We start from the raw sequence: 187,537 nt of genomic DNA on the forward strand, positions 1-187,537 counted from the left end.
ATTTAAATGAGTCTTTATAATCTGATTTGACATATAAAGTCCTATTCCTGTTCCACTATATTGGTGTTTTGTAGTGAAATATGGTTCAAATACTTTATCTAAAATATCATCTTCTACTCCACCTGCATTATCTTTTATCTCTATTAAAATCCTATTTGGAAAGTTTTTTATTGATATAAAAATAACTCTATCTTTAATTTTTTTCTCAATAAAAGCATCTTTTGAGTTACTTATAATATTTATAAAAACTTGCATAAGCTCTGTTTCATATGCAGTAATATCAATATCTTCATATTCAAACTCAACTTTAATAGAGTTTTCTTTTAAAACTGTCTCTAAAAAGCTCAAGCTTTTTTCAATATTTTTTACCAAGCTAAACTTTGTTTTATCTTTTTGCGGTTTAAAAAAATATCTAAAATCATCTATTGTATCAGATAGATATTTCGCTGTATCTACTATTTGATCTATACTTTTTATAAGCTCTTCATCTTCTAAAATATTTAACTGTTTTTTTAATTTTAACCCACTAGCACTTGTACTAATAACAGAAAGTGGTTGTCTCCACTGATGAGCTATATTTTCTATCATTTGTCCCATTGCTACCATTTTTTGTTGTTGAGCCAAAATTCTATCTTTTTCTTGATGCTTATCTAACTCTTTTTTTATCCTTGATGCAAGCTTTTTATTCATTATTTTTAATCTATTTGTTTTTATATTTACAAGATTTTTTAATCTTTTGTTTAGCTTTATTATAAAATATTGTCTATAGACAAAAATAGCTGTAATAATAAAAATAATTAATATAAGTTTCCATAAAAATGCTAAATTAAAATGCTCTTCAAACTTAGAATATAACCATTTTTCTAGTCTACTTTTTTTATCATATCCTATAAAATTGTCTATTTTAAATTCACTATTTATATATCCCATAACATTGTACAAATCATATATTCTTTGAACTTTTTCTTGTTTCATATCTCCTAACTTATTATCATTTAAATATGATAACTTTTTTAACTCATTTGCTTCAAAAATAAGCTCATCTTTTGAAATATTTTGAGTATTATATTTTTCAAAAATAATATCAACACTTTTTTCTATATTACTATAGGCATATTCCCACCCTTTTAAAGATGATTTTTTAAATTTCTCAACAATATTATAATCATTGTTGTATTTATCAATATTTGTAATCAAAAAATCACTATACATATCAAAGCCATAATCTTTTGGATAAAAAATATTATATTTTATTTGCTCTTTTTGTAATATATATGGTGCTTTTGATGTATATGCAGAGATAATATCAACTCTTTTTTCTATCAAGTCATAAATATTGTGTGAATGTTCTACTTGAGTTATACTTTTTAAATCTATTTTACTAGCTGACAACATAGCTTTTAATGAAACTTCACTTCCATCATCTTTTGTTCTCATAAGTTTTTTATTTTCAAACTTTTTAAATGTATCTATTCCTGAATCTTTTGTTGTTAAAAGAACTAAAGGTGTTGCTTGAAAAATTGCTGCAAGAGCTATAATTTTTGGATATTTTGCTTTTTCAAGAATTAGATTTTCTCTTCCTATTGCGAAATCTACATCTCCATCATTTACCATTTTTGGAATATTCATACCTAAAGAAAATGGCAAAATATGAACATCAAGTCCAGCATCTTTGTAAAAACCTTGCTCTTTTGCCATATAATAACCAGCAAATTGAAACTGATCAAACCAAGATAGTTGAATTGTAACTTTTGTTAAATCTTTTGAATATAAATCTATATTTAAAAAGATTACTAAAAAAAGAAGTTTAAGATTTAAAAAAAGTCTCAATTTTTGCCTTTAAAATCTATACCAAAATATTTTGGTATAGATAATTTTAATATAAATAGTTAATGTAAAAAGTGTCTAATTCCTGAGAAATATAAAGCCATACCATACTCATTTGCAGCTTCTATAATCTCATCATCTCTAATACTTCCACCTGGTTCAATCACACACTTAACACCAGCTTTTTGTGCCTCATCAATACTATCTCTAAATGGGAAAAATGCTTCAGATGCTAGTACTGCTCCATTTACATCTAATCCCATATCACTAGCTTTTCTAAGTGCTGATTTGCTTGCATCAACTCTAGATGTCATTCCCATTCCAACAGCAACCATTGCAGAGTTTTTAACATACACAACACAGTTTGATTTTGTCAAACTTGCTATTTTGTAAGCTATTTCCATATCTTTTATCTCTTGAAGAGTTGCAGCTCTTGAAGACATAAGTTTAGAGTTTTTAACCTCATCATCTGCAACTTTATCAGCCTCTTGATATACAAAACCACCATCAACTCTTTTGAAATCAAAACTATCATTTGCTAGTTCTAAATATTTTGTTCCTTGTGAGAATAGTTTGATTCTTTTTTTAGTTTCAAAAACTTCAACAGCATCTGCAGTGAAATCTGCTGCAAAAACAACTTCAAGGAAAATTTCATTCATTTTTTCTGCTAACTCTTTATCAACTACTCCGTTTACAGCAACAACTCCACCAAATGCACTAACTGGGTCACATTTTAAAGCTTCAACATAAGAGTTTAATAGTGTATCTTTAATAGCAAATCCACATGGATTTCCATGCTTAACTATACAAACAGCATTATCTGTTCCAAAAGATGCAGCAATTCTAGCAGCTCCACTAATATCACCCATATTATTAAAACTTGGCTCTCCTTTGATTACTTTAAATTTATTTGAAAATTGAGATTCAAACTCATATAAAGCACCTTTTTGATGAGGATTCTCTCCATATCTTGTATCAAATACTTTAGATCCAACAATAAACTGTTTTGCACCAAAACCATTGTTAAATCTCTTATTCATATAGTTTGCAATCATAGAGTCATAAGAAGCTGTGTGTTCATAAGCTTTAATCATTAAATCTCTTCTAAACTCTACCGTATTTGTATTATTTTTAAGATTATTTAGTACTAAATCATAATCAGCAACATCTGTTACAATAATTACACTATCAAAGTTTTTAGCAGCACTTCTTACCATTGCTGGTCCACCAATATCAATATTTTCAATAATCTCTTCAAAATTAGTAGTTTTTTCAATTGTTGCTTTAAATGGATATAAATTTACACAAACTAAATCAATCCCTTCAACCCCTAACTCACGTGCCTGATCAAGATGAGATTGTTTATCTCGTCTATGTAAAATTCCACCATGAATATATGGATTTAGAGTTTTTACTCTACCTTCAAAACACTCTGGAAATTTTGTAACCTCATTTGCTTCAATTACAGCTATTCCCTCTTCTTTTAACTTACTATATGTTCCACCTGTTGAAATAATCTCATATCCAAGTTTCACAAGCTCTTTTGCAAAATTTACAACACCACTTTTATCACTTACACTAATTAATGCTCTCATCTTTTACCTTATTTTCTTATTGATCTTGTTCTATTACTTCTTTAAATCTGTTAAAGTAAACTTTGCTCAGATTATCTAACTCTTTAAAAATATCATTTACAATAAATTTATCTCCACCTGTTCTTCCAATAGCTACATAAGAAACTCTGTTTTTAGAAGCTAATTTCTCAAACTCTTCACAATTTTTTGGATTTACTTCAACTATTGCTCTACTTAATGATTCACTAAAAATATCTTTAGAATCATTTAAAGATATATTAGCTTCAACTCCAATATTTCCTACAACTGCCATTTTTGCTAAAGATATAGCAACTCCACCAAGATTTACATCTTTGGCACTTTTTAAAAGTTTTGCTCTGTTTGCTTCAATTACTGTATTCCATAAAGCTAACTCTTTTTCAAAATCAACTTTTGGATGAACTCCAGCAACTTTTCCATAAAGTTTTTTTAGATATAAACTTCCACCAAACTCACTATAAGTATCACCTAAAAGATATAGTACATTTCCACTTTCTTGAAGTTTTGAAGGAAGTACATTTTGCGCATCTTCATTTACTCCAACCATTGCAATTGATGGTGTTGGGAAAACACTAACTCCGTTTGTTTCATTGTATAAAGATACATTTCCACCAATTACAGGAGTATTTAATGCTCTACAAGCATTTTTAATACCTTCACAACTCTCTTTAAATTGCCACATAACTTCTGGATTTTGAGGATTTCCAAAATTTAGACAATCTGTAATAGCTTTTGGAACAGCCCCAGTCATAGCAACATTTCTACCACTCTCCATAACAGCAGCTGCTGCTCCTAATTGAGGGTTAATATAACAAAATCTTGTGTTACAATCAGCACTCATAGATAAAGCTTTACCAGTCTCTTTGATTCTAATTGTAGAACCATCCAAACTTCCTGGACCTTTTATAGTATTTGTTTGAACCATTGAGTCAAATTGAGAGTAAATCCAAGATTTATCTACAACTTCCATATCACTAAATAACTCATCAAAAGCAATTTGATTTGAAATTTGTTTATCCATATTCACATTTGCAACAGTTTTTAAATACTCAGGCTCACTTACAGGTCTATCTAAAACTGGTGCCTCTTCTGATACTGGTTGAACTGGAATATCAGCTACTTTTTCACCATGCCAAAATAGTTCCATGTTACCAGTATTTGTAACTTCTCCAATAACAGCAACATCTAGCTCCCATTTTTGGAAAATATCAATTATTTGTTGCTCACAACCTTTTTTAGCACAAATAAGCATTCTTTCTTGAGACTCTGAAAGCATAAAATCATAAGGAGTCATACCCTCTTCTCGTGCTGGAACTTTATCTAAGTGCATAATCATTCCACTACCACTTCTTCCAGCCATCTCAAATGAAGATGATGTAAGCCCAGCAGCTCCCATATCTTGAATACCAACAATTAAATCAGCTTTAAATAGTTCTAAACAAGCCTCTAAAAGTAGCTTTTCAGTAAATGGATCTCCAACTTGAACAGTTGGTCTTTTGCTTTCACTATCTTCAGTAAAAGAAGCACTTGACATAACAGCACCACCAAGACCATCTCTTCCTGTTTTACTTCCAACATAAATAACTGGATTTCCAATTCCCTCAGCTCGTCCATAAAAAATCTCATCAGTTTTTGCAAGACCTAAAGTAAATGCATTTACAAGATTATTTCCAGCATAACACTCTTCAAAACTTGTCTCTCCACCAATAGTTGGAACTCCCATACAGTTTCCATATCCACCAATTCCAGCAACAACACCTTTTAAAAGGTATCTATGTTTTTTTGCAGTTTCGCTATTACCTTCAATTGAAGCAAATCTAATTGAGTTCATACTTGCAACTGGTCTTGCACCCATTGTAAATACATCTCTTAAAATACCACCAACTCCAGTTGCAGCTCCTTGATAAGGCTCAATAAAGCTTGGATGATTGTGAGATTCCATTTTAAATACAGCAGCGTATCCATCACCAATATCTATTACTCCAGCATTTTCACCAGGTCCTTGAATAACCCATGGTGCTTTTGTTGGAAATCCACTTAAATATTTTTTACTTGATTTATAAGAGCAGTGCTCGCTCCACATTGCAGAGAAGATACCAATCTCAACATAGTTTGGTTCTCTTCCTAAGATTTTTTTTATATTCTCAAACTCATCTTTTGTTAAAGAGTGCGCTAAAGCTATCTCTTCAATATTCATATCTTTTTTTTGCATTTTTCGCCTTAAATATTTGTCAATTTTTAAGGCGATTGTATCTAAAAAGAGTTAAAAATGTTTTTAATCTTCAGTTAAAATTTGTACTTTATTGTTTGCAACTTCAAGAAAAAGCTCTTTTTTGCCAACAAACTTAACAGATGGGCTGTAATACTCTTCATCCATTACCGCTCTATATATTTTTTTACCCAAAGAGTTTGGATAAGGACTTATATCCATATTGTAAAGATTAATTATTTTATTCTCATTTTTAGCAAAGATTTGTTTTTTTTGATTTGCAAAAGTATTAAAATCACTTCTATCTGCTCTTTTAAACTCTTTTGAATAAAAAGATAAATACTCATTTATATTAGATGTTTTCCATGCATCTTTCCACTTATAAATTGAACTTAAAATAAGTGCTATATCTTCTTTTTTTGCTTTTTTAAACTCATCCCCACTAGTTATCAATACTGTTTTTTTATAATCAATATTTTTTTCTAACTCTTTTAGTTTTTCATTATTTAAAGCTAAACAACCTTGTGTATAATTTTCTCTATCTCCATTTAAAGGCATTCCATGTATCCAAATTCCATGACCTTTTTTATTTAAACTTTGGTCAAAATTATTTGGATATGAAGTAACAAGTGCTAAAGGTCCATAAAATTGGTCAAGTCCTGTTCTTTTTTGAACTAAATCATAAGAACCTTCTGGAGTTTTTTTATCACCCTCTAAATATTTATCACCAGCTTTTTCACCAATAATCATATTATCTTTTGAGATTTTTTTAAAATCATCTCCATTTTTTGCAAATACACTCATCTCTTTATTGTTTTTTTGTGCAACAATAACATACTCTTTTGTCTCATAAAAACCATAATCAACATTTTTATTTTCAAGATATTTTTTCCATGAATTTACATCTCTTAAACTCTTTTCAAGCTCTTTTTCTACTGCATTTATACCTTGAGTTCTATACAACTCTAAAAAATCTTTAGAAAAAAGATTTACTGATAAAAATACTACAATAACCAACTTTAACAATTTATGCTCCATTTTCTTTTTAAGTTTTGGGATTGTATAATACTTGTCCTAATTTTTTAATAAAAAGGGATTATAGATTTTGAAAAAAATTATTTTACTTATTTGCATTTTATTTAACACACTATTTTCGGCTCAAATAGAAGAACTTTCTTGGCAAAAAGGAGAGAGTTTCTTAACATTTTTAGAAAAAAATAAAATCCCTTTAAAATTATATTATGACCTAGATAAAGAGGATCAGGAACTTTGTAGTGAAATTCAATCTGGAAATAAATTTTTCTCATATACAGAAGAGGATGGAAGTTTAATACAAGCTTTAATTCCAGTCTCACTAGATATGCAAATACATATTTATAAAGATAGTTCAAATGAATATAAATTCCAAACTCTACCTATTAACTACACTGAAAAATCCGAATTAATAGCTATTCCCATAACAGAATCTATATCAAATGATATTCTAAAAGCAACAGGAGACGTTACAATAGCTGCTATTTTAAACACTCTATTTAGCAACTCAAATGCTGATTTTAAAAAGATGAAAAAAGGTGACTTTATAGCTATTGAATATAACCAAAAAACTTATATGGGAAAACTTCATGGTATGCCTGAAATAAATGCTGCTATGATTCAAATAAATGGAAAACCATTTTATAGATTTAGAAATAGCAAAGATGACAAATATTATGATGAAAACGGTGTTGGTTTTACAAAAACTTATCTATTTCAAATACCTTTGACATTTACAAGAATTTCGAGCCCATTTACAAACAAAAGATACCACCCTGTTTTAAAAAGATATAGAGCCCATTTGGGTACTGATTTTGCAGCACCTACAGGAAGAAATATATATGCAGCAAGTGATGGAAAAGTTGAGTTTGTTGGGACTCAAAGTGGATATGGAAAAACTGTTATTATAAATCATCAAAATGGATATAAGACTTTATATGCTCATCAAAATGGATTTGCAAAAGGGTTAAGACAAGGACAGATGATAAAAAAAGGTACACATATTGGATATGTTGGATCAACTGGACTTAGCTCAGGACCACATTTACATTTAGGAATGTATAAAAACAATGTTGCAATTGACCCAATGACTGTTTTACAAAGACCAAAATTTGAAGGACTTGATCCAAAAGAGAAACCAATATTTTTGGCAAATACTAAAGCTATTATCTCTAAGTTTAATAAGCAAATAGAAAATGATAACAGAACAACTCCAACAAGATTAGATAGAATTTCAGATAGAAGTATTATTAACTTATTTTAAAAATATTGCTTAAAAGTTAAGCTTTCAGTAGAAAACTCGACTTTAAAGCATAATTTTTATTCACTATCTTCTACAGAACCAACTGGTTGTAAAACTGCTAAATAGTCTTTAAATCTTTCTTGTCCCAAATTATCAGTTTTATAATCATTTATAAGTTTTTCTATATAATCAACAACACCAGTTGAAGGAACTTTTACACCAATTTTTCTAGCAATTCTACTTTTACTTGTACCTTCTAAATTTCCACCTAAAAGTACATCATACCCCTCAACTCTTTCACCTTCATGTCTAATCATAGCTCCAACAAATCCAATATCAGCAATTTGTGGTTGAGAACATGTATTTCCACAACCAGAAATAGCAATAGTTAAATCTTCTTTAAAACCTGGAAATCTATTTTCAAGCTCAACAACAACTTTTTTTGCAAACTCTTTTGTTTCAGTTATACCAAATTTACAGAACTCTTTTCCTGTACATGATTGTAATCTTGCTCTAAATGGATTTGGTGTATATGGATAACCTAAAGCTTCAAACTCATCTGCCAAAGATTGAACTACCTCATCTTTTACATCATAAACTACAAAATTCTGAGTTCCAGTTAATGCAACTCCACCAGCACCATATTTTTTACAAATTTCATAAAACTTTACAAAATCTTCTCCAGCAACTCTTCCTGAGTTTGTTGCAAATCCAACATAAGAGAGTCCATTCTGTTTTTGTCTATTGATTCCAAAGTGATTTCTATTTTCAAAAGATGCAACAACTGGAGCTTCTAAACCATCTTTAAGTTCGTATCCAATAGCTTTTTCAATCTCTTCTACAAACTTTTCTATTCCCCAGTCATTTAAAAGATGTCTAACTCTTGCTTTATTTCTATTGTCTCTATTTCCATTATCTCTAAAAATTTCTGCACAAGCAACTGCTACATCTAAAACTTGTTCTGGCTTTACATACTTATTTGCTCTTGTTGCTATTTGTTTTGATTTTGATAATCCACCACCAATAGTTAAATCAAATAAAACTTCATTATCTTCTGTTTTAAAAGCTGTAAAAGCAACATCTTGAATCTCATGTGCTGCACAGTGACATTTACAACCACTAATTCCTATTTTATATTTTCTTGGAAAATTACAAAATCTATCATCATTTTTATCAAAATATGAATCAACCTCTTTTAAAAGCTTTTGAACATCATAAATTTCACCTTCATCAATACCACTAACAGGACAAGTCATAATAGGTCTAGGACCATCACCAGATGCCATTCTTGAAGTTAAATTTACACTATTTAGTAAATCAAAAATAGCTGGAATATCTTTTATTTCAATATAGTGAAACTGAACATTTTGTCTTGTTGTAAAATCAACCAATCCTTGAGCATATTTTTGTCCAATCTCTCCCATAACTCTTAGTTGTTCTAAATTCATTCTAGCATCAACTAATTTGATTCTTTTCATAAAATATTTTTTATCTTCTAAACCATCTTTATTTATGTGAGGATACATTCCGTACCATTTTAAAAGCCCAATATACTCATCTTTCAAAGGAATTCCTTCTAATGCTTCTTTGTATAAATCGTCTATTACTCTAAGCGGATTTCTTGAAGCTTTTAAAAGTTCAAGTTCTGATAATTGTGCCATACTATTCCTTATTATAATTGTAATTTTTGTGTAATTATATCTCGAAAAGTTTAAATACAAATTAAAATAATCTTGATTAAATAACTATGGTAAGTTATAGATAAATTTAAGCTATTTTTTAGATTAATATTTAAAATATAGTTTATAATTCCACCACAGAATAAACTTTTATTCTATAAAACTTTAGGAGAATAGTTTGAGTGCTTCATTTTCAAATGAGCCAAAAGATTTTACTCTATTTTTAGATTTGCTAAAACAACTTATTCGAGTTCCTTCTGTTACAGGAGCTGAACACTCTTTTTTACTTTACTTAAAAAGAGAACTTGAAGAGATTGGGATAAAAACAGAGCATTATGATGGACTTTTAGTTGCTAGTGGAAAAGATCCATCAAATGGTATCTTAAGTGCACACATAGATAGACATGGTGTTATTTGTACCGGTCCAAATGAGTTTCAGTTTGCAGCTTTTTTAGCAAAAAATCGCTCTGATTTAAGAGGAAATTCACTTTCAGAACAAACTTTTCAACAAATTTCACAAAGATATATAAATCAAAATGTTCATGCTTACGAGCCATTTAGTGGAGGCTATTTAGGTATTGGTAAAATTACAGATGCTTTTTTAAAAGAAGAGATAAATAATCTAATATTTAAAATAGATGGGTTAAATCACCTACTTCCTGGCACTCCAATTGCCTTTGTAGATAAGCTTAAACAAAATGGAAATTTAATCTCTGCACAGCTTGATAATGTTTTAAGTGCAGCAATTATTTTATATCTTTATCAGCATGGATTTGCTGGAACTGCATTTTTTACAGCTCAAGAAGAAGCTGGTAAAAGTTGGAGGTTTGTTCATGAATGGTTTAAAAAAAATAAAATATCAACAGATAAACTAGTTGTTCTTGATACTAGTCCTTATGAAAGCAGAGAAGAAGCAGATAAGCAACTTATAGTTTTAAGAAATAAGGATGTAAATGCAAGATTTAAATCACCTCTTTTAAAGGAGCTTAAACAATTTTGTAAAAAAAATAAAATATCATTCTCTTGTAAAGACAAATTTATAATTGAAAAAAATAAACTAAGAGAAAAAGATGGGTTAAAGCCTCTTAGTATTGGAAGTACAGAGTTAGGAAGAATTGTTATGGAGTCGAATGGACAAATTCAAGGTGCAACTTTACAAATTCCAACTACTGGTTATCATACAGTTGATGAGACAGCTTGTGTTGAATCTATTAAAGCAATTATTTTTATTTTGAGTAGTTTTTATATAAAAACTGTTAATATTTAATTTTAAAAAAGAAGGGAAAAATGAATTTAGCTATTATTTATGAATTAAGAGCCGCTGATGTAAAAGAAGAACATATTGAGCAAATTATGGATAAAGTAAAAAATAGATTAAGTGAAGAGAATATCGATAAAGAGCTTGTAAAGTTGGGGTATCCTAAAATTTTTACTGTTGATTATAGTGAATATGATAGTTTTGATTATAACGATAGCTTTACACCAACTAGTAAAGCCTCTTTAAAAGAAGATTGAAAAACTAAAAAACCTTAAATTTTAAATTCATAAGCTTCTTGCTTATGAATTTAGCTACAATTTCCAAAAAAATAAGAAAAGAAAATTTATGAATTTAATACAACTACTACAAGATAAAACAAATCTACCTACAAATATTATTGAAAATATAATAAAACTTCTTGATGATGGATGCACTATTCCTTTTATTGCAAGATATAGAAAAGAGTTTACAAATGGTGCAAGCGATAGTGAACTTAGAGTATTTGAAGAAGTTTTTGAATATTCAAAAAAATTAATTCAAAGAAAAGATGAGATAAAAAATCTATTAAAAGAGAAAAACTTTTTAGATGAAAAACTAATAAAATTTTTAGATGAGGCTACCTCTTTACAAGCTTTGGAAGATATTTATTCACCTTTTAAAGATAAAAAATCTTCAAGAACTACAACTGCATTAGAAAATGGTCTTGAACCATTGGCAAATATTATTCAAAGTATGAGATATACAAAAGAGGAGTGCGAACAAAAAGCAAATCAATTTTTAAATGAAAATATAAAAACTATCAACGAAGCAATAAATGGAGCAAAAGATATAATAGCTCAAAGATATGCGGATGATTTTAAATCAAAAGAAGTTTTAAGAAATTTAATACAAAATTGGGGAGTTTTAGAAGTAACTCCTACAAAAGAGTTTGATAAAAATGGTCTTTATTCAAATTTTGCAAATATAAATGAAAAAATAAAATATATAAAATCTCATAGAGTTTTAGCAATTTTAAGAGCTGTAAATGAAAAGCAACTATCAATTAAAGTTGAAATTGATGAAAATCATATTTTAGATAATATTAAAAAATACAAAATTCCAACAAATGCTTCTAGCTCAAAAGAGTTAGTATTTGATGCTTACAAAGATGGTTTAAAAAGACTTCTTCTTCCAACTTTAAAAAGAGAAGCTATTTCAAACTTAAAAGAAAAAGCTGGAAGTGAAGCTATAGAACTTTTTGGAAAAAATCTAAAAGAGTTACTCCTTACAGCTCCACTTGTAAATCAAGTAATTTTAGGAATTGACCCTGGATTTAAAACTGGTTGTAAGTTAGCAGTTATTGATGAAAATGGGATTTTTTTAGATAGTGCAGTTATATATCCTACAAAACCCAAAGAGGATTTGATAAATTCATCAAAAATTGTAATAGAACTTATTAAAAAATATAAGATTACTGCTATTGCTATTGGAAATGGTACAGCTTCAAGAGAAACTGCAAATTTTATTGATGAGCTATTAAAAAATGAAGAGTTAAAAAAAGAGAATTTTGAAATAAAATATGCAATAGTTAGTGAAATTGGAGCTAGTGTATATTCGGCTTCAAAAATAGCTTCGCAAGAGTATCCAAATCTTGATGTAACAATAAGAGGAGCTATTTCTATAGCACAAAGACTAAGAGACCCAATGGCAGCTTTGGTTAAAATTGATCCAAAATCATTAGGAATTGGTCAATACCAACACGATGTAAATCAAAAAGAGTTAGAGAAAAAACTAGAAAACATAACTATAGATTTAGTAAACAAAGTTGGGGTTGATTTAAACTCTGCTTCATATAAGCTTCTATCTTTTATATCTGGAATTAGTGAGAAATTAGCTCAAAATATTGTAGAACATAGAGAAAAAATTAAAAAGTTTAGTTCAAAAAATCAACTTTTAGAAGTAAAGGGTTTGGGAGAAAAATCATTTATTCAAAGTGTTGGATTTTTAAGAATAAAAGATGGCTTATCTATTTTAGACAATACTGCAATTCATCCAGAGGATTATGATCTTGCAAAAAAATTACAAAAGAACTACAAAATTGAAGAGATAAAAGATTTTGAGAAAACTGCTCTTGAACTAAATACAACTACTCTAAAATTAAAAGATATTATAAACGAACTTTTAAAACCAGGATATGATGTGCGAACAGAGTTTAATCAAGTAAAATTTTCAAATGATATTTTGGATATAAATGACTTAAAAGAGGGATTTATTTTAAATGGAATTGTTCGTAATATAACTGATTTTGGAGCATTTGTAGATATTGGGCTAAAAAATGATGCCCTACTTCATATTTCACAAATTAGTCAAAAAAGAGTATCTCATCCAAGCGAAATTTTAAGTATAAATCAAAATCTTGAAAATCTAAAAGTAATAAGTGTAGATTTGGAAAAACAAAGGGTTGGTATTAGTTTAAAATAGATATTTAATTAATTTTGATAAAAAAAGCTATTTTACTAGCTCTTTTTATCTTTTTCTGTTCTTAATACAATTGATGTTTTTTTATAAACTCATCATCAATATCAATAATATTTCTCTCTCTTAAACTATCAATAACACTTTTTGTACAATTTACATCTCCTGGCCAACGTCTAGTAAATCCATCTAAAGAGTTTTTGTTTGTTCCATCAAGACAGATAGTATTTCCCTCTATATATAAATCTCTACTTGAATCCATATTATTTGTAACTCTCCATATTAGCATATATGGATTTTCTAAATCATTTGCTTTTTCATCAACAATTACTAAAATTTTTATATGAGAAAATAGAGCTTTTAACTCTTCAAAAAGATATTTTTGGCTTCTTGTTTTTTCTACACTTATAACACAAATTGGATTTTTTGTATCTTTGTAGTACTGTTTTAAACCTTTTATATCACTTGAAATATTTTTCATTTTACTTAAAAGCTCACTATCTTCTAAAAGAGTAATTCCTAACTCATCTATCTCATCACCTGTACAATCAAGTCCAAGTTTTCCACCAACTGCAAATTTAGGAGATGCATGATCAAGATGATCTGTAGCACCTCTTGAAACTAAAATATCATCAACATTAATTCTATTTAAAATATATCTTATTATCTCATCATGTGAAGTTAATTTTGGCGCATCAGAGTTTACAAAAATTGCATGTTTTACAAAACTCATCTGTCCTACACCCCAAAATGCATGCATCATTTGACTTGCATGTCCTGGATAAAATGTATTTATTTTTGCTAGTATTAAATTATGATAAACACCATTTTCAGGCATATAATAATCAACTAAATCAGGTGCAGTTGTTCTTAAAAGTGGTAAAAATATTCTCTCTGTTGCATAGCCCATATATTTATCTTCTAAAGGTGGTTTTCCTACAACTGTTGCTAAAAATACTGGATCTTTTTTGCTTGTAATTGCACTAACTTCCATAAAAGGAAACTCTTCATCTAAAGTATAATATCCTGTATGATCTCCAAAAGGACCCTCTATTTTTAACTTACTTGTATCAACAAATCCTTCTATGATGTAGTCATTGTCTTCAGGAACCCAAATATCATTTGTAATAGATTTTACAAGCCTTGCTGGAGAGTTTTTTACAAAACCATAAAGCATAAGCTCAAAAACGCCAATAGGAAGTGGTGCTTGTCCACACCATATATACATAGGATCTCCACCAATTCCAATACTTACAGGCATTTTTTTACCAGCTTTTTTATATTCATGGAAGAAGTGATTACTATCTTTATGTATTTGCCAATGCATTCCAAGAGTGTTGTCTGGAAAAACTTGAAGCCTATACATTCCTAAATTTTTAAGTTCACCATTTAAACTTTGAGTATAAACTTGTCCCATAGTAATAAATGGTCCAGCATCATCTTCCCAAGTTTTAATAACTGGCAAATCACTAAGTTTTGCATCAGCTCCTAGCTTTATAACCTCTTGACAAATACCTTTACCTTTAATTTTTTTTGGAATTGTATTTTTTAGTGAGAATAATTTACCCAAAGTTGATAATTTTTCACTAAAAGTAACAGGTGGTTTTAATTTTAATAAACTCTCTATTTCACTCCCTATTTTATCTCCATCGCCAATAAAAAGTTTAACTGCATCTTCATTACAAAAAACATTCATTAATACAGGTTCTTTAAACTTCTTACCATTTTTTCTATCTACTACATTTGTAAACAAAATTGCTTTTGAATCGGCTTTTTTAACCTCTACATAAGCAATATGTGGAATTTCTAAATTTATATCAAGTTCATCAGAAATTATTTTTAAAAGATTGTGTTTTTCTAAAAGTGCTATCGCTCTTTTCATTATTTTTCCTTTGGGTTTAAATAAGAATTTACTCTATCATCATCTTCTTTAATATCTCTTTATGTTCCTTTTTGTAGCAAATTAAAATTAAGTTTTAATTAAGAAAAACCTTATATTTTAGATATTTTATATATAGTGAATTTGTCAAGATTAGAAAGTATTACATTTTTTCACACTTAAGTTTTTAATTGATTATAAAACAGCTTTAAAATTGTTTAGTTTAAAAAATTTGTGTACAATCAAAGTCTGATTACAATTTATAAAAATAGGAAAAAAGATGTCTGCTGAATTAATGTTAGCATCTGCTATATTTATTGCCATTGGGGTGATTCTTGCAGTTGTTTTTATGCTTACCAAATTTATTGGTCCTCAAAATAAAGACTCTGTTCTTAAAAACAATGTCTATGAAAGTGGAGTTACAAATCCTGTTGGAACAACAAACAATAGATTCTCTGTAAAATTCTATTTGGTTGCTATCTCATTTTTACTTTTTGATGTAGAGGTGATTTTTATGTTTCCTTGGGCTGTAAATGTTGTTGATCTTGGAGTTGCTGGACTATTTAAGATGTTTATCTTTATGGGACTGTTATTTATTGGATTAATTTATATCTATAAGAAAAAGGCTTTATCATGGGATTAGGAGTTGAATCGAGTTTAGGAGATAGCATACTTACTACAAAGTTAGATGCAGCTATTAACTGGGGAAGGTCATATTCTCTTTGGCCTATGGCATTTGGAACAGCTTGTTGTGGTATTGAGTTTATGGCAGTTGCTGCTGCTAGATATGATGTTTCAAGATTTGGAGCTGAAGTTGTAAGATTCTCTCCAAGACAAGCAGATTTATTAATAGTTGCTGGAACTATTTCATATAAACAAGCTCCTATTTTGAAAAAAATTTATGAGCAAATGTGTGAACCAAAATGGGTAATATCTATGGGTGCATGTGCTTGTAGTGGTGGTTTTTATGACAATTATGCAACAGTTCAAGGTATTGATGAAATTATTCCAGTTGATGAGTATGTTGCTGGTTGTCCACCAAGACCAGAAGCTGTTCTTGATGCAATCATGAGAATTCAAGAAAAAGCTAAAAATGAGTCAATTATTAAAGATAGAGTTAAAGAGTATAAAGGATTTTTAGATGCTTAAATGTGATTTATTAGTTGATTCAAAAGATTTAAGAGCAACTCTTTTAAAATTAAAAAAAGATGATGATTTTACAATTCTTTTAGATATGACAGCAGTTGATTATTCAAAATTTCCAGACTCTACTCCATCAAGATTTGCAGTTGTTTATGTCTTAAGAAGTAGTGATTTTAAAAAAGAGACTACGGTAAAAGCATTTGTAAGTGATGAAACTTTAAGTGTTGATACAGTTAGTGATATTTTTCCTTCTGCAAATTGGGCTGAAAGAGAAGCTTATGATCAATATGGTGTAATATTTTTAAATCATCCAAATCTTAAAAGAGTTTTAAATCATAAACAATTTGTTGGTCATCCTTTAAGAAAAGATTACAAAATAACTCAAGGACAAATTTGTACAGAAACTGATGATTTAATGGATGAGATGTTACCTCTTCTTAAATCAAAAGGATATACAGATGAAGAGATTGCAGATTTAATGCTTTTAAATGTTGGACCTTCTCATCCAGCAAGTCACGGAACTATAAGAAACTTTGTTGCACTTGAAGGTGAAACTATAGCTGCTTGTGTAACTGAAATTGGTTATTTACATAGAGGTTTTGAAAAAGCTTGCGAGCACCACACTTACTCTCAAGTAATTCCATATACAGATAGATTAAATTACTGTAGTGCTATTTTAAATAATATCGGATGGGCAAAAGCTATCGAAGATATGATGAAAATTGAGATAACTCCAAGAGCAAAGATGATAAGAGTTGTTATTGGTGAATTAAGCCGTATAATTGACCACTTTGTTTGTAATGCTGCAAATATGGTTGATTTAGGTGGTCTTACAAGCTTATGGTACTTATTTGGAGCAAGAGATCAAGCTTATGATTTATTATCAAAACTTACAGGTGCAAGACTTACAAACACTTATACAAGAATTGGTGGTTTAGAGTTTGATTTATATGATGGTTTTGATAAAGATTTAGAAGAAGTTTTAAAAACATCTGAAAAAGCGATAGAAGATGTTCTATCTTTAATAGCTCACAATAAACTTTTCCATGATAGAACTCAAGACGTTGGAGTTATAAAACCTGATTTTGCATTAGCAAATGGTATTTCTGGACCAAACTTAAGAGCAGCTGGAGTTGCTCATGACTTAAGAAAAGATAAACCATATTATGGATACGAAAACTTTGATTTTGATGTAGTTATTGGAAGTCATGGTGATGTTTATGACAGAATGATGTGTAGATTTGAAGAGTCTATTCAATCTATAAAAATCATTAGACAAGCTATGAAAAATATGCCAGATGGTGCTATAAATGTTTATGCTCCAAATCTTGTATTACCAAATAAAAAAGATGTTTATGGAAACATTGAAGGTTTAATGAATCAATTTAAGCTTACATTTGAAGGAACTTTAGTTCCAAAAGGTGAGTATTATAGTTCAACAGAAGCTACAAATGGAGAGTTAGGTTTCTTTATTATAAGTGATGGAAGCGGAAGACCATATAAAGTTAAATGTAGACCACCATGTTTTTATTCTTTGGCTGCTTATTCAAAAATAGTTGAAGGTACTATGTTAGCTGATGCTGTTGTTACAATGGCTAGCTTGAATTTTATTGCTGGGGAGTTTGATAGATAATGAGTAGTTTTAAATATACACCAGAAAATGAAGCAAAATTTCAAGAGTATGCTTCTAGATATCCAAAAATTGACTCTTGTATGCTACCAGCTCTTTGGTTGGTACAAGAGCAAGAAGGTTGGGTAAGCCCTGAAGCTATGGTTTATGTAGCAGAAAAAGTTCAAAAAAGTCCAATGCAAGTATATGAAGTGGCAACTTTTTATACAATGTTTAACTTAAAACCTATTGGAAAATATCATATTGAGCTATGCAAAACTGTATCTTGTATGTTAATGGGTGCAAGAGAACTTAAAGCTTTTATAAAAGATACTTTAGGATTAGAACCTGGTCAAACAAGTGCTGATGGACTTTTTACTTTTAGTGAAGTTGAGTGTCAAGGTGCCTGTGGAGATGCTCCAATGATTGCATTAAACAATGTTTATCACGGAAAATTAACAAAAGAGAAATTAGAAAAAATAATTTGGGAGTGCAAAAATGATAACTAAAATAGTAAGTAAAAATTTTGATATCCCAAATTCACACAAACTTGAAGTTGCTCTTGCAAATGGAAGATACTCTTCAATAGATAAACTTTTCACTATGAAACCTGAAGAAGTTACTGCTGAAGTTACTGCATCAGGGCTACGAGGAAAAGGTGGAGGAGGAGCTGCATGTGGTCCTAAATGGGAACTTATGCCTCCAGTTGATGAAAGACCAAGATACTTAATTGTAAATGGTGATGAGAGTGAACCTGGGACTTTTAAAGATAGACAAATTTTCCAATACGATCCACATCTTTTAATAGAAGGAATTATCTGTACTTGTTGGGCAATTCAAGCAAATCATGCTTACATTTATATAAGAGGTGAGTATAAATTTTTCATTGATAGATTAAATGAAGCCATTCAAGAGGCTTATAAAGCAAAAATTATCGGTGATAAAATCATGGATAAATATGATTTTAAAGTTGATATTACAGTTCATAGAGGTGGAGGAGCATATATTTGTGGAGAAAAATCTGCACTTATTGAATCAATTGAAGGAAAAAGAGGACACCCAAGATTAAAACCACATGGAAAAGAGTGTGAGTGGTTTTATGGTGATCCTGCAACTGTAAATAACGTTGAAACTATATCGTCTGTTCCTAATATTGTTGAAAATGGTGCTGAAGGATACACAAAATATGGTACAGAAAAATCTCCAGGAACTATGCTTTTTGCAATCTCAGGACCTGTTAAAAACCCAGGTGTTTATGAGCTTCAATATGGAAATAAGATGATTGATTTCTTAAATGAAGTTGGTGGTGGGATGCTTGATGGTAAAAAGTTAAAAGCTGTTATTCCAGGTGGAACATCATGTCCTATATTAACAGCTGATGAAGTAGAAAAAGCTGTATTAGATTATGAATCAATGTGGGATATAGGTTCAACTTTAGGTACAGGAGGTATGATTGTAATTGATGATAGTGCATGTATGGTTGAAGTTGCAAAAAATATTATTGAATTTTATCATCATGAGTCGTGCGGACAATGTACTCCTTGTAGAGAGGGTTGTGGTTGGATTGATAAAATTATAAGAGATATTATAGAGGGTTGTGGCTCTTCAAATGATTTACAAACTATACTTGATGTTTGCGAAACTATGAATGGAAAAACAGTTTGTGTTTTTGCACCTGCTGTTAAAGATATTATAGCAAGTATTGTAAAAAAATTTAGAAGTGAATTTGACGCTTATATAAAAAATAATCAAAAATAAGGAGAAAAAATGGCAAAAAATACAATGACTTTCACAGATAACAGAACTGGTAAATCTTATGAGTACAATATTATTGATGGTACAAGAGGACCAAGTGTTGTAGATATTTCTACTTTTTATAAAGATTCAGGAATGTTTACATTTGACCCTGGATATACTTCAACAGCAGCTTGTGAGTCAAAAATTACTTTTATAGATGGTGAAAACTCTGAGCTAAAATATAGAGGAATTGATATAGCTGATTTAGCTGGTAAACACTCATTTTTAGATGTATCATATTTACTGATGAATGGAAGACTACCAACAAAAGATGAGTCAAAAAATCTTGATTTAGAAATAAGACATAGATCTTTTGTTGATGAGGGAATTATAAGACTATTTGATGCCTTACCTGATAGAGCTCACCCAATGGCAACAATGGCAGCTTCAACAATGGCACTATCTGCATTTTATAAAGACCACTTACATTTAGAAGATGAAGAAGAGTTTAGAACTATGCAAAATAGAATTATGGCAAAAATGCCAACAATTGCAGCTATGGCTTATAGAAACTCAATTGGAACACCTATGATTTATCCAGATATTGACAGATATTTCACAGAAAACTTCTTGTATATGCTAAGAGCATATCCAGGTGGAAAAATGAAACATTTAGCTGATGGTTCAAATCAAGAAATTAGTCAAATTGAAGTTGATGCTCTTGATGCTATTTTAACTCTTCATGCAGACCACGAACAAAATGCTTCTACAACAACAGTTAGAAATGTTGGTTCAACTGAAGCTCACCCATATGTTGCAATAGCTTCTGGTATTTCAGCACTTTGGGGTGCAGCTCATGGTGGAGCAAATGAAAAAGTTATGGATCAGTTAAGAATGATTGGTGATGTAAAAAATGTTCCTAGCTTTATAGCAAAAGCTAAAGACAAAAATGATCCATTTAGATTAATGGGATTCGGACATAGAGTTTATAAAAACAGAGACCCTAGAGCTGAAACATTAAAAGGTTTACAAGATCAATTAAGAGAGAAATTGAACTTAGATTCTAAACTTCTTGATATTGCAAAAGCAGTTGAAGAAGCAGCTTTAAGTGATGATTATTTTAAAGAAAGAGGTCTATATCCAAATATTGATTTCTATTCAGGAGTAATTTTAACAGCACTTAAAATTCCAGTAGAGATGTTTACACCGATTTTCGTTATAGGAAGAACTCCAGGATGGATTGCTCAATGGGCAGAGTTTAAAAGAGATCCAAAACATAAAATTGCTAGACCTAGACAATTATATACAGGTAAATAAAAAATAAGGGGATATGAATTTATGGCTGATCAAGTTAGTATAACAATTAATGGAGTTCAATTTCAAGCTACCAAAGGTAGCTTGTTAATTGATAAACTATTGGATGAAAAAATCCATATCCCTCACTTTTGTTATCATCAAGCGTTGGGAAAAGATGGAAATTGTAGAATGTGTATGGTTGAAATAGAGGGGCAAAAAAGACCTCAAATTGCATGTGATACACCTATAAAAGATGGAATGATTGTAAGAACAAAAGGTGAAAAAATAGAGAGTGTTAGAAAAGATATTTTAGAACTTGAACTTATAAATCACCCAATAGACTGTCCTACATGTGATCAAGCTGGTGAGTGTAAACTACAAGATTACTATATGGAATCTGGTTTCTATGCTTCAAGAGTAAATCTTGATGATAAAAATCATGCAAGAAAAAGAGTTGATTTAGGTTCAAATGTAATGCTGGATCAAGAGAGATGTGTTTTATGTCTTAGATGTGTAAGATTTTGTAAAGATATTACAAAAACGGCAGAACTAGGAGTTATAGATAGAACAGATCACTCTGTGATTGGGACATTTCCTGGACGTCCTTTAGATAACCCATACGCAATGAATGTTGTTGATTTATGTCCTGTTGGAGCATTAACAAGCAAAGATTTTAGATTTAAACAAAGAGTTTGGTTTTTACAAAGTTTTGAAGCTATTTGTAATGGTTGTTCAAAAGGGTGTAATATAAATGTAGATCATAGAAAAGAGAAATATAAAGATGATATGATTTATAGATTTAGACCAAGAACAAATAGAGCAGTAAACGGTTGGTTTATGTGTGATTATGGAAGATTATCTTATGAAAATGATGCAACAAATAGATTTACAACTGCATTAATTAATAAAAATGAGACAAATATTTCAAATGCTATTATTAATATCTTCAAAGAGTTATCAAGTCATGATAATAAATTAATACTTTTAAGTCCTAATTTATCTTATGAAGAGATGATAAATGTAAAAGCGCTCGCAGATAAATTAAATATAAAACTAAGTGGTTATTCTCCAAATACTTTTGATGAATCTTTTGCAGATGATTGGTTAAAAAAAGCTGATAAAACTGCAAATAGAGCATCTTTTAAAGAACTTCAAATAGATGAAACTAAAGAGTTTTTTGAAAAAGCTTTAAATGAAGCAAAAACTATTTTTGTTTTAGAAAATAGTTATTTTGAAGATAAATTAAATTTACTTGAAAATAAAAAACTTATATCTTTATTCTCTAACCACTGTTTAACAGTAGGAAATTCAGATATTGCAGTTCCTGTTGCATCTTTTTATGAAAAAAGTGGTTCATACATAAACTGTGATGGAATAAGACAAAAAGTTGTTTCTAAATTAGATAAAAATAGTCCTATGCCTACAATTACAACGATTATAGAGAATATTAAATCTATGATTGAAAAAGGAACTATATGAGTACTACAATTATAATTATTGTAAATATTGCCTTATCAGTCGTTCTTGCTGTTGGGCTAACACCACTTTGGGTTTGGTGGGAAAGAAGAATTGCTGGATTTATTCAAGATAGAAGTGGTCCAAATAGATGTAGCATTGGAGTTATAAGACTAGGTGGTCTTGTTCAAGCAGTTGCTGATATGTTGAAACTTATATTTAAAGAAGATTTCACACCTTCTCATATAAAGCATAAGTTTTTCTTTACAATTGCTCCTGCTATTGTATTTATAGCTTCATTTTTAACTTTTGCAGTTATCCCTTATGCTGATGTTTTAACAATAGATGGAAAAGCTCACACAATGCAAGCTATACCAAATGAGCTTGGAATTATGTGGTTTTTAGCATTTGCTGGGCTTAGTGTTTATGGGATTATTTTAGGTGGTTATTCATCTCAAAGTAAATATGGACTTTTAGGTTCAATTAGAGCTTCTGCTCAAGTTATCTCTTATGAAGCTGCTATGGGATTATCAATTATATCTATGATTATATCTTACGGTACAATCCATTTAACAGATATTGTAAATGCACAAACAGGAACTTATTTGGGAGTTATTCCTATGTGGGGAATATTTATTCAACCATTAGCTGCTATTATATTTATTGTTTGTTCATTTGCAGAGACAAATAGAGCGCCTTTTGACTTAGCAGAAGGAGAGAGTGAAATAGTTGCTGGATATCATACAGAGTATAGTGCAATGAAATTTGGACTTTTCCAAGTTGGTGAATATGCAGCTATGAGTGCTTCAAGTGCGCTAATAGTAACACTATTTTTTGGTGGTTATCAAATTCCTTGGATGGATACAGCAACTATTCAAGCAAATATAAATTATGTTATTTTGGCAATAGTTATTTTACTTCCAATTAAAATTTTTATATTTACAAGATGGATGAAGAAAAATAACAAAAGAGTTGGAAATGATACAAGCAGAGAAAAAGAGACAAAAATATTAACTATTATTTTCTGGTCATTGTGTTTGGTAATCATGGGAATTTTAATATCATTTTTAATAAATGGACTTGGAACAAATGGAGTAAATATTGCAACAGCTGTTATTCAAGTTGGAACTTTTATGGTTAAATTTTTTATGATGGCTTTTGTTTATATGTGGGTTAGATGGACTGTTTTAAGAATTAGATATGACCAACTACAAATGCTAGGATGGAAAGTTCTAATTCCTCTAGCTTTATTAAATATTGTAATAACAGCGATTGTTGTTGTGTTAGGAAATTAAGATGGCAATAAAAATAGTACCAAGATATGGAAGTTCATTTAGAGATAAGCTATACATTCCTGCTATTGCTGGTGGAATGAAAACAACTTTTAAACACTTCTTTAAAAATCTAAGAGATGTAGAAGGGGTAAGTACTTTACAATATCCAGAGGTTCAACCAAGTGATATAACGGAAAGATATAGAGGTGTTCATAGACTTACAAAACATGATGATGGAACTGAAAAATGTGTTGCTTGTTTTATGTGTGCTACAGCATGTCCTGCTGAATGTATATTTATAGAAGCTGAAGAGAGATTTGATGGTGTTGATGAAAAAAGACCAAAAGAGTTTAAAATAGATCTTCTTGAGTGTGTATTTTGCGGATATTGTGTAGAAGCTTGTCCATGTGATGCAATAAGAATGGATACTGGAATTTTCTCTTTTACAGCTTCAACTAGAGAAGAGTTTGTATTAGATAAAAAAGCTCTTATGAAAAATGAGAGATCAAAGGATTTTGAATAATGGCTGATATACTATTTATTGCTTTAGCATTTTTTGCAATTACTGGTGCTATAGCTATGCTAGTTTACAAAAGTCCAATGTTTAGTGCATTGGGGCTTTTAATTACTATGCTAAGTGTTGCTGGAATGTTTGCACTTTTAAATGCAACTTTGTTGTTTATGGTACAAATTATCGTTTATGCTGGTGCTATTATGGCTTTAATTCTATTTATTTTAATGTTTTTAAATATTAAAGAAGAGGATTTACCAAAAGAACCTAAAAAGTTTATGCTTATTGGTTTTGGTGCTATTTTAATGATTCCTCTAAATATTTTAGTTTTAAAAGCTGTATCAAATTTACCTAGTAAAGATTTGTATCCTATAGAAGGTGATTTTGGAACTATAAAACCAGTTGGGCTTATTCTTTATAATGAGTGGATTATAGCATTTGAATTAATATCTATTTTACTTCTAATTGCACTTGTAGGTTCTGTTGTTCTTGCAAAAAGAAGAAAAACTAAAATAACTTCAAAGGAGGATTAAAAAATGATATCATTAACTTCTTATGCTTTTGTATCTATGATTTTATTCTCAATTGGTGCAATTGGAGTAATTGCTAGAAGAAATATTTTTGTGATTTATATGTCACTTGAACTTATGTTAAATGCTATAAATCTATTTTTAGTAACATTTGCTAGATACCATTTTAATGTTGATCCTCAAATTGTTTCAATTATGGTTATATCAATTGCTGCAGCTGAAGCTGCAATATTTCTATCAATAGTAATATTGCTGTTTAGATCTAAAAAATCTTTGGATACAGATCTATTTACATCTCTATCTCAAGGAGAAAAAAGATGAGTACAAATCTTTTAGTTTGGATAATATTAGCTCCTTTACTTGGGGCTATTTTAAATGGTGGTTTATATTTTTATAATATCAAAAAACAAAAAATATCAGAAAATTATTTTGCAATAATTGGAACATTAACTCCTTTAATCTCTTTTTTAATAACTCTTAGTCTATTTTTAAGAATGATTGAAGAAAAAATTATATTTAAGCAACATATATTTACATGGTTAAATGTTGAAAACTTAAATATTGATATGGCATTTTTGGGTGATAATTTATCTATTTTTATGTCAATGTTTGTAACTTTTGTTGGTTGGTTAATTCACATCTATGCTGTTGGATATATGAAAGATGATGAAGGTTTTGGTAAATTTTTTGCTTACTTTAATCTATTCCTAGCATCAATGTTGATTCTTGTACTTGCAGACAATCCAATAATTTTATTTATAGGTTGGGAAGGTGTTGGAGTTTGTTCATACCTTTTAATTAAATTCTATTATGGTGAAAAAAATAATGTTATTGCTGCAAATAAAGCATTTATTGTAAACAGAGTTGGAGATTTTGGGTTCCTTTTAGGAGTTGCAACACTATTTTTTGCATTAGGTCAAGTTGATCTATCTTTCTCTTCAATTGAAGCAAATTTATCAAATGCATCAAATGGTTGGCTTTTATTAGCTGGTATATTATTATTTGTAGGAGCTATGGGAAAATCAGCTCAGATTCCACTATATACTTGGCTTCCAGATGCAATGGCAGGTCCAACACCAATTTCTGCACTAATTCACGCAGCAACAATGGTTACAGCTGGGGTTTATATGGTTGCGAGATTTAATTTCTTATATACAGGAATAGAAGAAATTGGAATATTCATAGCATATATTGGAGCATTTTCAGCTCTTCTTGCTGCTATTATTGCAACAAAACAGACAGATATTAAAAAAATACTTGCATACTCAACTATGAGTCAATTAGGTTATATGTTTATAGCTGTTGGACTTGGATTTTACTCAAGTGGATTATTTCATGTTTTCACACATGCATTCTTTAAGGCAATGCTATTTATGGGAGCTGGTGGAGTTATAATTGCACTTCATCATGAACAAAATATTTTTAATATTGCTAAACATAGAGCAATATTGCCAATAATTTCTGCAACATTCTTAATAGGAGTTATTGCAATTTCAGGAATTCCACCATTTTCTGGGTTCTTCTCTAAAGATGCAATTTTAGCAGCAGCATTTCAAGAAGGTCACTACTTAATTTATGGTATAGCACTATTTACTGCATTTTTAACTGCATTTTATATGTTTAGACTATATTTTGTTGTTTTTGTTACACCAAATCATCATAAAAAAGAGTATGTATATACAAGTAAAACTATCACTTTCCCACTTGTAGTATTAGCAGTAGGTGCTGTTACAGCAGGATTTTTAAATCTACCTTCTATATTTGGTGGAACACATATGGTAGATACTTGGCTTGGAAGCTTAAATTCAAAAACAATTACTCTATCTCATAGTACAGAGTATATTTTAATGGCTCTTTCAGTTCTAGTTGCCTCTTTTGGTATATTTATTGCATATAAAAAATATGCAAGATTTGATTTAGAAAAACCTGAACTTGAAGTTGGTTTTGTTGGAAGAAAACTTTATGTTGATGAGCTTTATGATATTTTATTTGTTAAAACTTCAAAAGCAATATCTTGTTTTATTGATAAAGTTTTAGATGCAAAAATTATTGATGCATTTATTATGAAATCTTCAATCTATTTTGTAGCTATTGGAAGAAAAGTAGCATTAATACAAAATGCAAATGTACGGTTCTATGCACTGTTTATGCTTGCTGGAATGACTTGTATATTTGTATATCTATATTTAAAATTAGGGTTATAATATGAGTGCAGATATTCTTTCATTTATTATATTTTTACCTGCTATTGTAGCAATAGGTTTAATGATAACAACTAGAGATGTAAATACTATTAGAAATATTGCATTTCTTACAACTACAGTTATTTTAGCACTTGTGCTTAAACTTTATTTAGAATTTGAACCAAGTTCTGGAATGCAATTTGTAACAAATGTTGCTTGGATTGAAACATATGGTATAAACTACTATATTGGTTTAGATGGAATCTCATTAACAATTTTAATGATGATTGCAATTTTAATTCCAACTTCATACCTTCTCTTATGGGAAGGCAAAACTAAAGGTTATTGGATAAATATGCTTTTAGTTCAAACTGGTGTAACAGGAACTTTACTTTCATTAGACGTTGTTCTTTTCTACTTCTTTTGGGAAATTATGCTTTTACCAGTTTTTCTTATGATTGGTCAATTTGGATTTGGTGATAAAGTTTTCACAACAATCAAAGTAACTGTTTATACAATGGCTGGTTCACTTTTAATGCTTGTAGCAATTTTATATCTAGGAGTTGCTTATCATAGTGAGTTTGGTGTGTGGTCTTTTGCTTATGATAAATTAATGCAAATATCAATACTTGATTACAATACAAAAGTTTGGTTATTTTTAGGATTTTTAGTAGCATTTGCAATAAAAATTCCACTATTTCCTCTTCATACTTGGATTATGGAAACATATAAAAATGCTCCAACTGGTGCTGTATTTTTACTATCATCGATTATGGCAAAACTAGGAGTTTATGCTGTTTTAAGATTTATGATACCACTATTTCCAGAGGTTTATATTGAGTTTTCAACTTGGTTTGTAATTATTGGTCTATTTGGTCTTGTGTACTTTGGAATAGCTGCACTTATGCAAGATGATATTAAAAGAATGTTTGCATACTCTTCAGCTTCACACTTAAGTTTTATAGCTGCTGGTATTTTTTCATTAAACTCTTATGGTATAAATGGAGCTTTATATTTAATTATTGCTCACGCAATTGCTACAGGAGCCCTATTTTTACTTGTAGGATTAATGCAAGAACAAACAGGATTTAAAACTATAAAAGATTTAGGTGGAATTTCAAAAAAAGCTCCTATATTTACATTCGTTTTTGCTGTTATGCTTTTTGCAAATGTTGGACTTCCAGGTACAAATGGATTTGTTTCTGAATTACTTATAATTTTTGGTGTATTTAACTTTAATATTTATCTAGGTGTTATTGCTGCTTTATCAGTTATTATTGGAGCTTCTTATATGCTTTGGATGTTTCAAAGAGCAATTTTGCAAGATAGACCAGAAGGTTCAGCTGAACTTAATATGAGAGATTTAAAAATCAAAGAGATTGTTGGACTTGTTCCATGGGTTGTTTTAGTGTTTATTATGGGATTTTATCCAGAAGTTTTTATAGATAAATTTGAACCAACAGTTACACACTACTTACAAGATATTTTACAAATTGGAGCAACAAGATGAGTAATTTTATTTATTTAATTCCAACTTTACTGGTTTTATTTGGGGCTATTGCTCTTCTGTTTATGAGTATGTATGAAAAAATTAGTGTAAAAAGTCATATTTTTGTATCTTCACTATTTTTAGTTATAGCTTTAGCATTTGCACTTTTAAATGCAAATACTCTATATTCTATTCAGCCTTATGATAGTTTTTTAAATAATGTTTTAACTTTTGATACTTTTTCAAATTTCTTTAATATTTTATTAATTTTAGGTACTTTATTGACAATTTTAATTGGTGAACACTATTTACAACATAGAAGTTATTTCAAAGGTGAATTTTTTAGTATTTTACTTTTTGCTCTTTTTGGAATGATGGTTTTAGCGCAAGCAAATGAGCTAATAACTGCATTTATTGCATTAGAAATTGCATCATTTAGTGTATATATTATGGTTGGTTACAATAGTGATGATTCAAAAAGAGTTGAAGCTATTTTTAAATATTTAGTACTTGGTGCATTTATTGGTGCATTTTTCCTATTAGGACTTGTTTTAGTTTTTGGTACTGTCGCAAGTACAAATTTGGCAGATATTTATTCGTATATTCAAGCAAGTAATGGTTCAAATCTTGAGCTTTTATATGTTGGTTTAACACTAATTTTATTTACTTTCCTTTTCAAAATTGCAGCATTTCCTTTCCAGTCTTGGGTATTAGATATCTATAGAGGTGCTCCTATGATTATTACAGCATATATGGCATCTACATTTAAAATTGCTATATTCTCATTTTTTATGAGATTAATATTAGATTATATAGCTCCAATTATAGATTTTTGGGACACTATTTTACAAGTTGTAATTATTTTAACTCTTCTATTTGGAACTTGGCTTGCTATTACTCAAGATATTGTAAAAAGAATGTTAGCAGCTTCTTCTATAGTACACACAGGTTATTTACTTCTTGCTTTTATCTCTTTAAGTTATGCAAATAATTCAATACTAAATATTGAAGCAGCTTACTCTATAATGTTCTATTTAATTGCTTATTTAGTATCTGCACTAGGAGCATTTGGATTAGCTTCTCATATTATTTCAGAGACAAACATTAAAGTTACTTTTGATGATTTTAAAGGTTTAGCAAAGCAAAGACCATTTTTAGCTGCAATGATGACAATATTTATGTTATCACTTGCAGGAATTCCTGGAACTATAGGTTTTATAGGAAAAGTTTATGTATTTACAGAAGCATTAAAAGCTGGATATGTTGCATTAGCAATTTTTGCAATTTTTGCAACAATAGTTTCAATGTATTACTATTTAAGATTAATTGCTGTTATGTATTTTTATCCTCCAAAAGAGGAGTGCATAAGTGAAGATTTCAACGACAGTAGAGTATCTACATATGCAATACTTTTTGTTGCTGTTTTAACTGTTGTTGGTGGTATTGGTTCTGCTGTTGTATTCTTTATTCCAGCATTAAATATTGATACTTTAATAAATTTTGCACAATTAGCTGTAAAATCTCTATTTTTATAGTGAGTATTTTAGTAACACTATAAAACTTTATTTTAACATTTAGTCCACTGAAAATGGGCTAAATGTCACTTTTCTACAATCTTTTATTTTTTTTTAACAAAAAGCTTTTTTATTGATTAATTTTAAACCTATAATTTGATATTATGTTATGAAATCTAAATCTAAAGAAAAGGATAGAAAATGAGTGACCTAGTAGAGGGTTATTTAGGGAAAACCGAAGAAGGAAGAAAAAGTAGATTACCTGCAAAACTTGACTTTATTCAAAGTTTTACAGGTGGTTTTTTAGCTTTATTTATGTGGGCACATATGATGCTTGTTGCATCAATATTGGTGTCAAATGATTTTATGTACCAAGTTACAAAATTATTAGAAGGTAGCTTTATATTTGAAGATGGAAATCCACTTTTAGTATCTATTGCTGCACTTGTTATTTTTGTTATTTTTATTGTTCATGCTGCTTTAGGAATGAGAAAATTACCAGGTAACTTTAAACAGTACCAAGTAATTAAAGCTCATTCAAAAAGTATGGGACATGATGATACAAAATTATGGTTTACACAGGCATTTACAGGATTTGCAATGTTCTTCCTAGGATCAGTGCATTTATATGTAATTATGACTCACCCTGACCAAATAGGTCCTTACGAAAGTAGTGCTAGAGTTTGGGATGAATATATGTGGCCACTATATATTCTTTTATTATTAGCTGTTGAATTCCATGGAACAATTGGTCTTTATAGACTTTGTGTAAAATGGGGATGGTTTGATGGTGAAAATCCAAAAGCAACAAGAAAAGCACTTAAAAAACTTAAATGGGCGTTAACAGTATTTTTCTTAGTTTTAGGATTTGCATCACTTGCGGCTTATATGAAAATTGGTTACGAAAACTCTAAAAATAATATTCCTAGAGATTCATTTAAACCATCTGCACATATAATGAATTATGACTTAAAAACTAAAAGTGTTGGAGGAATCGCATAATGAAAATTAATTACTGTGATGCATTAGTAATTGGTGGAGGACTTGCAGGTCTTAGAGCTGCTGTTGCTGCACAAAAAAAGGGATTAAGTACAATTGTTTTATCTTTAGTTCCAGTTAAAAGATCTCATAGTGCTGCTGCTCAAGGTGGTATGCAAGCATCTTTAGGAAACTCTAAAATGTCTGATGGAGATAATGAAGATTTACACTTTGCAGATACTGTAAAAGGTAGTGACTGGGGATGTGATCAAGATGTTGCTAGAATGTTCGTACACACTGCACCAAAAGCTATTAGAGAGTTAGCAAGCTGGGGGGTTCCTTGGTCAAGAGTTGAAAAAGGTACTAGAGAAGCTGTTATTAATGCTAAAAAAACAACTATAACAGAAGATGAAGATAGACACGGACTTATCACTTCAAGAGATTTTGGTGGTACTAAAAAATGGAGAACATGTTACACAGCTGATGCAACTGGACACACAATGCTATTTGGTGTTGCAAATGAAGCTTTAAAACATAATGTTGATATTAGAGATAGAAAAGAAGCAATTAGTTTAATTCATGAAGATGGAAGATGTTATGGAGCTGTTGTTAGAGATTTAATTACAGGTGAATTAGAAGCTTATGTTGCAAAAGGAACTTGTATTGCAACAGGTGGATATGGAAGAGTATTTAAACAAACTACAAATGCTGTAATTTGTGAAGGAACAGGTGCTGCTATTGCTTTAGAGACTGGAATTGCAACTTTAGGAAATATGGAAGCTGTACAATTCCATCCAACTCCAATTGTTCCATCAGGAATTTTATTAACAGAGGGTTGTAGAGGAGATGGTGGAATTTTAAGAGATGTTGATGGTCACAGATTTATGCCAGATTATGAGCCTGAGAAAAAAGAATTAGCATCAAGAGACGTTGTTTCAAGAAGAATGATTGAGCATATTAGAAATGGAAAAGGTGTTCCTTCTCCTTATGGATACCATGTTTGGCTAGATATCTCTATTTTAGGAAGAGAGCATATTGAGAAAAACTTAAGAGATGTTCAAGAGATATGTCAAATTTTCAACGGTATTGATCCTGCTGATGAGGGTCCAAAAGGTTGGGCACCAGTTCTTCCAATGCAACACTACTCAATGGGTGGAATTAGAACAAAACCAACTGGTGAGTCACAAAACCTAAAAGGTCTATTTGCTTGTGGAGAAGCTGCTTGTTGGGATATGCACGGATTTAACAGACTTGGAGGAAACTCAGTTTCTGAAACAGTTGTTGCTGGTATGATTATTGGAAACTATTTTGCAGATTTCTGTTTAGAAAATGATGTAACAATTCCAACTTCTGTTGTTCAAAAATTTGTTGATGAGCAAGAAGCATATATTGATGAAATTCTATCTTACAATGGAAATGAAGATATTTTCAAAATTAAAAATAGAATGAAAGAGTTAATGGATGAGAAAGTTGGTATCTTTAGAAGTGGTGAACCACTAAAAGAGGCTGTTGAAGAGTTAAAAGATCTATTAGCTAAAACTAAAAAAATTACAGTTAAATCAAAAGAAAAAGCTGGAAATCCAGAATTAGAAGAAGCTTATAGAGTTCCAAAAATGTTAAAAATAGCACTTTGTGTTGCTAAAGGTGCAAGAGATAGAACAGAATCTAGAGGTGCTCACTATAGAGAAGATTTCTTAATGAGAGATGATAAAAATTGGTTAAATAGAACTCTTACATCTTGGCCAAATAAAAATGATATGGAACCAACTGTTACTTATGAACCACTTGATATTATGAAAATGGAGATGCCACCTGCATTTAGAGGATATGGTGCGAAGGGTATGATTATTGAACATGAATTATCAGCAGTTAGACAAGAACAAGTTGATAGTATAACTGAGAAAATGCAAAATGAAGGTAAAGATAGACATGAAATTCAAGATGCATTAATGCCATTTAGTTTACCTATGAACTACAAAGAGAAAAATGAAAGAGCAGGAGATAAATAATGAGCGCACAAAAAGGTAGAGAAATTACAATTTCAGTTCTTAAATATAATCCTAGAAGTAAGGTTTCAAAACCTCACTTTGTAGAGTTTAAGCTAGAAGAGACTCCAGGTATGACTCTTTTTATTGCATTAAACTTAATTAGAGAAAACTATGATGCTGATTTATCTTTTGACTTCGTATGTAGAGCTGGAATTTGTGGAAGCTGTGGAATGATGGTAAATGGAAAACCTGCACTTGCTTGTAGAACACTAATTGCAAACTATCCAACTGGAAAATTACAATTAATGCCTATGCCTGCATTTGAACTAATAAAAGATTTATCAGTAAACACAGGTAAATGGATGGATGCTATGAGCAAAAGAGTTGAATCATGGATTCATACAAATGAAGAGGTTGATATCTCAAAAATGGAGCAAAGAGTTGATCCAAAAGTAGCAAATGATACATTTGAATTAGATAGATGTATTGAGTGTGGTATTTGTGTTGCTTCTTGTGGAACAATGCTAATGAGACCAAACTTTGTTGGACCAGTTGGATTAAATAGAATTGCAAGATTTGATATAGATCCACATGATAATAGAACTGCTGAAGATTTCTATGAGTTAGTTGGAGATGATGATGGAGTATTTGGTTGTATGTCATTAATGGCTTGTGAAGACCATTGTCCAAAACATTTACCACTACAAAATAAAATTGCTTACTTAAGAAGAAAATTAGTAGCACTTAGATAGTTATTTATGAAGGTTCTGCCTTCATAAATCTAAATAATAGAAAAAGTTAAATATCATTATGGATATTTAACTTTTTTTATTTAGGAGAGAATTAATGAGTTTATCAAATGACTACTTTTTGTTGTACCACGGTATTAGCTTTCAAAAAAATTTAGAGCTTGAGCCTCTTGATGTAATTTTAGATGATAACACTTTTACAATATTCGCATTAATTATTAGTGCCAATAGAAAAAACTATGATAAATATTTAAATTTAAACTCCTTCAAAAAACTTTGTGAGCAAATAAATATTAAAACTCCATCAAATATAAATGAGTTTCACAATATACAAAACAGTATTGTTGAATTAATTCATGAAAAAAGTTCTAAAAATTTAATTACTACTTTAATTGAGTCATTTGAGTATTTAAATAATCAAAATATACTAAATACAGAAGGTTTTAAAAAACTAATATCACTATTTGAAAATAAAAATATAGAAGATAGTGATTTAGAACATATAAAAAAGATGGAAAGTGAGAGTAAAACTCCATTTAAAGATCTAAAAATTATTATTGAAAATACTTTAATTGATTTAAAAAAAGAGCTAAAAAGCAAAGAAATTTTAATAGAACTTGAGGATATAAACTCTTATATGAATAATCAAAAGTTCTCTATTGGAATAACAGGTGTTATGAATGCAGGAAAATCTACAATGCTAAATGCACTTATGGGAAAAGAGATTTTAGGGAGTGCCGTTGTTCCTGAGACTGCAAATTTAACTATTGTAAAACATAATCCAACTGATAATGCAAAAGTTTTCTATTGGAATAAGAAAGAGTGGCAAAAAATAGAAGATAGTGCAAATAGTTTAGAAAGTATGAGAGATTTTGTAGATGAAACAAATAGAGTTTTTGGTGAAAATCTAAAAAATTATGTACAAGAAACTTCAAGATTTGATGAAGTTGATATAAATGATTTAAAATCTTACACTTCAGCAGAACATAGTGCAAAAAAATGTAATCTTGTAAAATATGTTGAGCTAGGTAGTAATCTTAAATTCTTAAGTGATGGTATAGAAATAGTTGATACTCCAGGTCTTGATGACCCTGTTATTCAAAGAGAGGAGATTACAAAAGAGTATATTAGTAAATGTGATATGATGATACATCTAATGAATGTAAGTCAGAGTGCAACTTTGAAAGATGTTGAGTTTATTATAGATGCTGTTTTATATCAAAATATTTCAAAACTTTTAGTTGTAATTACAAGAGCTGATACAGTAAGTAAAAAAAATCTAGATGAAGTTATACAATATACTAAAACTTCAATACAAAGACAACTAAAAGCTCAAAATAAAGACTCTCAATTAGATCATATTTTAAATACTATAAAATTTATTCCCATATCAGGTTATATGGCACTTCTACATAGAACAGGAAGAGAAAAAGAGGCACTAGAAGCTGGTTTTACATTGGAAGATACAGGAATTTTAGAGATAGAAAATTATCTAATGGAGAGTCTATTTGGAACTTCTTCTGCTAAAGGAGATTTAGTAATTCAATCAGCAAAAACTCAAATTAATAGAGTTTTAGAGAAACAAATAGGATTTAATAACTATGAGCTAACTTTATTAAATAAATCAAAAGATGAGCTTGAAATAGAGTTAAAAGAGTTTAACAAGAAAAAAGATGCAAATAAAAGAGTACTTTATTCTATGAGTGAAGATATAAATTATTATAAAAATGATGCCAAATCATATATAGACTCTTTAGAAACATTTTTACAAAGTGAATTATTAGAACTTCAAAATATAATAAAACAAAGAGTTGTAAATGATACTAGATACTCTTTAGAAAAAACAAAAAAAAGACCAGAAAATGCTAGAGTAAAAGTTATTGTTGAAACTGCAATTAAAGATGGAATTATTGATGTTATAAGAGATTATCGATATAAATTTATAAAAAAATCTCAAACTATAGGCGAACAATGTGAACAAAAATATCATGACTTAGGTTTTCTAATTGGACACAAAAATGAAAACTTTGATGCTAGAGGATTCTTTCAGGAAGATTTTAAAAGTGGTTTTTTAACATCAAACAATGAAATTATGGTTAATCAAATAATAGTAGCTGTAGCAAATGCAAAAGAAGGAAAATTAAACGAGCTTGATAGAAATATTGAAGAAATAGTAAAAAATCAATTTAAAACTATTGAAGATGATATTAAAACAAAAGCAAAAAAAGTTAGTTCACTATTAATTGAAAACTTTTTTGATACTTTAAATGCTCCTCTAAAAGAGTTTGAGCAAAGATTAATAAATGAAGAGGCAACTCTTCAGGAGAAAATTTCAACATTTGAAGATAATGAGAAAAACAAAGCTGAATTATCTATAAATTTACACAAAAATATAAAAAAACTTGAAAATATTGTGTTAAATATAAAAGGATTAAAATAATGAGTGCAAATTTTAACATTTTAAAAAATTTTGCTAGTGAATATCATGAAAACAACTCAATAAAAGAGATAGTATATGAAGATGGTCTAGTTGGTGAAATTCAAAAAACAATAGATAAACTTTTAGATGAAAAATTCTATCCATCAATTCAGTTTCAAACAATTTTAAATAAACAATTAAAAAGAGCTAGATATCCCATGGAAGTTGCAATTACTGGACAATTTAGTGCTGGAAAATCTACATTTTTAAATGCCCTACTCTCAAGAAATATTTTACCAACTGGAATTACTCCAGTTACCTCTAAAGTAAATTTTATAAATTATGGTGAAGATTTTAAACTTAAAATTACATACTACTCTGGAGCAACAGAGTTTGCACCAATAGAAAGTATTGCTGATTTTACAGATCAAAGAAAAGATGAGATGCAAAACATCAAATATCTTACTCTTTATGCTCCAATGCCTATTTTAAAAGATATATCTTTTGTTGATACTCCTGGTCTTAACTCTCAATCACAAAGTGATACAGATGTTACAAAAAGAGTATTAAAAGATGTTGGAGGAATTATTTGGTTAACACTTATTGATAATGCTGGAAAACTATCAGAAGCACAAGTTTTAGAAGAGTATATGCAACACTTTAAAAATAAATCTTTGTGTGTTTTAAATCAAAAAGATAAACTAACTCCTGAACAAGTAGAAACAACTACAAACTATGTAAAAGATAAATTTGGTAAATATTTTGCAAAAGTTGTGCCAATTTCTGCAATAAAAGCATTAGAAGGAAGAGCAAAAGAGAAAGATATTTTAATAGAAGATGAAAATATAAATCTTTTATCTGAGTTAAAAAAAGAGCTTTTATCTAGTGATATTGAAAATAATAACAACATAGATAAACTTTTATCTGAACATAAAAATAGAATAAAAACTATAAAATTAGCTGATACAACACTTAATACAAAACTTTTAGAAGACTCAAATATTCAAGAGGTTTTAGATTTTATTGAAACTACTATTAGGCCTCAAGCTTCTGAAGCAAAAGAGTTTGCTATAAAAAAAGATTTAAGAAATTTTTGTGATATTTTAGTAAAAGAGTATGAAACAATAATAAAAGTTTATGATGCTTTAGTTGAAATTTTAGAGTCTTGTGAACCTAGAGTTCTTGAAGCTTTTGATAATATCTATAAAAAATATTCAAAAGAACTATTTACAATCTATAACTCTCTAGAGAGTGTAATGGAGAAAATTGCACATGAAACATTTAAAAATATAAAAAGAAAAAAATCTACAAGATTTGAAGCTTCAAAATCACTATTTGGTGAAAAAATAGAAAAATTCGATTTTGAAACATTTTGGGTAGATAGTGATGCTATTTACAAAGCTTTATTTTATGATGATCAAACTGTTGATAAAATGTTTAAAAGATCAATAAAGCTACTTAAAAATGTTGAATTAGATACTGATGAATCTTTTAGAGAAGTTTTTAGAATTGTAAAAAATGATATTGTAAAATGGCAAGAAAACTATGAGCTTATAAGAAAAAATAGAGAAATTGCATCTGATATTGAGTTTTCAAATACAAGACACTTTGCTGCAAAAGTTTATGAAAATGTTATAAGGTTTTTCTATAAAGCAATTTTAGAAAACATTTCAGCTTTAAGAAAAAAGTTTGCATATTTTAATGGGGCATTATCTTATTCATATATTCAAACAACTCAAGCAACTATTGCTCATTTTGAACAACAAATAGTAGAAAGTGAAGAGTTATACAAAAAAGAACCTAGTAGATTCTCTATAAATTGTCCAAGAGAAGATGAAATAGTAGCAAAATTAAAAGCAAATTTTGGTTTTGAAAAAATAGAAGATTTTTTAACTTCAAAAAGAAACTATCTATTTAAAATTATAAAATACTCAAAAGAGCAATATTTAGAGATAAATAAAGATAGAATACTTTTTGTAAAAGATAAAAAAGAGCAATTTATAACAAAAATAGAAGAGCTTGAAAAAATTAAAAATGAGATATAAAAGGATATAATTTGCCACAAAATATTACAGAAAATTTAGAGTTTCAGGAATTAATACAAAATCATTGTAAAGAACAACTTAACTTTTTTATATCAAAAGGTATTGATTTTAGTATTGTTGCGAATATTTCAAATATAACTTTTAATCCTGAGCTACCAAATAGCATAAAAGAGAATTTGAGTAAATTCTCTTTATTTACTTTAACTGGCTATACGTTTCAATCAGCACACATTAAAGAAGAGTGTTTATATTTTGAAGCTGGATTTGGGAAAGATAACTTTGGAAGTTTAGTTCAAATACCATTTAGTTCGATTTTTCAAATTATTAAAAATGATAATATTGTTTTTATAAATATAAGTGCAACTTTGGAAAATATCAATCAAAATCCAAAAAACAAATCAATGAATATATTTAAAAATAACCCAAATAATAGTAAATTTAACTAAAAAATAGTTTAAATAACTATTTTTTAGGTGAAAACTTAAATAGTGCGCATCCCCAAGTTAGTCCACCACCAAATGCGTCAAATAGTACAGTATCTCCAGATTTAATTCTACCTTGCTCAAAAGCATAATTCATAGCCATTGGAATTGACGCAGCTGATGTATTTCCATACTTATCAACTGTTACAACAGTTTGTTCATCACTTATATTTAAAGCTTCACCAACAGCTTTTATAATTCTATAATTTGCTTGATGAGGAATAAAATGAGTAATATCTTTATTTGAAAGATTATGTTTTTCTAAAATTTTTACAACATCCGAAGTCAATGTCTTAACAGCAAGCTTAAAAGTCTCATTCCCTTTCATAGTGATACAAGCCATTTTTGCATCTACAACCTCTTGACTACATGGATGTTTACTTCCACCACCAGTAGTTTTAATTAAATCTTCGTAAGTTCCGTCACTAGAACAACTAATATCAATTATTGCTTCACTTTTATCATCTGTAGCACTAATTATTGCGGCACCTGAGCCATCTCCAAATATAAAACAAGTTGTTCTATCTTCATAATTTAAAATTGAACTATATTTTTCGGCTCCAACTATTAAAACATTTTTCTTTAAACCTGATTCAATAAAAGCTTTTGCAATATTTAAAATATATACAAAACCTGTACATGCAGCACTTACATCAAAAGCCATAACATCTTTTATATCTAATTTTGAAGCAATCAAACAAGCAGTTGAAGGCATACATAAAAAATCTGGTGTAACTGTTGCACAAATTATTAAATCTATCTCATCTTTAGAAATATTTGCTCTTTTTATTGCAACTTCTGCAGCTTTTGCACCTAAATCAGAAGATGCTTCATTATCTTCAGCTATTCTTCTCTCTTTTATACCTGTTCTTTTTGTAATCCACTCATCATTTGTATCAATTATTTTTTCAAAATCTGCATTAGTCATTATTTTTGATGGAATATAAGCACCAATTGACCTAAAAGCCGCATATTTCATATCATTTCCTTAAAGAGTAGGTTCTTTACTACTACTTTCATTTATTAAATATTTCTCTAATCTTTGCTCAATTACAGAATCTAAATTTGAGCTAGCACTATTAATTGCTTGAAAAATTGCATTTTTTATAGCTTTTGGATTTGATTTACCATGAGATATTATCACTGGTGCTTTTACTCCAAGAAGTGGAGCACCACCATACTCAGCATAATCAACTTTTAATTTAAGATTTTTAAAAACCTTTCTCATTAAAACTGCACCAGCTATTGATATAAGAGATCTTTTTAAATCTTTCTTCATAATTTTACTAATAGTATCAGCAACGCCCTCAGCTGTTTTTAGTAGGATATTACCTACAAAGCCATCACAAACAACAACATCTACTGTTCCTTTGAAGATATCATTTCCTTCAACATTTCCAGCGAAGTTAGGAACTTTAGAAATTAACTTATAAGCCTCTTTAGTTACTTCATTTCCTTTACTCTCTTCTTCTCCATTGCTTAATAGTCCAATTATTGGTTCATCAAGTCTTAAAACAACTTGCGCATAAGCTTGACCCATAATTGCAAATTGGAATAAGTTTTTCGCATCACTATCTACATTTGCACCAACATCTAATACTAAAGTATTTTGATTTTCGCTCGTGGGCATAAGTGTTGCAATAGCAGGTCTTGAAACACCTTTTAATCTTCCGATTTTTAATGTAGCTAAAGACATAGAAGCTCCAGAGTGACCAGCTGATACAACAGCATCTGCTTTACCATCTTTTACTAACTCTATTGCTTTATAAATAGTTGACTCTTTTCTTTTTAGAGCATCAGTTGCACTGTCATGCATACTAATAACATCTTTTGTATCCAAAATCTCTATTCTATCATTAAATGTAGGTGGGATAAGTTTTGAAAGTTGTTCTTTATCTCCTACAGCTATAGCTGTAAAATTGTTATTGTTTCTAATGGCTAGAATAAGCCCTTCTATTATTGGTTCGGGACCAAAGTCCCCTCCCATTGCATCTATTGCTATTTTTATCATTAGTTTTTGTATTCACCAGTGTTTGGGTTAACCATATGAGGCATTTTCCAAGAACCATCACTATCTTTTACTGGTCTTTTTAATGCAACCTTATAATGAGTTCTTCTCATTGCTGATCTTGAATGAGATACTCTTCTTTTTGGTACTGCCATAATTATTCTCCTATTTTAAAATTCTTGTTCAAATATGCTACTATCTGCTATACAATCTTTACAGAGCAAGTAGTCACTTTTTATACTATTTACTTCACTTTGAATTATTTCATCAAAATCAATTAAACTATTTTCAATTTCTATTACTAAAAATTCATCTTCATCTCCTTTAAATACTCCATCACTTAAAAGAAGTTTTAACTCTTCATTTACAACCAAAGTATCTAAAGCTCCACATCTTGAGCAATCTATTTCAATATTTCCTATTAAACTTGCTTCAATTTTTACTAACGATGATGAAATTCTACAAAAAGTACCTTCAATTTTAACTGAATTTAAAGAAGTATTGAACTCTTTTTTTTCTTGAGGTATTTTCTTAAACTCTATTTTCATCTTATATTAACAAATTTCTCTTTGTGCAAAAAAGAAATCAATTTCAATAGCTGCATTTTCTAAAGAGTCACTTCCATGTACTGCATTTGCATCAATTGAATCTGCAAAATCTGCTCTAATTGTTCCAGCTGCAGCTTCTTTAGGGTTTGTTGCACCCATTAAATCTCTATTTTTTGCCATTGCATCTTTTCCTTCTAAAACAGAAACTACAACAGGTCCACTAATCATAAATTCAACTAAATCTTTAAAGAAAGGTCTAGCTGCATGAACTGCATAAAAAGCCTCAGCATCAGCTTTGCTTAATTGTAGTTTTTTTGTAGCTGCAATTCTTAATCCAGCACTTTCAAATCTATCTAAAATTTTACCAACTACATTTTTTGCAACTGCATCTGGTTTTATTATCGATAATGTTCTTTCCATAATCTAATCCTCTTTGTTTTTTTAGTCGCGGATTTTATCTAAAAAAAGATAAAAAAGCAAGTTTTATAACTTTATTAATCTACTACAGGTTCTCCAACCTCACCTCTATCATCTTTTTCTATCTTGCTAGAACCAACTTCATCCCAAACTATACAACCCTCAGTAGGACATGCATCTGCACACGCTGGAGCATCATTGTGTCCAACACACTCAACACATTTATCTTTATATACATAATATACATCTTCACCCGTTGGGTTATCATCATTATCAACTATTGCTCCAACTGGACACTCATCTAAACATGCATCACAGCTAATACAAATATCAGTAATTTTTACTGCCATATTTAATTCTCCATAAAAAATTTTATAAAACTCTATCAAAGTAAAAATAAATATATTATTAAAGATAAAGATTATCTTTTAAAAAATATTTTTCTTTTTAAGCTTTCTCTAAAAAAAGAGTGATATAATTTCACCATTAAATTTTAAAAAAATAAAAAGGATTAAATATGTTAGTAACAAAAAAAGCTCCAGATTTTACAGCAACAGCTGTTTTAGCAGATGGACAAATTGCAGAAGATTTTAACTTATATAAAAATATTGGTACAAAAGGTGCAGTATTATTTTTCTGGCCATTAGACTTTACATTTGTATGTCCATCAGAAATTATTGCATTCTCAAATAGAGTTAAAGAGTTTGAAGATAGAGGAATCCAAGTAATTGGTTGTTCAGTTGATTCTCAATTCTCACACTTTGCATGGAGAGAAACAGCAGTTGAAAATGGTGGAATTGGAAGAGTTAAATTCCCTATGGTAGCAGATATTACAAAACAAATTGCAAAAGATTATGATGTATTATTTGGAGATTCAGTTGCATTAAGAGGTTCATTCTTATTAGATAAAGATGGAACAGTAAGACATGCAGTTATCAACGACTTACCACTTGGAAGAAATGTTGATGAGATGATTAGAATGGTAGATGCTATGTTATTTACAAATGAATATGGTGAAGTTTGTCCAGCTGGTTGGTCAAAAGGTGACGAAGGTATGAAAGCTGATAAAAATGGTGTTGCTGAATATTTAGCAAAACACTCTTCAGATTTATAATTTTATAAATTGAAAAGAGAGTAAACTTTTACTCTCTTTTTTACTTTTCTTGACAAATTTATAAATATTAACTAAAATCACACTTCACTTTTTTTAAAAGCTACAAAAACTACAAAAAACTACATATATTTATGTAAATTCAAAGGTAAAAAACTCATGGAAGAGTCAAAACAAGAAGATTTAAAACCAAAAAATAGTAAAAAAACAAGAACTCATATACCAGTAGATGGTTATAAAATTGAGCAGCTAAGAGAACTTCCAATTGAAACTCTAATAGACATAGCTAATGATTTAGATGTTGAAAACCCACAAGAATTAAAAAGACAAGATTTAATGTTTATGATACTTGCCTCTCAAATAGACGCAGGTGGATTTATTCTTTTTACTGGTATTTTAGAGATAAAAGATGGTGGATTTGGTTTTTTAAGAGCAATTGATGGAAACTTTTCTGATACTTCAAATGACTCTTACGTAAGTGCTACTCAAATTAAAAAATTTGCACTAAGAACTGGAGATATTGTAACAGGACAAGTTAGACCACCAAACAAAGATAGTGAAAAATATAATGCGCTACTTAAAATTGAAGCAATAAACTATCTTCCTGTAAAAGATTCAAAAAATAGACCTCTATTTGATAACTTAACTCCTTTATATTCAACTACAAAATTTAAATTTGAATACGATTCACAAAAATTAACTGGAAGAGTTTTAGATCTTTTTGCTCCTATGGGTAAAGGTCAAAGAAGTTTAATTGTAGCACCTCCAAAAACTGGTAAGACGGAACTTTTAAAAGAGTTAGCTCATGCAATAAGTAAAAATCACCCAGAAGTTACATTAATGGTTTTATTAATTGACGAGAGACCTGAAGAGGTAACAGATATGCAAAGAAGTGTTAAAGGTGAAGTTTATAGTTCGACTTTTGACTTACCAGCTCAAAACCATGTTAGAGTTGCTGAAATAGTTATTGAAAAAGCAAAAAGACTTGTAGAGATGAAAAAAGATGTTGTAATTTTACTTGATTCTATTACAAGATTAGCAAGAGCTTATAATACTGTAACACCATCATCTGGAAAAGTTCTTTCAGGTGGAGTTGATGCAAATGCTCTACACAAACCAAAAAGATTTTTTGGAGCAGCAAGAAATATTGAAGAGGGTGGAAGTCTTACAATTATTTCAACAGCACTTATTGATACTGGTTCAAAAATGGACGAAGTTATTTTTGAAGAGTTCAAAGGAACTGGAAACTCTGAAGTAGTTCTTAGTAGAAATGCATCAAATAAAAGAGTTTATCCTGCTATTGATATTGTAAAATCAGGAACTAGAAAAGAAGAGCTTCTTTTAACTCCTGACATTTTACAAAAAACTTGGATTTTAAGAAATGCTATGAGTGAAATGGATGAAGTAGATGTATTAAAATTCTTATATCCAAAAATGCAAAAAACAAAAAATAATGATGACTTTTTTGCATCAATGAATGAATAAATTACTTAAAACCTTCTTAAAAATGAGAAAAAAGGTAAAATTTTTATAAATTTGTAAAGATTTTACCTAAATTTAAACAAAATCAAATAATTATTCTGATAAACTCCTTTCCCGAAATTTGAATAAAAGGAAGGAAAAATGGCAAATATAAACGAACTTTTAGAATATCTAAAAAGAACAAGTCCTGGACAAGATGAGTTTCATCAAGCTGCTGAAGAGGTTTTACATTCACTAGAACCACTATTCGAAAAATATCCAAAATATAAAGAGAATAAAGTTTTAGAAAGATTAGTTGAACCTGAAAGACAAATAATGTTTAGAGTTACTTGGGTTGATGATAAAGGAGAAATCCAAATCAACAAAGGTTATAGAATACAATTTAGTTCGACTTTAGGGCCATACAAAGGTGGATTAAGATTTCACCCAAGTGTAAACACTGGAATTATTAAATTTTTAGGGTTTGAACAAATATTCAAAAATGCTTTAACAGGTCTTCAAATTGGTGGAGGAAAAGGTGGAAGTGACTTTGATCCAAAAGGTAAATCAGATAATGAAATAATGGCGTTTTGTCAAGCTTTTATGACTGAACTTTATAGACATATTGGAGCAACTACAGATGTTCCAGCTGGAGATATTGGAGTTGGAGCAAGAGAAATTGGATATATGTTTGGTATGTATAAAAAACTTGCAAACACATATGATGGAACTTTAACAGGTAAATCTCTAAAATGGGGTGGATCACTTGCAAGAACTGAAGCAACTGGTTATGGTTGTGTATATTTTGCAAAAAATATGCTTGAATCTAGAGGAGAGAGTTTAAAAGGTAAAAGATGTACAGTTTCTGGTTCTGGAAATGTATCTATTTATACTATTGAAAAACTATATCACTTAGGTGCATTACCAATTACTTGTAGCGATTCATCTGGAATGATTTTAGATGAAGAAGGTATTGATTTAGACCTTTTAAAAGAGTTAAAAGAGAACCAAAGAGCTAGATTAACTGAGTATGTAAAATATAGAAAAAATGCAAAATATATTCCAGTTTCAGATTATCCAAAAGATAGAAATGCAGTTTGGTCAGTTCCATGTTTCGCAGCATTCCCAAGTGCAACACAAAATGAGTTAAACATAGAAGATGCTAAAGAATTAATTAAAAATGGTTGTATTTGTGTAAGCGAAGGTGCAAATATGCCTTCAACAAATGAAGCTGTTGATTTCTTCGTTGAACAAAAAATTGCATATGGACCAGGAAAAGCAGCAAACGCTGGTGGAGTTGCTACAAGTCAACTAGAGATGGCTCAAAATGCTTCTATGGTTTCTTGGACTTTTGAAGAGGTTGATGCAAAACTAGAAAAAATTATGAAACATATTTTTGATACAGCAAGCGCAACTGCAAAAGAGTTTGGAGAGCCAACTAATCTTGTTTTAGGAGCAAATATTGCTGGATTTAGAAGAGTAGCTGATGCTATGATTGAGCAAGGAATTGTTTGATAAAAAATAGAACTTAAGGATTTTTCCTTAGGTTTACCAAAAACTTACTTTTATATATAAACCCTTTAACCACATAATAATCATTTAGAAAACTTAAAATTTATTTTCCTTTTATTCAATTAAAATTTTAAGTTTTCAAATTATAAACAAAAACATTCCTAAAGAGTTCTTGCTTAACATTTTAGTTATATGTTTTTGGTTATAATTTCGCAAATTTTCAGTAAGGAAAAAGTTGAAAGTAGGAGTTTTTGATTCGGGTCTTGGTGGATTAACTGTACTAAATGCAATTATTAAACAACTAAAAGGTGCCGAAATATTTTACATAGCTGATACTTTATATGCACCTTATGGTGATAAAAATAAAGATGAAATATTTTCAAGATCTGAAAAAATTACAAATTTTTTATTAAAAAATTATGAAATAGATGCACTTGTAATTGCTTGCAATACAGCTACATCAGTTGCAATAAAGCATTTAAGAGAAGTTTTTCCCTCTTTAATAATTATTGGTACTGAACCTGGAATAAAACCAGCAATAAATAATACAAAAACAAAAAATATTGGTATTCTAGCAACAGCTTCAACTCTAAAAGGTGAAAAATATCAACTTCTAGCAAATGAATTAACAACAAAAAGTGAAGTAACTTTGCATGAACAAGCATGTATTGGTTTAGTTGAACAGATTGAAAATGGTGAGATAAATAGTTTAAAAACTTACTCTATGCTTGAAAATTGGCTAAAGCCAATGCTTCACAACAAAGTTGATACAATTGTTTTAGGTTGCACACATTATCCTTTAGTAAAAAAAACAATTCTTGATATTGTAGGAGAAGATGTTCTTTTAATTGATACAGGTGATGCAATTGCAAAAAGAGTTGTAGCTCTAAGTCAAGATTTACAAAACCATAATAAAAATGATTTAAATATAGAGATTTTATACACTGGAAAGATAAATTCAGATATGGTAAAAATAATTTTAGGAAAAAACAAATTTGAAATGAGGAAATGTGAATTATGAGTCCAAATATAAAAGATGATAGAGTTTTAGCTCTTAAATACAGACCTGAAAAATTTGAAGACCTAATAGGACAAAATACAATTTCTCAAACTTTAAGTCTTGCTTTGGATAGTAAAAGATTATCTCATGCATATTTGTTTTCTGGACTTAGAGGAAGTGGAAAAACTTCAACAGCTAGAATTATGGCTAAAGCACTTTTATGCGAAAATGGACCAACTAGCCACCCTTGTGAAGTTTGTGAAAACTGCCTTAGTGCAAAAAGTGGAAAACACCTTGATATTATTGAAATGGATGCTGCAAGCAATAGAGGAATTGATGATATAAAAGAGTTAATAGAGCATACAAAATACAAACCTAATATTGCAAGATATAAAGTTTTTATTATAGATGAAGTTCATATGCTTACAACTCAAGCTTTTAATGCTCTGCTTAAAACTTTAGAAGAGCCTCCAGCTTTTGTAAAATTTATACTTGCAACAACTGATGCTTTAAAACTTCCAGCAACAATTCTTAGTCGAACTCAACACTTTAGATTTAATAAAATATCTCAAAGTGATGTAGTTCATCATCTTTCTCATATTTTAAATATAGAAAATATTGAATTTGAAAAAGATGCTTTAGAAATACTTGCAAGAAGTGGACAAGGAAGCTTAAGAGATACTTTGACTCTTCTTGACCAAGCTATTATTTTCTCAAAAGGAAGAGTTGCAACTTCTAGTGTTGTTGATATGCTAGGATTAATAAATCCAGCTTTAATGGAAAAAATATTTAAAGTAATCTTAAATAAAGAAGATATAAATCCCTTGCTTTCAGAGCTTCAATCATATGAAGTTGGTCAAATTTGTGATGAGATTGCAATCTTTTTAAAAGATAAAATGATTTCAAAAGATGTTAGATTTGATATTACTTTATTTGATAGATTTTTTAGAATTTTAAGTGAAGCAAAATATCTTTTAGCTTTAAATAGTGATGATGGGTTTGTATTAATTCTAACTTTGCTTAAACTAATTGAAGCAACGAACTTAAAAAGTATAGATGAAATTATAGAACAAATAGAAAAAATTCCTACAAAACCTGAAATTAAGAGTGATATAAATACAGAACTAAAATCTGAAATTAAAAAAGAGTCAAATCATAAAGAAGAAGTTATTTTAGAAGATTCTAAAATTGAAAATAGCAACTTTGAAGAGATTTCATATATACCTTTTGAGGAAGAGACAAACAAAAATAGTGATAAGTATCAACTATTAATAGAAAAAGTTTATGATAGAGACCCTATTTTAGGAGAATGTTTTGAAAGAAATTTTATTTTTGATGGTTTTTCAAATAATATTTTAAATATCATATCTTATGCAAAAGATGAAGATAGACAACTCCTTTTTAAATATTTTGGACTTATTAAATCATTTGCTCAAGATATTTTTGGATTGAATATTGAGTTAAATTTTAAAAAGGAGGAGGCCACCTTACTAAATGAGCCTAAAAAAGAGAATGATAGTTTTTTAAACGAAACTGGTTCAATGATTGAAGATATAGAGTTAGGAAGTGGATGTGTTGCAGATATAACAAAAAGTAATAATGAAGCGATATCTTCTAAAGAGTTACAAATTGATGATATTTTAAATTCAAAAATGCTAAATAAAGCAAAAGAGTTATTTGATATTAAAAAAATTACAGTAAAATCGAGAAGTTGAAAATTAACTTTCAATTAATCAAAAAAAGATAGACTATAAAATTATTTAAAAGGAAAAAAGAATATGAACAAACTTACAAAATTATTAGTTTTAAGCTCAATAGCTAGTGCAACTCTATTTGCAAATGATAACTTAGTAATTGATTTTGAGAAAAAGAGATTATCACAGAACCCAAATGTTAAAGCAAGCAATATAAAGATTTTTTATAAAAAAGAGCTTGAAGCGAAAGGATGGTATGGTTATATTTTAGATTTTGATGCGGTAATTCAAGATAAAAATATGAAAGTAAAAGATACTTTATTTAGTGATGGAAAAGTTGTAGCAACAGATTTATTTGACATAACAACATCAAAATCACTTAAATCTACTATTGTTCCAAATATAACTGATAAATACTATCAAAAATCAAAGCTAGTAGCTGGAAGTGAAAAAGCAAAAGATAAAGTTGTTGTTTTTTCGGATCCTCTTTGCCCATTTTGTGCACAATATGTTCCAGAAGTTATAGAATTTGTAAATAAAAATAGTGATAATATTGCACTTTATTACTACGCTTTCCCTCTAACTCACATACATCCAGCATCTACAACATTATCTAAATTAATTGATATAGCAAAAACGAAATTAGGTCAAGAGGCTGTTTTAAAGGCATATAAAGTTGATTGGTCAAAACATTTTGCTCCATCAACTACTGATGAAAAAACTATTTTAGATGCATTTAACAAAGAGTTAGAGACAAATATTAAAGTTCAAGATTTAAGTAAAAAAGAGATAGTTGCTAACCTTGAAAAAGAGATAGCTTCAGGTGATGATCTTTTAGTTAGTGGAACTCCAACTATTTATGTTAATGGTGAGATTGACCCAACAAAAGAGTTATATAAATCTTTAATTAAAAAATAAATGAGGAAATAATGGAAAAACTTGTAATTGCAACTAGAAGAAGCCAATTAGCACTTTGGCAAAGTGAGTATATAAAAGCTGAACTTTTAAAACACTATCCAAATATGGAAGTTGAACTTCAAGAGTTTACTACAAAAGGAGATAAGATTTTAGATGTTCCTTTGGCAAAAATTGGTGGAAAAGGGCTTTTTACAAAAGAGCTTGAAGTTGCAATGCTTGAAGGAAGTGCTCATTTAGCTGTTCACTCACTAAAAGATGTACCAACACAGTTTGAAGATGGGCTTGTTCTTGCTGCTGTTTCAAAAAGATTTAATCCACAAGATGCACTTTTAAGTAACAAATACAAAACAATTGAAGAGTTACCAAAAGGTGCTATTGTTGGAACTACAAGCTTAAGAAGAAGAATGGCTATAAAGATGTTAAGACCTGATATTGAACTTAAAGATTTAAGAGGAAATATCAATACAAGAATAGCAAAACTAAATGCAGGTGAGTATGATGCAATTATTCTTGCAGCAACTGGAATAGAGAAGTTACATTTGCAAAATGAGGTGAAATATTTCACTCCTATTTCAACAGATGTTATGATTCCATCTATGGGACAAGCAACTTTAGGAATTGAGACAACAAATGATCCAAAAATAATTGAGATAGTAAAAGTTTTAAATGATAAAAATGCACAAATTGAATCAACAATAGAGAGAGGTTTTGTAGATACTTTACAAGGTGGCTGTCAAGTTCCAATTGGTGTAAAAGCAACAATTCAAGATGAAAAAAGTGTAAAAATATCTGCAATTGTAGGACTTCCTGATGGAAGTGAATATATAAAAGATGAAAAAATTATAGATATAAACTCTTTTGAGAGTGCTGGAAGAGATTTTGCAAATGAGTTTATAAAAAAAGGTGCAGTTGAGCTTCTAAAAAGAGCTGAAGCTTTGGCTTTTAAATAATCGTTTCTATGATTTAAAAGCTAGTTTCTAGCTACACAATTACGATATATTTCTTTTCAAGACTTTATAAATAAACGGTTCCTTTAAAATGGGAACCATTTAAAAGGAGAAAATATGAGAATAAAAATCGAAGATACGCTTTTTTGTTTAGTTGATGTTCAAGAAAAGCTTTTCCCACATATTGGAAACAAAGATGAGCTTTTAAGAACTCTTCCAATACTTGTAAAGGGTATGAAAACTTTAGATGTTCCAATAATTGTAAATGAGCAATATAAAAAGGGAATTGGGGAAACAATAGAGCCTTTAAAAGAGCTTGTAAATGAGTATGAAGCCTATGAAAAAACTACTTTTTCAGGATGTCAAAATAGTGATATTTTAAATGCTTTTAAAAAATCTGGTAAAAAAAATATAGTTGTTGCTGGAATAGAGACTCATGTTTGTGTTCTTCAAACTTGTATAGATTTACTTGAAAATGGATTTAATGTTATTTTAGTAACAAACTGTTGTGGAAGTAGAACAAAGCTTGACCACAAAATGGCAATAAAAAGATTAATTCAAGCAGGTGCTATTCCAACTACTTATGAATCAATTTTATTTGAGCTAACTTTAGATTCTAAGAATCCAAATTTTAAAGAAATATCGAGTTTAATAAAATAGTTTTGTCCCATTTAGTGACAAAACTATTTTATATAGTACCCTTCATCTAAGCTATTTAAGATAGTATCTTTTGGAAGCTTATCTCTAAGCCTTTTTACCAAAGTTCGAATAGCTGTAGAAGTTCTAGCAACTCCACTATATACAAACTCCTCTATTTGGTGGTGAGTGATTTTTTCTGCTCTATTACTAAGTAGTAAAAATAGAAGATTTTTTTCAGATTTTGTAAGATATATCTCATCGCTATTTTCATATAAAATTTTTGTTCTTAAGTTAAAAGAGAAATTTGAAGTTAGATTTTCAATCTCAAATTGTTTTGTCAATCTTCCAATTTTTAGTCTAAATTCCTCTAAATCAAAAGGTTTTTTAATATAGTCATCACAATCTTTTTCATAAGCTAAAGTTATTTGATTTATATCTATATTTGCACTTATGATTATCACTTTTGAGTTTTGGCTTATACTTTTAATTTTCTCTAATATCGTAATTCCATCTATATTTGGGACATTTATATCAAGAATATACAAAGCATAATCTCCTAAAATATTCTCAAATGCCTTTTCACCACTATAAAAACTATCTACAACAAAACCGCTTTTGTTTAACATCTCTTTGATTGTCTCATTTAAAGAGAAATCATCTTCTAATAAAAATATTTTTTTCATAAAATGATTTTACCCTTTACTTGTGATATTTGTGTGACAATTCAGTCTATATGAGAAAATATTGTGATTTTCTTCCGAAGTCACATCTATTTTGATTTTATACTTATCGCAAATATCTTTTACAATACTAAGTCCAATTCCATGCCCACCCAAACTAATATTTTCTCTTACATATCTTTTAAAAATAATATTTGTATCTTTTATCTTTTCTCCATTTGAGATAAATTTTAAAACACAATCCTCTAAAATAATTTTTATAGTTGAAGCGACAGATGAATATTTTATAGCATTCGAGATGTTGTTATCTACTAATCTTTCTAGCTCAATTTTGCTAATATTTACAAAAACATTATTAGCAACTTCTAGTTTTAGCTCTCTATTTTGTGTTTTTGCTATAAGTTCAAAATATTTTACTCTATCTTTTAAAAACTCTTCTAAATTAAATTTTTCTATCTTGTATTTAATCTTTGATTTTGTATGTAAAAAAGTCATATCTTCATATGAGTTTTTCAATGTTTTTATAGCTCCTTCCATCTTTTTTGAGTACTTATCCTCTCCAAACTCCTCATTTTTTAGTTGTAGATTTAAGTTTAAAATAGCAAGTGGAGTTTTTATTTCGTGGATTGAGTGCTCTATAAATTTATCTTTGTAATTTAATATAAACTCTTTTAATCGTATTTTATAGATAATATAAATAGTGATTAAGCCTATAATAACTATAAAAAATATAATAATTTTTAATAAAAAAATATTTTTTTGAAGTTTTGTTTCATCAAAACTAATACTATAAATTATCTTTGCATCGTCAAATATTGGGCTATATTCAAGTAAGAAAAATGTTTTATTTTCACCATTTTGTTTAAAATATTTGACATTTTTATCAAAGCTATCAAAAAGTTCTTTGCCTTTTTCAATTCTTTGTTCTATCTCTTTTAAGCTAGGTTTATATGATTTAATATTTTTAAAAATAAAATCCCCAACATAGCCATCGCTAAAGATGATATAGGCATTTGAATTTATTATATTTTTATTTTCATTTATAAGATTTTTTAAATTTTCCAAATCTTTATCCAAATTTTCATAAGTATAACTAATCTGTAAAACTCTATTTGTATTTGGTAAATAAGTATCTGAATAGCTCATCATCTTTTGAGAAAACATCTCAAAAACTGGAGGAGAAATACCTATAATATTACTATTTTTATGATTATCAAAAAGATATTTTGCAAAACTTAAATCAAAATCCATATCAGTTCGCACTGTTGTATTTTTTATAACTAGATTTTCATCTGTTATATAGATATTGTAAGCTTTATTTGGTAAATTTTGATTTATCTTTTTATAAATTTCATCTAAAGATGTATCATAAGAGTTTTGTTCTAAATAATCTAAAACTTCTTTATGCTTTTTTACTATCTCATCTTTTTGCTCTGAGTATTTATACAAAAGTTTTGTAAGAAGATGATTTGTGCTTTTTTGTATTTGATAAAAAGTTATCTCTTGATTTTTGGTATGATTATCTTGTAGATTTTTTAAAAATAGAAAATAACTCACAAGGCTTAATAATAGAAAAAAAGCTATCACAAAAAATAAGAAATTTGATGATTTTGGTATCAAGTATCTCCTTATAACATTTTATAAATCTTAACAAAACAATACTTAAGTAGAAGAAACTTTAAAAAAAGTAATTTTTCTATAAAATTGTCACAACAATATCACACCAATTTTGTATACTTTTTCAAATATCAAATAAATAGACAATTTTTGTCCACTAAGATAGATATAGTTATGTGATTTCAAATTATAAGGGAAAATATGCGAGATAAAATATTACTTTTATTAATAGGATTTGCATCTTTTACTATAACTTATAGTATCTCATACTTATCTATTCATATTTTAACAAAAGAGGAGTACGTAATGGAGCATTTAGTAGAAGAAGATTATGGTATAGATGAAGAGGGTGAGTGGATTGTAATTTAAAAAACAATAAAGCTTTTGGAATAGAGCCAGAGTTTTAACTTGCTATTATTGGATTGAGTAAGATTTAACAATAGATAAAAAAGCAGATTTCTAATCTACTTTTTTTCGAACAACCTTATCCCATCCAAATTTTAAAAACACGAATAAAATCAGTGCAAAACCAATAATTAATCCCAAATTTGAGTTAGAAATACTATCTACACTTTTACTTACAGTTTCACCTGTAACTGCTAAAGCCTCTTTGCCAACATTTTCAATTGAAGTTATTATTTCATCAGAATTTAAAAGCACAAATCCACCAGTTAAAAGTTTACCCCAATTTGCTTGGAAAAATTGATTTGCTTTATCTCCAAATTTACTAAGAAGCTCCATTACCTTTCCATCTTGACCATATTTTGAACTATCATCTAAATATTTAATTAATCTTTGATTGCCATATTTATCTGCACCAATCATAAATTTATCACCATATTTTTCATAATACAAAGAGCTTGACGGATATTGTTTAATCATATAAAAACCTTTATCTTCATATTTAGAAATCATTCCAATAGTGTTTTTATTTAACGCTACATCATCTCCATATTTTGCTACAACTTTTATACCATTTACACCATATTCATTAGCAATTGAGTTAAATTTTTGTAAAGACTTATCTTGATATTTTACTGATAATCTTTCAAGTGCAACAACTCCATCATCTCCATATTTTTTACCAATACTCTCTATAATATTTGGTTTTATAAATTTAAGACTATTTTTTGCCAAATTATCATAAATTCCACCAAATAAGTTTGTAATAAAAATTGCAATTATAAAAAATTTCATTTTGTACCTTTTAATATTATAGTTTTATCTAGCTCTTCATCTATCTCTTTTTTTAATTCTAAAATATAGTTAGAATACTCATCTTTAACACTTTTTTCAACAGATTGTGTAATATCATCGATTGCATTTTCAAAATCTTTTCTAGTATCATCAATTTGAAAAGCTTTAACTCCCTCATTTAGAGCATAATCAACAATCGGAGCAAAAATCAGACTAGACAAAGTTGCTATTTTACCTGCTACAACAGTTGCAACTTTTGCTGTAACTATACCTAAAACTTTTGGACCAATTATTGTACCTACTTTTGCACCTATAACAGCGGAAACTGTTGCACCCAGACCAAAAGCTGTAGCAAGTTCAAAACTATTTGTACCTAGTTGAGTTAAATATTTACCCCAAGGTAAATTTACACTATCTATATTTTCAATTTTATACTCTTTTATATGCTCTTCTTTATTTGCAATATCTTTCAATATTTTTTGAAAAGTACTTTTGTAAAAATCTTCTATTCTCATTTTGCTATAGTTATTTATATCATCCAAAATTGGTTTTAATTGATTTTCATCAAAAACTATTTCTGAAAATTTTTCTTCTACAAGTTTAATCTCATTGTCTTCAAATCCTATATGTCCTTTTACTTTATAGTAAACCATTTTATAACCAGTCCACCAACCAAAAAACCAATCCAAAAAACCATCTTCTTTACTTAGATTGTACTTTGCTGTTTTATTTAACTCCCTAATTTTATCTTCTATATAGCTATTTATATCTTTTTCTACATTTTCAAAATCTTTTTTTATATCACCTTTTAGGTTTTTAAAAGTATGCTCTACTTTTATTGAAGTTTCTGTTTTTTCTATGATAGTTCCACTATTTGAATAGCTTGATGGAAGCAGTGTTAATATCCATTTTGAAACTACAATTAAAAATATAGCAATTATTGAGTATTTAATGATTTTCATATTTATCCCTTAATAAAATTATTTTAATTTATATTTGTTTTTTCTACTGGAAAAACATCTTTTAACTTATTTACAATAAGAGGTGTATCTTTTTGTAACTTTTTAATCAGCTCTTTACCTAAAGATATTGTTGAATTTTTTTCAAAACCAACAATACTTAATGATTCCATACAACTATTTCCAACTCTAATCATAAGAAAACCATTTGTAACTCCTCCTACAAAAGAACCCCCTAAAACTCCTAAAGTATCAAGGATATTTGATTGTTCAATAGTTCCAGCTGCAAATGTATTTTCAACAACCTTTCTTACCAAAACTAAAGTATTATATGTATTTGTTTTGTAGCCATAAATTCTTAATAATTCTCTTATTAATTTTATATTATTGAAAAAAACAATCATCATATCAAGTGAACTTTTTTGTAAAATTCCTGTTAAAATTGTTATATTTACAGTTTCTTTCATAATTATACTTTTTGCTTTTTCATTCAACTTTTCAAATAGTTTATCTAGCTTTTCTTTTAAATCATCAGAGTAAACAACTCCAACTCCTGCTAAAATACTCTTTGCCTCTGTTTCTATGCCACTATCATTTGAGTTAGATACTAGAGTTGATATATATTTTAAAACTTCAACTTTTTTTTCTTCATCTAAAGAAGAAAAATTTTCAAAATCATCTTTGCTTTTATCATTTATAATTGCATACCTCTTAAATTCTATATAGTATTTTAAAATAATATATAAAATCAATGTAGATATTACAAGGTAAAAAGATATGTAAATATAAGCTACTATGCTATTTTGCTCATTTAATTGAGAAAAAGTTAAAAAAACATCAACTGTAAAAAAGAATAAAATACAAAAAAACAAAACTCCTATATATAAAAATATTTTATTCATCATTTTTTATACTCTCTTTTAAATCTTCAAAAGCATCTAAAAATTCTTTTGCCTTTTCATACTCTTTCTCTTTTTGAGCATACAATTCTCGCTCATAAAACTTATTTTTATTATCAAGCATATCATTTCTATATTTTTCAACCTTTTTAAAAAGCTTTTCAAAAAAACTTTTTTCTTTTTCATTGTTTATATAAAAATTATTTACTGCATCTTTTGACATCTGGTTTACAGCATCAGTAAAATACTTATCTTCATCCCAAAACTTAATACCCTTCCAATCCTTTTTTCTTGGGGCTGGTTCCACAAACCTAACTACTTCTCGCTTATCTTCTTTAATTTTAATTTCATTTAAGTCATCTTTTATAAGCCTGAATTTTGGATAAGGATTTTTATTATCTATTGTTTCATTTATAGTTTTTAGCAAAGTCTCTATAGTCACCAAAGCATTATCTTCAGATGACAAGGAATTTAGATTATTTATAAAACTATTAAATTTTTCAATATCAATAGATTGGTTTAAAATCTCATTATGTTTTTCTATTATTTTTTTTGATAATACTTTTTTATGTTCCTCTAGCTGTTCTTGTGTGTATTCATTTAGCTGATTTTTATTGATATTTTCAAAATCTCCATAATTCAATTCAAATATTTTTTTAGTAGTAGTAAAATTTAAACCAGAATTATTAGCACTGTTTTTTAATATCTCCTCAAATATCTCTTCATTTTTAATATATTTATCGAGATGATTTATGATTTTATCAAAGCTATCAACAACTTTATCTCTGGTTTTCTTCTTCTCACTTTGAAACTCTTGGTATTTTCCTGAAATGTCATTTTGTAGATTTTCTAAATTAGTCTCTAAATTGCTAACTTGTGTATCTAAATGTGTTTGCTTACCATTTCTTGATATAGCATCTTTGATGTCTTCTTCTAGCTCTTTTAACTTAGAATCATCCAATAATTGCTCATAGCTTTCTTTATCTTTTAACTCAGGCTTATTTAATATAGCATCATTTGCTTTTCCCAAATCAATTATTTTTGGATTTGGTTTAATTCCAAAATCGCTGAAAATTTTTCTATCTTTTTCTATTTGTTCGCTACTATCATCCTCTGTTAGCCTCCAAGGATTGATAGTAAATTTATTGTGAATAAAAAATATAGTACGCTTAGTTAAGTATTGACTTTCCTTAAATAATTTTATACCCTCTCTTGGCAACGGAGTTAAAGAGCTTCTCATAAAAATTATATATTCTGATTTTTTTATAAGTTCTTCTTCTGTCTTGCTATTATTATCTACTTTGCTACTCTCATTTTCTCTTCTAGTTCCAGAAAGTCCTGCTATAACTCCATCTATACCAGGAGTATCAATAATAAATGTATTATTATTTATTATTGAATCTTCTTTTGGCTGAATTCTAATATTTATTAATAACACATTAGGCTCACGATTGGCAGAGGTAACATACTTTTCAATCTTATCTCGGTTTAAATCAACTATTTTTTTCTTAATACCCTTGCTTACCAAAGCATTTTTAGCAGATGACAACCCTTTGATGTCATTTATAACAACCCCGATTAACTCAGCCTCTTCTTCCTCGTGTGCATTTGCATCACTATGTTCATCATCTTTGAATTCATCACCAGATCTTTTTTCATATACTACAATTTCATCTTGTTTAGAGGATGAAATTATTGAAGGGTATATTGTGGTTTCAACTCCAGTCTTTGCTATCGTACTCTCTTTTCCTATTAAAGCATTTATTAAAGATGATTTACCACTTTTTACTCCTCCTACAACAAGTAGCATGTAGGTCTCTTTTTCTAACTCTTCTTTTGTAGTTTTTAATTCATTAATAGCTTTTTCTATATAATCCTTATAATCCCCTAATGAGCTTAAGCTATCATTTTCTTCTATAAATTTACCTACTAGTTTCTTAGTATTTTCTATTCTTTCATCTATGGTATCTGTTTTATTTTCTATATTCATTATTTTCCCTTTTTTTCAAAAAAAATTAGATAAAACTATACAAAACCCATGTGACATTTGTGTGACATTTTGATGATTTTAAGAAATTATTTTGAAATTTAAAAGCTCTTATTTAGTTCTGGAAGTTTATTGTTTAAAAAATAATACTCTTGTATCAAATAAGCTTCTACAAATGTGGGAATATACCTTTGCTTAGTTTCAAAATACTCTATGATAAGCTCATCTAAGTTCAAAAAATCAAATACATTCTTATAGTAAATATTTGCAGGTTTATTATCTCTTATATTTGTAAGCCTATTTTTTAAACCTTGAGATTTTTTATCTCCTCTAGTTGTAATCTCTCCAGCTTTTCCAATATAGATTATATTTTCATAACTTTTAGTGTTTTTATAAAAGATATATACCCCAAAACTATTTGGTATATTTGCATTTATCTCTTTTACAAAATTTATAGTAGATTTACCCAAAATCAAACTACTATTTGAAAACAATTCATAGATATTTTGATAGTTTATAGCTAAGTTCATTTTTTATCCTTTTAAAAAACAGTTTGAAATCCTAGCAAAAATAGGCTTATCTTAGATAAAGCACATAGAATATCTCTATCTTACTCAAAACCATGAGAAACTATAAGTCATAGTGAACCAGGATATAGTGAAAGTAGTAAATTTTCTGTAACTCAAGTTTTGGGAAATTATGACTATTTATACGGTATCACTGATGATTTTAGAGTTGATGGGGGAGCTCATTTGGGTCTTTCTAAATTTGAAAATAAAGGAAGTGCTAGTGATGGTGAGAACTGGAAATTAAGTGATACAGGTTTTGCTTATGGAGTTCAACTAGCTGCTATTTATGATATTACAAAAAATGTAGAGTTTGAACTAGGTCTTTCTCATACAAGACATACAGCAAAGATAAAAGTTGATGACGAAACAGATAAGTTGAAATATTCAACTTCTGGATATGCTGGAATAAACTTCAAATTCTAAAGCTACTTCTCCTAGTTTTGAAATTTTTAAATAGAGTGATTTTTCACTCTATTTTTAAAACTACTCCCTATTACAAATAGTTTTATAATTACAATATCCACAAATAGCTTTATCTTCAGTTTTACAAAAATCAATTTTACTTTTGCTTTGATTTTTTAAATCATCAAAAATAATTTGCAAAAGTTCTAATTTTTCATTTAAAACAACTTCTTGCTTCAAACTATTTTCAAAAATATCATAATAAAAGGCTTTTATATTTGCACTTTCATATAGATTTTTTATTGCTAAAAAATAAAACTCCAATTGAAAATCACAAGATTTACTATATGTATTTATTGTATCTATTTTCAAGCTTCTTGAAGTTTTATAATCTATTAGCTCATAACTATCTTCAAATTTATCAACTCTATCTATAACTCCAATTAATTCAAATTCATTAAAATTTACAGAAAATTTCTTTTCAATCTCAACTATTTCTCTAGTTTCTAATCTCTTTTTATCATCTTCTAAAAGTTTTTTAATGTTATGTTTAAAAACTTCTAAATCAAGAATTAAAAATGGATTGCTACTTTTATATTTTAAAAAAATTTCATCTATATTTGAATTCTTATTTTTATAGTACTCTTCAAGAATACTATGTACTATATTACCAAGTTCAAAACTCTTTGGAAGTTTAGAAATTGTATGTTCTTTGAGTTTTAAAATATAGTTTAAATACCACTTTCTTTTGCACTCTAAAAACATTTTTAAGCCACTTGCTGACCAAGTTTGTTTTGTCAAATCAATATTTAAAAAAATCTCTTCATCTTTATATTCAAGCTTTCTACTCTTGTATAAAATATCTTTATATTCATCATCATTTGTTGAGATTTTTATATCATAAAATAACTCATAAGCAAACTTTGAAATATCATCTTCTTTTGATTCAACATAAGAGATAAATATATTCTTTGAAGAGTATATCAATCTTTTATAATAATATTTTTGAAGGTTCTCTCTATCAATTTTTGTTGGTAAATTTGCCAAATATTTTACTTTTGTAGATAAAAATTTATCTTTTAATGAAATTTTTGGAATAAATGAGTTATTAAAATCACAAATAATAATAGCATCAAAATCTATAAGCCGTGTTTCAAGAAGTCCCATAACTGTTATTTTTCCTGAATGTGCATCATCTAAAGATATTTTTGCTAATTTTTGAAGAAAGATTTTATAAATATCTTTTAGTTTTAGATTAAAATTTTGTGAAAATAATACAAAATTTAATTTATATACTATCTCATCATATTTTTCTAGTATCTCTAAATTTTGCTCAAGATTTTTTAAAAAATCTGTTATTTGCATAAATCTCTCTTTTGTACAAACTTTATTCCAAAAAGGTTTAATCTCTTTTTCTATAAATTCAAAATCCAAATTCAAAAACTTTATATTTTCTATATTTTTTAACTCATTTTCTAATATATAATTATATATTGCATTTGATTTTTGATATATATTTTTATTTAAAATAGTTTTACCCATAGCAAAGTTAAAGTAGTTTTCTCTATCAAAAAGTTCTAAAGTAGCAGCAAAACTCTCATCAGGTAATATAACTGCAATTTTATTCGGATTTATACCAAAATTAACACAATTCACTATTGATGATTTGATATATGAAAGTTGATTTAGTCTTGATGAAAAACCTTTGATTTCAATATTTTTATTAGTTTCTTCTAATAATATTTCACTAATAATCTCTTTTTTAGAAAGATTAATCGTATAAGTATGATCTAATTTTATTTCAAAATCTATATTTTTAAATACTTGAAGAGATTTCTGATTATAAATATTTGAGAAAAAGTTTATTTTTAAATCTTTAATTTTAGATATTTCTAGAATAATTCCAAACTCTTGTTTTGTAAAATATCCTTCAAAATATATTGTAATATCTTCAAAAAGTTCTAGATATTCTAAATTTATCCTATAATTTTCTCTCAAATTTAATCTATCAACAAATAAATTTTTATCCAAAAGTTTTTTATAGTTTTTTAAAACTTCACTTAATATTGCTAAATGTTCACCATAAAACTCATAAGTATCTTTTGTTTTAATCTCATTTATATCAATACCTTCACTTGATATTTCTAAAAAAAATCTATATATATATTCACTTTGAGTTAAAAATTTTGTAAAACTAGAACTAATTCCTAGTTTCTTAATATCAACATCTTTTATAGATTCACTTAAAAGAAGTACTCTTTGCTCTTCATCACAATAAATTTTATTTTCAAGATATATAGATTTTTTTAAAAAATCATCAATTGTAAGGCAAGTTGGCAAAAGAGTATTTAGAGATTTTTTCTTCTCTAAATAGTTTCTAATTGCCCTTTGCGTAGGAAAAATTATAAGTTTTTTTTTACTTAGCATTTGTTTTTATAAAGATAAATCCTGTCTCATCTTCTACTTTAAAACTTCCTGTTATAATCCAGTTTGTCTCTTCATTTAAACTAAAATTAGTAGTATAAATATTTTTATCTTTTGTAAAATTTTCATCTTTTAGATTCAAATTACTATCATCTGACATAGTTTTTGTTATAAGTAAATCAATATTTATAGGAACTATCTCTTTTGTTATTTTATTTAAAACTGAAATTTTTAAGCTGTTTTCTCCAACTTTTAAAACATCTTTGTGGTTTGAATACTTTTCAATAACTCTTTGTCCATATTTTATATCTTCTGTTGTAAGTGGAAAAATTTTTCCATTTAAATCTAGCTCTAAACTATATTTTTCCAAAAAATTTATATTTGATGTCATTATATTGTTATAATTTTCATCTACATATTGGTACTTTTGTATAAAACTTCTATCTTCCACAACAGGAACTTGTGTGGCTTTATAAATCGTCCAAATAATCATATAAACAGTAAAAGCAAAAATTGCTATAAAATATAATGGCCAATAATTTCTTTTTTTCATACTATTTTCTCTTTCGTAAAATTGCATAAATATATGCTAAAAGAGCAGACAATAATACAAAATATATAAATACTCTCCAGATCGTACTAGCAACTCTTCCTTGATTACCAATATTACTCTCAAGTTCAATATTTTTTGAATCTGCTAATTTATCAGCTACTGCAGCATAACCATTTAATACAGAAGCACTTACTTTAGAACCAACTGTATTTTTATCTTTTGATGCCAACAAAGGCACAACATAATCATCAAGAATTTCATTTTTATCTATTATTTTTTCTAAAGTGTCACTGTAGTATAAATTCACATGAGTATCTTCAAGTGAAATTGTTATTATCACATAAGGGGTTTCAAGATTTTTTAAAATATCTAATTCATAATTTTTTATATAGTCTATTTTATCTTTTGTAGATATATCTTTATCTAAATTAAAACTAGAAGTTGAATAAACATAAACATTTACACCTGTTTTAGTCTTAACTTCATTACCAATCTCAACAATCTTATCTTTTGCTCTATTATCTATTAAATCATCTTTTAATATAAAATTTTGTGCAAAACCGTTTGTATATAAAAAAAGTAGAAGTGAAAAAATCACCCCTACTTTTAAAGAATTAAAATTTTTCATTTAACCAACAAATACTTTTGCTTGGTCAAAAAATGCATAATAAATCGTCATAAGAGCCGAAACCAAAAGCAAAATAGTAATTAATCTGTCCATACTTGACTCCTTATTTACCATTACCAATTAATTGGTAATGTTTATAGTTATCAGGACTATTGGCTTTTAAAGCATTTAAGTCTTGATTAATTTGATAAGCATTAGAAGCTTCTCTTTGCTGAACTAAAACACCATTAAAAACTAATACTGCAAGAATTGTTAAAAGTAAAACAACAGCTATTAACATTCCTGTTATGCCGTGTAATTTAAAAATTCCTCTTTCATTTTCATTCATTTGTGTATTATTTGCCATTACTTATCTCCTAAACTTCTAATATATGAAGCTAAAGCTTTCTCTTGAGTCTCATTTAATCTTTCGTTAAAGCTTGGCATATGACCTAAAAGACCTTTTTTACCTTGTTTTAAAACAGCTATTACAATAGAATCATCATAAGATTTAATATTTGGACCTACCATTGGCATTCCTTCTCCATTATCACCATGACAAGTTGCACAAGTTGCATAAGCAGCTGGTTGCTCTCCTTTAAATCCATTTGCTACATATGCAGAAACTTCTTTAATATCAGCATCTTCGCTAAGCATCATTGGAGGCATTCCACCTGGATAAGCTTCAGTTAAATTATTTGCACCATTTCTAATTACATATTCAACTTGTTCTTTACTAATTCTTTTTGTTAAATCTTGAGCTTTTCCTGCAATTCCTTCTGCATCAACTCCATGACAAGGTGCACATTGTACTAAGAATATAGACTGTCCCATTGCGTTTAGAGTTTGCTCATTTGGATTTTGCCATTTGCTTTCAAACTTTGCATTATACTCATTTGTCTCTTCATTCCATTGACCAATTTGAGAGAACCCATTAATTGGATAACCAACTGTGAAATACCAAAACATCCAAATAATAACACCAATATATGCTATAGCCCAACCTGTCGGAACTGCATTTTTATACTCACCAATTCCATCCCAATTTTCATCAGCTAGTTCACCACTTGCTGTATCATTCTTCATCTGATTAATATATTTTAAAACAACAAACGTACTAATTGTAATAATAGCAGCTGCTCCCAAAAATGTTAATGCATTGATGTAATCATCTGTATTAAAAGCATCACCTGCAACAAAGTAAGTTCCTGCCATTAATGCGATGATAAGAATTATTCCACCTATAACCATAGATTTCATCTTATTTCTCCTTATTACCTATAACTTTTTTAGTATTTCTTTCTTCAAGAGGAACAGAAACACTTGAGTCATCATGTACAAGCTTAGAATACTTTTCAAAATCTCTTTCACCTTTTTTTTGTCTTCTATACAATGAAAAAGCATAAGAGTAAAATAATATAAATACTATTAATATTAAAAAGAACTTTGCATAACCTTGAAATGTCATCAGTGTTTCATAATCCATAATGAACCTCTATTTTAAAGAATTTAAATATGCAATTAATGCAACAATTTCAGGAACTTCACCATTTGCAACAGCTTGTTTAACCTTCTCATCTTTCATATCAGCAGCAATAGCTTTTGCTTCTAAAAGTGCAGCAGCTTTTGCCTCTTCCCAAGTTCCCAGTTTTGGCATACCTTCTTGATCATATGGAGTGTTAAATACTGTTTTTACAGTATAAGCTTCCGCATATGCAGTCTCTATGTCAGCAATATTAGTAAAATGGTGCTCATATGCAGGCATAATACTTCCTGGAACAACTGCTTTTGGATCTCTCATATGGTTTTCATGCCAATCTGTAGTTCTGTAATTTCCAACTCTCATTAAGTCTGGACCAGTTCTTTTTGATCCCCATAAAAATGGTCTATCATAAGCATACTCACCACTTAAAGAGTACATACCATATCTATCAGTCTCTGATTTAAATGGTCTTACTAACTGTGAATGACATGCATTACAAGAATCTTTAATATAAACATGTCTTCCTGTTAATTCCAACAATGTATAAGGTTTTGTACCAACTGTTGGTCTTGCTTGTTTTGCAAAATCTGGAATCGCTTCAATCACACCTGCGAATGAAACGAATATAAATACCATTACCGCAAAGAAAAACGGTCTTTGTTCTAACCAATGAAACATATTTTCCCCTTTCTTAAGCAGCTACTGGAGTTGCATTAGCTGGTTCTTTATCAAGTACTCTACCACATCTAACTGTTTTGTAGATGTTATAAGCAAACATAAAGAATCCGATTAAGTACATTAAACCACCAACAGCTCTAATTGTATAGTATGGATGTAACACTGTAACTGTATCAATAAATGAGTAAACTAATGAACCATACTCATCATAAGCTCTCCACATCATACCTTGAGTAATACCTGCAATCCACATAGATGTAAAGTATAAAATAATTCCAACTGTTTGTAACCAGAATTGTGTCTCCATCAATGATTTTGAATATATTTCTCTTTTGAACATTCTAGGAACCATATGGAATAATGCAGCCATAATCATAAATACTAACCATCCTAAAACTGCATCATGAACATGCCCTGGAATCCAGTCTGTAAAGTGTGCAATAGCATTAACAGATTTAATAGATTGAATTGGTCCTTCAAGTGTTGTTAACATATAGAATGTTGAAGCTAAAACCATAAATTTAATTACAGTGTTAGATTGTAACTGATTCCACTCACCTTTCATAGTTAAAAGCATATTAATTGCAGATCCCCAAGATGGTAAAATTAAAACAACAGACATAACAGAACCCATAGTTTGCATCCAATCTGGAACAGTACTATAAATTAAGTGGTGCCCACCAGCCCATAAATAAACAAATAACAATCCCCAGAATGCTAAGATTGATAGTTTATATGAATAGATATTTTGACCTGATTCTTTTGGTAAGAAGTAGTAAATCAATGCAATAATAGGTGTAGTAAATACGAATGCAACAGCATTATGTCCATACCACCATTGAATAATAGCATCATTTGTACCAGCATACATAGAAACAGAGTGTATCCAAGAACCATATCCACTTACAAGCGCAGTTGGAACTTCCATATTATTAAATAAATAAAGCATTGCAACAGCTATAAATGTAGCAATAAAATACCAAATTGAAATATATAATGTTCTTTCTCTTCTAATTCCAATAATACCAAATACTGAAATACCCCATAAAACCCAGAAAACAACAACTAGTATATCTAGTGGCCACTCAAGTTCTGCATACTCTTTTGAAGTTGTAATACCCATAAATAGAGTAACTACAGCTAATAGAATAGTTATAAAATATACCCAGAAATGAAGTTTTGCAACTACCATTAAAAAAGGTGACTCTTTTAATGAAACTTTTAAAACCCTTTGAGATATATAATACCAACCAGCAAAAACTCCACTTAGTGTAAATCCAAAAGCAACACCATTTGTGTGCAATGGTCTTAATCTACTGAAAGTTCCATACTCTCCTGCTAAGTAATTTAGCTCTGGAAAAGCTAATTGAAAAGCAAGTACAACACCAATTGTCATACCAATGATACCAAACAAGATTGTTGTAAATGTAAAACACTTAGCAACAGAGTAGTCATACTCAATTTGTGCACTGTTTTGCATCAATTTCCTCCTACAAAATTTATATACAAGTCACAAAATGTCACTCATTAGCCAAAATAGTATCGAAGAAAAACTTAAACTAAACAAAAAAATTAACAATTAATTAACAAATTAGCTCTATTTATAAAGATTTTTAACAAAAAAAATCAAGATAAAAATTATCTTATTTATAAGATTTTACAGCTTGTTCACTCTCTCTTTTTAGAGTTTTTTCTTTTAAAACTTCTCTTTTGTCATGAAGCTTTCTCCCTTGGGCAGTTGCAACTTCAACTTTTACCATATTTTTGTCATTGAAATATAATTTTGTACAAACAAGAGTTATTCCATCTTTTGTTACTTTTGAGTACATTTTTGCTATTTGTTTTGAATGTAAAAGCAGTTTTCTTGATCTTCTTTCATCTGGTCTGTATGTACTATGAGTTGTACTTAAATGTGATATATGTGCATTTAAAAGAAAAACTTCCCCTTTAATTATTCGTACAAAACTATCTTTTAAGTTTACTCTTCCTTCACGTATAGCTTTTACTTCACTTCCTTCAAGCATAATTCCAGCTTCAAGGCTATCTAAAATTGTAAAATCATGAAATGCTTTTTTATTTTTAAATACTAAATTCTTTTTTATCTCTTTTTTTGCCACATAATTTCCTTATAAAATTTTGAAAAATGAGCTTCCACTTCCACTAAAAAACCAATTATCTTTTTCAAATTTCTTTAAATCGCTATTTAAATCCAAAGCTGGAAAATATAAATCATTTGCTTCATTTATACTAAATTTTTCTAAAATATCTTTTGAATTTGTAGCAAAAAGCTCTTTAACATCATCTTGGACTTTTTGGATATTTTCTTCTTTATAAAATTTTTCTCTAAAGTTTTTATATATTTTTCCTGTATCACAAGCAATTTTTGGTGTAATAACTTCAATATTAATTAACTCTTCTTTAAACTCTTCAACAATTTCACCAATTCCACTAACATTTGCACTATCAAATTCATATACAAAAAATGGTACATCTGCTCCAATATTTGAGCCAATTTTTGCTAATTCTTCTTTATTTAAATTCAAATTGCAAGCTTGATTTACCATATTTAAAAAAGTAGCACAATTTGAACTTCCACCACCAAGTCCTGCAAATTCTGGAATATTTTTATCTATTTTTACAATATTTTTTTTAAAAAACTCTTTTACTTCATCAAATTTTTCAAGTTCTTTATAAGCTTTATAAACTGTATTTTTTTCTAAAACACATGAGAAATTTCCCTCTATTGAAAAATTATCAACATCTTTTTTTATAAAACTAATAGTATCAAAAAGATTTTTTACTCTTACAAATCTTGAAGCTATTAGGTGGTAATTTTCTCTTATTCCAACAATTTTTAAAAAAATATTTACCTTTGCATATGATTTTTTAGTCATTTTTTGCCTCTATTTTTGAAACTTTATTTAATAAATATTTAACTTCACCATCTATTATTTCTATAATAGAAAAAAAGGTATCAAGCTCTATGATATATTTTCCATTCTCTTTTATACTCAAGTAATCTTTTGAAATTCTTTTACCAACTTCCAACCACTCTTTTGTTCCAGTATAGTTATTTTTTGGTAAATCTATAAAATCAAGTGGATTTAACTCTTTGTGATTTTCAAAATAAAATTTTCCTTCACTAACTCTTTCAAGATAACTCAAAGTTCCAACGCAAGCTATATTTTTTAAAAATATTTGTGCTAAAGAACGAATGTATGAACCTTCACTAACTTTTACTTCAAAACTTATAAAGGGATGATTGTATCTAATAAATTTTATATCAAATACATTCATAATTGAGCTTTTTAGCTCAAATTCTAATCCTTCTCTTGCAATTTCATAAGCTTTTTGCCCATTTACTCTTTTAGCTGAAAATTTTGGAGGTATATACTCTATTTCGCCTTTTAATTTTTCAATCTCTTTTTTTATAAAATCAGCTTCTAGTTTTTCTTTAATTACTATATCTTGAATTCTCTCAATGTCTAAAGATTCAGAAGTAACTCCAAGCCAAATAACAGCTTTATAAACTTTTGGAGTTTTTTCTAAATATTTAAAAAGCTTTGCGTATTGTCCAAATGCAACGATCAAACAACCTTTTGCAAAAGGATCAAGAGTTCCACTAAATCCAGCTTTTTTATTTTTATAAGCTCTTTTAAATCTATTTAAATAAAAATTTGAACTAATAAACATTGGTTTATTTACAACAAAAAGCTTATTTATTTCACCTTTTTCATAAACTCTTTTTTGCAAATTTTACCTTTAGTTTTTCTCTACAAAAGATGACAAAATATCTCTTTTTTGTCCACCAAAATTTATAGTAAGCTTATAATCTTTTCCAGCATTTACAGCTTTTTCAACTCTTCCTTGTCCAAAAATTTTATGGCTTACCATATCACCTTTTTTAAATCCAGAAGTTTTTTCTATAACTAAACTCCCTTTTACTAAACCACTTTCAACCAAAAATCTACTTTTATTTAATTGAGTTCTTTTACCTTTATAAAATCTTGAATGTACAAAAGATAGAGTTAAATTATCCATAGCTCTTGTAAATGCAACATATCCTAATCGTCTCTCTTCTTCCAAATCTGTGCCATCTCCAATAATTGGAAAAAATCCCTCTTCAAGTCCAATAATAAACAGATGTTTAAACTCTAAACCTTTTGAAGAGTGAATACTCATCATAGAAATAGCATCGTTACTATATTCATCATTTTGATTTTCTAATGCTATTTCATTTAAAAAATCTTTTAAATCTAAGTGTGGATTTTGTAAGAAAAAATCTCTTATATATCCATAAAATTCATCTATATTTGCTTGTCTTTCAAAACCATCTGGAAGATTATCATAAGAAGCTCTATAATCAAAAGTCTCTTCAAAACTATCTAAAAGTCTCATTTTTGACTGATTCATAAGCTCTCTTAAATCCAAAATTGATGCTTCAAAAACTTTTATAGTTCTTGCATTTTTCTTACCAACAATTGCACTTAATTCATCAGCATTTAAATTTTGGATCATATCAAAAATAGAACTATTTAACTCATTTGCTTTCTCTTCAAGTTTATCAATAGTAGTTGCCCCTATTCCTCTTTTTGGTTTATTTATAACTCTTTTTATAGAAAAATTATCACTTAAGTTTGTTAAAATTCTAAAATATGCTATTAAATCTTTTATCTCTGTTCTTTCATAAAATTTCATTCCACCAACAAGTTTATAATTAAGCCCTGCTTTATTAAATCCCTCTTCTAAAGAACGACTAAGAGCATTTACTCTAAATAAAATTGCAATATCTTTAGCTTTTTCATCTGATTGTAACAATTTTTTTATATCATCTACTATTTTTCTTGTCTCTTCATTTTCATCGTGAGATTCATAAACTTTTATTGAACTACCTTTATCTTTTGTACCTACAAGTTTTTTACCTAATCTATCTCTATTGTGCTCAATTAAAGCATTTGCATGGTGTAAAATAGTATCAGTTGATCTATAATTTTCTTCAAGTTTAACAATAGTTGCTCTTTTAAAATGTTCATTAAAATTCAAAATATTTTTAATTGTTGCCCCTCGCCATCCATAAATACTTTGATCATCATCTCCAACAACACAAAGATTATCATGGTTTGAGCAAAGAAGCCTTAAAAGTCTATATTGAAGCTCATTTGTATCTTGATACTCATCTACCATAATATATTGATACTTTTGACTTGTAGATTCTGCTAATTTTTGATTATTCTTTAAAATTTTATAAGGCAAAAGAAGTAAATCATCAAAATCTACAAGATTATTTTTTAACAAATGCTCTTCATATTTTTCGTAAATATCTGCAATTTCAGTATAAAGTTTCCCTTGAGCTTGGGATTTTACTTCAATTGGAGTCATAATAGAGTTTTTATATTTTGAAACTTCACTTACTAAAAGTGCTGTTGGTATCTCTTTATTTATTGATTTTAAAACTCTTCTTTTGTCATCACTATCAATTATTATAAAATTATTCTTTCTATTTAATTCACTTATATAAAATTTTAAAAAAAGAAGTCCAAATTTGTGAAATGTACATAAAAGTGGAGGTGTATTTAAACTATTTGTGTCTAAAAGAGAAAAAGCTCTGTCTCGCATCTCATTTGCAGCTTTATTTGTAAAAGTAAGCGTTAAAATAGTTTTTGGATCTATTCCAATCGATATTAAATAGGCCAGTCTAGTTGTAATTGTTTTTGTTTTTCCACTTCCAGCACCTGCTAAAATCAACAAAGGACCATCGATATGTTGTGCGGCACTTTTTTGTGAATTGTTTAGTGATATTAATAAATTTTCAGACATTTTTTCTCCAATAGTTTAGATTATACCATAAAATTTATAAAAATATTATATCTCTTAATTATTCTATATATAAATAAATGTTATCATTTTGTTAATTTATTTTTGGAGAATTTAATGCTCAATGATTTTGCTAAATTAGAGACTTTTTTAACTGTTGTAAGAGAGAAGTCTTTTTCAAAAGCATCCGCTAAACTAGGTATTTCTCAACCAGCTGTTACTCAACAAATGAAGTTTATAGAGGATTATCTAGATGTTCAAATTGTTGATAGAAAAAAAAATGGTATTAAACTAACAAAAGAGGGTCAAATTCTTCATGGAATTGCTTTAAAAATTGAAAAGTGCGTTAATAGTGCCGAAAAAGAACTTTTAAAAATAATGAATAAAAATACAACTTTTGTTTTTGGTGCTAGTTTTATAATAGGAAATTATATTCTTCCTAGGTTTTTGAATAATCTTAAAGAGAATATTCATAATGATGTATCAATAAATGTATCTGTTTCACATGAAGCAATAGAAGATTTACTAGATAAAAAAATAGATATTGCACTTGTTGAAAACTATATTGCAAACGATGAGATTATTTATAGAGAGTGGATGGAAGATGAAATAGTAATATTCTCAAACCAAAAGCTTCCAGCACGTGCAAAACCTGAAGATTTATTATCTTACAAATGGATTTGTAGAAATCCTGAGTCAAATACAGGGTCAATTTTTAAAGAGTGTCTTGAAAAAGCAAACTATCCTGACTGCGATACATTTGAAGTTACAAGTGAAGTTACAAGTGCTACAACTATTGTTCAAACTGTTTTACACTCTGATAAAAATGCAACTCCTGCTGTATCTATTGTTTCAAGAAATGCTATTGAATCACTACTTAAGTCAGGTGCTTTATATGAATCAAGAATTGGCAATCAAAAAATGCTAAGAAAACTATATATTGCATATAGAAAAGATAGAAAACATGACGCTTTTATAGAAAATGTTGTGGATTATTTATTAAAAATAAAATAATATATTAATAAATAAACCCTTTCTCTTCTAGCGCAACTCTTATATTTCTCATCTGTTGGTGTTTATTTTTACACCATAAAGGTGATAAAAGTGTATCATCGTCTATTCCTGCTGTTACTCTTTGAACCGATACATTTTGTGGTAAATTAACAATAGATTTTACAACCGTATCTATATATAACTCTTCACTTATTGGAGTAAATCTTCCTTTTTTAAACTCATTTGTAAGAAGTGTATTTTTTACAACATAAAGTGGGTGAAATTTAATACTATCAACTTTCAAATCAATAGTTTGTTTAAATGTTTCTAACATCATTTCTTGGTTCTCATCTGGTAAACCATAAATCAAGTGTCCACAAACGTTTAAGCCTTTTTCTTTCGTTCTTCTTATCCAATATCTCATATTTTCAACATCATCTGCACGATTTATTTTATCTAATGTTGTTTGAAAAAAACTTTGAATTCCATACTCTATCCAAATCTCTTTTTGCTTAGATTTTTCATATAAAAAATCAAGAATTTCATCTGTCACACAATCTGTTCTTGTACCAATACTAAGTCCTATAACATCATCAAAACTAAGAGCTTTTTCATATAAAGATTTTAATGTTGATAAAGTTGCATAAGTATTTGTAAAAGATTGAAAATATACTATAAATTTTTTTGCTTTAAATTTATTTTCTAACCTTTTTTTTGTTGCAATAAACTGCATCTCAAGTTGTTTTAATTGGTTTTCTAAAAATGGATTATGCTCAATATTTGGATTCAATTTAAATTTAGTTTTTTTCTCTTGTAGATTTGGGCTAAAAGAGTCATTTTCACAAAAAGAGCAGCCTCCTTTTGCTTTTGTTCCATCTATATTTGGACATGTAAAACCTGATATAGATATTGGGATTTTATATACTTTTTCACCAAATTTGTTTTTGAAGTATCGACCAATAGTCAATACCTCTTTTAAATTTTTACTCATTATGCTTTTACGAAATAGTCTCCATCAAAACTTTCAAGTGCATAGTGTCTATCATTTCCAATTGCATTTACTAAATCATCTATTGAAAGATACTCTAAACTGTCAGCTTCAATATATTTGCAAACTTCATCTTTTGTCATTTGAGTTGATATTAACTCCTCTTTTGTAGGAGTATCTATTCCATAAAAACAAGGAAATTTTATCTCTGGACTTGCAACTCTAAAATGAACCTCTTTTGCACCTGCTTCTTTTAACATTTTAACTATTCTTTTCGAAGTTGTTCCTCTTACAATTGAATCATCAATTACAAGTAAAGATTTTCCAGCAATAATTGAACTCATAGGACTTAGTTTCATTTTAACTTTTAAGTTTCTCATCTCTTGAGTTGGTTCTATAAATGTTCTTCCAATATAGTGGTTTCTAATAATTCCATATTTAAAAGGAATTCCACTTTGAGCTGCATAACCAAGAGCCGCAGGAACTCCACTATCTGGAACAGGAACAACCATATCATATTTTATCTTGCTATTTGCATCATTAATAGCTAGAGCTTTACCCATGTTTTCTCTTGTTGTATAGACATTTTTACCATCAATTACAGAATCTGGTCTAGCAAAATATACATACTCAAATGCACATGGTCTAAATTCTGGTTCAAAAAGTTGAACTGATTCAATATCATCTTCTTCACTAAATATTAACATCTCACCAGGTCTTACATCTCTAATAAATTCGGCTCCAACTAAATCAAAAGCACAAGTTTCACTAGCAACTATATATCCACCACTTTTTAATTTTCCTAAAGACAGAGGTCTAATTCCATATCTATCTCTTATTACAAACTGTTTGCTTCTACTTTGAACTATAAAACAATATGCACCAACAGTTCTATTTAATGCCTCTATAATTCTATCTTTTAGATGATCTTTTGTATTTTTTGCTATTAGATGAATAAGATTTTCCGTATCCATTCCTGTTTGAAAAATAGCACCTTTATCTATCAAATCATTTCTTACTTCATCTTTATTTATAAGATTACCATTATGAACGATTGATATTTGACCTAATTTATATTTTGCATAAACAGGTTGAGCATCTAAAACAGAATCACTTCCAGCTGTTGCATAACGATTATGACCAATTGCCATATTTCCTTTTAAGTAAGTTAATGCTTCTTCATTAAATACTTCAGAAACCAAACCTCTATCTTTTTTTGTATATATTTTACCATCACAAGATGATGAAATTCCAGTTGCCTCTTGACCTCTATGTTGCATTGCAAAAAGAGCTATTGAAGCTAATCTTGCAGCATTATCATTTCCATAAATTCCTACTATTGCACACATTGTTGATTTCCTTATTATAGACCTAAAGCATCATTGATTGAGTAAAGATTTGCATCTTTTTTTACAAGCCATTTTGCAACTTTTAACGCACCTTTTGAAAAAGTATTTCTAGCAGTTGCTGTATGATTTAACTCTAAAAATTCTCCATCATTATATAAACCAACTGTATGCCTTCCAACTATATCTCCACCTCTTAAAGCCATAACTGCAATTTCATCCTTAGTTCTAGCTCCAATTTGACCATCTCGACCAGAAATTCTAACATCATCTAAATCCAAATCTCTTGCACTTGCTGCATGTTCAGCAAGTGTTAGTGCAGTTCCTGATGGAGCATCTACCTTATGTTTATGATGTTGTTCAACAATTTCAATATCAAAATCTCTTAATGTTTTAGAAGCAAGAGCTACAAGTTTATTTAAAACTGCAACTCCTAAACTCATATTTGTAGCATATAAAATAGGTACAAGTTTGCTAGCTTCCAGAAGTAAGTTTTGCTGGTGTTTACTTAATCCAGTAGTTGCAATTACTAATGCTTTTCTTTTTCCACCTTCAATAACAGCAGTTAAAAGCTCTTCCGTTGCAACTGGACTTGAGAAATCAATAATTACATCGCTTTGCTCAAATAAAATATTTATATCATTTGTTACAACTGTATCTTCTGGTAAAATTTTTTCAATTTTATCAAAAACATGAACGCAAGCTAATTTTGCTTCTTTATCATTTTTTAAATCATCTATTAGTAGACTTCCAACTCTTCCAGAACTACCCAAAATACCTATTTTAATCATCTATTTATCCTAAATATTCAATTATATCAACTGCTGCTGTTGCACCATCTGCTGCTGCACAAACAACTTGTTTAGCTGCATCAATTCTAATATCACCAGCTGCCCAAAGACCTTTCGTAGTTGTTCTCATTTTTAAATCAACAACAACTTCTCCACTTTCTATCACATCACATAAAAATGAACCATCAGCTTGTTTTAGTGGAGCATTTAATACATTTCTTCCAACAAAAACAAAAACTCCAGGAGTTGGTAAATCTCTTATTTCACCTGTTTTATTACATTTTACTTTAAGACCTAAAACTCCACTGTTATCACCATAAACTTCTTCAACTAAAACATTTGTAACTTCTTCAATATTTTCAGCATTTTTTATATGAGCTATTGTACTAGGAGCTGCTCTATATGTATCACGTCTGTGTACTAAATATACTTTCTTACACATTTTTGATAAATAGTATGCCTCTTCTAAAGCTGAATCTCCACCACCAATAACTGCAACTTCTTTTCCTCTATAGAAAAATCCATCACAAGTTGCACAAGTAGAAACTCCTCTTCCAAAAAATTCATCTTCTCCTTTAAATCCAGCACGTCTTGGAACTGAACCTGTTGCCATTAAAACAGCTTTTGCTTCAAACTCTCTATTGTCATTTGTTAAAATTTTAAATGTATCACCATTTTTTGTAATAGTTTCAACTTGTGCCATTTCATGTTTTAATCCAAATTTTTGACACTGTTCTGGCCAAGATGCCATTAAATCCATACCTGTCATAACAGCCCCTTGTCCTGGGTAATTTTCTATCTCACTTGAACCTGTAATTTGACCACCTGGCATTCCCATTTCAAACATTACAACATTTGCCAAACCACCTCTAGTAGCATATAAACCTGCTGTAAGACCAGCTGGTCCTCCTCCAATAATTGCTAAATCTAACATTTTAAATCCTTATTTATAATTATATTATCTAACCATAACCCATCTTAAAAGAGAATGGTACTAAAAAATTTTGTAAGCTAAAATAAAAGTGCAAACAAAACTAAGGAAAAATTTTATCATTTAATATTTTATATCTATCTTAAATTGTTTAAAATTAAAAAAAGGAAGATGCAAAACACCTTCCTTTAACCCCTTTAAAATTTTAATTCAAATTATAATAAAGAGTTTATTTTATCTGTTAATGCTTGTTTTGATGTAGCACCAATTAGCTGATCAACAACTTCTCCATTTTTCATAAAAATAATTGTAGGAATTGATCTAATTCCATATTTTACTGCTAAATCTTGCTCTTCATCTGTATTTACTTTACAAATATTTGCTTTTCCTTCGAAATCTCCTGCTAACTCATCAATAACTGGAGCAATCATTCTACAAGGACCACACCAAGGAGCCCAAAAATCTACTAAAGATACACCTTCTTTTGTAGTTGCATCAAAATTTGCTGATGTTAATTCAATATATTTACCCATTTTTTTATCCTTATTATTAATTTTTTAAACCATATATAAACCTTTTCTTGTATATCTACAATTAAAGTTCAAAGATTTTATCTATAAAAACCTTAAATTTTGTTTTATTGTTAATATTTTTTACTAAGATTACTAATCAAGAGTAAATAATATTTTTGATAAAATGTAAAAAATTTTTATAGATGGAAAATAGTATAATGGATATAAGAAAAGAGTATTTAGAGTTTTTTAAAAGCAAAGGTCATGAAGTAATCTCTTCTATGCCTTTGGTACCAGATGACCCTACTTTGATGTTTACAAATGCAGGGATGGTTCAATTTAAAGATATTTTCACAGGTAGTATTCCAGTTCCACAAAACCCTCGTGCAACATCATGTCAACTTTGTATTAGAGCTGGTGGAAAACACAATGACCTTGAAAATGTAGGTTATACAGCACGTCATCATACACTTTTTGAAATGCTTGGGAACTTCTCTTTTGGTGATTATTTCAAAGAAGAAGCTATTGCTTATGCTTGGGAATTTATTACTAAAAATATTGCTTTACCTAAAGAAAAACTTTGGGTTACAGTACATGAAAGCGATGATGAAGCTTTCGAAATATGGACAAAACATATTGATTCTTCAAGAATTTTAAGATTTGGCGATAAAGATAATTTCTGGTCAATGGGAGATACAGGTGCTTGTGGTCCTTGTAGTGAAATTTTTTATGACCAAGGGGAAGAGCATTTTTCTAGCCCTGAAGATAAAATGGGTGGAGATGGTGATAGATTTTTAGAGATTTGGAATCTTGTATTCATGCAATATGAAAGAACAAAAGAAGGTGAACTAATTCCTCTTCCAAAACCATCTATTGACACTGGAATGGGTTTAGAGCGAGTTATTGCAATAAAAGAGGGTGTATTTAATAATTTTGACTCTTCAAACTTTAAACCTATCATTGAAACTTTAGAAAAAATTGCAAACAAAAAAGCTACTAAAGAGAATATTGGCTCATATAGAGTTATTGCGGACCACTTAAGAGCAACTTCATTTATGCTATCTCAAGGGATACTTTTTGGAAATGAAGGCAGACCTTATGTTTTAAGAAGAATTCTCAGACGAGCTATTAGACATGGTTATTTAATAGGTCTTAGAAAACCATTTATGGCACAACTTGTTGATACGTTGGTTGATATTATGGGCGGACACTATGTTGAATTAAAAGAGAATGCAAACTATATAAAAGAGCAATTAACACTTGAAGAAGAGAGATTTTTCAAAACAATTTCTGCAGGAATTACACTATTTAATGATGAGTTAGTAAATACTAAAGATATTTTTAGTGGAGAAGTTGCATTTAAACTATATGACACTTATGGATTCCCTCTTGATTTAACAGAAGATATGCTAAAAGACAAAGGTCTAAAAGTAGATTTAGATAAATTTGAAGAGCTTATGACAAATCAAAAAACTATGGCAAAAGCTGCTTGGAAAGGTAGTGGAGATAGTTCAAATGAAGGTGATTTTAAAACTCTACTTGAAAAATATGGTTTAAACGAGTTTGTTGGATATACAAATACTACTTTTAATTCAAAAATTTTAGCTTTACTTGATGAAAATTTTAAAGAAGTAGAAACTTTGGAAAATCAAATTGGTTGGGTACTTTTAGATAAAACTCCTTTTTATGCAACTAGTGGTGGACAAAATGGAGATATTGGAGCAATCGAATTTGAAGGAAAAAATGCAGTAGTACTTGAGACTTCAAAATTTCATAATCTTAACTTATCAAAGGTAGATGTAAAAGATACAAAATTAAATAAAAATCAAAACATTGAAGCTGTTGTTATTAATAGACACGAGGTTGCAAAACATCATAGTGCTACTCACTTACTTCAAGCTGCTTTAAAAATGGTTTTAGGAGATAGTGTTTCTCAAGCTGGATCATTTAACGATGCAAATAAACTAAGATTTGACTTTACATACCCAAAAGCCTTAACAAGTGAGCAGATAAATGAAGTTGAAGATTTAGTTAACTCTATGATTGCACGATCATTAAAAGGTCAAGTTGAAGAGTTACCTTTAGAGATTGCAAAGAAAAAAGGTGCAATTGCTATGTTTGGTGAAAAATATGGTGAAGTTGTAAGAGTAGTTAGCTTTGGTGAAGATGTTTCTGTTGAATTTTGTGGAGGAACTCACGTAAAAAATACAGCAGATATTGGAAGTTTTTATATCATAAAAGAGTCTGGAGTAAGTGCAGGAATAAGAAGAATAGAGGCTGTTGTAGGAGCAAGTGCATTTAAATATACAAAAGAGCAGATAAACAAACTAAATGAACTTCAAGCTGAGATTAAATCAAATGATTTAATTGCTGGTGTTAAAAAACTCAAATCTGAGATAAAAGAGCTTAAAAATCAAATACAAAATTCACAAAATCAAACTCAAGCTCCAATAAATGAAGAAATTATTGGTGATACAAAAGTTGTAGTTTGTGTTATTGAAAATGGTGATTTAAAGAAAATTGTTGATGATATGAAAAATGCAAACGAAAAATTAGCAATTTTACTTTTACAAGCAAAAGATGACAAAGTTTTAATCGTTGCTGGAAGTAAAAATACAAATATTAAAGCTGGTGATTGGATTAAAAATATCGCTCCAATCGTTGGTGGAGGTGGTGGTGGAAGACCTGATTTTGCTACTGCTGGTGGAAAAGATATAACAAAAATTGAAGAGGCAAAAATTGCTGCTTTAACTTATGCAAAAGAGAATTTATAAGGATTAAAAATTGAGTGAATTATTTAATAATTTTTCAACTTTAATTATTTTTCTTCATGTAATCTCTGCTATAGTTTGGATAGGTGGAATGATTGTAATTAGATTTGCAGTTCATTACTCTATGCAAAATATAGAAGACCCAAAGATAAAATTAGGAAGAACTCTAGAAAATCTAAAAAGATTTTTTTCTATGGTTATTCCTTCTATTATTATGCTTTTAATTACTGCTATTATTTTGATTTTAGCTTTAGATTTTAAAGATACCGAGCTATACAAATTTGTAATTGCCAAAGAGATTATTTGGTTTATTATGACTCTTATTTTTATAATTATTTATATAAAAAGAGGCAAAGCTCAAAAAGCTTTTAATGGTGGGGATTTTTTAAGTGCTAAAAATCAGCTAAATCCATTGGCAAAATATCTTATTCCAATAAATATATTTTTGGGAATTGTTGCTGTTATTTTAGGAATTACTTTAAGAGGATTTTAATCCTCTTAAAAACTATTTTAATCTGCTAAATAGTACTCAATAGTAGAAACTATTCTAATATTTTTTATGTGATCACTATTTTTATCACGACTTGCAACTTCAAACTGACCTTGACTAGCCTTTTTAATTTTTCCTAATTTACTATTAGAATCTTGTGCAAACTTTTGTGCAACTGCTCTTGCATTTGAAGTTGCTTCTTCAATCATACTAGGTTTTATTTCATTTAATTTTGTGTAAATATACTCTATTTTACTATCATAATCATCTGTTTTAAAAAGAACACCTCTTTGCGAAAGTTCTGATAATTTACTATTTAAAGCTCTAATTTTTTCAACTTCTGTACTATAAATATTTATAACCTTTGAAGCCAAATATCTCATAGCAAAATCTTGATTTGAAAACTCATTTGCCATCTTATCAACTATTGAAACTGCACCTAAAGTTATATCTTCATCTTTTAAGCCATTTTCTTTCAAGAATTTTATAACTTGGTTTGTATCATAATCAATTTTTTGTATCAAAGCCTCTAAATCATTACTTGTTTGTGTCATTTTTATTGGCATTATTACAACATTTGCTAAAACTTCTTTTTCTGATAAACCTTTTACTGTAACTGTTCTATCCAACTCTTTAAATTTTACAATTCCATTTGCTATAAAAAACCCTAAACCAATTAAACCAAAAAAAAGGAATATTCCTAAAATAAATGATGAACCTCTACTTTGCATTTTTACCTCCCGAAATCTGAACTATCTTTTGAAAAATATGAATAAAAGAAATTGAATCTAACCAAACTATTAAAATAATCTGTATCTAATCTAGGTCTATTTAAATATAAATTTTCGTAAGATTTATCATAATTTCTTATCAAATCTGTAGAGTAAACTCCACTATAATCTATCATTAACTTATCTTCAAAAACCTTATATTTATTAATTATATTTACATAATATAACTCATCTACCAAATAAGTAGATATTTCAATATTCTCAAACTCTTTCTTCTCAACCACTTTATATGATTTTGCCTTAATTGTATCCATAAATAAAGATACAAAATAACCTCTTGCCATTCCATTCCACTTACAAGAGCTATCAAGACTTATATACTCTGTAAATATTTTTCCATATTTTATATCATCACTTAAACTAATATATGAAAAATTAGCACATCTATCATAGGTATTTTGTTTTTTTATATTTGTAAACTCATCTTGAATTAAATTTGATTTAACCGAACATGATGTAAAAAACAAAGATAGCAAAATAATATATAAAAATCTAAACATTTTAAACTCCTTTAGGAATTAAAATTTTACTCTTAAATAGATTTTAATATAATAAAGTATTTAATAAAAAAGAGTATTTATGACATATGAAGAGTGGTTTTTAAACCAAGCAAAATTACACAAAACTATTATGAACAAACTTGAAGACAAATCAATAGATGAGATAATTGAATATTTTAAATATGATAATATGAAAAAAAACGAGCCAGATTTTTGTCCTTTATATAACTTAAATAAAAAATGCCATGAGATGGAAGATTTAAACTGCTATTTATGTGCTTGTTCATATTTTAGGTTCAATGATAAAGGTTTAAAAGATGTAGATGATAAAATATTGTACTCTTATTGCAGTATCGATTCAAAAAGTGGTTCAAAATTTGTATCTGAAAACTCTATACATCATGATTGCTCTAACTGTATAATTCCTCATAAAGAAAAGTTTATCAAAAAAAATTTCAATAAAGATTGGCTAGAAATAATGAAAGATGTAAGAGTAGATAAAAATTAAAATTTTTAAATTAACTATTATTTAATAGCTTTATAATAAAACAATTTTTACCATCAACATACTCATAATCCAAAGAAAATTTATGTAGATTTACAATAGCTTTAACAATATAAAGTCCTAGTCCAAAACCGCTACTTCTTTTATCCTCTTGATAAAAAGCATCTGTATAAAAAGAGAGTTCATTTTTCAAAGGCTCACCTTGTGATATTACTTTTATAAAACTCTTATTTGCTTCTATAATTGCTTTTTTATTTGTTGAAAATTTTATTGCATTGTCTATGAGATTTTTTAAAGCAATTGATATCATATATATATCAGCTTCAAACCAAAAATCCTCTATTTTTTGCTCAATATTATCTGGATTTATAAGCATTAAATCTGTTGTTTTTTTAAAAATTGATAAAAAATTTATCTTCTCTTTATAAATCATAGTGTTTTTTGAAGTAAGTTTTTCAACAGTTGCTAGTTCTTTTATAATATCATCCATTCTTCTAAATGCTCTTTGAAGATTTTCTCTTGTTTTATCATCTTCTAAAGTTTCAGCAATAAACATAGCTTTTGTAATAGGAGTTTTAAGTTCATGCATCATATTTCTCATAAACAAATCTTTTGATTTTGATTGATTATTTATAATATTTATAGCTTCATTAAAATTTTTAGCAATTGTGCCTACCTCATCATTACTTTTATATTCCAATTTTATATCTTTATTTCCATTCGAAAATTCAATAATTTGTCTATTTAAAAGTTTCAGCGGTCGCAATTTTTTATTTAAAATTTCATATAAAAATATAAATATAATCAAAGAAAGAACAAATCCAGCAATTATAAATGCAAAATTGTAGTTATGATGTTTTGTATCTTTTAAAATAATATTGTAGCCATATCGTTGCACATATATGTAATACATATCATCAAACCTATAAACTCTATAGGTTCCAAGATAATTTTGTGTAATTTTTAACTCTTGAGCATTGTTTATAATCTCTAGTTTTCTATCTCTGTCTTCTATTGGTTTTACATTGAATTTTTTATAAAGTTCATTTAATCTTTGAGCATTTGGATGGTCTTGAAAAAGTATTAAAAAATTTTCAGCAATCATCTCATATCTATTTTGTAAACTTAAATCATGTCTCTCTTTGTCATATCTAATAAACATAGCAAAGGTTAAAAAAATGGATACAAAAGCTAATGTAAAAATTATATTTACAAAAGTTGATATAGAGATATTTCTTATCATATTAACTGATAACCAATACCTCTTACTGATTTTATATATTGTTTAGAGTTATCTATATTTGCTAACTTTGTTCTTATTCTTGAGATGATGACATCTATATTTTTTAAAGATGATTCATCTTCTATATTGTCACTTGTATAAATAAAATCTTCTCTTGAAACAACACCATGATTTCTTTGAATAAGAAGTTTTAAAATATCATATTCAGCCAGTGTCAATACCAAAGATTCACCTTTAAAAAGAATTTGCATATCACTCTCTTTTAGCTCAAAAACTTTATCTTGTTGTGATTTTTTATCATCAAGTTTATTATCAACTCTTTTTAAAATTGTTTTGATTCTAGCTTGTAACTCTCTTGGATTATATGGTTTTGGTAGATAATCATCAGCACCTCTTTCAAGACCCATAACTTTATCTAAAATATCATCTCTTGCGGAACTTATTATTATTGGGATTTGAGATTTTTCTCGTATTTTTGGAATAAGCTCCAAACCATCAATTTCAGGTAAAGTCAAATCTAAAATCAAAAGCTGATACTCTTTGCTTAAATTCAACATAGATAGTCCATTATATGGACTATCAGTTGTAGTTACTTCTATATCAAATGATTTTAAATAATCCGTAATGATTTGAGCTAGCTCTAAATCATCTTCAATCATAAGTATTTTAATAATAATTTATCCTTTTTATTGAATTACAAACATAAGCGTTTGCCCATATCTATTTATGTAAACTCGTTTATGTTGATTATTATATCTTTTTAATGCTGTTTCTATATTTGAATAATTTTTAATTTCAACATCTTCTATTTGAATAATAATATCACCTGCTAAAAACCCAGATCTTTCAGCTTTTGATTTTGGTTCTACATCTGTAATTAAAATTCCCATGCTCTCAAGTGGTAATCTATATTTTTTTATCATCTCAGCATTTATTGGACTTATTTTTAATCCATTTAAAATTGTATGGTCACTATCTGGTTGAACTCCTGAAATTATTGATCTATCAGCCAAAACTATCTCGACAACTATATCTTTTTTATCTCTTTCAATTTGAAGCGTAACCTTTTCATTTGGTTTAAAAGATGCAATTGCGTTTTGTAAGCTATTTCTATCTTTAGTCTCTTTACCATTTATTGAATAAACTAAATCTCCTCGTTTTAAACCATATTTTGCTGCTGGAGTATCATTTGAAATATCTAAAATTATAGCTCCCTCTTTTCTTTTATAAACTTGTTGGCTATCTTTGTCTAAATCAACAATTACAACACCCAGATACCCTCTTATAACTTTTCCATCACTTACAAGTTTACCAACAACATCTTTTACCATTTCAACAGGAATTGCAAATCCAATACCATCATTTCCACCACTTTTTGATAAAATTGCCGTATTTATTCCAATTAGTGCACCTCTACTATCAACCAAAGCTCCACCACTATTTCCAGGATTTATTGAAGCATCTGTTTGAATATAATTTTCATATCTATTGATTCCTACTCTATTTTTATTTAGTGCAGAGATAATTCCCATAGTTACAGTATTTCCAACTCCAAAAGGGTTTCCAATAGCAAAAGTAACATCACCAACCAATAAAGAACTAGAATCACCTAATTTAATAGGTACTAAAGGCTTATTTATATCAATTTTTACAACAGCAAGATCACTATCACTATCTTTTCCAATTAGTTTAGCACTATATTCAGTTGGATCATCACCTATAGTTACATTTATCTCTTCAGCATTTTCAATAACATGATTATTTGTTACAATATATCCATCTTTTGTTACTATAACTCCAGATCCCAAAGATCTTTGAACTCTATTTTGTTTAAATTGATTTGAAAACTCTTCACCAAAAAATTTCTTGAAAAATGGGTCATCAAACATCTGTAAAGGTAAAGTATCAACATTCGGATTTACACTTCTTTTTGCAGAAATGTTTACAATAGAACTAACAGAAGATTTTATACTATTACCAAAAGATAAAATTTGATTTGGCTGATTTGGATTAACTCTTTGAGGATTTTTTTCCATCTCTTCAAATTCAATATTTTTTGCAAGCAAAGAGCTAGCCAATAGTATAGTTGTAAAGAAAAGTTTTTTGTTCACTTTTAAATCCTTAATCATTAAAATTTATATTTAGAAATTTAACCTATCAATGTAAACTATTTTACAATGATAGGTTAATCAAGAGTAAATTTAACAAGCAAAAAAATTATAAATCTGTTTTTAATAACGCTCCACTACTTGCATTTGTAACTAAAGCTCTATATTGACCAAGCCAAGATGATTTTATAGGTTTTTTTATTGGTTTGAAATTTGCTTTTCTACGTGCTATTTCATCATCACTTAAATCAACGCTTAAAATATATTTATCAACATCAATATTTATAATATCTCCATCTTGTAATAAACCAATCATTCCGCCTTCAGCTGCTTCTGGGCTAACGTGTCCAATACTAGCACCTCTTGTTGCTCCACTAAATCTTCCATCTGTAATAAGTGCAACTTTATCACCAAGTCCCATTCCCATAATTAAACTTGTAGGTGCAAGCATCTCTTGCATTCCAGGACCACCTTTTGGACCTTCATATCTAATTACTACAACATCACCAGCTTTTACTTTTCCTCCAACTATTCCTTTTATAGCTTCAGCTTGCCCATCAAAACAAACAGCTTTTCCACTCATAGCTCTAGCTCCTGTAATTCCAGCAGTTTTTATAACTGCTCCTTGCTGTGCTAAATTTCCATAAAGAATAGCTAATCCACCAACTTCAGAGTAAGGGTTATCTATAGTGTGAATAATAGTAGTATCAAGAATTTTTGAATCTTTTATTCTCTCTTTTAAAGTTTCACCTGTAACTGTAAGATTATCTAAAAGAATATCATCTCCTCTTTTACTCATTTCATGCATAACGGCACTTACTCCACCAGCTTTATTTATATCTTCCATATGAACAGTCGTTAAAGATGGTGATATTTTTGCAATATGTGAAACTCTTTTTGATATGGCATTTATATCTTCAAGGTTAAAATCTACTCCAGCCTCTTTTGCAATTGCCAACATATGTAAAACAGTATTTGAACTTCCACCCATTGCCATATCAACAGCAAAAGCATTTCTTACGGCTTTTTCATTTAAAATATTTTTTAATCTGAACTTCTCGCTGTTTGTTTTATCAAGAGCTAATTCACAAACCCTTTTAGCAGCTTTTCTATATAACTCTTCTCTCTCTTTTGTAAGCGCTAGAATTGTTCCATTTCCAGGCAATGCAATTCCCATAGCTTCCATAAGAGTATTCATAGAGTTTGCTGTAAACATCCCAGAACAACTTCCTCCACCTGGACATGCATTACACTCAATATCTTTTAACTCTTCTTCACTGATTTCTCCAGCTTCAAACTTTCCAACCGCTTCAAAAGCAGTTGCCAAATCTATTGGTGTTCCATCTTTTTTATAACCTTTTTGCATAGCTCCACCACTTACAAAAACAGTTGGAACATTTACTCTTAAAGCACCCATTATCATACCAGGAACTATTTTGTCACAATTTGGAATTGCTATCATTGCATCAAGTTTATGAGCATTCATAACAGTTTCAATAGAGTTTGCAATTAATTCTCTACTTGGTAGTGAAAAAAGCATACCATCATGCCCCATAGCAATTCCATCATCAACTCCAATAGTGTTGAATTCAAAAGGTACACAACCATTTTTTCTAATTTCATCTTTTATGATTTTTGAAACTTTATCTAAGAAAAAGTGTCCTGGAATAATCTCTATAAAAGAGTTTGCAACTCCAATAAATGGTTTATTAAAATCCTCATCTTTAAGCCCTGTTGCTCTTAAAAGAGATCTATGTGGTGCTCTTGAATAACCTTTTTTTACTTCATCACTTCTCAATTTCAATCCTTTTAAACTTGTAAAAATAAATATTAGTGATTATACAAATATTCATTTTCAATCTCTATTAAATAGTATAAAAATTAAAATTTTTAAATTTTTTTAAAAAACTCTTGACAAATAAAAAAAAAGCTACTATAATTCCAGTCCAATTTAAGTGAAAGCTTAAAAAGGTTCTTAAATTTTGTGCGAGTGTGGCGGAATAGGTAGACGCGCGGGACTTAAAATCCCGTTCCGGTTTCGGAGTGTGAGTTCGATTCTCACCATTCGCACCATTAAGTTGTAGAGGATTGACAGAGTTGGTCGATTGTACCGGTTTTGAAAACCGGCGAGGTGAAAGCCTCCGAGGGTTCGAATCCCTTGTCCTCTGCCACTCTTTTTTATAAAAGTAAATACACAAAAATATCATAATTTTTTTGGAGCTATAGCAAAGCTGGTAATGCCTCGGATTGCAAATCCGACATGCGTTGGTTCGAGTCCGACTAGCTCCTCCATTTTCAAATTTCCACATATCATAATTTATATATTGTTAATTAATTTTTGGACCACTTTTAAATTTTTTAAAAAAGATTAATTTATTACACAATTATTTCACAAATATTTTGATATGATTCCGCAATTTGTTTTAAAAACAAAAAATTACATAAAAAGGTTTAAAATGAAAAAAGTATTATTATCATTAGCAGCAGCATCTTTATTATTTGTAGGTTGTACAGAGGATAAAAAACCAGCTGAGACAAAAGTTGAAGCGCCTAAGACTGAAACTGTAGCACCAGCTCAAGAGAAAAAAGAAGAGGTAGCTGCTCCAAAAGAAGAGACAAAAGAAACAGTAGCTAATACTGAAGAAAAAGAAGTAAAAGCTACAGAAGAAGATAAAAAAGAAGAAGCTGAAACAACAAAAGAAGAATCAAAAGAAACAGCAACTGAAGCTGACAAAAAATAATTATAAAAATATAAATCCGTGTAAAATCACGGATTTATAAAAAAACTCCATTTACTACATAATATTTTAAAACAAAAAAAGTTACCAAAAAAACAAAAATAGTTGTAAATAATAAAGATAGTTTATAAAACTTATAAATATCTAAACTATTATTTCTATAAAAAACTACCGAACAAATTGAGAAAAAAAGTCCTAAAAAAATTGCCGACCATATAAAATATCCTATAAAATAATACTCAGATTGAAGCATACAAAATGGACATTGATGTGTTGGAAGTTCATATATATAAGTTGAAAAAAAGTATGTTACTGCAAAATAAGATATATAAACAAATAGTATATTAAAAAAAAGAAGCAAAATAGATTTTTTTTGAATATTCAAAATAACAATCAAAACAAAAAGTATATAAAATATAAGTATCAAGCTTGAATTAACCAATCCAAAAGGTATTTTACTAGAGATACTACTTGTTTCAAATATAACAGAACAGCACTCAACTGCTTCATTTAATGGAATATTTGATAAAAATTTAAAATCTAAAATATACTCAAAAGTAAGACAAATGAATATAAAAATAAAAAGTAGTAATTTTATTTTTGTATATTTATAATCTTTTCTTTTCAAATCTAAAGAGTTCAGGACAAACCAAATACCAATAAAAAATAGATTTGTAAGCTTTAAAAAAAGTGATATTTCACCATATTCTAAAGAAAAAATACCAGCAGCACACATAGCACCTACTATAAAATGTGATAAATTATCAATAGAAAATATAAAATAAAAAAAGAGTAGAATTTTTATAAAAAGTGAAAAACTGATGATTAGAATCACTAAATATGATCTTTTTTCAAGTTTATACTGTAAAGCTGTACTTTTTTTGAAATCCCAATCTCTTAAAATAGTTATTGAATATATAAAAGATATTAGTAAAAGTATATAAATAGTAGTTTGTAAAAATAGGAAAATTAATATCTCATTTGATAAAAAAATACTACTCAACTAAAACTCCATTTTTTAACTCAAAAACCTTATCTATAAAATCTAACTCAAAAAATATTGGGTCATGAGTTGCTACAACTATAGTTTTTCCACTTTCTTTTAACTCTTTTAGAGTTTTTACAAAATTCATAGAGTTTTCATAATCAAGAGAAGATGTTGGTTCATCACACAAAATTGTATTAGCATTGTTTATCAATGCTCTTGCAATTGCACATCTTTGTTTTTCTCCACCAGAAAGATTTGAAACTATCTCATCTTTTTTATGTAAAATATTTGATAAAGTTAATATTTCTTCAACTTTTTTATCAATATCTTTTTGTGAAAATCCTAAAGGAATAAGAGGAAGACTAACATTTACAAAAACGGTTAAATCTTCGAAAAGATTGAAAGATTGGAATATGTAACCAATATTTTTTGCTCTAAAATTACTAGCATGAATATCTGGATATTTTGACACAGGTTCTTTGTCAAAAAGAATTTCACCAAAGCTAGGTTTTGAAATAGTAGAAAGTATAGATAGAAGTGTTGATTTTCCACTTCCACTTACACCTTTAAATATAACAAATGAGCCTTTTTTTATCTCAAAATTTATATTTTTTAGTGCATAAAACTCTTTTTTGCTTCCTTCAAAATATATTTTACTTATATTTTTTGCTACTATCATCTTAAACTTTCATATGGATTTATTGCTGATATTTTCCAAACAGGAATTAAAACTGAACTTAAAAACAGAACCATAAAAAATAAGAAAAGTGTTACAAAAGTAGAAAACTCAATATATGGATAGATTATAAAATCATTTTTTATATTTGAAAAATCTATAAATATATTTTTTAATATTGGAGCATTTAAAATAAATACAAAAAAATATGCCAATAAGACTCCAAAAAGGTAAGATACAAAAGCTATAACAAAGTTTTCACTCATTTTTATTTTTATAATATCTCGAACGCTATATCCAATCGCTTTAAAAATAGCTATCTGTTTTCTCTCATTTATACTTACTTGAGAGTATCTTTGATATAAAATCATTATAAATGCAAATAAAACAACTAAATAAAGTATTAAAAAAACTCCACCTTTATAGTTAAATATTGTCTCATATTTTTTTAAGATATCTTCTTTTTGAATAATATTTAAGTCTAAATCTAATCTTTGAAGTTTTTGTTTTATATTTGCTCTTTCAAGCTCATTTGGAACATCAAAAGCAATATTTGTTGAAAAATCTCTGTTTATACCTAAAATATCTCTTGCAAGATTTATATCTAAAATAATAATATCACTTGATATAATATTTGACTCTTTTTCTAAAACTTTTGCAATTTTTACTTTTTTTATCTCTTTATTTGGAAGAAAAAAATCATAATAATTTGTATATTTGTATTTTTTTAATAAATTATCTACTTCAAAACCTACAATCATCTCATCTTTTGATATATTTTGAAGTCTCAAATTTTTTAGCTCTTTATTTAGATTTGAAAAATCAACTCCAATAATAGTAAAATAAACATCTTCACTCAAAAATTTATATCTTCCATAAACTCTCTTTGTGATATTTTTAACTCCATAAATATTTTTTAGTCTATCTTCAAGTTGATTTTCTATATCAAAAATTCTTCCACCAAACTCTCTTTGGATTATAAAATCATTATGACTTTCTAATGTTTTTAAAATCTCATTTTGTAAAGATGATTTTATAAAAATAACTGTTGATAATAAAAATATTGTTAAAGTTGCTAAGATAAAAATAGATATATATTTTGTTTTTTGTTTATGAAGTAACAGAAAAATAAGATTTATAAAAACGCTACTCTTCATAAACAAATCCAAAATTAGTTACTTTTGGGTTCAAATAAATTACATTATTAAAACTATTTCCATAATCTTTAAATCTATAATCCTTGTTTGAGTATGCAAGATTTGATAATTTAGTAATATCTAAAATATCATAATTTCTACTATTTTTAAAAATAGTATTTGAATATAAGAATAAAAAAAAGAAAATAAATGATACTAAAAATATAGTTATCAAATAAACTTTACTTAGTGTTGTAATGCCCTACTCCTCGTACTGATGAAATATTCTACCAATTTTAAGTTAAATATCTGTTAATAATAGATATAATTGCGATTTTACACAGGAGAGGATAATGGCAAATAAAAGTCAAATTGATGAATTAAAGGCGATATTACTTGAAAGAAGAGAGACAATTTTAAGTAATGTTAGAAATAGCAGAGAGAGTATTGACCAACTAAAAGATCAAGATTTAAACGATGATTTAGATTATGCTGATTTTGTTAGTGACTCATTTAAAGAGGGAATGATTGCAAATCATCAACTAGATGAGTTAAATCAAATTGAAGAAGCTTTAAAAAAAATAAAAGCTTCAACTTATGGAATTTGTGATATGTGCGGAGTAAATATTCCAATTGGAAGATTAAAAGCAAAACCTTTTGCAAAGTTTTGTACAGAGTGCAGAACAGTTTATGAACAAGAACAACAAAAAAGAGTTGCATATTGATAAAAAGAGTTTATCCAGCAAATGATAAAGTTCTAAATTTCAAATTTGTCCAAAACGATGTTGATTTTATAGTTGAAGAACAACCTATAAAATTCTCATCGTACGGGAACTTCTTAATTTTAAAAATCAAAAAACAAAATTGTGATACTTGGGAGTTAATAGATAGATTATCAAAATTCTTGGGTGTTTATTCAAGTGATATTGGATATGCTGGACTCAAAGATAAACGAGCAACTACAATTCAATACATATCTATTCCAAAAAAATATCAAAAAGAGATAAAAAATTTTAAATCAAAAAAAATAGAGATACTTGATACTTTTTTACACAATAAAAAACTAAATATTGGTGATTTAAAAGGAAATAGATTTAAAATAAATCTTCATGAGTTAGAGTTAGAAGAACTTTTTCATATTGAAAAACTTCTAAAATTTGTATCTAAAAATGGTTTTCCAAACTATTTTGGTTATCAAAGATTTGGAAAAGATGTAAAAGAGAATTTAGAAAAAGCAAAAGATTTACTATTTGGTGATGCAATAATAAAAGATAGAAAAGTAGCAAAAATGCTTCTTAGTGCCTATCAAAGCACTTTTTTCAATGCTTGGTTGGTTGAAAGATTAAAACTTGATAATGGTAGTTTTAAACTTCTAGATGGAGATATTTTTTATGATATAAAAAATGAAAAACTTTTTACTCCAAAATCTATAAATGAAAAAATTATAGAAGACTTCAAAAATAAACTAATAACTCCAACTGGTTTACTTCCAGGAAGAGATGTTTTTAAAGCGAAAGATGATGCTTTAAAAATTGAACAAAAATATGATGATAGTCAAATAACTGAAAAAGGTTATAGAAGAGAAGCTATTGTATTTCCAGAAATTTTATCTTCTAAATATGATAAATTAAATAAATCTTGTAGTTTAGATTTTATTTTACCAAAAGGTTCATATGCAACAGTTTTGATTGAGCTTTTGGCAAATAGAAATTTTGGCTGAAACATAAGGCTTAAAGAGAGTTTTTTTAGTAATAAGAATAGTGGATTTATCCACTATTCTTTTATGGAAGAGTTATGTAATCTGAATCAAAATAGATTTTATTATCTACTGCTATTAATCTTTTTTCATTATCAAAACTAAACTCATATATAGTGTCAGTTTTAAAATCATCACTTATATTTATTAAAAATCCTTGAGACTCAACAGCATATAAACTACTTCCATATGCTAAAGCATGGAATTTTGCATATTTATATTTTCTTTTTGCAACCTCTTCTAAATTTGGAGTCAGTTTTATAATATGACCATCAACAGTTGCAATATAAATATATCCATCTTTTACAATTAAATCTCTAATATCATAATCTTTACTAATAACATCTCTAGCTGATATAGATACAATTTTATTTGGATTAGCAACAATCAAACTCTCACTTTTTTTCTCAACTTCAAGGCTTATAATATTTTTGAATTCACTATCCGTTTCAACAGATATATTTCTTACAACTTCATTTGTAGCAGATGATAAAATAAGAACTTTACCATTTAAGCTTGGAAACAAAATTAAATTCCCCATAAATAAAGGATTTGAAATTCTCGTATCATTTGCTAAAGACAGTGGTAAATACTCTTTAAAAAGAGTTTTATCTGTATTTACATCTATTAGCTCCATACTATTATTAGAGTATATAAGTGCTAACTTTTCATCTTTTCTTGCAGCTGCTACAACTACATCTTTAACAGTTCTCTCTCTTTCTCCAATTAATATTTTATCAACATAATTTGTTGCTATAACTTTTCCATCATCCGTAAAATTTAAAAACTCAAATCCTTCTGGAAGTTTAAATGTAGAAATTCCTTGTTTCGTAATAACTTCATTATCTTCTAAAGTTGCACCTACTCTATTCATAGATTTGATTGAAGATGACATAGACTTTTTGTTTAGCTCAATATTACTACTTGTCTCTTCTGGTTCATAATATTTTTTACCAGAACAAGCTGTAAAAAGTGCAATTGCAACAATTGACAATAGTATAGATTTCATTTTTTATTCCTTATTTTGTAACTAAATAGTGTTTTAAAAGTGTTGCTAGTTCAAAAGCTCTTGAATCTTGAGATATTTTACCCAAAATTTCTCTTGCTTCAGCATATTTTTGATTATTAACTAGTATTAAAGCTTGATTAAAAATAGCATAATCTTTAAGTAAAAAATCTGCTTTTTTTGAAACTGTATCTAAATCTGATTGATTAGAATTTAAAAGTGCAACTTGGAAATCTAGTAACTCTTTTAAATATTTAAGATTAATATCTGCATTTTTAAACTCATTTTTAGCATCTAAATACAAAGCTATCTCGTATAAATCTCTATTTTTCTCTTTTAGTTCATCTAAAGAGTTTTGATTTCCATTTTCAAGGAAACTACTTAGAGCAATATTAGCTTCATAAATATTTTTTTCATCCAATTTAGTTTTTACTAAAAATGCTATTGAACCAACTATTACAGTAATAATTAATACAACTATTAATTTTTTATATTTTTTAAAAAATCTCTCAGTTTTTACAAAACTTTCAAGGAATTTCTCTTCACTACTTAACTCATTTTTGATGTAGTTTACATCATCTTTTATACTCATATACCTAGCCTTTTTAAAAAGTAGTTGATATATTACAAAATTTTTCATAAAATATTACTTTTATAAACTTTTTTGTATAATTTTAGCCTATAAATTTAAAAGGTTATCGCAAAATGAATAAACTATTAATAGCAACATCTATTGCATTTGTATTATCTCAAAATATATTTGCAAAAGAAGCGCCTGTTGAAAACGAACAAACAAGATTTGAATCTTTATCGAAACTAACAAAAGTTATTGGAACTGTTGAGAAGTATTATGTTGATGATATTAAACTTCAAGAGATTGTTGACAAAGCACTAAAAGGTTTAATGCAAGAATTAGATGCCCATTCAAGCTATTTGGACAAAAAAGCTAGTAAAGAGATGAGTATTGCAACATCTGGAGAATTTGGTGGGCTTGGTATTACTGTTGGTATGAGAGATGGTGCATTAACAGTAATATCTCCAATAGATGATACTCCTGCATTTAAAGCTGGTGTAAAATCTGGTGATATAATTTTAAAAATAAATGAGACTTCAACTATAGGAATAACTTTAGACGAAGCTGTAAACATGATGAGAGGTGAGCCTAAATCAGATATTAAATTAACAATTGTTAGAAAAGGTGATAATAAACCTCTTGAAATTGCTATGAAAAGAGATATTATAAAAGTTCAATCTGTTTTTGCAAAAAAAATAGAGGGAGAAAATCTTTTATATCTTAGAATATCAAGCTTTGACACAAAAGTTACAAATGATTTAGAAAAAGCTATAAAAGAGAATAAAGATGTAAAAGGTATAGTTCTTGATTTAAGAAATAATCCTGGTGGTCTTTTAAATCAAGCAATTGGTGTTGTTGACCTATTTGTAAAAAATGGAGTTATTGTTTCACAAAAAGGAAGAGATGCTTCTGATGAAGAAAAATTTGAAGCAAGTAAATTTGGAACAAAAACAGATTTACCTTTAGTTGTTCTTGTAAATGAAGGTTCTGCTTCAGCTTCTGAAATTGTAAGTGGTGCTTTACAAGATCACAAAAGAGCTATTTTGGTAGGTGAAAAAACTTTTGGAAAAGGTTCGGTTCAAGCTGTACTTCCAATAGATAATGAAAAAACTGAAAATATCAAGTTAACTATTGCAAAATACTATTTACCAAGCGGAAGAACAATCCAAGCAGAGGGTGTAACTCCTGATATTATTGCAAGTGCTGGAAAAGTTGTTCAAAGTGAGGAAAATGGCTTAAAAATAAAAGAGGCTGACCTTAAAAAACATCTTGAGGGTGAGCTTAATAAAGTTGATGATAAGTTAAAAGCTGAAGAGAAAGCTGTAAAAGATGAAACTAAAAAAATCATTTCAAAAGATGATTTACAAAATGACAATCAATTAAATACATCTTTGGCAGTTTTAAAAAGCTTAATTATAATGAATAAATAATTTAGGAAGTTTTATGAATATTGAAAAAATTAAATCTTTAAATCTTTGGCCAGAGAATAAGAAAATAACTACACAAAAAGGGTTTGATGAGTTAGAAAATATTGGCTACAATCTTTTTTATATAGGGAAAAATGCTGATTTATATAGCTGTCCAGGTGATGAGGCAAAAGTTTTACTTGTAAGAAGTGATAGAACATCTGTTTTTGATATTCCTTTAAATTTTGAAATTAAAGGAAAAGGAATTATACAAACAGAAATTTCAAATTTTGGAGCAAAATTTGCTGCAAACAGTGGTATAAGAACTGCAATTTTAGATGAAAAAATATCTCCTGATATCTCTGTTGCTCCTAGATGTCAACTTATGAAACTGTGCAAAGCTCTTGAAGCAAATATTGATGGGGAAGTAGTACAGTTTGAACTAATTTTTAGAAATTACTTAACTGGTTCTTTATTTCAAGCTTTACAAGATGGTAAAGATCCATATGGATTAGATTTACCTTCAAATTTAAAAGAGTGGCATAAATTTGAAACTCCACTTTTTACACCAACAACAAAAGGCTTAAAAGACGAGCCTTTAAACTCTAAAAAAGTAAGAGATACTTTTCCTGAAATTATCTCTAGTTTAGAAAAGCTTTTTAAAGATTTTACAACTTTTGCAGAAGATAGAGGAATAGTTGTAGTTGATACAAAGTTCGAAATCTTTATTGATGAAGATGGAAAATGGGTTTTAGGTGATGAAGTTTTAACTCCAGAGAGTTCAAGATTCATAGCTTTAGAAGATTTTAAAAACAGTAACTTTATCTCAATGGATAAACAAATTTTAAGAGATTTTGGTAAAAAAGAGAATTGGAAAGAGCAATCAAAATCTTTGAAATCTGGAGAGAAATTAGAAGTTGTTGTTCCAAAAGAGATAGAAGATAAAATCCTAAATGGATATAAAACAATTTTAGAAAGACTAAGCAAATAAATCTTTAGATATAATTTGCAAAAAATTTTAGAGGAAAAATGATGAAAGCAATAGTAAATGTAGGATTAAAAAAAGGTGTTTTAGATGATCAAGGTAAAGCAATTAACAATGCTTTAGGAACTTTGGGATTTAAAGATTTAATTTCTGATGTAAGAGTTGGAAAACAGATTATTATTGAGTTAAACTCAAATGATAAAGAAAAAGCAAAAGAAGAAGTTACAAAAATGTGTGAAAAGCTTCTTGCTAATACTGTAATTGAAGATTACAATATTGATATAGTAGGTTAATTATGAAAGTAGCCGTACTACAATTTCCTGGAACAAACTGTGAATTTGATGCAAAATACGCATTTACTAAACTTGGTTGTGATGTAGAAGTTATTTGGCACAAAGATACAAAACTTCCAGAAAATACTGATTTAGTAGTTGTTCCAGGTGGGTTCTCTTATGGTGACTACTTAAGAAGTGGAGCAATTGCTAGATTTGCAAACATTATGGAAGAAGTTAAAAAATTTGCTTCAAATGGTGGAAAAGTTCTAGGTATTTGTAATGGTTTTCAAATTCTTTTAGAAGCTGGTTTACTTCCAGGTGCAATGAAAAGAAATGATACTTTACACTTTATATCAAAATATCATCACTTAAAAGTTATTGATAATAACAATGAATTTTTAAGACTTTTAAATGTTGGAGATGTTGTTAATATACCAGTAGCTCATCATGATGGGAACTACTATATTGATGAAGCTGGTTTAAAAGAGCTTGAAGCTAATAATCAAATCTTATTAAAATATTGTACAAAAGATGGTGAAGTTACAAATATGAATGGAAGTGTTTCAAATATTGCAGGAATTTGTAATAAAGAGAGAAATGTATTTGGTCTAATGCCTCATCCTGAACGAGCAATTGAAGAGATTTTAGGTTCAACTGATGGTGTAAATATGCTAAAAGGTTTATTAAAATAGAAGAGTTCTTCTATTTTAATATAGATAATAATTTATGAAAAAAGTATCTATACTCTTTTTAATCCTTGTAACTTTTTGCTCAATAAATCTTTTTGCAGCAAAAAACTTATATTTATCATATACAAAAACACCAACAAATATATACAAAAATCAAAAATTTGAGATAAAAATTGAAGCTATGATTACTACTTCAAATTTTACAAATATAAGTACAAAATTTCTAAACTCATCAAATATTGAAGTTTTAAATCCAAACTCTTCTTGGAAAAAAATATCAAATGATAAATATGAAAATAGCTACTATTTTAAAGTAAAAAATACAAATTTTTCACTTCCTCTTTTTGAGATTAATCTTTTAAATTCAAATGAACTAATAGATCAAAGTACACTAGAACCTTTACAATTAAAAATATCAAATATTGGTAAAGCAGATGATAGATATTCAAATATAGTAGCTGAAAATATTATATTAAAAGCGTATAAAACAAAGCAATACAACAATGATAATGCACTTACTATAATTGATTTAGATGCAGTAAACTCAAATTTGAGTGATTTTTCTTTGAAAAATATAGAAGAACAAGGTGTTTCAAGTATAAAAGAGTGGGAAAATATTGAAAATTTAGTTTACTATTTTGTTACTCCAATATTTCAGAAAAATCTAATTTTTACATATTTTAATACTACAACAAATAGTTTTAAAGAGGTAAAAGTACCACTTATCTTGCAAAATGAGTTAGTAAGTACACAAACAGATTTAAATCCAAATGATTCTACATTTGAAAAGTATAAAAAAATAGCTGCTATTATTGTTTTTGTGATATTCCTTTTGATTTATATTTGGAAAAGATGGAAAATTGTTCTATTTTTTACTTTTATATCTTTAATTGTTGCTATTATATACAATTTGCCAAATCAAAAAGGTGTAATAAAAACAGACTCTTATATATATATTTTACCAACAAAGAACTCAACAGTATTCTTTAAAACACAGAAAGATGAAAGAGTTGAAGCTTTAGAAAAAAGAGAAAACTTTGTAAAAGTTTTAGGAGTAGATAGTGATTTTATTGGCTGGGTTAAGGAGGAGAGTTTTGAGAAAAATTAGGGGCTTAATAGTTTTTATACAGTTTTCCATAAGTGTTGCAATTGTTGTATTTTTTATGTATCTGTTTAGAAACCACACACATAAAGTCATAAAAATATGGATGAAAATCCAGATGTTTTTTCTTGGAATTAAGCTTGAAATTGAAGGTAATTTAGATGAAAGCTGTGATTTAATTTTAATAAATCACCAATCTATGCTTGATATTATTGTAATGGAACATCTACATAGTAGAAATATAGCTTGGGTAGCAAAAAAAGAGATAACAGATCTCTTCTTTTTTGGACATATTATAAAAGCACCTAGAATGATAAGTATTGATAGAGAGAATAAGGCTGGACTTATTCACCTTTTAAGTGAAGCAAAAGATAGATTATCAAAAGGTCGTCCGATTGCAATGTTTCCAGAAGGAACAAGAAGTGATGGAACTTATATTGGAGAGTTTAAAGCTGGTGCAAAAATGGTTGGTAACAAATTCAACTTAAAAGTTCAACCAGTTGTTATGTTTAACACTAGAAATATAGTTAACTCTCAAAAAATGGAAGCAGCTCCTGGAGTTGTTAAAGTTATATATTTAGAACCTATTGTTGCAAGTAAAGATACATCTTGGTACGAAGATTGTGAAAAAAATATGAAAGAAGTTTTTGAAAAAGAGTACAAAAACTATGTCTCTTAATTTTCAAATAGCTATTGCTGTTGGATTTGGTGGAGCATTTGGGTCAATTTTAAGATTTTATGCTGTAGATTATGTCCATAAAATGGAGTTAGGAAATTTTCCTTTTGGGATACTTTTAGTTAATATTTTTGGATCATTTATAATAGGTATTTTATATGCCTATTTCTCTACACATGATGTTTCAACTATATTAAAAGCATTTTTAATAGCTGGATTCTTAGGTGGTCTTACAACATTTTCTACATTTGCATTAGATAGCTATCTACTTTTTAATAGCTCTTTAAATTATGCTATATTAAATATTTTATCAAATCTTATTGGGTCAATATTTTTTGTATTAATTGGATTTAAACTAGCTATCTTTTTTATAAAGTAATTATAGTTAAAAATTTTTAAGCTTTTTTAGTTATAATATTTCTTATATCAAAAAAAGGAATAGCTATGCATATGCCAAGTGGTATGCAATTATTAGTAATTGTTTTAATCGTGTTAATTTTATTTGGTGGGAAAAAAATCCCAGAACTTGCTAAAGGTTTAGGAAGTGGTATTAAAAACTTCAAGAAAGCTGTAAAAGAAGATGATGAAGAAGTAGCAACCGCTTCAAAAATAGAAGAGAATGAGAAGAAAAGTGATGCAAAATCAACTTCTTCAACAGAAACAAAACAATCTTAATTTTATAAAGGATTTTTATGAGTATGCCAAGCGGAATGGAACTAGTAATTATAGTTATAATTGTGTTGATTTTATTTGGTGGGAAAAAAATCCCAGAACTTGCTAAAGGTTTAGGAAGTGGTATTAGAAACTTCAAAAAAGCTATCAAAGAAGATGATAATGAAGAAGTAGCAGAAAACAAACCAGCACAAACAGATAAAAAAGCTGAAATACCAACACAAAAAGAAGAGACAAAAAATTCATAATATATGAATTTTATAATAAATAATAAGAGAAGAACTTGCAAAATATAGTTAAAGAATTTATAGAGAAAAAATTAGAAAAAAGTATTGTTTTAGAAAAACCAAAAGATAGTTCACTTGGTCATTTTGCAACACCAGTTGCTTTTTCTTTGGCAAAAGAGCTAAAAAAGTCTCCTATGATTTTAGCAGATGAATTAGTTTTAAAACTTGAAAATAGTGAATTATTTGAGAAAATAGAAGCTGTAAAAGGTTTTATAAACTTTACTTTATCAAAAAGTTTTATAGAAAAACTTACAAATGAAGCCTTAGAAAAAAAAGATGATTTTGCAAAAGGTGATAAAAAAGATGAAAAAATACTTCTAGAGTATGTAAGTGCAAATCCAACAGGTCCTCTTCATATTGGACATGCAAGAGGTGCTGTTTTTGGAGATACTTTATATAAAGTTGGAATTTATCTAGGATATGATATTACAACTGAGTATTATATAAATGATGCTGGTGCACAGATGCAACTTTTAGGAATAAGCGTTAGTTTAGCTGCTAGAGATTTTATATTTAAAGAGAAAGTAAAATATCCAGAGAGTTATTACAGAGGCGAATACTTAATAGAGATTGCCGAAAAAATCATAGAAAAACATGGAAAAGATATTATCTATGATGAGAGTAGATTTGAAGAGATGGCAATTTTTGCAAAAGATATAGTAATGCAAATAATCATAAAAGATTTAGGTGATTTAGGAATAAATTTCCAAAATTTTGTATCTGAAAAATCTCTTTATAACTCATGGGAAAACACAAAATCTGTTTTAGAAAAAAATGGTTCACTTTACACAAAAGATGAAAAAGTTTATCTAAGCTCAACTAAATTTGGTGATGATAGCGATAGAGTTGTTGTAAGAGAAAATGGAATTCCAACATATCTAGCAGGAGATATAATCTATCACAAAAATAAATTTGATAGAGAGTTTGACAAATATATAAATATTTGGGGAGCTGATCACCATGGGTATATTACAAGAGTAAAAGCTGCTATTGAGTTTTTAGGAAATGACTCTTCTAAACTTGAAGTTATTTTATCTCAAATGGTTCAACTACTTAAAGGTGGGCAACCATATAAAATGAGCAAACGAGCTGGGAATGTTATATTAATGTCTGATATAACTGCTGAGATTGGAAGTGATGCTTTAAGATTTATATTCTTAACTAAAAAAAGTGATACTCACTTGGAGTTTGATATTGATATGTTGAAAAATCAAGACTCAAGTAATCCAATTTTTTATATAAACTATGCACACGCAAGAATAAATCAAGTTTTTGTAAAATCAAATTTAAGTTTTGAAGATATAAAAAATGAGAGTTTTGAAAGATTAAATAGTGAAGCTTTAAATTTAGTTTATGAATCACTTCTTTTAAAATCTGTTTTAGAAGATGCTTTTTCTAAAAGAGATATGCAAAAAATAACAGAATATTTATACAATCTAGCTTCTAGTGTACATAAATTTTATAATGAACATAAAATTATTGGAAGTAGTGAAGAAAAGATTTACTTAAAAGTATTAAGTATGGCAAAATTAAGTATAAAAACAGGGCTTAAACTTCTTGGAATTGAAGCAAAAGAGATTATGTAATCTCTTTTGGTCTTTGAAAACTATCTAAAAAATCTTCAAGGTTATATTTTTCTCTATATTTTTCACTCATTAAATGAATAAAAACATCTCCTAAATCAATAACAGTCCAGTTATCATCTTCATCAACTCTTAAAAACTCTTCACCACTTGGTTTTAATTCAGTTTTTAAATGATCTAAAAGCGCAAAACCATGTTTTGGATTTAAAGTTGTAGCAATCACAACATAATCCACTAAATAATCTTTTGATGTTAAATCAAAAATCTCAATATCAGAGGCTTTTTTATCATCTAAAATATCTCTAATTTTATTTATTCTACTATTCAAATTTTTCCTTTTTTTAAATTTATTAAATCTTGCCAAATCTCTTTTGGCACAAAGTTTAAATCTAGATTTTCTTTTAGCTTTGTAGAGCTAATATCTATATTTATATCTAATTTTTTAAACTCATTTGTAAGTAAATCATAACCATCTCTTGAGGCAACTACAAACTCTAAATTCTCTTTTAACTCATCTATGTTGTGCCATCTATTAAGAGATTTTAGATTATCTTCTCCTATAATAAAGTAGATTTTACTAGGATTTATCGAAGCTTTAATATATCTTATTGTTTCATAAGTGTAGCTTAGTTTTTTTTGATTTATCTCAAAATCACAAATCTCAACTCTTTTTTCATCTTTAAAAACTTTTTGTAAGAGTTTAAATCTCTCTTTTGGTTCAAATAAAAAATCTTTTTTAAAAGGATTAAGATATGTAGGAACAATTATTAATTTATCAATATCTAGCTCTTTTAAAGCAGTTTCAACAATCTTTTTATGAGCAATATGAATTGGGTCAAAACTACCACCAAAAATCGCAATTTTCAAAAAAAACTTACCTTTGTTTTATGATTAAATTATATTATAGCAATTTTTAGATAAAATATTTGCCATTTAGAATTTTAATAAAGGGATTAGATGGCTATTAAAGTTGCAATAAACGGATTTGGGAGAATAGGAAGATGTGTAGCTAGAATTATTGCTACAAGAAGTGACATAGAGTTGGTTGCTATAAATGATACAGCTGAAGCTTCAATGCTTGAATATATCACAAAATATGATACTGTTCATGGGACTTTTGAAGGTGATGTTAAAGTTGAAAATGGTTTTCTAAAAATGGGGAAAATCAATGCAAAACTTTATTCAACAAGAGATGCAAAAGAGTTATCTTTTGCAAAAGATTGTGGAGCTGAAATTGTTTTAGAGTGTACAGGTGCATATTTAACTCAAGATAAATGCCAAGTTCATATTGACAATGGTGCTAAAAAAGTTGTTATGAGTGCTCCTGCAAAAGATGATACAAAAACTTTTGTTGTAGGTGTAAATGAGTCAACTTATAATGGAGAAAAAATTATATCAAATGCATCTTGTACTACAAACTGTCTTGGACCAATAGCAAAAATAATTGATGATGCTTTTGGAATAGAAAAAGGTTTAATGACAACTATTCACTCTTATACTAATGACCAAAACATCCTTGATGTAAAACATAAATCTGATAAAAGAAGAGCTAGGGCTGGTGCTGCTAATATGATTCCTACAAGCACTGGTGCTGCAAAAGCTATGAAATTAATAATGCCTCAACTTGATGGTAAATTACATGGTCAAAGCGTAAGAGTTCCAACTCCAAATGTTTCAATGGTAGATGTAAATTTCTTAATCAAAAAAGATACTACAAAAGAAGAAATCAATGCTTTATTTACTCAAAAATCAAAAGAGCTTTCTGGAATAGTAGCAGTTGATAATGATATGCTAGTTTCAAGTGATTTAATAGGAAATACAAACTCTACAATTATTGCAAGTGACTTAACTCAAGTTATTGGTGGAAATATGATTAAAGTTATGAGCTGGTATGACAATGAGTGGGGATATTCGGCTAGACTTGTAGATTTAGCTATTTATGTAGCAAAAAAATAAGGAATAATATGAAACTTCAAGAGATAAAAAACATAGATATTACTGGTAAAAAAGTATTTATAAGATGTGATTTTAATGTTCCTGTTGATGAATACAACAATATAACTGATGATAGAAGAATTAGAAGTGCTTTAAACACAATTAGATATTGTATTGATAATGATTGTTCTGTTATATTAGCTAGTCACTTTGGAAGACCAAAAGGTGGTTTTGAAGAGAAATATTCACTTTCTCCAATAGCAAAAAGATTACATATTTTATTAAAACAAGATATCAAACTAGCTCCAAATGTAGTTTGTACTGAAACTTTAAAAATGGCTAATGAGTTAAAAACTGGTGAAATTATGCTTTTAGAAAATATGAGATTTGAAGCTGGTGAGACAAAAAATGATGAAGAGCTTAGTAAAAAATTAGCTTCTATGGCAGATGTTTATATAAATGATGCATTTGGAGTTTCTCACAGAGCTCACTCTTCTGTTGAAGGAATTGCAAAATATTTTGATATGAATCATAAAGCTGCTGGATTTTTACTAGCAAAAGAGATTAAATTTTTCCACCATATTGTTGAAAACCCTAAACGTCCGTTTGTTTCAATAGTTGGTGGTTCAAAAGTATCTGGAAAACTTGAAGCCCTTTATAATCTTGTTCCAAAAGTTGATAAAATTGTAATTGGTGGAGGAATGGCATTTACATTCCTAAAAGCACAAGGTTATGAAATTGGAAAATCTTTGGTTGAAGAAGATTTAATTCCTGAAGCTTTAAAAATTATGGAATTAGCAAAACAAAAAGGTGTAAAACTTTATTTACCAGTTGATATTGTTGCAGCTGAAGCTTTTGATGCTGAAGCAATAGCAAAAATTGTTCCAGTTCAAGAGATACCAAAATCTTGGATGGGGCTTGATATTGGACCTGCAACTGCACTTTTATTTAGTGAAGTTTTAAGTGATGCAAATACTATTTTATGGAATGGACCAATGGGTGTTTATGAAATGGAAAAATTTGCAAAAGGAAGTACGAAAATATCTCATGCAGTAGCAAGCTCATATGCAACAACTGTTGTTGGTGGAGGAGATACAGCTGATTTAGTAAGAATTACTGGTGATGAAGATGATATGACATTTATAAGCACTGGTGGTGGAGCTTCTTTAGAGTTAATAGAGGGAAAAATATTACCTGGAGTTAAAGCATTAGTTATTGAGGATGATAAATAAATGCCTATAATTGCAAGTAATTTTAAAACAAATCATACTAGAAAAAGTACAAGTTTATTTGTTGAAAAATTAAATGAATATTTAAAATCAAATGAAGCTTTAGATGAAATTTACATCTTCCCTACTTCGACATCTTTAGATTCATTTGAATTAAATCATAAGCTTTTTATTGGTGCACAAAATGCATATCATACTAAAAATGGATCTTTTACTGGTGAAATTGGCTTAGAGCAACTTGAAGAGTTTGATATAAAAACTATTTTAATAGGTCATAGTGAAAGAAGACATATTTTAGGCGAAACTCAAGAAGAAGTTTCAAAAAAATATGAGTTTTATAAAAATTTAGGATTTAAAATTATTTATTGTATTGGAGAACCTTTAGAAGTAAAAAAAGCTGGTTTAGAAAAGACTTTAGAGTATATTTTTGAACAATTTATTGGAATTGATACAAGTTATGAAAATTTAATTTTAGCATATGAACCAGTTTGGGCTATAGGAACTGGTATTACGGCAACAAGTGATGATATTAAACAAATACATAATGCTATAAAATCTAAAATAAATAAACCTTTACTTTACGGTGGAAGTGTAAAAGTTGAAAATGTAAAAGAGATTTGCGAAATAGAAAATGTTGATGGAGCTTTAATTGGAACAGCTTCATGGAAAATAGAAGATTTTATAAAAATTTTAGAAAATACAAAGGATATAAGATGATAATGAAGGGTAAAAAAGGTGTTATTTTAGGTGTTGCAAATGATAAATCAATTGCTTATGGAATTGCAAAAGCATGTGCTGCACAAGGTGCTCAAATTGCATTTACATATTTAAATGATGCTCTTAAAAAAAGAGTTGAACCAATAGCTGCTGAGTTTGGAAGTTCAAATCTAGTTTATCCTTGTGATGTATCTAAACCTGAAGAGATAGTTGCTTTAAGAGAGTCTTTAAAAAAAGATTTAGGAGAGATTGATTTTATTGTTCACTCGATTGCATTTGCTCCAAAAGAGGGTTTAAGTGGAAGATTTCACAATATATCAAAAGAGGCATTTGATATAGCAATGGATGTATCTGTATTCTCTTTAATAGAAGTTACTCGTGAATTAAAACCACTTTTATCTTCTAACTCTTCAATTTTAACTCTAACTTATTATGGTGGAGCAAAATATATTCCAAATTATAATTTAATGGGTGTAGCAAAAGCTGCTTTAGAGATGACTACAAAATATTTAGCTGAAGATTTGGGAAAAGATGGAACTAGAGTAAATGCAATTAGTGCAGGACCAATTAAAACTTTAGCAGCTGCTGGAATTGGTGATTTTAGATTTATGCTAAAATGGAATGAAGCTCACTCACCTTTAAAGAAAAATGTATCTATTGATGAAGTTGGAAACTCTGGAATGTACTTACTTAGTGATTTAAGTAGTGCAGTAACTGGTGAAATTCACTATGTTGATAGTGGATTTAATATCATGGGAATGCCAGCAGTTGAGTTTGATGAAGATGGTGGAAAACCAAAAATTGCTTGGAATGGAACTGATAAATAATTTTTGAAAAGATAAGAATTTTTTTCTTATCTTTTTTTATATCAAAATTTTAAATCTAAACTTTGAAAAGTTTAAATTTAAAATTTTAACAATAGGATTATTATATGAATATAGATTTTAAAGAACTGGCAAATAAATATCAAACACCATATTATGTTTATGATTTTGATCATATTACAAACCAATATACACAATTAAAAGAGTCTTTTAGAGCAAGAAAATCTTTAATTGCATATGCAGTTAAAGCAAATTCAAATTTAAGTGTAATAAAACATTTAGCAAACCTAGGTGCTGGTGCTGATTGCGTTAGTATTGGAGAGGTAAAAAGAGCTTTAAAAGCAGGAGTTCCTTCATACAAAATAATATTTTCAGGGGTTGGAAAAAGTGATGAAGAGATAAAAGAGGCTTTAAATCTTGATATTTTACTAATAAATGTAGAGAGTGCTGAAGAGTTAAATAGAGTTGAAACTATTTCAAAAGAATTAAATAAAGTTGCAAGAATCTCTATAAGGGTAAATCCAAATATTGATCCAAAAACTCATCCTTATATTTCAACAGGGCTTCATGAAAATAAATTTGGAGTAGATATTGATACAGCAAAAAGAATGTATATCCAATGTAAAAATAGTGAATCTTTAGAACCAACTGGAATTCATTGTCATATTGGATCTCAACTTACTCAACTTCAACCAATAAAAGATGCTGTAAAAATAGTTGCTGATTTAGTTAGAAATTTAAAAGCTATAAAAATTGAACTATCTTTCATGGACGTTGGTGGAGGATTAGGAATAGTATATAAAGATGAAACATTAATTGATACATATGAATATACTCAATCAATTTTAGATGTTATGTTTGGACTTGATTTGACTGTTATTTGTGAACCTGGAAGATTTATAGTTGGAAATTCTGGAGTTTTTGTAACAAAAGTTTTATATGAAAAAGTAAATGGAAATAAAAGATTTATTATAGTTGATGGTGCTATGAATGATTTAATAAGACCTGCTTTATACAATGCTTATCATAGAATTGAAGTTTTAAATGATAATAAAGAGTTTAGTGATTGTAATCTAGTAGGTCCTGTTTGCGAAAGTGGAGATTTTTTTGCAAAAAATATAGAACTACCAAAAACTAATCATAATGATTTAATTGCAATTTATAGTGCTGGAGCTTATGGTTTTACAATGGCTAGTAACTACAATACAAGAGGAAGAGTAGCAGAAATTGCTGTTGAAAATGGAGTTGATAGATTAATCAGAAGAAGAGAAACTTTTGAAGATTTAATTGCTTTAGAAGAAGAGTTTATAAAATAAGGTAAATTTTATGTCAAATGAAGATGGATTATTAGAACTAAGAGAACAATTAGATAGTATAGATAATAAAATTCTAGACCTTCTAAATGATAGAATGAAATTAGTTCATAAAGTAGGAGCTTTAAAAGCAAAAAGTGGTGGAGCTATTTATAGGCCAGATAGAGAAAAAGCAATTATTGACCGACTTGAAAAAATAAATCAAGACAAAAATGGTTTCTTAAATAGAAGTGCAATTGAAGCTCTTTTTTTAGAGATTTTTGCAATATCAAGAAATATAGAATTACCTGAAAATATTGGCTATTTAGGTCCTCAAGGAAGCTTCACACATCAAGCTGCTGAGAGCAGATTTGGAGCAATGAGCTCTTATGTTTCTATTAGTTCTATAAAAGGAATTTTCAAAGAGTTAGAGTCTAAAAAAATCAAATTTGGAGTTGTACCAATAGAAAACTCTTCAAATGGTATAGTAAACGATACAATAAATGGTTTTACAAATTTCAACTCAAAAATAGTTGCTGAAGTTATATTAAATATTCATCACACTCTTGCAACAACTTGTGATAAAATTTCTGATATTAAAAAAATATATTCAAAAGATATAGCATTTGATCAATGTAGAAAGTTTTTAACAAATTTTGGACTTGATGAAGTTGAACTTATTCCTGTAGAATCAACAACAAAAGCTGCAAAACTTGCAGCAAGTGAACCAAATAGTGCAGCAATTTGTGCACATGTTGCTGCAAAACTTTATAATCTTCCAATCTTATTTGAAAATATAGAAGATAAAGACAACAATAAAACAAGATTTTTTATCTTAAGTGATTTTGAAAATAGTCCAAGTGGAAATGATAAAACTTCAATTTTAGTAAATATTCCTGATGAACAAGGTGTTTTGGTAAGATTTTTAAATGATTTTAATAATGCAGGAATAAATTTAACAAAAATAAAATCACATATTGTTGAAGGAAACTCTATATTTTTTATAGACTTTGATGGACATAAAGATGATGAAAATGTTAAAAAAGTTCTTGAAAAACATAAATCTAGTATTAAAGTTTTAGGCTCTTATGTTAAAGAGATAAAAGATATATAAAGGAAAAATAAAATGAAATTCAATAAAGTATTAAAAAATTTATCAACTTATGAAGCTGGAAAACCAATAGAATTAGTTGTAAGAGAGCATGGAATAGACCCAAAAGAAGTTGTAAAATTAGCTTCAAATGAAAACCCATATGGAACAAGTCAAAAAGTTGTTGCAAAAATTGAGAGCCTTGCAAAAAATATGTACTTATATCCAGATGATTCTATGTTTGAATTAAAAGAGGCTTTGGCAAATAAGTTCAATCTTAATAGCAAAAATGTAATTATTGGTTCTGGAAGTGATCAAATTTTAGAGTTTGCAGTTCATGCAAAATGTAAAAAGAATTCAAAAGTTTTAATGGCTCAAACAACATTTGCTATGTATGAAATATATTCAAAACAAGTTGGTGCAAAGATTATCAAAACAAAATCTTCTCAACACAACTTAAAAGAGTTTAGTAAACTTTATAAAAAACATGGTGCTGATGTAATTTTTCTTTGCATTCCAAACAATCCATTAGGGGAGTGTTTAGATAAAGATGAAGTTTATGAATTTTTAGAAACTATTGATAAAAACACATTAGTTATAGTTGATGGTGCATATCAAGAGTATGCTAGTTTTAAAGATGAGAAAAAAAGAATCTGTCCAAAAGATTTAATAGAAAAATTTCCAAATGCAATCTATCTTGGAACTTTCTCAAAAGCTTATGCTCTTGGAGGAATGAGAGTTGGTTATGGTTTAGCAAATGAGGATATTATTTCAACTTTTTATAAAATAAGAGCTCCTTTTAATATTACAACTTTAAGTTTAGCAGCTGCTATTGAAGCTTTAAAAGATGAAGAGTTTGTAAAAGATTGTATAGAAAAAAACTTTATTGAAATGAAAAGATATGAAAAATATTGTCAAGATAATGGTTTTGAATATATTCCTTCATATACAAATTTTATTACAATTTTATTGAAAAATTTTATATCAAAAACTGTAGCTCAAAAACTTCTTGAAAAAGGTATGATTGTTCGAGATTTAACTGGTTATGGATTAAATGCAATTAGAGTAACTATTGGAACAAACGAACAAAATACAAAACTATTTAAACTTTTGGATGAAGTTTTAGAAGAGTTAAAATAGAGTTTAGTGATGCAAATAAAAGGAAAATCATTAAAAGAGTTAGATGAGTTATCTTCTAAAATACGAGAGAGAATTATTGATGTTGTTTCAAGAAAAGGTGGACATTTTTCTTCAACTTTAGGTGCAGTTGAATTAACTATTGCAATGCATTATGTTTTTGATGTAGAAAATGACCCATTTATTTTTGATGTTTCACATCAATGTTATCCTCATAAACTTCTAACACAAAGATGGGAAGAGTTCGAAACTATTAGACAATTTGGTGGTTTAAGTGGTTTTACAAAACCAAATGAGAATAAAGCTGATTATTTCGTAGCTGGACATAGTTCAACTTCAATTTCTCTTGCTGTTGGAGCAGCAAAAGCTATAAAACTAAAAGGTGAAAATAGAGTCCCAGTTGTTATGATAGGCGATGGTTCTATGAGTGCTGGAATGGTTTATGAAGCTCTAAATGAATTAGGAGATTTAAAACTTCCAGTTGTAATAATTCTAAATGATAATGAAATGAGTATAGCAAAACCAATTGGTGCAATTTCAAAATATCTATCAAAACTTTTAGCTGGAAAATTTTATCAAAGTTTTAAAACAAGTGTTGATAAATTTATACGTAACAATATGCCAGAAGGTACAACATATCTAGCCAAAAGAGTTGAAAACTCTTTTAAATTAATAACTCCTGGAATTTTATTTGAGGAGATGGGAATTGATTATATTGGTCCTATTGATGGGCATGATATTGAAGAGATTATTGAAGTTTTAGAAATTGCCAAATCTATGAATAAACCTGTAATTGTTCATGCAAGAACAGTAAAAGGAAAAGGGTATAAAATTGCTGAAGGGCAACATGAGCATTGGCATGGAGTTGGACCTTTTAACGTTGAAGATGGTGAATTTATAAAAAAAGGTGTAGAAAAAAGTGCTACAGCAGTTTTTTCAGATGCACTTTTTAATTTAGCTTCTAAATATGAAAATATTGTTGGTGTAACTGCTGCCATGCCAAGTGGAACTGGTATGGATAAATTAATAAAAGAGTTTCCTTCTCGTTTTTGGGATGTAGCAATTGCCGAACAACATGCAATTACTTCAATGGCTGCAATGGCAAAAGAAGGATTTAAACCATTTGTTACAATATACTCTACATTTTTACAAAGAGGTTTTGACCAGATTATTCATGATGTTTGTATTATGAATCTGCCTGTTATATTTGCTATGGATAGAGCTGGAATTGTTGGAAATGATGGTGAAACACATCAAGGAGCTTTTGATATTAGCTTTTTAAGATTTATCCCAAATATGGTTTTATTTGCTCCAAGAGATAATGAAACATTAGAATACTCTTTAGAGTTTGCTTATACTTTAAATAGTCCTTGTGCTATTAGATATCCAAGAGGTGCATTTCCTAAACTTGATTTTAAAGCTTCAAAATTTGAATTAGGAAAATCAGAATTACTTAAAAATGGTAGTTCTAATAAACTCTTTATTGGATATGGAAGTGGTGTAGCAAAAGCAATTGAAGTTGAAAAATTACATAAAGAAGATATTGCTATTTTAGATTTAAGATTTGTAAAACCATTAGATATTGATACTTTAGTACTTTTATCAAAAAAATACCACTCTTGGTATATTTTTAGTGACTCATGTAAACAAGGTGGAGTTTTAAGTGCTATACTAGAAGCATTAAGTGAAAAAAACATTACAAATATATCTTTAAAATCTTTTGAATATGAAGATAGTTTTATAGAACATGGGGATACAAAAAGAGTTGAAGAATCATTACAACTGTTACCAACACAACTAGTAAATCTAATTTAAAACAAGACAAAATCTATCTTGTATTATAAGTTAAAATTATAATATTTTTTCAAAAAAACTATAAATTTAACTTTCATTTAATAATTTTTATCCTATGATTTATTAAATCATTTAGGAGGATTTTATTATGAAACTACAAATTTCTTTAGCACTACTTTTAGGTGCAAGTTCACTTTTTGCAAATGAATCTTTGATTACAAAAGCAAAAAATGCAGGTTTGGAAGCTATTCCTTCAAATAAACAAGTTTTAATGAAACTTATTGATGATCCAAAAGATCCAATTACAGATTCAAAAGTTGAGCTTGGGAAAAAGCTATATTTTGATCCAAGACTTTCAAGAAGTAATCTTATTTCATGTAACACATGTCATAACTTAGCTCTTGGTGGAGCGGATACAGTTCCAGCAGCAATAGGTCATGGTTGGACGGCAAACCCACACCACTTAAACTCTCCAACAGTTTATAATTCAGTATTTTTTAAAGCACAGTTTTGGGATGGAAGAAGTCCTCATTTAGCTGATCAAGCTGCTGGTCCTATTCAAGCAGGTCCAGAAATGGCTGCACCTCCAGCACTTGTTGTTGAGAGAATTAACTCGATTCCAGCTTATGTTGAAGAGTTTAAAAAAGCATATGGTAAAGATGTAAAAGTTGATTTTGATAAAATCACAGGAGCGATTGCTACATTTGAAAAAACTTTAGTTACTCCATCAAGATTTGATAAATTCTTAAATGGTGATACAAAAGCTTTAACTAAAGAGGAGCAAGAGGGTTTAACTACATTTTTAAACAAAGGTTGTACAGCTTGTCATACGGGAATTGCTCTTGGTGGAACAATGCAACCATTTCAAGTTGCAAATCAATATAAATTTATAACTGTTGGTGATTTTAAAGGTGATGAAAACGGTATGGTTAAAACTCCGACTCTTAGAAATATTACTGAAACTGCACCTTATTTCCACAATGGACAAATTTGGTTACTTGCTGATGCAGTAAAAGAGATGGGTTCTGTACAGTTGGGAATTAATATATCAGATGATGATGCAGCTAAAATTGTAACATTTTTAAAAGCGCTAAAAGGTACTAAACCAGCTATTACTTATCCACAACTTCCAGAATCAACAGATTCTACTCCAAAACCATCATTTGATTAATAAGATTAGGGATTAAGCCCTAATCTTATAGTTTTGCTTAACTATAAACAAATCCTTTTAAGAGTAAAATCCACTTTTAAAAGGATATTATTTGAAAAGTAATTTGTTAATTATTATTTATGGTCTTATTGTTACAATGTCTGTTATGTATGCAACACAACCTCTTCAGCCGCTTCTTGCATCAAAATTTAATATATCTATTATAGAAGCTTCACAATTTACAGCAGTTATTCTATTTTTCCTAGCAGTTGCTCCAATAATTTATGGATATATTTTAGAAAAAGTAAATGCAAAAAAAATGTTAATAAATGCTTCAATAGTTTTGCTTATTACAAATATTTTATTAGGATTGTCTCAAAATTATGAATTATTTTTATTTTTTAGAGTTTGTGAAGCGCTAGTAATTCCAGCTATTCTAACATCTTTAATGAGTATTTTGGCAAATATAGATAGTGAAAATATAAAATTTAATATGTCTATTTATGTTGCAGGAACAGTTTTTGGAGGACTAGTAGGAAGAATTTTTTCTGGATTTATTGCTACTACTTTTTCATACGAATATGTATTTTATTCTCTATCTGTTGCAATACTTATATCTATTTTATTAATAAGAAAATTAGATTTTAACGGGGATGCAAATATTATAAAACCTAGAATTTCAGATGTTATAAATATATTAAAAGATAAAAGATTTTTAATAATCTACTTCATAATGTTTTTTGTATTTTTTGTATTTTCTGGAGTTTTAAATGTTTTACCATTTCGTGCAAAAGAGATATCAAATAATGTTTCAGAGTTTCAAATTGCCCTTTTATATTTGGGATATGGTATGGGAATTTTGGTATCTCTTACATCAAAAAAGATTGTATCATTTTTTAAAGGTGAAATAAATACAATATTTATTGCTATTATTTTTTATATCTTTTCAATTATTTTTTTATTAAATAATAATATTTTATATCTATTCGTATTTTTATTTTTAGTTTGTATAGGAATGTTTACAACTCATACAGTTAGTACTCAACTTGCAAACTCAATGAAAAGTTCACAAAAATCACTTACATCTGGAATGTATCTTACTTTTTACTATTTAGGAGGAGCAAGTGGTTCAATTATACCTTCATATATTTACAAGGCTTTTGGTTGGAATATTATGCTAACTATTTTTATATTTTTAATTATTATTGTAGCATTAGTTGTTTTTTTTAATAGAAAATTATTTAAAACTATTTGAATTTAAAAATGGAATTAATTTTTCTATACTAAGCCCCATAGCTGTACTTTCCAAACCTTTTACGCTTTTTATGTATGGTTTACAAAAACCTTCAACCATAATTGCACCTGCTTTTCCAAAACACTCTCCGCTCTTTAAATACTCTTCCATATCTTTTTTATTAAATTCCATAAAATCATAAGTCGTAATAGATATATCAATTACCTCTATATTTTTACTTTTGAAAATAAAGCAAGAAATTACACTTGTTTTACTTCCACTTTGAAGCTCTAACATATATTTTGCATCATTATAATCTTTTGGTTTACGAAGAAGTTTTTCTTGGGATGTTACAACACTATCAGCCACAAGCAAAGGGATATCTTCTACTCCAAATTTTGAATAAAGCTCATCAAATTTTCCCTTTGTAGCCAAATAACAAAACTCTTTTGGATTTGTAGTTTTTATACTATCTTCATCAAAATTGCCACCATTTTGTATAAATTCTATATTAAAAGCTTCTAAAATTTTAGCTCTTGTAGGAGAGTTTGAACCTAATCGTATCAAATAAAGTCCTTTTTTATTTGGATTATACTAAGTTTTTATATAATACGATTTTAATAAAAAGGTTTTAAATGCTTTATTTGTCAAGATTTGGCGGAGTTTTTATATTTTTAAGTTTTATTTTCTCTATTTATTCATATTTTTTTGATAGTAAATTAAAAATTATTTCAGTTGTTTTTATTTGGTTTGCTTCATTGATACTATTTTTTACAATAAAATCAAAAAAACTTATATTAACTCTACTATTTTTTACAACTATTGCATTTTTATATAGCTACTTTAATAATTTTTATATAGATATTGAAAAATCATTTAGTGTAAATTTGTATCTCTTAACCCTTTTAATTAGTGTTGGATTTTTGAAATTAATAACAGCTCCTAGAAAAGATAAAGAGGAGTTGCCTCGTGGAAAAATCTCTTTTATTAAAACTTATTTGGGAATTCATCTATTTGGTTCTATTATAAATCTATCTGCACTACTTTTAGTTGCTGATAAAATGTATAAAAAATCAAAACTATCACCTTTACAAATTATTGTTTTAACAAGATCCTTTGCAAGTGATGCTTATTGGTCACCTTTTTTTGTAGCTTTTGCAGCAGCTTTAACATATGCTCCAAATCTAAATGCTTTTTCAATAATCTCATTTGGTACAGTTATAGCTTTTATAGCATTTTTTATTACATATCTTGAAGTAATAAAAAGTAAATTTGATTTAGATAGTTTTTATGGTTATCCTCTATCTTTACAAACATTATATTTACCTCTTATATTAGCTTTTTTTGTTCTAATAACTCACTATTTGTATGAAGATTTTAAAATAATATTATTAATATCATCTTTTGCTTTTTTACTTACAATATTTATTTTACCAATAAAAAAAGGTTTAAAAAATAGTCTTAAAATTTTAAAGTTTCATATAATAGATGAATTACCAAAAATGAAGAGTGAAATATCTCTTTTTTTAGTTGCAGGATTATTTGGAATAATGGCTGGAAGTGTTCTTTTAGGACTTAATTTTAATTTACCATTTGAAGTTTTTGATTATAAAGTTGCTGCAGTTACACTTTTAATATTTATTATTTTAGCTTTTGTTGGAATTCATCCTATTATCTCTATATCAATTTTAGGAGATTTTTTTGTTGGAGCAAATCATACACTACTTGCTATGACATTTTTAATGGCTTGGGCAACAACAGTATCAACTTCTCCAATATCTGGATTAAATCTTACAATGAGTGCTAGATATAGCTGTAATCCAAAAGAGATATTTAAACTTAATATCTTTTATGCTATTAAAATGTATATTGTTTGTGTGATTTTACTTTTTTGTATGTCTAAATTTTTAGAGATTTAAAATATATAAAATTATTTTAAAACTCTTGTAGCTTTCCAATATCTATTTCTAAAATAATCATCATCCATCTTAGAGATTGTAACTCCAATTTTTGTAGAAGCATGCATAAACTGACCATTGTCAATATAAATACCTACATGCTTTGTTTTTCCTGTATGAAAGAATACTAAATCACCCATTTGTAATTCACTCTTTTTAATAGTTGTTCCAACAAGTGATTGAGATCTACTATCTCTTGGAAGCTTTAAATCAAATTTTTCTAAAATAGCTTTTTGAACAAATCCAGAACAATCTATACCTTTTTTTGTGTATCCACCCATTCTGTATTTTGTCCCTTTCCACTCATTATAAAAACTAAATAGCTCATTATTTATAGTCATATCTCTTTTTGACATATATTTTGAATATGTAATATCATCAATAAAATTATGATTTTTTAAATGCTTTTGTTCTTGACTTAATTTACCATCGTATGAATATTTATTGTCTGGAGTAGAGAGGTTATTTTGACTTGTAGAGGTTGTTGCACAACCAGAGAAAATGAAACTAAATAAAACAATTGTAAGTAAACTGGCCCTTATTTTCATACTTTCTCCCTTTTGTCAAAATAAAATGTTTTTGATTGTACAAAAAAACAAATCAAATTGTCAAGCAATATTGATTGTTTTTTTAATATTTAAGCTTTTTTAAAGTTTCTATCCATAATTTGTATGCATCTGCATTTAAATGTAAATCATCTTTTGTGAAACTCTTCAAAAGAGTTTTTTGTGGTGCAAAAATTGGATTTAAATTTATAAAAACAATTTTATTACTTTTTGCAAACTCTTCTAAATTTTGATTTAGTTTTTCAATTTTTACATTAAAATTTTGTTTTCTACTCTCTCCTATATATAATGTAGATTGAATAATAACTTCTATATTTTTATCTTGAAAGAATTTTAAAATTTTCTTATAATTTTCAAAAACTATATCTTCACTAACTCCTCTCATAATATCATTTACACCAATCATTATAAAGACTCTTTTAGTATTTGGATTTAAAGTATAAAGTCTATCTAAGACTCCACTTGTTGTATCTCCACTAATACCTCTATTTTGAACTACCTTTCCCCAAAGTTCACTCCACTCCCCTTCATCAGTAATAGAATCACCCAACATCATAATTTCAATATTGTTTCTATCTTTTAACATCTCAAATTGACTAACTTTGTGTTTATAATAAGGATCATTTTGAATCTTCCACTCTTCAGATTTTTTTACTTCATCTGCACTAGATGTAACAAAAAACATTCCTATAAAAAATGTAATTAATAACTTATTTTTCAATATAACTCCTAATTTTTTAATAAAGTATAGCAAATATTCTATTATAAAATATTATTTAAATTAATCTTATAATCTATATGTAATAAATTTATATTATAATTTCTTAATTTTTTTATTAGGAGGTTTTATGTCAAGTAAAAATATAAAATTACTTGTACCTGTATTATTGGCATTAATTATTTGGTTCATACCAGCACCAGAAGGCTTAAGCGTTGAAGCTTGGAGATTTTTTGGTATATTCTTAGCTGTAATTATTGGTTTAATTTTAGAACCAATTCCAGCAGCTCTTATAGGTTTTGCTGGTATCTCTCTTATTGCTGTTTTAGGTTTAATGGGAAATTCAGGTGAGAGTATTAAATGGGCTCTATCTGGTTTTTCAAACACTACAATATGGCTAATATTCGCAGCATTTATGTTTGCAGCTGGTTATAAAAAAACTGGTCTAGGAAAAAGAATATCTTTGTTAATGGTTAAATATATGGGGAAAAGCACATTAGGCTTAGGTTATGCAGTTGCATTTTCTGATTTAGTTTTAGCTCCATTTATGACATCAAATACAGCAAGAAGCGGTGGGACAATTTACCCTGTTGCTATTAATATTCCACAAATTTTCAACTCTTTACCAGATCATGAGCCACGTAAAATTGGTGCATATATCTCTTGGGTTGCAATAGCATCAACATGCGTAACAAGTTCTATGTTTTTAACTGCTCTTGCTCCAAATGTTTTAGCAGTTGGAATGGTTGCTCAACATGATGCACATATTATTGTTCCTTGGATAGAATGGGCAAAAATAATGGTTCCATTAATGATACCTCTATTCTTATTAACTCCATGGCTTACATATGTAATCTATCCACCAACTCAAAAAAAATCTCCTGAAGCACCAGCTTGGGCTGCAGAGGAGTTAAAAAAATTAGGTAGTGTAACTTTTAAAGAATACTTAATGTTGGGTCTTGCAATTCTTGCTCTTGTTCTATGGATATTTGGTAGCGAAGTTGGTATAAATGCTACAACAACTGCTATTTGCATTGTTTCAATAATTATTCTATCTGGTATTTTGACATGGGATGATTTACTTTCAGATAAAGCTGCTTTTAATGTATTTATATGGTTTGCTACTTTAGTTGCTTTAGCAGATGGTTTAAGAAAAATTGGTTTAATCAAATATCTTGAGACAAATATATCAAGTGTATTTGGAGATATTAATTTAACTGTAGCAATAATCTCTTTGATTGTAGTATTTTATATTGCTCATTACTTCTTTGCTAGTACAACAGCACATGTAAGTGCTTTACTTCCAGTATTTATTACTATTGCTGTATCTATTTTACCAGCAGAGCAAATTCTTCCATTTACTATTCTTCTTTTAGGAAGTTTAGGTGTTATGGGAATTATTACTCCTTACGGTTGTGGTCCTTCTCCTATTTGGTATGGAGCTGGATATATTTCACAAGCAAAATGGTGGTCTTTAGGAGCAATTTTTGGTGCTATTTATCTTATTCCTATAATTATTGGTGTATTTATATTTATATAATATATTATGAAGATGGGCTAATATCCCATCTTCAATTTAAAAAAGTTTGTAAAATCAAAGCTATTGCCATCAAAAATAAAAAAGCTTTTATAAATTTAAAGTAACTATCTGAAGCTATCTTTTTTCTTAAATTAAAACCTATCATCAAACAGATTCCAACAATTAAAAGATTATATAAAGATATTTCTAATATCTCTTGAGTAAATGAACCATGAGCTATGAAAATAGCTATTTGAATAATTTTCCCAAACATAAAACAGAGATTTGTAGATTGAATTATCTCTTTTTTACTATGTCTTGATTCTAAAGAATAGATAATTAAAACTAATGCCATAACATTTGTTAAACCACCAATAACTCCAGCACTTAAACCAAAAATAAAAGTTGCTAAATTTGGTTTACTTCTTACCCAAGGCATTTCAAAAGATATTTTTTGACTAAAAAGATAAAAAAGAATTGAAATTGCTAAAAGAAATTTAAATATTTCAGAATTGCTATAAATCAAAATTTGTGTTCCTATTGCACTTCCAATCATTGCAATAATAGCCAAAAGATAAAACCTTTTTATGGTTTGTAAAAAATTTCCTTCAATAATTAATACACTTAAATTTAATACTAAAGTAGGAATTGCAACATATATAACAGCTGTTTTCATATCTGTAACCATTGCAAGAAGAGGAGTTGCTATCATAGGAAAGCCAAACCCAATAGTAGCTTGAACTAATGCCGATAAAAAAATAACAATAGAAGTAAAAATTAAAAATTCTGTAGTAAATTCCATAATAAATCCTAAAAAAAGGATCTATTATATATTAAAGATATTTAATTCTTGAAGTTTTTATCTAAAATTTCTAAAAACTCTTTTGGATTTTTATAACCAACTATTTTTGCACTTTTTACCTCTTGTTTATTTTCATCCCAAAAAATAAGTGCAGGAGGTCCTACAACTCCAAATTTCTTTTGTATTGCCTTATCATCTTCACTATTTTGAGTAACATCTACTTTTAAAAGTGTAAAATTTTGAAGTCTTTTAATAACCTCATCATTTTTAAAAGTAATCTCATCTAACTCTTTGCATGAGATACACCAATTTGCCCAAAAATCCAGAATTACAGGTTTTGAAGATTTTAAAATAGCATCCTCAAGTTGTGCAATATTTTGAATTTTAATAAACTTTAATTCATCTTGTTTTGAAAGGGAAACTTTACTTGTAAATTTATCAAGTGGTTTTAGAGGATTTGTTGCTCCACTTACAGCACCAACAAGTAAAATAGCTCCTAAAATCGTTAAAACTTTTGAAATACTTTTTACAATAATATGAGTATATATCTTTAAATAAACTCCAAAAGAGATAAATAAAAATGCCCATAAATACATAGTTACTGTTGGATTAATTACTCTATCAAGTAGCCAAATAGCAACACCTAGCATAATTATTCCAAATATTTTTGTAACACCTTCCATCCAGCCACCTGGCTTTGGCATAAACTTTCCAGCCCCTAATCCTATAAGTAAAAGTGGAACTCCCATTCCTAAACTCATTACAAAAAGCGCAACTCCACCAAGAAGTGCATCTCCTGTTTGTCCTATATAAACTAAAGCACCAGCAAGAGGAGGAGCAACACAAGGACCAACAATTAAAGCGGATAAAAATCCCATAATTGCAATTCCTAACATTCCTTGCTTCTCTTTACCATCAGTTGTTTTATTTATCTTTGTTTGTAAAGATGCTGGAAGTCTTATTTCAAAATATCCAAACATTGAAAAAGCAAGAGCAATAAATACAAATGCAAAAACAACCAATACATAAGGGTTTTGTAAACTAGCTTGCAAATTTGCACCAAAAATTCCTGCAATAATTCCTGCTAATGAATATGCAAAACTCATAGCTAAAACATAAACAAAAGACATTAAGAAGCCTTTTTTAGCGCTCATACTCTCATTTTGTGAAGCTTTAACAATAATAGAAGACAAAATTGGAATCATAGGAAAGACACAAGGTGTAAATGCTAATAAAAGACCAAATCCAAAAAATGTTGCAACTACTAATAAAAAACTACTATCTTTAAAGGTTGCAGCTATATTATCTGTTTCACTTAAATTTTCATTCTCTTGTTTTAAAGAAGATATTACTTCATCTTTTTGTTTTATATCTTCTTTAACTTCTTCTTTTAAATCAGCTTCAAAAAATATAACTTGTTTTTCAACCATTGGAGCATAACAAAGCCCTGCTTTTGAACAACCTTGAAATTTGAACTCAATTTCATACTTATTTGAATCTAGTTTTGATTTTAATAAACTATATGGAATTTCAATATTTAAATCATCAAAATGAACAATAAATCCATCATAAGGAACTGGTTTTGGAAGTTTCAAATCTTTTAAAAGTTCTACTTTTTTTGGTTTTGTAATATTAACTTGAAGCTTATCATCATATAAATAGATATCTTTGCCTAGCTCTATTTTTATATTTAAACTATTTTCATTTTTTATAAAATCTACTTTAAATGCCTCTTCTGGTTCTAAAACTTTATTTCCAATTTCTAAAGAAAATGAGTAAATAAAAAGCATTAAAAGAATTACTATCTTTTTCATATAAATCCCCTATTTAAAATCTTTTTTTGAACTATCTAAAAGCTCTTGAGATGTTTGTATTCCTACATACTCTTTAATTGGTTTTCCATCTTTAAAATAGATTAAAGTTGGTAACTTTTTTACACCATATTTTTTTGCTAAAACTAATTGATCTTCAATATTTACTTTAAAAATTTCAATACCATCAGGTTTTATAATCTCGAAATCTTCTAAATTATTTGCCAAAATCTTACAAGGTGGACACCAAGATGCATAAAAATCTATAATTGCATTTTTACCTTTAATCTTTTCATCAAAATTATCAACTGTTAACTCTTCATAAGAAAATAAAAAGTTTGTAAATATTAAAAAAACTATAACTTTTCGCATATATATCCTTTAAAAAATTAGATTATATATTAGATTAGTAAATGAATAGTTTAAATTAAATATTATATTTACTTATAATATTTATTTTATTATGCGCCTATACTATCTTTTTTAATTTTTCTTTTTGTTGGATTTGTTGGACAATTTGGTTTTATATTTTGCTCTATATAGTCCATTATTTTTAATGCTACATTTATATTTGTTGATTTTTCAATTCCTTCTAACCCAGGACTTGAGTTTACTTCCATAACCAAAGGTCCTCTTTTTGAACTTATCATATCAACTCCACAAACTCCAAGTCCCATAGATTTAGCAGCAGCAAGAGCTATACTTTTCTCTTTTCTATTTAATTTATATACACTAGCACTTCCACCTTGATGAAGGTTTGATCTAAAATCACCTTCTGAACCTTGTCTCTTCATAGTAGCAACTACTTCACCATTAACCACAAAAACTCTTATATCGCTTCCACTAGCCTCTTCAATATACTCTTGAACAAGCAAATTTACATCCATTCCATAAAAAGCATCAAGAACAGATTTTGCTGCTTTTTTACTATCAACTAAAACAACTCCAACACCTTGAGTTCCTTCTAAAATTTTTAAAACTAAAGGCGTTCCACCACTTAATGCTATTACATCTTTTGCATTTGATTTATTTGAGGCAAAAACTGTTCTTGGTAAATCCACTCCATTTTTTGATAGAACTTGAAGACTTCTTAACTTATCTCTACTTCTTGTAAGTGCCAAATTTCCAGTCGTTGAGAATACATCTTGCATCTCAAAGTGTCTTACTATTGCTGCACCAAAAAATGTTCTACTTGCTCCAATTCGTGGAATTATTGCATCTGGAACTTTTAAAATTTCTCCCTCATAATTTACAACAAGCTCATTTTTCATAATCTCTATTGTACATTTTAAATAATCAATAACTCGTACTTCCCAACCCTTATTTAAAGCCTCTTCAAATAATCTTTTTGTCGAATATAAATTTTCATTTCTTGATAAAATATAAACCAACATACTATTTTCCTTTTGTTAAATTCTTTTTTGAAACATCAACCAAAAATCTATCTTTTAAAAACTTTCTTCCTATTAACATAGGATATTTCATATCAGAACGATTTGTTAATGAAACTACAGTTTGATAGACTTTTCCAGCAAATTTTACTTGAACTTTTATGGATGCTCTAGTTTGAACAACTCCATTTGAGCTTTTTACACTCTTTGTTTTATACAGTGGTATTTTTAATTTTTTTCCATGGTATGAAGGATGAATCTTATCTAATAATTTAAAATGTACAAAGTTATCTTCGTCCACAAATATATCATCACAATGAAGAGAATTTGAGTAAGCTCCTGTATCAATTTTTGCATCTAAATCAAAAAGCTCTAAATCCAAAATAGATATAGTTTCTACTCTTCCAATAGTTTTTAGTTGCGACATAAAACCCCCTAAATATAGAAGGAATTATATCACAATATATTTTTTTAGCTCTATTTTTTTAAATTTTTTGCTTTATTTAAAGCTTCTATTAATCCATCTATATTTTCATAAGGAATATGTGCTTTCCACTGAACATCTTCACCATTTAATGCAATTGCAATACTTACTATATCAGCTGTATTTGCACCATATGGCTCAGTTACATTTGAAATAACAATTTTTCCTTTTTTTGTACCTGCTAAATCAAGCTCTTCTATTTTTGTAATCGTACTCATCTTTTCTCCTTTTATATTTTGATAAAATTTATCCAAAAAATACTTTTTATAAGATTAATTTATGAAAAATCCTCATCTGGTTTTCCAAAATAGTAACCTTGAAATTCATCTACATTCAAATCAAATAAAATATTAAAAATCTCTTCATTATGTACATATTCAGCAATAGTTTTAATATCTAAAGTTTTACTAAAAGCAATTATTGATTTTACAATCTCATAAGAGTTGTTATCTTTATCTATATTTTTTATTAAACTTCCATCAATCTTTAAATAATCTGGTTTAAGTCTTATTATTCTAATAAAATTTGAATAACCACTTCCAAAATCATCTATGGCTATTTTTACACCTAATTTTTTATATTTTAAAACAAACTCTTCTAAAAAATCATAGTCACTTAAGTTTTCACTCTCTAAAATCTCAAAAACAAGCCTATTTCTATCTTCAAACTTTAATTTTTCTAAAACATTATCTAAATAATCTATAAATTCATAATTCAAAATATCTTTAAAGCTCAAGTTTATAGTTATTTGTTTTTGTGTTTTCATAAGATTATCTAAACTTTTTGAGATAATAATTTTTGAAAGTTCCAAATACTGTTTTGTCTTAAATGAAATTCCTAAAAATTTATCAGGAGTAAGAATAATAGCTTCATTATTAGAATCAAAATCTCTTATTCTCATCAAAGATTCATATTTTATTACTTCTTTTTTTCTATTTACTATTGGTTGATAAAAAGGAATGATTTTATTTTCACTAACTGCATTTTTTATCTTTTCGCGCCAATAAAGTGACTGTATTATAAGCTCTTTTGAATCAAGTTCATTATTATAAACAAAATAACTTTGATTTAATGATTTTGCTTTTTTTAAAGCCATAGCTGCAGTTAATATGGGCTCTTCTTGAAAAATTGAAATTCCCATAGTCATAGATACAACAATATCAACATTCAATTTATCAACAAAAATTTTTCGATTTAAAAATGTTTTATTTAACTCTTCAATTAAAATAAAAATATCTTCAAATGGTATATTACTTATATTTGTAAGAGCAAAAATATCACCACTTAATCTATATGCAACTACATCATGAGTTTTTTCAAACTCTTTTAAAATATTTGATAGCTCTTTTAAAACCTCTTCAGCATTTATAAATCCATAAAGTTCATTTAAATCTTCAAAAGCATCTACATCAAGTAAAATAGCAACAACAGAATCTTTTCCTTTTATACTATCTTCAAGAGATTTTCTATTTTTAAGACCTGTAAGCTCATCTTTATAAAGTCTCTCTTCTACCTCTTTTTTTGCATTATCAATAATTTTCTTACGAATATTTTTTTCGTTTTTTAGTTCTCTTATATATAAAATTATAAAAAAAAGAGCTAAAAATGTGGTTGCAAATAAGAGAGTATTTAGCAAATCAATATTTTGCAATTTTTTGACCAAATTTTACATTTTGATTTAATAAGTTTTCTAAAACAACAAAATCTTTTTCCCAAATCATTACAACTGTAGAACCCATTTTAAAATAACCTAAACAGTCAGCTTTTGAGATTTCAATATTCTCATATGTATAAACTTTTATCTCTTTTGTATCTTTATTTGTTTCCACTCTTGGCTCAAATTCAAATACCATTTGACCAACATTTAAAGCACCAACAAAAACCATATAAAAGATTTTTCCATCTTTTTCACACTCTAAAACAACTCTTTCATTTTGAACAAAAAGCTCAAGTTCTTTATTTAGATATTTTAAATTTACAGGATATAGTTTTCCAGGTACATGAATTAGTTTTTTTAACTTAAAATCAACTGGCGCATGGTATCTATGGTAATCTCTTGGTGATAAATAAAAATTCATAAATTCACCATTTTCTAATTTTGAGAAATTATCTCTACAATAATAAGTAAGAAGCTCTTCAACACTATACTCCATACCTTTTATTTGTAAAGCTGTATCATTTTTTAGCTTTCCACACTCTGTAATTAAACTATCAGTTGGCGATATAAAAATATCTTTTGAGCTATCTATCTCTCTTTTTATTATCAAATCTCTTGTGAAAAGTTCATTTAAAGATTTGTAATGTTTTGAATTTTTAAACTCTTTTAAATCTAGTTTCATAAATTTTGTATAAGCACCATTTATGAACTCTTGAATAGGTCTTGGAAACTCTTTTTTCGCAAATTTACCAAAATATTGTGATAGTAGATTTGTAATATGCATATATTCCCCCGTAATAATTAATACTTTATTCTAACTTTTTTTTACTATTTTGTTGCTTTAATAAATTTTTTGATAAGCTTTCCACTTTAAAATTTAAAGGTAAAATAATGTATAAAATATTAATTCAAGATAAATGTAAATGTTTTTTAAATAGTAATTTAAATGGTAGCTTTGAGTTTTCCTCAAAAGATGATGCTCTTTTTAAAGCAATTGAAATAAAAAATATTATGAATAAAACTTTTTGTAAAAAACACAACTTCCAAATACAAGAGATGTTTAATAATTTGGTAATAAAATTTTACAAAGATGAACCTCTTAGCTCTTGCTGTGGAAATGGTTGTTGTATGTAATATATAAAGAACTAAAATTTATTAAATAACTTTTAATAAATTTTCAGTTCATTATAAACACTATCTCTTTCAACTGGAATAAATCCAGAGTTTTTTATTAAATCAACAAACTCATTTTGAGCAACACCATGTTTGCTTTTTGCTCCAGCTGCACTTTGTATTGACTCTTTTTCTATTGTTCCATCAACATCATTTGCACCAAATTCTTGAGCTATAAGAGCTAATTTTACAGTAGAAGTTGCCCAATATGCCTTAATATTTGGAATATTATCAAGTAAAATTCGTGAAACTGCGTAAGTTTTTAAAATTTCATTTGCAGTTACTGGCTCTTTTACTTTTAAATAGTTATTTTCTGTTTGAAAAACTAAAGGGATAAATGCATTAAATCCACCTGTAATATCTTGAAGATCTCTTAATCTTAAAATATGATCAACTCTATGTTCTCTTGTTTCAATATGTCCAAAAAGCATAGTTGCATTACTTTTTTTACCCTTACTATGCCAAAGTTTATGAATTTCTAACCATTGCTCTGAGCTTACTTTTCCACCGCAGATTCTTTTTCGCACCTTTTCATCAAAAATCTCAGCTCCACCACCTGGCATTGAATCAACACCACTTTTAATCATTGTATCAATAAGTTCTTCATAGCTCAAATTATATTGTGTACTTAAAAAATGAATTTCAGCAGCTGTAAGAGCTTTTATATGTATATTTGGGAAATCTTTTTTAATTTTTTTAAATATATCCATATACCATTCTAGTCCAGTATGTGGATTGTGAGCAGAAACTATATGAACCTCTTTTATTCCATTTTTAGATGAGTTTTTTACAGTTTCTAAAATCTCTTCATGACTTAAAGTATATTGGTCTGGGTTTTTTCTACTTGCACTATATGCGCAAAATTGACAAACATCTTTACAAATATTTGTTGGATTTATATGTCTATTTATATTAAAATATGTCTTTTTTTGATGTTTTGCAACTCTTATTTTATTTGCATAATCTCCTAAAGTTAAAACATCTAAATCAAAAAGATTAACTCCATCTTCATAGTTTAACCTAGTACCATTTTCTAATTTATCAATCAAAGTCATATTATCCTCTTATTTACAATCAAAATCTTTTGTATATGTTTTATCTTTTTGTTTAGATACAAAACCTATACAAGTTTTATTTAAAGTGTTATCAAAAAATGTTAGCTTATAAACATAACTTTTCTCTTTAGTTATAGTATCTTCAACATTAATCCTATTTACTACTTTTAAATTTTTTATATCTTTATGTCCTAAGTCACTTAAAACTTCATTGAATTTTTGATTTTTTAAAACTTCCAACCAAATAAATATAAAAATTCCCAAAGCAATAATAATAGATATTATAACAATAGTTTTTTTAGGTAATTTTCTTGTTTCATAACTCATTTTTAAACTCTTCTAGTGGTTTAAATGTACAATCACTTCCATCATAAAATTCTATACTTCCATTTTCTATTTTATAGTACCAACCATGAATTTGAAGTGTTCCCTCTTTTATTCTTCTAACAATATATGGGAAAGTCAAAAGGTTTTCCATTTGATAAACAATAGATACTTTTTCAGTTGTTCTATATAGTTGTTCTTTATCATTTTTATCAAGTGTTGCTAAAAGCGTATACTCTTTTGCTTTTTTTCCTAATTCTAGCCATTTTTTAACATTTATCAAATCAGGACCATCTCCTAAATCTTGGTACAAACTCTTACAAGCTCCACAATGAGAGTGTCCACAAACAATAATATGTTTAACTTCTAAAACATTTACAGCATATTCAATAACAGCACTTGTTCCGTGAAAATCTTCATCAGGATTATATGGTGGAACAAAATTTCCAACATTTCTAAGAGTAAACATATCTCCAGGTCTTGTATCTAAAACCAACTCAGGAGTAACTCTACTATCACTACAACCAATAAACAAAATATCTGGATTTTGTCCCTCTTTTGATAATTGTTTTAAATCTGTTTCATATTTCGAAAATCTAACTTCTCTAAATTTTTTGTTACCTTTGATTAAATCATTTATTTGCATTTAAATCCTTTATTAAATTGCAAGCTTTTTTCAGCTCATCAGAATTTATATCAATCTTCGCAATGAGTCGAATAATCGCATTTTTAACTGTTGGTTGCCTTATTGCACCAACCAAAAAACCATTTTCTTTTAAGATTTTTTGTATCTTTAAAACTTTTTTATTGTCATTTACTAGTATTGGAATTATAAGCGATTTTGAGCTTATTCCTAAATAGCCTTGGATTATACTTAAGTTATCCTTAATTTTTTGCTTTAATTTTTCTTTATTTCTTAAAATATATTTTAAACTTTCATACCCTAAAGCTGTATCAAAAAGAGAGGGAGCTGTTGAATAAATAATTGGTTTTGCCCTATTTTGTAAAAATTCTATTATGCTTTTTGAAGATAAAATATATGCTCCATACGAACCATAAGCTTTACCTAAAGTACCCATTTTTATGTGGTTATTTTCTATTTTAATATTGTAATAATCAAAAATTCCCAAAAGATTTTCACCAATAACACCTGAACTATGAGCTTCATCAACAATCAATAATGTATTATATTTTTTTGACAAATCAAAAATCTCTTTTTTTGCAATATTTCCGCTCATTGAGTAAACACCTTCAATGGCTATAATTTTTCGTCCTTTTGATGTACAATCTTTTAATTTATCTTCTAAATCTTTTTCATCATTATGAAAAAAAGTTACAACTTGATTTTTAGGAAGAAGTTTAGAAGCTAATATTCCACTTGCATGATAATCTTCATCTATAAAAAGTGTATCACCTTTTCTAACTAAACTTTCTATCATAGAGATATTTGCTAAAAATCCACTTCCAACAATAACTCCTTTTTCAAAACCATTTGCTTTACAGAGTAATTTTTCAAATTTTTTATGAATTTTAGAATAACCATTTACAAGCATAGATGCTTTTGGAGAAAAATAGTGATTTTTATAAACTCTTTTAAATGCTTTTTTAAAAAGCTTCCTATTTTGTGCAAGTCCAAGATAATCATTTGAAGCAAGATCAAATAAATCTTTTCTAAAAACAACTCTTTTTCTAAATCTATTTGATTTTTTTATAATCTCTAACTCTTTTTCGTACAACACCCTCTCCATAAGTAATTTTAGATATGTAAAAATAGCTTAAAAGTAAATTTTGAAAATATTTTTATAAAATGCTAGTTTACTGCTATTAAAATAAATTATAATTCTTTTGTACTACAAAAGTATATACAATAAAACCAAAGGTGTTTCTGCGACCTTCACCTTTGGTCTTTCTACATAGTAATATTTTCCAAAATTTCAATTGAATCATCATTTACAATAATTGCATCAATACAAAATGCTACATCTAATTTTTTTATTTGTAAATAATAATCTACACTTCTTTTTATTTTTGATAATTTAGATTTTGTCAAATTTTGAACTGCTGCCTCAAAACTGTTAGCAGATTTTACTTCACAAAAATGATAAATATTATCTTTTTTTGCAACAATATCAATCTCTCCTAGCTTTTTAGCATAAAAATTTGTCTCTACTATTATATAATTTAAGTCAATTAAAAAAGATATTGCTCTTTTTTCAGCAAAATCTCCTTTTTCTCGACTCATAAATCATCCACCACCAACAAAATTTAAAAGTTCTATTGTGTCGTTATCTTTTGGTATATAACTACTCCAACTCTCTTTTTTAACAATATCCATATTTACAGCACAAGCCATAACTTTATCTTCAATATTGAGATTTTGTATAATCTCTTTTAGGCTTAAATTATCCTCTAAAATTTTATCTTGCCCATTTATAATAACTTTCATCTTCTTCCTAATAATATTATCCCAAATTATACTAATATTCATCTTATATCTATTTTATAGTAATTTGTAATTAAAAAGTAATCAATAATTTAATATAATAATAAATCAAAATAGGAGATATTTTATGGATAAAAAAACAAAAATTTTAGCAACACTAGGACCTTCTAGTAACAGTTTGGAAATGATAGAGAAATTAATTGATGCTGGTGCAAATATGTTTAGATTAAATTTTTCACATGGTAGCCATGAATACCATCAAGAAACTCTAGATAATATTAGACAAGCTATGCAAAATAAGAAAAAAATCGTAGGAATTTTACAAGATATTTCAGGACCAAAAATAAGAGTTGGTGAGTTAAAAGAAGCTTTTTTATTGGAAGCTGGTGACACTGTAACTTTTGAAAAAGAAGAGGTTATTGGATATAAAAAAGGACCTAAAGAGTATGTTGTATCTATAAATTATCCATATATTTTAGAAAAAATAAAAATTGATGAATACATCTATTTATACGACGGAATTATTAGAGCAAAAGTTATAGAAACAAATCCAAAAGTAAAAGCTGAAATTGAAAATAGTGGAACATTAAGTTCAAGAAAAGGAGTTAATTTTCCAAATACAATTATTGATATTGAAGTTATTACAAAAAAAGATGAAGCTGATATTGCATGGGGTGTAAAAAATAGAGTTGACTATTTTGCAATATCATTTGTACAAAATGCAAAAGATATGAGAAGAGCAAGAGAACTTTTAGGTGATTATAAAGGTAAATTGATAGCAAAAATTGAAAAATTTGATGCTGTTTCAAATATTGATGAAATTATTGAAGTAAGTGATGGAATAATGGTTGCACGAGGTGATTTAGGAATTGAAGTTCCATATTATGATGTTCCTACAATTCAAAAAATGTTAATAAAAAAATCAAATGCAAAAGGAATTCCTGTAATTACTGCAACTCAAATGCTTTTATCAATGACGCAAAATGAAAGAGCAACAAGAGCTGAAATATCTGACGTCGCAAATGCTGTTTTAGATGGAACAGATATTGTAATGTTAAGTGAAGAGAGTGCAGTTGGAGAAAATCCTGTAAATGTTGTTGAAACTATGCACAATATCATAAAACAAACAGAAAAAATATTTGACCATGAAAAAAGATATAAATTTACATATCTTGATGAGTTCGATGTAATTCAAGCAACTGTTACAAAACTTGCAGATGATTTAAGTGCAGATGGTATTTTATCACTTACAAGTAGTGGAAATTCGGCTAGAAAGATGTCAAGATATAGACCAATAACTCCATTATACACATTTGCTCATGATAAAGAGACTCTTACAGGTCTAACTGCTCTTTGGGGAGTTCAACCAATTACAACTGTAAAAGAGGCTCAAGCTTCAAAAATGATTCAAAGAATGTTAAGAAGCTTAGAAAAAAGAGAAATTTTAAATAAAAAAGGATTATATATATGTACTGTTGGTTATCCTGTTGGGATTCCAGGAAGTACGAATACTATAAAAATTTTAACTCCTAGTGAAATAGAGTTTTACTTAAACTTTAAAGAAAATAGAGAAAAAATCAAAACTGAAAAAAAAGTAAATTTAGCATAAAAAAAAGAGAGGCTTACCTCTCTTTTTAAATTAGATGAATATAGAATAAGGTATGCCTTCTATATCAATAAAAACATTATTATTCAACTTTATCCAGTCCTTGTCATCATCCTCTTAAAACTCTTCATCGATATAATCATAAAAAGTAGTTCTTGCCCCTAAATCATCTGATGACCAGAAATCTATTATATATAAATCTCCTAAATTAATAGAACTATTCAAAGTAATTTCCTTGTTCGTTTTTATTAACCTTTTCGGCAAAATAATTATATATAACACAAATGTCAATCAAATGGCAAAATTACTAATTTAAACTAATTTTGAGTAGAATTATCTTTTAGGAGTAAAATTGAATATAAAACTACCAAAATCATCAACTTTATTATTTGTAAATATATTAATTTTCTTATTTATTACACTATTTGCATATTTTATACTACAAGAAAATATAAAATTAAATAACTCAAAAAATCAAGAGATACTTTTTTTCAAAATAAAGGATAAAAGCTCTGCTCTTTTAACAAAAGTTTTGCAAAAGTATCATAATAAAAAAGAGTTTATAAAAGAGAGACACCAAGTAGCTTTAACTCTTTTAGAAAAAGGATTAGATGTCGATAGTATAAAAATAATTTTAAATAAAGATTTAGAATATAATAAATTTGAAATTTCTATATTAAGTAAAGATTTAATAATTGAAGATAGTTCAATTTTTACAGATATAGGAACCGACCTATCTTTACTTAAAAAACAGTTTAAAAAATTTGAAAGCAGTCAAGAAATAAAAGTATCAATCCCAGAATACTCTTTAGAACTTCTAAAATTTTTAAGTTATTCAACTTCTAGTTTAAAAAATGGTAAATATTTGCAAATATCGTACTCTTATGATGAATTTATTGGCGAACTAAGAGAGATTCAAGAGTTTATAAATAATACTCCTATTATTGAAAAATCTATATCATATATTATATCTGATGATTATGTTGGAAATTTTGCTTTCAAAACTATACCTTCACATAAAAAAACAATTGAAGAGTTAGAAAGTAGATTAAAAAAAGGAAGTGAACTTTTAGGCGTTTTAGGAGGAAATAGTTATATTTCATACTATAAAACAGTTGACAATAAGAAACTTCATATAGCTTATTTACTTCAAAATAGTCCAATTTATACCGATGCAGAAATTTTATTTTGTATTGTTTTTGATGAGAATAAATTTATGAGAGATATTTTGTATCTAAAGTTAGTTTCATTTTTTGTTTTTATTGCTGGAGCAACTGCTATATATCTTACTTATAAACTAAGAACAAAAGAGCTACTTTTAAACTATAAAGATAAATTTATTGCACACTCTATTCATGAAATAAAAACTCCACTATCAATTATTACAATAAATATTCAACTAAGAGAGAAACTTTATGGTGAAGACAAATATACAAAAAAGATAGATGGAGCTTTAAAAACTTTAGAAAATTCATATGAAGATATGACTTTTCTTCATACAAAAGATAAAATTGAGTACGAAATTGTTGAAATAAATCTTCAAAAAGCACTAGAAAATCGTGTAAAGTATTTTAGCACAATTGCAGATTGTCAAAATAGAAAAATAGAACTTATAACTAACAATAATTTTTATCCAAAAATGAGTAAAATAGAGCTAAACAGATTGGTTGATAACAATATTTCAAATGCTATAAAATATTCAAACATTGGTTCCACTATATCTATAATTTTAAAAGATAATATCCTTGAATTTCACTCAAAAGGTGCTAAAATAGAAAATCCAAAAGGAATCTTTAAAAAATATAAAAGAGAAGACAAAAATACAGGTGGACATGGTCTGGGATTAGCAATAGTTAGTGATATTTGTAAAAAATATAATTTTGAAATAGAGGTTTTAAGTCAAAACTCTATAAATACTTTTAGATATATTCTAAACAATTAATAATTTTAGGGATAATTATTATGAAAATTTTTTTGCTTGAAGATGATTTTTTACTAAATGAATCAATAAAAGATATGCTAGAAAGTGAGAACTTTGTTGTTGATTCTTTTTATGATGGTAAAGTTGCGCTTGATAATATAAGTGGTGATTACGAACTTTTTATATTAGATATTTTTGTTCCAAACTTAAATGGTATTTTAATTTTAGAAAAAATAAAAAAGATTAATAAAAACTCAATTGTATTTATTATGAGTGCAAATATTGATATAGATACAATAAAAGGTGCTTATCTAAAAGGATGTGATGATTATATTAAAAAGCCTTTCAATATTCAAGAATTACTTTTCAAGCTTGCAAAATTTAAGAAGAATAGTAATATTTTCAAATTTGATGATGATACACTATTTGATATGGAAACAAAAAAATTCATATACAATAATAGTGAGATTGAACTTACAAAAAATGAAAAGAATTTTCTTCACCTTCTAGTATGTAATCAAGGAAAATGTGTAAACTACACTTTAATAGAAGATGTAGTATATGATGGTGAATTTAAAAGCTTAGATGCTATTAGAAGTTTGATAAAAAGACTTAGAAAAAAGCTTCCAAAAGATATTATATTTAACAATCTTGATGAGGGGTATTTTATAAAATAGTTTTTTAATATTTTAAAAAACTCTTCATTTTTTTTATATTTTTTAACTCTTCGCCTGCTTGTTTTTGTTGCTCTTTTAAAAAGTTTATATTTCTATAAAATAACTCTTCTAATATTTTTAAGTCACTTAATTCCAAATCTAAATCATTTATACTAGATTTTGAAAAATACTCAGTGTACCAAGAAACCAAATTATTTGCTTTCTCGTAAGAATCTAAAGAGTCGATATAAATCAACTCTTTTAAAAGTTTTATAGACCAGTCTCTTCTTTCCATGCGTCGATTAATCCTTGTGTAACTTTAATAACTTGATTTATTGAATTAATATTATCATCAACTCCAGCACTAAAAAGAGTCTCTATTTGATACAAATATAAACCATCTAAATAGTATGCAACTTCTCCACCATCAAAATCAAGTACATTTCTAAGTTCATCAAATATTGCAATTGACTTATTTATATATATAAATTTATTTTCAACATCACCATTATTTATTGCACTTTTTGCAAATGATAGATACTTTATGATACCTTCATAAAGTTTTAAAACCAAAGCATAAGGGTCGTCTGATACTGCATTTTGTTGGTTATATAGCTCAATCCCCATAAAATTTAACTCCAAAAACAATTTATTTTAGTATATTATATATTTACTTAAATGCAAGATGGCTTAAAAGCCACCTTTTTAAAGACTCCTATCTAGAAGCTTGTGATTGTAAAATAAGCATTTTTAAACCAGAAAATGATGATTCCATTTGGTTTATCATAACTCCATATGAAGCAAATTGTTGTGCCATTAGAGAGTATTTATTATCAAGAGTTGTTTCTGCAGTTTCTTTATCTTTTTTTAATCTCTCTTCTCTTTCTAACATATTTATCTCATAATCTAAAAGATTTTTTGTAACTCCACTAATACTAATAGCCTCATCCATAGATGTTGCAATTCCTTTTTTATCAGGTGTTCCTGCGAATAAAGCTTCCAAATCAGCTGTTCCATTTTTTATTGAAGCTTCAAAATCTTTTTGATTAAAAATTATATCACCACTTTTTTCATCTAGTGAAAATCCAAAGCTAAATATAGACTTATCTCCTGAACCTGTTCCAAAAAGTTCATTTTTGATAGTTGCTAGCATATCTCTTAATGCACCTTTGTTATCAACACTTGCATCAGCACTATAAATCTCATTTTCAATAGTTGCTCTTAATTCATTGAACTTATCAGCGAAATTTTTCATTTGAGCTGAAAGAGTTGTTGTATCATTCTCTATATTTATTGTTGAATCACCAGTTGCTTTTGTAGCTGTTATTTTTAGTCCATCAATTGTAACTGTATTTGAACTAGAAGAGTAATTTACTCCATCTGCTGTTAATTCCATATCCTTAGCTTTTAAAACGTTTGCAAAACCAAAATGAGTATAAGCAGCTCCTTCAATTGTAATTTTATTTGCAGAACCAGTTTCAGTACTTTTTATTGATAATCTAAAATTACCAGTTGAATCTTCTACTAAAGATGCTTGAACTCCACTAATTTTGTTGATTTCTGTTACTAGTTCACTGTATGATTTATCTGTTGTACTTATTGGTATTGCTTGACCACTACCTAACTTTATAGTTAAATCGCCCTCATTAATCTTGCTATCTTTCGTAACAGTTGTTCCATCAAATTGGGGGCTTGATTGCCAAACATCTTTTTGTGCTAATTCCTTTACTTCAACTCTCAAGCTTCCAGTTTTTAAAGCACTTAAATCATCTGAATCAAAAACAACCCCATCTCCAGAAACATTTGCACTTTTTTGTTGAAAAGCATTTGTACCAGTACTTTGATTTAAAGAGAAAACTTTAACAGCATCAAAAAGTTCATTTACTTTTGTTGTTACATCTGAAATAACTTTCTTTTCACTTTCAAATTTTTCAAGTTTTTTTTCTATTGGTTCAACTGTAGCTTTTCTATCAACAGCTTTTAATTTTTCTAGCATATCACTATTTAGTGAAGCTGCTTGACCTTGTCCTAGTCCTAAAATTCCTTCTGCCATTTGCTACTCCTTATTAGTAAGTTTTATCTCTTCATGCCAAGAAGAGTTTGTATCATTTCATCAACTGCCGAAATCACTTGAGCATTTGCACTAAATGCTGCTTGAAATTTCATCAAATCTATCATCTCATCATCTGAATTTACTTTTACAACTTCATTATAAGCTGTCCCTAAATTATTAGCTATTGCATCTTGTACTTCAAACCCATAGTTTGCCTCTTCTTTATCAGTAGAAACTCCTACTTTTAAATTTCTATAAAACTCTACAAAAGAAGTAGAGTTTACATCGTTTGGATTTTGAGCTCCACCTTTAAATGATAAGTTATCTTTCCACTGAAGAGTTGCTAAGTAATCCAAATTTTGTTGATTCAAATCATTTACTGCATTTTTATCAAATTTTAATGTTTTAACACTAGAACCACTAAACAGATTCATATTTACAATATCTCCACCATTTGGTGGAAATGGTGCTGTATTATGTGCTTCTGATCCATCTCTTCCATAAACATAATCATTTTCACCAACTCTTATGTATGAGCTATTTACATCTGCTAAAGTTTGAGCAAATTGATCCAACTGGTCTAAATATTTTTGAAACTTATTGTTTGGATTTGATGTAGATAAATTTTCAACTTGAGCTCTCATAGATCCACTTTTCAGATTTAAATCTTGATCTAAAATAGTTAAAACTGTATCAGTTTGTCCAATTTTACTCTCTTTATCATTTTTATATATAGTTTCTCTTCCATTTACAACCGTACCAGTTTTTCTTTCAATACTAAATCTTCCAGTGAACTCGTTATCAACTCCTGGTAAATTTGACTCAATTTTTAAATAGTTATCACTATTTGGATACATAGGAATTTTGTTACCACTTGCATCAAGAGTATATTCTCCATTATGAGCAGTAACTAGTTTACTCATATTTGGATCACTATTTATTTTAACCATAAATGCTCTTGTTAAATTATCATTATCAACAGTCATAGTTGTATCAGGAGTATTTGGATCACCATCCCAATTTCCAGTTATAGTCTCACCAATCTTAACACTCACAGAAAATTCATTATTTAACTTATAAGTTATAGTATCATCAGCATCATAAGGTGCTTTTGCTGTAAAATCTGAATTATATTTTAAAGAATCAAAAACTGTACTAGAACCGTCAGCATTTTGTCTAATATGATTAAACTTATCAATTTGAGGAGTTAATCTATCTTCTATTTCTATCTCTTTATGAAAAATATTATTTGAAACAGCAACAACCCCACCTATTTTTATCTCATAAAAACCAGCATCTCTATTTATATCAACATCAACAAATTTTGATAATTCAAGTTCTAGCAAATCTCTTTTATCTAGTAAATCATTTACAGATGGATCATATTTTTCAATTTTTACATTTACATCTGCAATCTCTTTTAAAATCTGATTTACTTTTTTAACATCTGTTTTTAACTCAACTTTTTCTATTTGTGCTTGTTTTTCTATACTTGAATATAAGTTTTGTAAAGATTCAACAATAACAGCACCTTGAGTTTTCATATAACTTCTATTTACTTCAGAACTAGGATTTGTTCTTAGACTTTCTACAGATTGAAAATATCTATTTAAATCAACTGAAAAACCACTACTATCAGTTTCTGCAAAAATTTTTTCAATACCACCTAACATATTTGAAGATTTATCTAAATAATTAGCTTTTGTACTCTCTTGCATAAACTTGTCATACATATATTGAGATGTAACTCTTGATATTCCACCAAAATTAACACCTTGTCCTGTTATATGTACACCATTTAATCTAATTTCACTTAAATCCGCTACTCTTTTTTTATATCCAGGAGTATTTCTATTTGCTTGATTGTTACTAACATTCTCAATAGCATACTTTGATGTGTTAAGCCCTGTTTGAGAAACACTCAATGTAGAAAACATATTTACTCCTTTTATAATATGTAAAATTATTGCATTACATTTCTTAATTTTAGTTTAAAATGGCCATATTGCTCTTAAGATTTTTGTTCCCCATGGAACTTGCAGTAAATCAGCTTCTGCTCCATCTTTTTTATAAAGCATTTTTAAATTTGCAATTTGTGAAGAGTTTATTGAATTATCAGATGTTATATCGTATGGTCTTATAACACCTGTAATTACAATCTCTTGTTTTTGACCATCAATTATTACCTCTTTATTTCCTTTTATGAAATAGTTACCATTTTGATAAGTTTCATCTATAATAGCTGATATTTTAGTATCAAAATTCTCATTTACTTGAGTTTTTACTTTTCCTTTATCACTATCGCTACTTTCTGTATTAAAATTTACTCCAAATACAGAATTTGCTTTATCTGTTACTCTTCCAACTGTACTATTTAGTGGATTTCCTCCCATAGAAGCAAACATTCCTCCACCAAACTCATTCTTTCTATCGCTAGTTAACTCTCTTTTATTATCACTTTTTTGTGTAATTCCTTCACTTATTACAACTTGAATTATATCTCCAACTTGTAAATCTTTTTTATCAGCAAAAAGAGATGTTCCTTGAACTGAGTATAAAGAACCTTTATTTTTTCTAACAACAGGAGGTTCTTTTGTTACTTGTTGTGGTGGTTTTGTAAAATCGATTTTTGGTTCAGTTAATGCTCCACAAGATGTAAATAACAAAGATATTATAAATAAAAATAAAATATTTTTCATCCTAATTTACCTTTTAAAATATGTTCCAAATCAACTACTACTACAATCTCTTTGAAACTTTTCTTTATAAGTGCCATAGCTCCATATCTAATATTTATAGCATCTATATTTGTATTTGGATTTAAAATATAAACAACTTTATTCTTAACAATTTTTATATCATTTATATTATTTTGTCCAATTAAATCAACAACTTTCTCAACTTCAATCAAAATAATTCTCTGAGCATCTAATTTCTCTTTTTCTTTTTTTTCCTGCTCAATTTGAATAGCTATTTTTTCATCTTCCTTTGCTTTTTCAAGCTCAATTGATAAAAGGTTTTCCTCTTTTATTAAAAGAGAAATATATACTATTCCGAAAAAAAGTCCAGCTATAATAATTAATTTTAAAATCTTTGAGCTGCTACTCTTTTTTCTAACTTTTACTATCATTTTCTCTTATTTTATTACAAAAGTTGTAAAAAGAATATTACTAACAACGTTAGAATTACTCTTTGTAACAAAATTAATTACATTATTTATTTCTGATATTAACTCATCTTTTAATAGATTCTTTCCACCAACAGTTAGTAACTCTTCTGAGCTTCTTGAACTTATTTGAGTAATAACAACATCTGTAATTTCTGCTAAATAATCTTGAACTATTGTTGCAATAAGAGGGTCACTACTTCTTATAGAAAAAGATAATTTCATAATCTTCTCTCTACCCTTTGAATCTGTTAGATTTAAAACTAATTCATTTACATCTGCTTTAAACTTTGCTTCACTACCAGATGCTGAACTAGAAGAGGCTTTAGCAACCTCTTCTGTATTGTTATTTGAACCTTGATTACTATTTGAAATTTTATTCAATAAAAAATATGTCCCACCTGCAACTGCCATAATTAAAACAATTACAAGCACCAATAAAACTATTAGTAAGCCTTTTCCATCTGATGTTTTTTTTACAACTTCGTTTTCATCTGCCATTTTTAGTCCCTCTTTTGCTTATCTTTATTGTATCTTTCTAATTTTTGAATCAATCTTGATGAATTTTCAAGACTCATTGTTTTCATAATATTTGATACATTTGCTTCCTTTAATCTTACGATTATATCAAAAACATCATCAATTTTACCTTCTAATATCATTTGATCAAAAATCTCCGCAGCAACTTTTGCTTTCATAAGCTCAAAAACTCTTATCGATTTTTTAACAACCTCAGACCTTATCTCTTTTAATATCTCATCATTTTTTTCATATAATCTTTTAATTTCTGCTTTTTCTTGCTCAATTTTTGTTAAGATATCTTCAAGCTCTTTTTTTTGTCTTTGATACTCTTTCTCTTTTTCATTATAAAAATTATTTAACTCATTTTTTAACTCTAAAACTTCCATTTTCTGTTTAGTTAATGAGCTACTTGTTTCAACAGCAGCATTTAGAGATAATGAAAAAACTATTACCATTAAAACTTTATTTATCAACTTTTTCCTTTAATATATTTACTTTGAATAAACTCTTCACTCTCTAATATTTCAAAATGCAAAGCATCTTTTCTTTTTTGTTCTCTCTCTTCATCCAAAATATATTTATATTGTTCACTCTCTTTTTGCAACTCTATAATCTCTACAAATATATCATCTATTTTTTTTAATAGTTGATTCTTTTTACTTAATAATTTTTTTACCTCAAATCTTAAACTATCTTTGTGCATAGCTAAAATCATAAAATCTGAAATTGAACCCAACTTTTCAACAGTTGCTGTGTTTATTCTATGATTTAAATCTCCAACTTCTTCATCTATCTTATAAACTTCTTGCTCTAAACTTGATTTTTCTATTAGTTTTTGTTCAGTTTGTGTTTTTTTAAGATTATATAATTTTTGTATCATCTACTTACCAAATATTAAAATCATATTCCATAACTCAATTGTAAATGTTTCAATATTTTCACCAACCCAAGGAAGTGTAAATAAAATAAATGCTGATACAAAAATCATTTTTGGTACAAACGAAAGTGCTGCATCATTTACTTGTGTAACAGCAGAAAATATTGATATTATAAGTCCAATAATCATACTAATCATCAATGATGGCATACCAACTAGCAAAATTATTTTAACTGTATTTTGAGCAATTGCCAATAAATCCATACTACTCTTTTATTTTTATTGTAATTTCTAAAGTTTTGTTGTTTAATAATTTTGATATTAAACTAGCTATATCATTTATATTTGAACTTCCTATATCAATATTGTTATTTGAAATTTCCATTTTTTGGGATTCTTTTATATTTTGTGTATCAGTTTGTGCAACATTTGATATACCTGAACCGCTTAAAGCTTCAATTAAATCTTGCTCATTTAAACTATCTAATTCAAAAAAATCATCACTCATATCTTCTCCTTTTTTGCTTACATCTTCTGATTTTTTATTTTGTAGGTCTAGGTCTGCAAAACTAAAATCTTCTAAATTTAAATCATTTAGTTCATCTATTTCAATATTTTCATATTCTGGTGTTTTTTCTTCTTCATTTTCTTCTTCATTTTCTTCTTCATTTTTTTCTTCATTTTTTTCTTCAATATTTTCAATTATATCTATATTTTTATCTATTTGTTTAATATCTTCATCTTTTTTATTTTCTATATTTTGAAAAACTTCATTAAATTGGAAGTTTTCAATGTTTTCTAATTCATCTTTTTTCAGTTCATCTTCATTCGTCTCTTCTTTATCTTTTTCTTGCAAAACTATGTTTATGGATTTAGTACTATTTTCATCCATATCAAAAATTGTACTATTTGGAAAAATTTCATCCAAAAAGTTTACATCTTCAAAAGTTTCACCAACAAACTCATAATCATCTTCATCGACTATACTATTATTTAAAATATCTTGTAGTAAATCTTCATCACTTTTTAAATCTTGATTAAATGTTGAATCATCATCATAATCAAAAGAGACATTGTTTAAACCAAAATTTTCATCAAAATCTTCCATACTAATATAATTTGTATCTAATTTTTCTTTATCTGAACTCTCAAGTTCAATCAAATTATCAAGTTCATTTATATTGATTCCAACTGGTTCTTCTAAAATTGAGCTAGTCAAATTCTGACTATTTTCTTGTTCTTTACTTTCTAAAAGATTTGCTAATTCATTATCTAAAAGTAAATCTTCATTTTTTATCTCTTCACTTTTATCTTTTTCTTTGAAAGCAATTCTTTCATATTTTCTAATTATATAATTTGGTATCTCTTCTAATGAATCTATTGATAAATCATTAACACCATACTGAAGTAAAAAATCCTCTTCTATTCCATCTTTTTGTTTTAAAAACTTAAATCTGCTTTTTTTTATTATTTTATCTTCATCAATCAAATAAATATCGTCTGGGTTTTTAGCTATATTCTCTTTTAAGATATCAATATTTGATATATCTTCAATTTTTACATCTTCTAAAATTGTCTCTATTTTAGAATTTAATAAAATTTTGTGTACTTCATTTTTAAAGTTTTGATTTCCGTAGATGAAAATATTCAATATCTTTTGCCCTATTATAGTTTGAAATTTTGCTTTGATTATACCTTTTTTTATTAAAATTTCGATAAAATAAAAACTAAAAATTTATGAAGGATTTTTTTGAAAATTTTTATTATCATCTCTTTACTTATTTGCTCTTTGTTTTCTCAAACTATAAAAGATATTTCAAATGTTATTGGAATAAGAGACAATCAACTTATTGGTTATGGTCTTATTGTTGGATTACCAGGAACTGGTGATAAATCTAAGTTTACTATGCAAAGCTTACAAAACTTACTTACAAACTCATATATAAAAATTCCAGCTGGTTCTATTAATTCAAAAAATATTGCTGCTGTTATGGTAACTGCTGATTTACCAGCATTTTCAAGACAAGGCGATAAAATTAAAGTTACAGTTTCTACTATTGGTGATGCAAAATCTATAGATTTTGGTGAGCTTTTAATGACTCAACTAAAAGGTGTTGATGGAAATGTTTATGCTGTTGCTCAAGGAACTGTTGTAGCAAATACAAATAATAAAACAACAGGTTTTATATATGAAGGTGCTACAGTTGAAAATGAGATAGATTATGAACTTCAAGGTGAAAAATCTATTCAGTTAAGTCTATATAAAAATTCTGCAAAAAATGCTGACTTAGTAGAGAAAAAAATAAATGAGGTATTTGGACAAAAACTTGCAACTGCTTTAGATACTAGAACTATTGAAGTTCAAAAACCAAATAATATGTCAATAGTAAGCTTTATTTCAAAAGTTGAAAATATAGAACTAGACTCAACATTTAGAAAAAAACTTATTATTGATGTAAATAGAGAATCTATTATTGCGGGTGGGGATATTGTTATTTCACCAATAGTAATAGCAAGAAATAACTTCACAATAAGAATTGATAAATCGGGATTAGGAGAAGTAGATTGGAATAATCCATCTATAAACAAAGGTGTTGATATTGGTGATAATGTAAAAATTGCTGATAAACCAGTAATTGATATAAACAATGCCATGATAAATACAAAAAAAGAGCCAACTGTATCTGATTTAGTTCGTTCTATGAAGGTAATGAAAGTTCCTATGAATGAGATTATAGATACCCTTAGAATGATTAAAGAGATGGGTGCGATTGATGTTGATATTGAATTAAGAGGATAATGAACTATGGCAGAATTTTTAAGTCAAGATGAGATAGATGCTCTTTTAGATATAGCTGAGCAAGGTGATGATATTGATGGTACAAATCCACTTGATAAATTTACAGCTAAAGAGAAAAATTACTCTATATATGACTTCAAAAAACCAAATAGAGTAACACTAGATCAACTAAAAGCTCTTACAACAATGCATGATAAGATGTTAAGAGAGTTTACAAATGATTTAAGTTCGATGCTTAGAAAAGTTGTAGATGTAAAACTTACATCAATTGAACAGATGACTTATGGTGAGTTTATTTTATCTATTCCTCAAGTTACATCACTTAGTACACTATCTATGAAACCTCTTGATGGAAGAATAGTAATCGAGTGTAACCCTACAATTTCACATAAAGTAATAGCTGATTTGCTAGGAAGTGGTGCTGTAAACACTATGGATAATCTTGATAGAGAATTAACAGAAATAGAGATAAAAGTTCTTGAACATTTTTATAAAATGTTTATTAAAATTTTATATAAAACTTGGAGTGATGTTTCTAGTTTAAATTTTAAAATAGAATCAAGTGATACAAATGCAAATGCGATTCAAATAGTTTCAGACCACGATATAGTTTTACTTGTTGTTTTTGAAATAACTATTGATGAGGACTCAGGATTTTTATCTATTTGTTACCCTATTTCTTATATTGAACCCTTATTAAATAAAATTGTTGATAAAATTTTTAGTGAAGGTAAAAATAAAAAACTAAGCCGTAAACAAGATATAAAAACTCTAATTTCAGGTGCCAGAATGAAAATAGAACCAATTATGGCAGAGACAGAAATGACTACTTTAGAAATTTTAAATCTAAAAGAGGGAGATGTAATTGTATTTAATAAAAATGCTGCTTCATCTGATAGTATAGTTTATGTAAATAAAAAAGAGAAATTTTCTGCTGTTTGTGGTATTTCAAACAATAGAAAAGCAATTGAGATTAGATCAAATCTTGATAAAGAGAAACAAGAGACTCTTGAAACTCTTAGACTTATGAGAGAAGAGAGAGAACAAAAGGCAAAAGAGAATGCTGAAAATATTAAAAAATTAATAAATGAAAGAAGAAACTCTAATTTCTCTTAATAGGCTAAATTTAGCCTATTTTTGAATACTATCTATACTCCAAGAGATAGTTTTACCTGCATACATTGGTACAACTTTTTCATCTTTATACTCATAAATAGCAGGAACTATAAAATCTTTTTTTACTAGATTTATAGTTTTTGGCTCTAAATTTAATCCATAAATTTTTTTTGCATTATTTGATACAAAATCATTTAAATTTTCTAAACTATCATGTTTTTCAAAAAGTTCAACTAAAACTTGTAAAGCAATTGGTGATGTGAAAACTCCTGCTGCACAACCACAACACTCTTTTTTATGTTTTGGATGAGGAGCACTATCACTTCCAAACATAAGTTTTGGATGAGCTTTTAAAGCTGCATTTAAAAGTGCATTTCTATCTTCTGGTCTTTTTGCTATTGGTTTACAAAAAAGATGAGGATCTAGCATTCCACCTGCTACATCATCTAAAGTTATTAGTAAATGGTGCAAAGTAACTGTTGCATAAAGGTTTGGATACTTATCAAGCAATTCAACTGCATCTTTTGTTGTAATATGCTCCATTACGATTTTTAAATTAGGAAAAGCAATAGCCAAACTTTCATAAATTGGCATAAACTCTTTTTCTCTATCCATTACAAAACCATTTGTTTCACCATGAATACAAAGAGGAATTCCAAGGCGGCTCATATTTTCTAAAGTAGGTCTTAAAACTTCAATATCCATAGAAGAAACTCCTGTTTCAGAGTTTGTAGTAATTCCTGCTGGATAAAGTTTAATTCCAATAATCTCATCTTTAATATCTTCTAAAAACTCAAAACTATAGTTATTTTGAAAAAACAGTGTCATATATGGAGTAAAATCATCACCTTTACAAGCTTCTATAACTCTTTTTTTATAAGATAATAAAGCATCTTTAGTAGTAACAGGAGGGACTAAATTTGGCATAACCAAAGCACCACTAAAACTATTTGATGTAAGAGGGGCAACAAGCCTAAGCATGTCGCCATCTCTTAAATGTAAGTGCATATCCAAAGGTTCATTTAAAATAAATGTTTTTTCCATTTAAATAGCTTCCTCATCTTGTTCACCTGTTCTAATTCTTATGATTTTTTCAATAGATGAAACAAATATTTTACCATCACCAATATTTCCAGTCTTTGCAGCTTCTGTGATTACTGTTATTATTTTATCAACATCTTCATCAGCAACTATTAACTCTAATTTAATCTTTGGCAAAAAATCAACAACATATTCAGCACCTCTATATAGTTCGCTGTGCCCTTGTTGTCTTCCATAACCTTTAACATCTAATACAGTCATACCTGAAATTCCAGCTTGAGTTAATGCATCTTTAACATCTTCAAGTTTAAATGGTTTAATTATAGCTTCTATTTTTTTCAATATTAATCCTTTCTTTAATTCAATTATTTTAACAAAATTTTATTAAACTAATATTATTAGAATGCTCGTTTAAATTCTGGATAAGCTTCTAAACCGCACTCTTCAACATCTAAACCTTGCATCTCTTGATCTCGTTTTGCTCTTACTGGTATGATTTTATGTAAGATATACAACAATACATACGAACTTATAAAAACAAGTACTCCAACAAACACAACCCCTTTTAATTGTCCTAAGAATGTGATATCATCACCATTTGAAGCAAAAATTCCTACTGCTAATGTTCCCCAAATTCCATTTATTAAATGTACTGATAAAGCTCCAACAGGATCATCTATTCTTAATTTATCAAACATAAATACCCCAAGAACAACCAGTATTCCACCAATTGCTCCTATTAAAATAGGAGAGTAAACACCAACTACATCAGCTGCTGCTGTAATTGAAACAAGACCTCCTAAACCACCATTTAAAATCATAGTGATATCAAATTTTTTGTACATAATATACATCATAATTGCCACTGCAATTGCACCTGCAAAACCAGCTGTATTTGTATTTAAGATTACTAATGAAACAAGATGTGCATCCTCTTTTGAAGCAATACTTCCTACACTTCCACCATTAAATCCAAACCAACCAATCCATAAAAGTAAAGCTCCCAAAGTAACCAAAGGTATATTTGAAGCAGGAATAACTCTAACTCCACCCTCTTTTGTATATCTTCCAGTTCTAGCTCCTACTATTAGTAAAGCAGCTAATAAAGCCCAACCACCAGTACTGTGTATAATTGTAGAACCTGCTAAGTCGTGCATTGATGATATATCTAAGACTGTATCTTTTAGAAAATTTGAACCCCAAGTTAAATTTACCACTAAAGGATATAAAACAGAACTCATAATTACTGTAAATATTGCTATTGGTATTACTCTAGCTCTTTCACTAATACCACCACTCATAACATTCATTGCCTTTCCAACGAAAGCCATCTGAAATAAAACTGTTGCATAATTTATATTTTCATCGTTTAGTCCTTCTCCAAATGCTAAAGAATAACCAACTAAAACGAATGCTAAAGATGCAATTGAAAAAATAAGAATATTGATAGTTAAGACAGCAGTAACATTTTTTGTTCTAACAATTCCAGCTTCCAACATAGCAAAGCCAGGATACATAAAAACAACTAAAGTCATCGCAAACAGTACGTAGAGTGTGTCAATAATATATGACATATCAGACATAGTTTCCATAAAGTAGTCCTTTTAGAGAGTAAAGTCTCCAGCGCTGGACGAGCAGAATTTTATCAAATAAAAAATTAAATAGAGATAAAAATATCTTACTTTTAGCTTAAAACTAAAATATTTATATATTTTAAATATTTTATGTATAGTTTCGTAACATTTATTGAGATATTTTTTGATTAATATTTAAATTACTTTGATTGTTATATAATAAAAAAAATTTAGGAAATAAAAATTATGCTAGGATTGCTTGGTGCTAAAAAATTTTCAAATGATGATTTAATAAAAGAGCTTTTAAACCCTACTTTAAATCTTGAAAATTTAAACAAAATAAAAGAGAAATCAAAGATAGATTTAAACTCTTTATCTTTAAATGGTGAGCCTATTTTAATAGCTTGTTGTAAAAAAGATTTATACAACTCTTGTTTATGGTTACTTGAAAACAAAATTGATTTAGAGCTTGAAAACAACCTAAAAGAGAGTGCAATATTTTATACAATATACTCAAAAGATAGTAAACTTCTTGAAACTCTATTAGAATTTGGTGCTAATTTAAACCACTTAAATAACAAAAACAGAACGGTTCTGCAAGAATCAATTCATAATGCAAATAAAAAAATAGTTAGATTTTTAATACAAAAAACAAACTCTTTTACAAATTGTGATAATAATGGAAATAATGTTCTTTTTGATGCTGTATCAAATGGAAATATGAATATCATAAAAAAAATAGTATCTTTAGAAAAAATTGATTTAAACCATAAAAATAAAATTGGAGATACGATTTTACATCTTGATAATTGTTACAAAAATCTTGATTTAGCTATCTATTTATTAAATCAAGGGGCAGATCCAACAATCCCAAATAACAAATCAATTAGCTACCTATTTTTTGCTGCAACAAAAGGTTTAGAAGCTTTTTCTTTCATAAAAAGAGCAGCTGAACTAGGTTTTAACTTAAATATAAAAAATCATGAAAATAAAAATATCTTAATGAAAGCAGTTGAACACTTTTTAAAAATTCAAAATGAAGATGAAAAAGATAGTCAATCTGAATTAATCAAAGCTTTAGTACATCAAAATATAAATGTTCAAGCAATGGATAATAAAAATGAGACAATATTTTTTAATATAACAAGAAGTTTAGATAGAGATTTAATTCACTATTTATTAAATAATCTTGAAAAATTAAATTTAAATAGACAAAATTTAGAAGGTCTTACTGTTTTATCAATTTTAATATTAAATGGCATATCTAATATGGATTTAATTAAACTATATATTGAAAAAGGTGCAAATTTAGAGTTCAAAAATAGAGATAATGTTTGTGTAGTTGAAACTCTTATAAATATTATTTTACATTTAGAAAATGAACAAAATCTTGATTTAATTTATAAAGAAAATCTAAATCAGAATGCTCAATATAAAGATATTTTAGAGGCTTTAACAAAAAGCTATAATCTTGATTTCAACAGATTAAACTCTAAAAACAAACCACTATTTTTTGATAGCTTATTAAATTTCAACTTCTCCTTATTTAAAATTTTAAGAACAAAAAACTTACAAATAAATTCAACTGATATAAATGGTAATAATATTATTTTTCATCTTCTAGAGCTAGATTTGGAAAAAAGAGTTGAAAATAGAAGGGTTTTATTAAACACTATAAAAAATTTAATTGTTGCAGGAGTTGATATAAATGCAAAAAATGATAGAGGTATTACAGCTTTAGAGTTTGCAATTTTAAATGATAAAGATGATATTTTAAAGCTTCTTTTGGATTTAAGAGCAAACACAAATTTCGTAGATGAAAAAGGAAGAAACCTAATTCATACAACAATTTTTAAAGACAAAGAAAAATATATTAAAATCATATCTCAATACAACAATACTATTATAAATCAAGCAGATAGTTTTGGGGCAAAACCTATAAATTATGCAGCTTTTATGGGTAAAAAAAGTGTTGTTTTAGAACTTATTGATTTAGGAGCATCTATAAATAACTCTAGCAAAAAATCACCAAATATATTGGAATTTCTAAAAAGGTATCACAAGAATATTTTAAATTTAAGCTTTGGCGTTGATGATTCAAACAACAAATCAAACCTAAATAAACTAGCTGAAAATATGATTTTAGAGTTTGAAATAGATATTTCAAAACAATGATTAAATCTTTTGATATAAAAAACTTTAAAGATAAAAGTAGTTTTGAAGTATCAAAAATATTTAAAAAAAATTATATAGATTATAAAAATAGTGCAAATACAAGCAATAGTAAACTCTTTTTCAAACAAAATACAAAAAATATAGATAAATTCTTATTTCAAATTTTCTCTTATTTAAGTCTGAATAGTTTTAAACATAACTCATTTGTTAGCTTTGTTGCATTAGGTTCTTATGCAAGAGTAGAGTTATGTTTACACTCTGATATTGATGTTATGATTTTATACAAAAATAGTAAATCTTATGGTATTTTGAAAATAATAGAAAAATTTGTAGCCTTTGCTTGGGATTGTGGATTAACTCTTGGATTAAGAGTTGTGAATATTGATAATATTGATGAAATGTATGATTTAGCAAAAAATGATATTACTATTAAAACTTCACTTCTTGAATCAAGATATATTTTTGGTTCAAAAAAGATTTATGAAGATTTTGAATTGTTTGTTAAAAATCTAAGACAAATAGATAAAAAAGCTTTTGTACAAGAACAACTAACTACTCACACTCAAAGATTACAAAAATATCCACTAAATATGCAAGTAAACTTAAAAGATGGATATGGTGGAATAAGAGAAGCAAATATGCTTTTTTGGATTTTAAATGTTGTATATGATGTTCAAAAAGCAAAAGAACTTGTAGGTACGAAACTAAATTATGATTCTTATAAAAAGTTTACAATTGCTTTAGATTTTTTATTTCAAACAAGAAACGCTCTTCATACTATTCATAAAAAAAAGGTAGATACAATTACTTTTGACACACTTCCTGAAGTAAGTAGTAAATTAAACTTTAAAAATGAGTTTGAATTTATGGCAAAACTATTTTCAAGCCTTCATATAATTCATAATTTTCACTCAAATATGAGTTCAAAATTTATAAGAACTATGTTTTTTGATACTTCAAATTTAGAAGTTTTGAGAGAATCAAGATTTAAAAAAGGTATCTATATTTTAGAAAATAAAATATATTGCTCTTTTCATAGAAGTTTTGTTGATTTAAAAACTCTTTTAAAAGAGCTAATATCATTTCCTCAAACAATAAAAGGTTTTGATAGGTCTTACATATACTTTGCAAGTAGAGTTAAAATCCCAAAAATCATAAATAAATCACTAAAAAAAGATATTAAAACACTTCTTACAAATGAGAATTTGTACCCTATTTTAAAACTATTTTATAATAGTGAACTAATAAATATCTTAATTCCCTCCTTCAAAAAAATATCAAATTTAGCTCAATTTGATGGTTATCATAAACATCCAGTAGATATCCACACACTACAAACAGTAAAATATAGTATGTACATAGAAGATGAATTTATTAAATCTGTTTTTAACTCTCTTTGTAAAGAGGAGCAAATTTTAACAAGACTTATTGCACTTTTTCATGATATTGGAAAAGTAAGGAAAAAAGACCATCATATTATTGGAGAAAATATTTTCAAAAAAACTATGAAAAATTTTGGTTTTGATGATGAATTTATAAAAATGGGTGCAAATATTATAAGGTATCACGATCAAATGTCAAGAACTGCAACAAACGAAGATATCTACTCACAAAAAGCTATTTTGAACTTTATAGGATTATTCAAAAATATAAATGAACTAAAGATTTTGTATGTTGTAACTTATTGTGATATTTGTGCAGTTAATAAACCTCTTTACAATAGCTCAATTTCAATGCTTTTAAAAGAACTTTACAAAAAAAGTATCTTAGCTTTTGAAAATCCAGAACTTATAAAAGAGAGTATTACTAGAGTTTCAAAACTAAATAAAATGAAAACTTTAGAGAAATATCAAGAGTTACCAAATATTTTAAAAAGAAAAATAGCCCAAATCTCCTCAAATCAGATCTTTTTAAGACTAAAAAGTAAAGATATTTTAAATATTGCAATAAAAGCAAAGGATGTACAAAACTATAGTTTTGATATTATAAATGATGATTTTCTAAAAATTAGGATTATTAGAAAAATTCCTTTAAATTTGGGATATTTGTTGGGAAGACTTCAATATATGGATATGAATAGTATGAATATTTTCAAACTATATGATGAGAAAAAGAATTTTGAAATATGTTTTTCTAAAAAAGCTTTAGATGAAGAGCTTTATTTAATCGAAGAGATAATTCATGAATCTTTTGATATGAGTAAAAAAATAAGAATAAATAAACCAATCATAAAAAAAGATGATATAAAAATAGATTTTAATCATAGTGAATACTTAGCATCTATGAAGATAAATACAAAAGATCAAAAAGGACTTTTTGCATATATTGCAAAAGTTTTTGATGATTTTAACATAGAAGTTGAAAGTGCAAAACTTATTACTTCAAAAGGATATGCGAAGGATCTGATTTTAATAGAAAAAAATGATAACTTCTATAAAAATATAAAGAAAATATTAGATCTAATTTGTATTTAAAATCTACTATTTTCTATTAATTTTGTAACATTTTTTTAGCACAATTTCCCATAAAATCTTCTAACTCAAGATCAGCACCAGATTTAATCAAAAATTCTGCACTCTTTTTTTTATTATATAAAATTGCATATATTAAAGGTGAAGTTCCTATCTCATCTAAAGTATCTACACTTAAACCACATTTTAAAAGTATCTCTAAAGATTTTATATCATCTAAACAAACAGCAAAATTTATTGCATTTAGAGTAAAATTTACTCTAGAACTAACTCTTAAATCAAAAAGTATTTTTATATACTCATATTTTTTATTTAATATTGCAAAATATAAGATATTTCTACCTTTGCAATCTCTATGATTTATATCCAAGATATTTAAACTAAATAATCTAATCAAAGTTTCCCACTCATTTTTTTTGATTAAATTATCAAAAATATCACTAGAACTACTTAAATTTAGCCTTTGTCCTAAAAGAGTATTGTTACACAAAATATTTCCTTTTTTAAAATGATAATGAATATCATAATATATAAAACTTTAAAGTTTATTTAAAAAAGGATAATTATCCTACAAACTCAACAACACGATAAATAAAACGGGTGGTGTGATGATCAAACCAAATTTGCTATATTGTGCAAATGAAATCTTTACACCCTTTTTTGCTAAAACATGAAGCCATAATAGAGTTGCTAGGCTACCAAATGGTGTCATTTTTGGTCCAAGATTACATCCAACAATATTTGCATAAATCATAGCTTGATTTTGTATATCATTTAAAGCTATATCCATAATCATAATTGTTGGCATATTATTCATAATAGCACTTAAAAATGCGGCTATAAAACCTGTTCCTAAAACTGCAATTGTCTCACCTCTTAAGCTTAAATCTTTTAAAATTATTGCTAAATAATCTGTAAGTCCTGCATTTTTTAGACCATAAACAACAATATAAAGTCCAATACTAAACCACACAACTTGCCAAGGCGCTTCTTTTATAATTTTCAGAGGTTCAACAGATTTTGAAATAGTTGCAATAATTAAAAATATAGTTGCTCCACCTAATGCAAAGATTGAAATAGGTAAATCATAAGCATCTCCTAAAAAATAAGCACATAAAAGAAATGCTAAAAATACCCATGAAAAATAGAAGAGTTTCATATTTTTTATTACACTTTTTGGCTCTTTTAATAAAGTTATATCAACCGTTTTTGGAATATCTTTTCTCAAAATTAGCCATAAAAAAATTGTAGAAGCTATAACACTTACAATAAATGGAATTATCATATCAAAGAAATATTGTGCAAAACCTATACTAAAATAGTTTGCAGTTACTATATTTGTAAGATTTGAAAATACAAAAGGTAGTGATGCACTATCACTTATAAATCCACCTGCTAGTAAAAAAGCAACTATTGTTTTCATATTTAGTTGCAATATTCTCATTTTTGCTAATAAAATTGGAGTTAATATCAAAGCTGCTCCATCATTTGCAAAAAGAGCTGAAACGAACGCTCCAAGCAAAATAGAGTAGATAAACATTTTTAATCCACTACCATTTGAAAACTTTGCCATCTTTAAAGCTGCCCACTCAAAAAAACCAATCTCATCCAAAACTAAAGATAAAATAATAATTCCAATAAATGCTAAAGTTGCATCCCAAACTATATTTGTAACATCCAAAACATCACTAAAAGTTACAACTCCAAATATAAGTGCAATAAAAGCTCCAAAAATAGCACTTGTTCCAATTTGAATATTTTTTGGCTGAACAATCACAAAAGTTAAAGTTATAATAAATATTAAACTAGCAATTAGCATATATCACACTCTTTTTTTAAAATTGGAATATCCAATTCTAAATAACTTATCTCTTTTAAAATAGATTCTCTAAAAATATCCAAAGGTGTTCTAATACTATAATAAGCCCATCGACCTTTTCTATCTACTTTTAAAAATCCTGCATCTTTTAAAATTTTAAGATGTCTTGATACCCTTGATTGTATCATTGAAAAAGAGTTTTCAATATCACAAACACAAACTTCACCATGGATATTTATGAAATTTAATATCTTAACTCTAGTTTCATCATTTATAGCACCTATTGTTTGCAAAAAATTATCCACTATTTTCCTTTTAATAAATTAATAATTTCATCAATACTTAATAATTTTCCACTGCTTTTAACAATGCCATCAACAACCAAAGCTGGAGTACTCATAACACCATAGTTCATAATCTCAACTATATCTTCTACTTTTTTAACTTCATGAAATCCACCAATTTGAGCAACTACTTTTTTTACAGCTTCTTCTAAAGCCTTACATTTTGTACAACCTGTTCCTAAAATCTCTATTTTCATTTTTTTATCCTACTAAATAATTTAATAAATATCCAACAATAAGTATAGAAAAACCAACGATACTAAAAAATATTGCTATTAATTTTATAGATAATATTCTTTTTAAAATCATAGCTTCTGGAAGACTTAAAGCAACAACTGCCATCATAAAAGATATTGCTGTTCCTATCAAAACACCTTTTTGAGTTAGTACTTCAATAATTGGTAAAACTCCTAATTCATTTGAGTACATAGGAATTCCAGCAAGAACTGCAATTATTGGAGCATACCAAACATCTCCACCTGCATATTTTGCAATAAAATCAGCAGGAATATATCCATGAATAAATGCACCAACACCCACTCCAATTATTATATATAAATATATTTTTTTGAATATATCAATAGAGTAATACCATGACTCTTTAGCTCTATGTTTAAATAGAGTTTTATCATCTGTATAACTTATATTATCAAGAGGTTTAACTTCAATTAAAACCTCTTTTTCCATTTTCATAGCACCAATAATAAGACCTGCTATAATTGATATAATTACTCCAAAAAGTACATAAAGTATTGCTACTTTAAATCCAAATATTGAAGCTAACAAAGCAAATACAACAGGATCACTAAGTGGTGCTGAAACTAAATATGTAAAAGCTACACCTAAAGGAATTCTAGCTTGTAAAAATCCTAAGAAAAGTGGTATTGCACTACAAGAACAAAATGGAGTTATTATTCCAAATATTCCAGCTAAAATATGTCCTACAATTTTACTTTTCCCACTTAAATAAACTCTAATTTTTTCCAATGGAAAATAGCTTTGTATAAATGTAATAAAGTATATTATGCTTATTAGCAATATAAATATTTTTATAGTGTCATATATAAAAAAGTGTAAAGCTTCTCCTAAATGAGTTCCTTTTGAAAGTCCTAAAATATCAAATACAAAAATTGAAGTTAAGTTTACAAGCCAATCAAACATCTATTTTAATAGCTCAACTATTTTTGGAAGAAGTTTTTCTTCTATCTCTTTATATGTTTTTTCAAAAGCTTCAAAACCTTTTCCATCAGGATCTTCAAAACCAACATGAATAACTTTTACTGCTTTTGGAAACATAGGACAAGTTTGGGAAGCATGGTCACAAACTGTTACAACTAAATCATACTCATTATCTATTACTTTATCAATAGTTTTTGAATGGTACTTACTTTGCCAAATTCCCTTATCTTCAAGCAACTTTTTAGCATTTGGATTTACTCTTCCACTTGCTTTTACACCACTACTATCAGCATGAATTCCATCTAACTTTGCATTTATTAAGGCTTCAGCGATAATACTTCTACAAGAGTTTCCTGTACATAAAATCAAAACTTTTTTCATATTTATCCTTTTTTTAACTTTCAAAATAGTATCAGAAAAATATTTATATATCAAGATATATTGATATATAAATATTTTAAATTAGATTTTTTCTTCATACATTTCAATAATCTCATCTTTTAATGTATAAATATAAGTTTGCACCTCTACTTCATCATATCTTTCAACAATAACAGGAGTTCTAATAAACTCAACTCCCTCAAAAATATCAAGATTTTCCCAATGATTTATAAGATTATCAGAATAAAATAAAAACCCATGAATAGTATCATTACCCATTTCTAGCCTAATACCAGGATATCCCATACTAGCACTCCAACCTGCATCTATTAATTTTCCTTTTACAGTTGCAGGTACAAATTTTCCTACAATATTTTCTAAAACATATGAATTTGGACAGTTTGGCATCAATGTACCATATACAAAAAGTGAATCTTTCATCTATTCCTTAAGAGTTTTAAGAGAAAAAAGATGAGAATAATATATTCTCATCTTTTTATTTTATTTATTTTTTAAGATCTTCTATAATTTTCGTTTTTAATTTATCAACTGTAAATCCAAACTCATCAAAAAGCTTATCAGCAGGACCACTAGCTCCAAAACTATCCATTCCAAATACTACATCTGCATATTTATAATACTCTAAAGCTCTTGCTGCTTCAACTGCATAAACTCTTGTTTTTGGATCAATAATTTTATTAATATAATCTTCACTTTGCTCTAAAAGTAAATCAAAACAAGGAACAGAAACTATATTTGCAAGAATTCCCTCTTTTTCTAAAGCACAAGCAGTTTGTAAAGCCAAATTAACTTCACTTCCACTTGCCATAATTGTGATAGTTGCATTCTCTCTTTTTGTTAATAGATATCCACCATTACAAACATCTCCAAAAGCTTTATCATCTTTTAAAACTTTTAAACCTTGTCTTGAACATACAAATGCTGTTGGGGCATTCATTTTTAAAGCTATTTTCCAAGCTTCAACATTTTCAGTTGCATCAGCAGGTCTAAATGTATAAAAATTTGGTAAAGCTCTAAATTGTGATAAATGCTCAATTGGTTGATGAGTTGGTCCATCTTCTCCAACACCAATACTATCATGTGTCCAAATAAAGTGTTGAGGAATTCCTGCAAGTGCTGCAATTCTTGCACTAGGTTTTAAATAATCGCTAAATACAAAAAATGTTGCACTGTAAACTCTAAATAAACCATACAGATTCATAGCATTTACAATAGCTGCCATTGCATGTTCTTTAATACCAAAATGGATATTTCTTCCATTTGGAAAATCTCCCATATCTTTTAGTTCTGTTTTATTTGATGGTGCTAAATCCGCACTTCCACCTAAGAAACTAGGAATTTTTGAAGCAATAGCATTTAATATTTTATGATTTGAATCTCTTGTAGCTACACTACTTCCAGCCTCAAAAGTTGGATAAACAATAGTGTCAAAATCTGGATTTTGTAACTCATCTATTTTTGCTTTTGTCTCTTTAGATAAACTTTCATTCCAACTATTTTGCATAGTTGAACCAATAATTAATTTATCAAAAGCACCTTTTACATCTGCGCTTACTTCAAAATCAACATCAGGATTAAATCCAGCTTTTATTTTTGCTTGTTTTATCTCATCAACTCCTAATGGAGCCCCATGAGAATGGTGACTTCCTTCAAGAGTAACAGCTCCTTTTGCAATAACTGTTTTAGCAATAATTAAAACAGGCATTGTTGAATTTTTTGCTTGAACAAAAGCCTTATCAATTTGATCAAAATTGTGTCCATCAATCTCTATTACTTCAAAATCAATAGCTTGAAATCTTTTTTTAACATTTTCACTCCAAGCAATATTTGTATCACCTTCAATTGTGATTGAATTACTATCATAAATTATTACAAGATTATCTAGTTTTAGGTGACCTGCTGTTGCTGTTGCTTCATAAGAGATTCCTTCTTGTAAATCTCCATCTCCACAAAGACAATAAACTTTATGATTTATTACATCTTTTCCTAATAAATTTTGAGCATATTTTCCTGCCATTGCAAATCCAACTGCATTTGCAATTCCTTGTCCTAGTGGTCCTGTTGTAATTTCTATTCCATGAGTATGTCCATATTCTGGGTGACCTGGAGTTTTTGAACCAGATTGTCTAAAGTTTTTCATATCATTTACTGATACATCAAATCCCCATAAATGAAGTAAAGAGTAAACCAAACCAGTTGCATGACCACCTGAAAATACTAATCTATCTCTATTTAGCCATTTTTCATCAGCTGGATTTATATTTAAATGCTTGCTTAAAACTGTTGCAATATCAGCAAGTCCCATAGGAGCTCCAGGATGTCCTGAGTTAGCTCTTTGTACCATATCAGCAGCTAAAAATCTTATTGTATCTGCTTGTTTTTGAAGTAATTGTTTTGACATAGATTATCCTATATTATGAGTGATTTTAAAAATTTGTAAAGATTATATCGAAACTATGTTTAAGACTTTTTAATCTAAAATTACAAAAAAAAGATTATAAAATGACAAATTCACAAAACAGAACTATTTGGATTTTAATCCTCTCTTCATCACTTATTTTAGCAATTACAATGGGTGTTAGACAATCTTTGGGTCTGTTTATAGCACCTATAAACTCTTCAACTTCTCTTGATATTGTCTCTATTAGTTTAGCTCTTGCAATTGGACAATTTATTTGGGGATTAACTCAACCAATTTTTGGTGCAATTGCAGATAAAAAAGGCTCTTTTGGTGTTTTAGTTTTTGGTGCTTTGTTGATGTTCTTTGGTTTAATATTAACTCCTTTTTTAACTTCAGAATTTTCAATTATTCTAACTTTAGGGCTTCTTGTAGCAGCAGGTGCAGGGGCAGGAAGTTTTTCAATATTAATAGGAGCAACAGCAAAAAATCTTCCTAATGAAAAAAGATCATTTGCTGGTGGATTTATAAATGCTGGTGGATCATTTGGTCAATTTGTTTTTGCTCCATTAGCACAGGCTATTATAAATGGTTTTGGATGGATCTACTCTATGATTGCTCTTGCATTTTCAACGCTTTTAACTATTCCTTTAGCAAAAATTCTATCTTCAAAAAGTAAAAAAGAAGAAACAAATCTTACGAATGCCATAGAAAATGATATAAAATTAAAAGAGCAATTAAAAGTTGCTTTAAAAGATAAAAGCTATTTATACTTAAATTTAGGATTTTTTACTTGTGGATTTCATGTAGCTTTTTTGGTTACACATCTTCCTCATGAGGTTGCTCTTTGTGGTCATAGTGCAAATGTTTCAGCTTACTCTTTGGCTTTAATTGGACTTTTTAATATCTTTGGAAGCTTATATGCTGGCTATTTGGGTACAAAATATAAAATGAAATATATATTGGCTTTTATTTATTCAAGTAGAGCATTGATGATTATTATATATCTATTATCACCTAAAACTGAATTAACTTTTTATATTTTCTCTATTGCAATTGGTTTTACTTGGCTTGCAACAGTTCCACCAACAGCAGGAATTGTAGGAAAACTTTTTGGAACAAAATATCTAGCAACTCTATTTGGACTAACTCTTTTATCACATCAAATTGGTGGCTTTTTTGGCGCATATTTAGGTGGATTGTTTATCAATAGTTATGGTAATTTCTCTTTAATGTGGTACTTAGATATAGCTTTAGCAATAGTTGCAGCACTTGCTAATTTACCAATAAAAGAGGAAAAAATTAATAAAAATTAAAATTTCTTGCTATAATATTTTATTCGTTTCTAAAAAGGAAAAAAATGAAAATATTTTTAGCTACAATATTGATAGTTATAAATCTGTTTTCACAAGATATTGATACAAATCTTCAATTAACTCAACAAGAAAAAGAGTTTATAGAAAAAACTCATTTCAATGTTGCTATCACAAAAAATTGGTATCCAATTAGCTTTGAAGAAGATAAAGATAAAGCACTTGGAATATCATCTGAATTTTGGGGAATTATTGTAAATAAACTAAATCTAAAAACTACAAATATTTTTTTTAAATCCTTTGATGAACAGATAAAAAGTTTACAAAGTGGAAAAAGTGATATTATTTTTAGTATAGGAGAGAGTGAATCACGAAAGAAATTTGGATATTTTTCTAATGAATATTTAAAGTTTCCAATATCTATAGTTACAAAAAAAGATGAGAACTTTATAGAAAATATAGATGAAATTTTAGATAAAAAAATTGCTGTTGGAAATAATTTTACTGCACATAACTTACTAAAAGAGAAATATCCAAATCTTGATTTAGTTTTAGTAAACAATGTAGAAGATGGATTAAATCTAGTCTCAAAAAAAGAAGTTTTTGCCTTTGTTGATATAAAACCTATTCTTACATATAATATTGCAAAATTTGAATTCAAAGATTTAAAAGTTAGTGGTAACTCAGGAATTGACTTCCCTTTAAAAATTATGGTTAGAAAAGAGTATAAAGATTTAATTCCAATAATAAATAAAACAATTGCAACTATACCAGCTAGTGAAGTTACAAATATCGTTAATAGTTGGAATAATGTACAATTCCAAACTTCAATAGACTACAAAACTGTTTGGATTTTGGTTTTTTTAGTATTTTTTGGTGCGATTGCATTTATTCACAGAACGGCAACTTTAAATATTTTAAACAAAAAATTAAAATATACAGTAGAAGAGAAGACAAAAGAGTTAAAATATTTAAATGAAAATCTCCAATTAGCTATAGATAAAAAAACAAAAGAGTTACTTGAGAAAGAGGCAATTTTAAATCAACAAGCTAAAATGGCTGCAATGGGAGAGATGATTGAAAATATTGCTCATCAATGGAGACAGCCTCTATCTGTAATATCTACAATATCAAGCTCTTTAAAAATAAAAAAAGAGATGAATATTTTAGATGATAAAGAGTTTTATGAAGCTTTAAAAAATATAAATAAAACATCTGAACATCTATCAAATACTATTGATGATTTTAGAAATTTTTTCTCTCCAAATAAAGAGATGAATAAATTTTATCTATCACAACTAATAAAAAAATCTAAAGATTTAATAAAAAGTAGATTTGATAAATTTAATATAAAAGTTATTGAACACATAGATGATATAGAGATTTTATCTTATCAAAATGAATTATTTCAGGTAATTCTTAACCTTTTTTCAAATTCAATTGATGTTTTATCTTCAAGCCAAATAGAGAATAAAATAATATATATAAAAATATATCATGATGAGAATAATTTGTACATTGAATTCTTAGATAATGGCGGAGGCATAAAAGATGAGTTTATAAATAGAGTTTTTGAACCATATTTTACAACAAAACATAAAAGCCAAGGAACAGGAATTGGTCTTTATATGTCGCTACAAATCGTAACAAAACATCTAAATGGTGAAATAAGTGTAAGAAATGATACTTTTATCGAAAACAATACCGCTTATTTTGGTGCAAAATTTACTATTTTACTTCCAATTTATCTAAAAAAATAGTTAATTTTCTTTTCAAATATTTATATATGATTGGGTATAATTCTAAAATTTATTTATAAGGGGAATTAATGTCTATAAAGAATAGGCTTTTAGCTTTGTCTTTGGTATTTATTTTATCATTGCTTACTATTTCAACTGTTTCATATTTTAATACAAAAAGTTCATCAGATGATCTTACTAATATTTCAGATGAAAGAATACCAGTACTTCTAACAATAGCTGAGTTAGATACTTTAAGATTTAAAATTAGAGCTATGACTCATGAGGTTTTCTCATTTCATAATGATTCTGATTACTCAAAAGAACTTCAAAATATTAAAGCTAATAGAGAAGCAACATGGAATGATGTTAATAAGCACTGGCAAAATTTTGCAAGTACTCCAAGACAAACTGAAGCTGGTAAAAAAGCTTTTGCTGCATTAGAGGCTTCATTTAATGATTGGAAAAAATCTCATGATCCTATTCATGGAAATTTAATCAAATTAATAGAAAACAAAGATGATGAAAAAATTACTTCTTTGATTGCAGAGTATGAAGATAGTGTGCAAAAAATGATACCTATATCAAATGTTTTTGGTAAGCTTTTAGAAGAACAAAAAACAAGAACTACAAACTATGCAACAAATATGGTTAAAGATTCTGTATCATCTTCAAATAAATCTCTTACTTTAATTGTAATATTATCGCTTATTGTTATGGCAATTAGTATAGGATTTACAGTTATGACTACAAGATTTGTTGTGAATTCATTAAGCAAACTTCAACAAGGTATATTAGGATTTTTCTCATTTTTAAATGGGGAGAGTAAAACTGCTACACTAATAGATTTAAAAAGTAATGATGAGTTTGGTGAAATTGCAAAAGTAATAAATCAAAATATTGAAAAAACTGAGAGTTCTATAAAAAAGGATGATGAGTTTATAAATGCAACTGAACTTTTCATAAAAGAGCTATCAAGTGGAAATATGCTTGCAAAAATAGAAGTTGAGCCAGATACTCAAAATTTGAAAGTTTTAAAAGAACTTTTAATTAAAATGCAACATTACTTAGAACATACAATTGCAAGAGATATAAATAGATTACTTTTTGTAATAGATAGCTTTAAAAAATATGACTTTACTGCAAGATTTCCAAACCCTTATGCAAAAATTGCTGTTGCTATGAATGAATTAGGAGATGAAATTTCTGCTTTATTAAGACAATCATATGGAACAGGTTTAATGCTAGAAAATAGTTCTCAGGAACTTTTAGAAAATGTAAATATTCTAAATCAAAGTTCAAATTCTGCTGCTGCTTCTTTAGAAGAGACTGCTGCTGCTCTTGAAGAGATTACTTCAACAGTAATCAGCAATGCAAATAATGTAGAATTAATGACTAGATTCTCAGACGAAGTTAGTAATTCAGCTAAAAAAGGTCAACAATTAGCAAATCAAACAACAAATGCTATGGATGAGATTAATAATCAAGTAAATAGAATTAATGAAGCAATTGCCGTAATTGATCAAATTGCTTTCCAAACAAATATTCTTTCACTAAATGCTGCTGTTGAAGCTGCAACTGCTGGTGAGGCTGGAAAAGGATTTGCAGTTGTTGCACAAGAGGTGCGAAATCTAGCAAGTAGAAGTGCAGAAGCAGCTAAAGAGATAAAAAATATAGTTGAAAATGCTACATCAAAAGCAAATGAAGGAAAAAATATTAGTTTTGAGATGATTCAAGGATATACGGAACTTCTTGAAAATATAGAAAAACAAAGCCAAACAATAAATGAGATTGCAACAGCTTCAAAAGAGCAACAAGCTGGAATTACACAGATAAATGATGCAGTAACAGGACTTGATCAACAGACACAACAAAATGCGAATATTGCTTCAGATACAAAAACTATTGCAATAAATGCGGATAATATTGCTAAAAAAATTGTTAGTGATTCACACAACAAACAATTTGTAGGAAAAGAAGATGTTGAAAAAGAGAATAAAAAAATTAATTCTACAGTTAAAAATAGTAATATAGCTCTTAACCTTACTAAAAAAAGTTCAGAAATAAAACCTTCAATTCCAAAAAAAGATATGGATAAAAAAACACCAATCAAACAAAATGAAATAAAATCATCAGTAAAAGATGATGATGAGTGGGAAAGCTTTTAAAATAGAGATTTTTCTCTATTTTAAACTATATTTATATTTTGAGTCAAGATTTTTTATATCTCATATCAAAAGAGCAACTACACGAAGAGTTTATCTTTGAAAACATATATCCAAATAAAAATCTAAATTACTATTTATGTGATGATTTATCTTTAGAAACTTATATAAAGCTTTGTAAATTTGGATTTATATCAACTTCTATTATTATTGAGAATAATTTTTATCTACTTCCTGAAATACAATTTGAGTATGCTATTTTAGATTTCAATAATCTTCATATTAGTAAAAAGGTTAAAACTCTTATAAAAAATAGTGAATATAAATTTTGTATAAATAGAGATTTTAAATCTGTTTTAAATCAAATTCAAAATTACCATAAAGATTCTTGGATTGAAGAAAATTATGAAAAGTTATTAATAAACCTAAACAACTTAAAAAATAACAATTCAAACTTTAAATTAGTTAGTATTGAACTATATGATAAAAATAATGAAAAATTAGTAAGTGGTGAAATTGGTTATATGATTTCTAAAACATATACTTCACTAACTGGTTTTTCTTCAAAATCTAAACTCTATAACAATTGGGGCAAACTTCAAATGGTACTATTAGCTCTTTATTTAGAAGAAAATAGATTTGATTTTTGGAATTTAGGGCATCCATATATGCAGTATAAATTTGATTTAGGAGCCAAACTTTATTCAAGAGATGATTTTTTGAAAAGATGGCTAAATAGTATTTAATAGTTTATTGAAACATAAAAACTAAAATCATACTCATTGTCCAATTTTATAAAATCGACACTTTCATATATTGCAAATGATGGTTTTGTAGTTGTTTCGTAATCGCTTCTTGGTAACCATTCATGATAAACCCACTGAATAAATGGGAGTAAATCTTCATTTTTTACTTTTAAATCAAATTTTGCATAAACTCCTTCTGCTATTTTGAATTTTGGAATTCTATCACTTTTTATATTTTTATCATCATCAACTATTATACAAGCAATATATTGACACTCATCAAGTGGAGTAATTGTTGGATTATCATGAAAGAGTGCTGCTCTTTTATACTGTTTTATATTGTTTGTCAAAACCCAAGTTTGAAGTTTTTGCCATGTCTCTTCTATATTTTTATTATAACCTCGATTTCTTATATAATAGCTCTCAATAGCTTTCATTTTTACAATAGTTGGCGTTATATTATCAAAGCTAGCTTTAGATTTCATAGCAAATTTTGATTGTTTTATAATCTCATTTGAGTACTCTTTATATCCACCATTTTTCCACTCTTTTGGACTCATTCCAAATCTATCTTTAAATATTTTTATAAAAGATGATTGTGAAGAGTAGCCACATGAGTTTACAATACTAGAAATTGTTGAATATCTATTTGTAAGAAGTAAATTTGAAGCTTTTTGAAGCCTAATTGATTTTATACTCTCATAAATATTTCTTCCAAATATTTCTTTAAAAACACGATGCATATGAAACTTGCTTATATCTAAATCAATACTAAGCTCTTCAATATCAATGTTTGTTTCAATATGAGTGTATATATAATACATAATATCATTTGCTATTTTTGTTCTTTTTTCTAATGTCTCTTTTTTCATAAGATAATTTTATCAAAAATTAGATAAAATAAGCACTAAACAACAATTTATAAAGCACCAAAAAAGAAGAAGAAAATATAAAATTTTCCTAAAATACGGTACTTTAAATCAAGTGTTGATATAAAATACTTAAAGGAGAAATGTGGAAGCCCTACTACAAGCTATATTTAGCTTTTTTATGATTATGGGAATAGGAACCTCTATACTTTTGGTTATTGGATTTTTATTAAAAGCAAAAGGTGTAACTTTTGTTGAATTTTTTCCAAAAAAAGATAAAGATGCTCCATCTCAAGTTATTTACAATAATGTAATATCTCAAAGTCCAAATCAAGGCTCTTATGGTGTTGATGCTAGAAAAGTTGCTGCTATTATGGCAGCTATACAGCATCACAATAAAAAAGGTTGAAAAATATGTCAAAAAAATATATTGATATAATGGATACTACTTTCAGGGATGGATTTCAATCTGTTTTTGGAGGAAGAGTTTTAATGAATGACTTCTTTCCAGCTGTTGAAGCTGCAAAAGATGCTGGAATAACTCACTTTGAATTTGGTGGAGGAGCTAGATTTCAATCTTTATTCTTCTATCTAAATGAAAATGCATTTGATATGATGGATAAATTTAGAGCTATTGTTGGTCCAGATGCAAATCTTCAAACTCTTGCGCGTGGTATTAATACTGTTATGCTTGATACTGGAAGTAGAGAACTAATTGACCTTCATGCTAAAATGTTTGCAAAACATGGAACAACAACTATTAGAAATTTTGATGCATTAAATGATGTTCAAAATCTTGAATATAGTGCTCAATGTATAAAAAATCATGGATTAAAACATGAAGCTGTTGTAACACTTATGGATTTACCACCAAATTGTACAGGAGCTCACGATGTTCCTTTTTATGAAAAAACTCTAAGAAATATATTAGATAGTGGATTACCATTTGACTCTATTTGTTTTAAAGATGCAAGTGGTACAAGTAGTCCAAATAAAGTTTTTGAAACTATTAAAATGGCTAGAAAACTTTTAGGAGATTCTACTCATATTAGACTTCATACTCATGAAACTGCTGGAGTTTCAGTTGCTTGTTATTTGGCTGCTTTAGAAGCAGGTGCTGATGGTATTGATTTAGCTGCATCACCAGTTAGTGGTGGAACAAGCCAACCTGATATTCTTACAATGCTTCATGCAACTAAAGGTATGAACTATGATTTAGGTGGATTACAAATTGATAAAATTTTAAAATATGAGGAAGTTTTAGCTGATTGTTTAAAAGATTATTTCTTACCGCCAGAAGCTACTCAAGTTTCACCTCTTATACCATTTTCACCAATGCCAGGTGGTGCTTTAACAGCAAACACTCAAATGATGAGAGATAATGGAACTTTAAATAAATTCCCTGAAGTAATTAAAGCTATGCAAGAAGTAGTTGTAAAAGGTGGATTTGGTACAAGTGTAACTCCTGTATCTCAATTTTATTGGCAGCAAGCATATGCAAATGTTATGTTTGGTCCATGGAAACAAATAGCTCCAGGTTATGGAAGAATGGTTCTAGGATACTTTGGTAAAACTCCAGTTGAAGCTGACCCAGAAATAATTAAATTAGCAAGTGAAAAACTAAAGCTTGAACCAACAAAAAGAAATCCTTTGGATATAGCAGATGAAGATCCAAAGAAAAAAATAGATGTTTGGAGACAAAGATTAGAGATAGAAGGTATAGAAGCAACTGAAGAGAATATTTTTATTGCTGCTGCTTGTGATGAGAAAGGTATTGCATTTTTAAAAGGTAATGCACCTTTAAATGTAAGAAAAAATGAAAAAAAAGATGAATCTAAAAAAATAGGAGAAAATAAAATGTCAAACGGAAATTATACAGTTGTAGTAGATGGTCAAAGATTTAATGTATCAGTTTTTAAAGGAGATGTTCAAAATATTCAAGTTGCACAACCTGTTCAACAAGTAGTTCAACAAGCACCTGTTCAAGCAGCTCCAGTAGCAGCTTCAAAACCTGTTTACAATGGAACAGAAGCAATAGCTCCTGTAAATGGAAATGTATGGAAAATCCTTGTTAAAGAGGGTGATAGAGTTGAAAAAGATCAACAAATAATGATACTTGAAGCTATGAAAATGGAAATAGATGTTGTTGCTCCAGTTTCTGGAACAATAAGTAAAATTTTAACAGAACCTTCAAAAGCAGTTGAAGAGGGTCAAACTCTAGCAGTTATTTCTTAAATAAAAAGTGCTTATCTTTTACGATAAGCACATCTTTAAACTATAAATTTATTTTTATATACTTCAACTCTTCTTTTAATAATCCTTATTATAAAATATCAAAAAATATAAAAGAGAATCTAATGAAAATTTTTAAATATATAATTTTAATACTTCTTATAAACTTACTTTTTACTGGTTGTTTTCTTAGTACAAATATAAATAGTGGAGGATCAGTTGGTATGAGTGTTGGTGGAAATATTTTTTAAAAATAAAAAAGCCTTGCCTAAAAGATATCTCTTAGACAAAGCTTTTAATGGAGCGGGAGACGAGACTCGAACTCGCGACAGTCTGCTTGGAAGGCAGAAGCTCTAGCCAACTGAGCTACTCCCGCAAAACTATTAGTTTTTTGTTTGTATAAGTGGTGCGGATGAAGAGACTCGAACTCTTACACCGTGAGGCACCAGATCCTAAGTCTGGCGTGTATACCAATTTCACCACATCCGCATAAAATAAATTTTAAATTTAGTTGGTATTCTAAACCAAAATGGTACTCCCAGTACGATTCGAACGTACGGCCTACGCCTTAGAAGGGCGTTGCTCTATCCAGCTGAGCTATGGAAGCATAAAAATATAAAAATGGGGTAGATAATGGGGCTCGAACCCACGACCCTCGGAACCACAACCCGATGCTCTAACCGACTGAGCTATACCTACCATAAATTTTAAGTCCTAATGGTCGGGGCGAGAGGATTCGAACCTCCGGCCCCCTGGTCCCAAACCAGGTGCGCTAACCAGACTGCGCTACGCCCCGATAAACACCTTTTAACTCAAAAAGTGGACGGAATTATATTATATATTTTTCCTTTTGTCAAGAGCTTTTCAAGAAAAATTGTAAAAAATACAAAATTTCTTGAAATTGTCTAAAATTGTATTAAACCATCCAAAGGAGAAGATGCACTTGCATAAGGTTTTTTCTCTATTCTTCCAGCTTTATACCCTAATCTTCCAGCTATAACTGCATGTTTCATAGCTATTGCCATTGAGATTGGATCTTTTGCTCCAGCTATTGCAGTATTTGTCAAAACTCCATCAGCACCAAGCTCCATACAAATAGCAGCATCACTAGCACATCCAACTCCAGCATCAACTATAACAGGAACTTTTACACTATCTTTTATAAATGCAATATTATATCTATTTTGAACACCTAAACCACTTCCAATTGGAGCAGCCAAAGGCATAATAGCATCAGCACCAGCATCTTCAAGTCTTTTTGCAACAATTAAATCATCACTTGTATATGCCATAACTGTAAAACCATCTTTTTTTAAGATTTCACAAGCTTTAATGGTTTCAATAACATCTGGATACAAAGTTTTACTAAAATCTCCAATAATCTCTAATTTAATTAAATCAATACCTGTAGCTTCTCTCATAAGTCTAAAAGTTGTCACCGTCTCTTGGGCATTTTTACATCCAGCACTATTTGGTAAAAACTTAATATTTGTATCTTTAAAATAATCTAAGAGATTTTCTTCATTTGGATTTGTAATATTTACTCTTCTTATTGCTACAGTTATTAACTCACTTCCACTTGCAAGTGTTGCTTCCTTAGTAGTTTGGAAATCTTTATATTTACCACTTCCAACTATTAATCTACTATTTAACTCATATTTTCCTATTTTTAAAATATCACTCATATTGTATTTTCCTTTATAAATTTTAAATAATCTTCACTAATATTTGAAGTATCTAATTCGATAATTTCTGGAGTATCATAACTATGAAGTTCTAATATTTTGCTTTTAACTTTAGAAAAAAGCTCTTTTTTTGTTTTTATACTTAAAAGTGTTTCTCTTTCACAACATAATTTACCATCCCAATTATAAAGAGATTCTATATCTTTTAACTGCACACAAGCAGCAAGCTTATCTTGAATCAAAATTTTAGCTATTTTTTTTGCTTCTTCTTCATTAGAAGTTGTAGTTTGAACTATAACTGCTTTCATAAAATTTTTATACCTTGAATTATATCTTGTGGACTCATAGAATAGTTATTATTTTTATATTTTTTTGCTGCTATTGTATGAGCTAAACTAGCATTTATTGCAGCTTCTAATGATGTATAACCTTGGGCTAATAAAGATACTATTAAACCTGATAAAACATCTCCACTGCCACCTTTACTTAATTTTGAACTTCCAAAAATATTTACATATATTTTATCATTTTTAGAAATAATCACATTTGCACCTTTTAATAAAAGTGTTACTTTAGGATATATTTTACAAAATTTTTCAACATATAAAAATCTATTATCTTGCAACTCTTCAATTGAAATATCAGCAATATTTGTTAGTTTTAAAAGAGATATAAACTCTTTTGGATGTGGAGTTAAAACTACATTTTCATCTAAATATTTAACTATTAGTGGATTATAAAAAATATCTGCATCTAAAACTTTTGGAATATTTAATTGTAAAATTTCTTCAAGCTTAAGAGATTCAATCTCTCCTAATCCCATACCCAAAGCTATTGCAGTACAATTATCACTTACACTTTTACTTTGCATTATGTGACAAGGTATATTCTTTTCATTTTGTGAAACTATTGTAACAAGCCCTGCTCCAAAAGCAAAAGAAGCTTGCGAAGCTATAATTGATGCACCTATTTTTTCTCCCGACACAATATTTACATGACCAAATGTTCCTTTATGAGAATTTTTAATATCTCTTAGAGGAAGTTTTAAATCTGATTTTTGTAATAAATATTTGTTTGTTTCTATTTGAAAAATATCTTCTGGTAAGCCTAAATTAGCAACTTTTATTTTTCCTACAAAATCTTTTGCAATATCAGTTAAAAGTGCTGTTTTTAAAGCCCCCATAGTTATTGTAATATCTGCTTTAAAAGCTGTTTGGGTAATTTGTCCTAAACTATTTATACCACTTGGAATATCACAAGCAATTTTAAATGAGTTCAAATTATTTAAACTATTTATTAAAGATACACTATCTTCATCAAGCTCTTTATTTAATCCTGTTCCAAATAAACAATCAACTACAATATCTGCTTGAAAAATTTGATTTACAAAATTTACATTTATTGATTTTGCTCTTTTTAGTTGTAATTTTCCAATCTCTGTTTTTGGTTCATTTACAATATATAAACTAACTTTAAATTTGTTTTGAAGCAATCTTCCTAAGGAAATACCATCTGCACCATTATTTCCACTTCCACAAACAATTAAAATAGAACTATTTTTTTTGAATTTTTTTGTTATATAATTTTTTAGACCTAAAGAAGCATTTTCCATCAAGATATCTTCTGTTAAGTGAAATTCTTCTATTGCTCTTTTATCCAAACTTCTTACTTCATCAAATATCTTTTTCACTGGAATACTCCTTTATTTAGTTGTTAGTTTTTAAATTTCCATCCATTATCAACCAAAATAACTCTTACTTTATCTTTTAAATCACCTTGAATTTCAATATATTCATCTTTTATTGAACCTCCACAAGCGAGTTTCGTCTTAAGTAATCTTAAAATATCTTTTATTTTTTCATCTTCTATTTGGAATTTTCCAATAATAGTAACTGGTTTTCCATTTCTTTTTTCAAGAGAAAAGACTAATTGATGTTGATTTTTTGGTAAAACAACTTTTGAAATTCTCTTTTCTACTTTTACTTTAGCTTTATCATCTTTTTGTGTATCAAAACTATTTCCTTCAAGTTTTGCACCAAGACCTAAAGACAATTTTTCTACTATACCCATTCTAGTAATCCTTTAATCTACTTTTTATATCTAAATCTTCTAGATTTATAAAATCATTTTGTTTATACTGCTCAACCGCAACTCTTCCTATCATAGCAGCATTGTCTGAACAATACATTAAATCACTTAAATGCAAAGTTGATTTATATTCCAAACAGATGTTTTCAAGCTCTTTTCTTAAATATAAATTTGCACTTGCACCTCCAACTATCGCAAAATTTTTGATAGTTTTTTGTTTAAAAAGTTTTTTTAACTTTTGCAAGATATGTTTTACCGCTGTTTTTTGAAAACAAGCACATATATCACTTATATCTTGCTCTTCTAAAGTGGTGCGTTCAAGTCTTTCTATTTCGAGTCTAACTGCATTTTTAAGTCCTGAATAACTAAACTCTATATTTGGACTTTGAGAAAGTGGAATTGGAAAAGAAAATCTATTTTCATCTCCATTTTTTGCATACTTTTCAACTATTGGACCACCAGGATAACCCAATTTTAACATTTTTGAAACTTTATCAAAACTCTCACCAAAACTATCATCTAATGTTTTTCCTAGAATTTTCATATCATTTAGACTATTTGCTTCAATTATTTGAGTATGACCTCCTGAAACAAGAAGAGTTGTCATAGGAAATATTGCATCTTTTTCTATAAAAAGTGAATAAATATGCCCTTTTAAATGGTTTACTGCAATTATTGGAATATTTAAAGCTATACTTATTGCCTTTGCCATAGAAACTCCCTCTGTAAGAGTAACACTAAGACCTGGTGCATTTGTAACAGCAACAGCTTTTAAATCTTTTAAATACTCTTTACACTCTTCAAGAATTTTTGGTAATGCTTCTATATGAAGCCTAGCAGCCAATTCAGGTACAACTCCACCATAAATACTATGCTCTATTTCTTGAGATATTTTTTTATGAAAAACTAGCTTTAAACTATCTATTTTTGTAATAGATATAGAGCTATCATCACAAGAACTTTCGATTGCTAGTATCATACTTTTTTACTCCTGCTTCTCACAAACTTCTTCTCTTTTTATCCAATCCAAAGCACAATCAAGTTTTCCAAATCCAGAAGCAGCATTTATATGTCCTGCATCTTCCATAATTTTCATACCAATATTTAATTTACTTTGCAAAGCTATAGCTTCTTCTAAACTCATATATGGATCATTTGTTGAAGCTGCCATTATAATCTCTTTTGCTTTTAGATTTTTTGACTCAGGATAAGGAAAAAAGCTCTTAGCATCTTCTAACACTTCGTTTCTTACAGGTGCAACTAACATTAATTTATCCAAATTAATATCTAGTTCATCACAAATATGAAACCATAAAATATTTGCCAAAGAGTGACAAACTACAATATCTGGTTTAAAATGATCTAATTCCACTTTTAAAAACTCTTTCCATACTTTTAAATCTGGGCTATTTTTATTTGGTAACTCAGGAAAAGATACTACAAAATCTTCTTTAATTAAATCCATTGCTAAATGTGCTTGCCAATGAGGATATGAGCTTCCATTAAGACCATGTAAAATTAAAACTCTTTTATTTTTCTTCATCTTTAATTCCATATTTATAAATTTCAAATTTTGCTCTTCTTAGATTATCTTCTATTTTTTCATCAAAATATTCAATAGTTATTTTATAATCTTTTTTAAAAACAAGAGCTACTAACTCTTTTTTAGTTTCTATTTTTTCATCACTTTTTGAGTGCTTTTTCCACTCTTCTAACTTATCTTCATATAGCTTTACAATATTTTTCTCAAACTTTACTCTTGAATATATTAGATATATTACTAAGATTAACAAAATTCCAAAAGGAATTAAAAGATCAAGAGTCAAAATATCTCCTTACCTCTTTATCTATTTCAAAAATATCTTCAATATTTGAAGCTTTTAAACTATTAAATCTATTTATAGCTTCTAAGCTTATCTTTGAAATATCCAAGAAACCTATTTTTCCACTTAAAAATTTTGAAACAGCAACTTCATTTGCTGCATTTAAAACAACACCTAAATCAAGATTATTTAGAATCTCATCTTTTAAAGACCAAATTGGATATCTACTATCTTCTATTTTTTTAAACTCTAAAGATGATATTTCAAGCAGATCAATAGGTTTTAGAATTTCACAATCGACTCTTCCTAAAATTGCATAAGATATTGGAAGTTGCATAGATGCATTTGCTATATGAGCTGTTGTACTTCCATCTTTGAAATTTATTAATGCATGAACCAAAGATTTTGGCTCAATAACAGCATCTAGTTTTTTTGTACCAAAGAGCCAAGCAGCTTCTATTAACTCAAACATTTTATTTGTCATAGTTGCGCTATCTATTGTTATTTTATTTCCCATTTTCCAATTTGGATGATTAAGAGCCTCTTTTATAGATACATTTTTCAAAGATTCAAGTGGATAATCTCTAAAAGAACCGCCACTTGCTGTGATTGTCATAGAATCTATTTTTTTATCTTGAAGTAAATACCAAAGACCAAAATGTTCACTATCAATAGCACTTAAATTTTTTTGGTCTATAAATTTTCCAGCAACAACTAATGACTCTTTATTTGCTAAAGCAATTTTTTTACCACACTCGATAGCTTTTAATGTTGGTTTTAATCCTAAAAAACCAACAAGAGCATTTACAACAGTTTTTGAAGAGCTATCTTCTATTGCTTCAAGTATAGCTTCTTCTCCAAAAAATACATTTTTGTGATTTACTTTTTTTATATCATCTTTAGAAGCAATTATCACTTTTTTTGGATTATGCTCTTTTATTTGAGAATTTAGTAAATCAATATTTCTTCCAGCTACTAAAACCTCAACATTTAGAGCAAATTTTTTCGCAATTTCTAGAGTATTTACTCCAATAGAACCTGTACTTCCAAGAAGTATCAAATAATTATCCTTAATAAAACTAACATAACTATCGCTCCAAATAAATACCCATCAACTCTATCTAAAACTCCACCATGTCCTGGTAAAATATTTCCACTATCTTTTACTCCAGCTTCTCTTTTTAGATAACTTTCATATAAATCTCCAAAAACTGAAGATAGTGATACAATAGCTGAAACTATAATAGCTCCTAAAATCCCAACTTCATTTATAGAAGTAAAAATACCCATAATTACAGCAAAAATCATACCACCTACAACACCCTCTAAAGTTTTATTTGGGCTTGTTTCACAAAATGGAGTTCTTCCAAAAGTTTTTCCAGCGAAATAAGCTCCTGTATCAGTTGCTGCAACTATTATTAGTAGCCAAAATAGTACCATTACTCCAAATTCACTATATAAAGAGATTAAAAAAACAAATGATGCAGTTGGATAAAGAAGAGGTAAAATCATCTTTTTATCAAGTTTTCTTTTATATGCTAATTGTGAAGCATAACCAATTGCTACTATGAATATTAAATCAACAGGCATAGGATAGAAATATACAGCTACCCAAAGTAATAAAACATAAATATATATGCTCTTATCTTCTAATCCATATAGCATTTTTGCTTCACGTACTGCAACCATAAGAACCACTCCAAACACTAACCAAAATAGAAAGTATGAATCTATATATGCAATAATTAAAAAAAGCACAAACAAAACAAGAGCTGTTTTTACTCTTGTTGATAAATTTCCAAGTATTTTAAACATAAAGCTTACCTTAAACTAAAATTACAATATTTTACTAAAATTTCGCTTTTAAATCGATTGTACTATTATATTTTGAGAGTTTAAAAATGCACTAAAATTTAGTGCATTTTAGTTTTTTAGAATAATCCTGAGATTTGATTTGAAATCTGTTTTTCTAAAATTGGTGTTGCTTCTTGTAAAGTTAAATTCATTTTTGTAGCTTCTGCTAACATTACTGTTTTATACTCTTTTCGATCTTCTTCGTAATATTGAGTTTTATCATTAGCAATATTTGAATTAATCTGTCCAGTAGCATTTGTATTTCGAACATCTCCACCAAAACTATTTACAAATCCTGATTTTTTACCATCTCTTACACTAGCTTGCCCAGCTACTGTTGAATTTTGTGTTAAAACAGAACCTTTTGTTCTCTCTTTTATTAATATATCAACTTGCATTTGATAAATTGTATCTTCTGTTGCTTTACCAATAAGTCCGCCAATTACAGCAGCTCCCAATCCAACTCCAATAGCTTGACCAGCTCCTCCATTATTATATGCAGAAACACCTGCTCCAACAGCTCCTGCTCCCAAAGCAGCTCCTGCTACATTATTTTCTTGTTTTTTATCACAATAAAGTACATTTACCATCAAAATATATGTAGCTTCATCTGGGTCATCAACAATTTTATAGCCTTTTGCTTGAAGTTCATTTGATAAACTTTGCTCAAGATTTATTGGCTGTCCGCTAGTATTTTTACTAGATATAAATACTGTTCTTAACTCTTTTTTAACTGGGTCAATAAATACACTTTGAGACATTCTTACATTAGTTTGTAGCTCTGTTGTTGCACATCCACTAAATAGTGTTGAAGCTAAAACAATACTTAGTGTTAAATTTCTAATTTTTTTCATTATATTCTCCTAAAAAATATTCAATGGCTTATTATATTTAAATTTTATTAACTATTATTAAACTTTAACAACAATAGTACTGTATGGATTATAAAGCACATTTGCTCCATGTTGAATTTTGACATTTCTTCTTTGTGTAAAATCAACTTCATATGTACCACCAAAATCTACACTAAACTTTGCACATAAACTTGCTGCTTTTTCTATAATATTTTGTGGTAAATCTTTTTTACTATTTTGTACAATCACATGGCAAGATGGTCTATCTTTTAGATGAAACCAAAAATCACTAGCTTTTGAATTTTCAAGCAAATATGTATTTTCTCGTTCATTAGCACCTAACATAATTTTAAAACCTTCAAAGAAAAAACTCTCACAGTTTTGCGCTTTTTTAGTTTTTATCTGATTTTTCTCTTTTTTTGGAGATAAAAATTCACACTCATCAATCGAACTTGCATTTTGAAGATTTATTCTTAATTTTTTTAAAAAATCCAATTTATCTTTTAAATTACTCTCTTCAATAGTTATATTAAAAGCTTTTTGCTTCAATTTTTTTGCTTTTTTAAATAAATCATTTGTAAAAATAGTTGGATTTTTCATATTTTCAAGCTCTACAGTTATTAATTTACCATTATAATCTTCAATTTTTAAATCTTTTTGATAAGCTTTGATAGTATGTAAATTTGCTAAAATAAGATTTGCCTTAGTGTATGTATCTTCTGACTCTTTTTCCAAATCCTCTTTTTTTGGTAAAGAGTGTAGAATTTTTTCTAATTTTTTAATATTTTTATCAATATTTGAAATTTTTTGTTTTTTAATATTTTCTAAATTCTCTTTAACTTGTTCATCATAAACTTGATATAAATAATCTTCAATATTCTCTATTTCGTACTCTTTTGGTACAAAATCTTTTTTGGGAATTTCTTCAAGTTTTGCTCCAACTTTCACAACTCTAAAAGATGAATATTCATCAATATGTCTTAAAGCTTCCAAAATAGTTCTATTTTCATCTAAAATTATAATATTTGTATATTTTCCAGTAAATTCGAGTTGCAAAATCAAATTCTCTTTTTTATAAGATGAACTTGAATTTACCTTTATGTTTATGATTTTATCATTGTTATAAATTTCAATACTCTCAATTTTTGAATTTGTAAACTTTTTTTGAAGCACCACATCAAAAGGAGCATTAAAATCTTTTTTTAATGATATTTGTTCTTTTGATTTAAATATCTTTGCATTTGATTTGTTTAAATCAAAGTATATGATATTTTTATTATTAAATTCAATTATAATTATATTGTTATCAACTCTTTTTATAAACTTTATATTTTGGGCATTCTCACTAAGATAATCAACAATTTTTTTTAAAATATTGTATTGCAATTTTACTCTTTTATTTATATTTTTTTCTAAATTTCAGACACTTTTTATATCTAAAGGTTATAATTGTAGCTAAATTTAATTTAGGAGAATAGTATGAAACTATTAAAGATATTAGCAGCTTCAACTTTAGCTTTGGCTATTGCATCAACTTCATCTTTTGCAGATGTTCAAAAAGGACAAAAAGCATTTATTAAATTCTTAAAAGAGCCTTGCGGGATGGATGGAGCAAAATTTGCTTTAAAACATACTCAAGAGGAGTGGAGAAAAATAAAAGCAGATGGAACAGCTGAAGCTGAGATTATAAAAATTTGTCCAAAAGTAAAAGCTGGAGATATAAAAGAGAGTCTGCTTGATCATGTTATGGATTTCTCTATAGAGTTTGCAAGTGATTCAGGAAATGTTCCTTCTTGCTAATTTTTAAGTTATAAAGATAGTTAAATCTATCTTTATAATGTTAATCTATCATATTTTGAAACTATTATTTCAGATAACTCTATCATTTTTATATTCATAATTTTATACTCAACATCACTCATTTTTATTAAAAACTTATCATAAATAAATGAATATGGATATAGTGTGAAAAAGATAAACTCTTTACTAGTTGACTCTTTATTTAACTCTTTAAACCAAAGAGCTAATATTGAAAAATATAGAAGTGATGGATTAAACTCTTCATTTTGTTTGAGGTTTTTTTCAAGCTCTTTTGATATAAAGTTATAACATTTTAAAATAGCTTTTACTCTAAAGTTCTTTTGATTATCTATATAATATTTTGGTTCATACAAAATATTTGAAAACTGTTTTAATATATCACTATTAATAGTTTCAAACTCATAATAAAGATCCAAATCAGATTTTGTTTTTGGCTTTACATCTTTGTATGTATTTATTAAGTCTCTACAAAAGAGTAACAATGCTTCTGTTTTTATTTTAGAAATATTTAGAATCATAGGTAAATTGTAACCAAATATTTCTAAAATAACTATATGATTTATATTGTTTAAGTTTTTTTAAGATAGAATAATTGCATTTTATAAGACTTTGAAAAAAAGGAAAATATTGGAACAAATTGGTTTATTACATGATGGTCAAATTTATGACCTTCAGACTGCTGAAGCTTTAAATATCAAAGGAGATATTATAAAAGCTGACGACTCAAAAGAGTCTCTAGAGATTTTAAGACACTCTTGCGCTCATATGATGGCTCAAGCTATCAAAGAACTTTATCCTGAAGCAAAATTCTTTGTTGGACCTGTTGTAAAAGAAGGTTTTTATTATGACTTTAAAGTAGAAAGTAAAATTTCAGATGAAGATTTACCAACTATTGAAAAGAAAATGAAAGAAATAGCAGATAGAAAACTACCTATTACTAGACATGAGACTACAAAAGAAGAGTTTTATGAGAAATTCAAAAATGATGAGTTAAAACAAGCTGTTCTTAAAAATATAAAAGATGATACTTTAACAATCTACAAACAAGGTGATTTTGAAGATTTATGTAGAGGTCCTCACTTACCAAATACAAGAATGATAAGAAGTTTTAAACTTACACGAGTTGCAGGTGCATATCTTGGTGGTGATGAAAAGAATGAGATGATTACTAGAATTTATGGTATTGCATTTTTTGATAAGCAAGCATTATTTGATTATACAAAAATGATTGAAGAGGCTAAAAAAAGAGACCACAGAAAGCTAGGAACTGAACTTGAACTATTCACATTTAATGATGATGTTGGAGCTGGTCTTCCTATGTGGTTACCAAATGGAGCAAGACTAAGAAGTAAGTTAGAACATCTTTTATATAAAGCTCACAGAGTTAGAGGTTATGAACCAGTTCGAGGACCTGAGATATTAAAATCAGAAATGTGGAAAATCTCAGGACATTATGCAAACTATAAAGAGAATATGTATTTTACTACTATTGATGATCAAGAGTATGGAATTAAACCAATGAACTGTGTTGGGCATATTCAAATATTTAAAAATAGTTTAGTTTCATATAAAGATTTACCAAAAAAACTTTTTGAATATGGAGTTGTACATAGACACGAAATGAGTGGAGCTATGCATGGATTATTCAGAGTAAGAGAGTTTACACAAGATGATTCACATATCTTTTGTACACAAGATCAAATAAAAGATGTAATTTTTGAAGTATTAGAGTTTGTTGATTCACTTCTTAAAATGTTTGATTTTAAATATGAAATTGAAGTTTCTACAAAACCTGAAAAAGCAATTGGTGATGATATTTTCTGGGAAAAAACAACTGCTGGAATTATGGATGCTTTAAATGAAAAAAATATAGAGTATGGAATTGATGAAGGTGGAGGAGCATTTTATGGTCCAAAAATCGACATTAAAATCCTAGATGCAATAGGTAGAAAATGGCAATGTGGTACTGTTCAAGTAGATATGAATTTGCCTTCAAGATTTAATGCTGAATTTATTAATGACAAAGGTGAAAAAGAACAACCAGTTATGATTCATAGAGCAATTTTAGGTTCATTTGAAAGATTCATTGGAATTTTAACTGAACACTGTGCTGGAGAATTTCCATTTGTTATTGCACCAACTCAAGTTATTTTTGTACCAATTGCTGATTCTCATGTTGAGTATGCAAAAGAGATACAAAGAGATTTAGTAGAGGATGGTATAGATTCTAAAATCTTTAATATGAACGAAAGTTTAAATAAAAGAATTAGAATGGCAGAAAAAGAGAGAGTTCCAATGATTGTTGTTATTGGAGATGAGGAAGTTGCTAATAAATCTATTGCTTTAAGAAATAGAAGAACTAGAGAGCAATCAAATTTAAGTAAGCAAGATTTTATTGACTTACTAAACAAAATAAACAAGGAGAGTAGAATTTGAGTAGAGATAATAAAAAATCAGATGTAATAATGAATGAGGATATTACTGCAAAAGAGTTAAGATGTACAAGCGATAGTGGAGAAAATTATGGGATTATCCCAACTGCACAAGCTCTTGCTCTTGCAGATGAAGCTGGACTTGATTTAGTTCTTATAGCTGCAGATGCTAATCCTCCTGTTGCAAAGATTATGGACTACAGTAAATTCAAATATCAACAAGAAAAAAAGAAAAAAGAAGCAAAGAAAAATCAAAAAATAGTTGTTGTTAAAGAGATCAAGCTATCTGTAAAAATTGCCGACAATGATATTAACTACAAAGTAAAACATGCAATTGAATTTTTAGAAGAAGGAAACCATGTAAAATTTAGGGTTTTTCTAAAAGGTAGAGAGATGGCAAATCCAGAAGCTGGTATTGAAGTTTTAAGAAGAGTTTGGGCTATGATTGAAAATATTGCAATTATGGACAAAGAACCAAAACTTGAAGGTAGATACGTAAATCTTCTTGTAACTCCTAAAAAAGATTAGTTATAACTAATCTTTTTTAAACTATCTTTATAAAATATTAGCTACTCTAGCTAATATTTTTTATATCTTTTAATCATTTATTAATATTTTTTTGAGTATAATCCAAAACTTTTTCAATATGAAAAATGCAAATTTATATGAAAGGATTTCTTTATGCCAAAAATGAAAAGCGTTAAAGGTGCTGTTAAAAGATTCAAAGTAAAGAAAAATGGAACTATCAAAAGAGGTTCTGCTTTTAGAAGCCACATTTTAACTAAAAAAACGCAAAAAAGAAAAAGAAATTTGAGAGGACCACAAACTGTACATAGTACAAACTTAAATGGTGTTCTTTCAACTTTATGTTTAGCGTAATTACTAAAATATAGTAATTTTGTCCCTCCATATTTATATGGATAAGTTCGGATAGATCCGACACCTTATTAAAAGTAACGGTAAAGAAAGGAAAAATATGCCAAGAGTAAAAACTGGTGTTGTAAGAAGAAGAAGACACAAAAAAGTATTAAAACTAGCTAGAGGATTCTTTGGTGGAAGAAGAAAACACTTTAGAAAAGCTAAAGAACAATTAGAAAGAAGTCTTGTATACGCATTTAGAGATAGAAGACAGAAAAAAAGAGATATTAGAAAACTATGGATTATCAGAATCAATGCAGCTTGTAGATTAAATGATATTAACTACTCAAGATTCATAAATGGTTTAAGATTATCAGGTATTGAACTTGATAGAAAAATCTTAGCAAATCTTGCTATGAATGACTCTGCTGCATTTGCATCTTTAGTAGTATCTGCTAAAGCAGCACTTAAATAATAAATTTGCATATAAAATAAAAAAGGGAAGGTTTAAAAACCTTCCCTTTTTTTATATCAAAAAATAGATAAGCCTTTTATTCTAAAGGCTCATTTACTTCAATTTTACAATTATTATCTTTACAATTTATATTTGCATCAAAATAGAAAATCTCGCTAACGTCAATACCATCTTTTTTAAGTTTCATCCAAGCTTCAATAGATCTAGCTCCTGCACTACAGTTAAAAATAATAGTTTTATTTTTAGGCAATTTTGAAACAATCTCTTTTGCTGAAAGCTTATCAGTTTCAATATTAATAGAACCCTTGATATTTCCCTTTTTAAACTCTTTTGCTGGTAATACATTTACAATTTGTATATATTCTGGAACTTTATTATCAATAATAAGAGCTTTTAACCACTCACCATCAATACTTCCTTCATCTTTTCCAAGTTTTGCACCATTTTTACTAAATTCTGGTTTTTGTTCTTTTTTTACTGCATCAACTTTTTTAGCTCCAGCTGTTGTTGGAAGAGATTGTTTTTTCCATTCAGGAAGACCTCCTGCATAAACAACAACATTTTTATAACCTAATTTATATAATTTATCTGCAACTATATTTGATTTTTCACACTCATAACCTGCACAAAAAACTACAATTTTTTCATCTTTATCTATAGGAAATCTTCCTACTAATTTATCAAAATTTGTATCAGGAATTGAAATACTTCCTAAAATAGTCTCTTGTAAATATTTAGCATTTGGTCTTGCATCTACTAGCAATGCACTATTATTTTCAAAATAAGCCTTAACTACTAATGTATCAACTTCTAAATAATCTTTTTTAGACCATTCAGGCTCACCAGCATTATAAACCTTAACATTCTTATGACCTTTTTTAATCAATAAATCTGCAACTATAGCACTTTTTGTACAAGCATAACCACCACAAAATACTATAATCTCTTTATCTTTTGAAATATCAGCTATTTGTTTATATCCCTCTTCAAAATCAGTATCTGCAATATTCAAACTTGAAGGAATAGTTCCTCTTTGATATTTAACTTGAGGTCTTGCATCTATTAAAATTGCTTCTACAGCTCCCCTATTTCCAACTCCAATCATTTTTTTAACATAATCGAAATCAACCTCTTTTAATTTATGCTTTTTCATAAGCTCTTTTACTTCACTTGAAGGTTCTTTTAAATCAACAACTTCTTCTGCATTTAATTGAAGAAACATCAAAACCATAGCGAAAATTGCTAATAACTTTTTCATTTTATACCCCTTTATTTAAATTTTAATTATGCTTTACCACTTAGCATTCCATGCATAGTCATAGGTTTTAACATATACACTTTCATTAACCACCAAATCCATCTCTCTTGTGTTGGGTCCAAAGGAAATGACGGAGTTGGTTTTGCCGTCCAGTCAAACTCTGCTAACATTACTTTTCCTATATCTGTAATAAGTGGACAAACTGTATATCCTCCAAAATACTCTTTTGGTTCTTTTCCTTCCATAACTGAAATCAAATTATCAACCAATACTTTATACTGTTTTCTTACAGTTCCACCTGTTTTTCCCATAGGAACAGCTGCTATATCTCCAAGAGCAAAAATATTGCTATATTTTACGTGTTGTAGTGTCTCTTTATTTACAGGAATCCATCCTTTATCTGAACCTATTTCAGACTTTCCAATCTCATCTGGTGCTTTTTGAGGTGGTGTTATATGTAAAAAGTCAAAAGGTACTTCAACTTTTTGATTTTTCTTTACAATTTCATGCTCTTCTAAATCTTTATCATATTCACCTTTTTCTTCCCAGTGTTTATTAAATATTGCTATTTTTTTTGAAATATCAACTCCAACTAAATTATGATTAAAATTCCACTTCATATCTCTTGCAATAAACTGTTTTTCAATTGCATCTGCATACTCTTTTACACTAAAAAGTTTATCGCTATTATCATAATATGTTAAATCAACATTTCCTCTAGCATTCGCTTCATTTAGTCTTGAATTTACCAAATACATAACTTTTTTTGGTGCTCCACCGCATTTTACAGCTGTATTTGGAGCTGTAAAAATAGCTTTTAATTTTTCACCTGATTTTGCTCTTTCTATAAATGTTTGAGTCTGTTTCCACATATCCTCTGCACTATCAATATTATAAACAGATGTTATTCCACTATTTCCAAAAACTTTTAAAATTTTAGATGCATCGCCATTTGTATATGCTTCTCCTATTTCCTCAAGACCTTTTATAGCACCAAAGTCTAAAACAACTCCAGCTGCAACTATCATAAAATCATAATCTAAAATATCTCCAGAAGCCAAAGTAACTCTATTTGCTTCAGGATTAAAATCTACTGCTTTATCCTTTATTAAAGTTACTCCCTTTGGTAAAAAATCTTTTGTTTCATAAACTAACTCATCTTTTGAAGAGTAAACTCCACTTGCCAACAAAGTAGTTCCAGCTTGATATGATACAGATTTTGGATTTGGCTCAATTACTGTAATATCAGGATCTGTTAAACTATTCGCTAATCTAGCTGCTGTTGAAATTCCAGCTAGACCTCCACCAATAATTAGTATTTTTCCTTTTGCTTCACTAGCTTTTGCAACAGTTGAAGCTTTAACCTCTGTTCCTCCAGCTAAAAAAGCAGCTCCACTAAGACCTGCAAGCTTAAAAGCATCTCTTCTTGAGATTCCAGCTTTTTTTAATTCGCTATTTACTACTTCTAATGCTTTTTTCATCTCATCATTTTTCATTAAAATTTCCTTTTGACAAAATATGAGATATATTATCTAAAAAATTATAATATTACTCTTACTTAAATAAGATATTATTTTAAAAAAGTTATTAGTTTAATTTATAATATTAAGAGCTTTTTCATACTCTTTTTTTTCATTTATATTCAAAAATTCATCTTCATCATCAAAATTTATAATTTGATATTTTGAATTTTTTACTAAATAGTTTATTTTATGAATATCATTTTTTATCATTTTTTCAATAGTTTCATTTAAATTATTTGAAAATACTCCACAAAGATTGTGAGTTCTTTGAGATGTTTGTGAAATTGTAATCTCAAAATTATTTGAATGGTTTATTAGTTTTTCTATTGTTTCTATTTTTACAAATGGTGTATCAACTGTTATTATAAAAACTTTATCAAATTTTTCAAGTATTGTTTGCAGAGCTAGAATTGGAGAGTAGATATCTTGATTTTTATCTAAAATTAGTTTTGATTTATCTTTTAAAAAATCAAATTTATCATTTTTTGAAGAGATATAGATATCTTTAAAATATGGCTTTAATCTATTAAATTGGAACTCTATTAAAGAGTTTGAAGAAGAAAATGGAAGAAGAGATTTATCTTCCCCCATACGAGAGCTTTTCCCTCCACTTAAAATAACACAAGGTATTTCAAATGGATTTATATTCATAATTATAAACTTCTTGGGTCTGTAATATATCCAGAAATTGCACTTGCAGCTGCAACAGCACTATTTGCTAAATATATTTTTGAACTTCTACTTCCCATTCTTCCAACAAAGTTTCTATTTGTTGTAGAGATACAAACTTCACCATCTCCTAAAATTCCCATATATCCACCTAAACATGCACCACAAGTTGGATTTGAAACAACTGCTCCTGCATCAACTAAAGTATCAATATATCCTAATTTTGTTGCATCTCTTAGAATTTTTTGAGTACCAGGTGTTAAAATAAGTCTTACGTGACGTGCAACTTTTTTACCTTTTAAGATTTCAGCAGCAACCTTAAAATCACTTAATCTTCCATTTGTACAGCTTCCAATAAATACTTGATCAACTCTTATATTATCACTAACTGCTTGTGAAACTGAGTGACCATTTGATGGTAAAAATGGATATGCAATTACAGGTTCAAGTTTTTCAACATCTATCTCTATTACTTGACAATAGTTTGCATCTTCATCGCTATAGTGGATTTTTGGCTCTGCTCTTAAGCCATTATTGTTTTTAGAAACTGTATCTAAAAACTCTTTTGTAATCTCATCATATGCAACAATTCCATTCTTTGCACCTGCTTCAATAGCCATATTACATAAAGAGAATCTATCATCCATACTTAAATATTTGATTGTATCACCTGTAAACTCTAAAGCTTTATATAAAGCTCCATCAACTCCTAAAATTCTAATAATTTCAAGTATTAAATCTTTTCCAGTTACATATTGTGAAGGTTTTCCTTTGAATACAACTTTAATTGACTCAGGAACTTTAAACCAGTTTCCTCCTGTAATCATTCCAAAAGAGATATCTGTGCTTCCCATACCTGTTGAGAAAGCGCCTAATGCACCATGAGTACATGTATGAGAATCAGCTCCAATAATAACATCACCTGGAATAACTAAACCTTTTTCAGGTAGAAGTGCATGCTCAATTCCCATATCTTTTTCATCAAAAAAGTTTTTAAGATTGTGTTTATAAGCAAAATCTCTTGAAATTTTTGCTTGGTTTGCACTTGCAATATCTTTTGCTGGAATAAAGTGGTCTAAAACTATTGCAAAACCATCTGGATTTGCAAGTTTCTCAAAGCCACCATCTTCGAAAGCTTTTATTGAAATTGGAGTTGTAATATCATTTCCAATTACCATATCAATTTTGCTTCTTACAATCTCTCCAGCAAAAACTTTTTTTCCTACATGCTCACTAAATATCTTTTCTGTTATTGTTTGACCCATTTTTTATCCTAACTATTCTTATTTTTCAAAATTTAGGTTAGATTATATCTAAAACTTTTTTAATATATTGTTTTAAATTTCTATATAAAACTATTTATAATATCCTCTATTCTAGCAGGTGGTCTTACTATAAAAGCCTTGTTTTCACCAACTAAAATTGGTCTTTGTATTAAAATTGGATTTAACAAAACTGCATCTATTAGCTTATCTTCCTCTTTTATATTTTCTAGTTTTAAATCTTTGTAAATCTCTTCACCTGTTCGCACCAAATCAAAAATAGAGATATTTAATTTTTTTAATAAATCTTCAATCTCAACTTTTGATGGTGGATTTAGTAGATAATCTCTTACTGATATTTCAAAACCATTTTGATCTAAAAAATCTTTTGCACTATTTGATTTTGAGCAAGAGATATTGTGCCATAACTCTAATTTTTGCATTTTAACTCCTAAAAATAAAGGTTTATTGTAGCTAAAAATGGTTTGGAAATTAGACTTTAGTCTAATATAGATTTATTTAAATCATTTAATAATATTTTTGTAAACTTTTTAGCTCCATTTATATTCAAATGTAATGCATCATAGAAATCTTCATTTTTGAATCTTTCATCAAAAGCATAAGATTTATAATTAATATTTATTTCATTACATAAATTTTCAAAAGAAGATTGCATTTGAATTTCAATATCAAAATAGTTAGTATTTTTAATAATATCTAAATGTTTTGGTGAAATTGGTGCTGTATATACATATAATTCTTTAACATTATTTTTAATATTTTTAAGTGATTTTTTAAGAATATTTATTTTTATTTCTTCATTCTTATAATTTTCATACCAAGAATTTATTTTTACATCTCTTATTGTATAGTTATTGTAATCAAATTTTTCATCAATACCATTAAAACCATTTGTATCTACAAAATCTTTATTAGATGTTTTATTAATATTTAATAATTTTTTTGAATACCAGAATATATTACTTCTATAATACTTAAAAAGAGTTTCAGTATTGCTAGTTGAGAATATTGTTAGTTGTTCAATAAATGATAATTTAGAAATCATATTAAAAGAAAAATAACCTGGTTGTTTAGAATTATCATTTAATTGATTTTGACTTATACTTATTATTAGTGTTGAATCTTTGAACTTTTCTGGATACTTATTTATTAAATCTTCTATCATCAAGGCATCTCCTGAACTAACAGCAATATTTACAATTTTATTAATATCAATATTTAATAAACTTGATGCAATTTTTGGATTTAATTGCCTTTCTGCTCTACTATCGCCTGCAAATATTAAAGTTGGTTCTAAATCTCTTATTAAATACTCTTTATTTTTGAGTGCATTATTATCAAATTTATCATGAAAAAAATAAATTGTTGAAAAAATTGTTACAATAAAAACAAACATTATCAAAAACAATTGTCGAACATATTCTTTAGCTTTCATTGTTTATCCTAAAAATTAAAATATAAAAATTCTGAATTCAATCCTATTAAAAAATAGTTTGAAATTAAAAATAGAAATATTGTGCAAAATAGATATAAATAGTTTGGTTTAAAACTATCTCTTTTTTCCATACTATTTTTAAAAGCTAAAACTAAAATAAATCCAGCAATAAACCATAAAGGCGTAAAATAATCTCCACCGATATTTGCAACAAATCCACCAAATTCAATTCCAAAGTCTTTTAAGAATGCTAATTTTGTAGCTAATGGATTTGGCAACACAACATTATCCAAACTAAACATACTTCCTAATACTTTCATCGCACTCTCAAAATCTTTTGCTCTAAAAAATATCCATGTTATATTTATAAAATTAAATGTAATAAACCAAGCTAAGATTTTATTCATCTTAAATCCTAAGCTTTGCCAGAATCTATGAATTGCAAGTGCTATACCATGCAATGCTCCCCAGATTATAAATGTCCATCCTGCTCCATGCCATAGTCCACCTATTAAAAATGTTGCCAATAGATTTGTATATGTTCTAAATTCACCTTTTCTATTTCCACCTAGAGGAATATAGATATAATCTCTTAAAAATCTAGAAAGTGTCATATGCCATCTTCTCCAGAAGTCTTGAATATTTAAAGCTTTATATGGAGAGTTAAAGTTAATTGGAAGTTTTATATTAAACATTAAAGAAATTCCAATAGCCATATCACAGTATCCACTAAAATCAAAGTATAGTTGGAAAG

At 27.9% G+C, this 187,537-nt stretch carries 192 protein-coding genes and 8 tRNA genes (1 of these 200 cut by a window edge); 86 read left to right on the top strand and 114 right to left on the bottom strand.

Annotated features, from left to right (window positions below; genetic code table 11):
- The 4 genes from AC5LG6_RS00685 to AC5LG6_RS00700 all read right to left on the bottom strand — a co-directional run.
- Positions 1 to 1,830, bottom strand: the 5' portion of a protein-coding gene (locus AC5LG6_RS00685; RefSeq protein WP_498585442.1) for an ABC transporter substrate-binding protein. The gene continues 111 nt to the left of window position 1, outside the view; 1,830 of the gene's 1,941 nt are visible here — the first part of the coding sequence; its start codon is at positions 1,828 to 1,830; the stop codon falls past the left edge of the window.
- A gap of 59 nt (positions 1,831 to 1,889) precedes the next feature.
- Positions 1,890 to 3,422: a bifunctional phosphoribosylaminoimidazolecarboxamide formyltransferase/IMP cyclohydrolase gene (gene purH, locus AC5LG6_RS00690; RefSeq protein WP_498585443.1), complete on the bottom strand. Its 1,533-nt coding sequence runs from the start codon at positions 3,420 to 3,422 to the stop codon at positions 1,890 to 1,892.
- 16 nt (positions 3,423 to 3,438) lie between these two features.
- Positions 3,439 to 5,652, bottom strand: a complete 2,214-nt coding sequence (gene purL / locus AC5LG6_RS00695; RefSeq protein ID WP_498585444.1) for a phosphoribosylformylglycinamidine synthase subunit PurL — start codon at positions 5,650 to 5,652, stop codon at positions 3,439 to 3,441.
- A 63-nt stretch (positions 5,653 to 5,715) separates the two neighbouring features.
- Positions 5,716 to 6,675 carry a L,D-transpeptidase family protein gene (locus AC5LG6_RS00700; protein ID WP_236772634.1) on the bottom strand — a complete coding sequence of 320 codons (960 nt, stop codon included), beginning with the start codon at positions 6,673 to 6,675 and terminating at the stop codon, positions 5,716 to 5,718.
- 79 nt (positions 6,676 to 6,754) lie between these two features.
- Here AC5LG6_RS00700 and AC5LG6_RS00705 point away from each other — a divergent pair, with 79 nt between their 5' ends.
- A complete protein-coding gene (locus tag AC5LG6_RS00705) occupies positions 6,755 to 7,945 on the top strand; it encodes a peptidoglycan DD-metalloendopeptidase family protein (RefSeq protein WP_434262947.1) in 1,191 nt (396 codons plus the stop codon).
- Positions 7,946 to 8,001: 56 nt separating this feature from the next.
- On the opposite strand, the gene AC5LG6_RS00710 is transcribed toward AC5LG6_RS00705, so the two are convergent.
- Positions 8,002 to 9,585, bottom strand: coding sequence for a nitrite/sulfite reductase (locus AC5LG6_RS00710; protein ID WP_498585445.1), 1,584 nt, complete (start codon positions 9,583 to 9,585; stop codon positions 8,002 to 8,004).
- 196 nt (positions 9,586 to 9,781) lie between these two features.
- Between AC5LG6_RS00710 and AC5LG6_RS00715 the strand changes: the two genes are divergently transcribed.
- The 3 genes from AC5LG6_RS00715 (at position 9,782) to AC5LG6_RS00725 (ending at position 13,321) form a co-directional block, all read left to right on the top strand.
- On the top strand, positions 9,782 to 10,870 hold the full coding sequence (locus tag AC5LG6_RS00715; RefSeq protein WP_066221768.1) for a peptidase M42: 1,089 nt from the start codon (positions 9,782 to 9,784) through the stop codon (positions 10,868 to 10,870).
- A 20-nt stretch (positions 10,871 to 10,890) separates the two neighbouring features.
- Positions 10,891 to 11,118: a hypothetical protein gene (locus AC5LG6_RS00720; protein WP_066167794.1), complete on the top strand. Its 228-nt coding sequence runs from the start codon at positions 10,891 to 10,893 to the stop codon at positions 11,116 to 11,118.
- A gap of 88 nt (positions 11,119 to 11,206) precedes the next feature.
- The gene (locus AC5LG6_RS00725) at positions 11,207 to 13,321 is read left to right on the top strand and encodes a helix-hairpin-helix domain-containing protein (RefSeq protein ID WP_498585446.1); all 2,115 of its coding nucleotides are present in this window, start codon (positions 11,207 to 11,209) and stop codon (positions 13,319 to 13,321) included.
- A 61-nt stretch (positions 13,322 to 13,382) separates the two neighbouring features.
- On the opposite strand, the gene AC5LG6_RS00730 is transcribed toward AC5LG6_RS00725, so the two are convergent.
- Entirely contained in the window at positions 13,383 to 15,197 is a 1,815-nt protein-coding gene (locus tag AC5LG6_RS00730; protein ID WP_498585447.1) for a menaquinone biosynthesis decarboxylase, read from the bottom strand.
- A 277-nt stretch (positions 15,198 to 15,474) separates the two neighbouring features.
- Between AC5LG6_RS00730 and AC5LG6_RS00735 the strand changes: the two genes are divergently transcribed.
- The 20 genes from AC5LG6_RS00735 (at position 15,475) to AC5LG6_RS00830 (ending at position 38,560) form a co-directional block, all read left to right on the top strand.
- Positions 15,475 to 15,837 (top strand): NADH-quinone oxidoreductase subunit A, encoded by a 363-nt coding sequence (locus tag AC5LG6_RS00735; protein WP_066157752.1) that lies wholly within the window; start codon positions 15,475 to 15,477, stop codon positions 15,835 to 15,837.
- Positions 15,828 to 16,343: an NADH-quinone oxidoreductase subunit B gene (locus AC5LG6_RS00740; RefSeq protein WP_066157755.1), complete on the top strand. Its 516-nt coding sequence runs from the start codon at positions 15,828 to 15,830 to the stop codon at positions 16,341 to 16,343. The genes AC5LG6_RS00735 and AC5LG6_RS00740 overlap by 10 nt, the downstream gene beginning before the upstream one ends.
- Positions 16,336 to 17,970 carry an NADH-quinone oxidoreductase subunit D gene (locus tag AC5LG6_RS00745; protein ID WP_141047808.1) on the top strand — a complete coding sequence of 545 codons (1,635 nt, stop codon included), beginning with the start codon at positions 16,336 to 16,338 and terminating at the stop codon, positions 17,968 to 17,970. The genes AC5LG6_RS00740 and AC5LG6_RS00745 overlap by 8 nt, the downstream gene beginning before the upstream one ends.
- The gene (locus AC5LG6_RS00750) at positions 17,970 to 18,455 is read left to right on the top strand and encodes an NADH-quinone oxidoreductase subunit NuoE family protein (protein WP_066157762.1); all 486 of its coding nucleotides are present in this window, start codon (positions 17,970 to 17,972) and stop codon (positions 18,453 to 18,455) included. Before AC5LG6_RS00745 ends, AC5LG6_RS00750 begins: the two co-directional genes overlap by 1 nt.
- Positions 18,445 to 19,704 (top strand): NADH-quinone oxidoreductase subunit NuoF, encoded by a 1,260-nt coding sequence (gene nuoF / locus AC5LG6_RS00755; RefSeq protein WP_141047809.1) that lies wholly within the window; start codon positions 18,445 to 18,447, stop codon positions 19,702 to 19,704. Before AC5LG6_RS00750 ends, nuoF begins: the two co-directional genes overlap by 11 nt.
- A 9-nt stretch (positions 19,705 to 19,713) precedes the next feature.
- Positions 19,714 to 21,000, top strand: a complete 1,287-nt coding sequence (locus AC5LG6_RS00760; protein ID WP_066221753.1) for a citrate synthase — start codon at positions 19,714 to 19,716, stop codon at positions 20,998 to 21,000.
- A 21-nt stretch (positions 21,001 to 21,021) separates the two neighbouring features.
- Positions 21,022 to 22,458: an NADH-quinone oxidoreductase subunit G gene (locus AC5LG6_RS00765; protein ID WP_498585448.1), complete on the top strand. Its 1,437-nt coding sequence runs from the start codon at positions 21,022 to 21,024 to the stop codon at positions 22,456 to 22,458.
- Positions 22,455 to 23,729 carry a complex I subunit 1/NuoH family protein gene (locus AC5LG6_RS00770; protein WP_066360270.1) on the top strand — a complete coding sequence of 425 codons (1,275 nt, stop codon included), beginning with the start codon at positions 22,455 to 22,457 and terminating at the stop codon, positions 23,727 to 23,729. The genes AC5LG6_RS00765 and AC5LG6_RS00770 overlap by 4 nt, the downstream gene beginning before the upstream one ends.
- Before the next feature lies 1 nt (position 23,730).
- Positions 23,731 to 24,231, top strand: coding sequence for a NuoI/complex I 23 kDa subunit family protein (locus tag AC5LG6_RS00775; protein ID WP_066360268.1), 501 nt, complete (start codon positions 23,731 to 23,733; stop codon positions 24,229 to 24,231).
- Positions 24,231 to 24,752, top strand: a complete 522-nt coding sequence (locus AC5LG6_RS00780; protein ID WP_066221739.1) for an NADH-quinone oxidoreductase subunit J family protein — start codon at positions 24,231 to 24,233, stop codon at positions 24,750 to 24,752. Before AC5LG6_RS00775 ends, AC5LG6_RS00780 begins: the two co-directional genes overlap by 1 nt.
- Before the next feature lie 3 nt (positions 24,753 to 24,755).
- Entirely contained in the window at positions 24,756 to 25,070 is a 315-nt protein-coding gene (gene nuoK, locus AC5LG6_RS00785; RefSeq protein WP_066157782.1) for an NADH-quinone oxidoreductase subunit NuoK, read from the top strand.
- Positions 25,067 to 26,953 (top strand): NADH-quinone oxidoreductase subunit L, encoded by a 1,887-nt coding sequence (gene nuoL / locus AC5LG6_RS00790; RefSeq protein ID WP_066221736.1) that lies wholly within the window; start codon positions 25,067 to 25,069, stop codon positions 26,951 to 26,953. Before nuoK ends, nuoL begins: the two co-directional genes overlap by 4 nt.
- 1 nt (position 26,954) lies before the next feature.
- Entirely contained in the window at positions 26,955 to 28,442 is a 1,488-nt protein-coding gene (locus AC5LG6_RS00795) for a complex I subunit 4 family protein (RefSeq protein ID WP_498585449.1), read from the top strand.
- Positions 28,439 to 29,956: an NADH-quinone oxidoreductase subunit N gene (locus AC5LG6_RS00800; RefSeq protein ID WP_498585450.1), complete on the top strand. Its 1,518-nt coding sequence runs from the start codon at positions 28,439 to 28,441 to the stop codon at positions 29,954 to 29,956. The genes AC5LG6_RS00795 and AC5LG6_RS00800 overlap by 4 nt, the downstream gene beginning before the upstream one ends.
- 180 nt (positions 29,957 to 30,136) lie before the next feature.
- Positions 30,137 to 30,937 carry a fumarate reductase cytochrome b subunit gene (locus AC5LG6_RS00805; RefSeq protein WP_066157793.1) on the top strand — a complete coding sequence of 267 codons (801 nt, stop codon included), beginning with the start codon at positions 30,137 to 30,139 and terminating at the stop codon, positions 30,935 to 30,937.
- On the top strand, positions 30,937 to 32,922 hold the full coding sequence (locus AC5LG6_RS00810) for a fumarate reductase flavoprotein subunit (protein WP_066403859.1): 1,986 nt from the start codon (positions 30,937 to 30,939) through the stop codon (positions 32,920 to 32,922). Before AC5LG6_RS00805 ends, AC5LG6_RS00810 begins: the two co-directional genes overlap by 1 nt.
- Entirely contained in the window at positions 32,922 to 33,653 is a 732-nt protein-coding gene (locus AC5LG6_RS00815) for a fumarate reductase iron-sulfur subunit (protein ID WP_066157799.1), read from the top strand. The genes AC5LG6_RS00810 and AC5LG6_RS00815 overlap by 1 nt, the downstream gene beginning before the upstream one ends.
- A gap of 94 nt (positions 33,654 to 33,747) precedes the next feature.
- On the top strand, positions 33,748 to 36,090 hold the full coding sequence (locus AC5LG6_RS00820; RefSeq protein ID WP_498585451.1) for a dynamin family protein: 2,343 nt from the start codon (positions 33,748 to 33,750) through the stop codon (positions 36,088 to 36,090).
- On the top strand, positions 36,090 to 38,114 hold the full coding sequence (locus tag AC5LG6_RS00825) for a dynamin family protein (protein WP_066360259.1): 2,025 nt from the start codon (positions 36,090 to 36,092) through the stop codon (positions 38,112 to 38,114). The genes AC5LG6_RS00820 and AC5LG6_RS00825 overlap by 1 nt, the downstream gene beginning before the upstream one ends.
- Positions 38,115 to 38,125: 11 nt before the next feature.
- The gene (locus AC5LG6_RS00830; protein ID WP_186984514.1) at positions 38,126 to 38,560 is read left to right on the top strand and encodes a hypothetical protein; all 435 of its coding nucleotides are present in this window, start codon (positions 38,126 to 38,128) and stop codon (positions 38,558 to 38,560) included.
- A gap of 16 nt (positions 38,561 to 38,576) precedes the next feature.
- Here AC5LG6_RS00830 and AC5LG6_RS00835 read toward each other — a convergent pair whose 3' ends face one another.
- From AC5LG6_RS00835 to AC5LG6_RS00860, 6 genes are all read right to left on the bottom strand, one after another.
- Entirely contained in the window at positions 38,577 to 39,575 is a 999-nt protein-coding gene (locus AC5LG6_RS00835; protein WP_498585452.1) for a beta-ketoacyl-ACP synthase III, read from the bottom strand.
- A gap of 9 nt (positions 39,576 to 39,584) precedes the next feature.
- Positions 39,585 to 40,607 carry a phosphate acyltransferase PlsX gene (gene plsX / locus AC5LG6_RS00840; protein WP_066157809.1) on the bottom strand — a complete coding sequence of 341 codons (1,023 nt, stop codon included), beginning with the start codon at positions 40,605 to 40,607 and terminating at the stop codon, positions 39,585 to 39,587.
- On the bottom strand, positions 40,607 to 40,759 hold the full coding sequence (gene rpmF, locus AC5LG6_RS00845) for a 50S ribosomal protein L32 (RefSeq protein WP_066157812.1): 153 nt from the start codon (positions 40,757 to 40,759) through the stop codon (positions 40,607 to 40,609). Before rpmF ends, plsX begins: the two co-directional genes overlap by 1 nt.
- A gap of 15 nt (positions 40,760 to 40,774) precedes the next feature.
- Positions 40,775 to 41,152, bottom strand: coding sequence for a hypothetical protein (locus AC5LG6_RS00850; RefSeq protein ID WP_066221715.1), 378 nt, complete (start codon positions 41,150 to 41,152; stop codon positions 40,775 to 40,777).
- 6 nt (positions 41,153 to 41,158) lie between these two features.
- A complete protein-coding gene (gene ndk, locus AC5LG6_RS00855) occupies positions 41,159 to 41,572 on the bottom strand; it encodes a nucleoside-diphosphate kinase (RefSeq protein WP_148624213.1) in 414 nt (137 codons plus the stop codon).
- Positions 41,573 to 41,646: 74 nt separating this feature from the next.
- The gene (locus AC5LG6_RS00860) at positions 41,647 to 41,919 is read right to left on the bottom strand and encodes a DUF362 domain-containing protein (RefSeq protein WP_498585453.1); all 273 of its coding nucleotides are present in this window, start codon (positions 41,917 to 41,919) and stop codon (positions 41,647 to 41,649) included.
- A gap of 167 nt (positions 41,920 to 42,086) precedes the next feature.
- Here AC5LG6_RS00860 and AC5LG6_RS00865 point away from each other — a divergent pair, with 167 nt between their 5' ends.
- From AC5LG6_RS00865 to AC5LG6_RS00900, 8 genes are all read left to right on the top strand, one after another.
- The gene (locus AC5LG6_RS00865) at positions 42,087 to 42,683 is read left to right on the top strand and encodes a peroxiredoxin (protein ID WP_498585454.1); all 597 of its coding nucleotides are present in this window, start codon (positions 42,087 to 42,089) and stop codon (positions 42,681 to 42,683) included.
- Positions 42,684 to 42,839: 156 nt separating this feature from the next.
- Positions 42,840 to 44,165, top strand: coding sequence for a transcription termination factor Rho (gene rho / locus AC5LG6_RS00870; RefSeq protein ID WP_498585455.1), 1,326 nt, complete (start codon positions 42,840 to 42,842; stop codon positions 44,163 to 44,165).
- Between the two features lie 138 nt (positions 44,166 to 44,303).
- Complete coding sequence (gdhA, locus tag AC5LG6_RS00875) at positions 44,304 to 45,656, top strand: NADP-specific glutamate dehydrogenase (RefSeq protein WP_260960387.1); 1,353 nt, start codon at positions 44,304 to 44,306, stop codon at positions 45,654 to 45,656.
- Positions 45,657 to 45,888: 232 nt separating this feature from the next.
- A complete protein-coding gene (gene murI, locus AC5LG6_RS00880; RefSeq protein ID WP_260921759.1) occupies positions 45,889 to 46,674 on the top strand; it encodes a glutamate racemase in 786 nt (261 codons plus the stop codon).
- The gene (locus AC5LG6_RS00885) at positions 46,671 to 48,368 is read left to right on the top strand and encodes a DNA polymerase III subunit gamma/tau (RefSeq protein ID WP_498585456.1); all 1,698 of its coding nucleotides are present in this window, start codon (positions 46,671 to 46,673) and stop codon (positions 48,366 to 48,368) included. Before murI ends, AC5LG6_RS00885 begins: the two co-directional genes overlap by 4 nt.
- A gap of 63 nt (positions 48,369 to 48,431) precedes the next feature.
- Positions 48,432 to 49,265, top strand: a complete 834-nt coding sequence (locus tag AC5LG6_RS00890) for a DsbA family protein (protein WP_066166424.1) — start codon at positions 48,432 to 48,434, stop codon at positions 49,263 to 49,265.
- Positions 49,266 to 49,276: 11 nt separating this feature from the next.
- On the top strand, positions 49,277 to 50,215 hold the full coding sequence (gene hemC, locus AC5LG6_RS00895; protein WP_498585457.1) for a hydroxymethylbilane synthase: 939 nt from the start codon (positions 49,277 to 49,279) through the stop codon (positions 50,213 to 50,215).
- A gap of 114 nt (positions 50,216 to 50,329) precedes the next feature.
- On the top strand, positions 50,330 to 50,872 hold the full coding sequence (locus AC5LG6_RS00900) for a hydrolase (protein ID WP_105913166.1): 543 nt from the start codon (positions 50,330 to 50,332) through the stop codon (positions 50,870 to 50,872).
- A 23-nt stretch (positions 50,873 to 50,895) separates the two neighbouring features.
- Here AC5LG6_RS00900 and AC5LG6_RS00905 read toward each other — a convergent pair whose 3' ends face one another.
- Both AC5LG6_RS00905 and AC5LG6_RS00910 read right to left on the bottom strand, forming a co-directional pair.
- Positions 50,896 to 51,534 (bottom strand): response regulator transcription factor, encoded by a 639-nt coding sequence (locus tag AC5LG6_RS00905; protein WP_498585458.1) that lies wholly within the window; start codon positions 51,532 to 51,534, stop codon positions 50,896 to 50,898.
- 9 nt (positions 51,535 to 51,543) lie between these two features.
- Positions 51,544 to 53,151 (bottom strand): sensor histidine kinase, encoded by a 1,608-nt coding sequence (locus tag AC5LG6_RS00910; RefSeq protein ID WP_498585459.1) that lies wholly within the window; start codon positions 53,149 to 53,151, stop codon positions 51,544 to 51,546.
- Between the two features lie 198 nt (positions 53,152 to 53,349).
- On the opposite strand from AC5LG6_RS00910, the gene AC5LG6_RS00915 reads away from it, so the two are divergent.
- Positions 53,350 to 53,517 (top strand): hypothetical protein, encoded by a 168-nt coding sequence (locus AC5LG6_RS00915; RefSeq protein ID WP_260880251.1) that lies wholly within the window; start codon positions 53,350 to 53,352, stop codon positions 53,515 to 53,517.
- Between the two features lie 90 nt (positions 53,518 to 53,607).
- Here AC5LG6_RS00915 and AC5LG6_RS00920 read toward each other — a convergent pair whose 3' ends face one another.
- The 5 genes from AC5LG6_RS00920 to AC5LG6_RS00940 form a co-directional block, all read right to left on the bottom strand.
- A complete protein-coding gene (locus AC5LG6_RS00920) occupies positions 53,608 to 54,345 on the bottom strand; it encodes a hypothetical protein (RefSeq protein ID WP_260921741.1) in 738 nt (245 codons plus the stop codon).
- A complete protein-coding gene (locus tag AC5LG6_RS00925) occupies positions 54,342 to 55,307 on the bottom strand; it encodes a hypothetical protein (protein WP_498585460.1) in 966 nt (321 codons plus the stop codon). The genes AC5LG6_RS00920 and AC5LG6_RS00925 overlap by 4 nt, the downstream gene beginning before the upstream one ends.
- 23 nt (positions 55,308 to 55,330) lie before the next feature.
- Positions 55,331 to 56,206 (bottom strand): YcjF family protein, encoded by an 876-nt coding sequence (locus AC5LG6_RS00930; RefSeq protein ID WP_498585461.1) that lies wholly within the window; start codon positions 56,204 to 56,206, stop codon positions 55,331 to 55,333.
- Positions 56,199 to 58,193, bottom strand: a complete 1,995-nt coding sequence (locus AC5LG6_RS00935; RefSeq protein ID WP_498585462.1) for a dynamin family protein — start codon at positions 58,191 to 58,193, stop codon at positions 56,199 to 56,201. Before AC5LG6_RS00935 ends, AC5LG6_RS00930 begins: the two co-directional genes overlap by 8 nt.
- A gap of 98 nt (positions 58,194 to 58,291) precedes the next feature.
- Entirely contained in the window at positions 58,292 to 58,720 is a 429-nt protein-coding gene (locus AC5LG6_RS00940) for a hypothetical protein (protein WP_498585463.1), read from the bottom strand.
- Between the two features lie 159 nt (positions 58,721 to 58,879).
- Here AC5LG6_RS00940 and AC5LG6_RS00945 point away from each other — a divergent pair, with 159 nt between their 5' ends.
- On the top strand, positions 58,880 to 59,182 hold the full coding sequence (locus AC5LG6_RS00945; protein WP_498585464.1) for an outer membrane protein: 303 nt from the start codon (positions 58,880 to 58,882) through the stop codon (positions 59,180 to 59,182).
- A 60-nt stretch (positions 59,183 to 59,242) separates the two neighbouring features.
- On the opposite strand, the gene AC5LG6_RS00950 is transcribed toward AC5LG6_RS00945, so the two are convergent.
- The 12 genes from AC5LG6_RS00950 to AC5LG6_RS01005 all read right to left on the bottom strand — a co-directional run bounded on the left by AC5LG6_RS00950 (position 59,243) and on the right by AC5LG6_RS01005 (position 70,723).
- The gene (locus AC5LG6_RS00950; RefSeq protein WP_498585465.1) at positions 59,243 to 61,588 is read right to left on the bottom strand and encodes a PD-(D/E)XK nuclease family protein; all 2,346 of its coding nucleotides are present in this window, start codon (positions 61,586 to 61,588) and stop codon (positions 59,243 to 59,245) included.
- Positions 61,578 to 62,138: a hypothetical protein gene (locus tag AC5LG6_RS00955; protein ID WP_498585466.1), complete on the bottom strand. Its 561-nt coding sequence runs from the start codon at positions 62,136 to 62,138 to the stop codon at positions 61,578 to 61,580. Before AC5LG6_RS00955 ends, AC5LG6_RS00950 begins: the two co-directional genes overlap by 11 nt.
- 1 nt (position 62,139) lies before the next feature.
- A complete protein-coding gene (locus tag AC5LG6_RS00960) occupies positions 62,140 to 62,766 on the bottom strand; it encodes a hypothetical protein (protein ID WP_498585467.1) in 627 nt (208 codons plus the stop codon).
- A gap of 103 nt (positions 62,767 to 62,869) precedes the next feature.
- Positions 62,870 to 63,112 carry a DUF4006 family protein gene (locus AC5LG6_RS00965; protein ID WP_081560960.1) on the bottom strand — a complete coding sequence of 81 codons (243 nt, stop codon included), beginning with the start codon at positions 63,110 to 63,112 and terminating at the stop codon, positions 62,870 to 62,872.
- A complete protein-coding gene (locus AC5LG6_RS00970) occupies positions 63,112 to 64,005 on the bottom strand; it encodes a c-type cytochrome (protein WP_141051809.1) in 894 nt (297 codons plus the stop codon). Before AC5LG6_RS00970 ends, AC5LG6_RS00965 begins: the two co-directional genes overlap by 1 nt.
- Before the next feature lies 1 nt (position 64,006).
- A complete protein-coding gene (locus tag AC5LG6_RS00975) occupies positions 64,007 to 64,231 on the bottom strand; it encodes a CcoQ/FixQ family Cbb3-type cytochrome c oxidase assembly chaperone (RefSeq protein WP_066360145.1) in 225 nt (74 codons plus the stop codon).
- A 9-nt stretch (positions 64,232 to 64,240) separates the two neighbouring features.
- A complete protein-coding gene (ccoO, locus tag AC5LG6_RS00980) occupies positions 64,241 to 64,906 on the bottom strand; it encodes a cytochrome-c oxidase, cbb3-type subunit II (RefSeq protein ID WP_066222199.1) in 666 nt (221 codons plus the stop codon).
- Positions 64,907 to 64,919: 13 nt separating this feature from the next.
- The gene (gene ccoN / locus AC5LG6_RS00985; RefSeq protein ID WP_066157869.1) at positions 64,920 to 66,386 is read right to left on the bottom strand and encodes a cytochrome-c oxidase, cbb3-type subunit I; all 1,467 of its coding nucleotides are present in this window, start codon (positions 66,384 to 66,386) and stop codon (positions 64,920 to 64,922) included.
- 163 nt (positions 66,387 to 66,549) lie between these two features.
- Complete coding sequence (smpB, locus tag AC5LG6_RS00990; protein WP_066166436.1) at positions 66,550 to 67,008, bottom strand: SsrA-binding protein SmpB; 459 nt, start codon at positions 67,006 to 67,008, stop codon at positions 66,550 to 66,552.
- Between the two features lie 24 nt (positions 67,009 to 67,032).
- A complete protein-coding gene (locus AC5LG6_RS00995; RefSeq protein ID WP_498585468.1) occupies positions 67,033 to 67,800 on the bottom strand; it encodes a 4-(cytidine 5'-diphospho)-2-C-methyl-D-erythritol kinase in 768 nt (255 codons plus the stop codon).
- The gene (gene truB, locus AC5LG6_RS01000; protein WP_498585469.1) at positions 67,793 to 68,659 is read right to left on the bottom strand and encodes a tRNA pseudouridine(55) synthase TruB; all 867 of its coding nucleotides are present in this window, start codon (positions 68,657 to 68,659) and stop codon (positions 67,793 to 67,795) included. The genes AC5LG6_RS00995 and truB overlap by 8 nt, the downstream gene beginning before the upstream one ends.
- A gap of 9 nt (positions 68,660 to 68,668) precedes the next feature.
- On the bottom strand, positions 68,669 to 70,723 hold the full coding sequence (locus tag AC5LG6_RS01005) for an ATP-dependent helicase (protein ID WP_498585470.1): 2,055 nt from the start codon (positions 70,721 to 70,723) through the stop codon (positions 68,669 to 68,671).
- Positions 70,724 to 70,837: 114 nt separating this feature from the next.
- Between AC5LG6_RS01005 and AC5LG6_RS01010 the strand changes: the two genes are divergently transcribed.
- Positions 70,838 to 71,734: a LysR substrate-binding domain-containing protein gene (locus tag AC5LG6_RS01010; protein ID WP_066157879.1), complete on the top strand. Its 897-nt coding sequence runs from the start codon at positions 70,838 to 70,840 to the stop codon at positions 71,732 to 71,734.
- 4 nt (positions 71,735 to 71,738) lie between these two features.
- Here AC5LG6_RS01010 and mnmL read toward each other — a convergent pair whose 3' ends face one another.
- The 5 genes from mnmL to trxA all read right to left on the bottom strand — a co-directional run bounded on the left by mnmL (position 71,739) and on the right by trxA (position 76,302).
- A complete protein-coding gene (mnmL, locus tag AC5LG6_RS01015) occupies positions 71,739 to 72,704 on the bottom strand; it encodes a tRNA modification radical SAM protein MnmL/YtqA (protein ID WP_498585471.1) in 966 nt (321 codons plus the stop codon).
- Entirely contained in the window at positions 72,704 to 74,050 is a 1,347-nt protein-coding gene (gene purF, locus AC5LG6_RS01020) for an amidophosphoribosyltransferase (protein WP_419233954.1), read from the bottom strand. Before purF ends, mnmL begins: the two co-directional genes overlap by 1 nt.
- Positions 74,051 to 74,064: 14 nt before the next feature.
- Complete coding sequence (gene dapB, locus AC5LG6_RS01025) at positions 74,065 to 74,838, bottom strand: 4-hydroxy-tetrahydrodipicolinate reductase (protein WP_081560512.1); 774 nt, start codon at positions 74,836 to 74,838, stop codon at positions 74,065 to 74,067.
- Between the two features lie 4 nt (positions 74,839 to 74,842).
- Positions 74,843 to 75,772 carry a thioredoxin-disulfide reductase gene (trxB, locus tag AC5LG6_RS01030; RefSeq protein WP_066405289.1) on the bottom strand — a complete coding sequence of 310 codons (930 nt, stop codon included), beginning with the start codon at positions 75,770 to 75,772 and terminating at the stop codon, positions 74,843 to 74,845.
- Positions 75,773 to 75,984: 212 nt separating this feature from the next.
- Positions 75,985 to 76,302 carry a thioredoxin gene (gene trxA / locus AC5LG6_RS01035; RefSeq protein ID WP_066157896.1) on the bottom strand — a complete coding sequence of 106 codons (318 nt, stop codon included), beginning with the start codon at positions 76,300 to 76,302 and terminating at the stop codon, positions 75,985 to 75,987.
- A gap of 197 nt (positions 76,303 to 76,499) precedes the next feature.
- On the opposite strand from trxA, the gene alaS reads away from it, so the two are divergent.
- Entirely contained in the window at positions 76,500 to 79,055 is a 2,556-nt protein-coding gene (alaS, locus tag AC5LG6_RS01040) for an alanine--tRNA ligase (protein ID WP_498585522.1), read from the top strand.
- A gap of 10 nt (positions 79,056 to 79,065) precedes the next feature.
- Positions 79,066 to 79,545: a hypothetical protein gene (locus AC5LG6_RS01045; protein WP_498585472.1), complete on the top strand. Its 480-nt coding sequence runs from the start codon at positions 79,066 to 79,068 to the stop codon at positions 79,543 to 79,545.
- Positions 79,546 to 79,562: 17 nt separating this feature from the next.
- Here AC5LG6_RS01045 and AC5LG6_RS01050 read toward each other — a convergent pair whose 3' ends face one another.
- Both AC5LG6_RS01050 and AC5LG6_RS01055 read right to left on the bottom strand, forming a co-directional pair.
- Positions 79,563 to 80,273 (bottom strand): SIMPL domain-containing protein, encoded by a 711-nt coding sequence (locus tag AC5LG6_RS01050; RefSeq protein WP_066405293.1) that lies wholly within the window; start codon positions 80,271 to 80,273, stop codon positions 79,563 to 79,565.
- Between the two features lie 2 nt (positions 80,274 to 80,275).
- On the bottom strand, positions 80,276 to 80,833 hold the full coding sequence (locus tag AC5LG6_RS01055) for a hypothetical protein (RefSeq protein WP_066157907.1): 558 nt from the start codon (positions 80,831 to 80,833) through the stop codon (positions 80,276 to 80,278).
- A gap of 79 nt (positions 80,834 to 80,912) precedes the next feature.
- Here AC5LG6_RS01055 and AC5LG6_RS01060 point away from each other — a divergent pair, with 79 nt between their 5' ends.
- Entirely contained in the window at positions 80,913 to 81,341 is a 429-nt protein-coding gene (locus AC5LG6_RS01060; protein WP_498585473.1) for a hypothetical protein, read from the top strand.
- Between the two features lie 10 nt (positions 81,342 to 81,351).
- Here AC5LG6_RS01060 and AC5LG6_RS01065 read toward each other — a convergent pair whose 3' ends face one another.
- The 4 genes from AC5LG6_RS01065 to ilvD form a co-directional block, all read right to left on the bottom strand.
- Positions 81,352 to 82,581, bottom strand: a complete 1,230-nt coding sequence (locus AC5LG6_RS01065; protein ID WP_498585474.1) for an ArsS family sensor histidine kinase — start codon at positions 82,579 to 82,581, stop codon at positions 81,352 to 81,354.
- The gene (locus AC5LG6_RS01070) at positions 82,578 to 83,255 is read right to left on the bottom strand and encodes a response regulator transcription factor (protein WP_217222177.1); all 678 of its coding nucleotides are present in this window, start codon (positions 83,253 to 83,255) and stop codon (positions 82,578 to 82,580) included. Before AC5LG6_RS01070 ends, AC5LG6_RS01065 begins: the two co-directional genes overlap by 4 nt.
- Positions 83,256 to 83,267: 12 nt before the next feature.
- Positions 83,268 to 84,692 carry a Do family serine endopeptidase gene (locus AC5LG6_RS01075; RefSeq protein ID WP_260876221.1) on the bottom strand — a complete coding sequence of 475 codons (1,425 nt, stop codon included), beginning with the start codon at positions 84,690 to 84,692 and terminating at the stop codon, positions 83,268 to 83,270.
- Between the two features lie 106 nt (positions 84,693 to 84,798).
- Complete coding sequence (gene ilvD / locus AC5LG6_RS01080) at positions 84,799 to 86,487, bottom strand: dihydroxy-acid dehydratase (RefSeq protein ID WP_498585475.1); 1,689 nt, start codon at positions 86,485 to 86,487, stop codon at positions 84,799 to 84,801.
- 188 nt (positions 86,488 to 86,675) lie between these two features.
- On the opposite strand from ilvD, the gene AC5LG6_RS01085 reads away from it, so the two are divergent.
- From AC5LG6_RS01085 to AC5LG6_RS01100, 4 genes are all read left to right on the top strand, one after another.
- A tRNA-Leu gene (locus AC5LG6_RS01085) sits at positions 86,676 to 86,762 on the top strand.
- Between the two features lie 9 nt (positions 86,763 to 86,771).
- Positions 86,772 to 86,860 (top strand) — tRNA-Ser (locus AC5LG6_RS01090).
- Positions 86,861 to 86,905: 45 nt separating this feature from the next.
- A tRNA-Cys gene (locus AC5LG6_RS01095) sits at positions 86,906 to 86,981 on the top strand.
- Positions 86,982 to 87,145: 164 nt separating this feature from the next.
- The gene (locus AC5LG6_RS01100) at positions 87,146 to 87,430 is read left to right on the top strand and encodes a hypothetical protein (RefSeq protein WP_141051284.1); all 285 of its coding nucleotides are present in this window, start codon (positions 87,146 to 87,148) and stop codon (positions 87,428 to 87,430) included.
- A gap of 34 nt (positions 87,431 to 87,464) precedes the next feature.
- On the opposite strand, the gene AC5LG6_RS01105 is transcribed toward AC5LG6_RS01100, so the two are convergent.
- From AC5LG6_RS01105 to AC5LG6_RS01120, 4 genes are read right to left on the bottom strand one after another with little or no spacing between them, the layout of a single operon-like run.
- Positions 87,465 to 88,430 (bottom strand): hypothetical protein, encoded by a 966-nt coding sequence (locus AC5LG6_RS01105; RefSeq protein WP_498585476.1) that lies wholly within the window; start codon positions 88,428 to 88,430, stop codon positions 87,465 to 87,467.
- Positions 88,423 to 89,094, bottom strand: coding sequence for an ABC transporter ATP-binding protein (locus AC5LG6_RS01110; protein ID WP_081560375.1), 672 nt, complete (start codon positions 89,092 to 89,094; stop codon positions 88,423 to 88,425). Before AC5LG6_RS01110 ends, AC5LG6_RS01105 begins: the two co-directional genes overlap by 8 nt.
- Positions 89,091 to 90,248, bottom strand: a complete 1,158-nt coding sequence (locus tag AC5LG6_RS01115) for an ABC transporter permease (protein WP_498585477.1) — start codon at positions 90,246 to 90,248, stop codon at positions 89,091 to 89,093. Before AC5LG6_RS01115 ends, AC5LG6_RS01110 begins: the two co-directional genes overlap by 4 nt.
- Positions 90,238 to 90,462, bottom strand: a complete 225-nt coding sequence (locus tag AC5LG6_RS01120; RefSeq protein ID WP_105924912.1) for a hypothetical protein — start codon at positions 90,460 to 90,462, stop codon at positions 90,238 to 90,240. Before AC5LG6_RS01120 ends, AC5LG6_RS01115 begins: the two co-directional genes overlap by 11 nt.
- Before the next feature lie 118 nt (positions 90,463 to 90,580).
- On the opposite strand from AC5LG6_RS01120, the gene dksA reads away from it, so the two are divergent.
- Together dksA and AC5LG6_RS01130 are read left to right on the top strand one after the other, a co-directional pair.
- The gene (dksA, locus tag AC5LG6_RS01125; protein ID WP_066157941.1) at positions 90,581 to 90,952 is read left to right on the top strand and encodes an RNA polymerase-binding protein DksA; all 372 of its coding nucleotides are present in this window, start codon (positions 90,581 to 90,583) and stop codon (positions 90,950 to 90,952) included.
- A complete protein-coding gene (locus tag AC5LG6_RS01130) occupies positions 90,949 to 91,947 on the top strand; it encodes a tRNA pseudouridine(13) synthase TruD (protein ID WP_148570371.1) in 999 nt (332 codons plus the stop codon). The genes dksA and AC5LG6_RS01130 overlap by 4 nt, the downstream gene beginning before the upstream one ends.
- A 61-nt stretch (positions 91,948 to 92,008) precedes the next feature.
- Here the strand turns inward: AC5LG6_RS01130 and AC5LG6_RS01135 are convergent, their stop codons facing one another.
- The gene (locus AC5LG6_RS01135; protein ID WP_434246610.1) at positions 92,009 to 92,992 is read right to left on the bottom strand and encodes a hypothetical protein; all 984 of its coding nucleotides are present in this window, start codon (positions 92,990 to 92,992) and stop codon (positions 92,009 to 92,011) included.
- 10 nt (positions 92,993 to 93,002) lie between these two features.
- Positions 93,003 to 93,581: a hypothetical protein gene (locus tag AC5LG6_RS01140; protein ID WP_498585478.1), complete on the bottom strand. Its 579-nt coding sequence runs from the start codon at positions 93,579 to 93,581 to the stop codon at positions 93,003 to 93,005.
- A gap of 113 nt (positions 93,582 to 93,694) precedes the next feature.
- Between AC5LG6_RS01140 and AC5LG6_RS01145 the strand changes: the two genes are divergently transcribed.
- The 10 genes from AC5LG6_RS01145 (at position 93,695) to argS (ending at position 101,241) form a co-directional block, all read left to right on the top strand.
- Positions 93,695 to 94,993 carry a S41 family peptidase gene (locus AC5LG6_RS01145; RefSeq protein WP_066157954.1) on the top strand — a complete coding sequence of 433 codons (1,299 nt, stop codon included), beginning with the start codon at positions 93,695 to 93,697 and terminating at the stop codon, positions 94,991 to 94,993.
- Between the two features lie 13 nt (positions 94,994 to 95,006).
- Positions 95,007 to 95,960 carry a phosphoribosylaminoimidazolesuccinocarboxamide synthase gene (locus tag AC5LG6_RS01150; RefSeq protein ID WP_498585479.1) on the top strand — a complete coding sequence of 318 codons (954 nt, stop codon included), beginning with the start codon at positions 95,007 to 95,009 and terminating at the stop codon, positions 95,958 to 95,960.
- A gap of 41 nt (positions 95,961 to 96,001) precedes the next feature.
- Positions 96,002 to 96,247 (top strand): phosphoribosylformylglycinamidine synthase subunit PurS, encoded by a 246-nt coding sequence (gene purS / locus AC5LG6_RS01155; protein WP_498585480.1) that lies wholly within the window; start codon positions 96,002 to 96,004, stop codon positions 96,245 to 96,247.
- 2 nt (positions 96,248 to 96,249) lie between these two features.
- The gene (gene purQ / locus AC5LG6_RS01160) at positions 96,250 to 96,921 is read left to right on the top strand and encodes a phosphoribosylformylglycinamidine synthase subunit PurQ (RefSeq protein ID WP_434242418.1); all 672 of its coding nucleotides are present in this window, start codon (positions 96,250 to 96,252) and stop codon (positions 96,919 to 96,921) included.
- A 34-nt stretch (positions 96,922 to 96,955) separates the two neighbouring features.
- On the top strand, positions 96,956 to 98,026 hold the full coding sequence (locus AC5LG6_RS01165; RefSeq protein WP_066348507.1) for a hypothetical protein: 1,071 nt from the start codon (positions 96,956 to 96,958) through the stop codon (positions 98,024 to 98,026).
- A complete protein-coding gene (locus AC5LG6_RS01170; RefSeq protein ID WP_066360201.1) occupies positions 98,013 to 98,699 on the top strand; it encodes a lysophospholipid acyltransferase family protein in 687 nt (228 codons plus the stop codon). Before AC5LG6_RS01165 ends, AC5LG6_RS01170 begins: the two co-directional genes overlap by 14 nt.
- Positions 98,689 to 99,075: a fluoride efflux transporter CrcB gene (gene crcB, locus AC5LG6_RS01175; protein ID WP_390871444.1), complete on the top strand. Its 387-nt coding sequence runs from the start codon at positions 98,689 to 98,691 to the stop codon at positions 99,073 to 99,075. Before AC5LG6_RS01170 ends, crcB begins: the two co-directional genes overlap by 11 nt.
- Before the next feature lie 65 nt (positions 99,076 to 99,140).
- Positions 99,141 to 99,371 carry a Sec-independent protein translocase subunit TatA/TatB gene (locus AC5LG6_RS01180; protein ID WP_066166309.1) on the top strand — a complete coding sequence of 77 codons (231 nt, stop codon included), beginning with the start codon at positions 99,141 to 99,143 and terminating at the stop codon, positions 99,369 to 99,371.
- Positions 99,372 to 99,388: 17 nt separating this feature from the next.
- Positions 99,389 to 99,616: a twin-arginine translocase TatA/TatE family subunit gene (gene tatA, locus AC5LG6_RS01185; RefSeq protein ID WP_105913136.1), complete on the top strand. Its 228-nt coding sequence runs from the start codon at positions 99,389 to 99,391 to the stop codon at positions 99,614 to 99,616.
- Positions 99,617 to 99,651: 35 nt separating this feature from the next.
- Positions 99,652 to 101,241, top strand: a complete 1,590-nt coding sequence (argS, locus tag AC5LG6_RS01190) for an arginine--tRNA ligase (protein WP_498585481.1) — start codon at positions 99,652 to 99,654, stop codon at positions 101,239 to 101,241.
- Here the strand turns inward: argS and rsfS are convergent.
- Entirely contained in the window at positions 101,234 to 101,566 is a 333-nt protein-coding gene (gene rsfS, locus AC5LG6_RS01195; protein WP_419233976.1) for a ribosome silencing factor, read from the bottom strand. The genes argS and rsfS overlap by 8 nt on opposite strands.
- The gene (nadD, locus tag AC5LG6_RS01200; RefSeq protein ID WP_148570365.1) at positions 101,563 to 102,105 is read right to left on the bottom strand and encodes a nicotinate (nicotinamide) nucleotide adenylyltransferase; all 543 of its coding nucleotides are present in this window, start codon (positions 102,103 to 102,105) and stop codon (positions 101,563 to 101,565) included. Before nadD ends, rsfS begins: the two co-directional genes overlap by 4 nt.
- Positions 102,106 to 102,195: 90 nt before the next feature.
- Between nadD and gap the strand changes: the two genes are divergently transcribed.
- The 10 genes from gap (at position 102,196) to AC5LG6_RS01250 (ending at position 113,661) form a co-directional block, all read left to right on the top strand.
- Positions 102,196 to 103,194 (top strand): type I glyceraldehyde-3-phosphate dehydrogenase, encoded by a 999-nt coding sequence (gene gap / locus AC5LG6_RS01205; RefSeq protein WP_141051273.1) that lies wholly within the window; start codon positions 102,196 to 102,198, stop codon positions 103,192 to 103,194.
- Positions 103,195 to 103,202: 8 nt separating this feature from the next.
- Positions 103,203 to 104,405, top strand: a complete 1,203-nt coding sequence (locus AC5LG6_RS01210; RefSeq protein WP_066167081.1) for a phosphoglycerate kinase — start codon at positions 103,203 to 103,205, stop codon at positions 104,403 to 104,405.
- Entirely contained in the window at positions 104,406 to 105,119 is a 714-nt protein-coding gene (locus AC5LG6_RS01215) for a triose-phosphate isomerase (RefSeq protein ID WP_498585482.1), read from the top strand.
- On the top strand, positions 105,116 to 105,946 hold the full coding sequence (gene fabI / locus AC5LG6_RS01220) for an enoyl-ACP reductase FabI (RefSeq protein ID WP_066167289.1): 831 nt from the start codon (positions 105,116 to 105,118) through the stop codon (positions 105,944 to 105,946). Before AC5LG6_RS01215 ends, fabI begins: the two co-directional genes overlap by 4 nt.
- A 104-nt stretch (positions 105,947 to 106,050) precedes the next feature.
- Positions 106,051 to 107,259 carry a diaminopimelate decarboxylase gene (gene lysA / locus AC5LG6_RS01225; protein WP_498585483.1) on the top strand — a complete coding sequence of 403 codons (1,209 nt, stop codon included), beginning with the start codon at positions 106,051 to 106,053 and terminating at the stop codon, positions 107,257 to 107,259.
- Between the two features lie 10 nt (positions 107,260 to 107,269).
- A complete protein-coding gene (pheA, locus tag AC5LG6_RS01230) occupies positions 107,270 to 108,349 on the top strand; it encodes a chorismate mutase (RefSeq protein WP_498585484.1) in 1,080 nt (359 codons plus the stop codon).
- 12 nt (positions 108,350 to 108,361) lie between these two features.
- Entirely contained in the window at positions 108,362 to 109,465 is a 1,104-nt protein-coding gene (gene hisC, locus AC5LG6_RS01235) for a histidinol-phosphate transaminase (RefSeq protein WP_498585485.1), read from the top strand.
- Positions 109,466 to 109,474: 9 nt separating this feature from the next.
- A complete protein-coding gene (gene dxs / locus AC5LG6_RS01240) occupies positions 109,475 to 111,277 on the top strand; it encodes a 1-deoxy-D-xylulose-5-phosphate synthase (RefSeq protein ID WP_498585486.1) in 1,803 nt (600 codons plus the stop codon).
- 127 nt (positions 111,278 to 111,404) lie between these two features.
- Entirely contained in the window at positions 111,405 to 112,427 is a 1,023-nt protein-coding gene (locus tag AC5LG6_RS01245) for a cytochrome-c peroxidase (RefSeq protein WP_498585487.1), read from the top strand.
- A gap of 91 nt (positions 112,428 to 112,518) precedes the next feature.
- On the top strand, positions 112,519 to 113,661 hold the full coding sequence (locus AC5LG6_RS01250; protein WP_498585488.1) for an MFS transporter: 1,143 nt from the start codon (positions 112,519 to 112,521) through the stop codon (positions 113,659 to 113,661).
- Here the strand turns inward: AC5LG6_RS01250 and maf are convergent.
- A complete protein-coding gene (gene maf, locus AC5LG6_RS01255; protein ID WP_498585489.1) occupies positions 113,644 to 114,207 on the bottom strand; it encodes a septum formation inhibitor Maf in 564 nt (187 codons plus the stop codon). The two genes, AC5LG6_RS01250 and maf, sit on opposite strands and share 18 nt — an antisense overlap.
- A gap of 68 nt (positions 114,208 to 114,275) precedes the next feature.
- On the opposite strand from maf, the gene AC5LG6_RS01260 reads away from it, so the two are divergent.
- Positions 114,276 to 115,559, top strand: a complete 1,284-nt coding sequence (locus tag AC5LG6_RS01260; protein ID WP_498585490.1) for a tellurium resistance protein TerC — start codon at positions 114,276 to 114,278, stop codon at positions 115,557 to 115,559.
- A gap of 11 nt (positions 115,560 to 115,570) precedes the next feature.
- Here AC5LG6_RS01260 and AC5LG6_RS01265 read toward each other — a convergent pair whose 3' ends face one another.
- Both AC5LG6_RS01265 and AC5LG6_RS01270 read right to left on the bottom strand, forming a co-directional pair.
- Positions 115,571 to 116,146, bottom strand: coding sequence for an NlpC/P60 family protein (locus tag AC5LG6_RS01265; protein WP_066347147.1), 576 nt, complete (start codon positions 116,144 to 116,146; stop codon positions 115,571 to 115,573).
- An 82-nt stretch (positions 116,147 to 116,228) separates the two neighbouring features.
- Entirely contained in the window at positions 116,229 to 116,885 is a 657-nt protein-coding gene (locus tag AC5LG6_RS01270) for a GDSL-type esterase/lipase family protein (protein ID WP_260898422.1), read from the bottom strand.
- A 127-nt stretch (positions 116,886 to 117,012) separates the two neighbouring features.
- Here AC5LG6_RS01270 and AC5LG6_RS01275 point away from each other — a divergent pair, with 127 nt between their 5' ends.
- Positions 117,013 to 118,422, top strand: coding sequence for an anion permease (locus AC5LG6_RS01275; protein WP_498585491.1), 1,410 nt, complete (start codon positions 117,013 to 117,015; stop codon positions 118,420 to 118,422).
- Between the two features lie 31 nt (positions 118,423 to 118,453).
- Here AC5LG6_RS01275 and AC5LG6_RS01280 read toward each other — a convergent pair whose 3' ends face one another.
- The 8 genes from AC5LG6_RS01280 to AC5LG6_RS01315 form a co-directional block, all read right to left on the bottom strand.
- Positions 118,454 to 119,203, bottom strand: a complete 750-nt coding sequence (locus AC5LG6_RS01280) for a sulfite exporter TauE/SafE family protein (RefSeq protein WP_498585492.1) — start codon at positions 119,201 to 119,203, stop codon at positions 118,454 to 118,456.
- Positions 119,204 to 119,244: 41 nt separating this feature from the next.
- Positions 119,245 to 121,017: a protein-disulfide reductase DsbD gene (gene dsbD, locus AC5LG6_RS01285; RefSeq protein ID WP_498585493.1), complete on the bottom strand. Its 1,773-nt coding sequence runs from the start codon at positions 121,015 to 121,017 to the stop codon at positions 119,245 to 119,247.
- Positions 121,018 to 121,026: 9 nt separating this feature from the next.
- Positions 121,027 to 121,386 carry a thioredoxin family protein gene (locus AC5LG6_RS01290; RefSeq protein WP_066158034.1) on the bottom strand — a complete coding sequence of 120 codons (360 nt, stop codon included), beginning with the start codon at positions 121,384 to 121,386 and terminating at the stop codon, positions 121,027 to 121,029.
- An 89-nt stretch (positions 121,387 to 121,475) separates the two neighbouring features.
- Positions 121,476 to 122,408 (bottom strand): 30S ribosomal protein S6--L-glutamate ligase, encoded by a 933-nt coding sequence (gene rimK, locus AC5LG6_RS01295; RefSeq protein WP_498585494.1) that lies wholly within the window; start codon positions 122,406 to 122,408, stop codon positions 121,476 to 121,478.
- Between the two features lies 1 nt (position 122,409).
- The gene (locus AC5LG6_RS01300; protein WP_066158043.1) at positions 122,410 to 122,832 is read right to left on the bottom strand and encodes an ATP-dependent zinc protease family protein; all 423 of its coding nucleotides are present in this window, start codon (positions 122,830 to 122,832) and stop codon (positions 122,410 to 122,412) included.
- A 50-nt stretch (positions 122,833 to 122,882) separates the two neighbouring features.
- Positions 122,883 to 123,107, bottom strand: a complete 225-nt coding sequence (locus AC5LG6_RS01305; protein WP_066158046.1) for a hypothetical protein — start codon at positions 123,105 to 123,107, stop codon at positions 122,883 to 122,885.
- Between the two features lie 59 nt (positions 123,108 to 123,166).
- Positions 123,167 to 124,540, bottom strand: coding sequence for an EAL domain-containing protein (locus AC5LG6_RS01310; RefSeq protein ID WP_390863506.1), 1,374 nt, complete (start codon positions 124,538 to 124,540; stop codon positions 123,167 to 123,169).
- On the bottom strand, positions 124,527 to 125,330 hold the full coding sequence (locus AC5LG6_RS01315; RefSeq protein WP_186984549.1) for a phosphatidylserine decarboxylase: 804 nt from the start codon (positions 125,328 to 125,330) through the stop codon (positions 124,527 to 124,529). The genes AC5LG6_RS01310 and AC5LG6_RS01315 overlap by 14 nt, the downstream gene beginning before the upstream one ends.
- A gap of 107 nt (positions 125,331 to 125,437) precedes the next feature.
- Between AC5LG6_RS01315 and AC5LG6_RS01320 the strand changes: the two genes are divergently transcribed.
- Positions 125,438 to 125,680 carry a hypothetical protein gene (locus AC5LG6_RS01320; protein WP_066167143.1) on the top strand — a complete coding sequence of 81 codons (243 nt, stop codon included), beginning with the start codon at positions 125,438 to 125,440 and terminating at the stop codon, positions 125,678 to 125,680.
- Between the two features lie 32 nt (positions 125,681 to 125,712).
- Here AC5LG6_RS01320 and mqnE read toward each other — a convergent pair whose 3' ends face one another.
- The 6 genes from mqnE to thiS all read right to left on the bottom strand — a co-directional run bounded on the left by mqnE (position 125,713) and on the right by thiS (position 129,544).
- Positions 125,713 to 126,774, bottom strand: coding sequence for an aminofutalosine synthase MqnE (gene mqnE / locus AC5LG6_RS01325; RefSeq protein WP_066222048.1), 1,062 nt, complete (start codon positions 126,772 to 126,774; stop codon positions 125,713 to 125,715).
- A gap of 9 nt (positions 126,775 to 126,783) precedes the next feature.
- Entirely contained in the window at positions 126,784 to 127,101 is a 318-nt protein-coding gene (locus tag AC5LG6_RS01330; protein WP_066167149.1) for a hypothetical protein, read from the bottom strand.
- Positions 127,091 to 127,744 (bottom strand): carbonic anhydrase, encoded by a 654-nt coding sequence (locus AC5LG6_RS01335; RefSeq protein ID WP_066154129.1) that lies wholly within the window; start codon positions 127,742 to 127,744, stop codon positions 127,091 to 127,093. Before AC5LG6_RS01335 ends, AC5LG6_RS01330 begins: the two co-directional genes overlap by 11 nt.
- Entirely contained in the window at positions 127,731 to 128,846 is a 1,116-nt protein-coding gene (locus tag AC5LG6_RS01340; RefSeq protein ID WP_081560725.1) for an aminotransferase class I/II-fold pyridoxal phosphate-dependent enzyme, read from the bottom strand. Before AC5LG6_RS01340 ends, AC5LG6_RS01335 begins: the two co-directional genes overlap by 14 nt.
- Before the next feature lie 161 nt (positions 128,847 to 129,007).
- On the bottom strand, positions 129,008 to 129,340 hold the full coding sequence (locus tag AC5LG6_RS01345) for a YraN family protein (protein ID WP_066222036.1): 333 nt from the start codon (positions 129,338 to 129,340) through the stop codon (positions 129,008 to 129,010).
- A 3-nt stretch (positions 129,341 to 129,343) separates the two neighbouring features.
- On the bottom strand, positions 129,344 to 129,544 hold the full coding sequence (gene thiS / locus AC5LG6_RS01350; protein WP_066154121.1) for a sulfur carrier protein ThiS: 201 nt from the start codon (positions 129,542 to 129,544) through the stop codon (positions 129,344 to 129,346).
- A gap of 124 nt (positions 129,545 to 129,668) precedes the next feature.
- Between thiS and pyk the strand changes: the two genes are divergently transcribed.
- The 3 genes from pyk (at position 129,669) to AC5LG6_RS01365 (ending at position 133,745) form a co-directional block, all read left to right on the top strand.
- Positions 129,669 to 131,150, top strand: a complete 1,482-nt coding sequence (pyk, locus tag AC5LG6_RS01355; RefSeq protein WP_498585495.1) for a pyruvate kinase — start codon at positions 129,669 to 129,671, stop codon at positions 131,148 to 131,150.
- A gap of 349 nt (positions 131,151 to 131,499) precedes the next feature.
- Entirely contained in the window at positions 131,500 to 133,089 is a 1,590-nt protein-coding gene (locus tag AC5LG6_RS01360) for a sensor histidine kinase (protein ID WP_434279970.1), read from the top strand.
- 20 nt (positions 133,090 to 133,109) lie between these two features.
- Positions 133,110 to 133,745 (top strand): response regulator transcription factor, encoded by a 636-nt coding sequence (locus tag AC5LG6_RS01365; protein WP_498585496.1) that lies wholly within the window; start codon positions 133,110 to 133,112, stop codon positions 133,743 to 133,745.
- A gap of 4 nt (positions 133,746 to 133,749) precedes the next feature.
- Here AC5LG6_RS01365 and AC5LG6_RS01370 read toward each other — a convergent pair whose 3' ends face one another.
- The 11 genes from AC5LG6_RS01370 to AC5LG6_RS01420 all read right to left on the bottom strand — a co-directional run bounded on the left by AC5LG6_RS01370 (position 133,750) and on the right by AC5LG6_RS01420 (position 141,993).
- Positions 133,750 to 134,019, bottom strand: coding sequence for a hypothetical protein (locus AC5LG6_RS01370; RefSeq protein ID WP_066154106.1), 270 nt, complete (start codon positions 134,017 to 134,019; stop codon positions 133,750 to 133,752).
- Positions 133,995 to 134,351 (bottom strand): flagellar export chaperone FliS, encoded by a 357-nt coding sequence (gene fliS, locus AC5LG6_RS01375; protein WP_066154103.1) that lies wholly within the window; start codon positions 134,349 to 134,351, stop codon positions 133,995 to 133,997. The genes AC5LG6_RS01370 and fliS overlap by 25 nt, the downstream gene beginning before the upstream one ends.
- 88 nt (positions 134,352 to 134,439) lie before the next feature.
- On the bottom strand, positions 134,440 to 135,777 hold the full coding sequence (gene fliD, locus AC5LG6_RS01380; RefSeq protein WP_498585497.1) for a flagellar filament capping protein FliD: 1,338 nt from the start codon (positions 135,775 to 135,777) through the stop codon (positions 134,440 to 134,442).
- A gap of 23 nt (positions 135,778 to 135,800) precedes the next feature.
- Positions 135,801 to 137,714 carry a flagellar hook-associated protein FlgK gene (locus AC5LG6_RS01385; protein ID WP_498585498.1) on the bottom strand — a complete coding sequence of 638 codons (1,914 nt, stop codon included), beginning with the start codon at positions 137,712 to 137,714 and terminating at the stop codon, positions 135,801 to 135,803.
- Between the two features lie 54 nt (positions 137,715 to 137,768).
- Positions 137,769 to 138,476 (bottom strand): flagellar basal body L-ring protein FlgH, encoded by a 708-nt coding sequence (locus tag AC5LG6_RS01390; RefSeq protein ID WP_066405364.1) that lies wholly within the window; start codon positions 138,474 to 138,476, stop codon positions 137,769 to 137,771.
- Positions 138,473 to 138,907, bottom strand: coding sequence for a hypothetical protein (locus tag AC5LG6_RS01395; protein WP_066222011.1), 435 nt, complete (start codon positions 138,905 to 138,907; stop codon positions 138,473 to 138,475). The genes AC5LG6_RS01390 and AC5LG6_RS01395 overlap by 4 nt, the downstream gene beginning before the upstream one ends.
- A 6-nt stretch (positions 138,908 to 138,913) precedes the next feature.
- A complete protein-coding gene (locus tag AC5LG6_RS01400; RefSeq protein ID WP_066167180.1) occupies positions 138,914 to 139,444 on the bottom strand; it encodes a flagellar basal body-associated FliL family protein in 531 nt (176 codons plus the stop codon).
- A 2-nt stretch (positions 139,445 to 139,446) separates the two neighbouring features.
- Entirely contained in the window at positions 139,447 to 139,938 is a 492-nt protein-coding gene (locus tag AC5LG6_RS01405; RefSeq protein ID WP_141051248.1) for a MotE family protein, read from the bottom strand.
- Positions 139,935 to 140,345: a hypothetical protein gene (locus AC5LG6_RS01410; protein ID WP_066154083.1), complete on the bottom strand. Its 411-nt coding sequence runs from the start codon at positions 140,343 to 140,345 to the stop codon at positions 139,935 to 139,937. The genes AC5LG6_RS01405 and AC5LG6_RS01410 overlap by 4 nt, the downstream gene beginning before the upstream one ends.
- Positions 140,346 to 140,606 (bottom strand): flagellar biosynthetic protein FliQ, encoded by a 261-nt coding sequence (locus tag AC5LG6_RS01415; protein ID WP_148570345.1) that lies wholly within the window; start codon positions 140,604 to 140,606, stop codon positions 140,346 to 140,348.
- 1 nt (position 140,607) lies between these two features.
- Positions 140,608 to 141,993 (bottom strand): hypothetical protein, encoded by a 1,386-nt coding sequence (locus AC5LG6_RS01420; RefSeq protein WP_498585499.1) that lies wholly within the window; start codon positions 141,991 to 141,993, stop codon positions 140,608 to 140,610.
- 99 nt (positions 141,994 to 142,092) lie between these two features.
- Between AC5LG6_RS01420 and AC5LG6_RS01425 the strand changes: the two genes are divergently transcribed.
- Together AC5LG6_RS01425 and fliM are read left to right on the top strand one after the other, a co-directional pair.
- A complete protein-coding gene (locus AC5LG6_RS01425; protein WP_066167187.1) occupies positions 142,093 to 143,142 on the top strand; it encodes a flagellar basal body P-ring protein FlgI in 1,050 nt (349 codons plus the stop codon).
- 6 nt (positions 143,143 to 143,148) lie between these two features.
- A complete protein-coding gene (gene fliM / locus AC5LG6_RS01430) occupies positions 143,149 to 144,258 on the top strand; it encodes a flagellar motor switch protein FliM (protein WP_066154071.1) in 1,110 nt (369 codons plus the stop codon).
- A gap of 15 nt (positions 144,259 to 144,273) precedes the next feature.
- Here fliM and pyrC read toward each other — a convergent pair whose 3' ends face one another.
- Genes pyrC through AC5LG6_RS01445 form a run of 3 tightly spaced genes read right to left on the bottom strand, consistent with a single transcriptional unit; the run spans position 144,274 to position 146,891 of the window.
- Positions 144,274 to 145,302 carry a dihydroorotase gene (gene pyrC, locus AC5LG6_RS01435; RefSeq protein ID WP_498585500.1) on the bottom strand — a complete coding sequence of 343 codons (1,029 nt, stop codon included), beginning with the start codon at positions 145,300 to 145,302 and terminating at the stop codon, positions 144,274 to 144,276.
- On the bottom strand, positions 145,303 to 145,641 hold the full coding sequence (locus tag AC5LG6_RS01440) for a P-II family nitrogen regulator (protein WP_066154063.1): 339 nt from the start codon (positions 145,639 to 145,641) through the stop codon (positions 145,303 to 145,305).
- A gap of 56 nt (positions 145,642 to 145,697) precedes the next feature.
- Positions 145,698 to 146,891, bottom strand: coding sequence for an ammonium transporter (locus AC5LG6_RS01445; RefSeq protein ID WP_066154060.1), 1,194 nt, complete (start codon positions 146,889 to 146,891; stop codon positions 145,698 to 145,700).
- A 228-nt stretch (positions 146,892 to 147,119) separates the two neighbouring features.
- Between AC5LG6_RS01445 and AC5LG6_RS01450 the strand changes: the two genes are divergently transcribed.
- Both AC5LG6_RS01450 and AC5LG6_RS01455 read left to right on the top strand, forming a co-directional pair.
- Entirely contained in the window at positions 147,120 to 149,048 is a 1,929-nt protein-coding gene (locus AC5LG6_RS01450; RefSeq protein ID WP_498585501.1) for an ankyrin repeat domain-containing protein, read from the top strand.
- Positions 149,045 to 151,522 carry a [protein-PII] uridylyltransferase family protein gene (locus AC5LG6_RS01455; protein ID WP_498585502.1) on the top strand — a complete coding sequence of 826 codons (2,478 nt, stop codon included), beginning with the start codon at positions 149,045 to 149,047 and terminating at the stop codon, positions 151,520 to 151,522. The genes AC5LG6_RS01450 and AC5LG6_RS01455 overlap by 4 nt, the downstream gene beginning before the upstream one ends.
- Positions 151,523 to 151,538: 16 nt before the next feature.
- On the opposite strand, the gene AC5LG6_RS01460 is transcribed toward AC5LG6_RS01455, so the two are convergent.
- The 8 genes from AC5LG6_RS01460 to tkt all read right to left on the bottom strand — a co-directional run bounded on the left by AC5LG6_RS01460 (position 151,539) and on the right by tkt (position 157,664).
- Positions 151,539 to 152,009: an ankyrin repeat domain-containing protein gene (locus AC5LG6_RS01460; protein ID WP_498585503.1), complete on the bottom strand. Its 471-nt coding sequence runs from the start codon at positions 152,007 to 152,009 to the stop codon at positions 151,539 to 151,541.
- 78 nt (positions 152,010 to 152,087) lie between these two features.
- Positions 152,088 to 153,338 carry an arsenic transporter gene (locus AC5LG6_RS01465; protein WP_081560971.1) on the bottom strand — a complete coding sequence of 417 codons (1,251 nt, stop codon included), beginning with the start codon at positions 153,336 to 153,338 and terminating at the stop codon, positions 152,088 to 152,090.
- Entirely contained in the window at positions 153,332 to 153,643 is a 312-nt protein-coding gene (locus AC5LG6_RS01470; RefSeq protein ID WP_498585504.1) for an ArsR/SmtB family transcription factor, read from the bottom strand. The genes AC5LG6_RS01465 and AC5LG6_RS01470 overlap by 7 nt, the downstream gene beginning before the upstream one ends.
- A complete protein-coding gene (locus tag AC5LG6_RS01475) occupies positions 153,643 to 153,879 on the bottom strand; it encodes a thioredoxin family protein (RefSeq protein WP_498585505.1) in 237 nt (78 codons plus the stop codon). The genes AC5LG6_RS01470 and AC5LG6_RS01475 overlap by 1 nt, the downstream gene beginning before the upstream one ends.
- Positions 153,880 to 153,883: 4 nt before the next feature.
- Complete coding sequence (locus AC5LG6_RS01480; protein ID WP_390850697.1) at positions 153,884 to 154,843, bottom strand: permease; 960 nt, start codon at positions 154,841 to 154,843, stop codon at positions 153,884 to 153,886.
- A complete protein-coding gene (locus AC5LG6_RS01485) occupies positions 154,844 to 155,242 on the bottom strand; it encodes an arsenate reductase ArsC (RefSeq protein ID WP_260967465.1) in 399 nt (132 codons plus the stop codon). It lies immediately after the preceding gene.
- Between the two features lie 81 nt (positions 155,243 to 155,323).
- Complete coding sequence (locus tag AC5LG6_RS01490; RefSeq protein ID WP_105908282.1) at positions 155,324 to 155,683, bottom strand: gamma-glutamylcyclotransferase family protein; 360 nt, start codon at positions 155,681 to 155,683, stop codon at positions 155,324 to 155,326.
- Positions 155,684 to 155,747: 64 nt separating this feature from the next.
- A complete protein-coding gene (tkt, locus tag AC5LG6_RS01495) occupies positions 155,748 to 157,664 on the bottom strand; it encodes a transketolase (RefSeq protein WP_498585506.1) in 1,917 nt (638 codons plus the stop codon).
- 101 nt (positions 157,665 to 157,765) lie between these two features.
- Between tkt and AC5LG6_RS01500 the strand changes: the two genes are divergently transcribed.
- The 4 genes from AC5LG6_RS01500 (at position 157,766) to AC5LG6_RS01515 (ending at position 163,624) form a co-directional block, all read left to right on the top strand.
- Entirely contained in the window at positions 157,766 to 158,977 is a 1,212-nt protein-coding gene (locus AC5LG6_RS01500; protein ID WP_498585507.1) for an MFS transporter, read from the top strand.
- Positions 158,978 to 159,021: 44 nt separating this feature from the next.
- The gene (locus tag AC5LG6_RS01505; RefSeq protein WP_498585508.1) at positions 159,022 to 160,734 is read left to right on the top strand and encodes a transporter substrate-binding domain-containing protein; all 1,713 of its coding nucleotides are present in this window, start codon (positions 159,022 to 159,024) and stop codon (positions 160,732 to 160,734) included.
- Positions 160,735 to 160,802: 68 nt separating this feature from the next.
- Complete coding sequence (locus AC5LG6_RS01510) at positions 160,803 to 162,881, top strand: HAMP domain-containing methyl-accepting chemotaxis protein (RefSeq protein ID WP_498585509.1); 2,079 nt, start codon at positions 160,803 to 160,805, stop codon at positions 162,879 to 162,881.
- A 38-nt stretch (positions 162,882 to 162,919) separates the two neighbouring features.
- The gene (locus AC5LG6_RS01515; RefSeq protein ID WP_434225188.1) at positions 162,920 to 163,624 is read left to right on the top strand and encodes a hypothetical protein; all 705 of its coding nucleotides are present in this window, start codon (positions 162,920 to 162,922) and stop codon (positions 163,622 to 163,624) included.
- Here the strand turns inward: AC5LG6_RS01515 and AC5LG6_RS01520 are convergent.
- Positions 163,621 to 164,496 (bottom strand): AraC family transcriptional regulator, encoded by an 876-nt coding sequence (locus AC5LG6_RS01520; protein WP_066157051.1) that lies wholly within the window; start codon positions 164,494 to 164,496, stop codon positions 163,621 to 163,623. The genes AC5LG6_RS01515 and AC5LG6_RS01520 overlap by 4 nt on opposite strands.
- 142 nt (positions 164,497 to 164,638) lie before the next feature.
- Between AC5LG6_RS01520 and AC5LG6_RS01525 the strand changes: the two genes are divergently transcribed.
- From AC5LG6_RS01525 to AC5LG6_RS01535, 3 genes are all read left to right on the top strand, one after another.
- A complete protein-coding gene (locus AC5LG6_RS01525) occupies positions 164,639 to 164,902 on the top strand; it encodes an OadG family protein (protein ID WP_167541451.1) in 264 nt (87 codons plus the stop codon).
- Positions 164,903 to 164,907: 5 nt separating this feature from the next.
- Complete coding sequence (locus AC5LG6_RS01530; RefSeq protein ID WP_498585510.1) at positions 164,908 to 166,728, top strand: biotin/lipoyl-containing protein; 1,821 nt, start codon at positions 164,908 to 164,910, stop codon at positions 166,726 to 166,728.
- A 122-nt stretch (positions 166,729 to 166,850) separates the two neighbouring features.
- Entirely contained in the window at positions 166,851 to 166,976 is a 126-nt protein-coding gene (locus tag AC5LG6_RS01535; protein WP_258315306.1) for a hypothetical protein, read from the top strand.
- Between the two features lie 48 nt (positions 166,977 to 167,024).
- On the opposite strand, the gene AC5LG6_RS01540 is transcribed toward AC5LG6_RS01535, so the two are convergent.
- From AC5LG6_RS01540 to AC5LG6_RS01615, 16 genes are all read right to left on the bottom strand, one after another.
- Positions 167,025 to 167,101 (bottom strand) — tRNA-Gly (locus AC5LG6_RS01540).
- A gap of 28 nt (positions 167,102 to 167,129) precedes the next feature.
- Positions 167,130 to 167,214: transfer RNA gene (locus AC5LG6_RS01545), tRNA-Leu, on the bottom strand.
- A gap of 41 nt (positions 167,215 to 167,255) precedes the next feature.
- Positions 167,256 to 167,332 (bottom strand) — tRNA-Arg (locus AC5LG6_RS01550).
- A gap of 15 nt (positions 167,333 to 167,347) precedes the next feature.
- Positions 167,348 to 167,424: transfer RNA gene (locus tag AC5LG6_RS01555), tRNA-His, on the bottom strand.
- A gap of 19 nt (positions 167,425 to 167,443) precedes the next feature.
- Positions 167,444 to 167,521, bottom strand: a tRNA-Pro gene (locus AC5LG6_RS01560).
- Positions 167,522 to 167,630: 109 nt separating this feature from the next.
- The gene (locus tag AC5LG6_RS01565; protein ID WP_066167235.1) at positions 167,631 to 168,410 is read right to left on the bottom strand and encodes a thiazole synthase; all 780 of its coding nucleotides are present in this window, start codon (positions 168,408 to 168,410) and stop codon (positions 167,631 to 167,633) included.
- Complete coding sequence (gene cutA, locus AC5LG6_RS01570; RefSeq protein WP_498585511.1) at positions 168,407 to 168,718, bottom strand: divalent-cation tolerance protein CutA; 312 nt, start codon at positions 168,716 to 168,718, stop codon at positions 168,407 to 168,409. Before cutA ends, AC5LG6_RS01565 begins: the two co-directional genes overlap by 4 nt.
- A complete protein-coding gene (locus tag AC5LG6_RS01575) occupies positions 168,715 to 170,100 on the bottom strand; it encodes an NAD(P)H-hydrate dehydratase (protein WP_498585512.1) in 1,386 nt (461 codons plus the stop codon). Before AC5LG6_RS01575 ends, cutA begins: the two co-directional genes overlap by 4 nt.
- Positions 170,101 to 170,123: 23 nt before the next feature.
- Positions 170,124 to 170,480 carry a translation initiation factor gene (locus tag AC5LG6_RS01580; RefSeq protein ID WP_066218493.1) on the bottom strand — a complete coding sequence of 119 codons (357 nt, stop codon included), beginning with the start codon at positions 170,478 to 170,480 and terminating at the stop codon, positions 170,124 to 170,126.
- A gap of 1 nt (position 170,481) precedes the next feature.
- Complete coding sequence (gene tsaD, locus AC5LG6_RS01585; protein ID WP_066218496.1) at positions 170,482 to 171,477, bottom strand: tRNA (adenosine(37)-N6)-threonylcarbamoyltransferase complex transferase subunit TsaD; 996 nt, start codon at positions 171,475 to 171,477, stop codon at positions 170,482 to 170,484.
- 6 nt (positions 171,478 to 171,483) lie between these two features.
- A complete protein-coding gene (locus AC5LG6_RS01590) occupies positions 171,484 to 172,041 on the bottom strand; it encodes an RBBP9/YdeN family alpha/beta hydrolase (protein ID WP_498585513.1) in 558 nt (185 codons plus the stop codon).
- Entirely contained in the window at positions 172,028 to 172,324 is a 297-nt protein-coding gene (locus AC5LG6_RS01595) for a hypothetical protein (protein WP_105924854.1), read from the bottom strand. The genes AC5LG6_RS01590 and AC5LG6_RS01595 overlap by 14 nt, the downstream gene beginning before the upstream one ends.
- Positions 172,314 to 173,381 (bottom strand): 1-deoxy-D-xylulose-5-phosphate reductoisomerase, encoded by a 1,068-nt coding sequence (gene dxr / locus AC5LG6_RS01600; protein WP_141051218.1) that lies wholly within the window; start codon positions 173,379 to 173,381, stop codon positions 172,314 to 172,316. The genes AC5LG6_RS01595 and dxr overlap by 11 nt, the downstream gene beginning before the upstream one ends.
- Positions 173,378 to 174,136, bottom strand: a complete 759-nt coding sequence (locus AC5LG6_RS01605; protein WP_066167256.1) for a phosphatidate cytidylyltransferase — start codon at positions 174,134 to 174,136, stop codon at positions 173,378 to 173,380. Before AC5LG6_RS01605 ends, dxr begins: the two co-directional genes overlap by 4 nt.
- A 116-nt stretch (positions 174,137 to 174,252) precedes the next feature.
- Positions 174,253 to 175,029, bottom strand: a complete 777-nt coding sequence (locus AC5LG6_RS01610) for a complement resistance protein TraT (protein ID WP_498585514.1) — start codon at positions 175,027 to 175,029, stop codon at positions 174,253 to 174,255.
- A gap of 57 nt (positions 175,030 to 175,086) precedes the next feature.
- The gene (locus AC5LG6_RS01615) at positions 175,087 to 176,415 is read right to left on the bottom strand and encodes an NFACT RNA binding domain-containing protein (protein WP_498585515.1); all 1,329 of its coding nucleotides are present in this window, start codon (positions 176,413 to 176,415) and stop codon (positions 175,087 to 175,089) included.
- Between the two features lie 93 nt (positions 176,416 to 176,508).
- Between AC5LG6_RS01615 and AC5LG6_RS01620 the strand changes: the two genes are divergently transcribed.
- Complete coding sequence (locus AC5LG6_RS01620) at positions 176,509 to 176,829, top strand: cytochrome C (protein WP_498585516.1); 321 nt, start codon at positions 176,509 to 176,511, stop codon at positions 176,827 to 176,829.
- A 32-nt stretch (positions 176,830 to 176,861) separates the two neighbouring features.
- Here the strand turns inward: AC5LG6_RS01620 and AC5LG6_RS01625 are convergent, their stop codons facing one another.
- On the bottom strand, positions 176,862 to 177,368 hold the full coding sequence (locus tag AC5LG6_RS01625; RefSeq protein WP_260944334.1) for a hypothetical protein: 507 nt from the start codon (positions 177,366 to 177,368) through the stop codon (positions 176,862 to 176,864).
- A 109-nt stretch (positions 177,369 to 177,477) separates the two neighbouring features.
- Between AC5LG6_RS01625 and thrS the strand changes: the two genes are divergently transcribed.
- The 4 genes from thrS (at position 177,478) to rplT (ending at position 180,615) form a co-directional block, all read left to right on the top strand.
- Positions 177,478 to 179,286, top strand: a complete 1,809-nt coding sequence (thrS, locus tag AC5LG6_RS01630) for a threonine--tRNA ligase (RefSeq protein WP_081560474.1) — start codon at positions 177,478 to 177,480, stop codon at positions 179,284 to 179,286.
- A 29-nt stretch (positions 179,287 to 179,315) separates the two neighbouring features.
- The gene (gene infC / locus AC5LG6_RS01635; RefSeq protein ID WP_186985316.1) at positions 179,316 to 179,810 is read left to right on the top strand and encodes a translation initiation factor IF-3; all 495 of its coding nucleotides are present in this window, start codon (positions 179,316 to 179,318) and stop codon (positions 179,808 to 179,810) included.
- A gap of 153 nt (positions 179,811 to 179,963) precedes the next feature.
- Complete coding sequence (gene rpmI / locus AC5LG6_RS01640) at positions 179,964 to 180,161, top strand: 50S ribosomal protein L35 (protein WP_066157004.1); 198 nt, start codon at positions 179,964 to 179,966, stop codon at positions 180,159 to 180,161.
- A gap of 97 nt (positions 180,162 to 180,258) precedes the next feature.
- The gene (gene rplT, locus AC5LG6_RS01645) at positions 180,259 to 180,615 is read left to right on the top strand and encodes a 50S ribosomal protein L20 (protein WP_066156999.1); all 357 of its coding nucleotides are present in this window, start codon (positions 180,259 to 180,261) and stop codon (positions 180,613 to 180,615) included.
- 76 nt (positions 180,616 to 180,691) lie between these two features.
- Here the strand turns inward: rplT and AC5LG6_RS01650 are convergent, their stop codons facing one another.
- The 7 genes from AC5LG6_RS01650 to AC5LG6_RS01680 all read right to left on the bottom strand — a co-directional run.
- Positions 180,692 to 181,873, bottom strand: a complete 1,182-nt coding sequence (locus tag AC5LG6_RS01650) for a rhodanese-like domain-containing protein (RefSeq protein WP_066218522.1) — start codon at positions 181,871 to 181,873, stop codon at positions 180,692 to 180,694.
- 26 nt (positions 181,874 to 181,899) lie between these two features.
- Positions 181,900 to 183,369: an NAD(P)/FAD-dependent oxidoreductase gene (locus AC5LG6_RS01655; RefSeq protein WP_498585517.1), complete on the bottom strand. Its 1,470-nt coding sequence runs from the start codon at positions 183,367 to 183,369 to the stop codon at positions 181,900 to 181,902.
- Positions 183,370 to 183,465: 96 nt separating this feature from the next.
- Positions 183,466 to 184,047, bottom strand: coding sequence for a molybdenum cofactor guanylyltransferase MobA (gene mobA / locus AC5LG6_RS01660; RefSeq protein ID WP_260934468.1), 582 nt, complete (start codon positions 184,045 to 184,047; stop codon positions 183,466 to 183,468).
- 2 nt (positions 184,048 to 184,049) lie between these two features.
- On the bottom strand, positions 184,050 to 185,330 hold the full coding sequence (gene leuC / locus AC5LG6_RS01665) for a 3-isopropylmalate dehydratase large subunit (RefSeq protein WP_498585518.1): 1,281 nt from the start codon (positions 185,328 to 185,330) through the stop codon (positions 184,050 to 184,052).
- Between the two features lie 80 nt (positions 185,331 to 185,410).
- Entirely contained in the window at positions 185,411 to 185,770 is a 360-nt protein-coding gene (locus AC5LG6_RS01670; protein ID WP_148570313.1) for an ArsC/Spx/MgsR family protein, read from the bottom strand.
- Between the two features lie 56 nt (positions 185,771 to 185,826).
- Positions 185,827 to 186,783, bottom strand: coding sequence for a hypothetical protein (locus AC5LG6_RS01675; RefSeq protein WP_498585519.1), 957 nt, complete (start codon positions 186,781 to 186,783; stop codon positions 185,827 to 185,829).
- 8 nt (positions 186,784 to 186,791) lie between these two features.
- Positions 186,792 to 187,537 (bottom strand): MBOAT family O-acyltransferase (locus AC5LG6_RS01680; protein WP_498585520.1); only part of this gene is annotated, 746 nt, incomplete at its 5' end.

It is taken from the genome of Arcobacter thermotolerans (assembly GCF_983172305.1).

Excerpts from the sequence above, each read along its gene's own strand:
- purH (WP_498585443.1), bottom strand. The coding sequence starts at position 3,422 with ATGAGAGCATTAATTAGTGTAAGTGATAAAAGTGGTGTTGTAAATTTT.
- purL (WP_498585444.1), bottom strand. The coding sequence starts at position 5,652 with ATGCAAAAAAAAGATATGAATATTGAAGAGATAGCTTTAGCGCACTCT.
- AC5LG6_RS00710 (WP_498585445.1), bottom strand. The coding sequence starts at position 9,585 with ATGGCACAATTATCAGAACTTGAACTTTTAAAAGCTTCAAGAAATCCG.
- AC5LG6_RS00720 (WP_066167794.1), top strand. The coding sequence starts at position 10,891 with ATGAATTTAGCTATTATTTATGAATTAAGAGCCGCTGATGTAAAAGAA.
- AC5LG6_RS00725 (WP_498585446.1), top strand. The coding sequence starts at position 11,207 with ATGAATTTAATACAACTACTACAAGATAAAACAAATCTACCTACAAAT.
- AC5LG6_RS00730 (WP_498585447.1), bottom strand. The coding sequence starts at position 15,197 with ATGAAAAGAGCGATAGCACTTTTAGAAAAACACAATCTTTTAAAAATA.
- AC5LG6_RS00735 (WP_066157752.1), top strand. The coding sequence starts at position 15,475 with ATGTCTGCTGAATTAATGTTAGCATCTGCTATATTTATTGCCATTGGG.
- AC5LG6_RS00740 (WP_066157755.1), top strand. The coding sequence starts at position 15,828 with ATGGGATTAGGAGTTGAATCGAGTTTAGGAGATAGCATACTTACTACA.
- AC5LG6_RS00745 (WP_141047808.1), top strand. The coding sequence starts at position 16,336 with ATGCTTAAATGTGATTTATTAGTTGATTCAAAAGATTTAAGAGCAACT.
- AC5LG6_RS00750 (WP_066157762.1), top strand. The coding sequence starts at position 17,970 with ATGAGTAGTTTTAAATATACACCAGAAAATGAAGCAAAATTTCAAGAG.
- nuoF (WP_141047809.1), top strand. The coding sequence starts at position 18,445 with ATGATAACTAAAATAGTAAGTAAAAATTTTGATATCCCAAATTCACAC.
- AC5LG6_RS00760 (WP_066221753.1), top strand. The coding sequence starts at position 19,714 with ATGGCAAAAAATACAATGACTTTCACAGATAACAGAACTGGTAAATCT.
- AC5LG6_RS00765 (WP_498585448.1), top strand. The coding sequence starts at position 21,022 with ATGGCTGATCAAGTTAGTATAACAATTAATGGAGTTCAATTTCAAGCT.
- AC5LG6_RS00770 (WP_066360270.1), top strand. The coding sequence starts at position 22,455 with ATGAGTACTACAATTATAATTATTGTAAATATTGCCTTATCAGTCGTT.
- AC5LG6_RS00775 (WP_066360268.1), top strand. The coding sequence starts at position 23,731 with ATGGCAATAAAAATAGTACCAAGATATGGAAGTTCATTTAGAGATAAG.
- AC5LG6_RS00780 (WP_066221739.1), top strand. The coding sequence starts at position 24,231 with ATGGCTGATATACTATTTATTGCTTTAGCATTTTTTGCAATTACTGGT.
- nuoK (WP_066157782.1), top strand. The coding sequence starts at position 24,756 with ATGATATCATTAACTTCTTATGCTTTTGTATCTATGATTTTATTCTCA.
- nuoL (WP_066221736.1), top strand. The coding sequence starts at position 25,067 with ATGAGTACAAATCTTTTAGTTTGGATAATATTAGCTCCTTTACTTGGG.
- AC5LG6_RS00795 (WP_498585449.1), top strand. The coding sequence starts at position 26,955 with ATGAGTGCAGATATTCTTTCATTTATTATATTTTTACCTGCTATTGTA.
- AC5LG6_RS00800 (WP_498585450.1), top strand. The coding sequence starts at position 28,439 with ATGAGTAATTTTATTTATTTAATTCCAACTTTACTGGTTTTATTTGGG.
- AC5LG6_RS00805 (WP_066157793.1), top strand. The coding sequence starts at position 30,137 with ATGAGTGACCTAGTAGAGGGTTATTTAGGGAAAACCGAAGAAGGAAGA.
- AC5LG6_RS00810 (WP_066403859.1), top strand. The coding sequence starts at position 30,937 with ATGAAAATTAATTACTGTGATGCATTAGTAATTGGTGGAGGACTTGCA.
- AC5LG6_RS00815 (WP_066157799.1), top strand. The coding sequence starts at position 32,922 with ATGAGCGCACAAAAAGGTAGAGAAATTACAATTTCAGTTCTTAAATAT.
- AC5LG6_RS00820 (WP_498585451.1), top strand. The coding sequence starts at position 33,748 with ATGAGTTTATCAAATGACTACTTTTTGTTGTACCACGGTATTAGCTTT.
- AC5LG6_RS00825 (WP_066360259.1), top strand. The coding sequence starts at position 36,090 with ATGAGTGCAAATTTTAACATTTTAAAAAATTTTGCTAGTGAATATCAT.
- AC5LG6_RS00835 (WP_498585452.1), bottom strand. The coding sequence starts at position 39,575 with ATGAAATATGCGGCTTTTAGGTCAATTGGTGCTTATATTCCATCAAAA.
- plsX (WP_066157809.1), bottom strand. The coding sequence starts at position 40,607 with ATGATAAAAATAGCAATAGATGCAATGGGAGGGGACTTTGGTCCCGAA.
- rpmF (WP_066157812.1), bottom strand. The coding sequence starts at position 40,759 with ATGGCAGTACCAAAAAGAAGAGTATCTCATTCAAGATCAGCAATGAGA.
- AC5LG6_RS00850 (WP_066221715.1), bottom strand. The coding sequence starts at position 41,152 with ATGAAAATAGAGTTTAAGAAAATACCTCAAGAAAAAAAAGAGTTCAAT.
- ndk (WP_148624213.1), bottom strand. The coding sequence starts at position 41,572 with ATGGAAAGAACATTATCGATAATAAAACCAGATGCAGTTGCAAAAAAT.
- AC5LG6_RS00860 (WP_498585453.1), bottom strand. The coding sequence starts at position 41,919 with ATGGCAGTAAAAATTACTGATATTTGTATTAGCTGTGATGCATGTTTA.
- AC5LG6_RS00865 (WP_498585454.1), top strand. The coding sequence starts at position 42,087 with ATGTTAGTAACAAAAAAAGCTCCAGATTTTACAGCAACAGCTGTTTTA.
- rho (WP_498585455.1), top strand. The coding sequence starts at position 42,840 with ATGGAAGAGTCAAAACAAGAAGATTTAAAACCAAAAAATAGTAAAAAA.
- gdhA (WP_260960387.1), top strand. The coding sequence starts at position 44,304 with ATGGCAAATATAAACGAACTTTTAGAATATCTAAAAAGAACAAGTCCT.
- AC5LG6_RS00885 (WP_498585456.1), top strand. The coding sequence starts at position 46,671 with ATGAGTCCAAATATAAAAGATGATAGAGTTTTAGCTCTTAAATACAGA.
- AC5LG6_RS00890 (WP_066166424.1), top strand. The coding sequence starts at position 48,432 with ATGAACAAACTTACAAAATTATTAGTTTTAAGCTCAATAGCTAGTGCA.
- hemC (WP_498585457.1), top strand. The coding sequence starts at position 49,277 with ATGGAAAAACTTGTAATTGCAACTAGAAGAAGCCAATTAGCACTTTGG.
- AC5LG6_RS00900 (WP_105913166.1), top strand. The coding sequence starts at position 50,330 with ATGAGAATAAAAATCGAAGATACGCTTTTTTGTTTAGTTGATGTTCAA.
- AC5LG6_RS00905 (WP_498585458.1), bottom strand. The coding sequence starts at position 51,534 with ATGAAAAAAATATTTTTATTAGAAGATGATTTCTCTTTAAATGAGACA.
- AC5LG6_RS00915 (WP_260880251.1), top strand. The coding sequence starts at position 53,350 with ATGCGAGATAAAATATTACTTTTATTAATAGGATTTGCATCTTTTACT.
- AC5LG6_RS00920 (WP_260921741.1), bottom strand. The coding sequence starts at position 54,345 with ATGAAATTTTTTATAATTGCAATTTTTATTACAAACTTATTTGGTGGA.
- AC5LG6_RS00925 (WP_498585460.1), bottom strand. The coding sequence starts at position 55,307 with ATGAAAATCATTAAATACTCAATAATTGCTATATTTTTAATTGTAGTT.
- AC5LG6_RS00930 (WP_498585461.1), bottom strand. The coding sequence starts at position 56,206 with ATGAATAAAATATTTTTATATATAGGAGTTTTGTTTTTTTGTATTTTA.
- AC5LG6_RS00935 (WP_498585462.1), bottom strand. The coding sequence starts at position 58,193 with ATGAATATAGAAAATAAAACAGATACCATAGATGAAAGAATAGAAAAT.
- AC5LG6_RS00940 (WP_498585463.1), bottom strand. The coding sequence starts at position 58,720 with ATGAACTTAGCTATAAACTATCAAAATATCTATGAATTGTTTTCAAAT.
- AC5LG6_RS00950 (WP_498585465.1), bottom strand. The coding sequence starts at position 61,588 with ATGCTAAGTAAAAAAAAACTTATAATTTTTCCTACGCAAAGGGCAATT.
- AC5LG6_RS00955 (WP_498585466.1), bottom strand. The coding sequence starts at position 62,138 with ATGAAAAAAAGAAATTATTGGCCATTATATTTTATAGCAATTTTTGCT.
- AC5LG6_RS00960 (WP_498585467.1), bottom strand. The coding sequence starts at position 62,766 with ATGAAAAATTTTAATTCTTTAAAAGTAGGGGTGATTTTTTCACTTCTA.
- AC5LG6_RS00965 (WP_081560960.1), bottom strand. The coding sequence starts at position 63,112 with ATGGCAAATAATACACAAATGAATGAAAATGAAAGAGGAATTTTTAAA.
- AC5LG6_RS00970 (WP_141051809.1), bottom strand. The coding sequence starts at position 64,005 with ATGAAATCTATGGTTATAGGTGGAATAATTCTTATCATCGCATTAATG.
- AC5LG6_RS00975 (WP_066360145.1), bottom strand. The coding sequence starts at position 64,231 with ATGGATTATGAAACACTGATGACATTTCAAGGTTATGCAAAGTTCTTT.
- ccoO (WP_066222199.1), bottom strand. The coding sequence starts at position 64,906 with ATGTTTCATTGGTTAGAACAAAGACCGTTTTTCTTTGCGGTAATGGTA.
- ccoN (WP_066157869.1), bottom strand. The coding sequence starts at position 66,386 with ATGCAAAACAGTGCACAAATTGAGTATGACTACTCTGTTGCTAAGTGT.
- AC5LG6_RS00995 (WP_498585468.1), bottom strand. The coding sequence starts at position 67,800 with ATGACTAAAAAATCATATGCAAAGGTAAATATTTTTTTAAAAATTGTT.
- AC5LG6_RS01005 (WP_498585470.1), bottom strand. The coding sequence starts at position 70,723 with ATGTCTGAAAATTTATTAATATCACTAAACAATTCACAAAAAAGTGCC.
- AC5LG6_RS01010 (WP_066157879.1), top strand. The coding sequence starts at position 70,838 with ATGCTCAATGATTTTGCTAAATTAGAGACTTTTTTAACTGTTGTAAGA.
- mnmL (WP_498585471.1), bottom strand. The coding sequence starts at position 72,704 with ATGAGTAAAAATTTAAAAGAGGTATTGACTATTGGTCGATACTTCAAA.
- purF (WP_419233954.1), bottom strand. The coding sequence starts at position 74,050 with ATGTGTGCAATAGTAGGAATTTATGGAAATGATAATGCTGCAAGATTA.
- dapB (WP_081560512.1), bottom strand. The coding sequence starts at position 74,838 with ATGATTAAAATAGGTATTTTGGGTAGTTCTGGAAGAGTTGGAAGTCTA.
- trxB (WP_066405289.1), bottom strand. The coding sequence starts at position 75,772 with ATGTTAGATTTAGCAATTATTGGAGGAGGACCAGCTGGTCTTACAGCA.
- trxA (WP_066157896.1), bottom strand. The coding sequence starts at position 76,302 with ATGGGTAAATATATTGAATTAACATCAGCAAATTTTGATGCAACTACA.
- alaS (WP_498585522.1), top strand. The coding sequence starts at position 76,500 with ATGGATATAAGAAAAGAGTATTTAGAGTTTTTTAAAAGCAAAGGTCAT.
- AC5LG6_RS01050 (WP_066405293.1), bottom strand. The coding sequence starts at position 80,273 with ATGCAAAGTAGAGGTTCATCATTTATTTTAGGAATATTCCTTTTTTTT.
- AC5LG6_RS01055 (WP_066157907.1), bottom strand. The coding sequence starts at position 80,833 with ATGTTTAGATTTTTATATATTATTTTGCTATCTTTGTTTTTTACATCA.
- AC5LG6_RS01060 (WP_498585473.1), top strand. The coding sequence starts at position 80,913 with ATGACATATGAAGAGTGGTTTTTAAACCAAGCAAAATTACACAAAACT.
- AC5LG6_RS01065 (WP_498585474.1), bottom strand. The coding sequence starts at position 82,581 with ATGATAAGAAATATCTCTATATCAACTTTTGTAAATATAATTTTTACA.
- AC5LG6_RS01100 (WP_141051284.1), top strand. The coding sequence starts at position 87,146 with ATGAAAAAAGTATTATTATCATTAGCAGCAGCATCTTTATTATTTGTA.
- AC5LG6_RS01110 (WP_081560375.1), bottom strand. The coding sequence starts at position 89,094 with ATGATAGTAGCAAAAAATATAAGTAAAATATATTTTGAAGGAAGCAAA.
- AC5LG6_RS01115 (WP_498585477.1), bottom strand. The coding sequence starts at position 90,248 with ATGAAGAGTAGCGTTTTTATAAATCTTATTTTTCTGTTACTTCATAAA.
- dksA (WP_066157941.1), top strand. The coding sequence starts at position 90,581 with ATGGCAAATAAAAGTCAAATTGATGAATTAAAGGCGATATTACTTGAA.
- AC5LG6_RS01135 (WP_434246610.1), bottom strand. The coding sequence starts at position 92,992 with ATGAAATCTATACTATTGTCAATTGTTGCAATTGCACTTTTTACAGCT.
- AC5LG6_RS01140 (WP_498585478.1), bottom strand. The coding sequence starts at position 93,581 with ATGAGTATAAAAGATGATGTAAACTACATCAAAAATGAGTTAAGTAGT.
- AC5LG6_RS01145 (WP_066157954.1), top strand. The coding sequence starts at position 93,695 with ATGAATAAACTATTAATAGCAACATCTATTGCATTTGTATTATCTCAA.
- AC5LG6_RS01150 (WP_498585479.1), top strand. The coding sequence starts at position 95,007 with ATGAATATTGAAAAAATTAAATCTTTAAATCTTTGGCCAGAGAATAAG.
- purS (WP_498585480.1), top strand. The coding sequence starts at position 96,002 with ATGAAAGCAATAGTAAATGTAGGATTAAAAAAAGGTGTTTTAGATGAT.
- purQ (WP_434242418.1), top strand. The coding sequence starts at position 96,250 with ATGAAAGTAGCCGTACTACAATTTCCTGGAACAAACTGTGAATTTGAT.
- AC5LG6_RS01165 (WP_066348507.1), top strand. The coding sequence starts at position 96,956 with ATGAAAAAAGTATCTATACTCTTTTTAATCCTTGTAACTTTTTGCTCA.
- crcB (WP_390871444.1), top strand. The coding sequence starts at position 98,689 with ATGTCTCTTAATTTTCAAATAGCTATTGCTGTTGGATTTGGTGGAGCA.
- AC5LG6_RS01180 (WP_066166309.1), top strand. The coding sequence starts at position 99,141 with ATGCATATGCCAAGTGGTATGCAATTATTAGTAATTGTTTTAATCGTG.
- tatA (WP_105913136.1), top strand. The coding sequence starts at position 99,389 with ATGAGTATGCCAAGCGGAATGGAACTAGTAATTATAGTTATAATTGTG.
- gap (WP_141051273.1), top strand. The coding sequence starts at position 102,196 with ATGGCTATTAAAGTTGCAATAAACGGATTTGGGAGAATAGGAAGATGT.
- AC5LG6_RS01210 (WP_066167081.1), top strand. The coding sequence starts at position 103,203 with ATGAAACTTCAAGAGATAAAAAACATAGATATTACTGGTAAAAAAGTA.
- AC5LG6_RS01215 (WP_498585482.1), top strand. The coding sequence starts at position 104,406 with ATGCCTATAATTGCAAGTAATTTTAAAACAAATCATACTAGAAAAAGT.
- fabI (WP_066167289.1), top strand. The coding sequence starts at position 105,116 with ATGATAATGAAGGGTAAAAAAGGTGTTATTTTAGGTGTTGCAAATGAT.
- lysA (WP_498585483.1), top strand. The coding sequence starts at position 106,051 with ATGAATATAGATTTTAAAGAACTGGCAAATAAATATCAAACACCATAT.
- pheA (WP_498585484.1), top strand. The coding sequence starts at position 107,270 with ATGTCAAATGAAGATGGATTATTAGAACTAAGAGAACAATTAGATAGT.
- hisC (WP_498585485.1), top strand. The coding sequence starts at position 108,362 with ATGAAATTCAATAAAGTATTAAAAAATTTATCAACTTATGAAGCTGGA.
- dxs (WP_498585486.1), top strand. The coding sequence starts at position 109,475 with ATGCAAATAAAAGGAAAATCATTAAAAGAGTTAGATGAGTTATCTTCT.
- AC5LG6_RS01245 (WP_498585487.1), top strand. The coding sequence starts at position 111,405 with ATGAAACTACAAATTTCTTTAGCACTACTTTTAGGTGCAAGTTCACTT.
- AC5LG6_RS01260 (WP_498585490.1), top strand. The coding sequence starts at position 114,276 with ATGCTTTATTTGTCAAGATTTGGCGGAGTTTTTATATTTTTAAGTTTT.
- AC5LG6_RS01265 (WP_066347147.1), bottom strand. The coding sequence starts at position 116,146 with ATGAAAATAAGGGCCAGTTTACTTACAATTGTTTTATTTAGTTTCATT.
- AC5LG6_RS01275 (WP_498585491.1), top strand. The coding sequence starts at position 117,013 with ATGTCAAGTAAAAATATAAAATTACTTGTACCTGTATTATTGGCATTA.
- AC5LG6_RS01280 (WP_498585492.1), bottom strand. The coding sequence starts at position 119,203 with ATGGAATTTACTACAGAATTTTTAATTTTTACTTCTATTGTTATTTTT.
- dsbD (WP_498585493.1), bottom strand. The coding sequence starts at position 121,017 with ATGAAAAAGATAGTAATTCTTTTAATGCTTTTTATTTACTCATTTTCT.
- AC5LG6_RS01290 (WP_066158034.1), bottom strand. The coding sequence starts at position 121,386 with ATGCGAAAAGTTATAGTTTTTTTAATATTTACAAACTTTTTATTTTCT.
- rimK (WP_498585494.1), bottom strand. The coding sequence starts at position 122,408 with ATGTTGGTTTATATTTTATCAAGAAATGAAAATTTATATTCGACAAAA.
- AC5LG6_RS01300 (WP_066158043.1), bottom strand. The coding sequence starts at position 122,832 with ATGTCGCAACTAAAAACTATTGGAAGAGTAGAAACTATATCTATTTTG.
- AC5LG6_RS01305 (WP_066158046.1), bottom strand. The coding sequence starts at position 123,107 with ATGAGTACGATTACAAAAATAGAAGAGCTTGATTTAGCAGGTACAAAA.
- AC5LG6_RS01315 (WP_186984549.1), bottom strand. The coding sequence starts at position 125,330 with ATGCATATTACAAATCTACTATCACAATATTTTGGTAAATTTGCGAAA.
- AC5LG6_RS01320 (WP_066167143.1), top strand. The coding sequence starts at position 125,438 with ATGTATAAAATATTAATTCAAGATAAATGTAAATGTTTTTTAAATAGT.
- mqnE (WP_066222048.1), bottom strand. The coding sequence starts at position 126,774 with ATGACTTTGATTGATAAATTAGAAAATGGTACTAGGTTAAACTATGAA.
- AC5LG6_RS01330 (WP_066167149.1), bottom strand. The coding sequence starts at position 127,101 with ATGAGTTATGAAACAAGAAAATTACCTAAAAAAACTATTGTTATAATA.
- AC5LG6_RS01335 (WP_066154129.1), bottom strand. The coding sequence starts at position 127,744 with ATGCAAATAAATGATTTAATCAAAGGTAACAAAAAATTTAGAGAAGTT.
- AC5LG6_RS01340 (WP_081560725.1), bottom strand. The coding sequence starts at position 128,846 with ATGGAGAGGGTGTTGTACGAAAAAGAGTTAGAGATTATAAAAAAATCA.
- AC5LG6_RS01345 (WP_066222036.1), bottom strand. The coding sequence starts at position 129,340 with ATGAGTCGAGAAAAAGGAGATTTTGCTGAAAAAAGAGCAATATCTTTT.
- thiS (WP_066154121.1), bottom strand. The coding sequence starts at position 129,544 with ATGAAAGTTATTATAAATGGGCAAGATAAAATTTTAGAGGATAATTTA.
- pyk (WP_498585495.1), top strand. The coding sequence starts at position 129,669 with ATGGATAAAAAAACAAAAATTTTAGCAACACTAGGACCTTCTAGTAAC.
- AC5LG6_RS01365 (WP_498585496.1), top strand. The coding sequence starts at position 133,110 with ATGAAAATTTTTTTGCTTGAAGATGATTTTTTACTAAATGAATCAATA.
- AC5LG6_RS01370 (WP_066154106.1), bottom strand. The coding sequence starts at position 134,019 with ATGGAAAGAAGAGACTGGTCTATAAAACTTTTAAAAGAGTTGATTTAT.
- fliS (WP_066154103.1), bottom strand. The coding sequence starts at position 134,351 with ATGGGGATTGAGCTATATAACCAACAAAATGCAGTATCAGACGACCCT.
- fliD (WP_498585497.1), bottom strand. The coding sequence starts at position 135,777 with ATGGCAGAAGGAATTTTAGGACTAGGACAAGGTCAAGCAGCTTCACTA.
- AC5LG6_RS01385 (WP_498585498.1), bottom strand. The coding sequence starts at position 137,714 with ATGTTTTCTACATTGAGTGTTTCTCAAACAGGGCTTAACACATCAAAG.
- AC5LG6_RS01390 (WP_066405364.1), bottom strand. The coding sequence starts at position 138,476 with ATGAAAAATATTTTATTTTTATTTATAATATCTTTGTTATTTACATCT.
- AC5LG6_RS01395 (WP_066222011.1), bottom strand. The coding sequence starts at position 138,907 with ATGATAGTAAAAGTTAGAAAAAAGAGTAGCAGCTCAAAGATTTTAAAA.
- AC5LG6_RS01400 (WP_066167180.1), bottom strand. The coding sequence starts at position 139,444 with ATGGCAGATGAAAACGAAGTTGTAAAAAAAACATCAGATGGAAAAGGC.
- AC5LG6_RS01410 (WP_066154083.1), bottom strand. The coding sequence starts at position 140,345 with ATGATACAAAAATTATATAATCTTAAAAAAACACAAACTGAACAAAAA.
- AC5LG6_RS01415 (WP_148570345.1), bottom strand. The coding sequence starts at position 140,606 with ATGGATTTATTGGCAATTGCTCAAAATACAGTTAAAATAATTTTGCTA.
- fliM (WP_066154071.1), top strand. The coding sequence starts at position 143,149 with ATGGCAGAATTTTTAAGTCAAGATGAGATAGATGCTCTTTTAGATATA.
- pyrC (WP_498585500.1), bottom strand. The coding sequence starts at position 145,302 with ATGGAAAAAACATTTATTTTAAATGAACCTTTGGATATGCACTTACAT.
- AC5LG6_RS01445 (WP_066154060.1), bottom strand. The coding sequence starts at position 146,891 with ATGGAAACTATGTCTGATATGTCATATATTATTGACACACTCTACGTA.
- AC5LG6_RS01450 (WP_498585501.1), top strand. The coding sequence starts at position 147,120 with ATGCTAGGATTGCTTGGTGCTAAAAAATTTTCAAATGATGATTTAATA.
- AC5LG6_RS01455 (WP_498585502.1), top strand. The coding sequence starts at position 149,045 with ATGATTAAATCTTTTGATATAAAAAACTTTAAAGATAAAAGTAGTTTT.
- AC5LG6_RS01465 (WP_081560971.1), bottom strand. The coding sequence starts at position 153,338 with ATGCTAATTGCTAGTTTAATATTTATTATAACTTTAACTTTTGTGATT.
- AC5LG6_RS01475 (WP_498585505.1), bottom strand. The coding sequence starts at position 153,879 with ATGAAAATAGAGATTTTAGGAACAGGTTGTACAAAATGTAAGGCTTTA.
- AC5LG6_RS01480 (WP_390850697.1), bottom strand. The coding sequence starts at position 154,843 with ATGTTTGATTGGCTTGTAAACTTAACTTCAATTTTTGTATTTGATATT.
- AC5LG6_RS01485 (WP_260967465.1), bottom strand. The coding sequence starts at position 155,242 with ATGAAAAAAGTTTTGATTTTATGTACAGGAAACTCTTGTAGAAGTATT.
- AC5LG6_RS01490 (WP_105908282.1), bottom strand. The coding sequence starts at position 155,683 with ATGAAAGATTCACTTTTTGTATATGGTACATTGATGCCAAACTGTCCA.
- tkt (WP_498585506.1), bottom strand. The coding sequence starts at position 157,664 with ATGTCAAAACAATTACTTCAAAAACAAGCAGATACAATAAGATTTTTA.
- AC5LG6_RS01500 (WP_498585507.1), top strand. The coding sequence starts at position 157,766 with ATGACAAATTCACAAAACAGAACTATTTGGATTTTAATCCTCTCTTCA.
- AC5LG6_RS01505 (WP_498585508.1), top strand. The coding sequence starts at position 159,022 with ATGAAAATATTTTTAGCTACAATATTGATAGTTATAAATCTGTTTTCA.
- AC5LG6_RS01510 (WP_498585509.1), top strand. The coding sequence starts at position 160,803 with ATGTCTATAAAGAATAGGCTTTTAGCTTTGTCTTTGGTATTTATTTTA.
- AC5LG6_RS01520 (WP_066157051.1), bottom strand. The coding sequence starts at position 164,496 with ATGAAAAAAGAGACATTAGAAAAAAGAACAAAAATAGCAAATGATATT.
- AC5LG6_RS01530 (WP_498585510.1), top strand. The coding sequence starts at position 164,908 with ATGTCAAAAAAATATATTGATATAATGGATACTACTTTCAGGGATGGA.
- AC5LG6_RS01535 (WP_258315306.1), top strand. The coding sequence starts at position 166,851 with ATGAAAATTTTTAAATATATAATTTTAATACTTCTTATAAACTTACTT.
- AC5LG6_RS01565 (WP_066167235.1), bottom strand. The coding sequence starts at position 168,410 with ATGAGTGATATTTTAAAAATAGGAAAATATGAGTTAAATAGTAGATTA.
- cutA (WP_498585511.1), bottom strand. The coding sequence starts at position 168,718 with ATGAAAGCAGTTATAGTTCAAACTACAACTTCTAATGAAGAAGAAGCA.
- AC5LG6_RS01580 (WP_066218493.1), bottom strand. The coding sequence starts at position 170,480 with ATGGGTATAGTAGAAAAATTGTCTTTAGGTCTTGGTGCAAAACTTGAA.
- tsaD (WP_066218496.1), bottom strand. The coding sequence starts at position 171,477 with ATGATACTAGCAATCGAAAGTTCTTGTGATGATAGCTCTATATCTATT.
- AC5LG6_RS01590 (WP_498585513.1), bottom strand. The coding sequence starts at position 172,041 with ATGAAGAAAAATAAAAGAGTTTTAATTTTACATGGTCTTAATGGAAGC.
- AC5LG6_RS01605 (WP_066167256.1), bottom strand. The coding sequence starts at position 174,136 with ATGTTTAAAATACTTGGAAATTTATCAACAAGAGTAAAAACAGCTCTT.
- AC5LG6_RS01610 (WP_498585514.1), bottom strand. The coding sequence starts at position 175,029 with ATGAAAAAAATTAGAAATTTAACACTAAGTATTGTTTTAGCTTCAACA.
- AC5LG6_RS01620 (WP_498585516.1), top strand. The coding sequence starts at position 176,509 with ATGAAACTATTAAAGATATTAGCAGCTTCAACTTTAGCTTTGGCTATT.
- AC5LG6_RS01625 (WP_260944334.1), bottom strand. The coding sequence starts at position 177,368 with ATGATTCTAAATATTTCTAAAATAAAAACAGAAGCATTGTTACTCTTT.
- infC (WP_186985316.1), top strand. The coding sequence starts at position 179,316 with ATGAATGAGGATATTACTGCAAAAGAGTTAAGATGTACAAGCGATAGT.
- rpmI (WP_066157004.1), top strand. The coding sequence starts at position 179,964 with ATGCCAAAAATGAAAAGCGTTAAAGGTGCTGTTAAAAGATTCAAAGTA.
- rplT (WP_066156999.1), top strand. The coding sequence starts at position 180,259 with ATGCCAAGAGTAAAAACTGGTGTTGTAAGAAGAAGAAGACACAAAAAA.
- AC5LG6_RS01650 (WP_066218522.1), bottom strand. The coding sequence starts at position 181,873 with ATGAAAAAGTTATTAGCAATTTTCGCTATGGTTTTGATGTTTCTTCAA.
- AC5LG6_RS01655 (WP_498585517.1), bottom strand. The coding sequence starts at position 183,369 with ATGAAAAATGATGAGATGAAAAAAGCATTAGAAGTAGTAAATAGCGAA.
- mobA (WP_260934468.1), bottom strand. The coding sequence starts at position 184,047 with ATGAATATAAATCCATTTGAAATACCTTGTGTTATTTTAAGTGGAGGG.
- leuC (WP_498585518.1), bottom strand. The coding sequence starts at position 185,330 with ATGGGTCAAACAATAACAGAAAAGATATTTAGTGAGCATGTAGGAAAA.
- AC5LG6_RS01670 (WP_148570313.1), bottom strand. The coding sequence starts at position 185,770 with ATGCAAAAATTAGAGTTATGGCACAATATCTCTTGCTCAAAATCAAAT.
- AC5LG6_RS01675 (WP_498585519.1), bottom strand. The coding sequence starts at position 186,783 with ATGAAAGCTAAAGAATATGTTCGACAATTGTTTTTGATAATGTTTGTT.